Source organism: Methylobacterium sp. C25, assembly GCF_021352225.1.
In the GTDB taxonomy this organism is placed as follows: Bacteria; Pseudomonadota; Alphaproteobacteria; order Rhizobiales; family Beijerinckiaceae; genus Methylobacterium.
The window spans coordinates 1-166,165 of record NZ_JAAUVI010000010.1 but is presented as its reverse complement, the minus strand read 5'-3'; the positions used below and the strand labels follow the sequence as shown (position 1 = coordinate 166,165).

Annotated in this window: 153 protein-coding genes, 2 tRNA genes and 1 other RNA gene; 88 read left to right on the top strand and 68 right to left on the bottom strand. The window is 66.8% G+C overall.

What is annotated here, in order from left to right:
- Positions 1-291: 291 nt before the first annotated feature.
- From HCU64_RS20390 to HCU64_RS20370, 5 genes are all read right to left on the bottom strand, one after another.
- Complete coding sequence (locus HCU64_RS20390; RefSeq protein ID WP_233386065.1) at positions 292-1,101, bottom strand: GntR family transcriptional regulator; 810 nt, start codon at positions 1,099-1,101, stop codon at positions 292-294.
- A gap of 77 nt (positions 1,102-1,178) precedes the next feature.
- Positions 1,179-2,168, bottom strand: a complete 990-nt coding sequence (locus HCU64_RS20385; RefSeq protein ID WP_233386064.1) for an Ldh family oxidoreductase — start codon at positions 2,166-2,168, stop codon at positions 1,179-1,181.
- 2 nt (positions 2,169-2,170) lie between these two features.
- A complete protein-coding gene (locus tag HCU64_RS20380; RefSeq protein ID WP_233386063.1) occupies positions 2,171-3,112 on the bottom strand; it encodes an NAD(P)-dependent oxidoreductase in 942 nt (313 codons plus the stop codon).
- Positions 3,113-3,279: 167 nt separating this feature from the next.
- Entirely contained in the window at positions 3,280-4,557 is a 1,278-nt protein-coding gene (locus HCU64_RS20375; protein ID WP_325170003.1) for a UxaA family hydrolase, read from the bottom strand.
- 7 nt (positions 4,558-4,564) lie between these two features.
- The gene (locus tag HCU64_RS20370; RefSeq protein WP_233386062.1) at positions 4,565-4,852 is read right to left on the bottom strand and encodes a UxaA family hydrolase; all 288 of its coding nucleotides are present in this window, start codon (positions 4,850-4,852) and stop codon (positions 4,565-4,567) included.
- A 400-nt stretch (positions 4,853-5,252) separates the two neighbouring features.
- Between HCU64_RS20370 and HCU64_RS20365 the strand changes: the two genes are divergently transcribed.
- On the top strand, positions 5,253-6,641 hold the full coding sequence (locus tag HCU64_RS20365) for an MFS transporter (protein WP_233386061.1): 1,389 nt from the start codon (positions 5,253-5,255) through the stop codon (positions 6,639-6,641).
- 132 nt (positions 6,642-6,773) lie between these two features.
- Here the strand turns inward: HCU64_RS20365 and HCU64_RS25305 are convergent, their stop codons facing one another.
- From HCU64_RS25305 to HCU64_RS20310, 12 genes are all read right to left on the bottom strand, one after another.
- Positions 6,774-6,905 carry a hypothetical protein gene (locus tag HCU64_RS25305; RefSeq protein ID WP_267922528.1) on the bottom strand — a complete coding sequence of 44 codons (132 nt, stop codon included), beginning with the start codon at positions 6,903-6,905 and terminating at the stop codon, positions 6,774-6,776.
- 146 nt (positions 6,906-7,051) lie between these two features.
- On the bottom strand, positions 7,052-7,336 hold the full coding sequence (locus HCU64_RS20360) for a hypothetical protein (protein WP_233386060.1): 285 nt from the start codon (positions 7,334-7,336) through the stop codon (positions 7,052-7,054).
- A 54-nt stretch (positions 7,337-7,390) separates the two neighbouring features.
- Positions 7,391-7,816 carry a lysozyme inhibitor LprI family protein gene (locus HCU64_RS20355; protein ID WP_233386059.1) on the bottom strand — a complete coding sequence of 142 codons (426 nt, stop codon included), beginning with the start codon at positions 7,814-7,816 and terminating at the stop codon, positions 7,391-7,393.
- 10 nt (positions 7,817-7,826) lie between these two features.
- Positions 7,827-8,795, bottom strand: coding sequence for a hypothetical protein (locus HCU64_RS20350; protein WP_233386058.1), 969 nt, complete (start codon positions 8,793-8,795; stop codon positions 7,827-7,829).
- Between the two features lie 28 nt (positions 8,796-8,823).
- On the bottom strand, positions 8,824-9,678 hold the full coding sequence (locus HCU64_RS20345) for an OmpA family protein (RefSeq protein WP_233386056.1): 855 nt from the start codon (positions 9,676-9,678) through the stop codon (positions 8,824-8,826).
- Between the two features lie 100 nt (positions 9,679-9,778).
- Positions 9,779-10,759, bottom strand: coding sequence for a trypsin-like serine peptidase (locus HCU64_RS20340; protein WP_233386055.1), 981 nt, complete (start codon positions 10,757-10,759; stop codon positions 9,779-9,781).
- A gap of 79 nt (positions 10,760-10,838) precedes the next feature.
- Positions 10,839-12,005, bottom strand: coding sequence for a hypothetical protein (locus HCU64_RS20335; protein WP_233386054.1), 1,167 nt, complete (start codon positions 12,003-12,005; stop codon positions 10,839-10,841).
- 60 nt (positions 12,006-12,065) lie between these two features.
- Positions 12,066-12,578: a hypothetical protein gene (locus tag HCU64_RS20330; protein ID WP_233386053.1), complete on the bottom strand. Its 513-nt coding sequence runs from the start codon at positions 12,576-12,578 to the stop codon at positions 12,066-12,068.
- Positions 12,575-13,990 (bottom strand): hypothetical protein, encoded by a 1,416-nt coding sequence (locus HCU64_RS20325; RefSeq protein ID WP_233386052.1) that lies wholly within the window; start codon positions 13,988-13,990, stop codon positions 12,575-12,577. Before HCU64_RS20325 ends, HCU64_RS20330 begins: the two co-directional genes overlap by 4 nt.
- A 113-nt stretch (positions 13,991-14,103) precedes the next feature.
- Positions 14,104-15,438: a hypothetical protein gene (locus tag HCU64_RS20320; RefSeq protein ID WP_233386051.1), complete on the bottom strand. Its 1,335-nt coding sequence runs from the start codon at positions 15,436-15,438 to the stop codon at positions 14,104-14,106.
- Positions 15,435-17,534, bottom strand: a complete 2,100-nt coding sequence (locus tag HCU64_RS20315; protein ID WP_233386050.1) for a caspase family protein — start codon at positions 17,532-17,534, stop codon at positions 15,435-15,437. Before HCU64_RS20315 ends, HCU64_RS20320 begins: the two co-directional genes overlap by 4 nt.
- A 214-nt stretch (positions 17,535-17,748) precedes the next feature.
- Positions 17,749-18,015, bottom strand: coding sequence for a hypothetical protein (locus HCU64_RS20310; RefSeq protein WP_233386049.1), 267 nt, complete (start codon positions 18,013-18,015; stop codon positions 17,749-17,751).
- A gap of 357 nt (positions 18,016-18,372) precedes the next feature.
- Here HCU64_RS20310 and HCU64_RS20305 point away from each other — a divergent pair, with 357 nt between their 5' ends.
- A complete protein-coding gene (locus HCU64_RS20305) occupies positions 18,373-19,197 on the top strand; it encodes a class I SAM-dependent methyltransferase (RefSeq protein WP_233386048.1) in 825 nt (274 codons plus the stop codon).
- A gap of 545 nt (positions 19,198-19,742) precedes the next feature.
- Positions 19,743-19,955: a DUF6894 family protein gene (locus tag HCU64_RS20300; RefSeq protein ID WP_233386047.1), complete on the top strand. Its 213-nt coding sequence runs from the start codon at positions 19,743-19,745 to the stop codon at positions 19,953-19,955.
- 811 nt (positions 19,956-20,766) lie between these two features.
- On the opposite strand, the gene HCU64_RS20295 is transcribed toward HCU64_RS20300, so the two are convergent.
- A tRNA-Ser gene (locus HCU64_RS20295) sits at positions 20,767-20,856 on the bottom strand.
- A gap of 210 nt (positions 20,857-21,066) precedes the next feature.
- On the opposite strand from HCU64_RS20295, the gene HCU64_RS20290 reads away from it, so the two are divergent.
- Together HCU64_RS20290 and HCU64_RS20285 are read left to right on the top strand one after the other, a co-directional pair.
- Positions 21,067-21,720, top strand: a complete 654-nt coding sequence (locus HCU64_RS20290) for an ABC transporter ATP-binding protein (protein ID WP_233386046.1) — start codon at positions 21,067-21,069, stop codon at positions 21,718-21,720.
- Positions 21,721-21,847: 127 nt separating this feature from the next.
- Positions 21,848-23,089: a capsule biosynthesis protein gene (locus HCU64_RS20285; RefSeq protein WP_233386045.1), complete on the top strand. Its 1,242-nt coding sequence runs from the start codon at positions 21,848-21,850 to the stop codon at positions 23,087-23,089.
- Between the two features lie 10 nt (positions 23,090-23,099).
- Here the strand turns inward: HCU64_RS20285 and HCU64_RS20280 are convergent, their stop codons facing one another.
- Positions 23,100-23,801 carry a general stress protein gene (locus tag HCU64_RS20280; RefSeq protein WP_233386044.1) on the bottom strand — a complete coding sequence of 234 codons (702 nt, stop codon included), beginning with the start codon at positions 23,799-23,801 and terminating at the stop codon, positions 23,100-23,102.
- A gap of 202 nt (positions 23,802-24,003) precedes the next feature.
- Between HCU64_RS20280 and flhA the strand changes: the two genes are divergently transcribed.
- Positions 24,004-26,151, top strand: coding sequence for a flagellar biosynthesis protein FlhA (flhA, locus tag HCU64_RS20275; RefSeq protein WP_233386043.1), 2,148 nt, complete (start codon positions 24,004-24,006; stop codon positions 26,149-26,151).
- Between the two features lie 353 nt (positions 26,152-26,504).
- The gene (locus tag HCU64_RS20270; protein WP_233386042.1) at positions 26,505-28,586 is read left to right on the top strand and encodes a protein meaA; all 2,082 of its coding nucleotides are present in this window, start codon (positions 26,505-26,507) and stop codon (positions 28,584-28,586) included.
- Between the two features lie 78 nt (positions 28,587-28,664).
- Here HCU64_RS20270 and egtD read toward each other — a convergent pair whose 3' ends face one another.
- Both egtD and egtB read right to left on the bottom strand, forming a co-directional pair.
- Positions 28,665-29,639: an L-histidine N(alpha)-methyltransferase gene (gene egtD / locus HCU64_RS20265; protein WP_267922527.1), complete on the bottom strand. Its 975-nt coding sequence runs from the start codon at positions 29,637-29,639 to the stop codon at positions 28,665-28,667.
- Positions 29,640-29,730: 91 nt separating this feature from the next.
- Positions 29,731-30,999: an ergothioneine biosynthesis protein EgtB gene (egtB, locus tag HCU64_RS20260; protein WP_233386041.1), complete on the bottom strand. Its 1,269-nt coding sequence runs from the start codon at positions 30,997-30,999 to the stop codon at positions 29,731-29,733.
- A 243-nt stretch (positions 31,000-31,242) separates the two neighbouring features.
- On the opposite strand from egtB, the gene murI reads away from it, so the two are divergent.
- The 3 genes from murI to rpsD all read left to right on the top strand — a co-directional run bounded on the left by murI (position 31,243) and on the right by rpsD (position 33,355).
- Positions 31,243-32,118, top strand: a complete 876-nt coding sequence (gene murI, locus HCU64_RS20255) for a glutamate racemase (RefSeq protein WP_233386040.1) — start codon at positions 31,243-31,245, stop codon at positions 32,116-32,118.
- Positions 32,119-32,134: 16 nt separating this feature from the next.
- Positions 32,135-32,464, top strand: coding sequence for a GlpM family protein (locus tag HCU64_RS20250; RefSeq protein ID WP_233386039.1), 330 nt, complete (start codon positions 32,135-32,137; stop codon positions 32,462-32,464).
- A 273-nt stretch (positions 32,465-32,737) separates the two neighbouring features.
- The gene (gene rpsD, locus HCU64_RS20245; protein WP_183511822.1) at positions 32,738-33,355 is read left to right on the top strand and encodes a 30S ribosomal protein S4; all 618 of its coding nucleotides are present in this window, start codon (positions 32,738-32,740) and stop codon (positions 33,353-33,355) included.
- Between the two features lie 107 nt (positions 33,356-33,462).
- Here the strand turns inward: rpsD and HCU64_RS20240 are convergent, their stop codons facing one another.
- The 3 genes from HCU64_RS20240 to HCU64_RS25465 all read right to left on the bottom strand — a co-directional run bounded on the left by HCU64_RS20240 (position 33,463) and on the right by HCU64_RS25465 (position 35,768).
- Positions 33,463-34,461 (bottom strand): phosphoribosylaminoimidazolesuccinocarboxamide synthase, encoded by a 999-nt coding sequence (locus tag HCU64_RS20240; protein WP_233386038.1) that lies wholly within the window; start codon positions 34,459-34,461, stop codon positions 33,463-33,465.
- A gap of 158 nt (positions 34,462-34,619) precedes the next feature.
- Entirely contained in the window at positions 34,620-34,892 is a 273-nt protein-coding gene (locus tag HCU64_RS20235; RefSeq protein WP_233386037.1) for a hypothetical protein, read from the bottom strand.
- Between the two features lie 105 nt (positions 34,893-34,997).
- Complete coding sequence (locus HCU64_RS25465; RefSeq protein ID WP_325170002.1) at positions 34,998-35,768, bottom strand: cold-shock protein; 771 nt, start codon at positions 35,766-35,768, stop codon at positions 34,998-35,000.
- 346 nt (positions 35,769-36,114) lie between these two features.
- Here HCU64_RS25465 and HCU64_RS20220 point away from each other — a divergent pair, with 346 nt between their 5' ends.
- Together HCU64_RS20220 and HCU64_RS20215 are read left to right on the top strand one after the other, a co-directional pair.
- Positions 36,115-36,588: a response regulator gene (locus tag HCU64_RS20220; protein ID WP_233386036.1), complete on the top strand. Its 474-nt coding sequence runs from the start codon at positions 36,115-36,117 to the stop codon at positions 36,586-36,588.
- A gap of 137 nt (positions 36,589-36,725) precedes the next feature.
- Positions 36,726-37,880 carry a Ppx/GppA phosphatase family protein gene (locus HCU64_RS20215; RefSeq protein WP_442785990.1) on the top strand — a complete coding sequence of 385 codons (1,155 nt, stop codon included), beginning with the start codon at positions 36,726-36,728 and terminating at the stop codon, positions 37,878-37,880.
- A gap of 6 nt (positions 37,881-37,886) precedes the next feature.
- On the opposite strand, the gene HCU64_RS20210 is transcribed toward HCU64_RS20215, so the two are convergent.
- Complete coding sequence (locus HCU64_RS20210) at positions 37,887-38,510, bottom strand: TetR/AcrR family transcriptional regulator (protein WP_233386033.1); 624 nt, start codon at positions 38,508-38,510, stop codon at positions 37,887-37,889.
- A 292-nt stretch (positions 38,511-38,802) separates the two neighbouring features.
- Between HCU64_RS20210 and HCU64_RS20205 the strand changes: the two genes are divergently transcribed.
- Complete coding sequence (locus HCU64_RS20205) at positions 38,803-40,476, top strand: methyl-accepting chemotaxis protein (protein WP_233386032.1); 1,674 nt, start codon at positions 38,803-38,805, stop codon at positions 40,474-40,476.
- A 64-nt stretch (positions 40,477-40,540) separates the two neighbouring features.
- Here the strand turns inward: HCU64_RS20205 and HCU64_RS20200 are convergent, their stop codons facing one another.
- Positions 40,541-41,494 carry a GlxA family transcriptional regulator gene (locus tag HCU64_RS20200; RefSeq protein ID WP_233386031.1) on the bottom strand — a complete coding sequence of 318 codons (954 nt, stop codon included), beginning with the start codon at positions 41,492-41,494 and terminating at the stop codon, positions 40,541-40,543.
- A 119-nt stretch (positions 41,495-41,613) separates the two neighbouring features.
- Between HCU64_RS20200 and HCU64_RS20195 the strand changes: the two genes are divergently transcribed.
- The 3 genes from HCU64_RS20195 to HCU64_RS20185 all read left to right on the top strand — a co-directional run bounded on the left by HCU64_RS20195 (position 41,614) and on the right by HCU64_RS20185 (position 43,214).
- On the top strand, positions 41,614-41,853 hold the full coding sequence (locus tag HCU64_RS20195; protein ID WP_233386030.1) for a hypothetical protein: 240 nt from the start codon (positions 41,614-41,616) through the stop codon (positions 41,851-41,853).
- A 138-nt stretch (positions 41,854-41,991) separates the two neighbouring features.
- On the top strand, positions 41,992-42,804 hold the full coding sequence (locus HCU64_RS20190; protein WP_233386029.1) for an SDR family NAD(P)-dependent oxidoreductase: 813 nt from the start codon (positions 41,992-41,994) through the stop codon (positions 42,802-42,804).
- Positions 42,805-42,818: 14 nt separating this feature from the next.
- On the top strand, positions 42,819-43,214 hold the full coding sequence (locus HCU64_RS20185; RefSeq protein ID WP_233386028.1) for a tautomerase: 396 nt from the start codon (positions 42,819-42,821) through the stop codon (positions 43,212-43,214).
- Between the two features lie 269 nt (positions 43,215-43,483).
- On the opposite strand, the gene HCU64_RS20180 is transcribed toward HCU64_RS20185, so the two are convergent.
- From HCU64_RS20180 to HCU64_RS20165, 4 genes are all read right to left on the bottom strand, one after another.
- A complete protein-coding gene (locus tag HCU64_RS20180; RefSeq protein WP_233386027.1) occupies positions 43,484-43,885 on the bottom strand; it encodes a hypothetical protein in 402 nt (133 codons plus the stop codon).
- A 346-nt stretch (positions 43,886-44,231) separates the two neighbouring features.
- Positions 44,232-46,067 (bottom strand): NADPH-dependent assimilatory sulfite reductase hemoprotein subunit, encoded by a 1,836-nt coding sequence (locus HCU64_RS20175; RefSeq protein ID WP_233386025.1) that lies wholly within the window; start codon positions 46,065-46,067, stop codon positions 44,232-44,234.
- Positions 46,068-46,227: 160 nt separating this feature from the next.
- Positions 46,228-48,000: a diflavin oxidoreductase gene (locus HCU64_RS20170; RefSeq protein ID WP_233386023.1), complete on the bottom strand. Its 1,773-nt coding sequence runs from the start codon at positions 47,998-48,000 to the stop codon at positions 46,228-46,230.
- A gap of 112 nt (positions 48,001-48,112) precedes the next feature.
- Entirely contained in the window at positions 48,113-48,616 is a 504-nt protein-coding gene (locus HCU64_RS20165; protein WP_183511757.1) for an Lrp/AsnC family transcriptional regulator, read from the bottom strand.
- Between the two features lie 274 nt (positions 48,617-48,890).
- Between HCU64_RS20165 and HCU64_RS20160 the strand changes: the two genes are divergently transcribed.
- The 5 genes from HCU64_RS20160 (at position 48,891) to HCU64_RS20140 (ending at position 54,338) form a co-directional block, all read left to right on the top strand.
- Positions 48,891-49,700, top strand: coding sequence for a phosphoadenylyl-sulfate reductase (locus HCU64_RS20160; protein ID WP_233386022.1), 810 nt, complete (start codon positions 48,891-48,893; stop codon positions 49,698-49,700).
- A complete protein-coding gene (gene cysD / locus HCU64_RS20155) occupies positions 49,700-50,650 on the top strand; it encodes a sulfate adenylyltransferase subunit CysD (protein WP_233386021.1) in 951 nt (316 codons plus the stop codon). Before HCU64_RS20160 ends, cysD begins: the two co-directional genes overlap by 1 nt.
- Positions 50,650-52,050 carry a sulfate adenylyltransferase subunit CysN gene (cysN, locus tag HCU64_RS20150; RefSeq protein WP_233386020.1) on the top strand — a complete coding sequence of 467 codons (1,401 nt, stop codon included), beginning with the start codon at positions 50,650-50,652 and terminating at the stop codon, positions 52,048-52,050. The genes cysD and cysN overlap by 1 nt, the downstream gene beginning before the upstream one ends.
- 205 nt (positions 52,051-52,255) lie before the next feature.
- Entirely contained in the window at positions 52,256-53,458 is a 1,203-nt protein-coding gene (locus HCU64_RS20145) for a pyridoxal phosphate-dependent aminotransferase (protein WP_233386019.1), read from the top strand.
- A gap of 28 nt (positions 53,459-53,486) precedes the next feature.
- Complete coding sequence (locus HCU64_RS20140) at positions 53,487-54,338, top strand: NAD(P)-dependent oxidoreductase (RefSeq protein WP_233386018.1); 852 nt, start codon at positions 53,487-53,489, stop codon at positions 54,336-54,338.
- 16 nt (positions 54,339-54,354) lie between these two features.
- On the opposite strand, the gene HCU64_RS20135 is transcribed toward HCU64_RS20140, so the two are convergent.
- The 10 genes from HCU64_RS20135 to rpmE all read right to left on the bottom strand — a co-directional run bounded on the left by HCU64_RS20135 (position 54,355) and on the right by rpmE (position 62,700).
- Positions 54,355-54,918 carry a DUF4142 domain-containing protein gene (locus HCU64_RS20135; RefSeq protein ID WP_233386017.1) on the bottom strand — a complete coding sequence of 188 codons (564 nt, stop codon included), beginning with the start codon at positions 54,916-54,918 and terminating at the stop codon, positions 54,355-54,357.
- 104 nt (positions 54,919-55,022) lie between these two features.
- Positions 55,023-55,412 (bottom strand): hypothetical protein, encoded by a 390-nt coding sequence (locus HCU64_RS20130; protein ID WP_233386015.1) that lies wholly within the window; start codon positions 55,410-55,412, stop codon positions 55,023-55,025.
- On the bottom strand, positions 55,409-56,986 hold the full coding sequence (locus tag HCU64_RS20125) for a S10 family serine carboxypeptidase-like protein (RefSeq protein WP_267922534.1): 1,578 nt from the start codon (positions 56,984-56,986) through the stop codon (positions 55,409-55,411). Before HCU64_RS20125 ends, HCU64_RS20130 begins: the two co-directional genes overlap by 4 nt.
- A 95-nt stretch (positions 56,987-57,081) precedes the next feature.
- Entirely contained in the window at positions 57,082-57,534 is a 453-nt protein-coding gene (locus tag HCU64_RS20120) for a DNA polymerase III subunit chi (protein WP_233386013.1), read from the bottom strand.
- Between the two features lie 57 nt (positions 57,535-57,591).
- On the bottom strand, positions 57,592-58,761 hold the full coding sequence (locus HCU64_RS20115) for a glutathionylspermidine synthase family protein (RefSeq protein ID WP_233386012.1): 1,170 nt from the start codon (positions 58,759-58,761) through the stop codon (positions 57,592-57,594).
- Positions 58,761-59,360 (bottom strand): DUF1190 domain-containing protein, encoded by a 600-nt coding sequence (locus HCU64_RS20110; protein WP_233386011.1) that lies wholly within the window; start codon positions 59,358-59,360, stop codon positions 58,761-58,763. The genes HCU64_RS20115 and HCU64_RS20110 overlap by 1 nt, the downstream gene beginning before the upstream one ends.
- A 75-nt stretch (positions 59,361-59,435) precedes the next feature.
- A complete protein-coding gene (locus HCU64_RS20105) occupies positions 59,436-59,834 on the bottom strand; it encodes a DUF350 domain-containing protein (protein ID WP_233386010.1) in 399 nt (132 codons plus the stop codon).
- A 16-nt stretch (positions 59,835-59,850) separates the two neighbouring features.
- A complete protein-coding gene (locus HCU64_RS20100) occupies positions 59,851-61,506 on the bottom strand; it encodes a CTP synthase (protein ID WP_233386009.1) in 1,656 nt (551 codons plus the stop codon).
- Between the two features lie 216 nt (positions 61,507-61,722).
- On the bottom strand, positions 61,723-62,169 hold the full coding sequence (gene secG, locus HCU64_RS20095; RefSeq protein ID WP_233386008.1) for a preprotein translocase subunit SecG: 447 nt from the start codon (positions 62,167-62,169) through the stop codon (positions 61,723-61,725).
- A gap of 276 nt (positions 62,170-62,445) precedes the next feature.
- A complete protein-coding gene (rpmE, locus tag HCU64_RS20090; RefSeq protein ID WP_147047842.1) occupies positions 62,446-62,700 on the bottom strand; it encodes a 50S ribosomal protein L31 in 255 nt (84 codons plus the stop codon).
- Positions 62,701-62,881: 181 nt separating this feature from the next.
- On the opposite strand from rpmE, the gene HCU64_RS20085 reads away from it, so the two are divergent.
- On the top strand, positions 62,882-64,768 hold the full coding sequence (locus tag HCU64_RS20085; RefSeq protein WP_233386007.1) for an ABC transporter transmembrane domain-containing protein: 1,887 nt from the start codon (positions 62,882-62,884) through the stop codon (positions 64,766-64,768).
- 3 nt (positions 64,769-64,771) lie between these two features.
- A complete protein-coding gene (locus HCU64_RS20080) occupies positions 64,772-65,791 on the top strand; it encodes a D-cysteine desulfhydrase family protein (protein WP_233386004.1) in 1,020 nt (339 codons plus the stop codon).
- 145 nt (positions 65,792-65,936) lie between these two features.
- Here HCU64_RS20080 and HCU64_RS20075 read toward each other — a convergent pair whose 3' ends face one another.
- From HCU64_RS20075 to HCU64_RS20040, 8 genes are all read right to left on the bottom strand, one after another.
- Positions 65,937-66,950 carry a peptidoglycan -binding protein gene (locus HCU64_RS20075; protein ID WP_233386003.1) on the bottom strand — a complete coding sequence of 338 codons (1,014 nt, stop codon included), beginning with the start codon at positions 66,948-66,950 and terminating at the stop codon, positions 65,937-65,939.
- Positions 66,950-67,933 (bottom strand): MotA/TolQ/ExbB proton channel family protein, encoded by a 984-nt coding sequence (locus HCU64_RS20070; protein ID WP_233386002.1) that lies wholly within the window; start codon positions 67,931-67,933, stop codon positions 66,950-66,952. Before HCU64_RS20070 ends, HCU64_RS20075 begins: the two co-directional genes overlap by 1 nt.
- A gap of 123 nt (positions 67,934-68,056) precedes the next feature.
- A complete protein-coding gene (locus HCU64_RS20065; RefSeq protein ID WP_233386001.1) occupies positions 68,057-68,878 on the bottom strand; it encodes a TIGR00282 family metallophosphoesterase in 822 nt (273 codons plus the stop codon).
- Positions 68,879-68,882: 4 nt separating this feature from the next.
- Entirely contained in the window at positions 68,883-69,491 is a 609-nt protein-coding gene (locus HCU64_RS20060) for a 5-formyltetrahydrofolate cyclo-ligase (protein ID WP_442785989.1), read from the bottom strand.
- A non-coding RNA gene (gene ssrS / locus HCU64_RS20055) (6S RNA) lies at positions 69,481-69,637 on the bottom strand. Before ssrS ends, HCU64_RS20060 begins: the two co-directional genes overlap by 11 nt.
- A gap of 130 nt (positions 69,638-69,767) precedes the next feature.
- Positions 69,768-70,718, bottom strand: a complete 951-nt coding sequence (locus tag HCU64_RS20050; RefSeq protein ID WP_233385999.1) for a DMT family transporter — start codon at positions 70,716-70,718, stop codon at positions 69,768-69,770.
- A 187-nt stretch (positions 70,719-70,905) separates the two neighbouring features.
- Complete coding sequence (locus HCU64_RS20045) at positions 70,906-71,283, bottom strand: cell division protein ZapA (RefSeq protein WP_233385998.1); 378 nt, start codon at positions 71,281-71,283, stop codon at positions 70,906-70,908.
- Between the two features lie 11 nt (positions 71,284-71,294).
- Entirely contained in the window at positions 71,295-71,585 is a 291-nt protein-coding gene (locus HCU64_RS20040) for a DUF4164 family protein (protein ID WP_233385997.1), read from the bottom strand.
- 385 nt (positions 71,586-71,970) lie between these two features.
- Here HCU64_RS20040 and gap point away from each other — a divergent pair, with 385 nt between their 5' ends.
- The 6 genes from gap to HCU64_RS20010 all read left to right on the top strand — a co-directional run bounded on the left by gap (position 71,971) and on the right by HCU64_RS20010 (position 77,825).
- Positions 71,971-72,978, top strand: a complete 1,008-nt coding sequence (gene gap, locus HCU64_RS20035; RefSeq protein WP_233385996.1) for a type I glyceraldehyde-3-phosphate dehydrogenase — start codon at positions 71,971-71,973, stop codon at positions 72,976-72,978.
- A gap of 71 nt (positions 72,979-73,049) precedes the next feature.
- A complete protein-coding gene (locus HCU64_RS20030; RefSeq protein ID WP_233385995.1) occupies positions 73,050-73,547 on the top strand; it encodes a hypothetical protein in 498 nt (165 codons plus the stop codon).
- A gap of 9 nt (positions 73,548-73,556) precedes the next feature.
- Positions 73,557-74,759 (top strand): phosphoglycerate kinase, encoded by a 1,203-nt coding sequence (locus HCU64_RS20025; protein ID WP_233385994.1) that lies wholly within the window; start codon positions 73,557-73,559, stop codon positions 74,757-74,759.
- A gap of 193 nt (positions 74,760-74,952) precedes the next feature.
- Positions 74,953-76,020, top strand: coding sequence for a class II fructose-bisphosphate aldolase (gene fba, locus HCU64_RS20020; protein WP_233385993.1), 1,068 nt, complete (start codon positions 74,953-74,955; stop codon positions 76,018-76,020).
- Positions 76,021-76,116: 96 nt separating this feature from the next.
- Positions 76,117-76,779: a thiamine phosphate synthase gene (locus tag HCU64_RS20015; RefSeq protein ID WP_233385992.1), complete on the top strand. Its 663-nt coding sequence runs from the start codon at positions 76,117-76,119 to the stop codon at positions 76,777-76,779.
- Positions 76,776-77,825, top strand: coding sequence for a tetratricopeptide repeat protein (locus HCU64_RS20010; protein WP_233385991.1), 1,050 nt, complete (start codon positions 76,776-76,778; stop codon positions 77,823-77,825). Before HCU64_RS20015 ends, HCU64_RS20010 begins: the two co-directional genes overlap by 4 nt.
- Before the next feature lie 155 nt (positions 77,826-77,980).
- Here HCU64_RS20010 and HCU64_RS20005 read toward each other — a convergent pair whose 3' ends face one another.
- The 4 genes from HCU64_RS20005 to HCU64_RS19990 all read right to left on the bottom strand — a co-directional run bounded on the left by HCU64_RS20005 (position 77,981) and on the right by HCU64_RS19990 (position 81,849).
- Positions 77,981-78,427: a hypothetical protein gene (locus HCU64_RS20005; RefSeq protein ID WP_233385990.1), complete on the bottom strand. Its 447-nt coding sequence runs from the start codon at positions 78,425-78,427 to the stop codon at positions 77,981-77,983.
- 147 nt (positions 78,428-78,574) lie between these two features.
- The gene (locus HCU64_RS20000; RefSeq protein ID WP_233385989.1) at positions 78,575-78,970 is read right to left on the bottom strand and encodes a hypothetical protein; all 396 of its coding nucleotides are present in this window, start codon (positions 78,968-78,970) and stop codon (positions 78,575-78,577) included.
- A gap of 75 nt (positions 78,971-79,045) precedes the next feature.
- The gene (locus HCU64_RS19995) at positions 79,046-80,872 is read right to left on the bottom strand and encodes a methylmalonyl-CoA mutase family protein (protein ID WP_233385988.1); all 1,827 of its coding nucleotides are present in this window, start codon (positions 80,870-80,872) and stop codon (positions 79,046-79,048) included.
- Between the two features lie 119 nt (positions 80,873-80,991).
- Positions 80,992-81,849, bottom strand: coding sequence for an undecaprenyl-diphosphate phosphatase (locus tag HCU64_RS19990; protein ID WP_233385987.1), 858 nt, complete (start codon positions 81,847-81,849; stop codon positions 80,992-80,994).
- Between the two features lie 293 nt (positions 81,850-82,142).
- Here HCU64_RS19990 and HCU64_RS19985 point away from each other — a divergent pair, with 293 nt between their 5' ends.
- From HCU64_RS19985 to HCU64_RS19975, 3 genes are read left to right on the top strand one after another with little or no spacing between them, the layout of a single operon-like run.
- On the top strand, positions 82,143-82,835 hold the full coding sequence (locus HCU64_RS19985) for a glutathione S-transferase family protein (RefSeq protein ID WP_233385986.1): 693 nt from the start codon (positions 82,143-82,145) through the stop codon (positions 82,833-82,835).
- A gap of 44 nt (positions 82,836-82,879) precedes the next feature.
- Entirely contained in the window at positions 82,880-84,019 is a 1,140-nt protein-coding gene (gene queG, locus HCU64_RS19980; RefSeq protein ID WP_325170004.1) for a tRNA epoxyqueuosine(34) reductase QueG, read from the top strand.
- A 16-nt stretch (positions 84,020-84,035) separates the two neighbouring features.
- Positions 84,036-84,905 (top strand): SDR family oxidoreductase, encoded by an 870-nt coding sequence (locus HCU64_RS19975; RefSeq protein WP_233385985.1) that lies wholly within the window; start codon positions 84,036-84,038, stop codon positions 84,903-84,905.
- 2 nt (positions 84,906-84,907) lie between these two features.
- On the opposite strand, the gene HCU64_RS19970 is transcribed toward HCU64_RS19975, so the two are convergent.
- Positions 84,908-86,323, bottom strand: coding sequence for a TAXI family TRAP transporter solute-binding subunit (locus HCU64_RS19970; RefSeq protein WP_233385983.1), 1,416 nt, complete (start codon positions 86,321-86,323; stop codon positions 84,908-84,910).
- Positions 86,324-86,430: 107 nt separating this feature from the next.
- Here HCU64_RS19970 and HCU64_RS19965 point away from each other — a divergent pair, with 107 nt between their 5' ends.
- From HCU64_RS19965 to HCU64_RS19950, 4 genes are all read left to right on the top strand, one after another.
- A complete protein-coding gene (locus tag HCU64_RS19965) occupies positions 86,431-87,027 on the top strand; it encodes a RecX family transcriptional regulator (RefSeq protein WP_233385982.1) in 597 nt (198 codons plus the stop codon).
- A gap of 59 nt (positions 87,028-87,086) precedes the next feature.
- A complete protein-coding gene (locus tag HCU64_RS19960) occupies positions 87,087-87,512 on the top strand; it encodes an OsmC family protein (RefSeq protein ID WP_233385981.1) in 426 nt (141 codons plus the stop codon).
- 238 nt (positions 87,513-87,750) lie between these two features.
- A complete protein-coding gene (locus HCU64_RS19955) occupies positions 87,751-88,962 on the top strand; it encodes a putative DNA modification/repair radical SAM protein (protein WP_233385980.1) in 1,212 nt (403 codons plus the stop codon).
- Between the two features lies 1 nt (position 88,963).
- Positions 88,964-90,424 (top strand): UdgX family uracil-DNA binding protein, encoded by a 1,461-nt coding sequence (locus tag HCU64_RS19950; RefSeq protein WP_233385979.1) that lies wholly within the window; start codon positions 88,964-88,966, stop codon positions 90,422-90,424.
- Between the two features lie 3 nt (positions 90,425-90,427).
- Here the strand turns inward: HCU64_RS19950 and HCU64_RS19945 are convergent, their stop codons facing one another.
- Positions 90,428-91,123: a hypothetical protein gene (locus HCU64_RS19945; protein ID WP_233385978.1), complete on the bottom strand. Its 696-nt coding sequence runs from the start codon at positions 91,121-91,123 to the stop codon at positions 90,428-90,430.
- Between the two features lie 186 nt (positions 91,124-91,309).
- Complete coding sequence (locus HCU64_RS19940) at positions 91,310-91,666, bottom strand: hypothetical protein (protein WP_233385977.1); 357 nt, start codon at positions 91,664-91,666, stop codon at positions 91,310-91,312.
- Between the two features lie 365 nt (positions 91,667-92,031).
- Here HCU64_RS19940 and polA point away from each other — a divergent pair, with 365 nt between their 5' ends.
- On the top strand, positions 92,032-95,109 hold the full coding sequence (gene polA / locus HCU64_RS19935; protein WP_233385976.1) for a DNA polymerase I: 3,078 nt from the start codon (positions 92,032-92,034) through the stop codon (positions 95,107-95,109).
- Between the two features lie 66 nt (positions 95,110-95,175).
- Here polA and HCU64_RS19930 read toward each other — a convergent pair whose 3' ends face one another.
- Positions 95,176-95,424 (bottom strand): hypothetical protein, encoded by a 249-nt coding sequence (locus HCU64_RS19930; RefSeq protein WP_233385974.1) that lies wholly within the window; start codon positions 95,422-95,424, stop codon positions 95,176-95,178.
- Positions 95,425-95,642: 218 nt separating this feature from the next.
- Between HCU64_RS19930 and HCU64_RS19925 the strand changes: the two genes are divergently transcribed.
- The 6 genes from HCU64_RS19925 to HCU64_RS19900 all read left to right on the top strand — a co-directional run bounded on the left by HCU64_RS19925 (position 95,643) and on the right by HCU64_RS19900 (position 99,283).
- On the top strand, positions 95,643-95,963 hold the full coding sequence (locus HCU64_RS19925; protein ID WP_233385973.1) for a GIY-YIG nuclease family protein: 321 nt from the start codon (positions 95,643-95,645) through the stop codon (positions 95,961-95,963).
- Positions 95,964-96,169: 206 nt separating this feature from the next.
- The gene (trhO, locus tag HCU64_RS19920) at positions 96,170-96,922 is read left to right on the top strand and encodes an oxygen-dependent tRNA uridine(34) hydroxylase TrhO (RefSeq protein ID WP_233385972.1); all 753 of its coding nucleotides are present in this window, start codon (positions 96,170-96,172) and stop codon (positions 96,920-96,922) included.
- Between the two features lie 592 nt (positions 96,923-97,514).
- Positions 97,515-97,730, top strand: coding sequence for a SlyX family protein (locus tag HCU64_RS19915; protein ID WP_183511417.1), 216 nt, complete (start codon positions 97,515-97,517; stop codon positions 97,728-97,730).
- Positions 97,731-97,791: 61 nt separating this feature from the next.
- Positions 97,792-97,867 (top strand) — tRNA-Val (locus HCU64_RS19910).
- Between the two features lie 103 nt (positions 97,868-97,970).
- A complete protein-coding gene (locus HCU64_RS19905; RefSeq protein ID WP_233385971.1) occupies positions 97,971-98,252 on the top strand; it encodes a hypothetical protein in 282 nt (93 codons plus the stop codon).
- Positions 98,253-98,983: 731 nt separating this feature from the next.
- Entirely contained in the window at positions 98,984-99,283 is a 300-nt protein-coding gene (locus tag HCU64_RS19900; RefSeq protein ID WP_233385970.1) for a hypothetical protein, read from the top strand.
- A gap of 25 nt (positions 99,284-99,308) precedes the next feature.
- Here the strand turns inward: HCU64_RS19900 and HCU64_RS19895 are convergent, their stop codons facing one another.
- From HCU64_RS19895 to HCU64_RS19865, 7 genes are all read right to left on the bottom strand, one after another.
- Positions 99,309-100,907, bottom strand: a complete 1,599-nt coding sequence (locus HCU64_RS19895) for a c-type cytochrome (protein WP_233385969.1) — start codon at positions 100,905-100,907, stop codon at positions 99,309-99,311.
- Between the two features lie 26 nt (positions 100,908-100,933).
- Positions 100,934-101,305: a hypothetical protein gene (locus HCU64_RS19890; RefSeq protein WP_233385968.1), complete on the bottom strand. Its 372-nt coding sequence runs from the start codon at positions 101,303-101,305 to the stop codon at positions 100,934-100,936.
- Positions 101,306-101,309: 4 nt separating this feature from the next.
- Entirely contained in the window at positions 101,310-101,807 is a 498-nt protein-coding gene (locus HCU64_RS19885; RefSeq protein ID WP_233385967.1) for a TspO/MBR family protein, read from the bottom strand.
- Positions 101,804-103,009: a geranylgeranyl diphosphate reductase gene (locus HCU64_RS19880; protein ID WP_233385966.1), complete on the bottom strand. Its 1,206-nt coding sequence runs from the start codon at positions 103,007-103,009 to the stop codon at positions 101,804-101,806. The genes HCU64_RS19885 and HCU64_RS19880 overlap by 4 nt, the downstream gene beginning before the upstream one ends.
- Positions 103,010-103,013: 4 nt before the next feature.
- Positions 103,014-104,366, bottom strand: coding sequence for a BCD family MFS transporter (locus HCU64_RS19875; protein WP_233385964.1), 1,353 nt, complete (start codon positions 104,364-104,366; stop codon positions 103,014-103,016).
- Between the two features lie 195 nt (positions 104,367-104,561).
- Positions 104,562-106,013, bottom strand: a complete 1,452-nt coding sequence (gene ppsR / locus HCU64_RS19870) for a transcriptional regulator PpsR (RefSeq protein WP_233385962.1) — start codon at positions 106,011-106,013, stop codon at positions 104,562-104,564.
- 26 nt (positions 106,014-106,039) lie between these two features.
- On the bottom strand, positions 106,040-106,918 hold the full coding sequence (locus tag HCU64_RS19865; RefSeq protein ID WP_233385960.1) for a cobalamin B12-binding domain-containing protein: 879 nt from the start codon (positions 106,916-106,918) through the stop codon (positions 106,040-106,042).
- A gap of 252 nt (positions 106,919-107,170) precedes the next feature.
- Between HCU64_RS19865 and bchF the strand changes: the two genes are divergently transcribed.
- The 19 genes from bchF to HCU64_RS19770 all read left to right on the top strand — a co-directional run bounded on the left by bchF (position 107,171) and on the right by HCU64_RS19770 (position 129,493).
- Complete coding sequence (gene bchF / locus HCU64_RS19860; protein WP_233385959.1) at positions 107,171-107,686, top strand: 2-vinyl bacteriochlorophyllide hydratase; 516 nt, start codon at positions 107,171-107,173, stop codon at positions 107,684-107,686.
- Positions 107,683-108,960 (top strand): ferredoxin:protochlorophyllide reductase (ATP-dependent) subunit N, encoded by a 1,278-nt coding sequence (locus HCU64_RS19855; RefSeq protein ID WP_233385958.1) that lies wholly within the window; start codon positions 107,683-107,685, stop codon positions 108,958-108,960. Before bchF ends, HCU64_RS19855 begins: the two co-directional genes overlap by 4 nt.
- 4 nt (positions 108,961-108,964) lie before the next feature.
- Positions 108,965-110,527 carry a ferredoxin:protochlorophyllide reductase (ATP-dependent) subunit B gene (bchB, locus tag HCU64_RS19850; protein WP_233385957.1) on the top strand — a complete coding sequence of 521 codons (1,563 nt, stop codon included), beginning with the start codon at positions 108,965-108,967 and terminating at the stop codon, positions 110,525-110,527.
- Positions 110,502-114,221 (top strand): magnesium chelatase subunit H, encoded by a 3,720-nt coding sequence (locus tag HCU64_RS19845; protein WP_233385956.1) that lies wholly within the window; start codon positions 110,502-110,504, stop codon positions 114,219-114,221. Before bchB ends, HCU64_RS19845 begins: the two co-directional genes overlap by 26 nt.
- Complete coding sequence (gene bchL, locus HCU64_RS19840; protein ID WP_233385955.1) at positions 114,218-115,111, top strand: ferredoxin:protochlorophyllide reductase (ATP-dependent) iron-sulfur ATP-binding protein; 894 nt, start codon at positions 114,218-114,220, stop codon at positions 115,109-115,111. Before HCU64_RS19845 ends, bchL begins: the two co-directional genes overlap by 4 nt.
- The gene (gene bchM / locus HCU64_RS19835; protein WP_233385954.1) at positions 115,111-115,950 is read left to right on the top strand and encodes a magnesium protoporphyrin IX methyltransferase; all 840 of its coding nucleotides are present in this window, start codon (positions 115,111-115,113) and stop codon (positions 115,948-115,950) included. The genes bchL and bchM overlap by 1 nt, the downstream gene beginning before the upstream one ends.
- Positions 115,947-117,395 carry a BCD family MFS transporter gene (locus HCU64_RS19830; RefSeq protein ID WP_233385953.1) on the top strand — a complete coding sequence of 483 codons (1,449 nt, stop codon included), beginning with the start codon at positions 115,947-115,949 and terminating at the stop codon, positions 117,393-117,395. The genes bchM and HCU64_RS19830 overlap by 4 nt, the downstream gene beginning before the upstream one ends.
- A gap of 21 nt (positions 117,396-117,416) precedes the next feature.
- A complete protein-coding gene (puhA, locus tag HCU64_RS19825) occupies positions 117,417-118,190 on the top strand; it encodes a photosynthetic reaction center subunit H (RefSeq protein WP_233386069.1) in 774 nt (257 codons plus the stop codon).
- The gene (gene puhB / locus HCU64_RS19820) at positions 118,187-118,849 is read left to right on the top strand and encodes a photosynthetic complex putative assembly protein PuhB (protein ID WP_233385952.1); all 663 of its coding nucleotides are present in this window, start codon (positions 118,187-118,189) and stop codon (positions 118,847-118,849) included. The genes puhA and puhB overlap by 4 nt, the downstream gene beginning before the upstream one ends.
- 18 nt (positions 118,850-118,867) lie before the next feature.
- Positions 118,868-119,329, top strand: coding sequence for a photosynthetic complex assembly protein PuhC (gene puhC, locus HCU64_RS19815; RefSeq protein WP_233385951.1), 462 nt, complete (start codon positions 118,868-118,870; stop codon positions 119,327-119,329).
- Positions 119,326-119,622: a hypothetical protein gene (locus HCU64_RS19810; protein WP_233385950.1), complete on the top strand. Its 297-nt coding sequence runs from the start codon at positions 119,326-119,328 to the stop codon at positions 119,620-119,622. The genes puhC and HCU64_RS19810 overlap by 4 nt, the downstream gene beginning before the upstream one ends.
- On the top strand, positions 119,619-120,710 hold the full coding sequence (acsF, locus tag HCU64_RS19805) for a magnesium-protoporphyrin IX monomethyl ester (oxidative) cyclase (RefSeq protein WP_233385949.1): 1,092 nt from the start codon (positions 119,619-119,621) through the stop codon (positions 120,708-120,710). The genes HCU64_RS19810 and acsF overlap by 4 nt, the downstream gene beginning before the upstream one ends.
- Positions 120,711-120,717: 7 nt before the next feature.
- The gene (puhE, locus tag HCU64_RS19800; RefSeq protein WP_233385948.1) at positions 120,718-121,527 is read left to right on the top strand and encodes a putative photosynthetic complex assembly protein PuhE; all 810 of its coding nucleotides are present in this window, start codon (positions 120,718-120,720) and stop codon (positions 121,525-121,527) included.
- Positions 121,528-121,575: 48 nt separating this feature from the next.
- Positions 121,576-122,793, top strand: a complete 1,218-nt coding sequence (gene hemA, locus HCU64_RS19795) for a 5-aminolevulinate synthase (protein WP_233385946.1) — start codon at positions 121,576-121,578, stop codon at positions 122,791-122,793.
- A 291-nt stretch (positions 122,794-123,084) separates the two neighbouring features.
- Positions 123,085-124,101, top strand: a complete 1,017-nt coding sequence (bchI, locus tag HCU64_RS19790) for a magnesium chelatase ATPase subunit I (protein ID WP_233385945.1) — start codon at positions 123,085-123,087, stop codon at positions 124,099-124,101.
- A complete protein-coding gene (locus tag HCU64_RS19785) occupies positions 124,098-125,852 on the top strand; it encodes a magnesium chelatase subunit D (protein ID WP_233385944.1) in 1,755 nt (584 codons plus the stop codon). Before bchI ends, HCU64_RS19785 begins: the two co-directional genes overlap by 4 nt.
- Positions 125,853-125,856: 4 nt before the next feature.
- Positions 125,857-126,777: an alpha/beta fold hydrolase BchO gene (gene bchO / locus HCU64_RS19780; RefSeq protein WP_442785988.1), complete on the top strand. Its 921-nt coding sequence runs from the start codon at positions 125,857-125,859 to the stop codon at positions 126,775-126,777.
- Between the two features lie 102 nt (positions 126,778-126,879).
- Positions 126,880-128,406 carry a phytoene desaturase gene (locus HCU64_RS19775; protein ID WP_233385943.1) on the top strand — a complete coding sequence of 509 codons (1,527 nt, stop codon included), beginning with the start codon at positions 126,880-126,882 and terminating at the stop codon, positions 128,404-128,406.
- Positions 128,387-129,493, top strand: a complete 1,107-nt coding sequence (locus HCU64_RS19770; protein WP_233385942.1) for a phytoene/squalene synthase family protein — start codon at positions 128,387-128,389, stop codon at positions 129,491-129,493. Before HCU64_RS19775 ends, HCU64_RS19770 begins: the two co-directional genes overlap by 20 nt.
- An 81-nt stretch (positions 129,494-129,574) precedes the next feature.
- Here the strand turns inward: HCU64_RS19770 and HCU64_RS19765 are convergent, their stop codons facing one another.
- Both HCU64_RS19765 and crtD read right to left on the bottom strand, forming a co-directional pair.
- A complete protein-coding gene (locus tag HCU64_RS19765; protein ID WP_233386067.1) occupies positions 129,575-130,429 on the bottom strand; it encodes a carotenoid 1,2-hydratase in 855 nt (284 codons plus the stop codon).
- Positions 130,426-131,961 (bottom strand): 1-hydroxycarotenoid 3,4-desaturase CrtD, encoded by a 1,536-nt coding sequence (gene crtD / locus HCU64_RS19760; RefSeq protein ID WP_233385941.1) that lies wholly within the window; start codon positions 131,959-131,961, stop codon positions 130,426-130,428. The genes HCU64_RS19765 and crtD overlap by 4 nt, the downstream gene beginning before the upstream one ends.
- 103 nt (positions 131,962-132,064) lie before the next feature.
- Here crtD and HCU64_RS19755 point away from each other — a divergent pair, with 103 nt between their 5' ends.
- From HCU64_RS19755 to HCU64_RS19690, 14 genes are all read left to right on the top strand, one after another.
- Complete coding sequence (locus tag HCU64_RS19755) at positions 132,065-132,937, top strand: polyprenyl synthetase family protein (protein ID WP_233385940.1); 873 nt, start codon at positions 132,065-132,067, stop codon at positions 132,935-132,937.
- A 6-nt stretch (positions 132,938-132,943) separates the two neighbouring features.
- Positions 132,944-134,104 (top strand): acetylserotonin O-methyltransferase, encoded by a 1,161-nt coding sequence (locus HCU64_RS19750; protein ID WP_233385939.1) that lies wholly within the window; start codon positions 132,944-132,946, stop codon positions 134,102-134,104.
- A gap of 92 nt (positions 134,105-134,196) precedes the next feature.
- On the top strand, positions 134,197-135,135 hold the full coding sequence (bchC, locus tag HCU64_RS19745; RefSeq protein ID WP_233385937.1) for a chlorophyll synthesis pathway protein BchC: 939 nt from the start codon (positions 134,197-134,199) through the stop codon (positions 135,133-135,135).
- Positions 135,132-136,136 carry a chlorophyllide a reductase iron protein subunit X gene (locus tag HCU64_RS19740; RefSeq protein WP_233386066.1) on the top strand — a complete coding sequence of 335 codons (1,005 nt, stop codon included), beginning with the start codon at positions 135,132-135,134 and terminating at the stop codon, positions 136,134-136,136. The genes bchC and HCU64_RS19740 overlap by 4 nt, the downstream gene beginning before the upstream one ends.
- Before the next feature lie 4 nt (positions 136,137-136,140).
- Positions 136,141-137,718, top strand: coding sequence for a chlorophyllide a reductase subunit Y (bchY, locus tag HCU64_RS19735; RefSeq protein ID WP_233385936.1), 1,578 nt, complete (start codon positions 136,141-136,143; stop codon positions 137,716-137,718).
- Entirely contained in the window at positions 137,718-139,187 is a 1,470-nt protein-coding gene (gene bchZ / locus HCU64_RS19730; RefSeq protein WP_233385935.1) for a chlorophyllide a reductase subunit Z, read from the top strand. Before bchY ends, bchZ begins: the two co-directional genes overlap by 1 nt.
- A gap of 68 nt (positions 139,188-139,255) precedes the next feature.
- Positions 139,256-139,480 carry a hypothetical protein gene (locus tag HCU64_RS19725; protein WP_233385934.1) on the top strand — a complete coding sequence of 75 codons (225 nt, stop codon included), beginning with the start codon at positions 139,256-139,258 and terminating at the stop codon, positions 139,478-139,480.
- 134 nt (positions 139,481-139,614) lie between these two features.
- Entirely contained in the window at positions 139,615-139,845 is a 231-nt protein-coding gene (gene pufB, locus HCU64_RS19720; RefSeq protein WP_233385933.1) for a light-harvesting antenna LH1, beta subunit, read from the top strand.
- 13 nt (positions 139,846-139,858) lie between these two features.
- A complete protein-coding gene (gene pufA / locus HCU64_RS19715; RefSeq protein WP_233385932.1) occupies positions 139,859-140,044 on the top strand; it encodes a light-harvesting antenna LH1, alpha subunit in 186 nt (61 codons plus the stop codon).
- Positions 140,045-140,263: 219 nt separating this feature from the next.
- Positions 140,264-141,088 carry a photosynthetic reaction center subunit L gene (pufL, locus tag HCU64_RS19710; RefSeq protein WP_183510162.1) on the top strand — a complete coding sequence of 275 codons (825 nt, stop codon included), beginning with the start codon at positions 140,264-140,266 and terminating at the stop codon, positions 141,086-141,088.
- Positions 141,089-141,103: 15 nt separating this feature from the next.
- Entirely contained in the window at positions 141,104-142,081 is a 978-nt protein-coding gene (gene pufM, locus HCU64_RS19705) for a photosynthetic reaction center subunit M (RefSeq protein WP_233385931.1), read from the top strand.
- Positions 142,078-143,157, top strand: a complete 1,080-nt coding sequence (pufC, locus tag HCU64_RS19700; protein ID WP_233385930.1) for a photosynthetic reaction center cytochrome PufC — start codon at positions 142,078-142,080, stop codon at positions 143,155-143,157. Before pufM ends, pufC begins: the two co-directional genes overlap by 4 nt.
- 311 nt (positions 143,158-143,468) lie before the next feature.
- Positions 143,469-143,594, top strand: coding sequence for a type B 50S ribosomal protein L36 (gene ykgO / locus HCU64_RS19695; protein WP_003601867.1), 126 nt, complete (start codon positions 143,469-143,471; stop codon positions 143,592-143,594).
- A 78-nt stretch (positions 143,595-143,672) separates the two neighbouring features.
- On the top strand, positions 143,673-144,287 hold the full coding sequence (locus tag HCU64_RS19690) for a tetratricopeptide repeat protein (RefSeq protein ID WP_233385929.1): 615 nt from the start codon (positions 143,673-143,675) through the stop codon (positions 144,285-144,287).
- A gap of 152 nt (positions 144,288-144,439) precedes the next feature.
- Here HCU64_RS19690 and pyk read toward each other — a convergent pair whose 3' ends face one another.
- Positions 144,440-145,876, bottom strand: coding sequence for a pyruvate kinase (gene pyk / locus HCU64_RS19685; RefSeq protein WP_233385928.1), 1,437 nt, complete (start codon positions 145,874-145,876; stop codon positions 144,440-144,442).
- 355 nt (positions 145,877-146,231) lie between these two features.
- Between pyk and HCU64_RS19680 the strand changes: the two genes are divergently transcribed.
- The gene (locus HCU64_RS19680) at positions 146,232-147,086 is read left to right on the top strand and encodes an outer membrane protein (RefSeq protein WP_233385927.1); all 855 of its coding nucleotides are present in this window, start codon (positions 146,232-146,234) and stop codon (positions 147,084-147,086) included.
- Between the two features lie 64 nt (positions 147,087-147,150).
- Here the strand turns inward: HCU64_RS19680 and HCU64_RS19675 are convergent, their stop codons facing one another.
- Together HCU64_RS19675 and HCU64_RS19670 are read right to left on the bottom strand one after the other, a co-directional pair.
- Positions 147,151-147,618 (bottom strand): DUF1036 domain-containing protein, encoded by a 468-nt coding sequence (locus tag HCU64_RS19675; protein WP_442785987.1) that lies wholly within the window; start codon positions 147,616-147,618, stop codon positions 147,151-147,153.
- A gap of 4 nt (positions 147,619-147,622) precedes the next feature.
- On the bottom strand, positions 147,623-148,927 hold the full coding sequence (locus HCU64_RS19670; RefSeq protein WP_233385925.1) for a glycerate kinase type-2 family protein: 1,305 nt from the start codon (positions 148,925-148,927) through the stop codon (positions 147,623-147,625).
- Positions 148,928-149,085: 158 nt separating this feature from the next.
- Here HCU64_RS19670 and HCU64_RS19665 point away from each other — a divergent pair, with 158 nt between their 5' ends.
- The 11 genes from HCU64_RS19665 to HCU64_RS19615 all read left to right on the top strand — a co-directional run.
- Complete coding sequence (locus tag HCU64_RS19665) at positions 149,086-149,865, top strand: N-formylglutamate amidohydrolase (protein WP_233385924.1); 780 nt, start codon at positions 149,086-149,088, stop codon at positions 149,863-149,865.
- A 339-nt stretch (positions 149,866-150,204) separates the two neighbouring features.
- Positions 150,205-150,513 (top strand): DUF1244 domain-containing protein, encoded by a 309-nt coding sequence (locus tag HCU64_RS19660; RefSeq protein ID WP_233385922.1) that lies wholly within the window; start codon positions 150,205-150,207, stop codon positions 150,511-150,513.
- A gap of 86 nt (positions 150,514-150,599) precedes the next feature.
- Positions 150,600-151,679, top strand: a complete 1,080-nt coding sequence (locus HCU64_RS19655) for a glycosyltransferase 61 family protein (protein ID WP_233385921.1) — start codon at positions 150,600-150,602, stop codon at positions 151,677-151,679.
- A gap of 606 nt (positions 151,680-152,285) precedes the next feature.
- Positions 152,286-152,804, top strand: coding sequence for a 50S ribosomal protein L10 (gene rplJ, locus HCU64_RS19650; RefSeq protein WP_233385919.1), 519 nt, complete (start codon positions 152,286-152,288; stop codon positions 152,802-152,804).
- Between the two features lie 54 nt (positions 152,805-152,858).
- The gene (gene rplL / locus HCU64_RS19645; RefSeq protein ID WP_233385917.1) at positions 152,859-153,239 is read left to right on the top strand and encodes a 50S ribosomal protein L7/L12; all 381 of its coding nucleotides are present in this window, start codon (positions 152,859-152,861) and stop codon (positions 153,237-153,239) included.
- Between the two features lie 256 nt (positions 153,240-153,495).
- Complete coding sequence (gene rpoB, locus HCU64_RS19640; RefSeq protein ID WP_233385915.1) at positions 153,496-157,620, top strand: DNA-directed RNA polymerase subunit beta; 4,125 nt, start codon at positions 153,496-153,498, stop codon at positions 157,618-157,620.
- A gap of 168 nt (positions 157,621-157,788) precedes the next feature.
- Positions 157,789-162,009, top strand: a complete 4,221-nt coding sequence (gene rpoC, locus HCU64_RS19635) for a DNA-directed RNA polymerase subunit beta' (protein WP_233385914.1) — start codon at positions 157,789-157,791, stop codon at positions 162,007-162,009.
- Positions 162,010-162,441: 432 nt separating this feature from the next.
- Complete coding sequence (rpsL, locus tag HCU64_RS19630; protein ID WP_109895591.1) at positions 162,442-162,813, top strand: 30S ribosomal protein S12; 372 nt, start codon at positions 162,442-162,444, stop codon at positions 162,811-162,813.
- Between the two features lie 113 nt (positions 162,814-162,926).
- Positions 162,927-163,397, top strand: coding sequence for a 30S ribosomal protein S7 (gene rpsG / locus HCU64_RS19625; protein ID WP_233385912.1), 471 nt, complete (start codon positions 162,927-162,929; stop codon positions 163,395-163,397).
- 33 nt (positions 163,398-163,430) lie between these two features.
- Entirely contained in the window at positions 163,431-165,506 is a 2,076-nt protein-coding gene (gene fusA / locus HCU64_RS19620; RefSeq protein ID WP_233385911.1) for an elongation factor G, read from the top strand.
- A gap of 59 nt (positions 165,507-165,565) precedes the next feature.
- Positions 165,566-166,165 (top strand): GTP-binding protein (locus tag HCU64_RS19615; protein WP_233385910.1); only part of this gene is annotated, 600 nt, incomplete at its 3' end.

Genomic DNA, 166,165 nt, shown 5'->3' with positions numbered 1-166,165 from the left:
GCCGACAGCAGCAACCGCAGCAAACGTGCGAACCAAACGCGTCATGACATCCATCCTTGATCCGAGAGCCGCACCACGCAGCCCCTTCGCAAGGTGGGTCGCACCAGAAACGTGCCAGGTTCAAAACGATCGAAAAAATCCAAACATGAAGCGCCGGCGTGAAGAGCGTGCCGTCGCAATAGGCTGTTGGCGCCGGCGAGCGTCAGCGCTTCGGTACCGGGCACCTACGAGAGCCTGGCAATGATTTGCTCGGGCGTGTGGTGCTTGCTTCCCATCTGGTGGGAAGGACCATCAGCGCAGCAAAGAATTGTAATGAAGCACCTGTGTCAGGCAGATCGACAGCCGCCATTCGACGGGGCGATCTTCCAGGTCCACGGCAACGCGATCGATTTCGAGGGCGGCGGTACCTTCTGTGGTTTCGAGCAGTTGCGCTTGCCGGGCGTCCAGGGTGATGGCCTTCAGGCGCTCGTTGGCCGTTGCGATCGTGATGCCGAAACGGGTCGCGTAGAGGCTGTACAGGGTGTTCGGGACCTCCATCCGGGCAAAGCCCGGAAATAGCACGGCTGGGACGCTAATGGTCTCGGCAATGCAGAGCCGGCCGTCGAGGTAACGCAAGCGTTCGATGCGCACGACCTGCGCCGTTCGCAGGAGATCGAGGTTCTCTCGCTCGTCTGCGTTCGGGCTGGCCTCGGTCATCGTGATGACGCGGCTGGTCGGGATGCCGGCACCGTCGCCGTCGGGGCGCAGCTTGAAGAAGCGGAAGACGCTCTGCTGGTCGTCATGCTCGGCGACGAAGGTGCCGCGGCCCTGTCGGCGGATCAGCAGACTGTCGGCGGTGAGCGCATCTAGAGCCTTGCGGACCGTGCCCTGGCTGACGCCGAGCTCCAGCGCGAGCTGGCCCTCGCTCGGGAGCATCTGGCCCGGTTGCCAGACGGCATCGGCGAGGCGCTTGAGCAGCTTCTCGTAGACTTGGCGGTAGAGGGGCCGGTAACCGATCTCGCTTCGGCCTGCCGTGGTCGTTGGATCGTCGGCCGTGCGTTCCATGTCGTGCCGCTGTCGCGCCCGCTTCGAGGGAAGGTCGTCGAGGGACGAAACCAGCAACTCCTCCGCCCTTTGCTTAGCGATACGTATCAGCGCGGGCAATCACGGTCCCGGTGACTGACGGGGAGCAGGGGCCATCAGAGGGCCTGGATCTCGGCCATCAACGCATCGGGGATCGAGAGGCCGGATTCCGCGGCGCGGTGGCGGAGCTCGAGTCGCCGTGTTCCGGGAAGGCGCGCGCCCTCCTGGTCCTCGATCGATCCGGCGAGAACCGCGAAGCGTTCGAGTGCGTCCGGTGACAATGCGTCCGTGGCGATCGCGATCAGAAACTGTCCGGTGCCGGGCGGATCGCCTTCGGCGTCGAGGAACGGGGAGGCCTCGTCGGCATAGCGGGCTCCGACGAGGCCGGCTGCGAGAAGCTCGACCATCAGTGCCAGCGCCGTGCCCTTGGCGTCGCCGAGCGGCACCATCGTCCCCTTCAGCGCGGCAGCCGGATCCGTCGTCGATTGCCCCTCCGCGTCGAGTGCCCAGCCTTCGGGGATCGTCTCGCCCCTCTGCTTGGCCCCGACGATATTGCCTCTGGCGACCTTCGACAGGGCGAGGTCGACGACGATCGGGGCCCGGCCCGGCAGAGGGCAGGCGAAGGCCAGCGGGTTGGTGCCGAACACGGCGCGGCGGCCGCCCCAGGGCGCCATTGCCGCCGGGGTGTTCGCAAACAAGAGAGCCATCAGGCCCTTCTCGGCCAATGCCTCGACCGGGAGGCCTGCAGCGCCGCAATGATGCGAGCGGCGAATGCCGGCTGCGGCGATGCCCTGGCTACGGGCGACCTCGGGCAGGCGTTCCGTCGCCGCGTCGATCGCCGGATAGGCGAAGCCGTTCGCCGCGTCGATGGCGAGAAGGCCTGGCCGGGGATGCTGGACGGCCACCGCGGCGTCACCGACGACCTTTCCGACTTTCACCTGCGCCGCATAGCTCGGCACACGCGAAAGCCCGTGGCCCTTGAGGCCATCGGCCTCAGCGGCCACCAAGGCGCGCGCAACGCTCGCGGCTGCACCAGGCGAGGTGCCGCATCGGACGAGGGCCTCGGCTGCGAGACGTTCCGCGTCGTTCAGGGAGAGGTTCGGCATGGTCAGCCCTCCAGGAGATGGCGGCGAACCGCCTGCGCGGTCACGGACGAGACGCGCACGTTCGATTCGACGGTCACGCCGGCGATATGCGGCGTCAGAATGAGATTGGGAGCGTCGGCGAAGACCGCACCGGCCGCCGCGTCAAGCGGTTCGCGATCGAAGACGTCGAGCGCCGCGCCGCCGAGATGGCCGGCCTTCAGGGCGGCCGCGACAGCGGCCTCTTCGACGACGCCGCCGCGAGCCGCATTGATCAGCACCGCGCCCGCCGGCATTCGGGCGATGGCCTCGGCACCGATCAGGTTGCGGGTCGCGTCGGTCAGGGGAACGTGCAGCGAGAGGACATCGCTCTCCGCGATCAGCGCGTCGAGTGTCCTGGAGGCGACCGGTCCGTAATCCGGTTTCCAGGCGGGATCGTCCGCCGCGAGGAACGGATCATAGGCTGCGAGCTGCATGCCGAGCGCGGCTGCGCGGCGTGCCGTCTCTCTGGCGATGGCGCCGTAACCAATGAGGCCGAGGCGTTTGCCGGCGATCTCGCGGCCCATCAGGGCGTTGCGGGGCCATTCTCCGGCAGCGACGCGGGTCGTCGCGCCGTAGGCGCCGCGCAACAGCAGCATCGCCGTGCCGATCACGTATTCGGCGACCGCACCGTCATTGGCGCCCGTCGCAGGGAAGACCGCGATGCCGCGTGCCCGGCAGGCGTCCATGTCGATATTGTCGAGCCCGACCCCGAGCCGTCCGACGACGCGAAGTTTGGACCCGGCCTCCAGCAGCGATCCCCTGACCTGCGTCCGGTTGCGCACGATGAGGCCGCGCGCTTCGGACAGAGCCGCCTGCAGCATTTCCGGCTTATCGACGAGCGTCGGATCGTAGAGCACGTCGAAGCCGGCGAGCTCTTCGCGAATGGCGGCCTCGTCCATGAATTCCGCAACGACGATGTCGGGCATTGCCAGTCCTAAAGGCTCGATGAGGTCGGCCCGCGCGATCGAAGAAGGGCGGGGCTCGCATTCGCAATGACGGACGGGCCCAATGGATCGAGCCCCTGATCCGCGCACTTTTCGCAAGTCATAGCGAACGCGGCGGCTTGGGCCGCCGCGTTCGTTGGAGTTCCGCCTCAGGCGCTGCGGTAGAGCTTCGTCATCACGAACTCGCGGTGACCAAGCGACTCGGCTGCGGTCAGACGACCATTTGCCGTGCGCACGACCATGTCGATCAGGGAGTCTCCCGCCTGATCGAGCGTCATGTCGCGCCGCAGGATGCCCGACACGTCGACGTCGATATGCTCGCCCATGGTGCGGATCGTCTTCGGGTTACCCGTGATCTTGATCACCGGCACGATTGGATTGCCGATGACGTTGCCCTGTCCGGTCGGGAAGGTGTGGATCGCGTAACCCGCGGCGGCCATCAGGGTCACGCACTCGGCGGCTGCCGAGGATGTGTCCATGAAGTACAGCCCCGGCCCCTTGGCGGGTGCCTCGGCTGGCTGGAGTGCGTCGATATAGGTGCACTCGCGGCCGATTTTCTCGAGGTTCCCGAGCGCCTTCTCCTCGATGGTCGAGAGACCGCCGGCAATGTTGCCTTTGGTGGGCTGGGAATCCGAGAGGTCGTCGGTCTTGTGGGCCTCGATCACGTCGTCCTGGTAGGCCTTCCAGATCTTGAACCACTTCTCGGCGACCTCGGGGCTTGCCGCCCGCTCCTTGCAGAGATGCTCGGCGCCGGTGATCTCGGAAGTCTCGCCGAAGACACCGTAGATCCCCTGGGGGATCAGCTTGTCGTACATGTTGCCGACGGTGGGGCAGGAGGCGAGGCCGGTCGTGGTGTCGGATTCACCGCATTTGGTGGAGACCCACAGCTCGGAGAGCTTGCATTCCGTCTTCGGGAGTTCGGTCGCCCACTGGAGCATGCGCTTGGCGGCATAGCTCGCCTTGGCGATGATCGCGATGTCGCCGTGACCTTCGATGCCGAAGCCCACGACCGGCTTGCCGGTCTTGGCGATCCCGTCGACGACGCGGCCGGTCCAGCTATCCTCGATGCCGATCACTACCACCGCGGCGACGTTCGGGTTCGACCCGATGCCGATGAGCGTGCGGAAATGGACCTCGAGATCCTCACCGAACTGGAGACGTCCGTAGGCGTGGGGCAGCGCGAGCGTACCCTTGACGTTGTTCGCGACTGCCTCGCAGGCGGCGTTCGACAGGTCGTCCAGGGGCAAGAGGACGACGTGGTTGCGCACGCCGACCCGGCCATTCTCACGACGCCAGCCCATGAAGGTGGCGTTCTGGTAGTCGGCGGATGCCCGCTCGGCCGGGAGGGCCTTGGTGACGAACTGATCGGGAGCGCCACCCGGGAAGGGCGACGACATCTCGTGTTCGAGAGCTGCTTGTAGGCTCATGATTTCCTCACCACCGCTTCGTTTTCATGTTGTGGGTGTGGACGTGCTCGCCCGTCGCAATGTCGGCGACGGCCTTGCCGATGTCCTGGCCGTACTTCCAGATCGTGTCGCCCGACTTGATGTCCTTGAGCGCGACCTTGTGGCCGATCGGGATGTCATGCTTCGACTTCAGCCGGAAATCGGAATTGTCGTGCGTGACGACGCAGAGCATGTCGGCTCCGGCCTTGAGGCCTTCCACCACGACGACTCCGACCGTGTCCTTCCCATCATGTACGAGGAGTTGTGGAACTCCCATGGCGTGCCTCCCAATGATTGTTGCGCACACTCTTGTATAAGACAGATGACTTGGGTGTCAACCGACTGGTGACGCTCCGGCCTGATCCGTGAGCGGACTCAATCATAGAACTGCGACCCACAGAGACAAAATCACCCAAATTCCCATACATATAGGCATGTTAGTTGCGCGCAGATCCCCGCGGCGTGCTCGGTTGCATACGGCAGGCCGCAGGCCGCGCGTTGACATTGCTCATATCTTATACAAGACTAGGACGACGATGCGTGTTCAGTCGGCAGATGTGTGCCGTGGCGCGAAATCGCGCGGATAACGGGGCCTCCGGGCGTCTCGCTAATCCCAGAAAAACAAGACAACGCAACGATTGTCTACGAGATAATATAAAGTTCAGGGAGACACGCCGGTGAAAGAGCAGGCTCAAGATCACGTAGATACAAAAACTATATTCCTGCTCGCTTTTTCGGCGACATCAGGAGTTCTTGTTGAATTCTACGATTTCTTTATCTTTGGATATGCAGCTGCCAGTGCATTTCCCCATACGTTCTTTCCGAATCTCTCCCCCACAGCCGCCCTCGTCGTCTCGTATGTGACGTTCGGCGCCGGCTTTCCAGCCCGCCTCCTCGGAGCCTTCCTGTTCGGCCACTTCGGCGATCGGCTGGGCCGCAAGTCGTCGTTTCTGCTGAACATCCTGATCGTTGGCGCGACGACGATCCTCGTCGGCCTCCTGCCGGGATATGACACGATCGGGGTGGCGGCGCCCATCCTTCTCATTCTGTTGCGCGTGATCCAAGGCATCGGTCTCGGCGGTGAGTTCGGCGGCGCGTCGTCACTGCTTGCGGAGTTCGGCGCAAAGCGGAAGCACCGCGCCTTCTGGGTGTCTCTCGCGAATATCGGCATTCCGGGCGGCGCCATGGCCGCCAGCGCCGTGCTCTATTTTCTGTCGGACAGCTTCGCGACCGGCGGTTGGCGTATCGCCATGCTGCTCTCGGCGGTCGTGGTTATCCCGGGCCTGCTCGCACGCTCCCGGTTGGGCGACTCGCCGCTATTCGAAACCTTGAAGGAGAAGGAAGAGCTTTCGAAGATGCCGAGCATCGATGTGATGCGTCAGCACTGGCGTCCGATCGTCCTGTTGGCCCTGGTCTGCGGCTTCCAGCAGATGGACGGATATGTGAGCGGCACCTACGCGATCTCGTTCATGAAGTCCGCGGGCATTCCGCTGGCGACGACGGCCGTGATCATCTTCGTTGCACGGATTGGTGACGTTCTCGGCGTTCTCGTCAGTGGGCCGGCGGCCGACTTCATGAAGCGAAAGCAGGTCACGTTCCTTGCGATCGCGATCACCGCTGCCTTGTCCTACCCCTACACGCTGGCGATCCTTCACAAGCAGGTGGAACTGACCCTCGTCCTCCAGTTCCTGATCACCTTGACGGGTGTGGGCGTGCTGCATGGGCTCGCACCCATCCTGACGTCGGAGGCCTTCCCGACGAAGTATCGCTATTCCGGAGCGGGTATTTCCTACAGCCTGTCCGCGATCTTCGGTGGCATGTGTGCGCCACCGCTGCTCGCCGGCCTGATCGGCGAAAACGTGGCCGAGAAGTGGTTCTATGTTCCGGTCGTGTACGGACTGTACGCGCTCGTCGCGTTCGTCGCGCTGTACTTCATTCCGGAAAGCCGCGATCTCGCGCTCGACGATCTCGATGCGGCCCGTGCGTCGGAGCCGACATCGAGCGGCGCTACGGCCGCTGGCACCTGGGCGGAGCCGATCAATCCGGCCGAGGCGCGCTCGAGATAGCTCTCGGGTGAACGCTGCGTCGTTCGTGCCGACGGGCGATACAAAGTCCCGCGAAAAGCGAAGCAGCCGGCCGAAGGCCGGTTGCCGGCAAGTCAGCAACCGGCTTGTGAACGAGGCTCTGGTCCCCTCAGTTCAGGCGTTCAGCCACAGATGAGCGATGATGCCATCGTTCGTCGCACTGCCGCTCTTCGGGCTCAGCCGGTTGGCCAGGACTGCGACAAGCGCAACAGTGGCAATAACGGCGACGGCGAGCAGGGCGGTCATCTGGCGGATCCGAGAGGAGCAAGTGCGCTGCAACATATACCGCAGTGCACAATTCCCCTGAAACGCCGGCTGCAACTGGCAGCGTTGCAGCTTGGGCATAGTTCGGCGGCCAGAATTGAGGTTCCGGCGCTGCCGAACTCCTATCGTCAGCGACCCGCCGAGCAGCGCTGCCAAGTCCGACGATAACCCGGATCGCCAGGCCGCCCGTAGCACCAGCCCGCTCCCTTGAGGCGCGCGTCGATGGTCTCGCGTCTGGCACAGGCATCCTGGGTGGCTGGGTCGTCGCCGTGACCTCCCCGGCACGCGCTATTGGCGGTGGCCCAATCCCGAAGGAGCGCAGTCGGCTCTGCCGGTTGCGCGCTCGCCGATGACAGTGATGCGCAGAGCGAGGCCACCACGAGGGCCGAGACCTGGGGAAGCGTGATCGTCATGGATGCCTCCAAGGAGCATTGATCAGTGGGCTGTGGCCAGGGCGCCGCAAAGCCTCAGCTCATGTCTGCGAGATCGGAAAGCTCCGCGGCCCGCCGCTCGTTGTGCACACGGATGCAAGTCATGACGGCGTGGTTGCGACCTGTGCCTCCGGTGAAGGCGACTGGCACTTCCCCCTCGCAGCGGGCCTTCAAATAGGCCTGCCAGGCCGTCTGCGTCCGTTCCAGCGTGGCGAGCGCGGCCGGGCGGCCGTCGTCCGAGATCGTCGTGCTCGCCTTCAAGGCCTCCCGCGCCTTGTGGAGGGCCGAGCGGACATGGGCTTCGCTTCGATCGGCGAGCTTCGAGAGACAGAGCACGGGGTCGTCGGCGTTCCGGCACTGGCCCGGCGTCTCGCCTGGAATGTCGGTGAGGGCCGGCGCAGCCGAGGCCGTGCCGCCGAGAGCGAGAAGCAGCATGGCGGCAAGACGAGGACGGCGTCTCATCGGCGCGGCCTCAGCGGGTCGCGACTCGGCTGAGCACGAAGGTGTTGCCCGAGAACTGGACCTGACCCGGGGCGCTCATGTGCTCGAGCATCAGCCGCAGGTTGCGACCCAGGCGGGCGGAGTCGGAGCGCGTCTCGTACCAGTACTCGGCGCTGGCGCCGCCGGAGCGCACCGGGCGGTGGTGCTCGTAGCAGCGGAACGCCGCCATGTACTCCTCGGCCGCCTGGACCTCCTGAGCCGAGAAGCCGTTGAGCTTGACGACGTAGGCGGTCGGCAGACCGGCACAGCTCTCGCCGCCGGGAGCCGCTGCGACGGCACCGCCCGCCACGGGCGCATCCGGAGTCGCGGTCAGGGCCGACCCGGCATCGGCGCCCTTGCGCGGCGCCACGAAGCCGTCGAGCTTCGCGGTGAGCGCCGAGGCGACATCCGCAGCGATGGTCTTGGACTCGGCGCCCACCTTCTCGAGCAGGCATTCGCGGTCGCAGCCCTGGGGGAGCGGCGGAAGCTGCACGCCGGCCACCTCGAACGAGCCGATGGACTGGCCGGTGCGCACGTTCAGCAGGCGGCCGGGAATGCGCACCTCGGGCCGCACGATGTCGGAATAGGCTGACTTCGAGGCCGAGGCGTAGATCTGGAAGATCACCACCACGTCGAGCGGCGGGTTCTGCACCGACCGTGCGACGTCGATCAGCTCGGCATCGCGACGGCGCACACGGTTCGGCTGGGTGATGCCCATGGCCACCGCGGTCTCGTCGTAGACGTTGTAGCCGCGCAGGTTCATCGTCTCGGTGAGTTCGGTGATGACCCGCTGGAAGATCCGGTTGCCGCGCGGCACCGTATCCTCGTCGGCATCCTCACCCATCACGACGATGTTGGGCTTGGCCTGCGCCAGCGCGGGCGCCGGTCCCATCAGGACGGCGACGCCGAGCGAGAAGGCGGCGAGAGCGGCAGCACGTAGCGTAGGTGTGACGAACGACATCTGGGGCTCCTTAAGTGAATGGATTGGCTCAATCGGCGCAGGGCGGCGGCATCGGGGCTGCGTCGAAATCATCGAGATCGAGGGCGACCCGCAGGCGAGGGTCGTGGGCCTGCAGGGCGTCGCAGGAGCGGCCGGAGGCAGGCAGGACGAAGCGGAGCGACCCACTGCGGGCTGGCGGCGCGATCAGCGTGACCTCGACGCGGCGGTTCACCCGCGAGAGCGGCGCGCTCGCATCCTTCAGTCTGGTCAGGCCCCAGCCGTGGACGCGCAAGCGATCTGGCGCGATGCCGTAGCCCTCGACGAGATGGGCCTGCACCGCCCGTGCGCGGGCGAGCGAGAGGCGGCGGTTATAGGCGGGGCCGCCGGCGGCATCGGTATGGCCGGCGATGAGGAAGCCGTAGCCGGCGAGATCGGGCGCGCGCAGAGCCTCACCGAGGGGCTGGAGCTGGATGCGCGCCTCGGGCGTCAGGCGGGCGCTGTCATAGGCGAAGAACACGGTGAGATCGATCGTGTGGGTCGGGTCGATCCGCACGCTCGGGCCACCATCGTTCGGTGCGACCGCAACCGGCGCCGGCGGCGCACCTGGATTGCCGTCGACGAACGGGGCGAGCGAGCGGATGATCGCGGTGGCGCTCGGATTAGTCGCCTCGGCTTCGGCGCGCTCGGCGGCCTCGTTGCGGGGCGGAACGGTCCCCTCGGCGGGCGCGATGGGTGCGGCAGGCTCACGGCGCGCGCCGGGCACCTCGGTCAGCGGATTGGCCCGGGCCGGCCCGGCGACCGCCAGAGCGAGGCCGGCGGCGAGGATCAGGCTGATCCGCTTGCCGGGCTGAAGCGGCGCTCCTGCGCGCAGGGCGTGTCGCGACGGCTGGTCTTGGATCCGCATGGGTCGCCCCCTCTTCTGTCCCGGGCCGTCCGGCCCCTCACACCCGATCCATGGGTGGCCCAGAGCCGTTTTCGTTGGCCGGTGGATTCTTTTTTCGGGATCAGCGCCCGCGCAGGATGGCGTTCATGCCGGCGGGGTCGAGCGGCGCCGAGGCCGGCGGACCCGCGGGCGCGGCAGCGGCCGGTGCAGCAGGCGGCTTGCCGGGATCGGCGGTGGCGACCGGACGCCCCTGATGCGCGGCGATCTCCGCGAGGATGCGGCTCTTGCCGAGGATGGCGCTGAGGCGCGTCGCGCTGTTGAAGCTCGACGTGTCCTTCGGATCGAGTCCGCCCTCCTTATGGAGGGCGACGGCGCCGACGGGACCGTCGAACATCAGCGATCCGGACGAGCCGGCGAGCGTATCGCAGCGGTGATGCAGATCCGGCCCGTCGGGCTGATCCTTCATCGCGAAGCAGCGGAAGCGGCTCATCACCTTCGGGCGGCCGAGCGGGTGGTGGACCACCAGCATCGAGGGGTTGCCCGTGATCGCCGCGCCGGAAAGCCGGGCGGTGCCGTAGATCTCTCCCGGATGACCGGCGACGCGGGCGAGCGCGTAGTCGAGCCGAGGGTCGAATTCGACGGGCCTGGCATCCATCTCGAAGCGGCGGGAGCCTTTGCCGTCGAGGGTCAGGTAATCCATCAGGACGGATGCCTTGACGGGCGTGAGGTCGCCGGATTGCGGCAGGCAATGGTGGTTGGTGAGCACGTAATCGCCCGGCAACAGCGTGCCGGTGCAGGACGCACCCATCTGCTGGCCGGTGCGGGTGTTCTTCAGGAGGATGTCGACACGGCCGATGGGCCGGGCGAGCACGGCGAGCGGATCCTTCGGATCGAGCTCGGCGATGGGCTCGAAGGCACCCTTGTTCTGGTCGACATAGGCCGCTGCATCGCCCGTGGTCTGGCGAAGCGGGAGTTGCGCCCGGCCGTAATCGGCAGGGTCGAAACCGACTGTCTGAGCCCGAGCCGCAGGAGTTGCTGCCATCGAGAACAGCAGGCAGGCGGTCGTTAGGCCGACGCCATTCCTCCGGCGGTTCGCGTGCATCGTCTCGCTCCTCTCCGTCGCGGCCCTATGCCCGCGCTTGGCTGCTCGGTCAAAAATCATGATGAGGCGCGCCCTCTGCTCAGCGTGTCAGAGCGTGAACCAGACGGGGGCCGGGAGGACCCGCTCCGGGGATCACCTGGACGGCGTAGACGAAGTTCTGCCGGGCGGCCTCTTTCAGGAAATAGGCCTGGGCTCCGTCGGGGAGACGCACCGGCGGCAACGATGCGGCCCGTAATTCCTGGCCGATTTCAAGAGTTCCGCGAGGCGCTTCGGCGCAGATGGCGAGGCCGCAGAGGTCGGGCGTGAGCCGTGTCGCGGCGAGCCGGCCGTCGGATACGAGAGCGACCGCGCGGCGCTCGGGTTGGTCAGCGCCAAAGGCGACGCGGCGGCAGGATGAGCCGGCCGGTGCACGCAATTCCTCGACCTGGACCCGCGGGGGCGATGGCGTTTCCGGAGGCTTCGGCTGGGCTTCGTCGGCATCCATCTTGGCCGTCTTCGCAGGGCTACCGGCTGCATCCTTCACGGGGTGGTCTGGGGCTGCCGTCGATGGTAGCCGCGCGACCCCGAAGGCAAGCGCCGCGACAGCGGAGACGATCCCAGCGGCAACCAGCGGCAACGCGAATAGCCGCTGCCGAGCGGGCGGGCGGGCAGCGGCCGATCCCGCCGGTTGTGCCAACGCATGCAGCGCTGCGCCGACGGAGGTCGGTGGCAGGACCAGGGGAGGGATCTCGCGGCCGAGCGCTCGGATGACGGCTTCTGCCTCGGCGCGTTCCGGACCTTCGGGCAGCAACACGGCGAGGGCAGCTCGGGGAGCATCGGCGAGGAGGGTGCGGGAGCGCTCGATCTTGTCGAGGAGCGCGTAGTCGCCGGGGATGACTGCGAGGTCGAGATCGACGGCGCCGGTCGCCCAAAGGATGAGGTCGGCCTGCGCGAGCTCGGCGGCGAGGAGATGGCCTTGCGTGGCGAGGCCATGAGCGAGGCAGATCGGCGTTTCCCAGGAGCGTCCGGCATCGAAGCAGCCCGACAGGCGCAGCTCGTGCGGCGGGAGCGCGTCGCCGGCGAGACGGGCCAGCGGGCCGTCTGGGGCGCTGAGGCGGGCGTAGTCGCCCGACCAGGGCAGGGGCCGGTAGTCGCCATCGGCGAAAGCGGCTGAAACCGGCAGACCGGGACGCGGCTTGAGACTGCGCAGCAGGAGCGGACCATTGGTCGTCGGCACCACGACCAGGATTCGTTGTTGGAGGCTCACGCGCCACCGCCCATCATCGCCACGGGCAAGATCACGCGGCGTTCTCCGGAGCGGTGATCCTCACAGAAGAAACACCGCGCAGGCCGGATCGCGGAGCATTCGGCCAAGTTCCAGTGCATCGGGTACGGCGGGATCGAGGGCGAGCAGGATCGTGCCGTCAGCCGGCGCGCCGAGGTCGAGCCGGACCATCTCGTCGCCGAGCCAAGCCTCAATCATACGGGGCGTCTTCGCCTCCGTGCCGCGCAGGACCAGAAGCGGCGGTGCGTCACCATCGGCCGGCAGGATCTCCAACTCGAAGGCGCCGATCCGGCGACGGGCGATGGCACCGTCGGAGGCGGCCGCGGCGACCGGGGCGTAGGCCAGGGCCTGGGCGCCGAGCATCGTGCGGTAGCGCTGGGCCGTGTCGAGATCGGTGCGCAACGCCCGCACCACGGAAAAATCCACGGGCTCCCCCGGTTCGCGGGTCGCGTGAGCCCAGAGTGCTGAGTGGCCAACCGTCCGTGCGGGAGCGCTCACGCGCATAAGGCCGCGGGCGGCATGGATCTCGGCGAGCATCCGACCCTCGTCGCTCATGCGGCGGCCTCGCCGGCATAGGCGGTTGCGAAGGCTCGCGCGAAAATCTCGAGGTCGGCGGCGAAGGCGGGTTCGAGCGGTCGCTGGCGGGCGAGCGTGGCGAGCGCCTGCTCCAACCTGCCGGTCTCCTCGGCGAGTCTCACCAAAGTCGCGTCGACCGCGGCGAAACCTGCGGCGAGACGGGCGCGGTCCTCGAACCCGGCCCGGCGCACGCGCCGCAAATCGGCCTCGGCGGCTTCCAGAGCGGCGCGCGCCTCGACAGGAAGCTCGTCTCTATCCGCAATGCGCAGGGCGGCTGCGATCTTCAGCATGCGCGCGAGATGCGTCGCGAGCGAGCCGGCACGCTCCCTGAGCGCCGCATAGCTCTCGGCCTCGGCGCAAGAAGCACGCTGCGCGACGTCTGCCCCGCCTCCGCCCCGCCGCAGGCGGTTGGCGATGCCGGATTGCACCCGCCCGAAGCTCGCCGCCCGCAACGCCGTCAGCGGCCGCGTCCGATGAAAGGGTTCGAGGCGCAGGAAGTCGGCGAGATCATCGCGCTCGGCCCCGGTGAGAATCTTCGGGCCATCCGGCAGATCGGAGAGCAGGGCTGCCAGGGCCTCGGCCGGCTCCGAGGCGGCCAAATCGGCGAGCGAGGCATCGAGCCGCTCCTCCCAGCCCTCGGCCGCGTCGAGAGAGGAGGCCGCCGCGAGGCTCTCCAGGCCGCCGAGCAGGCCGGAAGCCGCCTCGAAGGTCACGAAATGCTCCGCCACGGTCCGGAAACCCGGCCGCTCGCCCGTGGCCATCTCATTGCGCCAGAAATCGAGGATGTCGTCGTCGACGAAGCTTCGGCGCCCGTCGAGGAAGCCGAGGATCGCGCGAAAGCGCCGTTCGAGCGGCGCCAGAGGCAGATGCGCGTTGCGATATGCCGCGAGGTGGCGCGCCAGGCGCTTGGCCAGGAATGCAGCGGCGTCCGGATCGGGCCCTGTGACCAACTCGTCGAACCAGCCCGAGATCGTGGCGAAATGGCCGAGATCCTCGGACGTCAGCACGAACTCGGCCAGTGCCAGCAGCCTGGCGAGACCGGACCAGGTGGTGCGCCAGCCCTCTCCGCCGTCCCGCAGGACGAGGCCGCGCCCGTCCGTTGCAGCGCCGGCCTCTGCGCTCACGGCAGAGAGCCGCGCTTCGATCGCATCGGCTCGCGCCAGACCGGGATCGAGCGCCAAAGTAATCAGGTCGCGCCCGTCACGGCATCCTCGGAGTCGGGCGAGTGCTGCAAGCGCGTGGGCGAGGTCCCAGAGCGGCTTGTCGCGGTTCGGGCGCACGGCACCAGTGACGACCCGGGCGAGCCAGGCACGATCCTCGCGGGAAAGGTCGCGGCCCTCGCCGACAATGGCGAGATCGGCCGCACAGCGCTCGTCGTATCCGCCACTCATGCGCTCTCTGGGTGCAAGCCCTTGTAAAGCCTTGAGGTCGCGCATCGATATCGTCTGGCCGGCCATCCGTCACCCCTTTTGGGCCGGGTTGTCCCATCGCGGTTACGTGTTCGTCATCGCACCACGATCCGTGCAGTGGCCTCGGTGACGCCGGGCGTCGCCCGGATCTTGTCCAGGAGATCGAGCACCTCGGGCGGCTGCAGCAGCCGCGCCTCGCCATCCGCCCCGGGGGCGGCGGCGAGCCAGCGTTCGGCGAGTTCAGGCGGCAGGCCGTCCTCGACGCCGAAACAGGCGAACAGGTTCTCGAAGGGCTCGCCCGCGACGATCTCGTCGAGCCCGTAGCCCCGCGGATAGCGGCGGCTTTCACCGGCCTTCAGCGGTGCGAGCGACATGGCATTGCCCCGCACTGGCAGGGCGACATAGGCCGTCTCGTCCGGCGCCACGACCCAGCAATAGAGGCTCTGGCGCGCCCGCGATTCGATGCGCATCTCTAGCCGCTGCCCGGAGGAGAAGGGTGTCGCCGTCGCCGCCAGCGTCAGGCGGCCGCCATCGGTGCGCGCAGTGGCAGCGAGATGGTCGAGAAACGGTCGCGGGGTCGGATCGCAGCCGAGTCCTTCGATACCGATCCGGCGACGGCCGGTCGGGGCGATCACGGCTCCGTCACGCTGGAATTCGAGTTCCATCCAGGACTGGCGCTGCTGATCGGTGGAGAACCGCCCGCGCGCGGTGGCGGGGCCGGAGCAGGCAGTGCCGGCTGGCCGGCGGCGCACGTCGAGTCGGTTGCCCTTGAGGACGCGGTTCGGCGAGCGCGCCTCCGCGTCGAGGGCGATCATCAGGCGGTCGGTGAGCGCGCCCGCGCAGGTCGAGTGGCCGCCCTCTGCCACGAACGGGCAAACCTCGATCGCGCTCGCGTTCGGTGCGGCCTGCCCGAAGGCGGTCACGGCACCCTGCATCACGGCATCGACGTCCGACACGCCGGCTCCGACGCGGATCGGAACGATCATGGGCTCGCTCGTCGCCTTGCAGGCTGCGTTGCGGGTGATGGCCTGGAGCCGGAAAGCGGCCGTCTCGCCGGCCCGGCGAGGCTCGACCAGGAAGACACTGGCATCGCCCGAAAACGCCTCGCGGATCTGGCTCTCGGCCTCGGCGCCCGACAGACCGGTGGTGCCCTCCCGAAGCGCCTTGATCCGTACCACATCGGCCGAGGCAGCGAGCTTCACGCGACCGGTGGCCTGCAATCGGCTTTCGACGGCGAGGCGACTCTCTTCGGCCTGCTCCCGCGAGAGCGCGGTCTGACCGGGCTCGACCCCGACGACGGCGAGGGTGACGTCCCGGTGGCCGGCGCAGGCAGCGACAGCGTCGAGAAAGGGAGAGAGGGAGGCGGTGGCGGGGTCGGCATGGGCCGTGCCCGGCAGGAGCAGCAGTGCGGCGAGGAGGAGGTGCCTCATTCCGTCTCGTTCGCCTTGGCGTATTGGTCGAGCGCACGGACGAAGACCGGGTTGAAGCGACCGTCGATGGCGCCGGGGTAGTAATCGGCCTCCTTGATGGCGCGCTGGACGGTGCGGATGGTGTCGGGCTTGAGTTTCTGCGCCGCCGTGTCGGTAGCGGAGACGGAGGCCGCGCCGAGCTCGCCCTTCTTCAGCGCGCGCATCACCATGTCGGAGGAGCGCACTCCCGGAAAGAACCCGGAAAAACCGTTGTCGATCAACGTTGCCATGGTGGCCATGGCGACAGGGTCACCCTTATCCGCGGCCCGTCGGAAGAGATCGAAGCCCTGCCGCAGGTCCTTCGGGAAGCCGTAGGAGCCGGTGGAGTAGTAGGGCACGAGCTTGCTGATCGAGGGCACGTCGCCGCCCTCGGCTGCGCGCTTGTAGAGGGCGGCGGCCTGCGCCTCGTTCTTCGGGATTCCGTTGCCGTACTCGAGCATGCGGGCGGCGTTGGCCAGCGCGACGACGTTCCCGCCATCGCCGGCCTGCCGGTAGAGCCGGAAAGCCTCCGCCTGCTGGCGCTTCACGCCCTGGCCGTTCTCGTAGAGCGTAGCGAGGTTGTTCATGGCCGAAATGCTGCCGGCCTTGGCCGCAACGTCGTAGGCCACGAAGGCCTCCTTGTAGCGATCGGTCCGGTCGTAGGCGCGGCCAAGCTGGTAGGAGAGGCGGCGGACATTCGGATAGGCGGTGGCGGCGTTTCGGCAGGCCTCGATGGCCGCGGAGGACTCAATTCGCCCCATCTTGACCCCGGTCACGCCCTTGGGCCGGTCGCGGTCGTCGGTCGCCGCTGCGAGCTCGTCGCAGCGTTTGACTCGCGGGTCGCTGCCCGGATCCGAGCCGCCGAGATAGCCTTCCGCGAGAGATTTGTAGGCGCAGATCTCGCGGCAGGAATCGAGATAGGCCTGATACTGGCGCTGCGCGCTGAACCGGCCCCAGTTCTCCTGATCGACCGCCGCCGCATCCCGTTTGCGTCCGGCGAAGAGCCTCTCCATAGCGCGGTCGCGATAGGCGCACGTCTCGCCGCAGGTGCCGACATAGGTCTCGAAAGCCTCGCGCGTGCCGAGGCTCTCTGCCCGGCGCCACGCCGCCTCGTCGCGCACTGCGGCGACACCCTTCGCGACGGCATCGACGGGGAGGGCGGCCTTGAGCACGATGGGAGCGTCGTCGACCTCCGGCACCTGCTCGCGACCGCTGGTGCGGCGCGCGGTATCCTCCACCTCTCTGCGCAGATAGCTTTTCAGCTCGGACCACTCGACCTGGCCGTTGCCATTGCCCTGCTGGTCCTTGGCATCGGCGAGACCCGACGCGCCCATCAGGAAGCGGCTTGTGAGAAGGCCGAGCTTGTTCGGCTCGTCCCAGTTGGCAGGGGTCGCGCCGGAGGTGGCGACGACGCGCACGATGCCGGCCTCCGTCTTGGGCTTGGCCGGGGCGAATCCGGGTGCTGAGACCGCGAGAAGGCTCTCGCCCTTGCGGCCGGTCTCGCCGGTGAAGCAGGCATCGACCATCACCACGAGCTGGCGGTCCGCGCCGATCTTTCGCTTCACGAGGTCGAGGTTTCGGTAGAGCGTTTCGAGCGAGTAGCCGCTCTCGCCCTGGTTCGGGTTGCCGTCTTCCGGCAGCAGGAAGGGCTGATGCGTGGCGAGGTCCGGCACACCGTGGCCGGAATAATAGACGAACACGTTCGAGCGGCCTTCGCGCACGCTGCGCCAGAGGCGGCCGGATTGCGGGTTCCGCTCGGTGCCGAAGGCCTGGTTGAACTCGTTGAGCGTCGCGTCCTTCAGGACGAAGACATTACTCTCGCGGTAGCCGAGCCGCTCGACGAGGTAGCTGCGGATCGCGTCGGCATCGTTATGAGCGAAGTCGACCGGGACCGTCTGCTTGTAGGTGCGGTTGCCGATCACCACCGCGACTGAATCGGCATTGTCGGAGAAGACGGCCGGATCGGCCGCGGCCCGTGCGGGCGGTGGAAGGGTGAGTCCGAGGCCTGCTGCGAGAAGAACTGCTCCGGCGACGCGGATGCTCTTGCGCATCACGGACATCACGGCCTCTCTCGGCATGCGCGTCGTCTCCGGTCGGCCTTGGCCTGGTCGTCGGTGCTTGGAATGGCGCGCACCCGTCTCCGGGCGCGGCAGAGGGTTAGCCGCTGGAGCCCGGAGACACAATTGCGAGCCGAGGTAGCGGCCCTCAGCATCCGGCGATCAGCGCCACGGCGAGGCTGAGGGCGATGAGGTGGAGGGGCGAGATCGTGGTCAGCACCATCGGATCGCCTCCCTACGGCAGGTACAGGCCGCGGCCGCAGCGGCGGACCCTGCGGGCTTCGACGTAACCGGTGTAGCGGTTGTAGACGTCGACGGTGCGGTAGAGCCAGTAACGGCCCGAATTGTAGCCGTTGTAGTAGACCCCGCCATTGTCGAGATCGACGTCGAGGAATTCCTGGTTTCCCGTATGTCCGCCGGCGGCGCCCCCCTGAGCGAGGGCCGGCTGCGTGAGGCCGATCAGGCCTAGCCCCACAAGGGCGAGGATCGTGGTCTTGGTCATGTCCGCATCTCCCATGTCGGGCGGCAATCACCGCCCTCGACAAGGGCATGGAACGAGCAGAACAGTTTTTGCGGAGCGATCCGCCAAAAAGCCTTCGGAACCTGTCGGTCACTTAGCTGGTTTTCGGCCGCAGATCAGGAGAAAACCATGCTTACCGGCGGTCTATTGTGGCTCATTGGCGTCCCCATTCCGCTGATCCTCCTGGTGTGGTTCTTCTTTCTCCGCGGTCGTTGACGCGACGATCATACATCGCGTCGCCAAATCTGTGCGAGGGCTCGCATTTCTGTTCGGGCGAGCGCTTGACTGTCGCTCTGGCTTGAGCGTGGGAATGATCGTCTCAGTCTCGCAGGACAACAGATGCATCCCACCGTAGAACGGATTTTGAACAAGCGCGGGATGGCACGCGCTGCATTCGAGAGCGCATGTGCCGAAGCTTGTCGGATGCTGGGTGATCAGCAAGACATTAGCGCCAGAATGCAAGTATCTGCGGCACTTGCCAGCGCACCCGGTGGTCGATTATGCGATGTTGGTGGCAGCATCTCTGCTTATCTTGTTGTTTGCCACGTGCTCGGCACGGAAGTCACGGTCGTCGATACACTTCCGTATGCGGAGCCGCGAGAGAAAGAGCGCATCCAGGAGATCGCCGAGGAGGTCCGGCGTCGTCTCGAGCTCTTCGACCGCATAGGGATTCGGATCGACCGGTCTGATGCCTACGAGATGTCGCTACCGGCCGACCATTTCGATGCTGCGGTGGCATTCGAGACGATGGAGCATTTTCCGCACTCACCGAAGCCAGTACTCGACAAGATGGCGAAATCGCTGAAGCCCGGCGGCCGTCTATGCCTGTCCGTTCCCAATCTTGCGCGCATCGAGATGAGATTTCGCGTGCTCGCCGGTCGCACGGCGCATGAAAACTTCGCAGAGTTCTTTCGCGAGGGCTATCCGCACCTCGGACATCACCGAGAATATACTCTATCGGAATTTGAGGCCATTCCGGCAATGTTGGGACTGGAGACCGTTCAAGTCTTCTCGGTCAACGCAACGTATGAAAGCCGCAAACGCAAGAACGCCAGCCAACGCTTCATGATCGATCTAGAAGAGCGTTACGGCTTGGGCGATCGAGTGCTCCCCCCAACTTGGCGCAAGCATGTCTGGTTGGAGGCGCGGAAGGCGTCGTCGTAGAATTTGGCATCGATCGAACAAAAATAATCGTCAGAGCGAGTTGATGTAGGTGATCGGCGTCTTACTCGCCGCCTGCGGCGCCCATGGCGGTCCTTATCCCGAGCACAGCCGTGGCCTCGTCGTGTTCGCGGATGGTTCCCATCGAACGAAAGGGGAGGCGTTTCGGTTTGATGAAGCCGGCGTGAATTAACCGAACATTAAGCCCACAAAACCAACGTTCGAACTAGTCCCGAGGTCGCCGCTCGGCGAGATGAGAGGCGAGCCTGAGCAATATGGAGCGCAGATGCGCACGCACCGCGTTATCCGGCTTTTCATCGGGCTTTTCGGTCGGCGGTGCATCGCCGGCGCGCAATTGAGTCACGGCATTAATCCTTTCGAATTGCGCCATAGATGTATTTTGATGATTGTCGCGGACGCAAGTGTATATTGATTATCTAGCTTGCATAACCATCTGAATGCCGTCTGTATTGAATCGCACGTAAGCGGAATCTCACCCGAAGATGAATTTATCCCGCCTACCAAGGCGGACAGACCCGGAGCCCAACGTGCCAGCGCGTTTTTACTTCGACATGGTCAGAGACGATGAGGTGGTTCGCGACGAAGATGGTGTCGAAGCGGACGATCTCGACGACGTCACCAAACAGGCGGCTCTCTGCGTCGAGGAGATGAAAGCAGCGGGCGAGCTCGCCAATGGCGGTGGCTGGTGCGTCGTTATTCGCGATGAGACAGGTGACGAGCGTCGACGCATTCCGATTTAGGATTGGGTGACACACATCCTTGGGGACGAGCGGATAACCAAATTCCGCTTGAACTAAACGGCTTTGCGGGCGCGGCTGATTGGCCCTACTGCATCGCGCCAACTCTGTTGCCCGTGGAGCCGCCGCACTTCTACGTCGGCCATGCCGTGGATGCGGGATCGGGTTGCCAAGGGAGAGAAGAGATGCTGCCGCTTTCACCATAACGCCAACAGCCGCCCCGGGAGCCAGACGAGGTAGCCGACCAGCATTCCGGTTGCCGACCCCGCCAGATAGACGGGCACGATCGTGACGATCTTATCCATGAAGGGTACCTCGGCGCTGATGGGCGGAGGCAAGTTATCCGCCCTCAAAACCGCAAGAATTGGCGGGTTATAGATCCAAAACCAGTCCAAAGAAAGACAGCTCGGTTTTGTCTCCATCCCTCAGCTCAAGACGCTCGCGAACCGCTCTGCGTCGGGGGCTTGAGCGAGTCGTGCTTTTGCGGTTCGCCAGTCATGTCCGTTCCCTCCCGCAATCGAGCGGCATAGGGGGAGACACGACCAGACCCTTCGCGGTCTTCTTCGTTGAGGGGAGAGGGCGAATGCCCGCCGCATCACGTCGTCCTGCGCTTTCTGGCAGTGTTCATAGAGCCGCTGACGGAACGCCCGCACGGTTTCAGGATATATCGCCATCGGCGGCGGTCGGCGGCTTCAGTAGAATGACGACGGCGTTAGTCGTCGCGCCCAAATCGGCAGCGCAAAACGCGCTGTTTGGGCAAATGACGGGGTAAATCTCGACGGAATCGGAATTACTGAATGATTTCAGTATGTCTTGGCGGAGGGAGCGGGATTCGAACCCGCGATACGGTTTCCCGTATACACACTTTCCAGGCGTGCGCCTTCAACCACTCGGCCACCCCTCCAGGCCCGCGCATCGGCACGGGCGGCGTCCTGTAACCCGCTGCGGCCACGGCTGGCAAGGCGCTCTCGATCCGGCTCGGGCCGATCATCCGCCCGCAGGCGGCCGGCTTGGCCTGAACAGCGGGCTTCATCCTCAGATTCGCCGCTTTCCCGGAACATCGAGCCGTCCGCGAACGTCGGCGCGAGCCGGCGGCATCGGGGATGGGCGACTGGTGATCCGGTTCGACAACGTCACGAAGATCTATCGGGCCAACGGGCAGAAGCGGACGATCCTCGACAAGGTCTCCTTCAGTCTGCGACCGGGCACGAGCTACGGAATCGTCGGGATCAACGGCGCCGGTAAGTCGACGACGATGCGGCTGATCGCCGGGACCGAGGAGCCGACGAGAGGAAAAGTGCACCGGGGCTTGCGCGTCTCTTGGCCGCTCGGCTTCGCCGGAGGCTTCCATCCACTGATGACCGGGCGCGACAACGTCATCTTCGTCGCGCGCATCTATGGCGAGGATCCGCGCCGGGTTCTCGAGTTCGTCGAGGATTTCTCCGAACTCGGTAGCTATCTCGACGTGCCGATCAAGACTTACTCCTCTGGCATGGGCGCGCGGCTCGCCTACGGCATGAGCATGGCGATCCCGTTCGATTGTTACCTGATCGACGAAACCCTCGCCGTCGGCGACGGCCGCTTCCAGAAGCGCTGCAAGGAGGTCTTCGACCAGCGGCGCGAGACCGCCGACGTGATCCTAATCTCGCACGACATGGAGACGATCCGCCAATATTGCTCCGAGGTGCTGATCCTCGTGGGCGGCCGCGCGATCATCTACGACGACGTGAATGAGGCGATCGCGGCATATCGGCGCCTGAACATCTAAAATCTGCGCTGAAGCAGCACGTTGGACACGGTTTTGCCGTGCGCGTGAGCCAGACGAGCGATCGGAGACAGGCGGAGACGGGTCACGACACCCGGGCCGCGGGTGAACCATACGGACCAGCAGGGTAATGACCGTCGAGATCCGCACTCCGCAGGGCCAGGCTCTCACGACGGCCGACCGCTCGAACGCTGTGGCGGAATCCTTGCGCCAGATGGCGCGCGCCTCGCGCTTCGCGGACCGCAACAAGGGCATCCGGTCTTACCACAGCCACGTCAAGAGCGACCCGATGTTGCCGCTCCTCTTCGTCGTGCTCTGCCTCGTGCCGACCCTGCTCGGAGCGCTGTATTTCGGTGTCATCGCCTCGGATCGCTTCGTGACTGAGGCACGCTTCGCCATCCGGCCTGCGATTGGAGGCTCGGAGAAAGCGTCCTCGGATGAAGTCGGCACGGGCAACGGCGTACCCAAGCAGCTCATCGCCCAGGACACCATCATAACCGCGAGCTACATTTCCAGCCGCCCGATGATCGAGGCGATCGAGAAGCTGATGCCGCTCCGCGAGATGTTTTCGCGCGACGGCATCGACTGGTTTTCCCGGTTCAATCCCGAAAAGCCGATCGAGAAGTTTGTCAAATACTGGGGCGAGCGAGTCTCCACCAAGATCGAGACCGGCTCCGGCATCGTCACGCTGCACGTGGAAGCATTCGATCCGCACGAGTCCCTCGCGCTTGCCCAGGGGGTGATGAAGGAGAGCGAGCGCAAGGTGAACGAGCTGTCGCAGAAGCTACGCGACGATGGGCTCGCGGAGAGCCAGCGCGAGCTTGCCCGGGCCGAAGAGCGGATGACGAAGGTGCGTTTCGCGATGCGCGACCTGCGCAACCGTGAGGGCGTACTGGACGCAGCAAAGACCAATGAGGCCAACCTCAAGGTCATCGGCGAGCTTCGCAAGGTGCGGATCGAGCAGCAGGTCCAGCTGACCATGTCGCTGCGCGACCTCGCGCCGGAGTCTCGCCGCATCCAAGACATGAAGGCGCAGATCAAGAACCTCGACGACAACATCGAGAAACTCGAGCGCCAGCAGACGAGCGCAGACCCCGCCCAGCGGCAGGTTCTCTCAGCGGCTTTGTCGCAGTTCGAGGCCTATGAGAACGAACAGAAGGATGCCGAAAAGTATTTCGCGAAGGTGCTCTCGGCGAATGAGCGTGCCCGGATCGTGGCGGCACGCCAGCTCGAATTCTTCAGCCCGATCGTCGAGCCAATCCTCGCGGAATCTTCGACCGAGCCGCGCCGAACCCTGATGATCAGCCTGATCGCCGCGGGATCCCTCGCCGCTTTCGCGCTCGCCGTGATCTTCCGCAAATACGCCAGCTGAGCTTCGGCCGTCAGCGAATGCCGCCGGGTGGAAGCCGAGTCGGCGGCGCGCGTTCGGGGTCGGCCGCTGGTGCGGGGACGTCGGCGGGAAGCGTGTCGTCGTCCGCGAGGGCGTGACCGGTCGCGGCCCGCGCGACCGTGTGGTCGACGCCGGCAGTACCGCCAGTCCAGCCCTGCGCTCGCCAGCCCGCTGCGCGCTGGTCGAGGTCGATCGAGCCGCTCTTCTGCAGCAGGCTTGTCACGCGGTCAGCCCGCTCGTCGTCGGCACGAACCGTGACGAGGGTTCCGCCGCGGCGCACGCCCTCTGCGTAGGTCTCAGCGTCAGACTGGCTGAGGCCCGCCCCCGTCAGCGCGCCGAGCAGGCCGCCGGCCGCTGCGCCAACGCCCGCGCCCGTCACCGCTGCGACGAGCCAGCCTGCTGCCACCACTGGCCCGACGCCTGGGATCGCGAGCATCCCAAGGCCGGCGAGAAGACCCGCCCCGCCGCCGAGCACGGTGCCCACGGTCGCACCGGCACCGGCGCCTTCGGCAGCGTCGCCGTCCCGGTGAGAGCTCGCTGTGGCCGGTGGAAGGCGGCCGCGATGCCGCTCGCTCTCATTGCTCGCGACGATGGAGATGTCGCCATGCGGAACACCCGCCGCCTCGATCCGGTCGACCGCCTTGGCGGCCTCCTCGTAATCGTCGAACAGGGCGGTGATGGCACGTGAGGCCATGGCTCGGCTCCTCGAAATCTTGTTCGTGATCGCGCACGGCAACGCGGTTGCGACCGGATGCCGGTTCAAGCCATGGCTGCGCGATCGGGTTCCAGGGCTGGCCGCCCGCGCCCGTTAACGGTGCGCTAACCATGGACCCGGCAAATCTTGCCGGGCGTGCCTGCGCGTCGACGCGTGCGGCCCGAGGGCAGTCGAGACCATCATGAGCGAGAGCGCGAGCGCCGTACCCGGCGCCGGTGGCGGGATCTCCGGCCTCGGCGGCTTCTCGCTGCCGACCCGCGCAGACCTGCAAGCGCTCGGCAAACGCACCGATCTGTTCTTCGCAACTGCGGTGCTCGGTATCCTCACGGTGCTGATCTTCCCGCTGCCGGCGATGCTGCTCGACCTGCTGCTGGCGGTGTCGATCATCATATCCGTGCTGATCATGATGACGGGCCTGTTCATCGACAACCCGCTCGAATTCACCGTCTTCCCGACGCTGCTCCTCGTCGCGACGCTGCTCCGGCTTGCCTTGAACCTCGCCTCGACGCGGCTGATCCTCGGCCACGGTCATGAGGGGACGGCAGCCGCCGGCCACGTCATCGAGGCCTTTGGGCATTTCGTGATGGGCGGCAATTTCGTCATCGGGATCATCGTCTTCGCGATCCTGATCATCGTGAACTTCGTCGTCATCACGAAGGGCTCGGGCCGCATCGCCGAGGTCGCCGCCCGCTTCACCCTCGACGCCATGCCCGGCAAGCAGATGGCGATCGACGCCGACCTCTCGGCCGGGCTCATCGACGAGAAAGCCGCCAAAGCCCGCCGCGCCGCGCTCGAGGAGGAATCCTCCTTTTTCGGCGCCATGGACGGTGCCTCGAAATTCGTGCGCGGCGACGCGGTGGCCGCGCTGCTCATCACCGGCATCAACGTCGTCGGCGGCATCATCATCGGTGTCGCCCAGCAGGGGCTGGGCTTCGGTGCCGCGGCCAAGACCTACACGCTGCTCACCATCGGCGACGGTCTCGCCTCGCAGGTGCCGGCGCTGATCGTCTCGACGGCGGCCGGCATCCTGGTCTCCAAGGCGGGTGTGCGCGGCTCGGCCGACAAGGCACTCGGAAAGCAGCTCGCCAACTACCCCAAGGCGCTCGGCATGTCGGCCGGCGTCATGGTGCTGATCGCGCTTCTGCCTGGAATGCCGATGCTGCCCTTCCTGCTGCTCGGCGGCGGCGCCGGTTATGCAGCCTGGAAGATCGCCAAGGACAACAAGAACAAGATCGTCAACGACACCGACGAGGCCGGCAAGACAGCCGACGGCAAGCCCGGTGCGGCACCCGCCGAAGAAACCGTCACCGATCTGCTCAAGCTCGACGACCTCAAGCTGGAGATGGGCTACGCGCTCCTCGCCCTGGTCAACGGCGAAGGGCAGGACCGCCTGACGGACCAGATCAAGGCCCTGCGCCGCCAGCTCGCGGCCGAACTCGGCTTCGTGATGCCCTCGGTGCGCATCCTCGACAACGTGGCGCTCGACGCCAACGCCTATGTCGTGCGCGTGAAGGAGATCGAGGCGGGCGCCGGTCAGGTGTTCCCTGGCCAGTTCATGGCGATGGATCCGATGGGCGGGCAGGTGCAGCTGCCGGGCCAGCACATGCAGGAACCGACCTTCGGCCTGCCGGCGACCTGGATCGACGCATCGCTCCGCGACCAGGCCCAGCTCAAGGGCTACACCGTGGTCGATGCGGCCACCGTGATCTCGACTCACCTGACCGAGACCATCAAGGCGCATGTCTCGGAACTCCTGAACCACGTCGAGGTCCAGAAGCTGCTCAAGGAGCTCTCGAAGGAGCACGGCGAACTCCTGAAGGAGGTCGTGCCCTCGCAGATCGCCACCACCGGCATCCAGCGCGTGCTGCAACTCTTGCTGGCCGAGCGCGTCTCGATCCGTGATCTCGGCTCGATCGTCGAGGGTATCGCGGAGGTCGCCGGCCACGTGAAGAACCCGCGCGACATCGTCGAGCATGTGCGCGCCCGCCTCGGCCGCCAGATCTGCGCGCAGTACCAGGGGCAGGACGGCACGCTGCCGATCATCACCCTGTCGCCGGCCTGGGAGCAGGCCTTCCTCGAATCGATCGTTGGCGAGCGCGAGGAGCGCTACCTCGCCATGCAGCCCTCGAAGCTTTCGGATTTCGTGAATGCGGTGCGCGACCGTTTCGAGCAGGCGGCGCGGATGGGCGAGATGCCGGTGCTCGTGACCTCGGTCCAGTCACGGCCCTTCGTGCGCTCGATCATCGAGCGCTTCCGCCGCGAAACTCCTGTGATGAGCCAGGCTGAAATACATTCGCGGGCGCGCCTGAGGACGGTGGGATCGGTGTAAGCACCCATCCGATCAAGCACGTTGATCGGGCAAGCCGTCGGCACAGGAAGTTGATCGCTACGGCGTCGAGCAGGCCTCTCGAAGAGGTCCTTGGAAACCCGGCAACGTGCGTGCTGCCTGGACCGTATTAGAGGGCAGCGCCGGACTCAAATGCAGTCATGCTGAGTTCTGTCCGGTCCACCCGGTCGTCGTGACATCGAGTTCTAATCAAAGAGCCCGCAAAGTTTTTTGGCGGATGCCCGACCAATGGCGGACGCTCCGCCTAATGACCTTCTCTCCCCGCTTCGTTACGGTGCGCCGCAAGGCTGCGCGCGAGCGCGCGTGTATACAAAATACTGATGGAGTTGAGTGGGATGACCAGTAACGCGAGCGTCGCCGAGGCTCAGCGCGAGCAGGTCAAGCGGGACAAGCCATGGCTCATCCGCACCTATGCGGGTCATTCGAGCGCCGTCGAGTCCAATAAGCTGTATCGGGGAAATCTCGCGAAGGGCCAGACCGGCCTCTCGGTCGCCTTCGATCTGCCGACCCAGACCGGATACGACCCTGATCACGAGCTCGCCCGCGGCGAGGTCGGCAAGGTCGGCGTCTCGGTCGCGCATCTCGGCGACATGCGGACGCTGTTCGACCAGATCCCGCTCGCGCAGATGAACACCTCGATGACGATCAACGCCACCGCGCCGTGGCTGTTGTCGCTCTACCTTGCGGTCGCCGAGGAGCAGGGTGCGCCGATCGCCGCGCTTCAGGGCACGACGCAGAACGACATCATCAAGGAGTATCTGTCGCGCGGGACCTACGTGTTCCCGCCGCAGCCGTCCCTGCGGCTGACGAAGGACATGATCCTGTTCACGACCAAGGAGGTTCCGAAGTGGAACCCCATGAACGTCTGCTCCTACCACCTGCAGGAGGCAGGGGCGACGCCGGTGCAGGAGCTCTCCTATGCGCTCGCGACGGCGATCGCGATCCTCGACACGGTGCGCAACGACCCGAATTTCGACGAGTCGACGTTTGCGGACGTGTTCAGCCGCATCTCGTTCTTCGTGAATGCCGGCATGCGGTTCGTCACCGAGATCTGCAAGATGCGGGCTTTCGCCGAACTCTGGGACGAGATCGCCCAGGAGCGCTACGGCATCGACAACCCGAAGAAGCGGATGTTCCGCTACGGCGTGCAAGTGAACTCGCTTGGCCTCACCGAGCAGCAGCCTGAGAACAACGTCCACCGTATCCTGATCGAGATGCTGGCGGTGACACTGTCGAAGCGCGCGCGTGCTCGCGCCGTGCAGCTTCCGGCCTGGAACGAGGCGCTCGGCCTGCCGCGCCCCTGGGACCAGCAATGGTCGATGCGCATGCAGCAGATCCTGGCCTACGAGACGGATCTCCTCGAATACGACGACATCTTCGACGGCTCGAAGGTCATCGAGGCGCGCGTCGATGCGCTGAAGGAGCAGACGCGCGCTGAACTGAAGCGCATCGACGGGCTCGGCGGCGCCGTCCTCGCGGTGGAGGCCGGGGAATTGAAGCGGGCGCTCGTCGAGTCGAACGCCAAGCGCATCTCGGCGATCGAGTCCGGCGACCAGATAGTGGTCGGCGTCAATAAGTGGGAGCAGGGCGAGCCCTCGCCGCTGACGGCAGGGGAGGGGGCCATCTTCACCGTCTCCGAAACCGTCGAGATGGAGGCCGAGGCCCGCATCCGCGAATGGCGCTCCAAGCGCGACGACAACGCGGTCGGACGGGCGCTTGAAGCGCTCGAACAGACGGCGCGCTCGGGCGACAACATCATGCCTGTCTCGATCGCTGCAGCGCAGGCGGGCGTCACGACCGGCGAGTGGGGCTCACGCCTGCGCGAAGTGTTCGGCGAGTATCGCGCCCCGACCGGCGTGACGCTGGAGACCGTGACGTCGGGCGCGGCAGAGGACGCGCGTCTGTTGATCGCCGATCTCGGCGAGCGCCTCGGGGAAACCCCCAAGATGGTCGTCGGCAAGCCCGGTCTCGACGGCCACTCGAACGGCGCCGAGCAGATCGCGCTCCGCGCACGCGACGTCGGTTTCGACGTGACCTACGAGGGCATTCGGCAGACGCCGGCGCAGATCGTCGCCAAGGCGAAGGAGACCGGTGCGCACGTCATCGGCCTGTCGATCCTGTCGGGGTCGCACGTGCCGCTGGTTCGCGACGTCAAGGCCAAGCTGCGCGAGGCGGGCCTCGATCACATCCCCCTCGTCGTCGGCGGGATCATTTCGCCGGAAGACGAACTGGTGCTCAAGAATCTGGGCGTGAATGCCGTCTACACGCCGAAGGACTATGTGCTCGACACGATCATGGTCGGCATCGCCAAGGTGGTCGGGCGCGCACTCGATAAGCGGGATGCCGAACGTGCCGATACCCAAGCCGGTGTGAGAGGCGCCGCACCGAGGTCCGAAGGCGCCGAGACGGTCTACTGATCGCCTCGCCAGACACAGCACGACACAAAGGCCTTCCTGCTCGGGCAGGAAGGCCTTTTTTCGTCGGCCGTGCTCACCTCACTTGCGGCGCAGGGCGTGCACCGAGAAGAGGCCGTCAGGATCCGTCCAGACGTCTTCCGCCGCCCATCCGGCACTGCCGGCGAGGCCTTGGAAGCTGGCGATCGAATACTTGTAGCTGTTCTCGGTATGGATGGTCTCTCCCGCCGAGAAGCCGAACCTCCGGCCGCCGACCTCGATCTCCTGTTTCGCCTGGCTGACGAGATGCATCTCGATCCGCGAGGCGGCGGCATTGAAGAAGGCGCGATGCCGGAAGCTGTCGCGTTCGAAACTGCCTGCGAGTTCGCGGTTGATCCGGGTCAGCAGGTTCAGGTTGAAGGCGGCGGTGACCCCGGACGCATCGTCGTAGGCGGCTTCGAGCACCTTGGTCTCCTTGACCAGGTCGACTCCCACGATGAGCCAGGCCTCCTTGCCGAGGATCGTCCCGAACGTATCGAGAAGCCTTGTCGCCTCGTCGGGGCGGAAGTTTCCGATCGTTGAGCCTGGGAAGAAGCCTGCGCGCGGCGCATTCCCGATCGACTCCGGCAGTGCGAAGGGCTGCGTGAAGTCGGCAACGACCGGCTCGACCACGAGGTCAGGCCTGTCGCGGCGCAGCGAGGCGGCCTGACCGTTGAGAAACTCGCCCGAGACGTCGACGGGTATATAGGCCGCGAGATCGTGGAGATGACGCAGCAGGCGCCGGACTTTCACGGTCGAGCCGGCGCCGAATTCGACGAGGGCGGCTCCCCGCGGCAGCGTAGCTGCGATGGCGGCGCCATGCTCGTCGAGAATCCGGAGTTCCGTACGGGTGGGATAGTATTCCGCCAGTCCGGTGATGCCCTCGAATAGCTGAGAGCCCGCCGCGTCGTAGAAATACTTCGCAGGCAGGGCCTTCGGGGTCGCGGACAAACCCTGCCAGACGTCTTCGAGGAAAACTCGGTCGTCGGGTAGCTTGCCGATCGGGCTGACGCCCTCGAAACGGGGATTGATGGTCAAGCGGCGTCCTCCGTTCGTGGCACAGGCGCTCCGCAAGAGCGGACCGATGTCGGGATGAGAAACGGGACTTCAGTCGATTTGTTCATGCCGGTTATCGCCCGGCATCGGAGAGCCTCAGCCCCGTGAACTGCCAGCGCTGGTGCGCGTAGAAGAAGTTCCGGTAGCCGACCCGCGCATGCCCCTCCGACGTCGCCACGGACGAGCCGCGCAGCACGTATTGGTTCGACATGAACTTGCCGTTGTACTCGCCGAGCGCGCCGGGCAGCGGGCGGTAGCCGGGATAGGGGCCGTAGGCGCTGCGGGTCCATTGCCAGACGTGGCCGAAGGCATCGCCAAGCAGGCCGTCGCGTGCGGCAATCTCCCATTCGGCCTCGGTCGGGAGGTCGCGTCCCGCCCAGCGGGCAAAGGCGTCGGCCTCATAGTAGCTGATATGGGTGACGGGCTGCGACGGATCGATCGGCCGGATGCCGGCCAGCGTCATGCTCGACCAGCCGTCCTCGGTCTGGCGCCAGTAGCCGGGCGCCTCCCATCCCTCCGAATGGACCTTGCCCCAGCCGTCCGAGAGCCAGAGCTCGGCGCGCCGGTAGCCGCCATCCTCGATGAAGGAGAGCCACTGGGCGTTGGTGACGAGGGCCCGGTCGATGGCCGCCGGCAGCACCAGCACGTCGTGGCGTGGCGACTCGTTGTCGAAGGCGAAGCCCTCGCCGCAATGGCCGATCTGGCTAACGCTGCGGGACAGTTCGACCTGCCCCTTCCGGTTCTCGGAGGCCGGCCAGCGCCAGGCCTCGTCATAGGCCGGTCCGAGCGGGTTCTGCGCAAAGGCGTGCAGGATGTCGGTGAGCATCAATTCCTGATGCTGCTGCTCGTGATAGAGGCCGATTTCGAGGATCGGCAGGACCGTCTCGAGGGTCGCAGGCTCCGCGTCCCGCAGCAGGCTCTCGATGGCGCCGTCGACATGGGCGCGATAGGCGGCGGTCTCCTCCGCCGTCGGCCGGGTGATCATGCCCCGCATGAAGCGCGGCTGACGCGGGCCAGCCTGCACGTAATACGAGTTGAACAGGTAGTGCAGGCGCTCGTCGTAGATCCGATATCCCGGGGAATGCTCGCAGAGCAGGAACTGCTCGAAGAACCAGGTCGTATGGGCGCGATGCCACTTGGTCGGGCTCGCATCCTCCATCGACTGGATCTGCTGGTCCTCCAGCGAGAGTGGCGCAGCGCGGCTTTCGGTCTCCGCCCGCACCGTCCGGTAGGCCGCGATCCAGGCGTCCCGGTCGACGGGCCGGGCCTGTAGACTCGGCGGCGGAAAGGCGGATGCCGGACCTGAATCGGCGGAGTGGGAAATCGCTGCGCTGGCGGCCATTCCTAGGTACTCTTTCTCTCGAGGCCACGGGGATGTAGCCACGAAATCTCCAGCGACAACGTCGGACGGCCCGCGCCGTTCGTCGCGCCCTTGGCTGAAAGGGTTGCCGAAGGCCCGCGATTCACAGGCTTCTTCGCGCATTCGCGGCCGGCGTTACGTTTTCGGGCCTTTTTGCTGCCGCAGTGAGCCTGCGTTAACCGTCTCGCTCAGACACTGGCCTATCGGGCGATGTCGGGTGACGTCATGCGGATCGATCTCATGGCCGGAGCGACCATCTCCGCGGCTTACCCCGCGCCGAGCCCCCAACCCCTGATCCTCGTCTTCGATTCCGGCCTCGGCGGGTTGACCGTGCTGGAGCAGGTCCGCCGTGCCCGGCCGGATGCGCGCTACGTCTACGTCGCCGACAACGCCGCCTTCCCCTATGGCGGCCTCAGCGAGCCCGCGCTGGTGACCCGCGTCCTCGCGGTGATGGAGCGGCTACTCGCGCTTCATGCGCCCGATCTCGTGGTGATCGCCTGCAACACGGCCTCGACCGTGGTCCTGCCGAGCCTGCGCCAGCGCTTCGTCACGCCCTTCGTCGGTGTCGTGCCGCCGATCAAGCCCGCCGCCGCCGCGACGCGATCCAAGGTCGTCACGCTTCTCGCCACGCCGGGCACCATCGCCCGTAGCTACACCCGCGACCTCGTCACAACCTATGCTGGCGATTGCGATGTCACGCTGGTCGGCGCTCCGAACCTCGCCGGCTTCGCCGAGGCCGAGATGGCCGGACAACCGGTCGACGATGCGACGCTCTCGGCCGAGATCGCGCCCTGCTTCGTGACGCGCGACGACGGCCGGCGCACGGATGTGATCTGCCTGTCCTGCACCCACTACCCACTGCTGCTTCCGCGTTTCGAGACGCTGGCGCCTTGGCCCGTCGCCTGGATCGATCCGGCCCCGGCCATCGCCCGCAGGGTCGTGCAACTCCTCGGCCCGTCAGCCGAAGAGACGGAGATCGGCCCGGACGTCCTCGGGACCTTCACTGCCGGCGCGGGCCTGAGCGCCGCACTGGAGCGCTCGCTGGCCGTACGGGGCCTGCGCTCGCTCACCGTCGAGCCGATACCGCTGGTACGCCAGTGACGGCGCGCCGCCCCTGATGGACGTCGTCTGGAAGGGCATCGTCGGCGGCCTGGTGACGGCGGCGATCGTGCTGGCCTCCCGCCGGGGCAACATCCTTCCGGGCATCCTGCCGCTGGCCCCGACCTTGGCGATCATCGCCTTGCTCGCCGTCGGGGCGAAAGGGGAGGCGGGCGGCTTTCGCGAGACCTGCCTCGCCGGGATGCGGACGATCCCGGCCTATCTGGTGTTTCTCGGCGTGGCCTGGTGGCTCGCCGGGTCGTTCGACTATCGGATCGCGATTTTGGGGGCACTCGGCGCCTGGCTTATCGTTGCGCTTGCGATCTTTCTCGGGCCGCGTTGGCTTTAGAGGTCGAGGTCTGAGGTTCTGACGCCGTCTGGGCCGGATCGGACCCGGACGAAACCAATCCTGCACCGATAGCGGCTCGATCCATCAGCCCTAATTGACCTTCGCCGGCTTTCCGTCTAGGGACGCGCGGTTCGCGGGGCTCCGATCAGGGGCCCCGTGACGTTTTCAAGCGCACCCGCGAACGGCCAAGGGCCGGTCTGTCGCCCCCGCGCATTGCATGGGGGAGAGGAGGGCGCGTTCCTCTAGCTCAAGCGTTCTTGAGAGGAACCGCGAATGTCAAAACGCATCGAGGCGAAGCACAAACTCGATCGCCGGATGGGCCAGAACATCTGGGGCCGTCCGAAGAGCCCGGTCAACCGTCGTGAGTACGGCCCCGGCCAGCACGGCCAGCGCCGCAAGGGCAAGATGAGCGACTTCGGCACGCAGCTGCGCGCCAAGCAGAAGCTCAAGGGTTATTACGGCAACATCACCGAGAAGCAGTTCCGCCGCTACTACGCCGAGGCGATCCGCCTGCGCGGTGACTCGGGCGAGAACCTGATCGGTCTGCTCGAGCGCCGCCTCGACGCCGTCGTGTACCGTTCGAAGTTCGTGGCGACCCCGTTCGCGGCGCGCCAGTTCGTCAATCACGGCCACGTCAAGGTCAATGGTCGCCGGGTGAACATCCCGAGCTTCCAGGTGAAGCCGGGCGATCTCATCGAGATCAAGGAGGCTTCGCGCCAGCTCGAGATCGTCATCGTCGCCTCGCAGCTCGCCGAGCGTGACGTGCCGGACTACATCGAGGTGGACCACGCCAAGATGACGGCCCGCGTGACCCGGATCCCGGCCCTCAACGAGGTGCCGTACCCGGTCCAGATGGAACCGAACCTCGTGATCGAGTTCTATTCGCGCTGATCCCTTCGATCAGAGCCGAATACGAAAAGGGCCGCCCCATTCGGGCGGCCCTTTTTCGTGTTCGGTGTTCAGCGCGGTTGCGTTGGAGACCGAGCGCGCACCGACGCTCAGGTTGGCTCGTTCGCCAAGTCGTTACGCAGATAGCCTGCGAGATTGCGCTGGATACGATCGAGCGGCATTTCGGCTGGATCGGGCAGGACGAAGGTCTCGCCGGTGATGGTCTCGTAGGCACGGATGTAGACCGCGGCGGCTTCCAAGACGATCTCGCGCGGAATCTCCGGGATCGGATCGCGGTAAGGATCGCAGCGCGCCACGACCCAGTTGCGGACGAAATCCTTGTCGAAGCTCTCCGGCGCCGCGCCGGACGCGAACCTCTCGGGATAACTCTGTGCGAACCAGTAGCGGCTGCTGTCGGGCGTGTGGACTTCGTCCGCGAGCACGATCCGTCCGTCCGCATCGGTCCCGAATTCGTACTTCGTATCGGCGAGGATGAGCCCGCGCTCGGCCGCGAGCGCCTGCCCACGGGCGAACAGCGCCAGCGCCGCCTCGGAAACGGTCCGCCACTGTGCAGCCGTGAGCAGCCCCTGCTCCAGGATCGCGGCCTCAGTGAGCGGCTCGTCGTGGCCGCCATCCGCGGCCTTCGTCGTCGGGGTGATGATCGCTTGCGCCAGCCGCTCGTTCGGGCGCAGGCCCTCCGGCAGGCGGTGACCGTACATCTCGCGTTCGCCGCGGCGGTAACGGGTCAGGATCGAGGTGGAGGTCGTGCCCGCGAGATAGCCCCGCACCACGATCTCGACCGGCAGGATGTCGAGGCGGCGCCCGACGACGACGTTCGGATCCGGATAGGCGAGCACGTGGTTCGGGCAGATGTCGGCGGTCCGCTCGAACCAGAAGCGTGCGGTCTGCGTCAGCACCTGCCCCTTGAAGGGGATGGCGGCGAGCGGGCGGTCGAACGCACTGATCCGATCGGTTGTGATCAGGATGCGGCGGCCATCGGGCAGATCGTAGTTGTCGCGGACTTTGCCGCGGTAGCGGTTCGGTAGCCCGGCGATCTCCGCCTCGTTAAGGACTTGATGCGCATGCTGCGCGAGAGACGCGGTGTCCATCGACTGCCTTACCCGCTCGGCCCGAAATGAAAGGGCGAGCAGGGCTCGTAGCAGGAAACCATCATGTCTGCTTCCGCGATTGTGCAGCGGAACTCTAGATCATCCCCCGCTGATGCTCCAGCGTCCGGGACGGGACACAGCGTCGATTGGGAGCCGTATCAGCGGCGCGGGGACGATGCGGCGCGGGAGCCGCGCATCGCCGGGGACTGCGATGCCGTCTCTGCGCTGGGGGGCAGCCCGGGCGTGGCGTCGGCGTTCGTCGACGGGCCGGGAATGGCCTGCATGCCGCTGCCCCTATGGCCGTCGCGATCGAAGGCGTAGCCCGCGTTCACCCCGGCGTAGAAGCCGCTGAAGTCCTCGGCATGCGCGGCGAGGGCCCCGAGCGGCGAAGCGAGCAGTGACAGGCCAAGACAGATTCGGAGGAGGCTCAAGCGGAGGGTCCTGCCGACCGCATTCACGCGGTCTGTCCGCAACCACAAACAAAAAGGGCGGCGGCATTGCGGCCACCGCCCTCGATCTCGTCGTCAGCAGGTCGATCAGTAATCGACGCTGACGCTCTGGGCCTCGCGACCCTTCTGGCCGTCGACCACGCCGAGCGTGACCGTCTGGCCCTCGGCGAGCGAGTCGAGACCGGCGCGCGACAGCGCGGAGCGGTGCACGAACACGTCCTTGCCGCCGTCATTGACGGAAACGAAGCCGAAGCCCTTGGCCGGGTCGTACCACTTCACGGTGCCGGTCATCTCGGTCGAGGGGCCGCTGGCGAAGCGTCCGCCGCCGCCACCGCCACCGCCACCGAAGCGGTCACCGCCGCCACCGTAGCCGCCGCCACCACCGCCGAAGCGGTCGCCGCCGCCGAAGCGACCGGCCGGACGAGCCTCGCGGCGCGGGGGAGCGGCTTCCGCCGTAGACGTGTCGACGCTGGTCACCGCCGTCACCTGCGGACCCTTCTGGCCCTGCGCGGTCTGAACCGTCAGGCGGGTGCCCGGCAGCAGATCGTCATGGCCGGCGGCCTCGACGGCGCGGATGTGAAGGAAGGCGTCGCCCGAGCCGTCACCCAGCTCGACGAAGCCGAAGCCCTTCTCCTTGTTGAACCACTTGACCGTCGCATCACGCTCCGGTCCCGTCGGAGCAGCGGCGGGAGCAGCACCACGCGACGGGCCGCGGTCGAAGCCGCCGCCACCGCCACCGAAACCACCGCCACCGTATCCGCCACTGCTGGGGGGCAGCTGGTCGGGCCAACGCGGCTCGGCCCCACCCTCATCGAAGCCGCGCTTGGGCGACCCCCGAAAATCACGACCACGTCCCATAGAAAGCTCGCAAAACCCGACCGCTGACCATCTTGCTGCAAATCGTGTGCATCCCGTCCCGGACAGGATGCGTCCACGCCACCATCACCATCGGTCGCGGTAACCGACAGCAACGCCTCAGTCCTGACGCAATCCAGGCTGCGCCGCAAGGACCTTCTGTTAACGGATCGCTCTATCGAAACGAATTTCGTGGGTGAAATGCGTAGACGTTGCAATCTAGCGTCATCGTGCGGTGCAACGATCCTCAAATCGACCGCCCAGCTCGGCATCTGATCACGGTTAGGGAAGCGCAAACCAACCCGGCGCTAAGGTCGGGATCGACGCCACATCGCCGAGGATCGCGTCCGTGATCGCGACCCCGTCTTTTCCCGACCTCTCCGCCCTCGTGGTCGACGAGAGCCTCTACATCCGCCGCACGGTGCGCGACATGCTCCTGCGCGTCGGCATCAAGCGCGTTCTGGAGGCGCCAGACGGCGCGGAAGCGCTCGGAGTGCTCGCCGAGAGCAAGCCGGACCTGACCATCCTCGACTGGGATCTGGGCATCCTGTCGGGCGAGGAGTTCATCCGCCTCGCGCGCACACCGATGACCTCGCCGTCGCCGACCGTGCCGATCATCTTGATGCTGGCCCAGCCGCGCCGCAACGTGGTGGACCGCGCCATCTCGCTCGGCGTCAACGAGATCATTGCCAAGCCTTTCTCACCGAAGACGCTGTGGTCGCGCCTCGACGAGGTGATCAACCGGCCGCGGCCCTTCTCGCAGGTGAAGAGCCTGCTGCGGCCCGTTCCGAGAGCCAACAGCGCTGCCAAGGCGATGGTCTGACATCTCTTCGCGGCCACGCTTCGTGATCGATGGCATGCGAAGGAGCCTTTGCGTTTCTTAGTAACGCCTGTAGCGTCGGGATTAAGTGATGGCCGGCTGCCTGCCGCAGCCGAGACCTTGAGGATCCGGCGTTGCCGATTAGGGATGAGAGTACCGCGGCCGATCAGGCCAGCGGATCGGCCGTCGTGACGGCCCCTCCCGTTGCGGGGTCGGACCATCCGCGCGCGAGCATGCCGTTCACCTCCGATGGAATCAGAAGCGTCGGCGCGCCGGGCTATGGACAACGCAGCGCCCCGTTTCGCCACGGGCGGCGCAACGCCTACGCGGCGCTCGACCTCGGCACCAACAATTGCCGTCTGCTGGTCGCCGAACCGGCCTCGCACGGTTTCCGCGTGATCGATGCCTTCTCGCGGATCGTGCGCCTCGGCGAGGGTCTCAGCGCGTCCGACCGGCTCAGCCCTGCCGCCATCGAGCGGACCATCGAGGCCCTTCGCATCTGCCGGTCGAAGATGGAGAACCGGGGCGTCGTCCGCTCGAAGGTCATTGCCACCGAGGCCTGCCGGCTCGCCGTGAACGGAGCCGAGTTCGTCGAGCAGGTGCGCCGGGAGGTCGGACTCGATCTGGAGATCGTGGACCGGCAGACCGAGGCCTATCTCGCCGTGACCGGATGCGCCGCCCTGGCCGATCCAGCCGCCGAATCCGTGGTGATCTTCGACATTGGCGGCGGCTCCACCGAGATCGCCTGGCTCGACGGCGCGGCGACCAACCCGTCCACGGACCCGACCCTGCGCATCCGCGCCTGGGATTCGCTGCCCGTCGGTGTGGTGACGCTCGCCGAGAAGCATGGCGGATGCGAGGTCACCCGCATGATGTTCGAGGGCATGGTCGAGGAGGTCGGCGACCTGCTCGCGCCCTTCGCGATCCGGGCCGCGGCAGCGGCCACGGCACCGTATTTTCACCTGCTCGGCACCTCGGGCACCGTGACGACCCTGGCGGCGATGCACCTGCGGCTCGTGCGTTACGAGCGGCGGCGCGTCGACGGGCTCTGGATGACCGATGCAGAGGTGAGCGAGGCGATCGAGGATCTGCTCGACACGCGCCTCGACCAGCGCGCCGACAATCCCTGCATCGGCCGCGACAGGGCTGATCTCGTCCTGGCTGGCTGCGCGATCCTGGAGGCGATCCGGCGGGTCTTCCCGTCCGATCGCCTGCGCATCGCCGATCGCGGCCTGCGCGAGGGCCTGCTCATGAACATGATGCGCGAAGACGGTGTCTGGCGGCGCGGGCGCTGACGCCGTTCAGCGCGCTGGGGCCAGCCCCTTGAGCAGGAAGGCGATCATCGCATCGAGCGGCGGCACCGGAGCATCCGGACAGGTGCTAACCAGCACCGGATGGCAGTAGCGCACCACGGCGGCGTGGACGCATCCGGCGGCGATGCGGGTATCCGGCACCGCGAATTCGCCACGTCGGACGCCCTCGGCGATCACGCGCTCGAACACGCCGACGATCATGTCGACGTGCTGGCGGCAAACGTCCCAGCTCTCCGTCATCGCCGCTTCGATCATCTCGTGCACGCGCGGGAAGGCCTCGCAGCGCTCAAGACAATCCCGGTGGAGCGCGAGGATCATCTCGGACACGCGATCGGCTGCGCTGAGCCCAGGAGCTTCCGCGATGGTCAGGATCAGATACTCGACCTCGCGGGTCAGCCGCTCGACTACGGCCTCGTTGATCGCCTTCTTGGAGTCGAAGAAGCGATAGACGTTCGCCGGGCTCATCTTGAGCGTCTTGGCGATGTCCGCGACGGTGGTCTTCTGGTAGCCGATCTCGCGAAACGACTGCTCTGCCGTCGCGATGATGCGGCAGCGCGTGGTCGGGGCGCTCTCCTCGGTGAGCGGATTGATCGGATCGGCGATGGCAGTCATCTGTCGAGCTTAAGGACCGGGAATGTTTGCGTCAAAACGCATCTTTGACCAACGTTGCGATCCCCGATCGGTGCCGTGAGACACGAGGTAGCGCTTTTCTCGACGGGCACGTCCCGCTCAAATTCCGCAGCGAGGCCGTTACGTCGATACGAAGCCGGAGCCGACGAAACCTGGACATCCGCGGTCTCGGCTCGCGCTTAACCCAATCGTAGGCGTGTGAGTGCTTTCTAGCGAAATGCGCTTCCTTCGCAAACAGTTGATCGCTCAGGTTACGGAAGCGGAGGCTCCCGCAATGGCGCCCGAGCCGCCGCCGGTCATCGCCGTGCAGGCTCCGCGCAGCGATGCCTTCGACGCCATCGAGGAGGATGTCTCCTCGGCAATCGCCGGGGTGAGCGGCTCGATCGCGACGGCCCGCGCCGAGGTGGCGTCGATGAAGACCGGCCTGTCCGGTATTCGTGGCCAGATAGACGCGCTCACCCAGGCTGCGCGGACGGCCGCCGCGGCGACGGCCGGGCTGGCCGAACGAACCGGCAGCCTCTCGGCACTCGCGGCGCAGGCGCGATCCGCCATCGATTTGGCCGGCAGCCATCTCGATCAAGCGGGACATCGCGGTATCGAGGCGCGCGCCCTGATCGTGGCCCTCGCCGAAGCCGGCGACGAGATCGCCGGCATCGTCGACACCATCTCGGCCGTGGCGCGACAGACCAACCTGCTCGCGCTCAATGCGACCATCGAGGCGGCAAGAGCCGGCGAGGCGGGGCGCGGCTTCGCGGTCGTCGCCAACGAGGTCAAGGCTCTGTCGGTCCAGACCGCGCGGGCGGCCGACGACGTTCGCGCCAGGGTGATGCGGCTGCGCGAAGGCGCTGCCGCTTCCGCCACCGCGATCGAGGCGGCGGCGGGTGCGATCGACTCCGTGCGCCCTGCCTTCGCAACGCTGCGGGACATTGCCGAGACTCAGGCGCGGACCGTCACGACGATCGTAAGCGATGCGGAGCAGGCCTCGGATCTGGTCGCGACGGTCGATGCGGATGCAGGATCTGCCGGCGAGACAGCACTCGACCTCGACCGTCAGGCCGAAGGCATGGAGGCGGCCGCTGGAGCCGCCGCGGAACAGGCCTCGAGCCTCGGACGTCGCTTCGTGACGGTGGTGCGCGCCAGCGAGGCAGGGGACCGTCGCCGCTTCGACCGCTACCCGATCGATCTGGCCGTGCGGCTTGCGGGTGGGCGCGCGACCCGCACCATCGATCTCAGCGAAGGCGGCGTGCTGCTGATCGCACCGGATGGTGCACCGATCACGGCCGGCTCCCACATTGCCCTCGATCTCGAAGGGGTCGGGTCCGCGCCCGCGCGCGTCGTCGCCGTCAGCGAGATGGGGATCCATTGCGCCTTCGCGGGCATCGAGCCTGTCGTGCAGAGCCGCCTCCAGGCGAAACTGGCCGCCGTGCGTGACGAGCATGCGCCGCTGGTCGGAAAGGCGCAGCGGCTTGCCCAGGAGGTGGCACGGCTGATGGAGGCCGAGATCGGTGCAGGTCGGCTCTCTGAAGCGGCGTTGTTCGACACGGATTATCAGCGCATCGACGGAACGAACCCGCCGCAATTCACGACCTCATCCGCGCAGCCCCTGGCTCGGCTCATGGCGCCGCTGCTGGAGCCGGAACTCGGCCACGACAGGCGGATGCTGTTCTGCATCGTCACCGACCGCAACGGCTACCTGCCGTTCCACAACGCGGCCTATTCGAAGCCGCCGCGACCCGACGATCCGGGCTGGAATCAGGCCAATGCCCGGAATCTCCGTATCTTCGACGATCGCACCGGCATCACCGCTGCGCGATCGACGCGCCCCGCGACGGTCCAGGTCTATCGCCGCCAGATGGGCGACCAGACCGTCATGGTGCTGGAGGTCGATGCCCCGATCCGCATCGGGACGCGCCATTGGGGTGCCTGCCGGACGGCGTATCGGCTCTAGCGATCCGAACCCGTGTCGGCTCTCCGGCACCGATGCAGGGAGGAACCGCAGCGGTTGATCTCCATCAGGCGCTCGCCGCATCCAGCGCCGAGCGCGCATTGCGCCGGATCACCTGCGGAGGTTGCCCGAAGGCGCGAAGGAAGGCGCGGCGCATCCGGTTGCGGTCCGCGAAGCCGGTTTGGTCGGCGACGACGTCGATGGGGTGCCGGCTGCGCTCCATCATTACCCGCGCCGCCTCGACGCGCAGGTTCTCGACCGCCTTGGCCGGCGACTGGCCGGTCTCCGCATGGAACACGCGGCTGAACTGGCGTGGGCTGAGGCGGGCGGCCTCCGCCAATTCCTCGACCGATAGCGGCCGGTGAAGGTTCCGCTTGGCATAGGTCAGAGCGGACTGGATGCGGTCCGATTTCGGCTCGAGGTCGAGCAGGGTCGAAAACTGCGACTGCCCCCCCGCCCGACGATGATAGAGCACGAGCTTCTTGGCGACCGCCTGGGCGACCTCCTGGCCGAGATCCGCCTCGATCAGGGCGAGGGCGAGGTCGATGCCGGCGCTCATGCCCGCCGAGGTCCAGATCGGACCGTCGTTGATGAAGATGCAGTCCACGTCGGTCGTGCATTTCGGAAACTGTTGCTGCAATTCCCGAGCGTGCATCCAGTGCGTGGTGACCCGCCGGCCATCGAGGAGGCCGGCCTCTCCGAGAACGAAGGCTCCGGTGCAGATCGCAGCGATGCGCCGGGACCGCGCGGCCACGCCTTGCACGAAGGCGATGAGGCCGGGGGTCGACGGACGCACGAAGGTGCCGCCTCCGACGACCAGCGTGTCGAATGCGGTGTCGCCGAACGACTCCGTTTCCACGCTCATGCCGGCCGAGGTCCGGATCAAGCCTCCGCCTTCGGAGACGAAGTGGATGTCGTAGGTCGGCTCGTCGCCGATGAGATTGGCGAGCTCGAAGGCCGGAACGGCCGCCAGCCCCATGATCGAAAAGCCGGGATAAATGACAAAGCCGACGCGCTGCATGTCCGACTCCATACGTCTTAAATCGACGCATCTATGACATTTGAGACGCAACCGGTCAACGATAGTGTCTCTCCATCGAACGCCGGCACCTGCCGGCGTGAAGCAAATGGAGAGCGACCATGTCCGGTCGGAACAGACATACCGTGATGCGTGCCGTGGCCCTCGCCGCCGGCCTGTCGGTGGGAATCGCTGCCGGTGATGCGGCCTCGGCTCAGGAGGCCATCATGCTCGAAACCATCGGGGCCGTGCGCCTGGCGCAGCCTGACGAGGTGCGGCGGATGGCGAGCGACCAGGAGGCCGTCCGTTCACAGGCACAGGGACAGTTGCGCCACGAGGAGCAGGAAGCCTCCGCGCGCTGACATTCCGCCCGCGCGCTATTCCGGATCTCCCGGCGCGGCGCGTGGCCGAAATCGACGCATCTTCGACATTCGACTGGTTTCAGATGAGCTTACGCCTCGGATGAGTCCGCCGCGAAGCCACACACGGAGCGACAATCCATGACCACTCAGTCCAGCAAGGGTGTTGCCGTCGTCACGGGCGCATCGTCCGGAATCGGCGCCATTTACGCCGACCGCCTCGCCAGGAGGGGCTATGATCTCCTGCTGGTCGCCCGCAACGAAGAGCGTCTGCGCGCGCTCGCCGACCGCTTGGCCAACGAGACGGGTCGCACGGTCGAGCCGTTCAAGGCCGATCTGGGCCGCAGGGATGACCTCGCGCGTCTCGAGGCCCGTCTGCGCGGCGACGCGGGCATCACCATGCTCGTCAACAATGCCGGCATCGGCTCCGTCGCGTCGATCCTGAAGGACGACGTGGAGGAGATGGACGCCATGATCCAGCTCAACATCACGGCCCTGACGCGCCTCGCCTACGCGGTCGCACAGCCCTTCGCCGCGCGTGGGTCGGGGACTATCATCAACATCTCGTCCGTGGTCGGCATCGCGGTCGAGGCGCTCAACGGCGTCTACAGCGCCTCGAAATCCTATGTCCTCAGCTTCGGGCACGCGCTGCAGAAGGATCTGGCGGACAAGGGCGTGCGCATCCAGACCGTGCTGCCCGGTGCGACCGCGACCGAGTTCTGGGACGTCGCCGGCTACGCGGCGCAGAAGACGTCGGCGATCACCATGTCGGCCGTGGATCTCGTCGATGCGGCACTGGCCGGGCTCGACCAGGGTGAACTGGTCACGATCCCTGGTCTGCAGGATGCGGGGGAGTGGACACGCTGGGAAGAGGGGCGCCGCGCGATCTCCGCCAAGTTCGGCAATGCCAAGCCCTCGCCACGCTATGGTCTCGAGACCCGCAGCGCGGCCTGAACGGAGGGACGTCCATGCCTTATCTGCAACTCGATGTGACCGGTCACCACTCCGTCGCTTCCAAGAAGCGCGTTGCCGACCTGATGGCTCGGACCTACGCGGAGATGATGGCGGTCGACATCCGGCGGATCAGCGTCGCCATTCGCGAACTCGGCGAAGGCGGTGTGTGGCGGATACCGGATGCCGACGGCGAACCGGTCCCAGTCTCCGTGATGATGCTCGACATCCGCAGGGGGCGCCCGCCCGAACTGCGGATGGAGGTCGCCAAGGCGCTCTGCGCGCACTGCATCGAGGTTCTCGGGCTACGCGAGGACCGCCTCAACGTGGAGTTCACCCAGCACTCCGGCGACGAGATGTATCATCCCACGCTTGGGGGCTACAGCCCGGACTGGAGCCCGGATGAACATTGAGGTCGTGTCAGCGCGCGGCCTCAGGGCCTGCGTAAAACAATCGCTGTGACGTGAGCGGGTCGAGAACTACCCCTCGGGAGAAGATCCCGAGGGGTCGTTTTTTGGCTTAGTGGACCAGTCCGAGCGATCGAGGGACCCCGCCGCAATTCCTGACCCGCTCCGCGCAGTCTTTGGCCCGGCTGATGGAATCGCTGCCGGAGCCGGAACTCGGCCACGACAGGCGGATGCTGTTCTGCATCGTCACTGATCACACCGGCAATAGACAACGCTCAGTAGCTTCGATTGATCGTCTCTAACTGAGCTTGCACTTGCTCGAAGGGCTGCTTCATGAGCACGCCGACACAGCGGTCCACGCCCATGCCGTAGAAGAACCGGCCGGTGTCCTTGAACGACTGGCAAACATAGCGCGTCCGCAGATAGGCCGCGCCGTATGAGATCGAGATCGCGACGACCAGCCAGACGAATTTCGAGCGGGCGAGGCTGAAGCCGACTTCGTCCTCGCGTCCCCTGCTGCGTCTACGCTCATCGCCGAGATTGATCTGTACGTTGATCGGACGCCGATGCTCGTCGAATGTCTCGCGAGACTGCGCGATCAACCGCTGCACGTCGTCGATGGTCAGTAACGTGGGGGCGACTTCTACTGGCTTCTTCAGATCGACTGTTTGGCTCATGTCGTGCTCGCCCGACGAGGATCGTTACCAAATCGTTACCATGGCGACGTCATCGGTCGGGAGCCGGAAATTGCAACCTGAGCCTGTAAGCTCTTGTTAAGGTTTACGGTCGGGCTCTTCGCAGTTCTCAGAAGGGAAAGCCGGACGTTTGGCGCTGTGCCTCCCGGCTTCTTTACTCAGGCCAGCATTCTGAGCTGCCCATATCGGCGGCTTTCGCAGGAAGGCTCCAGGGATCGCAGTGGCGTCCGGAGCCCTCCTTCGAGGCTGCTTCGCACCACCTCAGGATGAGGGGTGTGGTGGGATCAAGGATCAGATCCGTTAAGCCGCAAGAGCGTCGGGTGAGCGCTCAGCCGGCCGGCTTGAGCGCGCCGATGCGGTCGTGGAAATCCGGCCCGTTCGTGGTCTTCGCGACGTGGCCCGCGCGGATTACGAAGTCGCCGAAATGCTCACCCGGCTTCCGGCTCCTGGCATAGTCGGCGAAGAGCGGGTCGAGCGTCTGCCGGATGTCCTTGGCCTCGACGTCTTCCTTGTAGAGCTTGCTCAGGCGCGAGCCGTCGAAGGCGGCGCCGAGATAGAGGTGGTAGCGCTCGGGGCCGCGGCCGACGAGGCCGATCTCGGCGATGTAGGGGCGGGCGCAGCCGTTGGGGCAGCCGGTCGAGCGGATCGTGATGTCCTCGTCCTGCAGGCCGTGGCTGGCGAGGCTCTCCTCCAGCTCGGAGATGAGATCGGGCAGGTAGCGCTCGCTCTCCGCGAGCGCGAGGCCGCAGGTCGGCAGGGCGACGCAAGCCATAGAGTTGCGGCGCAGAGCGCCGGCGCCCTTGGTCAGCTTATACTCGTCGACCAGAGCCTCGATCTCCTTCCGCTTCTTGGCGGGGACGTTGGCGATGATGACGTTCTGGTTGCCCGTGAGGCGGAAGTCGCCCTCGTGAACCTCGGCGATGCGGCGCAGGCCCGAGAGGAATTGCGGGCCGTCCTCGACGTCCTTGATGCGGCCCGACGGGACGTAGAGCGTGAGGTGGTGGCGGCCGTCGTCGCCCTCGGTCCAGCCGTAGCGGTCGCCGTTGCCGTCGAAGGTGAAGGGCTTCGGGGCGCCGAGCTTCTTGCCGATGCGCTTCTCGACCTCGGCCCGGAACGCGTCGAGGCCGTAGCGCTCGATCGTGTACTTCAGGCGGGCGTTCTTGCGGCTTTTGCGATTGCCCCAGTCGCGCTGGACGGTCATCACCGCCTCGGCGACCTTGAGCGCATCCTCGGGCTTGCAGAAGCCCATCACGTCGGCGGTGCGCGGGAAGGTATCGGGCTCGCCATGGGTCATGCCCATGCCGCCGCCCACCGTGACGTTCCAGCCGGTGACCTGGTTCTTCTTGTCGAGGATGGCGATGAAGCCGAGGTCGTGCGCGAAGATGTCGACCTCGTTGGAGGGCGGCACCGCGACCACGATCTTGAACTTACGCGGCAGGTAGGTCTTGCCGTAGATCGGCTCGAACTCTTCCTCGCCGCCAACGACCTTCTCGCCGTCGAGCCAGATCTCGCGCCAGGCATTGGTCTTCGGCAGCAGGGTGTCGGAGATCGTCTTGCCGAGATCGTAGGCGGCCTTGTGTGCGCCGGACTGGGCCGGGTTCGTCGCGGCCATGACGTTGCGGTTCACGTCGCCGCAGGCGGCGATGGTGTCCAGCAGCACCGAGTCGATCGCGGCCATGGTCCGCTTGAGGTTCGACTTGATGACGCCGTGATACTGGAAGGTCTGGCGCGTCGTCGCGCGCAGCGTGCCGTTGGCGTAGGTCGTGGCGATGTCGTCGAGGACGAGCCATTGCTTCGGCGTCACGACGCCGCCGGCGATACGCAGGCGGATCATGAAGCTGAAGGCCTTCTCGAGCTTCTTCTTGGTGCGCTCGGCCCGGATATCCCGGTCGTCCTGCATGTACATGCCGTGGAACTTGACGAGCTGGCCGTCATCTTCCGTGATCGCGCCGGTGGCATGCCGCAGAAGCCCCTCGGCGAGGCCGCCGCGCAGGAAGCGGCTGGCGATCTTCAGATGCTCATTGTGGGCGAGGCCCGCCTCCTTGGCCGCCACCGGATCGTCGATCGGACGGCCGGTCGGCGGCGTCTCGTAGCGACGCGCGCCGACGCCGGGCGTCTCGAAGGCGGGGCCGTCTACGGTCTCGATCGGCTTGTGGTCTTCCATGGCGGATATCCGGTGTCATCTATCCCTCCCCCTCTGCAGGGGAGGGTGCCTGCATAGCAGGCGGGAGAGGGGTGCGCCGCATCCGGAAAAGGGCATTCCCTTCTCCCGGCCCCTTTCGCGGGCCACCTCTCCCGCAGAGGGGAGAGGGTTCGGTGCAATCTCAGTAGACGTCCTGCTGGTAGCGCTTCGCCTTTTCGAGCCACGCAACATGCGCCTCGGCCTCGGCCTCGCTCAAGCCCTTATGGGTCGAGAAGGCGCGCACCACGGCCGAACGGACGTCCTTGGCCATGTTCTTGGCATCGCCACAGACATAGAAATGCGCCCCGCCGTCGAGCCATTCGACGAGCTCCTTGCCGTGCTCGTCGATCCGGTTCTGGACGTAGATCTTCTCGGGTTGGTCGCGGGAGAAGGCAACGTCGATCTTGGAGAGTGCACCGTCCTCCAGGGCTTCCTGCCATTCGAGCTGGTAGAGGAAGTCGTGGGTGAAGTGGCGGTCACCGAAGAACAGCCAGGAACGACCGCTCGCCTCGGTGGCGCGGCGCTCCTGCACGAAGGCGCGGAAGGGCGCGACGCCGGTGCCGGGGCCGACCATGATGATGTCGGTGGCCGGATTGCTCGGCAGGCGGAAATGCTTGTTCGGCTTCAGCCGCACGCGCAGCTTGGCGCCGTTGCTGATGCGATCGGCGACATGAGTCGAGGCCACGCCCGTCCGCGACCGGCCATGCGTCGCGTAGCGCACGGCGGCGATCACCAGATGCACCTCGTCGCCGACTTCCTTGCGGGATGAGGCGATTGAATAGGCGCGCGGCGGAAGAGGGCGGGTGATGGTATCGAGATGCTCGGCCGTGAGCGCGGCCGGATAAGCCTCGATCAGGTCGATCAGGTGACGGCCCTCGATCCAAGCCTTCACCTCGCCGCTCTCGATGAACTTCTGGGCGTCGGCATGCCCGGTGGCCTTGGCGAAGCGCTCCACCGTGGCGGCCGAGAGCGTGGTGATGTCGCGCTCGGCGAGCAGCGACCTACGCAGCGCCTCGTTCTCCGTGAGGCCGGTGGCCTTGAGGATCTCTTCGACGAGCTGCGGATCGTTCTCGGGGTAGATTTCGAGTGAGTCGCCGGGCTCGTAGGCCGGCGCGCCGTCCTCGAATTCCAGCGCGAGGTGGATCGTCTCCTTGTCGGAGCGCGACGAGTTGAGGTTCACGTGCTCGATGACCTCGACGACCTTCGGCTCGCGGCTCGGCTCCTCGTCCTCGTCATGGGCGCCGGCACGGGCGAAATCGACGGCGACGACGTTGTCGGCGGCGGTCTCGGCGGGGGCGAGAGCCTTCAGCGCGCCCTTGATCCAGTCGGCGGCGGGCTTCTCGAAATCGAGGTCGAGATCGGCGCGGTCATAGGCGCGCTTGCCCCCGAGGGCCTCGAAGCGGGCATCGAGCGCCTTCCCGATGGCGCAGAACTCCGCATAGGAGGTGTCACCGAGCGCCAGCACGCCGAACTCGACGCCGTCGATGCGCGGGGCGCCCTCGGCCATGATGGCGTTGTAGGTCTCGACCGCGCGGGCGGGCGGCTCGCCTTCGCCCCAGGTCGCGGCGATGGCGACGAGCTTGCCGGCCTTCGGCAGGGTCGCGAGGTCGAGATCGGCGAAGTCGACGATCTTCGGCTTGAAGCCCTGCTTCTTGGCGAGCTTGGCGACGTTGCTGGCGAGCGTCTCGCTGTTCCCCGATTCCGACGCGAAGATGATCGTCAGCGGCTCGGAGGCCTTTGGCGGCGCTGACGGCTGGGCCGCGGGCTGGCCACCCGCTGCGGCGTCGAGCCCGGCGAGGAAGCCGGCGAGCCAGGCGCGCTGGATCGGCGTCGCCGTCCCGAGGACCGCGTCGAGATTGGCCCGCTCGGCATCGCCGAATGGGGCCGTCTGAGGAAGGAGAGCGTTGCGTGCCATTATGAATGCCATGTCGTCTGCGGACGGCCCGCTGTCAACGAGAAAATGTTCTTTTTATAGAACATGCACCGGAGAGAAGGGCTTGCCTGCCGTCGCGCCGCACAAGAGAAGATTATTCCCCGACTACAGCGAGCTGAGGCGCGATCCGGCCGCGGGTCGGGGGCGCCGGCAGGGGCAGGGCGGTGGTGGACTTCACCTTTTCCATCGCGAAGCGTGAGGTGACGTTCTTGAGGGGCAGGGTCGCGATCAGGTTCTTGTAGAAGAGATCGTAGGCCTGCATGTCGGCGACCACGACGCGCAGCATGTAGTCGACGTCACCGGCCATCCGGTAGAATTCGAGCACCTCCGGCATCGCCGCGATCTCCGAGGCGAATCGGTCGAGCCAGTCCTTGGAATGGTCCGCCGTCTCGATGGAGACGAAGACGGTGAGCCCGAGGCCGAGCTTCACCGGGTCGAGCACGGCGACGCGCCGGTCGATCACGCCGTCGGCTTCGAGGCGCTGGATGCGCTTCCAGCAGGGCGTCTGCGACAGGCCCACCTGCTCGCCGATGGCGGCGATGGAGAGCGTCGCGTCCTTCTGCAGAAGGGCGAGAATCTTCAGGTCTATGGCGTCCACGCTGACCTCTTCTTGACGGGCGCCCAAGCGGCGCGGTGGCGAAGGCCGGCTCACCCGGCATGCTGCGTGCGCTTCCGCACCTGGCTTGAGAAGGATTTTCTTCGAGAAGGCAACGGATAGCCCTCTTCTCGGTTTCCAACTCACGAATTGCTGCACCGCCGGATGGCGAGCGGGCACCCCGTATGCCTTGACAGCGTTCTATATAGCGAACATGTCAGGTCTCCGACAAGCTGGTCAAGCTCAAGCGGCAGACGCCACACACGGACCCGTTCACATGACCGTCACTCTCGCGCAGCAGGCCGAGAGGCTCGCCGAACGACTGGCGGGGCTCGACCTCATCGCTCGCATCCGCCTCGTCGAATCCGAGATTTCGGGCCGCCTCGTGTTCACGACGAGCCTCGGCATCGAGGACCAAGTCCTCACGCACGCCATTGCGATGGCGAAGGGCCGGACCGAGATCGTAACCCTCGATACGGGACGTCTCTTTCCCGAGACCTACGACGTCTGGGCAGAGACGGAGTCGGCTTATAGCATCCGCATCCGCGCCTATGCGCCGGAGCGAAGGGCGGAAGAGGCCTTCGTCGCGAAGGAAGGCATCAACGGCTTCCGCCATTCGATCGAGGCACGGCAGGCCTGCTGCGGCTTCCGCAAGGTCGAGCCGCTGGGTCGTGCACTGGATCAGGCCGCCGTATGGTTCACCGGCCTGCGCGCCGGGCAATCGGCCAACCGGGCCGATACGCCGCTGGCCGAGGCCGACGAGCAGCGCAACCTGATCAAGGTCAATCCGCTGGCCGACTGGACGCGGGCGCGGATCGACGCCTTCGTGAAGGACCAGTTCATTCCCTACAACGCCCTGCACGATCGCGGTTTTCCGTCGATCGGCTGCGCGCCCTGCACTCGTGCCGTCCGCATCGGCGAGGACGAGCGGGCCGGCCGCTGGTGGTGGGAACAGGAATCCAAAAAGGAATGCGGCCTCCACGTGCATCGGCCGGAAGGCGATGTCGTGCCGGGCGAGGAACCGGCGGCTTTCGAAGAGCCGGCCCGCGCCGCGACCGTGCGTGAGAACAGAAGGAAACTGGTTTGATGAGTGCTGCCACCGCCGAGAAGCTGTCGGACTTGGCCGCGCCGTTGCCTGCGCGCCTGACGCATCTCCAGCGCCTCGAAGCCGAGAGCATCCACATCTTCCGGGAGACGGTCGCCGAGACCGAGAACCCGGTGATGCTCTACTCCATCGGCAAGGACTCGTCGGTCCTGCTGCATCTCGCGCTGAAGGCCTTCGCGCCGGGACGCCTGCCGTTCCCGCTGATGCACATCGACACGACCTGGAAGTTCAAGGAGATGATCGCTTTCCGCGATCAGCGGGCGAAGGAGCTCGGCCTCGATCTCCTCGTGCACACCAACCCGGACGGGCTCGCCAAGGGTATCGGCCCTGTCAGCCACGGGTCGGAAGTCCATACCGATGTGATGAAGACGCAGGCTCTGCGTCAGGCGCTCTACAAGCACAAGTTCGATGCAGCTTTCGGCGGCGCGCGTCGGGACGAGGAGGCGAGCCGTGCCAAGGAGCGCATCGTCTCGCTTCGCAACGCGCAGCATCGCTGGGATCCGAAGCGCCAGCGGGCCGAGCCCTGGCATCTCTATAATTTCAAGAAGCGCCGCGGCGAGAGCTTCCGCGTGTTCCCGCTCTCCAATTGGACCGAGCTCGATATCTGGCTCTACATCGAGCAGGAGAAGATCCCGATCGTACCGCTGTACTTCGCGGCCGAGCGGCCGGTCGTGGAACGCGACGGCCAGCTCATCATGGTCGATGACGAGCGCCTGCCGCTCGAGCCCGGCGAAACCCCGCAGCTCCGGCAGGTCCGCTTCCGCACGCTCGGCTGCTACCCGCTGACCGGCGCCGTCGAGAGCCCGGCCGCGACCCTGCCGGAGATCATCGGCGAGACGCTCGCTGCCCGCACCTCGGAGCGCCAGGGCCGAGTCATCGACAAGGACGGCTCGGGCGCCATGGAGCGCAAGAAGCAGGAAGGCTATTTCTGATGACCATCCATCAGTCCCCGGAAGCCTTCGGCTACGAGAAATTCCTCCACGCTCACCAGAGCAAGGAAGTCCTGCGCTTCATCGCCTGCGGCTCCGTCGATGACGGCAAGTCGACGCTGATCGGCCGCCTGCTGCACGACACCAAGCAGATCTTCGACGATCAGGTCACTGCCCTGCAGCGCGATTCCCGCAAGCACGGTACGCAGGGCCAGGAGATCGATCTGGCGCTGCTCGTCGACGGCCTTCAGGCCGAGCGCGAGCAGGGCATTACCATCGACGTCGCCTACCGCTTCTTCTCGACGGAGACGCGCTCGTTCATCGTCGCCGACACGCCCGGTCACGAACAGTACACGCGCAACATGGCCACGGGCGCCTCCACGGCCGACGTGGCCGTGATCCTGGTCGATGCCCGCCAGGGCCTGACCCGGCAGACGCGGCGCCATGCGCTGCTGGTCTCGCTGCTCGGCATCAAGCGCGTGGCGCTGGCCGTGAACAAGATGGACCTTGCCGGCTGGTCGCAGGACACGTTCGACCGGATCGTCGCGGGCTTCGGCGAGTTCGCGGCCCCTCTCGGTTTCACCGAGATCCGCGCGATCCCACTCTCCGCGAAGAACGGCGACAACGTCGTCCTGCCCGGCACGGCCGCTGCTTGGTACAAGGACGGTCCGCTGCTGCGCTATCTCGAAGAGGTGCCAGTCAAGTCCGAGGAGCGCGCCGCCGCCTTCCGTCTGCCAGTGCAGTGGGTCAACCGGCCGAACTCCGAGTTCCGCGGGTTCTCGGGCCTGATCGCCTCGGGCTCGGCCGCGCCGGGCGACCGGGTCGTCGTCGCGCCTTCGGGCAAGACCTCGACGATCGCTCGCATCTTCACCGCCGACGGAGACCTGCCGCGCGCCAGCGAAGGACAATCGGTCACCATCGTGCTGTCCGACGAAGTCGACGCCTCGCGCGGTGCCGTCATCGCCACGGCCGATGCGCCGCTGACGATCACGGACACGCTCGACGTGCGCCTGTTCTGGGCGTTGGAGACCGAACTGACTCCGGGCGCGAGCCTCTGGGCGAAGGTCGGCACCGTCACGACCAACGCCGTGGTGAAGTCGATCCGCAGCCGGATCGATCCGGAGACGGGCAAGGCGGCACCTGCCGATAAGCTCAGCATCAACGACATCGGCGAAGTGACGCTGAATCTCGACCGCGAGATCGCCGTCGATCCCTATGCCGACAATCGCGACACCGGATCGCTCATCCTGATCGACCGCGAGACCACCGACACGGCGGCCCTCGGCCTCGTGAAGGCCTCGATCGCCGTCGAGCCGAAGGGCGAGGACGCCGTTCGCAAGGGTGACACGCGCCCAGGCGGCGGGTTCCTGTCGCGGCTGCGCTGGGTATTTGGCGGCATCTGAGACGAGCAGATGGCGGCCTTTTCGCCGCCGCCGCCATCGAAGCGTGAACGTCCCGGCAGCCTGCCTCCATCATGGATCAAGGCCGCCGACATGGTGAGCCGGCGGTGCGTGGCCTTGTTCCCCTGACACCGCAGGAATAGGGTCCGGCCGCCTCGCGCGAATTGCCATGCGCGAGGCATGTCACGACCCTTCGGAGACCCCCGTCATGGCCCTGTTGGCCGACAGCCTGTCGCGCGTGAAGCCGTCCGCGACGATCGTGATGACGCAGAAGGCGCGCGAGCTGAAGGCTCAGGGCGTCGACGTGATCAGCCTGTCGGTGGGCGAGCCCGATTTCGCCACGCCGGACCACATCAAGCAGGCCGGCATCGATGCGATCAACCGGAACGAGACCCGCTACCCGCCGGTCTCTGGCATTCCGGCGTTGCGCGAGGCGATCGTCCGCAAGTTCCAGCGCGAGAACGGGCTCGACTACAGGGTCTCGCAGACCATCGTCGCGACCGGCGGCAAGCACATCATCTACAACGCGCTGCTGACGACGCTGAATCCCGGCGACGAGGTCGTGATTTCGCGGCCCTACTGGGTGTCCTACCCCGAGATCGTCGCGCTCTGCGGCGGTAAGCCGGTCTTCGTCGAGACCGACATGGCGCATGGTTTCAAGCTCCAGGCCGAGGCCCTGGAGCGCGTGCTCACGCCGAAGACCAAGTGGATCATCCTGAACTCGCCGTCGAACCCGTCCGGCGCCGCCTATACGCGCGCCGAGATGAAGGCGATCACGGATGTGCTGGTGCGCCATCCCCGCGTGCACGTGCTCACCGACGACATCTATGAGCACCTGACCTACGGCGATTTCGACTTCGTCACGCCGGCTCAGGTCGAGCCCGAACTCATCAATCGCACCGTCACGATGAACGGTGTTTCGAAGGCCTATGCCATGACCGGCTGGCGCATCGGCTACGCAGCCGGCCCGGAGCCGATCATCAAGGCGATGGATTTCGTTCAGGGCCAGCAAACCTCGGGCGCCACCACGATCTCGCAATGGGCAGCCGTCGCCGCGCTCGATGGCCCACAGGACCATCTCGTCGCGTTCAAGAAAGCCTTCGAGAGCCGGCGCGACCTCGTCGTGTCGATGCTGAACCAGGCGCGCGGCCTGACCTGCGCGACCCCGGAAGGCGCATTTTACGTGTTCCCGTCCTGCGCGGAGCTGATCGGAAAGCGCACCGAGGGCGGAACGGTGATCGAGACCGACCAGGACTTCGTCACCGAACTGCTGAAGGCGGAGGGCGTGGCCGCGGTCCACGGCTCGGCCTTCGGTCTCGGGCCGAACCTGCGGATCTCCTACGCCACCTCGAATGCGCTGCTGGAACAGGCCTGCACACGCATCCAACGCTTCTGCGCCTCGCTCCGCTAGGAGCGTCGCCCGCCACGGGAGTGCGCACATGCCGACGGTCGCCATTCTCGCTCCCGGCGCCATGGGCAGCCCCATCGCTGCCAGGCTGACCGAGAATGGCGTACGCGTCCTGACGTCACTGGAGGGGCGCGGCGAGGCCACGCGCGAGCGGGCACGCGCTGCCGGCATGGCGCATGCCGAAGATGCGGAGTTCGCCCGCGCCGATCTCCTGTGCTCGATCGTTCCGCCGGCCGATGCGATGGACGTGGCCCGCCGCTTTGCGGGGCCACTCGAAGCGGCCGGTGAGGGCAGGGCGATCTTCGTCGATTTCAACGCGGTCAACGTCGAAACCAAGCGCGCTGTCGCCGGCGTGATCGCCGCTGGCGGAACGCCGTTTCTCGACGGAGCCATCATCGGGCTGCCGCCGAAGCCTGGTGAAAAGGGCCCGCGGATCTACGTGGCCGGCGATGATCTCGGCCCTGCGCTGCAGCTTCGGGCCTGTGGCCTGGATCTGCGCGCGTGTGAAGGTGGCATCGGGGCGGCCGCGGGGCTGAAGATGTCCTATGCCGGCCTGAACAAGGGCCTGACGGCACTGGCGGCGACGATGGTTCTCGCTGCCGCGCGTGCGGGATCGCTGGAGGCGCTCCGCGCTGAACTCGCCGAGACCGAGCCGGCGCTGCTCGCGCGCTTCGAGCGCGGACTGCCCGACATGGTCCCGAAGGCCTATCGCTGGGCGCCCGAGATGCGTGAGATCGCCGGCTTCATCGGCGACGACGAGGCCGGCCGGCGGATCTTCGAGGGCGCCGAAAGCCTCTATGCACGCTTGGCTGGAGATGGGGGTGCGGACGATGTCGCTGCGCTCCGCGCCTTTGCGGCTGGAGCGCAGCGACGGGACGTCTGAAGAAGCGCCGGCAGGGCTACTTCTGCAGGTCCTGCGCCATGGTCAGGTGCTCCTCGAGGTGGGGTTCGGTCTTCACGGCCCAGGTCTTGAGCTCGGCGTTGTCCCCGCCGGCGCCATAGCGTTTGAACAGGTCGACGGCCGTCTTGTGCGCGCTGACCTGGTCGGAGGCGTACTGCTTCGTGAAATCCGCGCCGCTCAGCCCTTTGAGCTTGTCGAGTTTGCTCTGGTGCGTGCTGTCGAGCGCAGTGGGCAGCTCGGCTTTGACCTTGCCGCCGGTCACGAGCGACTTCAGCTCCTCGGACGTCTTCTCGTGATCGGCGATCATCTTCTTGGCGAAGGCCTTGGTTTTGTCGTCGGCCGTCTCCTCGGCGAGCTTGCTCGACTGGATCTCGAACATGTCGCTGATCGCGACTTCCTTCACGAAGTCTTCCGTGATCGGGGCGACGCCGATCAGCGAGTTCACACCGGTCGACTCACCCACGGATTTGGCGCGCTCGCCGACGGTCTTGTCGTTGGACTCGGCGGCAAGGGCAGGGCCGGCCAGCAGCGCACAGAGAGCCGCAATGGCAACGCGTTTCATCAGAATACCTCCTCGGTCTGGTGCCGGGAAACCGGGGGTATTCGGCCATGTTCCTGAGAAATCCGCCGGGTACGCTACCAACCAGCGGCGCGCACCGAGGATGGTTACGACTTCACGACGCGATCGAGCTTGTTGTTGACGAAGAAGTACAATTCCTTCGCGCCGGGCTCGTTGTAGAGCACCTGGACTTCCCGGCCTGCACGACCTTCGCCGACGAGCACGTCGGTCGGTGGCTTGCCCTTCAGCCGCACCAGCTCGCACTCACCGATTCCCGGCGCGATGGCGGTGGCCGCGGTCGGAACCGGGCCGTTGCACGTCCCGCTATTGTCGAGGATCGGCCCGGAGAAGGTCGGCGCGGCCGGAGGCGACGGCGCCGGGCGGGGCGTCGCTGCTGCCTGCGGGGAGGGCGCCGGCCCCCGATCCTCGGTGCTGGTGCAGCCGGCCAGGAGACCGCCGGCGACGGCGAGGGCAATGATGGTGTGAGTTGCGCTCAAGGCGTTGGACGCTCCTGTGGCCGCTCACCGCGGCTTCCGGGTGTCGCCGCCGTACCGTCCGAGCGGTCCTTGAGCGCACGGGCGTAGAGATCGGCAGCGTCCGCGTGGAAGGCGGCGCGGGAATCGGCCCTCGAATAGAACATGTGCCCGCCAGGGTACACGGCGAGTTTCAGGCGATCGCCGGTGCCGTAGGAGGGCATCTGGTCGATCAGGATCTTCGAGGCGAAGTAGGGGGTCACAAGGTCGGTGAAGCCGTGGGCGATCAGCACGCGCAACGACCCGTCGAGCGACAGGATGCCCTTGAGCGCACCCATCGCCTCCGGCGCGCCGCGGCCCGAGCCCCAGGACCAGCCCCGGTTCACCGCGCCGTTGAGCAGTTCGTAGCGCATGTTCGTCACGCGCCAGTTCAGCGTGTTCGCGTAGAGATCCACCATCGCGCTGGTGAGCGGCGCCTGCAGCGCCGTCAGCACCGGGTCCTCGAAGTGAGACGTCGGTGCCGTCGGATCTGGGTCCCATCCGGTGACGGAGGTGTCGTAGGCCGAGGAGACCCGACCCTGGTCGCGGCCGATTTCGCGCTGATAGCTGTTCGATGTAGGCCGGCCTGCCTGACGGCGGACCGTCTCGGGATCGAGCCCGGTCAGCGCCGAAACCTTCTGGGACAGCCGTCCCACGGCCGCGGCATCGCTGGGGCCCTTGAGCAGGTCGGCGATGTAGTCGCCCGAGGCATAGCGCTCGGCATCGGCCATCAGACTGCGGGTCGGGCGCGTGCCCGAGCGTTCGAGCGCGGCGGCAGCGAGCGAGGGCAGCCGCGTGACGAAGCCCCAGGGTGTCGTGCGGGCCGATTGCAGCCAGGCGAAATCGAGCACCGGCGAGAGCAGGACGAGCCCGGAAAGGCCGACACCGACATCCTCCTGCAGCTTCGACGCGATCAGCGGACCGCGGAAGCCGCCATAGCTCTCGCCGACGTAGAATTTCGGCGAGGACATCCGGTCGTTCTGGCGCAGGTAGCGGGCGATGGCCGAGGCGAGCACGGAAGAATCGCTCTCCACGTTCCAGTAGCTCTTGCCATCGCCATCCGCCGCCCGGCTGTACCCGGTGCCCACTGGATCGATGAAGACGAGGTCGGTGAAGTCGAGCCAGGTTTCGGCGTTGGGCTTCAGCTGGATCTTTTGCGACGGGCTGATCGAGGCACCGTCGCTCGGCAGGCGCCAGGGGCCGATCGCACCGATGTTGAGATAGGCCGAGGCCGCGCCCGGGCCGCCATTGATCGCGAAGCTCACCGGCCGTGCGGCGATTTCCTCGGGAGAGCCCTTCTTCACGTAGGCGATGAAGGCGATCTCAGACTGGAGCTTCCCGGATTCGTCGACCAGACCGAGGCTGCCGGCGGTCGCGGTGAACGCGATCGTGCGTCCCCCGGGGAGCGTGAGCGTGTGCTCGGTGACGGAATCCGCCGGCAATTTGCGGCCGTCGCGGGATTCTGCAGGGCGTTCAGCCGCTTTGCGTGCTGCACCGGGCGGTGCGTTCTGGGCTTCGGCGAGTGAGCGGAGCGGCGTGAAGGCGACGGCAAACGCCAGGAACGCACAGCCAATCCCGCGCCAAAACCCTCTTCCCTCTCCCGCAGAGGGGAGAGGGTTGGAACGCGGTGGCTCACGATGGGTCACGACAATCCTCACGCCTTCTTGCTCCAGCGGCCGTCATCGTCCTGCTGCCAATAGGCGATCGCGTGCCCCTGCTCCTTGGCGGCCTTCCATTGTTCGCGGGCGAGAACCAGCGCGTCGGTGTCGTTGCCGTCGAACAGGATGCAGATGCGGGCGTAGTCGTTCGCGTCCTCGGGCAGGTCGGCGCCCTCGACGAGAAAGCGGATCGCCGCCTTGTTGGGGTTGGTCTCGCTCAAGGTCAGAACCACCGGCTGAGAGGCTGCATCCGGCTCGCGGTCAGTGCCGTGGGGCAGGAAGCTGTCGTCCGAATAGGTCCAGAGCCCGTCGTCGAGGGCCGACAGACGCTCCTCGCTCACTGCCTGAATCGCGGCCTGCCAGCCGCGCTCGAGCGATTTCTCGACGAGGCTCGGCAGCACCTTTTCCAGGGGCTGGCGCTGCAGATGATAGAACAGGATCTCTGTCACGATGGTCTCATGATAGCGCGGAACGCGCCGTGCCGCAGTGGCCGCGGCATCGCGGCCTCAGGCCGCGGGCTCGATGAAGTGCGGGACGAACAAGGCGTCATTGCCGGTGATCGCACCGCGGCCTTCGCGCACGCAGAGCCCGGCTGGCGCGTCCCCGACGATCCATGAGCCGATCAGCGGGCGGCGGCGGTCGTCGAAGCTCGGTAGCTCGGCGAGCGCCTGCCGGATGTAGCCCTCGCCGCCATAGGGGCCCGGCTCGTGCGCGAGCACCGTGCCATCGCGAAGGATCTCGATGTTCGAGCCCTCCCGCGAAAAGATCGGCTTGCGCACGTATGAGTCGCCGAGGCTCGCGGCCTGGGGATCGCCCTCGAAAAAGGCCGGCAGCAGGTTCGGGTGCCTGGGCTCCTGCGCCCAGAGATGCGGCAGCAAGCCCTTGTTGGACAGCACCGCCTTCCAGGGGGGTTCGAGGAAGCGGGTTGCGCTTCCCGCGACGCCCGAGGCGAAGGCGTCGGAGAACGCCCATTCCCACGGGTAGAGCTTGAACAGCAGGTCGATCGGCGTTTCGTCGGGGGCACAGAAGCGGCCATCCGCCCTCAGCCCGATCTCCGAAAGGTCGAGAAAGCGCGTGGCGTGCCCGGCCTGTTGTGCGCAATCCTGGAGATAGGTGACCGTGCCGCGATCCTCCGGCGCATCGGCCTCGGCGGCGAAGGCCGTGAGCATGCCGGCGCCGATCTCGCGGAAGCGCGCGATGAGCCGCTCATGGACGGCGTTGTACTGGTCGCTGCCGGCCGGCAGGCGGCCGTCGTGCAAAAGCTCTTCGAGCCAGAGCCACTGAAACACGCCGGTCTCGTAGAGCGCCGTCGGCGTATCCGCGTTGTATTCGAGGAGCTTGGCCGGCCCGGTGCTGCTGTAGGAGAGGTCGAGCCGGCCGTAGAGGCTGGCGTCCCCCCGGCGCCAGCTGCCACGGACCGCGTCCCAGGCGCTCTCGGGGATGCGCAGCGAGGCGAGGATTCGCTCGTCTTCGACGGCACGGGCGGCGAAGTCGAGGCAGAGCGCATGCAGCTCGCCGCTCGGCGCCTCGAAGTCCTCCTCGATTTCGTCGAGGGTGAAGGCGTAGGCGTGGCTCTCGTCCCAATAAGGCGCGCCGTCGAGGGTGTGGAACACGAAGCCGTTTTTTCGCGCGGTCTCGCGCCAGTCGGGCCGCTCGCCGGTGGGAACGCGCCGCATCAGCCGCCGAAGAAGCCGTGCGAGGACGACGAGTGGGACGAGAAAGACCGTCCCGAACTTCCGAAACCGCCGAAGGACGATCCGCGCAAGGCTGCCGATGACACGCGCGCCGCCGAGGATCGGCCGTAGCCCGTGGTCCAGATGCGCGCGCCCGAGCCAGTGCAGTATCCACCGTGGAAACCGGTCGAATGGCTTGCCTGCTGAGTCTCGCTCTTCGGGGCATGGTCGAAGACCGGCTGCGGCGGCAGCTTCTGCTCGGCCGTTGCGCCGATCACGTAGCCGGCCATGACCGGAATGAATTTGCCGCGCGCCGCCTCGGCGACACTCTCGCCGGTGACGCAGTGGCCGGGGCCGTGATGAGCCTCGCAATCGGTCGTCGAGGCGTAGCGTGGCGCGGCGGTCGGGTAGAGGGCGCGAGCGATGTCGTACTCGCTCCGGCAATCGGCGTCGCTGCGCACATGCGCGGCGATGCAGGCCGAGGGGTCTGCGTAAACGCGGACGTCCTCCTCGTCCTGCGAGTGATCGACCGAGGCGAGCCCGAAGGCTGCGGCGCCGGCACCTGCGAGCAGGACGAGCGAGACGGTCTGCGAGCGCTTCATCGGCGCTGGTCCGCAGTAAGCCGGGCGTCGGTCTGCTGGTTCGTCATCCGGCTGTTCTCGCCCCCGCGCGCACCCTCAATACGACATCGAGGCGGCGTTCACGATCCCGCCGGCGAGCGAGGCCGCACCGAGCAGGATCGCGGCCGACATCTCGTTCTCCGAGATCCGGCGGGACAGGTCGGGCAGGAGGATGCGCACGAGCCAGTAGATCAGGATCTGCACCACCAGGGCGACGAGGCCCCAGACGATGCAGTCGAGGATCGACTGGGCGTTGCGGATCGCCACCGAGAGCGGCAGGGCGTAGCCGATGAGGCTCGCGCCGAGGCTGAGTGCGGCAGCGGTATTGCCGGCGCGGATCAGCGCCATCTCGCGATGCGCCGTCGCGGTGATGTAGACCAGGATGTAGAGCGCCACGAGACCGAGCGCGGCGGCGAAATAGGCGAGGAAGGCCGGCAGCCCGGAGATCACGTTCATCGGGCTGCTCTCATGCTCAGACCAGTCGGCTCTGTTCCACCGCCGCGGCGACGAAGCTCTGGAACAGCGGATGCGGCTCGAAGGGCCGCGACTTCAGCTCGGGGTGGAACTGCACGCCGATGAACCACGGATGGCCGACATGCTCCACGGTTTCCGGGAGCAGGCCGTCCGGCGAGAGCCCGGAGAAGCGCAACCCCTTGGCCTCCAGCCGCTCGCGGTAGGCCATGTTGACCTCGTATCGGTGGCGGTGGCGCTCGGAGATGGTGGTTGAGCCGTAGATGCTCGCGATCTTGGTGTCGGAACCGAGCGTGGCGTTGTAAGCGCCGAGCCGCATGGTGCCGCCGAGATCGCCCTCGGCCGCGCGCCGCTCGAGGGCCTCGCCCTTCATCCACTCGGTGAGCAGGCCGACCACGGGCTCCTGCGTCGCGCCGAATTCGGTCGAGTTCGCACCCTCGACGCCGGCGAGCGACCGGGCGGCCTCGATCACCGCCATCTGCATGCCGAAGCAGATGCCGAAATACGGGATGCGGCGCTCGCGGGCGTATTGGGCCGCGCGGATCTTGCCCTCGGCACCGCGCTGGCCGAAGCCGCCGGGCACCAGGATGCCGTGCAGGCCTTCGAGGAACGGGGCGGGGTCCTCGCGCTCGAAAACCTCGGCCTCGATCCATTCGAGATGGACGCGCACCTTGTTGGCGATACCGCCATGGATCAGCGCCTCGGTCAGCGACTTATAGGCGTCCTTGAGGCCGGTGTACTTGCCGACGATGGCGATGGTGACCTCGCCCTCGGGGTTCTTCACGCGCTCGGAAATGGTCCGCCAACGGTCGAGCGGCGGCTCGCGCTCGGCGTCCAGGGCGAAGTGCTCCAGCACCTCGCGATCGAGCCCGGCGCCGCGATAGGAGAGCGGCACGTCGTAGATTGAGGGCACGTCGAGGGCGTCGATCACCGCCGTCTCGCGCACGTTGCAGAACAGCGCGAGCTTGCGGCGCTCGTCGTTCGGGATCGGGCGATCGCAGCGGCACAGCAGGATATCGGGCTGGATGCCGATGGACCGCAGCTCCTTCACCGAGTGCTGCGTCGGCTTGGTCTTGAGCTCGCCGGCGGACGGGATGAACGGCAGCAGCGTCAAGTGGATGAACAGGCAGGTGCCGCGCGCCTGCTCCTGGCCGAGCTGGCGGATCGCCTCGAAGAAGGGCAGGCCCTCGATGTCGCCCACCGTGCCGCCGATCTCGACGAGCACGAAGTCGTAGCCCTCGTTGCCGTCGAGCACGAAGGCCTTGATGGCGTTGGTGACGTGCGGGATCACCTGGATGGTCGCGCCGAGATAGTCGCCGCGGCGCTCCTTGGCGATGATGTCCTGGTAGATCCGGCCGGTGGTGATGTTGTCGGCGCGGCTCGCCGGCAGGCCGGTGAAGCGCTCGTAATGGCCGAGGTCGAGGTCGGTCTCGGCGCCGTCATCCGTGACGAAGACCTCGCCGTGCTGCGTCGGGCTCATCGTGCCCGGATCGACGTTCAGGTAGGGGTCGAGCTTGCGCAGGCGGACGCGGTAGCCGCGAGCCTGGAGGAGGGCGGCCAAAGCGGCCGACGCGAGTCCCTTACCGAGCGACGAGACGACGCCGCCGGTGATGAAGACGTACCGCGTCGAAATCCCATGCGTCGAATGCTGCGTCATGGGCCTCGGTCCTTAAACGGGGTTACGCGATTCGCCAAACCGCAAAGGTTCATCCAACGCGCGGCCCATCGGGCACGCGCCGCGGGACCATGCCGCTGACGAATCTCATGAATCTCGGTGGGCCAACGCCCGGATCGGCCGGCTCGCGCGCCGGCCGCACATGTCGCGATCGCCCGAAGGCGGTTTTCCGCGCGGATTCTCCTCCGCGCTGTTGCCCTAGCGCGACTGCGGAGCGGAGGGCGTCGTCGGAGCCGCGGGGGCAGCCGGCGCGGCGGGAGCAGCCGGAGCCTGTTGCGCAGGGGCGCTCTCGCCCGGCTTGCCGCCCTGCTGGCGCAGCGTGTCGAGCAGGTTGTCGGCACCGGGCTGCTGGGCTGGCTGGGCCGGCTGTGCATTGCCATCGCCGTCCAGAATCGAGCGCGGGCCGGCACTGTGATGCGCCATGATCGCCAGGGTGATGCTGGTCGCGAAGAACAGGGCCGCGAGGATCGCCGTCGCGCGGGTCAACGCGTTGGCCTGTCCGCGCCCGGTCATGAACCCGGACACGCCGCCACCGCCGCCGCCGCCGCCGCCGAGGCCGAGGCCGCCCTCGGAGCGCTGCAGCAGCACCGTGACGATGAGCGCCAGAACGATGAAGAGGTGGACGACGATCAGGACGGTCTGCATGGGGTTCCGGCGGTCCGCACTCGCGGACGCGTAGTATTCGGCAAAACGAAACGACCGCCCGGAGGCATCCTCCGTTCGGTCAGCGGGCTCGTACACCAGTTGGGCATCAGCGCCAACCAGCGCCAGGGGCCTCGGCCCACCGGTCTCCGGTTTCCAGTCGGGTCCGCGACCCTCGGGTGAGTCGTCGGAGGCCGCCGCATACGAAAAAGGCGACGCTGCTGAGCGCCGCCCTTTGGTGGTTCAGGGGCAGGCGCTCGCGCCCGGCTCCCCAGAAACTCACTTCTTGCCGAAGGCCAGACCACCGAAGCGCGAGTTGAAGCGCGAGACACGGCCACCGCGATCGAGCATCTTCTGCTCACCGCCGGTCCAGGCCGGATGCGTGGTCGGGTCGATGTCGAGGTTGAGGACGTCGCCCTCCTTGCCGTAGGTCGACCGGGTCATGTACTCGGTCCCATCGGTCATCACGACCTTGATGAAGTGGTAGTCGGGATGCTCGGTCCCCTTGGCCTTGGCGGCCGCATCTTTTGCCATGACGAAGTCCTGATTGGGTCACGCCGACCGGACGGCGCGGCTTTCCGCGGCCGAATATCACGCGCGTTTCGGTGAAGGCGGGCCTATACCTCAGCCGCCTTCCGTGAACAAGACCGCGCCAGAGCACAACCAAAAGACTTCTGGCCAAGACAGACCTGGGACGAGACGATGACGAGGACCAATGGCCGCCGCGCGTGACACCGCCACCGAGGCGAGGGGCAAGCGCAGAGGCAGGGCGACGGAGGATGGCCGAGAGGCCGCCCGGCGCGCGCCGTTGAGTGCGCTGAGACCGCTGATTCCCTTCGCTGCCGTCTATCGCGGACGCATCTTCGCTGCGCTCCTCTCGCTGATCTTCGCCAGCGGGGCGACCCTGGTGGTGCCCATCGCGATCCGGCGGGTGATCGATCACGGCTTCTCGCCCGAGGGCCATGCCTTCATCGACAGCTATTTCCTGGCGCTGCTCGGCGTGGTGGCCGTGCTCGGCCTGTCGAGCGCCGGCCGCTACTACACCGTGGTCAGCCTGGGCGAGCGTGTGGTCGCCGACCTGCGCACGGCGGTCTTCGCCCGGCTGACCATTCTCGATCCCGCCTTCTACGACCGGACGCAATCTGGCGAGATCGTCTCGCGCCTCACCGCCGACGCCACGCAGGTGAAGTCGGTCTTCGGCGTCTCGATCTCGATCCTGCTGCGCAACGCCTTCCTGTTCGTCGGCGCCGTCGTGATGATGGTCTGGACGAGCCCGCGGCTCTCGATCCTGGTGCTCGGCGCGATCCCGCTGATCGTGTTTCCTCTGATCCTCTCCGGACGCGGCGTCCGCAGGCGCTCGCGAGCAGCGCAGGACAGGCTCGCCGATGCCTCGGCCTATGCCTCGGAGGCGATCGGCGCGGTGCGCACGATGCAGGCCTTCGGCATGAGCCGCGAGACGGCATCGCGCTTCGGAAAGGCGGCCGAGAACGCCTATTCGGCCGCACTCGCCTCGATCAAGGCGCGTGCCATTCTCACCGGTGTCGCGATCTTCCTCATCTCGGGCTCCGTCGTTGGGGTGATGTGGTACGGCGCGCAGAGCGTGCTGTCGGGCGCCATGAGCGCCGGCACGCTCTCGCAATTCGTGCTCTACGCGGTGTTCGGCGCGAGCGCGCTCGGGCAGCTCTCGGAAGTCTACGGCGAGTTGGCCCAGGCAGCTGGCGCGGCCGAGCGCCTCGGCGAGATCCTGGCGAGTGAGCCGGCGATCCGGGCGCCGGAGAACCCGGCTGCGCTGCCGGCGCCGCCGCGCGGCGAGGTGGCGTTCGAGGATGTCCACTTCACCTATCCGACGCGGCCGGAGCATCAGGCGCTCGACAGCGTCCGCTTCGGCGTCGCTCCAGGCGAGCGCGTCGCCCTGGTCGGCCCCTCGGGTGCCGGCAAGACCACCGTGCTGCAACTGCTGCTGCGCTTCTACGATCCTCAGAGCGGCCAGATCCGCGTCGACGGCGTCGACATCGCCACGGTCGATCCTGAAGCCTTGCGCCAGCGGCTCTCGCTGGTGCCGCAGGACCCGACGGTGTTTTCCGGCAGCATCCTGGACAACATCCGCTACGGACGCCCGTCCGCAAGCATCGCCGAGGTGGAGCGCGCGGCCGGCCTCGCCAATGCCGACGGCTTCATCCGCGCCCTGCCGCAGGGTTACGAGACGCAGGTGGGCGAGCGTGGCACGACGCTGTCCGGCGGGCAGCGCCAGCGCGTCGCCATCGCCCGCGCCATCCTCAAGGATGCGCCGATCCTGCTGCTCGACGAGGCGACCTCGGCCCTCGACGCCGAGAGCGAGCGCGCCGTGCAGAACGCCCTCGACCACCTGATGGAAGGACGCACCACGCTGGTGATCGCCCACCGCCTCGCCACGATCCGCGCCGCCGACCGCATCCTGGTCTTCGACGATGGCCGCATCGTCGAGGAGGGCACGCATGAGAGCCTGCTGGCGCGCGGAAAACTCTACGCGCAGCTCGCCAGCCTCCAATTCACCGATCCGCTCGCCGACGCCGCCCGGCCGCGCGACCCTCACCTCAAGCTCGCGGCGCTTCCGGCGGAGTAGGCCTTGCTCGATCTCGCGCGCTTCCCACGGATTGACCTGATCGGCGCGCCGACGCCGATCCAGCCGCTTGACGGTCTGAGCCGCCATCTCGGCGACGGGCTGAACGGCGTGCGTCTCTTCGTGAAGCGCGACGACATCGGCCCTGTCGGCGGCGGCGGCAACAAGCTGCGCAAGCTCGAATTCCTGCTCGGGCAGGCGAGGGCGGACGGCGTCGACACCGTCATCACGGTCGGCGCCCTGCAATCGAACCACGCGCGGCTGACGGCAGCGGCAGCGGCGCGATGCGGCTTCCGTTGCGAGCTGTTCCTGACCCGCTCGGTGCCGCGCGACGATGGCGACTATACCGGCAACGGCAACCGCCTGCTGCACGAGCTGTTCGGTGCTCGTGTGCAGTTGCTGCCGGGTGAAGCGGATTCGCTCGCGGCCGCGAACGAGCGCGCAGCAGAACTCGAAAGCCAGGGGAGGCGGCCCGCTGTGTTTCCCTCAGGCGGATCGAATGCCCTCGGCAGCCTCGGCTATGCCGCCTGCATCGCCGAGATCCTCGACCAATCCGCCGCCATGGGGATCGCCTTCCGGCACGTCGTCACCGCCAACGGCAGCAGCGGCACGCATGCCGGGCTCGTGGCGGGACTCGCCGCGCTCGGACGTGATCCGAGGCAGGCGAAATCCTACACGGTGCTGGCGCCCCTTGACGAGGCGCGCCGGATCACGCTGGACAAGGCGCGAGACAGTGCCGGGCTGCTCAGCGCCAGCGTCGGCGATGACGCGGTTGACATCGACGGCGGCCACCGTGGCGAGGGCTACGGCATCCCGACGGACGGGATGCGCGAGGCGGTTACGCTGATGGCGCAGACGGAAGGGCTGCTGCTCGATCCCGTCTATAGTGGCAAGGCTTTCGCAGGCTTGCTGCACGACGTCCGCGCCGGGGCCTATCGGCCGGGGGACGCGGTGCTGTTCCTGATGACCGGCGGCGTGCCGGGGTTGTTCGCGTACCGAGGCGAGTTCGGGGATCGGGGAGCCTAAGAACCTCACGGCCGTCATTCCGGGTTCTCGCAGAATGCCAGAACCCGGAATCCAGAACCGCCGGCGGAGCCAGGATGAGCGCAACCTGCGACTCTGGGTTCCGGGATCCGCTGCGCGGCCCCGGAATGACGGCCGTGGGAGGCGGCTACCGCTCCGTCAGCTTCATCTCGATCCGGCGGTTCTTGGCGTAGGCCTCTTCGGTCGTTCCCGTGTCGAGCGGCTGGAACTCGCCGAACGCACCGGCGAGCAGGCGCTGCGGCGGGATGCCTTTTCCGCGCAAGTACTGAACCACCGCAATGGCGCGGGCTGCCGAGAGCGACCAGTTCGAGGGAAACTGCGCCGACTGGATCGGCCGCGAGTCGGTGTGGCCGTCGACACGCAGAACCCAGGGAATATCCGTGGGGATCTCCTTCGAGATGTCGAGGATCGCATTGGCGATGCGGTCGATCTCGGGGCCGGCCTCGGGTTTCAGGCTGGCCGAGCCTGCCGGAAACAGCACCTCGGATTGCAGCACGAAGCGGTCGCCGACGATGCGGATGTCGGAGCGATTGCCGACGATCTGGCGCAGGCGTCCGAAGAAGTCGGAGCGGTACCGCGCGAGCTCCTGCACCCGCTGGGCGAGTGCCACGTTCAGGCGGCTGCCGAGATCGGCGATGCGGGCTTGGCTCTCCTTGTCGCGCTTCTCCGAGGCCGAGAGCGCATCCTCCAGGGCCGCGAGCTGGCGGCGCATGGCGCGGATCTGCTCGTTGAGCACGTCGATCTGGTTCTGCGCCCGGGAGGTGGCGGCGCGCTCGGCCTCGAGCTGCTTGTCGGCCTCGCCCGACTGGCCCTTGGCCGCAGTCGCGGCGTCGTTCAGGGCCTGGAGGCGGTCGCGGTCGCTCTCGGCGCGCTCGAGGCTGCTCTTGAGGGAAGCAGAGGTCTCCTCTTGGGTGCGTCGGTTCGAGCGTTCGAGAGCGAGGAGATCGGTGAGGTCGGCGATCTGCCGGTTCAGGCGGTTCAGGACCTCGTCGCGCCCGGTCAGCTCCTGCGACAGGAAAAACTGCCCGACCACGAAGATCGTCAGCAGGAACACCACCGAGAGCAGGAGCGTGGCCAGCGCGTCGACATAGCCCGGCCAGACGTTGATGCTGCGATGCGTACGGCCGCGGCTCGACGCCATTATGACTCGACCCGATCACGGCTCAGGCGGTCGAGCACCTGTTTCAGCTCCTTTTCGCGGCTCGCCTGCGCCTCGACCCAGTCGCGGATCATCTGCTGCTCGGCGCGCATGTGCTGCACGAGGCCCTGGATACCCTCGGCGAGGTTGGTCATGGCCTGGGTGGCCGACCGGCCTCCGCCGCCCTCCGTGATGGCCTTGCCGAGGCGGTCGAGCGTCTCCTGCAACTCGCGCGACAGGGCCGCGTCCTGCTGCGGCGAGGCGGCGGCGGCCCGCACCGTGACGGCCTGCTCCTCTCCGGAGACCAGCCAATCCTCCAGCTCGTTGTGGAAGCGGGCATGGGCCTGACCGGCCTGAAGATCGAGGAAGCCGACGATCAGCGAGCTGGCGAGGCCGAACAGCGAGGCCGAGAAGGCGAGGCCGATACCGGAAAGCGGCACGGCGAGGCCGTTCTTCAACTCGTCGAACATCACGGCGGCGTCGCCCCCGCCACGCATGCCGCTGATCACGCCGCCGACCGCCGAGAGCGTGTCGATCAGGCCCCAGAAGGTGCCGAGCAGGCCGAGCAGGATCAGGATGCCGGAGACGTAGCGCAGAATCTCGCGGCCCTCGTCGAGCCGTGCGGCGGTGGTATCGAGATGGGCGCGGGTGCCCGAGAGCGTGGCGCCGTCCCTGCGCGCACCGATCGCCGGGACGAGCGGGCCGAGCAGGCTCGGACCGGCCTTGGGCGCGGTTTGCCCGGTGGCGACGGTGTTGACGTAGGAGACCTCGCGAAACAGCCTGATCACCTGCCCGAAGGCGAGCAGCACCGCGATCAGCAGCACGCCGAGGATGAGGCCGTTGAGGCCGGGATTGGCGAGGAAGGCCGGCGTGATCTGCCGGAAGAGGACGAAGGCCAGGAATCCGACGAGGATCAGGAACACCAGCATCCGCACGAGGTAGATGCCGGGCTTGCTGAGTGGAGGAGACGCGGGTCGAGCCACCATCGGATCCGGGTTCGGGTTGGGCCGAACCCATGCATCGAGAAGCGGGGCCGGTCGCGCGGCACTCTGGAGGCTGGTTTCGGACCGATCAAGCCGGGCCGGCGCTCCACAACGCTTACTTGATCCTCAATCCCAGGCTCGCGGCCAAGTTTCCTCCAAGTGCGGCCCGAGGCGCACAGCGGAGACGGACTTGGCAAGGCCCGTCGCATCGTCGGTTTCGACGGCGATGCCGCAGAGCGTGCCCTCGCCCTGGGCCGGTTCCAGGCGCGAGCCCGGCGTCTTCTGCAGGAAGCGGCGCAACGGCTCCTCCTTCTGCATGCCGAGCATCGAATCGTAGTCGCCGCACATGCCGGCATCGGTGAGATAGGCGGTGCCGCCGGGCAAGATGCGGTGGTCGGCAGTGGGCACGTGGGTATGCGTGCCGACGACGAGGCTCGCGCGCCCGTCGAGATGCCAGCCGAAGGCCTCCTTCTCGCTCGTCGCCTCGGCATGGACGTCGACGATGACAGCATCGGCTGCATCGCGCAGCGGGCAGGAGGCCAGTTCGCGGTCGACCGCCGTGAAGGGATCGTCCATCGGGTCGATGAAGAGCCGGCCCATCACGTTGACGACGAGCACGCGGGCGCCGGACCGGGTCTCGATCACCGTCGCGCCGCGGCCCGGCGTGCCGGGCGGGTAATTCGCGGGGCGGATCAGGCGGGGCTGGCGCTCGATGAAGACGAGCGCCTCGCGCTGGTCGAAGGAATGGTTGCCGAGGGTGATGACGTCGGCACCGGCACCCAGGACCTCGTCACAGATCGACTCGGTGATGCCGAAGCCGCCGGCGGCGTTCTCGCCATTGATCACCACGCAATCGAGACGCCAGCGCTCGCGCAGGGCCGGCAGCCGGTCGGTCACAACATGGCGGCCGGGGCGGCCGACGATGTCGCCGAGGAAGAGAAGGCGCAACGCTCTAAGCCTTGATCAAAGGGACGGGGCCGATCTCGGTGACGAGATGATCGAGGGGCCGGTCATGCGCCTCCGCCGGGACATGTGCCACCTCCTGGACGGAATAGGCGATGCCGATGGTGAGCAGTGCACCTCGGCCGGACAGGCGTTCGATCGCCCGGTCGTAATAACCCTTGCCGTAGCCGATGCGGTTGCCGGTGCGGTCGAAGGCCGCCAGCGGCACGATCAACGCGGTGGGAAACACTTCCGGCAGGTCGTCGCGCGGCTCGCTGAGACCGAAGCCGCCGCGCACCAGCGCTTCGCCGGCCCGCCATTCGCGGAAGACGAGGCCGTCCGGCGTCACCTTCGGCAGGGCCACGCGCTGGCCGCGCGCAAACAGCTTTTCGATGATCGGGCGTGGGTCGATCTCGCTGCGGATCGGCCAGAAGCCGCCGACCAGCTCGGCCTCGGCCAAGCCGGGGATCGAGACGACCGTCTCCGCCACCGTCCGGGAGCCAGCCTTGCGCGCGTCGAGATCGAGCGCGTCGCGCCGTGCCAGGACCTCGGCCCGCAGCCGGGCCTTTTCGGAAGGGGAAGGTGCGTCTGGCATCGTCTGGGAAGGGTGCGGAGCCACGTGGGCCGTCGGAGGATCGATCCCGGGAAACCTACAGAGTAGGTGGGCGCCGTGTTGACCAAGTCCAGGGACGAGGCCAGTGACAGCTCCCGAGGGAGTCGATAAGGCCCCGGGGATAGTGCTCCAGTCGAACCCTGCAGCCCCGCCTTTCCGATGTAATGCCGGCGAGGCCCGGACGCCAGTGAATTGAATGCACGGCCGGTAAGATTTTGCCGGCTCGCGACAATTGGCACTCTCATTCCGAAACGTGTCGCGCAGGGGTACCCCCAGCCTCGATCAATGCGACCTGCGCGCCAACGGTACGGATGCCGGTGCCGGTCGCCATCGCGAAACGGCCCCCGAGCCGATCAGGACACCGAGCGAGATCAGACCGATGGCGCCGATCTCGATCGAGGACGGCACCTCGCCGAGGATCGGTATCGCCATGAGGGTGGCGAGTGCCGGCACGAGCGACGCGAAAACCGCGGCGCGAGACGCTCCGAGGATCGAAACGGCTCGGTTGAAGGCGATGAGCGAAACGACGCTGGTCAAGAGCCCCTGAAAGATCACCTGGATCGCGATGGTCGAGATGCTCGCACTCGCGATGCCACGCGGCAGAGGCGCAAGCAGGTAGATCGGCAGGAAGAGGCAGGCCGACCAGAACGCCACGATGGCCGCGCCGTGCAGCGGCCGCAGGCCCGAACGGCGCACGGTCACCGTGTAGGTCGCCCAGCAAAGCGCGGCGGAGAGGAACAACACCTGGCCGATCCAGCGCTGGCCGACCGGTGCGAGCAGGCTCGGCCCGACGAGGAGCAGCACACCGATCGGGATCAGGACGAACCCTGCCAGGCGCTGGCGCGACACGGCTTCCTTCAGGACGACGACTGAGAGAGCGGTCGCGAAGAGCGGCATGACGCCCGGGATCAGCGCTCCGGCCTGGGCAGCAGGGGCGAATTGCAATCCGGATGCGGCGACGAGGGCATAGGGCGCGCCTGCGCCCGTCACCATCAAGGCCGTACCGCCGATGCCGACCGATCGGGCGATCGCCCCATGCCGAAACAGAACGGGAAGCAACAGGATCGCAGCGGTGCCGAAACGGATCGCGGTGATGTCGTAGATCGTCAGTGTCGATTGGCCGAGATCGAACCGCGTGAGGACCATCCAGCCGGCCCAGATCGAGATCGCGAAGAGGGCCCAGGCGGATCCCTGGGCAGCGCGCAAGGGCTCGGAGGCCGGGTCGTCGATCATTGCTGCTCACCTCGGCATGCAGTCGAGGTCGCGCGGTCGAAACGCCCCGGACAGCCGCATCGGATTGGAAACCGGGCTTAGACGACGCCGGGCCACCGATGCGGAAGCCGCATTCGGCGCAACACATCGATGCGCGTTCTGAAACAGTCCGAGACCGTCGGCATCCGTGCGGCGGCCGCGCCAGCTTTCAATCCTTTTTCGGATGGCTCTCCGTGCCACCAGGCGATGCCGGCGCCGTCAGCGCGTGGGTGAGCCGCTCGATGCGCTCCGCCGTCCGCTCGATGCCTTCGGCCAGCCGCGCCTCGCCGGAGGCCGCATGGTCCCGCAGGGTCGCGGTTTCCGCCTCCAGAGCGGAGAAGCGTCTTTTCAGCTCGGCCAACTCGTCCGAGACGGTCAGCGCTGCCATGACGTGGAGGCGCATGTCGCCGATCTCGCCAAAGGCCTTTCGCATTTCGGCGACGCGCTCGTCGAAGCCCTCGGCGAGCCGCGTGAGATGCTCTTCCTCGCCCTCGCCGCAGGCCATGCGGTATGTCTTGCCGGCGATGGTGACTGTGACGTGGGCCAAGTCGCTCTCCCTCAGGCCCCAGGACGCGACGGCGACGACCGACGATCGAGCACGGTGGAGACGGTATCGATGGCTCGGTCCAGCCGGCGTTCGACGTCGCCGGTGACGCTCGCCATGCGCGCGAGCTGCGCACTCGCCGCGTCGAGCTCGGCAGCCAATCGCGCGCGGTCCTCGTCCATCAGCGCCAGCTCGATGTCCCGGTCGGCGCGGGCCTCCTCGGCTTCGACCCGACGCGTCACCGCCGCCTCGAGGCGCACCATGGCCAAGTCCAGCCTTCGCAGCGCATCCTCGATGACCGACATCCGCAACATTCTCCCGTCCGCATGGTGTCGCGCGAAGAGCGTGAATTTTCCAGCCGTCAGCGCGGCATAATCGGCGTTGGCAACGCTCTGCCGTGCTTTGACAGCCCCCATCCCCATGTTAGAGAGCCGGCGCCCGCCACGTTTTTCTCGGGGTGTGCGCAGTCTTCCGGAATTTCCGCCCGTGACAGCTCCTGGCCCCTCGCGCAGATCGTCCGTTCTCCGGATGGTCCCGAGTGTCGCCCGAGCCGCGACACCGTGGAACGGTGTCGGTTCATCCGAGGTTCAAGCGGAGCGGTCATGGAGCGTGCGACGCATTGCTGGTGCAGTGCATCGATGAGCTGATCGAACGGCGTCGGAACGCCGTCTTTTGTGAAGGAGTCACACCGTGACCGTGAAGGTTGCCATCAACGGGTTCGGACGCATCGGTCGCAACGTCCTGCGCGCCATCCACGAGGCCGGCCGCAAGGACATCGAGGTCGTCGCCATCAACGATCTAGGCCCGGTGGAGACCAACGCCCACCTGCTTCGCTTCGATTCGATCCATGGCCGCTTCAACGCGGACGTGAAGGTGGACGGCGAGTTCATCGTCATCGACGGCAAGCGCATCAAGGTCACGGCCGTGCGCAACCCGGCCGAGCTGCCGCATCGCGATCTCGGCGTCGACATCGCGCTGGAATGCACCGGCATCTTCACGTCGAAGGACAAGGCCAAGGCGCATCTCGACGCCGGCGCCAAGCGCGTCCTCGTCTCGGCCCCGGCCGATGGCGCCGACCTCACGGTCGTCTACGGCGTCAACCACGACCAGCTGACCGCCGATCATGTCGTCGTCTCGAACGCCTCCTGCACCACCAACTGCCTGGTGCCGGTCGCCAAGGTCCTGCACGACACCGTCGGGATCGAGCGCGGCTTCATGACGACGATCCATTCCTACACGAACGACCAGCCCTCGCTCGACCAGATGCACAAGGACCTCTACCGGGCCCGTGCCGCTGCGCTCTCGATGATCCCGACCTCGACCGGCGCCGCCAAGGCCGTCGGCCTGGTGCTCCCGGAGCTGAAGGGCAAGCTCGACGGAACCTCGATCCGCGTGCCGACCCCGAACGTCTCGGCAGTCGACCTGGTCTTCACCGCCAAGCGCGAGACCACGGCCCAGGAGATCAACGAGGCGATCAAGAAGGCGGCCGACGGCGCGCTCAAGGGCGTGCTGGCCTATACCGACCAGCCGAACGTCTCGGTCGACTTCAACCATGACCCGCACTCGTCGACGTTCCACCTCGACCAGACCAAGGTCATGGACGGCACCTTCGTGCGCATCCTGTCCTGGTACGACAACGAGTGGGGCTTCTCGAACCGCATGGCCGATACGGCCGTGGCGATGGCCAAGCTGATCTGATCGTTACCCCGGGGGGCCTCGTGCCCCCCGTTTCATGACTGACTCGAACGACAGCCGGAGTGACACCGACGATGGCCGACGACGCGCAGACCAAGCCCTCCGGAGAGAGCTTCATCCCGTCCTCCCCAGCGCCGGCACCGGTGCCCCAGACCCCGACGCCGGCCGCGGCCCCGGTGGTTGCCTCCGCCGACAAGCCGGCCGTATCGCCGAGCGCCCCGGCTCCCGCGGGCTCCGCCGTCGGCGACCAGCTCGCGCGGATCGAGGACAAGACGGCGCGCATCGAGGACAAGTACGCCCGATCCGAGTCGCTGCTCTCCCGCATGGAAGACAAGATCGAAAGCGCCACGACCCGCATGAACGAGGTCGCCCGGCAATCCGATCTCGCCGCGCTCCGCAGCGAAGTCCGCGCCATCAACGAGCGCGTGAAGCGCAGCCCAGGCACCGGCGCCCTGGTGCTGACCGCGATCATCACCTCGGTCCTGACCGTCGTGCTCACCGTGGCGGTCCAGCGCCTGAACATCGACAGCATGCTGCCCCAGCGCGCCGCCCCCGCCGCGACGCAGCCCTGAGCGAGTAAAATGAGTTCCTTCCGTACCCTCGACGATGCCGGCGCGCTTGCCGGCAAGCGCGTTCTCGTTCGCGTCGACCTCAACGTTCCAATGGAAGCGGGCCGCGTCACCGACGCCACCCGGATCGAGCGCATCGTTCCGACCATCCGCGAGATCGCCGACAAGGGCGGCCGCGTCGTCCTGCTCGCGCATTTCGGACGGCCGAAGGGCAAGCGCGACCCCAAGGAGTCGCTGCAGCCGGTGGTCGGCCCGCTCTCGCAGGCGCTGGGCAGGCCGGTGGCCTTCGCCGACGACTGCATCGGCGAGCCGGCCAAGGCCGCCGTCTCGGCGCTGAAGGACGGCGACGTGCTCCTCCTCGAAAACACCCGCTATCATGCGGGCGAGGAGAAGAACGATCCGGATTTCGCCAAGGCGCTGGCCGAGAACGGCGACCTCTACGTCAATGACGCCTTCTCGGCCGCCCACCGGGCGCACGCCTCGACCGAGGGCATCGCGCGCCTGCTTCCGGCCTTCGCCGGCCGCGGCATGCAGGCCGAGCTCGACGCCCTGACCAAGGGCCTGGAGGCGCCAAAGCATCCGGTGATCGCGCTGGTCGGCGGCGCCAAGGTCTCCACCAAGATCGACCTGCTGCAGAACCTCGTCGCCAAGGTCGACATGCTGGTGATCGGCGGCGGCATGGCCAACACCTTCCTGCACGCGCAGGGCAAGGATGTCGGCAAGTCGCTCTGCGAGAAGGATCTTGCGGACACGGCCAAGCGCATCGTCGAGGCGGCCAAGGCCGCCAACTGCCGCATCATCCTGCCGACCGACGCGGTGACCGCGAAGGAATTCAAGGCCAACCCGCCGACCGAGACAGTCGCCGTCGGCGCCGTGCCGTCCGATGCGATGATCCTCGATGCCGGCCCGGACTCCGTGAAGCTGGTCAATGCGGCGATCGACGAAGCGGCCACGCTGGTCTGGAACGGCCCGCTCGGCGCTTTCGAGCTGACGCCCTTCGATGCCGCCACCGTCGCCGCTGCCCAGCACGCGGCGGAGCGTACAAAGGCGGGCAAGCTCGTCTCGGTGGCCGGCGGAGGTGACACGGTCGCCGCGCTGAACCATGCGGGCGTCGGCGAGACCTTCACCTACGTCTCGACGGCGGGCGGTGCGTTCCTCGAATGGCTCGAGGGCAAGGAGCTGCCGGGCGTCGAGGCACTCCGCGCGAACGGCTGAACCACGGAAGCCGATCCTACCCTCCCACCTCATCCTGAGGTGCTGCGAAGCAGCCTCGAAGGAGGGCTCCAGGGATCGCGAGACATTTGGGGGGCCTTCGAGGCCTCCACTTCGCTACGTCACCTCAGGATGAGGTGACGTGTCTGGATCGGCCATGCTGCGCCGATCGCATTGGATCGGGGGACAACGGACCATGGCACGCATTACCCTTCGGCAGCTTCTCGATCACGCCGCCGAGCACGGCTACGGCGTCCCGGCGTTCAACCTGAACAACATGGAGCAGGGCCTTGCCATCATGGCGGCAGCCGATGCCACCGATTCTCCGGTGATCCTGCAGGCGAGCCGTGGCGCGCGTGCCTATGCCAACGACGTGGTGCTGGCCAAGCTGATCGACGGCCTCGTCGAGATCTATCCGCACATCCCGGTCTGCATGCATCTCGACCACGGCAACAACGAAGCCACCTGCGCCACGGCGATCCAGTACGGCTTCACCTCGGTGATGATGGACGGCTCGCTGAAGGGCGACGGCAAGACGCCGGCCGACTACGCCTACAACGTCGAGATCACGCGCAACGTCACCAAGATGGCCCATTGGGCCGGCGTCTCGGTCGAGGGCGAACTCGGCGTGCTCGGCTCGCTGGAGAGCGGCCAGGGCGAGGCCGAGGATGGCCACGGCGCCGAGGGCGTGCTCAGCCACGACCAGCTCCTGACCGACCCCGACGAGGCGGTGAAGTTCGTCCGCGAGACCAAGGTCGACGCGCTCGCCGTCGCCATGGGCACCAGCCACGGCGCCTACAAGTTCACCAAGCAGCCCGACGGCGACGTTCTCGCGATGAACGTCATCGAGGAGATCCACCGCCGTCTGCCGACGACGCACCTGGTGATGCACGGCTCGTCTTCGGTGCCGCAGGACCTCCAGGACATCATCAACCAGTATGGCGGCCAGATGAAGCCGACCTGGGGCGTGCCGGTGGAAGAGATCCAGCGCGGCATCAAGCACGGCGTGCGCAAGATCAATATCGACACCGACAACCGCATGGCGATGACCGGCCAGATCCGGAAGATTTTGACCGAGAACCCGTCGGAATTCGACCCGCGGAAGTATCTGAAGCCGGCGATGGACGCAATGACGAAGCTCTGCAAGCAGCGCTTCGAGGAGTTCAACACCGCCGGTCAGGGCTCCAAGATCCGCCCGATTTCGGTGGCCCAGATGGCCAAGCGCTACGCCGACGGCTCGCTCGATCCGCGCATCGACGGCTGAACGGCCGCGGAGGTTGACCAACGGCCTCCGCAACGCTCATTGCCACGTCGGCTCCTCCCCGTGGTGGGGGAGGGGCGGCAGCCATCCGCGGAGCCGATGTCCGAAGACGCCCCACGCCTCGCCCTGTTGACGCCCTATGGGATCGATACCGGGCAAGCCGACACGTCGGCTGCCGCGCTCGCCGAGGCCTGTGCGGCCGGCGACGTCGCCGCGGTGATCCTGCGGCTGGCCCCGTCCGACGAGCGGACGCTCGTGAACCTCGTCAAGCGCCTGGCGCCGGCGGCGCAGGAGCGCGGCGCTGCGGTCCTCGTCTGCATTCCCGACTTCAAAGGTGACCTCGTCGGCATTGCCGCGCGTGGCGGAGCCGACGGCGTGCATGTCGACAAGGCGGACGAGACAGCTTTGCGCGATCTGCGCGGGCGGCTTCGCGACGGGCGCATCCTCGGCAGCGGCGGCTTCCTGGAGTCGAAGCACGCTGCCATGGCCGCGGGCGAGGCGCAGGTCGATTACCTGATGTTCGGCGGCCTCTATCCCGACGGCGCAGCGCCGGACCGGGATCTCGTCCGCGAACGCGCGACCTGGTGGGCCGAGATCTTCGAGACGCCCTGCATCGCCGTCGCGACAGAAGCGACCGAGATCGAGGCGCTCGCCGCGACAGGCGCGGAGTTCGTCGGGCTCGAGAGCGCCCTGTGGTTCGGCTCGCCCCAGGCCGTGACGTCGGCGGCAAAGACGCTCGCAGCGGCGGGTGGCGCGCGATGAGGCGGATCGGAGCCGGACTGGCCGGCCTGCTGCTCGTGGCCACTGCCCTCGATGCGGCGGCAGCGCCGAACCAGCCGCCGCTCGCCGCGCCGCCGAACGATCAGACCCTCAAGCCGGCGGATCCCAAAAAAACCTCGAAAGGGCTCTCGCGCGATCTGCCGACGCCCTACACGCCGGGTGCCGAGGGCATGCGGCCATCTCCGAACCCCAATGCCGACCTCGCCTACGGTGCCTATCAGCGCGGCCGCTACATGGCAGCTTTCCGCGAGGCCACGAAACGCGTCGAGGCGAACCCGAAGGATGCGGCGGCGCTGACGCTCCTCGGCGAGCTCTACAATCAGGGTCTCGGCGTGAAGCAGGATCCGAAACGCGCGCTGGAATGGTACGGCCTCGCGGCCAAACTCGGCGACGCGCATGCCATGGCCTCCCTCGGGCTGATGGCGATGGACGGGCGTGGCCGGACGAAGGATCAGAAGGCCGGGCGCCAGTGGCTGGAGCAGGCCTCCGCCAAGGGCGAGCCCTCCGCCTGCTACAATCTCGCGCTCATCCTGCTCGGGTCGGGGAAGCAAGACGACGTGGCCAGGGCCGCGACGCTCTACGAAACGGCTGCCAAGGCCGAACTCGCGCCGGCACAGCACGATCTCGGCGTGTTGTATCTCCAGGGCCGCGGCGTGCCGAAGGATTTGGGCAAGGCTGCCGACAATTTCCGGCGCGCCGCCGATAACGGCGACCTCGCCGGTGAGGTCGAGTTCGCGATCCTGCTGTTCAACGGCAACGGCATCGCCAAGGACGAGGCACGGGCGGCCCGCTACTTCCTGCACGCGGCGTCACGCGGCAACGCCATCGCCCAGAACCGCATCGCCCGGCTCTACGTCGTCGGCCGCGGCGTTCCCAAGAATCTGGTCGAGGCGGGCGCCTGGAACCTCGCGGCGAGCGCACAGGGTCGATCTGACGGATGGCTGGACCAGGCCTTGAGCGGCCTGAGCTCGGACGAACGGAAGCGAGCAGAGGCGCTCGGCACGGAGCGGGCAAAGATTCAGCAGTAAGGGTCAAGCTTTCTCGCCGTCATCCCGGGGCCGCGTAGCGGAACCCGGGATCCAGAACCGCAGGGGCATGCCCGTTTCGGCTCGGTCAGCGGCTCTGGATCCCGGGTTCGCCTGCGACGACCCGGGATGACGGAGTGGCTGAAAAAGGCGTCCCGCTATTGCGCGGGGTCCGCGGCCGGCTGATCGTCGCCCGTCGTCGTGACCTTCTCGGCCGCCGGCTCGGCGCTCGCGACCGTCTTGGTCTCCAGCATCGGCTCCAGGCGTGCCTCGAGCTGCTTGTCGAGATGCTTGGCGTAGGCGCCCTTGAAGTAGCGGTCGCCGGTGCCGCGCCCGTAGAGCCGGTCATGGGCCTGCACCATGCGGCTGACCTCCGGTCGGCAGAGGAAGCCGATCACGCCGGCCGCCTCGTACCAATGACCGGATTTCGCGAGGCGGATGGCCTTCGGGTTGGCCATGACGGTTTCGGCGAAGCAATCCGTGGCGGCCTGTTCAAGCGGGGCCATCACCGGATGCGGCTTGCCGGGGACACGCTGCTCGGGCCGGGCCTGGGCACCCGTCGCGACGAAGAGGACGGCGAGACCGGGGACGAGCAGCGCTTTCATCACGGATGCCTCGAAGCAGGACTGATTTGCCGAGTATCACCCCAGAATTGAGCCCGGAACAGGGCGATGTGCGGTGCGAAATGCAGCAGCTCGTGTGAGCGCCCGCCTCTGTCACCTGACGGTCACAGAGGCGGCTCTCGCGGCGAGTCAGCCGCGTCGGATCGCCGTCCAGCTTCCACGGCAGCCGATCGGTCCGTCTCCCGTGCTGCCCCACTGGCCGCCGCCGGAACCGCGCAGGGTCAAACGTCCGGATACCCGAGCGGAATCGGCACCGCGGGAAATGATGCCCTCGACCACTCCGGCCTGGGAGACGCGGCCTCGGATCGAGACGTCACCGCCCGGATAGATCGCTTGTCCCTTGTAGACCTGAATGGCGTAACGGTAGGCACGGTCGCACGGGCCGTCCTGCGTGACGACCTCGATGCTCCAATTGCCGTCGAATTTGTTCGGGACGGCGACCTTGCGCTTGGCGGCGTCTGCCGGCGCGCTCAGCACGCCGACCGACAACGCGGCCACGGTCGCGGCGATGATCGGTAGTCTCATTGTCAGCCCCTGCTGCGCAGTCTTTCGTTTTCACGAACGATCCTGCAACGCTCGAGGCGACATGAGGTTTCAGGCTCAAGCTTGCGCTATCGCACACCGCTGTGCGTCGGCGAGAAGCGCGAGGAGATCGCCGCCCGCGAAAAGGAAGGCGTCGACGCCCGCTGCCTTGAGCGCATCGGCATTGGCCGGCTTGCCGGCGAGATAGACGGTCTTGGCGCCTGCCTCCTTGAGAGCCCTCGCGGCCGGGGCCGCATCGGTCTCGTAGAGCGCATCGGACGAGCACAAGCATGCGATGGAGGCGCCGGATTCCTTGAAGGCGCGCGCGACGTCCTCCGCCTTCGCGAATCCGTCATTGCCGAGCGCCTCGATGCCGCCGGCCGCGAAAGCGTTGGCGGCGAAGGTCGAGCGGGCATTGTGGGTCGCGACGGGGCCGAGATTGGCCAGGAAAACCTGGGGCCGTGCGTCGTGGGCTTTCAGGTGCGCGTCGGCGGCATCGCGAAGCGCCTCGAAGGGCTCGGCAAGGCGCAGGGACGGCAGCGCGCCTTCGCCGGGCGCGGCAGGCGCCTTTGGCGCGACGTCGAGCAGCGCCACCGGCTTCTCGGCCAGGAAAGGGAACTCGCTGGCGCCCGTCAGCGGCTCGCGCCGCGTGGCGACGCGCTTGGCGCGGGCCTCGCGGACCTCCGCGATCCGGGCCTGGACCTTGCCGGCCTCGAGGCTGGCGAGGATGCCGCCTTCGCCTTCGATCTCCTGAAACGCCTTCCAGGCGCCCTCGGTGAGCGAAGCGGTCAGCGCCTCGAAGCCGCCGGCTCCGGCAGCCGGGTCGGAGACCTTGGCGAGGCTCGATTCCTCGATGAGGATGGTCTGGCTGTTGCGCACCACGCGGCGCGCGAAGGCGTCGGGCAGGCCGAGCGCCTGGGTGTAGGGCAGGGCGGTCACGGAATCCGCGCCGCCGAGGCCGGCCGAGGCGGCAGCCATGCCGGTGCGCAGGATGTTCACGAAGGGGTCGCGCCGGGTCATCATCCGCCAGGCCGTCTCGGCATGGACACGCAGCGGCTTGGGATCGAGACCACAGGCCTGCTCGACGCGTGCCCACAGACGCCGCAGGGCGCGGAACTTCGCGATCGTCAGGAACTCGTCGGCATCGGCGACGAGGAGGATGGAGATGGCGTCGCGGGCTCGTTCCAGCGAGATGCCCTCGGCCTCCAGCGCACGCAGATAGGCGACGGCGGTGGCGAGCGCGGCGGCAAGCTCCTGCACCTCGCTGGCGCCGGCCTCGTGATAGGGGCGCGGATCGGCAAGCGCGATGCGGCCGCGATAGCCCTCGAAGTCCTTTACGGCCTTTGCGAGTTTGGGCTGCCAGTCCGCCCGCAGACGGCCGGTGGCCGCGAAGAGGCCGATCGGGTCGAGGCCGAGATCGATGTCGAGCTCGGCGGGATCGTCGCCGCGCTTCTCGACGAGCGCCTTCAGATGCTCTGCGGTCTCGAAGCCCTTGGGGCCGGCATCGAGCCGCAACGCGATGATGGTCAGCAGTACGTTGTCGAGCGCCGCATCGAGATCCGCGACGCTGCCGATCGGAAGGCCGAAGCCGCGGGCGGCGGGCGCCTCGCTATGGACGAGCGTCAGGGAATCGGCGCCGCCTTCGAGGTCGAGCAGCGCCTGGGCGGCGGCCTTGTCGAAATCCGGATGGTCTACGCGCTGCGAGAGGCGCCACGGGCCGGGCGCCCGCACCGGTTGGGCGATCGGCTCGGCGGCCGGGTAGAGCGGCTCGATGCGCAGGCCGTCAGCGGTCTTCGAGACGAGGCGCTTCTCGAAATCACCGCCCTTCAGCGCCGCCTGTACGGCCTCGCGCCAGCGCTCCTGCGTGGCGGGCTCGAACAGCTCGGCAAGCGGACGATCTTCCATCTCTCTCACGGACCTCAGGCACTGGCGTGACGTGCGGACTTCACGTTGCCCGCAGCTCTGTCACAAGCCCATGCACCGACCAAAGGAGCGGTGCAATCGTCCGAAGGTCGATTCAACCATCAGCCGAGCAGGATCAGGCCGGCAAAACCGAGCGATCCGACGATGATGCGCCACCAGGCGAACAGCCAGAAACCGTGCCGGGTCACGTAATCCAGCACGCTGCGCACCACGATCAGGGCCGAGACGAAGGCCGCGATGAAGCCGATGACGATGAGCAGAGCGTCGTTGCTCGACAGGTTCTTGTAGTTGTCGAGCAGATCCTTGGCGAAGGCGCCGGCCATGGTCGGCATGGCGAGGTAGAACGAGAACTCGGTGGCCGCGCGCTTGCTCGCACCCATCAGCATCGCGCCGACGATGGTGGCGCCGGAGCGCGACACGCCGGGGATCATGGCGAGGCACTGGAAGAAGCCGATCTTCAGCGCCATCGGCAGGCTGAACTCGTAGACGTCGTCCATGCGCTGGCGGCGCTCGGTGCCGACCGCGCGGTCGTCCTCCCCTTGCGCGTCCGTGCGCTGGTAGGGATCGGCCTCGTCGACGACGAGCAGCACGAGGCCGCCGGCCACCAGCGTCGCGCAGACGATCCACGGGTTGAACAGGTAGGCCTTGATCATCTTCGAGAAGATGCCGCCGATGATCGCTGCCGGGATGAAGGCGAGCAGGATCGAGCCGACGAAACGGCGCGCGCGCGGGTCGTTCGGCAGCGAGGTCGCGATTTTCCAGAGCCGTGAGAAGTAGGCGTACAGAATCGCCAGCACCGCGCCGAGCTGGATCAGCACCTCGAAGGTGTTGTTCGGCGAGTGGAAGCCGATGAAATGGCCGATCAGGAGTTGGTGGCCGGTGGAAGAGACCGGGATGAATTCGGTGGCGCCTTCGACGACGGCGAGCACCAGCGCCTTCACCAGGTTTGCGAAATCCATCGGCCTGCCTGCCTCGTCCTGTCGTGAGAGATCCGCCCGGCACGGCCGGCGCGGAAAACAGCCTTCAAACTCTGCTTTGCCGTCATCGGACGACGAAATGGTGGCAGCCGTTACAGCGCGCTTCCCCACGGCAGCCGCACGTCCGGCAGGCGCCGATCATCCAGATGTCGCAAGTTGCGGTTGACAGGCGGTTACCGCTGAGGTTCGAGCGTGTTAATGAGGCGGCAACGATCGGGCAATAATCATCCCACAGCCGCCCGTTCCGCCGGCTCTCCCGCCAGATCACGGCCTGAATGGCGACGCTGCATCACGCCCCTTTCTGTCCGAACTCCCGCTTCATCCGCTTGGCGCTGGCCGAGATGGGCATGGAGCCCGAGCTCGTGGAGGAACGCCCCTGGGAGCGGCGCGACGGATTCCTGGCGCTGAACCCGGCCGGCACCACGCCGGTGCTCGTGGAGCAGACCGGACTGGTGGTGCCTGGGGCCGGCATCATCGCGGAATATCTCGACGAGACCCGCGGCCTGGGCCTCAGCGGCCGCCGCCTTCTGCCGGACACCACCGGCGCGCGCGTCGAGGTGCGGCGCCTGCTGCACTGGTTCCTGATCAAGTTCGATGTCGAGGTGACCGACTATCTGGTCACCGAGAAGATCTACAAGCGCTTCATGAAGAGCGAGCATGGCGGCGGCCCGCCGGACATGAACGCCATCCGCGCCGCGCGTACCAACGTGCGCTACCATCTCAAGTATATCGGCTACCTGATCGGCCAACGCCGCTGGATCGCGGGCGACCATATGACGTATGCCGACCTCGCGGCAGCGGCCCACCTGTCCTGCGTGGATTATCTCGGCGACGTGCCATGGGAAGAGGACGAGATGGCGAGGGACTGGTACGCGCGACTGAAGTCGCGCCCGTCCTTCCGCGCGATTCTCGCCGAGCGGGCCCCGGGCATGGCCCCGGCCGCGCATTACGCGAATCTGGACTTCTGAAAACCGCCAAGACGCCGCTCTCCGGCGATGCCCTGCGGCAGGTGATCGAGACCCGTGCGAAGTCGCTCGGCTTCGATGCCTTCGCCGTCGCGCGCCCGGATGCCGTACCGGAGCTGCGCGAGCGTCTGAGCCGCTGGCTCGCAGAGGGCCATCACGGCGAGATGGCGTGGATGACGGATCGCAGCGACCAGCGCGCGGCGCCGTCGGCGCTTTGGAACGGCGTGCGCTCGATCGTCATGCTCGGAATGAACGCCGCGCCCGAGGCAGATCCGCTGGAGAACCTAGCACGGCGGGATCGCGCCACCATCGCGAGCTACGCGCAGAGGCGCGACTATCACGAGGTGATCAAGGGCAAGCTCAAGGAGGTCGGCCAGCTGATCTCCGCACGCAGCGGCGCCTCGGCTAAGGTGTTCGTCGATACGGCGCCGGTGATGGAGAAGCCGCTTGCCGCCGCCGCCGGGCTCGGCTGGCAGGGCAAGCATACGGTCCTGGTCTCGCGCGAATTCGGCAACTGGATGCTGCTCGGCGCCATCTTCACCGCAGCCGAGCTGGAGCCCGATACGCCCGGCCGCGATTCCTGCGGCTCGTGCCGGCGCTGCCTCGACATCTGCCCGACTGATGCGTTTCCGGCGCCGTACCGGCTCGATGCGCGGCGGTGCATCTCCTACCTTACCATCGAGCACGAAGGGCCGATACCGCACGAGTTTCGCGAAGCGATCGGCAATCGTATCTTCGGCTGCGACGACTGCCTCGCAATCTGCCCCTGGAACAAGTTCGCCGAGCAGGCGGGCGAGGCGAAGATGGCCGCACGGGCGGATCTCGCTTCACCTTCATTGGCAGACCTGTCGCGGCTCGACGATGCGGGGTTTCGCGCGTTCTTCGCCGGAACGCCCATCAAGCGGACCGGGCGGGATCGGTTTCTGCGCAACGTGCTGATCGCCATCGGGAATTCAGAGAATTCCGCGCTCGCCGAGGAAGCCGTGCGCTGTCTCGACGATCCGGCGTCGGTGGTGCGTGGCGCTGCGGTCTGGGCTTGCGGCAAGCTTCTCGACAATGGGCGGGTGAGGGCGCTGGCCGACATGCACTGTCTTCGCGAAAGCGACGCCACCGTTCGCGAAGAATGGCGCGCGCTGAACCCTCCCGCAGCGGGGAGAGGGTTTGGCGCGGATAGGCCCCATCTCTGATCGGAACCCATTCCGCATGAATCTCTTCGTCTTCGGCCTCGGCTACACCGCCCGGCACTTCGCCGAGCGGGAGCGCGCGCGCTTCGGCGTCGTCCGCGGAACGGTGACGGAAACCGACCGGGCCGAGGCCATCGCTGCCGAGACCGGCTTCGCCATGCGCACCTTCGGTCCCGACTCGGACGACCCGCGCATCGCCGCCGATCTCGCCGATACCGACATCCTGCTGATCTCGGCGCCCCCGACACAAAGCGGCGACACGGTGCTCGCCCGCCATCGCGACGCCATCGCAGGCAGCCGCATCTCCTGGATCGGCTACCTCTCGACCATCGGCGTCTATGGCGACCAGGGCGGCGCCTGGATCGACGAGACCGAGCCGGCGCTCCCGAAGAGCGGGCGCTCGAAGGGCCGGCTCGAGGCGGAGGAGGCCTGGCTGTCGCTCGGCTACGAGGCCGGCAAACCCGTGCAGGTTTTTCGGCTCTCGGGGATCTACGGCCCAGGCCGCAATCCCATCACCAAGCTGCGCGAGGGCAAGTCGCAACGCATCGTGAAGGCCGGGCAGGTCTTCAACCGCATCCATGTCGACGACATCGCGACTACACTGGCCGCCTCGATCGAGCGGCCCCGCGGTGGAGCGGTCTACAACGTCACCGACGACGAGCCGACGGCCCCGCAGGTCGTCATCGAGCATGCCGCCGAGATCACAGGCCTGCCTTTGCCGCCCGAGGTCGATTTCGAAACGGCCGATCTCAGCCCGATGGCGCGCAGCTTCTATGGCGAGAACAAGCGCGTGCGGAACCGCCTGATCCGGGAGGAGCTCGGCGTCCGACTCGCCTATCCGACCTATCGCGAAGGGCTCGCCGGCCTGGTCGCGGATGCCGCTGGCTGAGACTATTCGGCGGCCGGCAGGTTCAGCGAGAGCAGGCGGGCCGTGCGGACGCGGGCCGCCCCGGCACTTTCGGCAACCGGGGGCGTGACACCCAGCGCGCGTCGGGCATCGTCGAGGGCGGCATGGACGGCGTCGATCGCGAGGATCAGCGCGCTCAGCACGCGGGTATCGATCGAGCGCTCGCGGGCATGACGCACCACGTCGGCGACGAGCCCGTCCATCTCGCAGCCGATGGCGTTGAGGGCTGCCGGGGTTTCCGCAGCGCGCACCTCCGTCAGGATGTCGAGCAGCCGGTCGAGCACGGCATCGACGCGTTCGCGCCGCTTGCGGGCGAGGCGCTGACCGATCCAGGCGAAGCAGGAGCCGAGCGTGCCGCCAAAGAAGGCGACGAGGTAGATCCAGTCCTCGTAGCGCTGCAGGAAGGTCTGCTGCTCGCGCTCGAAATAGTCGACCGCGCCGGGGTGGTTCGGCAGCCGCGCGCTGGTGGCGGTGACGGTGGTCTCGTATTCCGGCGCCTTGACCTGGTTGGCGAGCGGGGTCGCCGCTGCGAGGCGCGGGCGCCATTCGAACAGGTGCTGCACCACGGAGGCCACGGCGACGCGGTTCACCGAGCCGCGCGCCATCAGGCGGTAGGACACGCCCAGCGTATCGATGTCCTCTTCAGGGAGGGTCGGCCTGCCGCCGAAGGTGCCGGCGGCCACCGACATCGGCTGCAACTCGGGAAAGCGTTGGATGATCGCCTTGCTGTCCGGCACGCTGACCAGCGTCACCTTCTTCTCGGGTGAGACGGCGGCGACGGCGCGCACCACGGAGACGGCCGGTTTGGACGAGGGCGCCGCGATCACGGCGATGGCGTCGACGCGCTTCTCTTCGAGCGCGGTCTTCACCTCGGCGGCCTTCAGCGGCACGATGCCGACGCGGCCGGCCGCAAGCGCCGGATTGGTGGCGTCGGCGCCCGAGGCGGGCACGAAGTCGTAGAAGTCGAGCAGGTGGTTGATGACGGCGAGATCGGCATCGTGCCGCACCAGCACGCCGAGCCGGCGCTTCGACAGATCCGGGAAGGTGTCGATGTCGGAGGCATCGGGCGCGGCGATGATCAGGGCCTCGTCGTGCAGCACCGCGAGCGTCAGGCCGTTATCCGGCAGCTTGACGTCGGGACGGACCACGGCGAGATCGGCCCGGTTCTGCTGGAGCGCCCGCGCGCTATCGTCCACGTCGTCCAGGGGCAGGATGTTGAGGCGGATGTCCTCGTGATTCTTAGCGAGCGCCTTCGAATAGGCATCCATCAGGACGGCCTCGGCCCCGTCGCGCGGACCGACGGCGACTGTGAGCGTCGTGGGACGCGAAAGGTAGACCACCGCCCCGGCAACGGCAGCGAGGCCGAGGGCGAGCAACACGAGAATCCACTCCCGCCTCATGAGGCAGGCTGTGGCGAATGCGGCGACGGAACGCCAGCGCGATCGAAGCGGCGTGTTATCCATACCCAAGTCATGGAATGGAAACCTGTCCAGATCGTGAAGAACCGATGAAATCTCGGATCGTTGCCAACGAAACGAAGGCAAGACCTGCGCCAGCCATAACTGAGCAGTGGCTGGAGCGCGTCGCCCTGCATTACCTTGACCGTTACAGCGCGACTGAAGAGATGCTTCGCCGCCTGCTCGCACGCCGAGTGGAGAGGCGCTCACGCGACCGCGGCGAGGAGCCCGGGGCCCATTCCGAGCTGATCGAGAAGACGGTGGCGCGTGCCGTCCGTGCGGGCCTCGTGGACGACGCGCGCTTCACCCATGCGCGTCTCGCGACGCTACGCCGCAGAGGCGCCTCGACCCGAAAGGCCGGCGCGGCGTTGGCTGCCAAAGGCGTCGACCGAACAATCGTCGAGGCCGCTCTCGCCGCCGAGCGCGAGGAAACCGAGGACAGCGAGGCGATCGAGGAGAATGCGGCCCGGGCTTTTGCCCGCCGCCGTCGCATCGGACCGAATCGCCCGGCGGATGCGCGGGCCGCCCATCGCGAGCGTGACCTCGCAGCGATGGCCCGGGCAGGCTTCTCCTATTCCGTGGCGCGGGCCGCGATCGATGCCGACGCGGAGGACGTCCACCACTCGACGACGGGCCTCGACATCTGACCCTGCCGCACCACCTCGCCTTGGGTCGCGCAGCCGCGCGGGAAGCCAGGGAGCACAACATGACCGACCGCCACGCGAGCGCGCACTGGGAAGGCGACGGCAAGTCCGGCAAGGGCACGATTACCACCCAATCGGGCGTGCTCGACAACAACCCCTACGGCTTCAATACGCGTTTCGAGAACGAGCCCGGGACCAACCCCGAGGAACTGATCGCGGCGGCGCATGCGAGCTGCTTCACCATGGCGCTCGCCTTCCAACTGCAGGCGGCAGGACTGAAGGCCGAATCGCTCGACACTAAGTCCGTGGTCACGCTGGTGAAGGACGGCGACGGCTTCAAGGTGACCAAGTCGGCGCTCACGCTGAACGCCCGGATCCCTGGCATCGACAAGGCCAAGTTCGACGAGCTGACCTACAACGCCAAGACGGGCTGCCCGATCTCGAAGCTCCTGACTGCCGAGATCACGCTGCAGGCGACGTTGGCGTAGCCTCATCGTCATTCCGGGGCGCCGGAGGCGAACCCGGAATCCAGAAACGCAGGTCGATGTCGACCTGGCTCCATCGGTGGCTCTGGATTCCGGGTTCCGCTGCGCGGCCCCGGAATGACGGGGAGGATGAGCCGGCCGCCTTGTGAGCCGATCGGTCGCAGCTCGAAAGAACGACATCGCCAGCGACCGGTAGCTCGCAAACTTGTTCGAATCGTCCCGAATGTTCATGATACGTTCGATGGACGAAACGCTTGCCAAGAAGCTGCGCATCCTCGCCGATGCCGCGAAATACGATGCCTCCTGCGCGTCCTCGAATGCGCCGAAGCGCTCCGCCGGAAAGGATGGGCTCGGCTCGACCACGGGTGCCGGCATCTGCCATGCCTACACGCCGGACGGGCGCTGCGTTTCGCTGCTCAAGATCCTGCTCACGAATTACTGCCTGTTCGACTGCGCCTATTGCGTGAACCGGCGCTCCTCGAACGTGCAACGCGCACGGTTCTCGGTGGACGAGGTCGTCACGCTCACGGTCGAGTTCTACAAGCGCAACTACATCGAGGGCCTGTTCCTCTCCTCCGGCATCATCCGTTCGCCCGACTACACGATGGAGCAGATGACGCTCGTCGCGAAGAAGCTCAGGCGCGACTTCGGGTTCCGCGGCTACATCCATCTGAAGTCGATCCCCGAGGCGAGCCCGTGGCTCGTCGAGGAGGCGGGCCTCTTCGCCGACCGGCTCTCGATCAATCTCGAATTGCCCACCGAAGCGAGCCTGACGCGGCTGGCGCCCGAAAAGAGCGGCGCGACGATCGAGACGGCGATGGGCCGGATCGGCGAGCGGATCAGCGAGGCCCGGGCCGAAAAGCGCCGCTTCTCCCCCGCCGGGCAATCGACCCAGGTGATCGTCGGCGCGGATGCCACCGACGATTCCGCGATGATCGCCAAGAGCGCATTGCTCTACGGCTCCTACGGCCTGTCGCGGGTCTACTACTCGGCCTTCAGCCCGATCCCCGATGCTTCCTCAACCCTGCCGCCGCAGGCTCCGCCGTTGAAACGCGAGCACCGGCTGTACCAAGCCGATTGGATGCTGCGGTACTACAAGTTCTCCGCGCCGGAGGTGGCTGAAGCCACCGATGACGGCATGCTCGCCCTCGACGTCGATCCGAAGCTCGCCTGGGCGCTGAAGAACCGCCACCGCTTCCCGGTCGACGTGAATCGGGCCGACCGCGAGATGCTGCTACGCGTGCCGGGGCTCGGTACGCGCGCGGTCGATGCCATCCTGAGGGCGCGTCGACACACACGGCTGCGGCTCGACGACGTGGCGCGGCTCACGGCGGGGCTGAAGCGGGCGCGGGAATTCCTGATCGCCGAGGATTACCGGCCTGGCGCCGCGAGCCAACGTCTCGACCTGCGGGCACGCCTCGCGGAGCCGGCACAGCAGCTGAGTCTGTTCTGAGATGAAAGCCGTAGCGCCAGCTAACCCTGCCCCCTCCGCGGGAGAGGGGGGAGGGGTTTCCGTGGCATCGCTCGAGAAGGGTGCCGACCTCTCCGGCTTCCGCAACTCGGCTCGCCGACTGATCGCCGCGAATGTGCCGCCAGAGCGTGTCGTCTGGGAGATTGGCGAGAGCGCCAGCCTGTTCGGAGCGGGCGGGACCATGCCTGACGCCCCGCCACTGCACCTCCCGCGGGCCGTCGGCGAGCTGATCCCGAGCATCGTTCCGCACAGCGACCCGGAGCGCTACGCGCTTCTCTACACCCTGATCTGGCGGGTTGTCCGCGGGGAGCGCGCCTTGCGCGACGTTGCGAGTGACCCGCTGGTCCATCGCCTGCACCTGATGCGGAAGGCCGTGCGGCGCGACCTCCACAAGATGCACGCCTTCCTGCGCTTCCGTCGCGTCCAGGGCGGGTCACCGGAGCGCTTCGCGGCCTGGTTCGAGCCAGATCACCACATCCTGGAAGCGGCCGCGCCGTTCTTCGTGGAGCGTTTCCGCTCCTTCGCCTGGTCGATCCTGACGCCCGAGGGTTCGGCGCATTGGGATACCGAGGCTTTGCACTTCGGGCCACCGGGCCGGCGTGAGAACGTACCGGAAGGCGACGGCTTCGAGGCCGGCTGGCGCGATTACTACGAAAGCACCTTCAACCCGGCCCGACTGAACCTCGACGCCATGCGTGCCGAGATGCCGAAAAAGTACTGGCGGAACATGCCGGAGACGGCGGCGATCCCCCAACTCGTTCGTGCCGCCGCCGCGCGGACCACGGAGATGATCGAGAGGCCGCCGCAGATGCCGACCAAGCGCGATCCCGCCAAGGCCGTAGCCGCCATGGCCGACCAGAACCCGAACTCGCTCGCCGAGCTGAACGTGATCATCAAACGGTCGGAGCCGCTGGTGCCGGGCGCCACGCAGGCCGTGCTCGGCGAAGGTCCGACCGGCGCAGCGATCGCCTTCGTCGGCGAGCAGCCAGGCGATCAGGAGGATGTTCAGGGGCGTCCCTTCGTCGGCCCGGCCGGCCAGCTTTTTTCACGGGCGATGGAGCAGGCCGGGCTGAACCGCGGGGACGCCTACGTCACGAATGCGGTGAAACACTTCAAGTTCACGCTGCGCGGCAAGCGCCGCATCCACGAGAAGCCGACGGCGGGAGAGGTCAGCCACTACCGCTGGTGGCTCGACCGTGAGCTGGACTTCGTGAAGCCGAAGATCGTCGTGGCTCTCGGCGCGACCGCCGTTCTCGCGCTTGCCGGCAAGGCGGTGCCGATCACGCGCAACCGCGGCCCGTTCGATTTCGGCGGCAAGCCATTTCAGGGCTTCATCACCGTGCACCCGTCCTACCTGTTGAGGCTGCCGGACGAGGAGGCGAAGGCCATGGCCTACGAGGCGTTCGTGGATGACCTGCGGCGGGTTGGAGAGCTCGCGGCCTAGCCGTTACTCGACCGGCCGCTTCCACGGCATGATCTTGCGCATGGTCTGCATCTGCTGATCGGTCGGCTCGTTCTTCGCCTCGATCGCCTTGATCTCGTCGTCCTGCGCCAGCTTCAGCTTCACCTTCATGACCTTGCGGGCCTGGTCGGCCGGCATGGCGCCGATCGGCACCATCATGGCGATGAGCTGGAAACGGGTCTTCTTGTCGATAAAGCGCGAGTGTTTCACGTCCTCGAACTCGGCCATGCGATGGGTCTTCTGCGAGCCGCCGGTGAAGACCTTCGGGCCGTTCGGCATGATCACGATGTCGCCGGGGCGCAGCGTCTTGTCCTCGAGGATGGCCTTGGTCGGATTGTCGAGGATCGCTTGCTGATCCACCGGCTGCTTGCCGCTGATGTCGCTTTTGAGATCGTCGGCGCGAGGCAAGGCGGCGTAGCGGGTCTTCATCCGGAGCGCCCGGCGCTGCTCGGAGCGCTGACGGCGGTAATAGGAGCGGTCTGAATAGCCGTAGGCGCTCTGCCCTCGGTAGTAGGGAGCCGGCGCGGGGGCCGGCGCGGCCTGCCTTTGGACGCCGAAGAGCATTTCGAAGAAGTTCGCTTGCTGGGCGCTGACAGTCGCGGAACTCGCGATCAGCACGCTTGCCGATGCGATGCCCAGGACGAGACCATAGGGCGCGCGGCCGTTTCGGTGCGAGGTCATGGCATCTCCCTCGTGCTCCGCTAAGCTGGGCCGATACCGGCTTAACGGGAGCCCATGCATCGGGTTCCGCGCGCGTTCAAATGATCCCTTAAATTAACGTGAATGCTCCAGCCGGCTAATGAAGGTTAATTTGTGCGCCGGCAAGCAAACGGCGGAGCACGTGCCCCGCCGCTGCAATCGATCCGATCAGAAGGTCGGGCGACCGTCGCCGTAGCGACCGCCGACAGAGCCGGTCACCACATCGTCCGCGGCGCCGGTGACGCCGCCCACGACACCGCCCACCGCCGTGCCGACCCCGTTAATCGTTCCGCCGACGACGTTTCCGACGCCGCCAACGAGGCCGCTGCCTTGCGCCGCGCGCGGATCGATATGCGCACCGAGCACATTGAGCGTGCCGTCGTCGTTATAGCCGGGCGCGCGGCCGCCATAGCTCGCGGCGTTGCCCTCATAGCCATTGCCCAGGATCTGTGCGGAGGCTGGTGCGGCGGCAAGGCCGAGGGCCACTGCGCCGGCTGCGATCACGGTCTTCATGCGAATGTTCATCGCGAACTCCACTGAGGACGGGCTGCCGGGCAAACCGCGGATCGGTCGCCGGCACGGCCCGTCGTTGCGTGGGTTCGATCTGGTCGCGCCGGACGATGCGGCAAGGCACGCTTTGTCGCAGTGCAATATCGTTATTGTTCAAGATGTTGGCAGATCGATTGCAGCTTAGTGCCGATCTGATTTTGCAATGCGAAAGTCTGCGAAGGATCAGAGACGGTTCCCGTGGCTCAGCTTGATGGCGAGGCGCGTCGTGCACATTCGCACACCGTCGGATCGTCGTGGCCTGGGGTCGGCGGAGCCATCGCTGTGGCGTGTGCGCGTTCGGCCCTCTAGACAGAGCCTCGATCCGCGCACGAGTCCGAAGAATGACCGCCGAGCCAGACCAGCAGCCCCAAAAATCCGTCGGCGAAGGCGATCAGGTCATCCTGGTCGACGGCTCGTCCTTCATTTTCCGCGCGTATTTCCAGTCGATCAATCAGGACCAGAAGTACAACACCCGGCCTTCGGACGGCCTGCCCACCGGCGCGGTGCGGCTGTTCTGCACCAAGATCGCGCAGTTTCTCCAGGACGGCGCGGCCGGCTGCAAGCCGACCCATCTCGGCATCGTCTTCGACAAGTCCGAGCAGAGTTTTCGCAAGGAGCTCTACCCCGACTACAAGGCCCACCGCCCCGACGCGCCGGATGACCTGAAGCGCCAGATGCCGCTGATGCGCGACGCGGTGCGCGCCTTCGGCCTGCATGCCATCGAGATGGAGCGCTACGAGGCCGACGACCTGATCGCGACCTATGCCCGGCAGGCCGAGGCGCGCGGTGCCGGCGTCATCATCGTGTCCTCCGACAAGGACCTGATGCAGCTCGTCTCGCAAAAGATCCGGTTCTACGATTTCGAATCCGGCGCCAAGGGCAAGCCAGGATACCGGCCCGAGCGCAACCTCGACGAAGAGGCCATTGTCGCGAAATGGGAGGGTCTGGAGCCGAGCCAGATCGGCGACGCGCTGGCGCTGATCGGCGACACTTCCGACAACGTGCCGGGCGTCCCCGGCATCGGCCTGAAGACCGCCGCCGCGCTCATCAAGGAATATGGCGGCCTCGAGCCGCTGCTGGAGCGGGCCGGCGAGATCAAGCAGCCGAAGCGCCGCGAGACCCTTTTGGCCAATATCGAGCAGGCCCGGCTCTCGCGAAAACTCGTGGCGCTGGTCGAGGATGTCGCTGTGCCGGTGGCGCTGGACGAACTCGGCGTGCCGGAGCCGGACCCGGACAAGCTCGTCGGCTTCCTCAAGGCGATGGAGTTCAACACGCTCACCCGCCGCATCGCCGACATGCTGCATGTCGACCCGGAGAAGGTGAAGCCGGACCCGGCCCTCGCGCCCGGCGCGCGTGACGACGCCCCCTTCGACGATCCGGAGACGGCGGCAGCCGGGGCGGAGCGTGGGCCCGGCGAGGCGCCCCCCGGCACCGATCCCTTCGCCGGCCTCGACCTGCCGGATGCTCCGGCCAAGAAGCGTGGCTCGGCCGAGCCGACGCCCTCGACCCTCGTCGCCGAGCGCGCGGCGGAAGCCGTGAAGCCGTTCGACCGGGAGGCCTACGAGACCATCCTCAGCCGAGAACAGCTCGATGCCTGGATCGCCGAGGCCTTCGAGGCCGGCATCGTCGCCGTCGATACCGAGACCGACGCGCTCGACGCGCAGCGCGCCGGGCTCGTCGGCGTCTCGCTCTGCGTGGGCGTGGGGCGCGCGGCCTATATCCCGCTCGCCCATGTCGCGACTGTCGGCGGCGGCGACTTGTTCGGCGACAAGGCCGCCTCGGACGTCACCGAGCCGGTCGCGGGCCAGATCCCGCTTAAGGAGGCGATCGCGGCGCTCAAGCCCCTGCTGGAAGACCCCGGCACGCTGAAGATCGGCCAGAACATCAAGTACGACCTGTCGGTGCTCGCGCGCTACGGCATCACCGTCGCGCCGATCGACGACACCATGCTGATCTCCTACGTGCTCGATGCCGGCAAGGGCGGGCACGGCATGGACGAGCTCTCGAAGCGCCATCTCGGGCACACGCCGATCACCTTCGCCGAGGTCACCGGCACCGGCCGCAACAAGATCACCTTCGAGCGCGTGCCGCTCGACAAGGCCACCGCCTATGCCGCCGAGGATGCCGACGTCACCTTCCGGCTCTGGCGGATGATGAAGCCGCGGCTGGCCGCCGAGCGCCGCGTCACCGTCTACGAGACGCTGGAGCGGCCGCTGGTCTCGGTACTCGCCCGGATGGAGGCGGAGGGCATCCGCATCGACCGCAACCTGCTGAGCCGCCTCTCCGGTGATTTTTCGCAGACGCTCGTCCGGCTGGAGGAAGAGATCCAGGCGGATGCGGGCGAGAAGATCCAGGTCAGCTCGCCGAAGCAGATCGGCGACATCCTGTTCGGCAAGATGGGCCTGCCCGGCGCCAAGAAGACGCCGTCCGGTCAATGGGCGACGCCCGCGACCCTGCTCGAGGAACTGGCTCAAGCCGGCCATGAGCTCCCGAAGAAGATCCTGAACTGGCGGCAGCTCTCGAAGCTGAAATCGACCTATACCGACACGCTGCAGGAGCATGCGGACCGCGAGACCAACCGCATCCACACCTCCTTCGCCCTGGCCGCGACGACCACGGGCCGGCTCTCATCCTCCGACCCGAACCTGCAGAACATCCCGATCCGCACGGAGGAGGGGAGGCGCATCCGCAAGGCCTTCGTCGCGCCGGAGGGCACGCGGCTGATCTCGGCCGACTACTCGCAGATCGAGCTGCGCCTGCTCGCCCACATCGCCGACATCCCGCAGCTGCAGGAGGCTTTCGAACAGGGGCTCGACATTCACGCGGCGACCGCGAGCGCCATGTTCGGCGTGCCCCTCGACCAGATGACCAGCGACCTGCGCCGGCGCGCCAAGACGATCAATTTCGGCATCATCTACGGCATCTCGGCCTTCGGCCTCGCCGACCGGCTCGGCATCGGCCGCGAGGAGGCGAGCGCCTTCATCAAGCAGTATTTCGAGCGGTTTCCGGGCATCCGCGACTACATCGAGGCCACCAAAAAACTCTGCCGGGACAAAGGCTACGTGACGACCCTGTTCGGCCGCGTCTGCCACTACCCGCAGATCCGCTCCAACAACCCGAACGAGCGCGCCTCGGTGGAGCGCCAGGCCATCAACGCCCCGATCCAGGGCACGGCCGCCGACATCATCCGCCGGGCGATGATCCGCATGGAGGCCGCGCTCAAGGCCGAGCGCGTCACCGCGCGCATGCTGCTGCAGGTGCACGACGAGTTGGTCTTCGAGGTGCCAGAGGAGGAGATCGACAAGGCGATCCCGGTGATCCAGCGGGTGATGGTCGAGGCGCCGATGCCGGCCGTGTCACTGAAGGTGCCGTTGGTGGTGGAGGCGCGGGCGGCTGGGAATTGGGATGAGGCGCATTAGCAGGTGCGGCTCTTCCATCCATCCCCGCACCCTGAGGTGCGCGATGGGAGAAGCGGGGCCGCCTGTTCAGAAGGGGCGTAGGCGCCGGATTGCGACGAGCCGATCCTTCGCGTCGAGATCGACGGCCAGCGGGATGGAGTGACCAGCGGAGGGGATCAGCGCAGCGCGATAGGTCCAGGTCGTCACGGCGGGGCCATCCCCGGACAGGTCGATGCGACCGTTCGGTTCGCCCAGCAACGCCTCGATCTGCTCTGCGGGCGTGCCGGCTGGAAGAGCCGATTGAAGTGGCGCGAGATTTTGGGAGGAGGGTGCCACGTTGGCTCGCCTTGGCTCGAGTTTCGGGCATCCTACTCAAACACCTCATCCTGTGGTGCCCGCATCCGCGCGCCTTGAAAGAAGGCTCCAGATCGCGCGATTCCTGGAGCCCTCCTTTGAGGCTTCGCTGCGCTTCGCACCTCAGGATGAGGTGGGTTGGTGGGATGCACGGAAAGGTGGAACGAGTAGGATGGGTTGCGGCCTTGCCGGAGCCCACCATGTCCGCCTTCGTCTACATGCTCCGCTGTGCCGACGGCAGCTACTATGTCGGTTCGGCGCGTGGGGAGTCGCTCGACAAGCGGATCAGCGAGCATCAAGCGGGCACCCATACGGGCTACACGAGCGCGCGCCGTCCCGTCTTGCTGGTCTGGGCGGAGCAGTGCGAGCGGATCACCGATGCCATCGCCTACGAGCGGCGCATCAAAGGGTGGAGCCGGGCCAAGAAGGAAGCGCTGATCCGCGGCGATTGGGACGCGGTGCAGAATGCCGCCAAGCAACCGACCTCACGCGGGCGATCCAACCCAAATCCCTCATCCTGAGGTGCGAAGCGCAGCGGAGCCTCGAAGGAGCCCTTCAGCGCGCAAATCGGTTGATGGCGGTCTCCCCACCGCGCGGTGGGCCCTGGAGCCCTCCTTCGAGGCTCCGCTGCGCTTCGCACCTCAGGATGAGGGGAATTGGTGGGATGGGCCGGCCTGCGCCCGTGCGCGTTTCGCCGACACCGCACCGCTGTTAAACCCTCCGCGACATGCCCCACACCGTCGCCGCTCTCTACCAGTTCGTCTCCCTGCCCGACGCCGCCGCGTTGCAGGCGCCTCTGTTAGCGCTCTGCGAAAAGCTCGGCATCACCGGCACGCTGCTGCTGGCGGAGGAGGGGATCAACGGCACCGTGGCGGGCTCGGCCGAGGCGATCGACGCCTTTCTGGCGGAGCTGCGCGGCGGGGCCCTGCTCGGCGGCCGGCTCGACGATCTCGAATGCAAGCTCTCCACCGCCGAGGCGCCGCCCTTCCGCCGGCTCAAGGTGAAGCTGAAGCCCGAGATCGTCACCTTCGACGGCGGCCGCACCGATCCGACGCGCGGGGCCGGCGAGACGGTCGCGCCCGAGGACTGGAACGCGCTGATGGCGCGGCCGAACCTGCTCCTCGTCGACACCCGCAACGCCTTCGAGGTGGCGCTCGGTACGTTCGAGGGCGCGGTCGATCCCGGCACAAGGAGCTTTTCGGAATTTCGCGCTTATGCGGACGGGCTCGATCCGGCGGAGCAGACGGAGGTCGCGCTGTTCTGCACCGGCGGCATCCGCTGCGAGAAGGCCGGGGCCTATCTCAAGGAGCGCGGCTTCGCGCATGTCCACCTGCTCAAGGGCGGCATCCTGAAATACCTCGAGACCGTGCCCGAGGCCGAGAGCCGCTGGCGTGGCGACTGCTTCGTCTTCGACGAGCGCGTCGCCCTAGGCCACGGGCTGGAGGAGCGTCCGGGGCACGAGCCCGAGGAGACGCGGTAGCGCTCTCGTTCGGCGACCGCCGTCGCAAAATGACCGGCAGCGATCTTGACATAATTCCTATTTTGTGATTGTTTCCTCGAACTCGCCGCCCGGACTTTCGGGGTGCGCCGCCGGTGACCGACCGGAGGCGTGATGGGAGGCGAGGCGGTGCCTGCGGCGGAGGTTCGGTCCCTTCGCTCCGGGCGACGGGTTCGGCGAGACGCCGCTCTCGGATCGGGCACGGACACGCGGGAACGCGCACCGGGAGGAAATGACCGGTCCCGTGACCCAACTCTGGGACGGACGAGTGAACTGCGGCGCTGCTCACTACGGGGCAGTAGGCTGGGACAGACCCTTTTGTGGCAACCCGGGGCATCACGACCCGGAAACGTCTACTCGCAGGCCGGATTCCGTTGGAGACACCGCGACGAAAAACCGGCCGACGGCCTCGCATGGGGGCCGCCGACCGCGGGACGCCGGGGAACCGTCGTTTCTTGCTGCAAGCTTGCCGTGGTTCCGCGGCGTCCCGCGTCACCCCAAGGCCCCAGGAGCGCTCGGCTCGCGGGGACGCGTGAACGCGCCTCGGATACAAGGGCCGGCGACAGGAGCACCGATGACCGACCCACATGACAGCCGGATCGACCGCCTCGAGATCCGCCTCACCGAGCAGGAGGCCACGATCGAGGATCTCAACGCGACGATCACCGCCCAATGGAAGAAAATCGACGCCCTGGTGCGCGCGGTCCAGCGCCTCGAAGCCCAGATCGAGGAAGCCTCCGCCGCCCGCGGCAGCGCCGGCGCCCCGGAGCCGCCCCCGCCGCATTACTGAGCCGCGCCGCGGCCCCGCTTGCGAAAGCGAAGCGTTTTTCGTAACGCTCCGCGCATGGTCAGGGCGGTTAGCTCAGTTGGTAGAGCGTCTCGTTTACACCGAGAATGTCGGCGGTTCGAGCCCGTCACTGCCCACCAATCCTTTCCGATGGCTGGAGCGATCGCCTCCGCGAGGCGATCGGACTTTGGTGGTAGCCGAGGCGTTAAGTGCACGTCAGGGTGAGCCGGCGTAAGCTGCCTGATGCGCTTCGTCCTCCTCGCCCTCCCGATCCTGCTGACGGTACTGCCCGCGAAGGCGGACCCGATCTCGGATGCGCTGTTCGGACGGCCCTTCAGCGATGGCGTCGTCACGGGCGGAGCATTCGGCGCTGGCGGGAATGACTATTACGGCGACGAGAATGCGATGCGTTCGCATGCGTCCAGCGGCCCGGCGAGATCGGCCTCCGGCTCAAGGCGTCGACAGCACACCCATCTGGCGCCCTCGAGCCATCAGCCCGTCGTGGCGCGGCCTTATCGCCCCTGATTGCCCATCGCCGAATCGAAGCAAAGCTGCAGATCGATCGGTTTCGGCTGACGCTGTGCTCGTCAGCGAGCGTGCCTCATCCAACTATCGGAGTAGTCGATACAGAATTTTGGCTACTCGACAGAAGCTGCGCAACATCCAACTCTCGACCGTCATACGATGTCGAGAGGCGGTGGCCATGATGCGGTCGAGGATGTGGGTTGCGCTCGTTTTCTGCTGTATCGGCGGCAGCTCGGCCATGGCCGTTACCTATGACAGGGAACTCGGCCCCCCGAGTGGCTGGGGTTCCAGCCCCGGCAATGGCGGGGGATCCGGTCCTGGCTACGCCGGAGGGCCTGGCCCGAGCCCGGGCGGAGGCCCTAGCCCCGGCTACGGTGGAGGCCCTGGCCCTGGCTACGGTGGAGGACCCGGCCCTGGCTACGGTGGAGGACCCGGCCCGGGCTACGGCGGAGGTCCCGGCCCCGGCTACGGCGGCCCGAAAGGCGCACCCGGTCCTATAGCCGGTGCCGGCCTGCCCGTGCTTCTCGTGGTTGGCGCGTTGGTCTACGTCCGGCGCAGGATGGCAAAGAGCCCCAAAGGCGAGTTGCGCTGAGGGCTCGCCGGGCGCGGCTCTGAAGATCCTCACGCGAGATGGTCCTGTGGCCATCTCGCGGCAAAATAAACCTTGAGTCTGAACGAAATAGTGACGTTTGCGGGCTGACAGTCGCGTCGGATCGAAGGACGCCGCGCCCATGCAACCCCGCCCCCATCGGAGCCCGAGAGACAGCTTCCGGTCGGTCGAACAGGATTTCGACGCGCTCATCCTGCGCATCCGTCGCCTTGCGGCTCATCGTGGCTACAGCCGCGAAGCGCTCCTGAGCCCGATGCTGAAGCGGCTCATCCCTGCGGGCAGGCTGTCCGGCGATGCCCTGGCCGACACCGAGGAGCTCCGCAAGCGCCTCACGGGCGCCGCTCTCGACCAGAAGGCGGTGGCCTACCTCACAGAATCCGTCGAGATCGAGCTCGACTTCGCGCGGCTGCGGCTGGACTGAGCGGGCGCGAGACCCGCGCAGGCACTCAGTTGTGGCTGGGCTGGGCGCTGTCTGAGGCCGGCGGCGCACCGGGCTTCGCGCTGGCATGCTTCTCGGGATGCCGAACCTGACTGTAGGCGATGTTGGCGAAGCTTCCGAGCACCGTCGGCCAGCTCGCATTGCCGTATTGCGGATCGTTCCGCCCGACCTTGCAGAACGCCGTGGTCAGGCCGTTCACGATCGCCTCGTCGGAGGCGCCGTTCGCCGCCGATCTCAGCTGCGGGACGATCCTGGCCAGTGCCGTGGTGAAGTCGCCCTGCTTCAGGCCCTTGAGTTGGTCGGTGATGCCGGCCTTCTGGAACGGCTCCTGCAGCCCGTCGAGATAGGCCTCGGTGCATTCGGCGGTGCCGGATTGCATGGTCCTGGTCTTGGCCTTGGCGTCCGAGACGGCGGTGCCGCTGTTCATGACGGGCGCGTTATTGCCCCATGAGTTGCGCACGTAGTCCGTCACGTCCTTGACCTGCTGCTCGGTCATCTCCTGGCCGATGGCGACCATCGGCGCATAGCCGTTCTGGGCCGGCAGCCCGCCATAGACGACGCGCAGCACGGTCTCGGGTCCAGCCTGCTGCACCGCCGTATTGCCAGCCAGCGCCGGCACCGCGCCCGGAATGCCCTTGCCGTCGGGCTGGTGGCAGGACGAGCAGAAGGTCAGGTAGGTGGCCCCGCCCGGCGCATGCGCGGTGTTGAAGGCCTGCAGATCCTTTTCCTTGTAGGTCTGGCGTGCCGCGACCGTCCTGAGATAGGCGACGATGGCCTTCAGATCGTCGTCGGTCATCTTGCTCAGCGACTCGTTGATGGTCTGGCGCATCGGTCCTGCCGCGACGCCGGGCCGGTTGCCGGGCGCACTGCCCGTCTTGAGGTAGGTGAACACCTCGTCATCGCTCCAGGCGCCGATCCCTTGATGGCCCTCCGGCGTGATGTTGGGGGCGTACCAGCCGTCGATCACACCACCACCGAACTTGCCGGCGAGGCTCGAATTGCCGACGAGCTTGTGCTCGTTGTGGCACATGCCGCAATGCGCCAGTCCTTCGACGAGATAGCCGCCACGGTTGATCTGCTCGCTGGCCTTCGGATCGGGCTTGAAGCGGTCGGAAGAGAAGAACGCCGTGCGCCAGGTGATCAACGATGCGCGCACGTTGAACGGGAACGGGATCTCATTCGCCTTGCGCTCTTCCCGTGCTGCCGGCACCGATTGCAGGTAGGCCCAGATCGCCTTGACGTCGTCGTCGCTGACCTTGGCGAACCAGGCGAACGGGAAGGCGGGATAGAGATATTCGCCCTCGTCACCGACGCCGTGGCGGAAGGCCTGCTCGAATTTTTCGTAGCTCCACTTGCCGAGACCGGTCTCCTTGTCGGGGGTCAGGTTCGGCGTCATGATCGCGCCGATCGGCGTGTCGAGCTTGTAGTTTCCAGCGAGGAATTTGCCTCCGGCAGCCGTGTGGCAGGCCGTGCAATCGCCGGCCGTGACGAGGTATTCGCCGCGCTTCACCAAGTCCTGGTCGGCTCCTTGAGCACTGGCGAAGGCAGGGGCGAGAAGAGCAGCCGCGATCAGCGAGCCGAATGCCAGCGCAGTGCGTCGGGCCATGGCGCTACTCCCTGCGCAGGATAGATTTAAGATGAAATCATTCTAGCCTGCTGCCGGCGATTGAACGCTGCCGTATCAGTCGATGTTCCAGGCTCACCCAACTGTGACCTGCGACCAAGCGCCTTCGACTGCTCTTCATGCAACCTGAACCATAGATCGGCCACGTGCGCGACGAGCGATCCCAGAAGAGATCCGGCGATGATTGTCCAGTGAGCGCCGGACAGCGCAGCGCGCAGGGCGATCATCAGGCAAGCGCCCGCCGCAATATTTCCGATCAACGCAATCGGCGAGGGGCCACGTCCTCGACGCCAGCGCCAGACCAGCAGCGCGAGCGCCTCGCAGGCTACGAGCGCCAGAATGAGGTCGATGATCCTGCCGCTCGCGAACAGCTCGGCCATCGGTTCACGCCGCTCGCAGACGCGGATTGAGCTGGACGATCCGCAGGTTGAGGAACGTGGCGATGCTGACCCAGCCGAGATACGGCAGGTTCAGGAACGCAGCGACGGGAGTAGCTCGGCCGGTCACGAAGACGAGCGCGACGATGGACAGCCAGAGCAGCACAACCTCGGCAAGAGCGAGATCCGGCCTGCGCATTCGGAAGAAGATGACGCTCCAGGCCATGTTGAGCACGCCATTGACGCCGTAGGCCGCGATCAATGCGCCTCGGGCGGCGGGACTCGAATCGGCATTCCAGGCGAGCACGCCGGCCGTCGCCGTCAGCGCGAAGATCACCGACCATATCGGGCCGAATGCCCAGTCCGGCGGCTTCCACGACGGCTGGCGCAGGCGATGGTACCAGTCGTCGGTGACGGTCGCGACACCGCCCACGACGGCGACGACCACCGCCGCGAGTGCGGCGACCAGGGGAACGGCCCAGCCGTCTCCCAGCAGCGCGCTCACGGTGAGACCCAGCGGAAGAGGTGGGCGAGATCCTTGAAGAAGATCCGCGCGTGGGCCGCCGGCTTGGCGCGGACCAGCTCCTTGTTCATGTAGCTGTCCCAGGTCAGCTGCTGCACGTCCTTGTCGCGGCAGATCGAGACGAAGCGCTCGCGCAGGGAGTCATTGCGGTACCAGACCCACTGCATCATGCGCAGGATCCAGAACACGCGGCCGTGCAGCTTCATGAACCGGCGCCGCGCCTGCCTCAGGGCCCTCACGTCGCCCGTGCGCAGAAAAACGTCAGCGGCTTCCGCCGACAGGCGTCCGCCGAGCATCGCGTAGTAGATGCCTTCTCCGGAGGCAGGCGCGACTATGCCCGCCGCATCACCGGTGAGCAGCACGTCGCGGCCGTTGTCCCAGCGGTCGAGGGGCTTGAGCGGCAGCGGCGCACCTTCGCGGCGGATGGTCTCGCCGGCCGCGAGGCCGGAGGAGCGGCGCAGATCTCGGATCGCCCCGCGCAGCGAGAATCCCTTGCGAGCGCTCCCGGTGCCGACACTGATCGTTTCGCCGTGCGGGAAGACCCAGGCGTAGAAATCCGGAGAGAGCGCGCCCTGGTAATAGACGTCGCAGCGCGACGCCTCGTAATCGGCGTCCTGAGCCGGGCGGCGGACGATCTCGTGATAGGCGAAGACCTGGCGCATCGCCGCATGACCGGGAATCTCGGCGCGCCCGACCGGTGAGCATGCGCCGTCGGCACCAATGACGAGGCTGGTTCGCACGACGGCCTGCCGCCGCTCGGCACCCTTGCCGGCGCTGTAGTGGACCGATGCAAGGCCATTCCCGTCGCGGCTGATGCGCTCGAATACACCCTCGCGGTGCTCGGCGCCCGCCAGGGCGGCACGGTCGCGCAGCCAGGGATCGAACTGCTCGCGGTCGACCATGCCGACGAAACCGTCGCCGACCGGCATGTCGACGCGCTTGTCACTCGGCGCGATCATCCGGGCCGAACGGATCTTGGCGACCAGGAGTTCGTCGGGGATGGCGAAATCGCGGATGAGGCGGGGCGGGATCGCGCCGCCGCAGGGCTTGATCCGGCCTGCCTTGTCCAGCAGCAGCACGCGACGGCCGGCGCGCGCCAGATCGGTCGCTGCCGTCGCGCCGGACGGGCCGCCGCCGACAACGACGACATCGAACATCTCGGCTTCGACAGCGGGCTCGGACATAGCGCTACCTCGCTTCCAGGCCGGGATCGAGTTGGAACGTCGCGGCCTGCGTCAGCGGATTTGAGCGGCGCTCGCGCGCCGGCGCATGCTCGATCCGCAGGGCGATGACGGCGGCGGCGACGAAGAGGAAGGCCTCGCCCGCGAAGACTGAAGCGTAGGCAGCGGTCAGATCGGTGGTTACGAGCCGGGCGAGGTCGACAGCCATCGTGCCGAGAAAGCCGCCCGCGCCAAACGCGATGCCCTGCGCCGCGCCCCAGACGCCCATGCGCGTTCCCCGTTCGGCCTCGCCGCCTCGTCCTGCCAGCCCCATCATCGAGCCGATCGCGGCGACCGCGTACACGCCGTTGGAGAGCCCGAGGGCGAACACGCACTCGCGGAGCGGGAAAGCCGCCCCGACCGAACTGCCCACCGCAATCATCGCCAGCGATACGGCAGAGCCGAGGCACCCGACCGCAGTCCAGAGCTTGAGCGAACCCAACACCGGGCCACCGATCCCCATAGTGATGCCGGCCACGAACAGCATTCCGGCGAGGACGCCACCATGCTGGAGGCCCGAAAGCTTTGTCGTCGCTCCCGGCGTCATCTCGAAGATCAGGCCGGCATAGGGTTCGAGGATCAACTCTTGCGCGCTGTAGGCCAGCATCGACACGAAGATGAAGATCGTGAACCGGCGCGAGATCGGCTCCGCCCAGACCCGCGCCAACACCTCGAAGAATGTCTTGTGGTGCGCCGGTGTGCCAGATGGATGGGCACGTTGCGCGGGCTCGATGCCGGTCACGGCCAGCACAGCAACGACGAGCGCGATTGCTGAGACCGTGCCGGACACCGCCATCAGCCGCATCCCCGAAAACGGATCGAGGAAATGCCCGGCGAGCGGCGCAGTGACCGCGAACCCGACGATCATCATCACCCAGACCACGGTCGCGGCAGCCCCGCGCCGCCGATCGTCCACTCCGGTTGCCAGCAGGACGAGCAGCGAGGTCCCGGCCGCGCCCGCACCCATGCCGACTGCGAGAAAGGAGAGCACCGCGAGCGTCAGCCCAGCCGCAACGCTCGTCTCGCACAAGGCCGTCGCAGCCGAGGCCCCGAACCCGCCGAGCGCCAGTAGGGTCATGCCGCCGACGATCCAGGGCGTGCGGCGGCGGCCCCTGTCCGAGCCGTAACCCCAGCGTGGACGCAGAATCTGGACGGCGTAGTGAAGGGCAACGAGCCCCCCTGGCACCATGGCCGGCAGGGCCAACTCAACGACCATCACCCGGTTGATCGTCGAGGTCATGATCACGACGACCGCGCCCAGCGCCGTCTGGACGAGGCCGAGCCGGAAGATCTGCCACCAAGTGAACGAGAGCGGCGGCATTGGGGGCGCTCTCCAGGCGTGAGGCTCGGGCGCTTGGTTCTTGCGCGAGCTGGCTTCGACAGGCTCGGAGGCTAAATTTTCAGAGGATCGTGTGTCAAGTTTTGTTTACACTTGCCCGTTCACGCGGCCGCAACAACCTCTGGACGCAAGTCGCATTTCATGCGGATAAATCGCATTATAATGCATGCATTTGGATCAGTTGACTTCGAGGTCGCTCGGATCGAGGTCGCCGATCCCATAGCGCCGCATCTTGGCGTAAAGACCCTGCCGGCTGAGCCCGAGCATCTCGGCGGCAGAGGCGCGGTTGTCGCGCGTGATCCGCAACGCTGCCTCGATGCAGAGTTTCTCGATCAGGTCCGTTGTCTCGCGAACCAAGGTCTTCATCGAGACGCGGCCCACCAGTTCGGTCATCTGCTCCACGGAGCGCGGCAGCCCTGTGCCGGCCGATGCTGCGGCACTGGGGCGGCGAGGCATCGAGCGGATGGTGAGACCGAAGCAGGGCTGCTCGCCATTGGCGACCGATACCGCGGCCACCTCGACATCCTCCGTCGAGCCATACTCTCCGCGAAGCGCCGTGGAGAAATGCCGGACCGAGCCGTGATCCTGGAGCGTCGCGAACAACGCCTGAGCCTCGGTACCCTCGCGGCCGAGCCAGCGCTCCAAGGGTTCGCCACGCACCTGCTCCTCGGTGGCGAGCTGGACGAGATCGAGGAAGGCGGCGTTGGCCGTGAGAATGCGTCGCGAGGTGTCGGTGACGACGAAGCCCTCGGGGAGTTTGGCGATCACGCCGAGCGCATGCGCCGGATCGCTCTTCGCCTCTGTCGCGGGCGAGTCGGGCGAGAGGCGCAACAGCACACTGGTCGTGGCCTCGCCGCGGAACAGCGACGCTGAGATGCGGGTCTCGCCGCGGCCGCCGGCGAGCCGACCGGTCAAGTCGGCGGCCTGGCCGGTCGCCCGCAAGCCGGCGAACACCACTTGCAAGTCGCGCGAACTTGCCGGGTCGAAGAGATCCACCACGTCCTGCCCGAGCACCCGCTTGGCAGCACGACCGAGTCGCCGCGCTGCCGCGGGATTCACCTCGGTCACGCGCCGCGTGCCCGCATCGACAACGAGCACGGGCTCGCCGGAGATCTGGAAAAGAAGCTTGTAGCGAGTCTCAGCTGCGCGAAGCCGAACGTAATCGCGCTCGAGGGCCTGTTGAGTTTCGGCGAGTCGAAGCTGAAGTGCCGAGACTGAGCGGAGGTCGCGGCCCAGGACAATGACCGGCCCCCCTAGCTTCGGGCGCATCGTCGAGTAACGGACCGGGAGATCGATCCCACGCGGAGACGGATGATTGACCTGCCGCCAGCGCGTGATGGAGCCCGGCGCGGCGTCGCGCAGCAGGGCCTCGATCTTCGGGCGGCTCTCGACCGTCACGGTGTCGATCCACGGACGCCCAAGCCAGGCCTCGACGCCCTCTCCCCCGAAATCTTCGCCGTTGAAGGCCGCGTCGCGGATGATGCCCAGTTCGTCGACAACCAGCGACAGGTCCGTCGTGGCCGCAATCAGCAGTCCGGTGGCCTCACTGTCGAGGAGACCGGCAACGTGCTGCATCGCGGCCGAAGGGCGATGCGGGATGGGTCTCGCGAGCGAGGTCAAGTGCACCAACTCGTGACGGCGTCGAACGGGTCCTTTCAGCAGGCTTGCGCCTGCTTTTCAAGCAAGCTTTCCGCGATTCTCGGGGCGATGCGCGCGTCTACCGCCATAGCGTCGGCGCCCGAGGCTTTGAGCTGCTCGGGATGACGGGCGAAAAGCGGGCCACCAACCATGACGCGGACACTTCGATTGCAGGAAGCGGTGCGCATGACGCGAACGGCATCCGTCAGCCGTGGCAACAGCACGTCGCAGGACAGGGTCACGCCCACAACGTCGAACCATTCGGCCCGCAGGAGGTCGAGGCCCAGATCCGTATCGCTGGTCGTTACGTCCCAGCCGGCCTCACGAAAGAAACTCGCGACGATCGAAAGGCAAAAGGTGTGGGTCTCGCCGGGGGAGGGCACCAGCAAGATGCTGCGCCCATGCGCCCCCCAAGATCCGTCCTCGAGCTTACTGCAGAGTTCGCGTGCGACCGCGTGCAACCGGCCGACGGCGACGGTCACGTCGACGAAGTCGCACTCGTCCTCCTCCCACATCCTTCCGAGATCGCGAGCGGCCGGAGTAAGTAACTCGAGAAGCAAGCCGTCGAGGGACAAGCCTTCGTCGAGCAGGGCGACGACATGGCCGGTCACGTCCTCGGCAGCTGGATCGAGCAGCAGGGCACTGAAGGTTGCGATCTGCTCCGGAGTCGGGCGGCGCTCAACGAGGAGACGACTTGGTCTGACCGCCTCTTGGTGGACCAGCATCAGCCGCGGCAGGATCTCGCCCTCGATCAGGCGCGCGAGATCACCGCGAACGAAGAGACCATCCTCATCGGAGACGAGGTCAGGAGAAACGCCAGCCGCCGGAGACGGGCCGCACTCCAAGGGAGTCGCGTCCAGTTCGAAGCCTTGGCCGAAATGCCTCCAAGCTCCCATCGGCATCTCCCATCCCGTCAACGTGACTGAACGCTCTGGGTCGGTACGCGACTCCGGCTTGACCAATTTTAGTGCATGTTACGATACGCCTCGCGGCCGACTTGGCAATGGTCTAATTTCAAGAAATCCCATCCATTGTCATGGCCTTTTGACGTAAAGCTGGATTGACACTCGCCGAAACTCGGACTTACGCTTCCCCTCGTCAGGGCAGTCTCGTGGAGAGGGGCCCGGAGCGAGCAAGAGGGCGGAAGCATGGGTCCCCATCAGGACCAGCCGACACCACCGCTCTACACGAGCGCCGAGCGACAGCGCCGTGACGCCTCCTCCTGGACTGTCGTCCAGGGCGTTCTCGCCCCCGTGCAATTTCTGATTTTCCTGGTGAGCCTGACCCTGGTGCTGCGCACGCTCGCCACGGGCGACGGCCTGCTCGCCGCCAACACTTCGGTCGTCGTCAAGACGCTCGCGCTCTACGCGATCATGGTGACGGGCTCGATCTGGGAAAAGGAGGTCTTCGGACGCTACCTTTTTGCTCCGTCCTTCTTCTGGGAGGACGTGTTCAGCATGCTCGTGCTGGCGCTTCACACCGCCTATCTCGCAGCACTTGCGACCGGCTGGCTCGACGCTCGTGAACTCCTTCTGCTCGCGCTCGCCGCCTACGCGACCTACCTGGTCAATGCCGGCCAGTTTCTGTTGAAGCTTCGCGCGGCGCGCCTGCAGGGTTCGTCCGAGCCTGCCTCCATGACCTTGGTCGCGGAGGGCGCGCGATGAACGCCCACGCGCCACTCCCGGCCGCCGCGGGCTGCGGCATCGAGATCCGTCAGGAGCAAGGCCAGCGCGCAGTGTTCTGCGGGCTGACGGGAATCGTTTGGCTGCACCGAAAGATCCAGGACGCGTTCTTCCTCGTCGTTGGCTCACGGACCTGCGCGCATCTGATCCAGTCGGCCGCCGGAGTGATGATCTTCGCCGAACCGCGCTTCGCCACGGCGATCATCGACGAGCGCGACCTCGCCGGCCTCGCCGACATGAACGAGGAACTCGACCGGGTCGTCGGACGACTGATCGAGCGGCGGCCCGACATCAAGCTGCTGTTCCTCGTCGGCTCCTGCCCGTCGGAGGTGATCAAGCTCGATCTGAGTCGCGCCTCCCTGCGGCTTTCGAAGGCGCTGTCGCCCGACGTGCGCGTGCTCAGCTATTCGGGTTCCGGCATTGAAACGACCTTCACCCAGGGCGAGGATGCCTGCCTCGCCTCGCTCGTGCCCGACCTCCCGGTGGAGCCGGCGGACAGCGCCTCCTCGCTTCTCGTGGTCGGGGCGCTCGCCGACTTGGTCGAGGACCAGTTTGCGCGGCTCTTCGCCGAGCTCGGCATTCCGGCGCGCTTCCTGCCGGCGCGCCGCTCGGGCGAGATGCCAGCATTGGGTCGCAATACCCGCTACCTGCTGGCCCAGCCCTTTCTCACCGACACCGCGCGCGCGCTGGAAGAGCGCGGCGCCCGGCGCATCTCAGCACCGTTCCCGCTGGGCGCAGAGGGTACGACCCGCTGGCTGCACGCTGCCGCCGAATCCTTCGGCGTCGACCCACTGCTTTTCGCCGCGGTCGTCGCACCAGGCCAGAAGCGGGCGCGCCGGGCCCTTGCGCCATATCAGGAGCAGCTGTCGGGCAGGCGCGTCTTCTTCTTCCCCGACTCGCAGCTCGAAGTGCCGCTCGCCCGCTTCCTCTCGCGCGAGATGGAAGCCGAGCTGATCGAGGTCGGCACGCCCTATTTGCACCGCGCCCATCTCGCCGATGAGCTCGAGCTGCTGCCGCGCGGCACGGTCGTCAACGAGGGCCAGTGCCTCGACGACCAGATGGACCGCTGCCGCGAGGCGCGGCCCGACCTCACGGTCTGCGGCCTCGGCCTCGCCAACCCGCTAGAAGCGGAAGGGCTATCGACGAAGTGGTCGATCGAGCTGCTCTTCACGCCGATCCAGGGCTACGACCAGGCCGGTGACCTCGCCGAACTCTTCTGCCGTCCGCTCGTGCGGCGGACGCGGCTGGAGGTCTGACGCGATGCAGCTCACCGTCTGGACCTACGAGGGCCCGCCCCACATCGGCGCCATGCGCATCGCCACCGCGATGAAGGGCTTGCACTACGTCCTGCACGCGCCGCAGGGCGACACCTATGCCGACCTGCTTTTCACGATGATCGAGCGGCGTGATGCGCGGCCGCCCGTCACCTACACGACCTTCCAGGCGCAGGACCTCGGGCGCGACACCGCCGAGATCTTCAAGAACGCCGTCGCGCAGGCCTACGAGCGCTTCCAGCCGCAGGCGATGATCGTCGGCGCCTCCTGCACGGCCGAACTGATCCAGGACGATCCCGGCGGCCTCGCCAAGGCACTCGACCTGCCGATCCCGGTGATCCCGCTTGAGTTGCCGGCCTACCAGAAGAAGGAGAACTGGGGCGCCTCCGAGACCTTCTACCGTCTTGTCCGTGCGTTGGCCGGACAGCCCGCCGACCGCGCACCGCGCGAAGGGCGCCGTCCGCTGTGCAACATCCTGGGGCCGACAGCCCTCGGTTTTCGCCATCGTGACGACGTCATCGAGATCCGCAAGCTGCTCGCCGCCCTCGGCATCGACGTGAACGTAGTGGCGCCGATGGGCGCGACGCCATCCGACCTCGTGAGGCTCGGCGCGGCGGATTTCAACGTGGTGCTCTATCCGGAGATCGCACGAAGCGCGGCGCAGTACCTCCAGAAGACCTTCGCCCAGCCCTTCACTGAGATCGTGCCGATCGGGGTGAAGGCGACCGACCGCTTCATCGACGCCGTCGCCGAGCTGGCGGGCGTCGACCCGGCGTCGGTGCTTGCCGGCGCGCCCTCGCGGCTGCCCTGGTACTCGCGCTCGGTCGACTCGACTTACCTGACCGGCAAGCGCGTCTTCATTTTCGGCGATGCCACCCATGCGCTCGCCGCCGCTCGGATCGCCGCAACCGAGCTCGGTTTCAAGGTCGTCGGCCTCGGCACCTATACCCGCGAATTCGCCCGCGAGATCCGGGCCGAGGCCGCCGAGCACGGCATCGAGGCGCTGATCACCGACGACTACCTGGACGTCGAGGCGGCGATCCAGGCGGCCGCGCCGGAGCTGGTCCTCGGCACGCAGATGGAGCGCCACATCGCGAAGCGGCTCGCCGTGCCCTGCGCGGTGATCTCGGCGCCGATCCACGTCCAGGATTTCCCGGCCCGCCACTCGCCGCAGATGGGTTTCGAGGGCGCCAACGTCCTGTTCGACACCTGGGTGCATCCGCTGATGATGGGGCTCGAAGAGCACCTGCTCGGCATGTTCCGGGAAGACCCGGAATTCCACGACGGCGCCGCGCCGTCGCATCTGACGCGGCACGGCGCTGCAGCGTCCTCCCAACCAGAACCTCATCCTGAGGTTCCGGGTGGAAAAGCAGAGGAGGTGATCCTCGTCGCCCCTTGGGCACCCGAAGCCGAAAAGGAGCTGAAAAAAATCCCGTTCTTCGTGCGCGGCAAGGCGCGCGCGAACACCGAGCGCTTCGCCCGTGAGCGGCAGCTCCCGCTCATCACCCTCGAGACCCTGTACGATGCCAAAGCGCATTTCGGCCGCTGAGCGCCCGACGCTCCGCATCGTCCTGGTGACGATGGACAACCACATGGCGAGCGCGCTCGAACGCGGCCGTCTGCGGCTGCGCGACGAGATGCCGGGACTGGTGATCGATTTCCACGCCGCCGCCGAATGGGACACGAACCCCTCCGCGCTGGAGGCCTGCAAGGCCGACATCGCGCGGGCCGACATCATCTTCTCGGCCATGCTCTTCATCGACGAGCACGTGAAGGCGATCCTGCCGGCCCTACTGGCACGGCGCGGTCAGTGCGATGCCATGATCGGCGCGCTCTCGGCCTCCGAGATCGTCAAGACCACGCGCATGAACCGTCTCAACATGGACGGGACCACGCGCGGCGCCCTCGACTTCCTGAAGAGGCTGCGCGGCAAGCCCGGTGCGCAGGGCAACGGCGCCAAGCAGATGGCGCTGATCCGCAAGCTGCCGAAGATCCTGCGTTTCATCCCCGGCAAGGCGCAGGACCTACGCGCCTATTTTTTGACCCTGCAATACTGGCTGTCGGGCTCGGACGAGAACATCGCGAACCTCATCCGCTTCCTGGTCGGCCGCTATGCAGCCGGGCCGCGCGAGGTCTGGCGCGAAGCGGCCGGCGCCCAGCCGCCGCTGAGCTACCCGGAGACGGGCCTGTACCATCCGCGCCTGAAGGGGCGGATCGGTGAGGATGCGTCTCGGTTGCCGGCGCCTGTGACCGCCAAGGGTCGTGTCGGGCTGCTGGTGATGCGCTCCTACGTGCTCGCCGGAAACACCGCGCATTACGATGGGGTGATCTCGGCCCTCGAAGCCCGCGGCCTGTCGGTGGTGCCGGCCTTCGCCAGCGGCCTCGACAACCGCCCCGCGGTGGACGCCTTCTTCAAACGCGACGGGCGCCCGGTCGTGGACGCGGTGGTCTCTCTCACCGGGTTCTCGCTGGTCGGCGGCCCCGCCTACAACGATGCGGCGGCGGCCGAGGCGACGCTGCAAGGGCTCGACGTGCCCTACCTCGCCGCGCACGCCCTCGAATTCCAGACGATCGAGCAGTGGGAGGCCTCGGATCGTGGGCTCTCGCCGGTTGAGGCCACCATGATGGTGGCGATCCCGGAGCTCGACGGCGCCACCGCGCCGATGGTGTTCGGCGGACGCTCCAGCGCGTCGAGCGGCGAGACGGCGCGGGACATGCGCGCCCATCCCGAGCGGGCGGATCGGCTCGCGGCCCGGGTCGAGCGGCTGGTCGGCCTGCGCCGCAAGGCTTTGGCCGAGCGGAAGATCGCGATCGTGCTGTTCGGCTTCCCGCCGAATGCCGGCTCGATCGGCACGGCGGCCTTCCTCTCGGTGTACCAGTCGCTGCACAACACGCTGAAGGGGCTGAAGGCTGCGGGCTACGACGTCGAGGTTCCGGGGACCGTCGACGACCTGCGGAACGCAGTCCTCGCCGGAAATGCCGCCCGCTTCGGCACGCCTGCCAACGTCCACCACCGCATTCCGGCCGACGAGCATGTTCGCCGCGAGCAGCATCTCGCCGAGATCGAGGCGCAATGGGGTCCGGCGCCGGGCCGCCAGAACAGCAACGGCTCGTCGCTCTTCGTCCTCGGCGTGCAGCTCGGAAACGTCTTCGTCGGAGTGCAGCCGGGCTTCGGCTACGAGGGCGATCCGATGCGGCTTCTGTTCGAGCGCGGATTCGCACCCACGCACGCGTTTTGTGCATTCTACCGCTACCTGCGCGAAGATTTCGGTGCCGATGCCGTGCTGCATTTCGGCATGCACGGCGCGCTCGAATTCATGCCCGGCAAACAGACCGGCCTATCGGATACCTGCTGGCCCGAGCGGCTGATCGGGCCGCTGCCCAACATTTACCTCTACGCGGCCAACAACCCCTCCGAGGGGATGATCGCAAAGCGGCGCTCGGCGGCGACCATGGTGAGCTACCTGACGCCGAGCCTCGCCCAGGCGGGGCTCTATCGCGGGCTGATCGACCTCAAGGGTTCGATCGAGCGCTGGCGCGCCCTTGAGCCGGAAGCCGAGGGTGAGCGCCAGGATCTCGCCGAGTTGATCCAGGTCCAGGCCGCCGCGCTCGATCTCGTCCCCGCCGAGCCGGTCTGGGCGGGCGATCTCGCCGACAAGGTTTTTACGCTCGGGCGCGCTGTTTCTGAGCTGGAGCACACGCTGATCCCGCACGGCATGCACGTGGTGGGAGAGGGCACGCCCGCCGAGGAGCGAATCGACCTGCTGCTCGCGCTGGCCGAGGCCTCGCACGGGCTGGCGCCGGAACGCGCCGGCATCGCGGTCCTCGTCGGAGGAGAGCCCATCGATCGAGCGCTCTTGGCTGCTGGATTGACCGCCGACGAAACCCACCGCGCCGCCTTCGCGCAGTTGCGCGAGACCGATGCGCTGCTGGCGCGGGACCACGAGCTTCCGGCCCTGCTCAAGGCGCTGGATGGCCGCTTCATCGCCCCCGTGGCGGGCGGGGACCTGCTGAGGAACCCGGCCGTGCTGCCGACCGGGCGCAACATCCACGGCTTCGACCCTTACCGGCTGCCCTCGACCTTCGCGGTGTCCGACGGACGGCGGCAGGCCGAGCGCATCCTCGCCCGCTATCGCGACGAGGGCGCGATGCTCCCCGAGAGCATCGCCATCGTTCTCTGGGGGACGGACAACCTGAAGAGCGAGGGCGGCCCCATCGCCCAGGCGCTGGCGCTGATTGGCGCGGAGCCGCGCTTCGACGGCTATGGCCGGCTCTGCGGGGCGAGCCTGATCCCGCTCGACACGCTCGGTCGCCCGCGCATCGACGTGGTCGTCACCCTCTCCGGCATCTTTCGCGATCTGCTGCCGCTGCAGACCAAGCTGCTGGCCGAGGCCTCCTTCCTCGCCGCCACCGCCGATGAGCCGGTCGAGCAGAACTTCGTCCGCAAACACGCCCTGGCCCACCAGGCCGAGCACGGCTTGGACATCGAGACGGCGGCCTTGCGGGTCTTCTCGAATGCAGAAGGAGCCTACGGCGCCAACGTCAACCAGCTCGTCGAATCCGGCCGCTGGCAGGACGAGGACGAAATCTGCGAGACCTTCTCGCGCCGCAAGGGCTTTGCCTATGGCCGCGACGGCAAGGCCGCCGCCCAGCGTGCGCTGATGGCTAGCGTGCTGGCCAAGGTCGACTTTGCCTACCAGAACCTCGACTCGGTCGAAGTCGGCGTTACCTCCGTCGACCACTACTTCGACGGTCTCGGCGGCATGGGCCGGGCGGTGGCGCGCGCCAAGGGCGACGCCGTGCCGATCTACATCAGCGACCAGACCCGCGGCGAAGGCGTCGTGCGCTCGCTCTCGGAGCAAGTGTCGCTGGAAACCCGCACCCGCATGCTCAACCCGAAATGGACCGAGGGCATGCTCGGCCACGGCTACGAGGGCGTGCGCCAGATCGAGGCGCATCTCACCAACACGATGGGCTGGTCGGCGACCTCCGGGGCGGTGGCTCCCTGGGTCTACCAGCGCATCACCGAAACCTACGTGCTCGACGCCGAGATGCGCGAGCGCATGGCCGCACTCAACCCGACTGCCTCCGCCAAGGTCGCGCAACGCCTGATCGAGGCCCATCGCCGGGGCTTCTGGACCCCCGATTCCGAGACCCGCGACGCCCTCGACCGCGCCGAGGAGGAGCTCGAAGACCGCCTCGAGGGCATCACCACCGGCATCACCGCAGGAGTGGCCGCATGAACATCGCGATCCGAAACCCGGTCGTCGCGCGCAAGGAGGAGGGCAGCCTCCAGGTCCAGCTCGATCCGAACGATCGGATCGAGACGGCCAAGGTCTTCGCGATCTACGGCAAGGGCGGCATCGGCAAGTCGACGACCTCGTCGAACCTGTCCGTCGCCTTCTCGAAGCTCGGCAAGCGCGTGCTGCAGATCGGCTGCGACCCGAAGCACGACTCCACCTTCACGCTCACCAAGCGCCTCGCGCCCACGGTGATCGACGCCCTCGAATCCGTGTCCTTCCACTCGGAGGAACTGCGCGTCGAGGACTTCGTCGTCGAGGGTTATAACGGCGTGATGTGCGTCGAGGCGGGCGGCCCGCCGGCCGGCACCGGCTGCGGCGGCTACGTCGTCGGCCAGACGGTGAAGCTCCTCAAGGAGCATCACCTCCTCGAAGACACCGACGTGGTGATCTTCGACGTGCTCGGCGACGTGGTCTGCGGCGGCTTCGCCTCTCCGCTCCAGCATGCCGACCGGGCGCTGATCGTCACTGCCAACGATTTCGACTCGATCTTCGCGATGAACCGCATCGTCGCGGCGATCCATTCGAAGGCGAAGAACTACGACGTGCGGCTCGGCGGCGTCATCGCCAACCGTTCGGCCAAGACCGACGAGATCGACCGCTTCAACGAGGCCGTGGGCCTCAAGCGCGTCGCCCATTTCCCGGACCTCGACATCGTGCGGCGCTCGCGCCTGAAGAAGTCGACCTTGTTCGAGATGGAGGACTCGCCGGAGCTGCGGGCGGTGACCGCCGAATACATGCAGCTCGCCGAGACGCTCTGGGCCGGAGGCGAGCCGTGCCTGGCGACACCGATGAAGGACCGCGACCTCTTCGAATTCCTCGGATTCGACTGATGAGCAGCTACGCCGCCCGCCGCGAGGCCCTGACCACCTATTTCGACCGCACTGCGGTCGAGGCCTGGTCGCGCCTGACCTCCGACGCCCCGGTCTCGAAGATCCGGGCGACGGTGCGGGCTGGCCGTGACGCGATGCGCGCGACCCTGCTCGACTGGCTTCCGGCGGACATGACCGGCAAGCGCCTGCTCGACGCCGGCTGCGGCACCGGTGCGCTCGCCGTCGAGGCGGCCCGGCGCGGTGCCGAGGTGGTGGCGATCGACGTCTCGCCGACGCTGATCGGCCTCGCGCAGGAGCGCCTGCCGGCGATCGACGGCCCCGGCTCGATCGATTTCCGCGTCGGCGACATGCTCGACCCGTGGCTCGGCCGGTTCGACCACGTCGTCGCGATGGATTCGTTGATCCACTACCAGACGCCGGACATCGTCCGCGCGCTGGCCGAGCTGGCGCTGCGTACGGACGGGGCGATCCTGTTCACGGTCGCGCCGCGCACCGTGCTGCTGACGCTGATGCATGCGGCCGGGCAGCTCTTCCCGAAGAACGACCGCTCGCCGGCCATCGTGCCGGTGACCGAGGGCGCGTTGCGTCGCCGGATCGGTCGCGAGCCGGTGCTGCAGGGGTTCGGAGTCGGCCGGACGCAGCGGATCAACAGCGGGTTCTATCTCTCGCATGCTTTCGAGCTGATGCGCGTCAACTCTCGCCCCTCTGCGGGAGAGGGTGGCCCGCGAAGCGGGTCGGGAGAGGGGAACGACCTCTCCGGACAGGGCGCACCCCTCTCCCGACCCCTGCTGACGCAGGGGCCACCCTCCCCCGCAGAGGGGGGAGGGGGTCGCCCGTGAAGACCGGTCTCGCCATCACGCAGGCCCTCCTGCGCATCGGCCCGTCGATCCTGCCCTTCGCGGATGCGGCGACCGTCGAGCTGCCGCTCGGCCGGTTGCTGCGGCTGGCGCTGTTCCAGGCCACCGTCGGCATGGCGGCGGTGCTGCTGATCGGCACGCTGAACCGGGTGATGATCGTCGAGCTGGAGGTGCCGGCCTGGATCGTCGCGGTGATGCTCTCACTGCCTCTGATCTTCGCGCCGCTGCGCGCCATCGTCGGCTTCCGCTCGGATACGCATCGCTCGGTGCTGGGCTGGCGGCGGGTTCCCTACATCTGGTTCGGCACGCTGCTGCAATTCGGCGGCCTCGCGATCATGCCCTTCGCCCTGCTGATCCTGTCGGGCGACACCACTGGGCCGCACTGGGTCGGGCATGTCGCGGCGGCTTTGGCGTTCCTGCTCGTCGGGGCCGGACTCCACACGACGCAGACGGTGGGGCTGGCGCTGGCCACCGATCTCGCCCCGGCGCATGCCCGGCCCAAGGTCGTGGCCCTGCTCTGCGCGGCGCTGCTGGCCGGCATGGTGGTGAGCGCCCTGCTGTTCGGGGCGCTGCTCGCGAACTTCTCTCCCGTCCGGCTGATCCAGGTGATCCAGGGCGCGGCCCTCGTCACCATCGTGCTCAACGGCATCGCCCTCTGGAAGCAGGAGCCGCGCGACCCGCATCTCACCGACAAGCGGCAGCCGCGCGCGAGCTTCTCGCAGTCCTGGCGCGCCTATGCCGGAGAGCGCACCGCGCGACGGCGGCTCCTCGCGATCGGTCTCGGCACGGCTGGGTTCTCGATGCAGGACATCCTGCTCGAACCCTACGGCGGCCAGATCCTGAAACTCACCGTCGGCCAGACCACGGCGCTCACCGCCATGCTGGCGGCCGGCGGCGGCCTCGGGCTGATGGCGGCGGCACGCTGGCTGAACCGAGGCGGCGATGCATTTCGGGTGGCCGCATCCGGTGCGGTCATCGGCATCGCAGCCTTCTCGGCCGTGATCTTCGCGGCACCGCTCGACTCGGCCCGGCTCTTCGCCGCGGGCGTGACGCTGATCGGACTCGGCGGAGGCCTTTTCGCCCATGGCACGCTCACCGCCTCCATGGCCAAGGCCGGCCCGGAGGATACGGGCCTCGCGCTCGGCGCCTGGGGCGCGGTGCAGGCCAGTGCCGCGGGCCTCGCCATCGCCGCCAGCGGCATCCTGCGCGACATCGGCGGGGCAGTGGCCCAGTCCGGCATCCTCGGCGAGGGCATGAACGAGCCGGCCATCGGCTACCTCATCGTCTACCACATCGAGATCGCCTTCCTGTTCGCGACGCTCGTCGCGATCGGGCCGCTGGTTCGAGAGGGAACCCGGGTGACGCGCCCTGACGAGGGACGCGCCCGCCCGCTCACGCCCAAAAGCCTCGTCAACCAGCCAACCTGAACCTTCGGGAGAACGACCATGCTGCCCAGAGGCGAAATCACCGGCTACATCGACGTGGCCCAGGTCACGCTCTACGCGTTCTGGATCTTCTTCGCGGGCCTCGTGTTCTGGCTGCGCCGCGAAGATCGCCGGGAGGGCTACCCGCTGGAGGCCGAGGCCTTCGGGCGGCTCAAGACCGTCGATCCCGTCCTGATCCCGCGTGCCAAGGCCTTCCACCTCTCGAACGGCATCACGAAGTTCGCTCCGGCGCCCGACCCGGCCTACGACACCGACGTGGCGAGCCAGAAGCGCGAGCCCTGGCCCGGCGCACCCTACGACCCGACCGGTAACCCGCTGACCGATCGCGTCGGGCCCGGCTCCTGGGCCAACCGGGACAACGAGCACGACAAGACCTTTGACGGCCAGAACCGCATCGTGCCGCTGCGCGTGGCCGATCACTTCGTGGTCCACGAGGATGGCCCCAACCCGATCGGCATGACCGTGTTCGGAGCGGACCGACAGGTCGCCGGCACCGTCAGCGACGTCTGGATCGACCGGGGCGAATGCCTGGTGCGCTACTACGAGGTCGAGCTCGGCGCGGGCGGCAAGCACGTCCTCATGCCGGCGACCTTCTGCAAGGTCGGGCGGCTGTCGAAGACCGTGAAGTCCGAGGCGCTCCTCGCCGAGCAATTCGCCGGCATCCCGGGCATGGCCGATCCGGACTCGGTCACTCTCCAGGAGGAAGAGCGGATCGTCGCCTATTTCGGCGCAGGCACGCTCTACGCCACGCCCTACCGCGCGGAGCCGATGCTGTGACCAAACCAGAGCCCTTCTGCCCCCGCGGCCTGCCGGAGCCGCTCCCGACCGGCGAACGCATCCTCTGGCAGGGTGCGCCCACCATCGCCGGCGCGGCGATGCGGATCTTCCATGCCCGCCTCGTGGCGGCGTGGTTCGCCCTCGCTGCGCTGGTCTTCGGCGGCCTCGCCGCCTCGGACGGCTCCTACCTGTCGGCCCTCGGCGTGGCCCTGCCGACGCTGGCGATCGGAGCGGGCGGCTTGGCGCTGCTCGCCCTGTTCTCCTGGCTGGTCCACCGCACCACGGTCTACACCATCACCGACCGGCGGATCGTGATGCGGGTCGGCATCGCGCTGCCGATCACCCTGAACCTGCCCTTCGCCATGACCGAGGGGGCCGGGCTCCGCGTCTTCGCGGACGGCTCCGGCGACATCCCGGTCCAGCTGCAGGCGGGCGAGCGGGTGGCCTATCTCCACCTCTGGCCGCATGCCCGGCCTTGGCGCGTCACGCAGCCTGAGCCGATGCTGCGCTCGGTTCCGGAGGCCGAGACGGTCGCGGCCCTCCTGGCGCGGGCGCTCGCTGCCTATGCCGGCCAGGCCGATGCGGCGATCCCGGTCATCAAGGCGCGGCAACGCGCTGCGGATCGCCAGGGCGCGCTCGTCGCGGCCGGCGCGCGGTGACGGGCAGGGGAGGCGGCGATGACCGATTCCGCGTCGAGACCGTCCCTGCCGCTGGCGGCGATGATCGGGGCCGGCGCCCTCATGGGGTTCTGCCTGCTCGTTGTCTGGGTCGGCCGCAGCGAGAGCCTCGGGCTGACCCAGCTTCCGCCCGCCGGCACCGTTTCCAGCGTCGCCTTCCGCGTGGCGGACCAGCCCGACGGCTCGATCGCCATGCGTGACGCCGGAAGCGACCGGCTGCTGCTCACGATCCATCCCGGCGAGGACAACTTCATGCGCGCCACGATGCGCGGCCTCGCCCAGGCGCGCCAGCGCGCCGGGCTCGGACGCGAGACCCCGTTCAAGCTGACCCATTACGACAACGGCACGCTCTCCCTCGACGACGATGCCACCGGCCGCAAGATTCCGTTGGAGGCCTTCGGCCGGCCCAATGCGCTGGCCTTCGCCCGCCTCCTGCCCGGCGAGAACGGGGTGACCCCATGAGCTGGATCGAGAAATCTACCGTCGAGGTGCCCTGCACCGTCGAGATCGAGCACACGGCCGAGAGCCTGCACGCGCATGTCACCCTCGATGCCGGCTTCGACATCGAGCCCGGCGACGAGGTCCGCGTGCACGACGCGCCGAGCCTGCCGCCCTTCGGCGAGACCATCACCGTCCGGCGCCAGGCCACTGTGACCCGCGCCGGCAAGCTCGAGCGCGCCTGGACCAAGCTGATCGCGCATCTCGAACTGACCGAACTCTACGAAGTGAGCTTTTCCGAGAGGAGGACGCTGTGAACGCACCTGTCCAGCCCCCGATCGCCGTGGGTCCCGCGCCGAAGCACCCGGTCAACGACTCGACGCGCTCGGCGCAGGAGACGACCTTCCTGTCGCCCCGCTTCTACACCACCGATTTCGACGAGCTCGACCGCACCAATGTCGAGCCGGTGCGCGCCGAATGGGACAAGCTCATCGCCGAGCTGCGCTCCGACCCGAACAAGCGCCACTTCATCCGCGACGGCGCCTTCGACTGCGATCTCGACGCGATGGACCCGGAACTCCGCAAGGAATTCCTCGACTTCCTGGTCTCGTCGATCACCGCCGAGTTCTCGGGCTGCGTGCTCTACGCCGAGATGCGCAAGCGCGCGAAGAACAAGGACATCAAGGAGCTGTTCGGCTTCATGAGCCGGGACGAGGCGCGCCATGCCGGCTTCATCAACGACTCACTGAAAGATTTCGGGATCGGCGTCGACTTGGGCTTCCTGACGAAGACCAAGAAATACACCTTCTTCCGGCCGAAGTTCATCTTCTACGCGACGTATCTCTCGGAAAAGATCGGCTACGCCCGCTACATCACCATCTTCCGTGAGCTGGAGCGGCACCCCGAGCGGCGCATCCACCCGATCTTCAAGTGGTTCGAGCTGTGGTGCAACGACGAGTTCCGCCACGGCGAGGCCTTCGCCCTGCTGATGCGGGCGAACCCGAAGCTGACCGAGGGCGTGAACGTCTACTGGATCCGCTTCTTCCTGCTCGCGGTCTACGCGACGATGTACGTGCGCGACCATTGCCGCCCGGCCTTCCACAAGGCGCTCGGCGTCACGCCGACGGATTACGACTTCACGGTCTTCCGCATCACCTCGGAGATCTCGAAGCAGACCTTCCCGATCACCCTCGACATCGACAATCCGCGGTTCAAGGAAGGCCTCGACAAGCTGCTCGACTGCTCGCGCAGGATCGCCGAGGCGAAGGCCGAGGGCGGGATCGGGGGCAAGCTCAGACAGGTCGGCCACAGCCTCGTCGCGGCGGTCACATTCGCGCGGCTTTATCTCCTGCCGGTAAAAGGGCACCAGATGCCGGCCGACATCCGCCTGCAGCCGGTCTGGTAGGGCGCGGATGGCCGTCTACGCCGCCCCGGCTTTTTACGCGGTTCTGCTCTGGTGGTTCTCCACGGGGGTGATCCTCTTGCTGGATCATCTGCCGCGGAAGACCCACCGCTGGAGCATGGCCGGGGGGACCATCGTGCTCGCCGTCGCCCTCTGGGCGATCGGCACGAGCGCGCGGGATGCGTCCGAGAGCGGCGTCTACACCGCCTTCACTGCGGCCGTGCTGGTCTGGGGCTGGCAGGAGATGAGCTACTACATGGGCTTCATCTCCGGCCCGAGGCCGGAGGCCTGCCCGCCGCATCTCTCGAAATCCGAAAAGTTCTTCGCGGCGCTCGGCACCAGCCTCTGGCACGAATTCGCGATCGTGCTGGGCGGGCTCGCCATCCTCGTTCTGGTCTGGGGCCAGCCGAACCATTTCGCGCTCTGCACCTACGCGACCCTGGTGCTGATGAACGCCTCGGCCCGGCTCAACCTCTTCCTCGGCGTGCGTAACCTCAACGCGGAGCTGCTGCCACCGCATCTGGGTTATCTCGCCGGCTACCTCGCCAAGCGGCCGATGAACCTGCTGTTTCCGTTCTCGGTGAGCCTCGGCACCATCGCCGCTGCGCTGATGGCCCGGGCGACGCTCTCGGACGAGACCTTGGCGCACGAGCTCGTCGGATACACGCTGCTCGCGAGCCTCACGGCCTTGGCGGTGCTGGAACACTGGTTCCTGATGCTGCCGCTGCCCTCGGCCGCGCTCTGGCAATGGAGCCTGCCGGGCAAGGTCACCCCCATCGCGATCGAGACCAAGGATAGCGCGGTGAACCCGCACGACTGATTTCGACAGGACCAGGCGGGGACAACACCCGCCATTCGGGAGGACGGCATGGATTACGAAGCGTTCTTCGGCGCCGAGCTCGACGGCCTCCATCGCGAGGGACGCTACCGCGTCTTTACCGATCTGGAGCGGCACCGCGGCGGCTTCCCGCGCGCGACGCATCACACGTCGGCCGGCGAGCGCGAGGTCACGGTCTGGTGCTCGAACGACTATCTCGGCATGGGCCAGCACCCCAAGGTGCTGAACGCCATGCACGAGGCGCTCGACCGCTGCGGCGCCGGCGCCGGCGGCACCCGCAACATCTCCGGCACCAACCACTACCACGTGCTGCTGGAGCGCGAGCTCGCCGACCTCCACGACAAGGAGGCCGCGCTGATCTTCACCTCCGGCTACGTCTCGAACTGGGCCGCCCTCGGAACGCTCGGCTCGAAGCTGCCCGGCTGCGTGATCTTTTCGGATTCCGAGAACCACGCCTCGATGATCGAGGGCATCCGCTCCTCCCGCGCCGAGCGACAGATTTTTCGCCATAACGACCCGGAGGATCTCGACCGCAAGCTCTCGCTGATCGAGCCGGGCCGCGCGAAGCTCGTCGCCTTCGAGTCGGTGTATTCGATGGATGGCGACATCGCGCCGATCGACGAGATCTGCGACGTCGCCGAGAAGCACGGCGCGCTGACCTATCTCGATGAGGTCCACGCGGTCGGCCTCTACGGCGCGCGCGGCGGCGGCATCTCCGAGCGCATGGGCCTCGCCCACCGGCTCGACGTGATCGAGGGCACGCTCGGCAAGGCCTTTGCCGTCCATGGCGGCTACATCACGGCTTCGGAAAAGCTCTGCGACTTCGTGCGCAGCTTCGCCTCGGGCTTCATCTTCACCACCTCGCTGCCGCCGGCGGTGGCGGCCGGCGCGGCGGCGAGCATCCGCCATCTCAAGGGGTCGAGCGCCGAGCGTGCCCGCCACCAGGACCGCGTCGCGCATGTGCGCCGTGCCCTCGACGCGGCCGGCATCCCCTACATGCCCAACACCTCGCATATCGTGCCGGTGATGGTCTGCGATCCCGTGCTCTGCAAGGCGATCTCCGACACCCTGCTCGACGAGTTCGGCATCTATGTCCAGCCGATCAACTACCCGACCGTGCCGCGTGGGACCGAGCGCCTGCGGATCACGCCCGGCCCGCTGCATACGGATGCGGATATCGCGCATCTGGTGGATGCACTGAGCACGATCTGGGCGCGGATGGGCGTCAGGCAGGAGGCGGCGGAATAGCGAGCTAGCCCACCCCGTCATTCCGGGGCCGAGCAGCGGAACCCGGAATCCAGAGCCGCTGACGGAGCCAGGACTAGATCGACCGAGGTTCTGGATTCCGGGTTCTCGCCTCTGGCGAGCCCCGGAATGACGAAGTGGGATTTCACCGGAGGGACTCGAAGCGCGATGTTCGAAGACCCACACGTCATTGAGAGCGAAGCGAAGCCATCCAGAGACGGCTCCGGATCGCCCGAGCGCTCCTGGATTGCTTCGGCGGCGCCTCGCAATGAGGGCGTCAGGCACGCGTCCAGCGTGCCCACCTTCCCCTTCTCCGCCATCGTCGGCCAGGACGAGATGCGTCAGGCGCTGCTGATCGCGGCGGTGGACCCGAGCGTCGGCGGCGTGCTCGTGTTCGGCGATCGCGGCACCGGCAAGTCGACCGCGATCCGCGCGCTCGCCGCCCTGCTGCCGAAGATGCGCACTGTCGCCGGCTGCCCCTATGCCTGCGATCCCGACAGCCCGGCGCAGGCCTGTCCGCATTGCGCCACGCATCCGCGCCCGAAAAAGGCGGTCGAGATCCCGGTGCCGGTGGTCGACCTGCCGCTCGGGGCGACGGAGGACCGCGTCGTCGGCGCGCTCGATCTGGAGCGGGCGCTGAGCCTCGGCGAAAAGGCGTTCGAGCCGGGGCTGCTGGCCCGCGCCAATCGCGGCTTCCTCTACATCGACGAGGTCAACCTGCTGGAGGACCACCTCGTCGACCTGCTGCTCGACGTGGCGGCCTCGGGCGTCAACACCGTCGAGCGCGAGGGCCTGAGCTTGCGCCATCCGGCGAAGTTCGTGCTCGTCGGCTCCGGCAACCCGGAGGAGGGCGAGCTGCGCCCGCAACTCCTCGACCGTTTCGGCCTCGCCTGCGAGGTGACGACGCCGACCGAGATCAAGACCCGCATCGAGGTCGTGCGCCGTCGCGACGCCTTCGAGCGCGATCCGGAAGGGTTCTGTGAGGCCCACGCCAAGGCCGAGAAGGCGACGCAGAAGCGGATCACCAGGGCGCGCGAGCGGCTCGGCGCGGTGGCGGTGCCGGATGCGGCCCTGGAGAGCGCGACGCGGCTTTGCCTGGCGCTTGGCACCGATGGCCTGCGTGGCGAACTCACCCTTATGCGCACCGCTCGCGCGCTCGCCGCCCTCGACGGGGACAGGGCGGTCACGGACGACCACATCAAGCGCATCGCCCCGAGCGCGCTCCGCCACCGCCTGCGCCGCAACCCCCTCGATGAATCCGGCTCCACTGCGCGTGTGGCGCGAGCAGTGGCGGAGGTGTTTTCGACGTGAGCGGCTGGCTCGACGCCCTGCGCGTCGCCGCGCTGCTAGCCGCCGACCCGCATGGATGCGGCGGGGTCGTCCTTCGCGCACGGGCCGGCCCGGTCCGGGAGCGCTGGCTCGACCTTCTCCGAAGCGCGCTTCCCGCGGGCACGCCCCTCCGCCGCATGCCGGCGAGCATCGCCGATGACCGCCTGCTTGGTGGGCTCGACCTCGCCGCGACGTTGCGTGCCGGCCGTCCGGTCTCACAGAGCGGCTTGCTGGCCGAGGCCGATGGCGGAATCGTTGTGGTGCCGATGGCCGAGCGGCTCTCGCCTGGCACCGTCGCCCGGCTCTGCGCCGCGCTCGATACCGGTTCGATCAGCCTGGAGCGCGACGGGCTGCAGGGGCGGCAGCCGGCGCGGTTCGGGCTGGTGCTGCTCGACGAGGGCGCGGACGACGAGGCCGTGGCCGAGGCGCTCGCGGATCGGTTGGCCTTCCAGGTCGACCTATCGGCGATGGGGCTGCGGGACGTTGAAAAGGAACTCGGGGAACCGAACTACGAGGGTCGCGGCTCTCCTGGCCCTTGCGGGGAGGAACTCACCGACCCCATCGCCACTTTTTGCGCTGCCGCTGCCGATCTCGGCATCTCGTCCTTGCGCGGCCCCTTGCTCGCGGTGCGGGTCGCACGGCTCGCGGCGAGGTTAGACGAGAGAGAGATCTTAGCGGAAGCCGACGTGATCGAGGCGGCCCGGCTGGTGCTCGCGCCACGCGCGACGCGCCTGTCCGAACAGGACATGCCGACCGAAACGCACGAGCAGCGACCCGAGCCCGAGAAGGCGGCCTCGGAACCCACAGAGGCGCCACCGCCCGAAGGCGAGGGCGACGACGCTGCTCCGCCGACGAACCTCGACGAGCTTGTTCTGCAAGCCGCGCGGGCGGCGATTCCGCTGAACCTGCTGGCCCAACTCCTCGCCGGCGGCCCGCGCCTGCGCGACGGCAAGGCTGGACGCATGGGAGCCTCGTCCGGCGCTCCGCGCACCGGGCGGCCGATCGGCAGCCGGCCCGGCGATCCGCGGCGCGGGCGGCTTGACCTGATTGCGACTTTGCGCGCGGCGGCTCCGTGGCAGCAGATGCGTCGGCGGGATCAAGATGGAACGAACGAGCATCAGCCTCGCAGGATCATCGTGCTTCCCAGTGATATCCGCATCAAGACGCTACGCCAGCGCACCGAAACGACGACGATCTTCTGTGTCGACGCCTCCGGCTCGGCCGCCCTGGAGCGGCTCGCCGAGACCAAGGGCGCGGTCGAACTGCTGCTCGCCGAGTCCTACGTGCGGCGCGACCGGGTCGCGCTCGTCGTGTTTCGTGGTGCCGGAGCGGAGGTGATGCTGCCGCCGACGCGTTCCCTGCCGCGCGCCAAGCGCCTCCTCGCCGGACTTCCGGGTGGGGGCGGCACACCGCTCGCCGCTGGGGTCGATGCCGCTGCAACGCTGGCCCTCTCGATCCGTCGGGCCGGGGGCAGCCCAGTCATCGTGCTTCTCACCGACGGACGGGCGAACGTCGCGCGCTCGGGGGAGGGCGGGCGAGCCCGCGCCGGGGAGGAAGCCCTGGCGGCGGGGCGAGCGCTGAAAGTGCTGGGACTGCGCACGCTCCTCATCGACACCGGCGCCCGGCCGAATGGCGCGCGGCGTCTCGCGGATGTCGCCGAGGCGCGCTACGTTCCATTGCCCTACGCTGATGCGGGCGCAATGAGCGCTGCGGTGCGGGCTGCGATCGCCTGAGCCGATGATGCCGTTTTTCCAAGAAGACCGCCCCGATTGGGAGCGTGATGGCGCGGACTGGCCAAATCGCGAGGCCAGCCGCTTCGTCGAGGCCGGCGGGTTGCGCTGGCACGTCCAGGAATTCGGCAAGCCCGAGGCGCCGGTTCTGCTCCTGCTCCACGGGACGGGAGCGGCAACGCATTCCTGGCGAGCTTTCGCGCCGCTGATGGCGGAAGAGTTTCGCGTGATAGCACCGGACCTGCCCGGCCATGGCTTCAGCGATCCGCTGTCGCCTCGCGAGCTCTCTCTCCCCGGTATGGCGAGGGCAGTGACCGAATTGCTGCGGATCCTCGGCGTGACGCCGGTCGTCGCAGCGGGTCATTCGGCCGGCGCGGCGGTGCTCTGCCGGATGTGCCTCGACCGGGCGATCGACCCGCGTCTGCTCATCGCCATCAATGGCGCTCTGAAGCCGTTTCCAGGGGCGGCGAGCTTCCTGTTTCCGACAATGGCTCGGATGCTCTTCCTCAACCCGGTGACTCCGAAATTCTTCGCTTGGACAGCAGATCGCTCCGCCGTGAAGCGGCTCATCGACGGCACTGGTTCGCGCCTCGATATGGCGGGGCTCGACCTCTACAAGCGGCTTTTCGCGAAGTCCGGCCACGTCGCCGGTGCGCTCGGCATGATGGCCAACTGGGATCTCGAGTCGCTCGACCGTGAATTGCCAAAGCTCCAGCAGGAGACAGTGCTCGTGGTCGGCGGCGACGATCGGGCGATCCTGCCCGAGACGAGCTTCGCCGTGCATGACCGGCTGAGTCATGCGCGCGTCGAGCTAATGCGCGGGCTGGGTCATCTGGCGCATGAGGAGGCCCCCGAACGGGTCGCAGAAATCGTGCTTCGGGAAGCTCGGACTGCCGGGATTCTCGCGGAAGCCCCTGCCAGCATCTGAGGGCCGCCGATCGGGAATGTTCCGCGGTCATCCAGAACGCGATCGGAGCCCTTGGCGATTTCCCACTTGCCTGCCGCGGAAACCGCGCCATAGTGTCATCTTATGTTGACACTCGACGCCAGACCGAGCGCCGTGCCGTCGACCGATCATCGGCCCCATGCGGTTGTGATCGGCTCCGGTTTCGGCGGGCTGGCAGCGGCGATCCGGCTCGGCGCGCGCGGCTACCGCGTCACGGTGCTGGAGCGGCTGGAACAGCCGGGCGGCCGGGCCCGTGTGCACCGGCAGGATGGCTTCACCTTCGATGCCGGCCCCACCATCGTCACCGCCCCCTTCCTGTTCGAGGAACTCTGGCAGCTCGCCGGCCGCCGGATGGCCGACGACGTCGCGCTGGTGCCGATGAAGCCGTTCTATCGCATTCGCTTCGAGGACGGTGCGAGCTTCGAGTACAGCGGCGACGTCACCGCGATGCGCGAGGAGGTGCGGCGGTTTTCGCCTGCGGATGTCGCGGGTTACGAACGCTTCATGGAGCGCAGCGCAGCAATCTGCAGGGTCGGCTTCGAAGAGCTCGGCCACGTTCCCTTCGATTCCATCGGCGACATGTTGCGCATCGCGCCGGACCTCCTGCGGCTGAGCGGCCACCGCTCGGTCTACAGCGTCGTGGCGCGGTACATCCGCGATGAGCGTTTACGGACCATCTTCAGCTTCCACCCTCTGCTGATTGGCGGAAACCCGTTTCGCGCCAGCGCGATCTACTGCCTGATCGCCCATCTCGAGCGACGCTGGGGCGTGCATTTCGCTATGGGCGGCACGGGACGGCTGGTAGATGGATTGTGCGACCTCATCCGCGAGCAGGGCAACGTCATCCGCTGCGGTGCCGACGTCGCCCGGATCCCCGTGAAAGACGGCACTGCCATCGGCGTAGAGATGACCGATGGCAGTTGGCTCGACGCCAACATCGTGGTGTCAAACGCGGATTCCGCCTTCACCTACAACCGATTGCTCAAGGGCCACAGCCGGCGCTGGAGCGACAGGCGCCTCGCATCCTCGCGCTCATCCATGGGCCTTTTCGTCTGGTACTTCGGCACGAAGCGGAAATATCCCGACGTCGCCCACCATACGATCCTGATGGGGCCGCGCTATCGCGAGTTGCTGACAGACATCTTCGACCGAAAGACGCTCGCCGAAGATTTCAGCCTCTACCTTCATCGCCCGACCGCGACCGATCCTCTTCTCGCTCCGCCAGACCACGAAGCCTTCTATGTGCTTGCGCCAGTTCCTAATCTCGCAGGCGGCCAGGACTGGGCGCGAATTGGCGAGCCTTATCGACGAAGCATCGAGCACGCCCTCGAAGGTTCTGTGCTGCCCGGACTGAGCGAAGCAGTCGTCACCTCAAAGATCACGACGCCGCAGGACTTTGCCGACGACTTCCTGAGCTTTCGCGGGTCCGGCTTCGGGCTCGAGCCAGTCCTGACGCAATCGGCCTGGTTCCGGCCGCATAACCGGTCCGAGGACGTCAAGAACCTCTATCTCGTCGGCGCGGGAACGCATCCCGGCGCCGGACTCCCCGGCGTGCTGTCCTCGGCACGCGTGCTCGACAGCGTGGTGCCGGATGCGCGTGTCTTCGCTTGACGTCCCCTTCGCCACCGCGGCCGATCAGGCCGCCTGCCGCGCGGCGATCCGCGCGGGATCGAAGAGTTTCTTCACTGCATCAACGCTGCTGCCACCATCGGTGAGAACACCGTCCTTTGGTCTCTACGCGTTTTGCCGAGTCTCGGACGACGCGGTGGACGAGGCCGGAAGTCGGCTCTGTCGAAGGGCTGCGGTGGAAGGCCTGTCGCAACGCCTGACGCTAGCCTACGCTGGCCGCCCCGCCGCTTCTCCTGCGGACCGCGCGCTGGCCGATATTGTCGCGCGATACGCGATCCCAGAGGTGCTCCCACGTGCGCTGCTCGAAGGGCTCGCCTGGGATTCGCAGGGCCGCCGCTACGCGACCCTCTCGGACCTCACGGATTACGCGGCACGCGTCGCGGGCGCCGTCGGCGCAATGATGACGCTGATCATGGGCGTGCGCGATCCCACGGTGCTGGCGCGGGCCTGTGATCTCGGCGTGGCGATGCAGTTCACCAATATCGCCCGCGACGTCGGCGAGGATGCCCGGGCCGGCCGACTCTATCTTCCGCTCGATTGGCTCGCGGAAGTCGGGGTTGATCCGGATGCCTTCCTGGCGCGGCCCGAGGCAAACCCAGAGATCCGCACCGTAGTGGCGCGCCTGCTGGGCGCGGCGGAAGCCCTTTACCAGCGCTCGGAATCGGGAATCTCTGGCTTGCCACTGGCCTGCCGTCCGGCGATCCGCGCGGCGCGGTTGATCTATGCCGAAATCGGACGCGCGATCGAGGCGAACGGGCTCGATTCGATCAGCCGCCGTGCCCGGGTTTCCAGGTCGCGCAAAGCGGTTCTGCTCGCCCGCGCTGCGTTGCCTAACCCGGCGCTCAAGCTCAAGGAGCTGCCCCCATTGCCCGCAACCGCGTATCTCGTCGAAGGCGTCCGGCAGCACCCGCTGCAGGCTGCTGCGATACCACGTCGGTTGCCGGCCTGGTGGGACATCTCGGGCCGAATCGTGCATGTGCTCGACCTGATCGAGCAACTCGAGAAGCGCGATCTGTTCGAGCGATCACCTTCCATCAGCATCCTGCCCCGTCAGTCCGGGACCGCATAGGTAACCCAGGAGCCGTCCGCATTGCTGGGCACCGCGAGGCGCGCAGGTCGGTCAGGAGGGCGGAGTCCGCTGAGCGGATCGTCAGGGCCGTGGCATTCGGAACGGCAGCATCAGCCTGACGAGCGGATTCGTGAAACGATCGAGCACCAGGCTCTCGTGCACCGGCCGCACCTCTTCGCCGGCCAGCGTCGATGAGAGCAGTGAGCGGGCGTAGAATGGCGTGTCCTCGAAGGTTCGCACGACGGCCGCACGTCCGTCGTCGCTGCGGGTCGGCCTCGGGATATGCCAGAGCCGCGTTGGCGGTAGGGAAGCGGCGAGCGGTGGGCGGATCTCGCGCCTGCTGCCGTCGCGGCCGAAGCGGAGCGACAAGTTCTGGCCACTGCCGTCGCGCCGCTCGACGTCGTAGAGAACTGCAGCACCGTCGCTGAGATCGGCGCGACACCAGTTCCACTGCGAGAAAGATTCGGCCAGCGGGCGGTCGCCGTCATTGGTGTCGAAATAGCCAGTGCCAGACCAAGCGATCGACGGCTCGTCGAGGGAGACCGCGACTCGAGAAGATGGCGCCATCGGCCACCAGCGGTGTTCGCCGGGGGCATCGAGGGTGAAGGGTTCCCGGGTGATTCCGTTCGGCTGCACCCGCACGGTGCCGCGGATCGCGCGAGGGATCGGCGCGCAACGCTCGTCGAGCCGGATCGTCAGCTCAGTGCCGTCCCAAGCCAGCGAACTCGGCCCGATCGCGATGCTGTGCGCATCGCGGGAAAGCGCGGACTTGCGCCTTTCCGTCATGGCGAAGCGGCTTTCGCGCTCTCCATAGAGCACGACGTTCACTGCGCAATGATCGTAGGGATCCTGCTTCCTGTCCCAGGCATAGTAGGGCGAGAACACGCTGCCTATGAAGGCAATGACGGTGAGGCCCTGTCGCCCATCCTCACTCAGCGCATCGACATACCACCAGACATAGCCGCCCTCGACGACCGGACCGTCGAAGCGAGGTCCGAGAGCACTGCCTCCGCTGCCAGTCTTCCGGACAGGGCCGCCATCGGTACGCCCGGCCCCGGATGCACGCTGCCTCCCGCCAGATAGAGACCCGGCAGCCGCGTGCGTGAGCCCGGCCGTTTGAACGAGGCCATCCAGCCGTGGGCCGCCCTCCCGTAGAGTGCGCCCCCAGTCGCTGGAAACAGCGACTCGAAACCCTGCGGCGACGTGATCACGGGCGGCTCCGTCATCGTCAGGGAAAAGCCGCAAGCCGCGAGCCGCTGCTGCAGATTCGTCTCGCATCTCTGGATCTCCGAAGGCGAAAAGGCTCGCTCGCGCCCGTCGGCCGGGGCGTTGACGAGGAGGAGAAGGCGCTCGGTTCCTCCGGCGGCAGCCCCGTCAACGCCGCGGTCCTGGGCGCAGACGTAGACGGTGGGATCCGATGGCAACCGGCGCCTCGAGAGGATCTCCGAGAACTCCGCGCGGTAGTCGCGGGAGAAGAACACGGTGTGGTGGGCCAGCGGAAAACCTACGGCCCGGGCGTTTGCGCAGAACGTCACAGCCGAGAGCGACCGCTGCGAGGAGGCAACGCGATCGCCAGCCACTGCGGCCTCCGGTCCGAACAGGCCGTGTCCAAGTGCGGCGACATCGGCATTGGCGACGATGGCATCGGCAGGGATGCGCTCGCCATCGGCGAGCACGACCCCTGTGACTCCGGAACGGTCGGTCTCAATCCGGGCGACTTCGGCGCCATAGCGGATCGATGCACCGCGCTCCTCGGCAAGGTTGGCGAGAGCCATGGCGAGGCGGCTCAGACCGCCTTCCACGAACCAGACACCGGCTTGCTCGACATGAGCAACGAGCATGAGCGTAGCCGGCGCCGCGAAAGGCGACGCCCCGCAATAGGTCGCGTAGCGTCCGAAGAGCTGTCGCAGTCGCGGATCACGGAAATATTCGCCGAGCGCCCGCCAAAGAGTGGTGAATGGCTGGATGCGCCAAAGCTCACCTAGGCCGGCCAGACCGACCCGGCGCCCGAGATCAAGAGGGCTCGGCCTGTCACCACGGATGAAGGGGCCCTCGAGCGTCCGGTAGACGGCCGCCGCCCGCGCGCAGAAGCGGCGATAGCCATCGGCCTCGCTCTGACCGGCAAAGGCCGCGATCGCCTCGGTCGAGGAATCGATATCGGCAAACAGATCGAGGCGCTCATCATCACTCCAGGCATGGCGCGCGAGAAGTGGCGCCGGCGTGAGCGCGACGTGGTCGGTGAGCGCGGATCCACACTCCTGAAGAATCTCCTCGAAGACCCAGCGCATCGTGAAAACGGTGGGACCCGCCTCGATCGCTCGACCGCCGACGGAGAGCGAGCGCATCTTTCCGCCTGGTGCCGCCGCGCGCTCGAGCACCATCACGTCGAAGCCGGCATGGGCGAGCTTCAGCGCAGCGACGAGCCCGCCTACCCCGGCTCCGATCACGACAATGCGTTTTCTCGGCACGAAGGCGTGAATCGCACTCTCCTAGCGTTGACCCGTCTCTCATTGTGTCAATAAATAGTGACACATGTAAACGACCATCACCAATGACATTGGGAGTCGCGCGATGGATGCCGGTAGACGGATCGAAACGGCTCTTGATGCAGCGGTCGCTCATTGCGAGGCGCCCGGCGCGCCACCACGCTTGGCCGAAGCAATCCGCTACGCTGTCTTCCCCGGCGGCCACCGAATTCGGCCGCGACTGTGCCTTTCCGTGGCGCGCGCTTGCGGGGATGACGACCCGGACGCTTCCAATGCCGCCGCCGCCGCAATTGAGCTCCTGCACTGCGCCTCGCTCGTACACGACGATCTGCCGTGCTTCGACGATGCGACAACGCGCCGGCAGAAGCCCTCGGTGCATGTCGCGTTCGGCGAGCCGCTGGCGGTGCTCACCGGGGACGCGCTGATCGTTGCCGCCTTCGAGACGCTGGCGCGGGGTGCGGGTCGCCACCCATCGCGGCTCGCTTCGCTCGTCGGGTTGGTCGCTCGCGCGGTCGGCTCACCGGTCGGCATCGTGGCCGGGCAGGCTTGGGAATCGGAGCCCTACGTGGCGCTGTCCGACTATCAGCAGGCCAAAACCGGCGCCCTGTTCGCAGCCTGTACCGTCGCGGGCGCAGCAGCCGCGGGGGCACAGCCGCTAGGTTGGCGGCTCCTCGGAGAATGCCTCGGCGAAGCGTACCAGGTCGCAGACGACCTGCGTGATGTCGCCTGCCGACAGGAGGAAATCGGCAAACCAGCCGGCCGCGACGCAACACTCGGTCGACCCAATGCGGCCGCCTTGCTCGGGACTGATGGCGCCCTTGAGCGGCTGAAGAGGCTTGCGCGCGAGGCCGTTGACGTCGTGCCGGATTGCCCCGGCGCCAATGCCTTGCGCGGAGAGATCGAAGCGCAGACGCGACTGTTCCTGCCAAAGAGTCTGGCGCATCTCGTCGCGGCCTGACCGCTCATGTCCACCGTCGCTTCAATGCCGCCGATTCCGGCACCGCGATCATGGCGAGAACGCTGGCTCAGCTTCCGCAACGGTTGCGTCGCCAGCCCGGCTTTCCAGCGCTGGGCCGCCGGCTTCCCGCTCACCCGTGGCATCGCGCAGCGCAACACACGGGCATTGTTCGATCTGTGCGCAGGCTTCGTCTACTCGCAGGTGCTTTTTGCCTGCGTGCGGCTCGATCTATTTCGCATTCTGCAATCTGGCCCAAAGAGCATCGAGGATCTCAGCAGGCGCCTCGGACTGAGCCCAGAGCGTACCGAGCGGCTGCTGAAGGCGGCGGCCTCGCTGAACCTCGTGACCCTGCTCCAGGATGGTCGCTACGCCCTCGCCGATCTCGGCGCCGCTTTGACTGGCAACCCGTCGGTCGCGGCGATGATCGAGCACCACGCCATGCTCTATGCCGACCTCGCCGATCCGGTCGCCCTTCTTCGCGGCGAGGCCGGGCCGACCCGGCTCGGCCAGTACTGGCTCTACGCCGATCACGCTAGCCTGGGCAGAGCCAGCGAAGAAGCGGTCGCCGGATATAGCGGCCTGATGTCGGCCTCGCAGGCGCTGATCGCGGAGGACATTCTCGACGCCTATCCCCTCGGCGGCCATGGTCGCCTGATGGATGTCGGGGGAGGCGAGGGCGCCTTCATCGCCGCCGTGGCGCGACGCCACGCGGCGCTTCGGCTGACGCTTTTCGACTTGCCCCCCGTCGCACAGCGCGCCGCTGAGAGACTCGCGGGGCTGGGGTTCGGGGCCCGTGTAGAATGCCTCAGCGGCAGCTTTCATACCGACATCCTGCCGGGCGGCGCAGATGTGATCTCGCTCGTGCGCATCTTGCACGACCATGACGACGCGCAGGCCGCAGTGCTCGTACAAGCGGCCCGGGACGCATTGCCTCCCGGCGGCACGATCCTCATCGCCGAGCCGCTGGCGGACACGCGAGGCGCAGAGCCGATCGGCGACGCGTATTTCGGCTTCTACCTGCTCGCCATGGGCAGCGGTCGCGCCAGAACGGCCGCGGAAATCCGGACTATGCTCGCGGTCGGCGGCTTCACGGAAATCCAGGAAATTTCGACGCGGAGGCCGCTTCTAACGCGATTAATCACGGCAAAGCGATCTCGGAATGTGTAAACTCTACTTGACGCTTTGATATGCCTATCTAGGATGACATTCAGCGATACCGCATCGGACGGAGTCGCACGGGAGGTTGGAAGAAGCGCGCAATGGACGCCCTCGCCGTCATCCTCGAACGACCGGAGCAGCTGGCGCTCAATCGCCTGCCGCTGACGCCGGCCGGTGAGGGGGATGCGATGGTCGCCGTCTCATGGAGTGGGATCAGCACGGGCACCGAGCGACTACTCTGGTCGGGTCGAATGCCGTCCTTTCCCGGCATGGGCTACCCTCTGGTCCCTGGTTACGAGTCTGTCGGCACGGTCATCGAGGCGCCAAAGGGTGCCACCGTAAGGGCTGGCGACACCGTCTTCGTTCCCGGCGCTCGCTGCTTCGGCGCAGTGCGCGGCCTGTTCGGCGGCGCCGCTTCCCATCTCATTGCTCCAACCTCGCGCCTCGTGCCCGTCGATGTCGCCCTTGGCGACAAGGCAGTGCTCATTGCGCTGGCCGCCACCGCTTATCGCGCGCTCGGTGGAATTCGCCCAGGGTCGACGCCACTGATCGTCGGGCACGGCGTGCTCGGCCGACTGCTCGCCCGTCTCACTATGGCGGCCGGTGCCGAGCCGACCGTGTGGGAAACCGACCCGATCCGGGCGGAAGGCGACTTCGGCTATTGCGTGCTCGCGCCGGACGAAGATCCGCGGCGCGACTATGCCACAATTACCGACGTCAGCGGCGACGCCTCCGGGCTCGACGGCTTGATCGGACGCATCGCACCCGGCGGTGAGATCGTGCTCGCCGGCTTCTACGAGGCGCCGATCTCCTTCGCCTTCCCGCCGGCCTTCATGCGCGAGGCGCGGCTGCGCATCTCCGCGGAATTCAAGCCCGACGACCTCGCCGCCGTGACGGCTTTGATCGATGGCGGGCGCCTCTCGCTCGACGGCCTCATTACGCATCGCGTGCCCGCGCCCCAGGCGGGTGAGGCCTACCGCACGGCATTCGGCGATCCCGCATGCCTGAAGATGGTCCTCGACTGGAGAGCCTGTTCATGAACGTGCAGCTCAACAAGGCGGCACTCAGCCAAGCCCAAGCCCTTCGCGAGGAAGCGGCGATCGAGCCCGATCCGGTCTCGACCGCGCCCGCGAAGAAAGAGACGCAGATCATTGCGATCTACGGCAAGGGCGGCATCGGCAAGTCGTTCACGCTGGCCAACCTCAGCTACATGATGGCCCAGCAGGGCAAGAAGGTGCTGCTGATCGGCTGCGATCCGAAGAGCGACACCACCTCGCTGCTGTTCGGCGGCAAGGCTTGCCCAACCATCATCGAGACCTCGACCAAGAAGAAGCTCGCCGGCGAGCAGGTCGCGATCGGCGACGTCTGCTTCAAGCGCGACGGCGTCTACGCCATGGAGCTCGGCGGCCCTGAGGTCGGGCGCGGTTGCGGCGGCCGCGGCATCATCCACGGCTTCGAGCTGCTGGAAAAGCTCGGCTTCCACGAATGGGGCTTCGACTACGTCCTACTCGACTTCCTCGGCGACGTGGTCTGCGGCGGCTTCGGCCTGCCGATCGCCCGCGACATGTGCCAGAAGGTCATCGTCGTCGGCTCGAACGACCTGCAATCGCTCTACGTCGCCAACAACGTCTGCTCGGCGGTCGAATACTTCCGTAAGCTCGGCGGCAATGTCGGCGTCGGCGGCCTCGTCATCAACAAGGACGACGGCACCGGCGAGGCTCAGGCCTTCGCCGAGGCCGTCGGCATCCCGGTGCTGGCCTCGATCCCGGCCGACGACGACATCCGCAAGAAGAGCGCGAATTACGAGATCATCGGCCGTCCCGACGGGCGCTGGGGCTCGCTGTTCGAGACGCTCGCCTCGAGCGTCGCCGAGGCGCTTCCGAACCACCCGAAGCCGCTCTCGCAGGATGGCCTTCTCGGCCTGTTCTCCAGCGAGACCACCGGCCGCGACGTGGTGCTGGTCCCCGCCACCTTCGAGGACATGTGCGGCTCGACCCCGCTCGTGAAGCCGTCCCTCGAAGTCGTCTACGACGAGGTCTGAGCGGATGGCCGTCACCCTCGACATCGCAGACCTTCGCGCCCGCCGGGACAAGCCGGCCTCGGCCGTCGCGGCCGCGCAAGGCGCCGAGGTGATCAACCTCGCGGCGACTAAAGGCGACGGGCTCGGCTGTCACGCCGGCAAGGACGCGATGAAGGCCGCCGCCAACGCGGCTGGTATGTCGGAGACGCTGGAGCAATACGCCAAGGACTATCCGGCCGGCCCGCACGACCAGCCGCAGAGCATGTGCCCAGCCTTTGGCTCCCTGCGCGTCGGCCTGCGCATGCGCCGCACCGCGACGATCCTCTCCGGCTCGGCGTGCTGCGTCTACGGGCTGACCTTCACCTCGCATTTCTACGGCGCGCGCCGGACGGTCGGCTATGTGCCGTTCAATTCCGAGACGCTCGTCACCGGCAAGCTGTTCGAGGACATCCGCGAGGCGGTGTTCAACACGGCGAAACCCGAGGACTACGACGCCGTCGTCATCATCAATCTCTGCGTGCCGACCGCCTCGGGCGTGCCGCTGCGGCTTCTGCCGAAGGAGATCGGCGGCGTCCGCATCATCGGCATCGACGTGCCCGGCTTCGGCGTCCCGACGCACGCGGAAGCCAAGGACGTGCTCGCCGGAGCGATGCTGAAATTCGCCCGCACCGAGGCCGAACAGGGTCCAGTCCAGGCGCCGCGAAACGGCCGGTCGGGCAAGCCGACAGTGACGCTGCTCGGCGAGATGTTCCCGGCCGATCCGGTGGTGATCGGCGCAATGCTCGAACCGCTCGGCCTCGCCGCCGGACCGGTGGTGCCGACGCGCGAATGGCGCGAACTCTATGCCGCGCTCGACGGCGCGGCGGTGGCGGCGATCCATCCGTTCTACACCGCGAGCATTCGGGAGTTCGAGGCGGCGGGACGTCCGATCGTCGGCTCGGCGCCGGTCGGGCACGACGGCACCGCCGATTGGCTCGACCGGATCGGCGAGGCCTGTGGCGTTGCCCGCGACGTGGTCGAGGCCGCGAAGAACCGGCTGCTGCCGGGCATCCGCGGTGCGCTCTCGGCCATGCCGATCAAGGGCCGGATCACGCTCTCGGGCTACGAGGGCTCCGAGCTGCTGGTCGGTCGCCTGCTCTTCGAGAGCGGCGCGGATCTGCGCTACGTCGGCACCGCCTGTCCGCGCACGCCCTGGTCGGATGCCGACCGCGAATGGCTCGAAGCCAAGGGCGTCAAGGTCCAATTCCGCGCTTCGCTCGAGGACGATCTCGGCGCGATGCACGAGTACCGGCCGAACCTCGCCATCGGCACGACGCCGGTCGTGCAGAAGGCCAAGGAGCTCGGTGTCCCGGCCCTCTACTTCACCAATCTCATCTCGGCGCGTCCGCTGATGGGTGCGGCCGGCGCGGGCTCGCTCGCCAAGGTCATCAACGCGGCGCTCGCCAACAAGCCACGCTTCGACGCCATGCGCGACTTCTTCGAGGGCGTCGGGACCGGCTTCGCGGCGGGCGTCTGGCAGGAGGTTCCGCAAGACAAGAAGGCGCCGAAGGTCGCCGGCGCACCCAAGAAGCCCGCCTACGATCCGATCGGGGAGATGGCCTGATGCTCGTCCTCGATCACGACAGGGCCGGCGGCTACTGGGGCGCGGTCTACGTCTTCACGGCGATCAAGGGATTGCAGGTCGTCATCGACGGCCCGGTGGGCTGCGAGAACCTGCCGGTCACCTCGGTGCTGCACTACACCGACGCGCTGCCGCCGCACGAGCTGCCCATCGTCGTCACCGGCCTCGCCGAGGAGGAGCTCGGCCGCCACGGCACCGAGGGCGCGATGAAGCGGGCGCATGCCACGCTCGATCCGGGCCAGCCCTCGGTCGTCGTCACCGGCTCGATCGCCGAGATGATCGGCGGCGGCGTCACGCCCGAGGGCACTGGCCTGCAGCGCTTCCTGCCGCGCACCATCGACGAGGATCAGTGGCAGGCCGCCGACCGGGCGATCTCCTGGCTCTGGCAGGAATACGGCGCCAAGCGCTTCGCCAAGAAGGGCATCCCGGCGCGGCCCGAGCGCAAGGACGGCGAGAAGCCGCGGGTCAACATCATCGGTCCCGCCTACGGCACCTTCAACATGCCCTCCGACCTCACCGAGATCCGGCGGCTCGTCGAAGGTATCGGCGCCGAGGTCAACCTGACTTTCCCGCTGGCCTCGCACCTCGCGGACGTGCCGAAGCTCATCAACGCCGATGCCAATATCTGTCTCTACCGCGAGTTCGGGCGCCTGCTCTGCGAGAGCCTGGAGCGGCCGTATCTCCAGGCGCCCATCGGGGTTCTCTCGACCACCAAGTTTCTGCGCTCGCTCGGCGAGATTCTGGGGCTCGACCCCGAGCCCTTCATCGAGCGCGAGAAGCACACCACCATCAAGCCGGTCTGGGACCTGTGGCGCTCGGTGACGCAAGACTTTTTCGGCACGGCGAGCTTCGGCATCGTCGCGACCGAGACCTACGCCCGCGGCGTGCGGCACTTCCTCGAAGACGAGATGGGACTGCCCTGTACCTTCTCGTTCGCGCGCTCGGCCGGCAAGAAGCCCGACAACGCCGCTGTGCGCGACGCCATCAAGGCGAACCCGCCGCTCGTCCTGTTCGGCTCCTACAACGAGCGCATGTATCTCGCGGAAGCGGGCGGCCGCGCGGTCTACGTGCCGGCTTCCTTCCCCGGCGCGATCATCCGCCGGCATACCGGTACGCCCTTCATGGGCTACGCGGGGGCGACCTACCTGATTCAGGAGGTCTGCAACGCGCTGTTCGACATGCTCTTCCACATCCTGCCGCTGGCGCGGGACATGGATGCGGCAGTCGAGGCGACGCCGGCCCGGCTCCACCGCGAGCTCGCCTGGGCCGAGGACGCGCGAAAACTCCTCGACGAGATCGTCGAAGCCCATCCCGTCCTGGTTCGGATCTCGGCGGCCAAGCGCCTGCGCGATGCGGCGGAGCGCGCCGCCCGCCGCGACAGCCGCGAGAGTGTCGAGCCGGCCGACGTCACGCGGGCCCAGGCCGATCTCAGCATGGGGGCCGCCGCATGAGCGCGTCGCCCGCCATCACCCCTCTCTCGAACCGTCACCTTCGGGTGCGCAGCACGGAGTTTCCGGCCATGCAACGTTCGATGTCCTCGCCGTCCCGTCAGCACGCGGAAGCCTTGCAGTTCCGCCTGATCCTGGCGGCAACCTACCCCTTCTTCCTGGCGGCGGCGCTGATCCAGCGCCTGCTCCCCAGCCGATCCTCCAGGCGTCCTGGGATGCCGGTCGTGCGGCGCTCCGTCTTCGGTGAGGCGAAGGCCATGGCCGTCTCGGCCATTCCGTTCGCCTTCATGGGTTGAGCGCGGCCGTCATGGCCGCCTCTGGCAGACGCTTCCGTCCGGTGAACGGGGGAAGTCGCCGTGATCGCATCGAGTCACGGCAAGACCCGTCGCGCTTCTGAAAGGCGCGGCCAAGACAAACGGAGGTTCGATCGATGGTCAACGGAGTACCCGAAAGACCGAGCAGCCTGTCCGGGCTGACGGAACCCGAAGCCAAGGAGTTCCACGCGATCTTCTTGACGAGCTTCATCATCTTCACGGCGATCGCCGTGGTCGCCCACATCCTCGTCTGGATGTGGCGCCCGTGGCTGCCTGGACCGAAGGGATACGCCGCACTCGAAGGCGTGACTCATACGGCTCAGTCGCTCCTGTCGATGATCGTCTGAAGAGGAGCCGACCATGCACAAGATCTGGCTTCTCTTCGATCCGCGACGGACCCTCGTCGCGCTCTTCACCTTCCTGTTCATCCTGGCCCTGCTGATCCACTTCATCCTGCTCAGCACCGACAGGTTCAACTGGCTGGAAGGCGCGAAGAAGACGGCAGTCAACGAGCACTCGCTCGTCCTGCAGACCATGCCCTCCTGAGGGCGCAGCCTGCGGCGGCGCCCCACGCCGTCGCGAACCCGCGGACGGGCCACCGGCCCGCCGATACCCGCCCGCGGTCGAGAGCCTCCCTGCGACGACTCCATAAGCCGGATCGTTTCGGAGACTGCTTTCTCACGAGACGTTGACGCGACGCGAGCGCCCGACGCGGCGGCTCCCAGGCGCCAACGACCCCGACGGTCCAACCCGAAGGTGTCCGCCATGGCGATGCTGAGTTTCGAGAGAAAATACCGGGTTCGCGGCGGTACACTCGTCGGCGGAGACCTGTTCGACTTTTGGGTGGGGCCATTCTTCGTCGGCTTCTTCGGCGTTACGACGTTATTCTTCGCGATCCTCGGGACCGCGCTGATCGTCTACGGCGCGGCGATCGGGCCGACCTGGAACATCTGGCAGATCAACATCGCGCCGCCCGATCTCAAATACGGGCTCGCCCTGGCGCCACTCAAGGAAGGCGGCCTCTGGCAGATCATCACCTTCTGCGCGATCGGGTCTTTCGTCTCCTGGGCGCTGCGCGAGGTCGAGATCTGCCGAAAGCTCGGCATCGGCTACCACGTGCCCTTCGCCTTCGGGGTGGCGATCTTCGCCTATGTCTCGCTGGTGGTGATCCGACCGTTCTTGATGGGCGCCTGGGGCTACGGCTTCCCATACGGCATCCTGAGTCACCTCGATTGGGTGTCGAACACCGGATACCAGTATCTGCACTTCCACTATAATCCGGCGCACATGCTGGCGGTGTCGTTCTTCTTCACGACGACCTTCGCGCTGGCCCTGCACGGCTCCCTGATCCTGGCCTCCACCAACCCGCCCAAGGGCGAGGTGGTGAAGACCCCGGAGCACGAAGACACCTACTTCCGCGACACCATCGGCTACTCGATCGGCACGCTGGGCATCCACCGGCTCGGCCTGTTCCTGGCCCTCTCGGCCGGCTTCTGGAGCGCGGTCTGCATCATCATCAGCGGCCCGTTCTGGACGCGCGGCTGGCCCGAATGGTGGGGCTGGTGGCTCAATCTTCCGGTCTGGCGCTGAGGGGGCTCGAAGACGATGGCCTACTACCAGAACATCTTCACGCAGGTCCAAGTCCGGCCGATCCATCCGGAACAGGGGGTGCCGGTCGCGGTCGACCACCGCATCGGCAAGCCCTTCACGAGCTACGTTGCCGGCCTGTTCGGCAACAGCCAGATCGGCCCGATCTACGGCGGCTATCTCGGCATTCTCTCGGCGGTCTGCTTCCTGATCGCCTTCGAGATCATCGGGCTCAACATGCTGGCCTCGGTGAACTGGGATCCGATCCAGTTCGTACGCCAGCTTCCCTGGCTCGCCCTGGAGCCGCCGCGTCCCGAATACGGGCTCAAGATCCTGCCGCCGCTGGCCAAGGGCGGATGGTGGCTGATCACCGGCTTCTTCCTGACATCGTCGATCCTGCTCTGGTGGCTGCGCATGTACCGCAGGGCACGGGCGCTCGGCATCGGCACCCACGTGCCGTGGGCCTTCGCCTCGGCGATCTGGCTCTACCTCGTGCTCGGCTTCATCCGGCCACTGCTGATGGGCTCGTGGAGCGAGGCGGTCCCCTTCGGAATCTTCCCGCATCTCGATTGGACCGCGGCGTTCTCGCTCCGCTACGGCAACCTCTTCTACAATCCGTTCCACATGCTCTCGATCGCGTTCCTGTACGGATCGACGCTTCTCTTCGCCATGCACGGCGCGACGATCCTGGCGACGAGCCGCTATGGCTCGGAGCGTGAGATCGACCAGATCGTCAGCCGTGGCACGGCCTCGGAGCGGGCTGCCCTGTTCTGGCGCTGGACCATGGGCTGGAACGCCACGATGGAGTCCATCCATCGCTGGGCCTGGTGGTTCGCGGTGCTCACCACGCTGACCGGCGGCATCGGCATCCTGCTCACCGGCACCGTCGTCGACAATTGGTACCTCTGGGCCGTGAAGCACGGCGTCGCGCCGGCCTATCCGCAGGTCTTCGGACCGGTCGTCGATCCGCTCAACGCCGGGGGGAACGTGCCATGAAGAGCCTGATCGTCGTCGCGGGCGTCACCGTCGCGTCCTTCCTCACCATCGCCATGCTCGGCACGGCAGGCTGGAGCCTTCCTCCGATCGCGGCCCAGCAGCACGGCTTCCGCGGCACCGGGATGGATCAGATCCAGACCAAGCGCGAGGCCGCCGCCGACCAGGCGGCCAATCAGGCCCCCGCACCCGCCGATCCGGCGAGCGCGGACGGCGACAAGGCCGGGACGACCTATCAGAACGTCCAGGTCTTGAAGGATCTTTCGACGGAGCAGTTCAACAGGGTGATGACCTCGATCACCGAGTGGGTCGCGCCCGAGCAGGGCTGCACGTTCTGCCACAACACAGAGAACATGGCCTCGGACGACCTCTACCAGAAGAAGGTCGCCCGGCGGATGCTGCAGATGACCCAGACCATCAACAGCGAGTGGAAGGAGAAGCACGTCCACGAATCCGGCGTGACCTGCTTCACCTGCCACCGCGGCCAGCCGGTGCCGAAGAACGTCTGGTTCGAGAATCCGGGCCTGACGGCGAAGGGTCTGACCGAGCCACGCAACAACGGGCAGAACATGGCCTCGGCGGAGGTCGGCCTCGCCTCGCTGCCCTACGACACGCTGACGGAGTTCCTCGGCAAGAAGGGGCTCGACGACAACGCGATCCGCGTGAACGCCACGACGGCTTTGCCGGAGGGCAAGGGCAAGTCGATCCAGGAGGCCGAGAAGACCTACGGCCTCATGATGCACATGTCGCAATCGCTCGGGGTGAACTGCACCTACTGCCACAACACCCGGGCCATGTCGCAATGGCCTCAGAGCACGCCGCAGCGGGTGAACGCCTGGCACGGCATCCGGATGGTCCGCGCGCTCAACGGCGATTTCCTCGAGCCGCTCAAAGGCACTTTCCCCGAGAATCGACTCGGGCCGAACGGCGACGTTCCGAAGGTCGGTTGCGGCACCTGCCACCACGGGCAGCCGAAGCCGCTCAACGGAGCACATGTGATCGAGGCCTATCCGGAACTCGCCAAGGCGCAGGCTTCGTCGGCGGACGCCAAGCCGAGCCCGGCCGAAGCTCCGAAATAGGAGCACGCTGGCCTGTGCGAGCTTCGATCGAAGCGATGACAGTCAATTGTGCAGTTGCCGGGCTTTGCCTCGGCGGCCGCTTACGTGGAGAAGCAGCGATCTAGACTGGTGGCCGAGGCTCGATTGTCACGATCTGCGCCGCTTTGGCATTTCACCGGCCGGTTCGCCTTGCCTGCGGGGCTCCCTCTCTGATAAGGGCACCGTCTTTCCGCGATGCGTGATCTGCCATCGCCGGGGCGCCTTCGCGGCATCCCGTTCCTCACGATACCCAAACGACAGGCGGCCGGGCAGCCCGCGCCGAGTGGACACCGATGAAGATCCGTAACTCGCTCAAGTCGCTGCGTGGCCGTCACCGCGACAACCAGCTCGTGCGCCGCAAGGGCCGCGTCTACGTCATCAACAAGACTCAGAAGCGCTTCAAGGCCCGCCAGGGCTGAGCGGTGTCGCTGCCATTGCGCCCGCGTGTCACGCGGGCGCGTTGACGGCAGCACCCGCGGCATGACAGCCTCGGGACGATGACACTCGCGCGAACCGGCTTCTCGGCCCTCTCTCGCATCCTGCTCGCCGTCGGATTGTCGGTCACGCCAACCGTGGGGTTGCTGGCCGCCGCCCCGCAGAAGGCACCTGAGCAGGAGCGCAAGGCACATCCGCCGGTCTCTCTCGATGACCTCTATGCCCGTCTCAAGGAGGCGGATGACCCCGCTGAGGCCAAAGGCTTCGCGGGATTGATCGAGCGGCGCCTCGCACGCTCCGGCAGCGCCACCGCCGACCTCCTGACTGAACGCGCCCGCGAGGCGATGGCAGGCAACGACGTGCCGTTGGCGATCGAGCTGATGGATCGGGCCATGGCGCTGGAGCCGACTTGGTCCGAGGGCTGGAACCGGCGCGCCACCCTGTTTTGGCGGCTATCCGACTCGTCGAGTGCCATCGCCGATCTCGAACGTGCCCTGGTGCTGGAGCCGCGACACTTCGAGGCCTGGGCTGCGCTCGGTAAGCTCTATCTCGCGGACGACGACAAGCGCCGCGCTCTCGACGCCTTCCGTCGCGCGGAAGCCATTTACCCGCAATGGGACATTCTGAAGAAGTCCATCGAGCGCCTTGCGCCCGACGTCGACGGTCGGGACCTCTGACTCAGTGACATCTGAGCCTAGCTCTCTCGCACATGACGATCCGTTGTCTTTGCGAAGCTAAGCCGAACCAGGGCCGACATTCCGACAGTGCGGATGCGGTCCTGAATTGATTCCCCGATTCGGCGACGACGACGGACTGGGGCCGAAGCCGTTCAGACCTGTGCGGCATGCTCGCGGGTAACGTGGGCGATCCTCACCATGTTCGTGGCTCCCGGTGTCCCGAACGGCACGCCGGCCACAATGATCACCTGATCGCCGACCGCCGCGAACTCTTCGCGGATCGCGAATTTGGCAGCGCGAAAAGCCATGTCGTCTACGTCGCTCGCATCCTTGGTCACAATCGGATGCGTGCCCCAGACAATGGCGAGGCGGCGGGCGGTCTCGCGCTTTGGGGTCAGGGCGATGATGCTGGCATTCGGACGAGAGCGGGCGAGCCGCTGAACCGTCGAGCCCGAGCTTGTCCAGGCCATGACTGCGCGGAGGTTCAAGGCTTCGACGATCTGATGGGTCGCCGCGGCGATGGCATCGGGATCGGTCGCCTCCGGACCCGAACGCTGCGCGGTCAGGATCGACCAGTACAGGGCATCGCGCTCCACCTGTTCGGCAATGCGGCTCATCATGTGGATCGCCTCGACCGGATAAGCACCAGCCGCGCTCTCGGCCGAGAGCATCACTGCGTCGGCGCCCTCATAGACCGCGGTCGCCACGTCGGAGACCTCGGCGCGGGTCGGTACCGGAGCAGTAATCATCGATTCGAGCATCTGTGTCGCGACGACGACCGGCTTACCGAGACGGCGCGCGCCGCGGGTGATGCGCTTCTGGACGCCGGGCACCTGCTCCAGGGGCATCTCGACGCCGAGATCGCCGCGCGCGACCATGATGCCGTCAGAGACTTCGATGATCTCGTCGAGGCGGCTCAGCGCCTGCGGCTTCTCGATCTTCGCCATTACCAGGGCGCGCCCAGCCGCGATCGCCTTGACCTCGGCGATGTCCTCGGGGCGCTGCACGAAGGAGACGGCGATCCAATCGGCCCCGGCATTGAGCCCGGCTTCGAGGTCGGCGCGATCCTTGTCTGTCATCGCAGGAACCGGAAGCACCGTGTGAGGCAGTGAGACGCCCTTGCGATTCGAGATGCGGCCGCCGACATCGACTCGCGTCACGACGCGGCCCTCGCTGACCTCGACGACGTGCAGCCTGAGCTTGCCATCATCGATGATCACAGCGTGGCCCGGCTCGACCGCGGCGAGGATCTCGGGATGGGGGAGGTAGACGCGATTCACGTCACCCGGCGTCGGATCGCTGTCGAGCACGAAGCTCGCGCCCCGCGCCAGCTGGGCCGAGCCGTCGGCAAAAGCGCCGACGCGCAATTTCGGCCCCTGCAGGTCGACCAGAATCGCGATCGGCCGCTTAGCCTCGCGCTCGATCGTGCGGATGACCTCGACCTTCTCAGGCAGCTTCTCTTTGGGCAGGTGGCTCATGTTGAGCCGGAAGACGTCAGCTCCCGCGTGGAAAAGCTTGGTGATCATCTCCGGCGTATCGGAAGCTGGGCCGAGGGTGGCCACGATCTTGGTACGGCGCGCGCGCTTCACTCTAGTTTTCCTCCATGCCCCTTTAGGACCCGGCGGAGTTCGTTGTGACCGCGGGAACGGTCCGGCGGTGAAGCGGTGCGACGGCACCTGCAGCCGGACAAGACGTGTGCGCCACAAGACCCTTCACGGGGTCGGCGTCAAGGTGCGCTGAAGCAGCCGACGACGTCCTCGGAATACGAACGGAGGCTTGGCCATCCCCTCCCGGCGTCGCCATCGTTGCGAGAAGACCTCGAAAAATTCGTCAGCGAGCCGCGTAGGTCGCTTTAGCAGCACACTGTGGCTTGGCAGCCATATCTGCGAAGCAAGCGTCGCCATACGATCTGGACAGTATTCGATCCCGGAAAGGGTGATTTTCATGAAGATGCTTGTTCTGGCGAGCACCGCTCTCGCCCTCATCGCGAGTGCCGCCTCCGCCGCCGATCTCCCGCGCCGTGCTGAGCCGCCGCCCGTCTTTACCCCCGTCCCGGTCTTCACGTGGACCGGCTTCTATGCCGGCCTCGAGACGACCTACGTGTGGACCGACCGATCGCGGGCCACCACGTCCTCCCCGAGCGCGGTGCTGGATGCCGGCGTTGCGGACGGCACTTCGCGGACGCGGAACGTAAGCCTGCGGAGTAATGACGGCCTCGCCAACATCGGCGGCGGCGGCGGCTACAACTACCAGTTTACGCCCGGCTCCGGCATCGTCGTGGGCGCCGCTGTGAACATCGACTGGGTCGATCAACACCGCAACACGTTCTCGACCAGCACCCTCGGCAACGTCAGCCAATACGGTCAGGGCCTCGAATACCTGGGCACCGTAACCGGCCGAGTGGGCTACGCTTGGGACCGCTTCCTGGTTTACGGTGTCGGCGGTCTCGCCTTCGGCAGCGTCGACAACTCTGCGGACTTCTATGGTCCTGCACCGGGCTTCGCCCTGCGCTACACTGGCGGCGACCGGTCGTTCCGTACGGGCTTCGCCTATGGCGGCGGCGTCGAATACGCGATCCCCGAGGACAGCTTCCTGAACTACCTCAGCGTCGGAAAGTATCTCGGCATCAAGTCCAACGCCGTGACGATCAAGGCCGAGTACCTGCATTACGATCTCGGCAGCCACAGCGTCTTCGCTGGCGTCCAGCCGGGTGGCTTCACCCCTCCGGGCTACAACGTCCGCTTCCGCAACGAAGGCAATCTCGTCCGCGTCGGCTTCAACTATAAGTTTGGCGGCTAATCGCCGACAACACCACCCAGACGAAGGCGGCTCTCCTGCGAGAGCCGCCTTTTTGCATTTGAATCTACGGTTGGCCGCCGCGACGCTGGGCCGGATCGGTGAGCTGGATCGTCCAGCTTTTCTGCTCGCCGGTGTCAACCTCAATGAAGCCGTTGCGGTCGTAGCCCCGAGCTAGACAGTCCTCGACGCCGCGGATGGTAAAAGCGGTGTCGCGCGTGCACATCATGGCGCGCCCGCTCCACTCGCCCCCGCGCGTGAAGTCAACGGCATACACATAGTAGAACCGCGCCGTGAGCGTACCCTTCAGCAGGGTCCCACAATCCTTCGGCTTCAAGTCCCACCAGCCTTCGGTGACCCAGCCCTGCGGATCGCGGTAGCCGAGCGTTACGCCGATCTTGCTGCCGGTGAGGTTGCACATGCGCAGGTCGGCCCGAACCGGGCCGGCCGTGGCGAACGATGACGCGACGAGGATGCCGGCCACGGCCAGCCGTCGGCTCGACCGGGAAACGCGGATCCTCGCCGTCTCGGGCAAAGGCTCAGCCGACGAGGATGATGCGGCAGTCGTTGACATTGGTACGCGTCGGACCCGGCTGAACGAGGTCTCCGATCGTAGCGAAGAATCGCGTCGAATCGTTGTCCACCAGCATCGCGGCCGGATCGAGCCCCTTTTCGCGAGCCCGCGCCAGCGTGGTTGAATCGATCAGGCCGCCAGCCGGATCCGTCGCCTTGCCACGGCCGCCGTCGGTGCCGTCGGTATCGGCGGCGATACCGGCGATCCCCTCTTCGCCATCGAGAGCAAGCGCGAGAGCCAACGCGTATTCCTGGTTCGGTCCCCCGTCGCCTTCTCCTCGGATCGTCACGGTGAGCTCGCCACCGGAGATCAATGCGACCTTGCGGGCCGCCGCCTTGGCTTCTCTGGCAAGCCGTGCGTGCTCAGCCGCCACCTCGCGGGCTTCGCCTTCAAGGTCGGAGCCCAGCATGACCGGCTCGTAGCCGGCGGCCTGAGCGGCGGCAGCAGCAGCCTCCAGAGCATCGATGGGACGGGCAACGATGCGGTACTCGGCTCGCGCGAAGGTCGGATCGCCAGCCTTCGGCGTCTCATTGCCCGGGTCGGTCAGGAGCGCCCGTGCCGAATCTGGTAGCGGAATGCCGCGGCGCTCACAGATCGCCAGCGCCTCGGCCAGCGTCGAGGGATCGGGCACGGTCGGGCCAGAAGCGATCACCGACGGGTCGTCGTGCGGCACGTCAGAGATCGCGAGCGTCAAGATGCGGCGCGCATTCTTTGCCGCAACCGCAAGGCGGCCACCTTTGATCCGCGAGAGGTGCTTGCGGACGCAGTTGATCTCGTTGATCGGCGCGCCGGAGCGCAGCAGCGCTTTGGTAATGCCCTGCTTCTCTTCGAGCGTGAGATTGCCAGCGGGCGCGATCCAATTCGCCGACCCGCCGCCCGAGAGGAGCACCAGCACCTCGTCGTCCGGCCCAGCCAGCGACGCGATCCGCAGGGCCTCCTTGGTCGCCTCGATGCCTGCGGCATCGGGCACCGGGTGACCTGCCTCGACCATGCGGATGCCGGGCGCATCCTCGCCATAGCCGTGGCGCGCCACCGCGAGACCGAGGATGCGCTCTTCCGGAACCCCGTGCTCCTGGCGGTAGAACCGGCTCGCCATCGCGGCCATGCTACCTCCGGCCTTGCCTGCGCCAAGTATGATCAGTCGTCCCGGCACGGGCGGTGGCAGGTGGCCAACCAGGCACTTGCTGGGGTGCGCGGCCGCGATGCCCGCGTCGAGCAGGCTCCCGAGCAGCTCACGGATGGCGGGCGCGTCGGGGGATGGAGCGGTCATGCAGGCGTCCTCGCAACGGTTTCTTCGAAAACCTTTTCTGCTCGTGCCATGCCCGAGCCGGCACGCGACGGCAAGATTTCGGCGCGACATTCGACCGGCATGGATCGCGCATGGCTTAGGGGACTACTGAAGATGCGCGACCGGCCCAGATAAGCCCCATGCCGACTTCCGCCGCCCTCCGCACAATCGCCGAACCGCTCGAGCACACCGAGCATCCCGTCGAGGTCATCCCTGGCGACGCGAGGCGTGGCCTGCTGATCCTGTGCGACCACGCCTCCAACGCGGTGCCAGACGACCTCGACCGACTCGGTGTCGCCGAGCACGAGTTCGGGCGCCATATCGCCTACGACATCGGCGCAGCGGCAGTGACCCGCCGGCTGGCAAGCCTCCTCGGCGTACCGGCCGTGCTCACGATGTTTTCTCGGCTCGTGATCGACCCGAACCGGGGCCGCGCCGATCCAACCCTGGTGATGCGGCTCTCGGACGGTGCGATCGTTCCCGGAAATGCCCGCATCGACGCTGCCGGCGTCGCCGAGCGCATTCGCCGCTTTTACGCGCCTTACGATCGAGCGATCGATTCGGCGGTGGCCGATGCGCAGTCGGCCGGCAAGCCTCCAATGATCCTGACCATGCATAGCTTCACCCGCTATTGGCGCGGCATCGAGCGGCCCTGGCAGGTTGGCATTCTGTACGATCGCGACGAACGCCTGAGCCGGCCGCTGATCGAGGCGCTACGAGCCGATCCGGCCGGCCTCACGGTCGGCGACAACGCACCCTACGGCGGCGGTCTCCCCGGCGACACCGTCGACCGACACGCCATTGCGCGCAATCTTCCGAATGCTCTCGTCGAAATCCGCCAGGATCTGCTTCTCGACGAGGTCGGCATTGAGGAATGGGCCCAACGGTTCGCTGGCCTGATGCGTCCGATGCTCAGCTGAGTCTCAGCCACCGCCGCAAGCGTGTCCGTCAAGCGATGGTGCGGAGGGGGAAGCATCGGATCACTGGCACACGCCGGAATGTTCGGCAGGAGTATCGATTTTGGCCTCGTCGAAGGCGCCGTTATCGCCTCCGACATGCGTGGGCCAAATCGGCACCCATCGAAATAACTGTCATGAGATCCGTGTGAGCGGAGTCTCGGCAGACGCATACGACACGCCAACAACGTCGCGACTCGTCACGGCATCGGCTGCGTCCGAAACATAACCAACGGTGCTCGGACCGCCTTGGCACCGCGCTCAAGACGCGCCACATGCTCTTGATCGAAGAGGCGCTCCTCCATGAACGACATCTCACCGCAGACCCAGACAGAACTTGAGGCCGCGGTATTCCGGCGCTTGGTAGCGCATTTGCGTGAGCGGCCGGACGCGCAGAACATCGACCTGATGAATCTCGCAGGGTTCTGCCGAAACTGTCTGTCGAACTGGCTGAAGGAGGCCGCCGACGAGCGCGGCCTTGCGATAAGCAAAGATGCCAGCCGCGAACATGTCTACGGAATGCCGTACGAAGACTGGAAGCGGCAGCATCAGAAAGATGCGACTGCGGAACAGCAGGCGAAATTCGCCGACGGGCATGCGAAAGGGCACTAATCGCAATTTCGGCTTGATCCCGGCTTTCGAGGATCAAAAATTCAGGCAATCAGGCTTTGTGATGGAGAAGGAAGATCGACGCTCGCGTGCCTTCGACGCTCCTGCGCAGGTCCGATGAGTGGACTGCCTACCTAGCCTCGAGCTACGGCTATGTCGGCACGCGAGACGTCCGCCTTCACCTTGTTCGTAATGCGCTCATCACTCGTGCCACCTACCCCTCGCCCGAGCAGTTCACTGGGGCCGTCTACGATACTGAGCGCCGGCTCATCCGCTCATCCCTCAGGCTCGATCCCGACGCTGATCAGCCGATCGACCCTGAGACCGTGCCGGAATCCCGTTACACGTCTGCTCGACGGGTGCCTCGGGCCATCTACGGCGGAATGCTGTTCCTGATTCTGGGACACTTCCTGTTCGAGTCGGCGGCGCGGTTATGGCTGCAGATCGATTTCTCTCAGAACTTCAATAAGGGCGAGCCGGTCCCAGTCATCTTTCATCCGTCGCGAGATTTCGAGCTTGGCGTATTCGGTAGCTATCCGCTCTTTCGAGATTCGCTTGCAGCCCTCAGCGTCCGCCTACGAAATCTTCTTCTTGCGGATGAGGATTTTCGAGTCGACGTGCTCTATTATCCAGAGCCGTTGTCGATCTACCACGAATACGTTCATCCCCTGATGGGCCGGGTGATCGATCACCTGATCGCCGAGCTCAAGCGGCCGCGCACGCTGGCAGCCCGCTGGTCCTCTCGGCTTAAGACGCCCGCTCAACCACGAATCTATCTCTCGCGCAGCCGCTGGCACGAGAACCATCGCATCGCGAACGAGTACGAATTGGAGAACGTTTTCCGGGAACGGGGTTTCGCGATCGTGCATCCTCAGGAACTTGCTCCCCACGACGTGATCCGAGTCATGCAGGGAGCCGATCTCATCGCATCGAGTGATGGCTCGCACGCTCACCTGCTCGCTTTCGCAAGACGGGGCACACGCAGCCTACTTTTGGACACCCGTCCAGTCCCCACTCAAACAGCAATCGAGAAGCTCCGAGAGCTTGACGCTCTTCACGTGCCGATCTGGCAAGATTCCGAGGGAATCTGGGATCAGGAGAGCAAAAAGGTGAGGCTCGATGAATTTTCAGCTTTTCTGAATGCGTATTTGTCGAGCATCCCAGCCTGACGATCCGGCAGCAGCGATGCGGAGCACCATGATCCGAGAGTGCTCCGCAACCATCGGCCCCCCAAGGTGAGCAAGGTGATGTCGCGTCGGCCAATCATGCCGTGCGCGGTGCACATGTCCGGGTTGCGACCGTTTTGCCACTTTCGGGGACTTGGCAGGCGCCTTGCTAGGCTCTATAGACCCCCCTCCACGAATTCACCTTTTTGAAGGAGTTCGGCCTATCGGCCGATTTCCATTCGAGATGTCGCCTGGGAAACCTGGCGGCGATGGCCGGAAGGACTTCGGGGCCCGTGCCTCGAAAGCCTCGTCCGGCCATGTCCTGTCCGAGACTGCAGGGGCCGGTTCTCCGGCTTAATCCTCAAAGCGCCTGCACAGACGGGGAAGACCGAGTTTTCGACACGCTTCACCCATCGCGATTTCCGCGGGGGAGGGGCATCGGTTTGAACCATCTCGCCCATGACGAAGCGCTTCTGGCGCAGCGTCAGGGGACAGGGCCGTGAAGCGTCGTTCGGACGGTTCCGGCTTTAGAGCCGAGACCGTTTCCGGGCGGCATGTTGCAACCGGCGGATCCTCCCTGAGGTTCCGCCAGAACCGGAGAGAGCCAAAGTGGACAGGACAGCAAAAGCTGATCTCGTCACGACGCTCAACGGCGTGTTCACAACGAACGCCGTCGTGGTCGTGGCCCACTACAAGGGCCTCACGGTCGCCGACATGCAGAAGCTGCGCTCGCAGATGAAGCAGGCCGGCGCCACCGTGAAGGTCGCCAAGAACCGCATCGCCAGCATCGCTCTCGATGGCACGGACGTCGCCTCCATCAAGCCCCTCCTGAAGGGTCCGACCCTGCTCGCCTATTCGAGCGATCCGGTCGCGGCTGCGAAGGTTGCGGTGGATTTCGCCAAGGCTAACGACAAGCTCGTGATCCTCGGCGGCGCCATGGGGAAGACTGCTCTGAACCCCGACGGTGTGAAGGCGCTCGCCTCGCTGCCGTCTCTCGACGAACTGCGCGGCAAGATCGTGGGCCTCATCCAGGCTCCCGCGACCAAGATCGCCCAGGTCGTCAATGCGCCGGCAGCCAAGCTCGCCCGCGTGTTCGGGGCCTATGCCGCCAAGGACGAGGCTGCCTGAGGCAGTCGCCCTTTAAATTCAAACCGTTCAAACCGATCTATAAGGAAATCTCACATGGCTGATCTCGCCAAGCTCGTCGACGACCTGTCGTCGCTGACCGTCCTCGAGGCCGCTGACCTCGCCAAGATGCTCGAAGAGAAGTGGGGCGTCTCCGCCGCCGCCGCCGTCGCCGTCGCTGCCGGCCCGGCTGCTGGTGGTGGTGCTGCTGCCGCTGCTGAAGAGCAGACCGAGTTCACCGTCGTTCTTGCCGCTGCCGGCGACAAGAAGATCGAGGTGATCAAGGAAGTCCGCGCCATCACCGGCCTGGGCCTCAAGGAAGCCAAGGACCTCGTCGAGGGCGCTCCGAAGCCGGTCAAGGAAGGCGTTGCCAAGGACGAGGCCGAGAAGCTCAAGGCCGCCCTCGAGAAGGCCGGCGCCAAGGTCGAGCTCAAGTAAGACAACGGTGGGCCGCTTCAGGCCCATCGCATCCGGCCTCCCTCGTGGAGGGCTGGAACCCGATGCCCGCGAGCCCCACCGGCTCGCGGGCTGACGCCGCTTCCGGCGGCTTGCGGATCGGGGGCGATCGCGCAGGCGACAGAAGACCGAGATTGCAGTTCGGGTGGGACGGTCCGGCGGGGCACGTTTCACGGCCCGGAGCGGGAAGGGCACTTTCCCCGGGCACCTTTACGCGGGTTAGGTGGAGCGAGATCACATGGCCAACACGCTGGTCGGTCGGAAGCGCATTCGCAAGTTCTTCGGCAAGATCAAGGAAGTGGCAGAGATGCCGAACCTCATCGAGGTTCAGAAGGCATCCTACGACCAATTCCTGATGGTGGATGAACCCGAAGGCGGCCGTGGCGACGAGGGCCTTCAGAGCGTCTTCAAGTCGGTCTTCCCGATTTCCGACTTTTCGGCGACCGCGCTCCTCGAATTCGTACGCTACACCTTCGAGCAGCCGAAATACGACGTCGATGAGTGCCGTCAGCGCGGCATCACTTTCGCGGCTCCCCTCAAGGTGACGCTGCGACTGATCGTGTTCGATGTTGACCCGGATACCGGCGCCAAGTCGGTCAAGGACATCAAGGAGCAGGACGTCTACATGGGCGACATGCCGCTCATGACCGACAACGGCACCTTCATCGTGAACGGTACCGAGCGCGTCATCGTCTCGCAGATGCACCGTTCGCCGGGCGTGTTCTTCGACCACGACAAAGGCAAGACCCACTCGTCGGGCAAACTGCTCTTCGCCGCGCGCATCATCCCGTATCGTGGCTCCTGGCTCGACGCCGAGTTCGACGCCAAGGACATCGTCTACGTCCGAATCGACCGGAAGCGTAAGATCCCGGCGACCTCGCTGCTCTTCGCCCTCGGCCTCGACGGCGAGGAGATTCTGTCGACCTTCTACGACCGTGTAACCTACGTCCGTGACAAGGCCGATTGGCGCGTGCCATTCGACCCCGAGCGCCTGAAGGGCTTCAAGGCAACTGTGGACCTGATCGACGCCGATTCCGGCGAGGTCGTGCTCGAGGCCGGCAAGAAGATGAACGTGCGCAACGCGCGCCTCATCTCCGAGAAGGGCACCAAGTTCCTCAAGCAGACCAACGAGGATCTCGTCGGCCAGTACATTGCCGAGGATCTCGTCAACCTGAAGACCGGCGAGATCTATGCCGAGGCGGGTGACGAGATCTCCGAGAAGCTGCTCGACGGTCTCGACGAGGTCGGCGTGCAGGAGTTGCCGGTTCTCGACATCGACCACGTCAATGTCGGCCCCTACATCCGCAACACGCTCGCGGTCGACAAGAACTCGACCCGCGAAGGTGCGCTGTTCGACATCTACCGCGTCATGCGTCCCGGCGAGCCGCCGACGCTGGAGACGGCGGAAGCGATGTTCCACTCGCTGTTCTTCGATCCCGAGCGCTACGACCTCTCCGCCGTCGGCCGCGTGAAGATGAACATGCGTCTCGACCTCGATGCCGAGGACACCGTGCGCACGCTCCGCAAGGAGGACATGCTTGCGGTCGTGAAGGCGCTCGTGGACCTGCGCGACGGCAAGGGCGAGATCGACGACATCGACCACCTCGGCAACCGCCGCGTGCGCTCGGTCGGCGAGCTCATGGAGAACCAGTACCGCCTGGGCCTCCTGCGCATGGAGCGCGCCATCAAGGAGCGCATGTCGTCCGTCGACATCGACACCGTGATGCCGCAGGACCTGATCAACGCGAAGCCCGCGGCCGCCGCTGTGCGCGAGTTCTTCGGCTCGTCGCAGCTCTCGCAGTTCATGGACCAAACCAACCCGCTTTCGGAGGTCACCCACAAGCGCCGCCTCTCGGCGCTAGGCCCAGGCGGTCTGACCCGCGAGCGCGCCGGCTTCGAGGTGCGTGACGTGCACCCGACGCACTACGGCCGCATCTGCCCGATCGAAACGCCGGAAGGCCCGAATATCGGCCTGATCAACTCGCTCGCGACCTTCGCGCGGGTGAACAAGTACGGCTTCATCGAGACGCCCTTCCGCAAGGTGAAGGACGGCGTGGTGACGAACGAGGTCTCGTATCTATCCGCGATGGAGGAGGCGAAGTACCACGTCGCCCAGGCCAACGCTCAGATGGACGCGAACCGCAAGCTGACCGAGGACCTCGTGGTCTGCCGCCGCGCCGGTGAGGTCATGGTGGTCACGCCCGACCGCGTCGACCTCATGGACGTGTCGCCGAAGCAGCTCGTCTCGGTTGCGGCCGCGTTGATCCCGTTCCTCGAGAACGACGACGCCAACCGCGCTCTGATGGGCTCGAACATGCAGCGCCAGGCAGTGCCGCTGGTCCGGTCCGATGCGCCGTTCGTCGGCACAGGCATGGAGGCCGTGGTCGCCCGCGATTCCGGCGCTGCCATCGCCGCGCGTCGCTCCGGCATCGTCGACCAGGTGGATGCCACCCGTATCGTCATCCGCGCCACGGAAGAGGCCGACGCCACCAAGCCCGGCGTCGACATCTACCGCCTGCAGAAGTTCCAGCGCTCCAACCAGTCGACCTGCATCACGCAGAAGCCGCTGGTGCGCGTCGGCGAGCCGGTGAAGAAGGGTGAGATCATCGCCGACGGTCCCTCGACCGAGTTCGGCGAGCTCGCGCTCGGCCGCAACGTGCTCGTCGCGTTCATGCCGTGGAACGGCTACAACTTCGAGGACTCGATCCTGCTCTCCGAGCGGATCGTGAAGGATGACGTGTTCACCTCGATCCACATCGAGGAATTCGAGGTGATGGCCCGCGACACCAAGCTGGGTCCGGAGGAAATCACCCGCGACATCCCGAACGTCTCGGAAGAGGCGCTCAAGAATCTCGACGAGGCCGGCATCGTCTATATCGGCGCCGAGGTGCACGCAGGCGACATTCTCTGCGGCAAGATCACGCCGAAGGGCGAAAGCCCGATGACGCCGGAGGAGAAGCTGCTCCGCGCCATCTTCGGCGAGAAGGCGTCCGACGTGCGCGACACCTCGCTCCGGGTGCCCCCGGGCGTGACCGGCACGATCGTCGAGGTCCGGGTGTTCAACCGCCACGGCGTCGACAAGGACGAGCGCGCCCAGGCGATCGAGCGCGAAGAGATCGAGCGTCTCGCCAAGGACCGCGACGACGAGCAGACCATTCTCGACCGCAACACCTACGCGCGTCTTGCGGATGTGCTGATTGGGCAGTCGCCAGTCGCCGGCCCGAAGGGCTTCAAGAAGGACACCACGCTGACCCGCGAGGAGATCAGCGAGTATCCCCGTTCGCAGTGGTGGCAGTTCGCCGTCGTCGACGACCGTCTGATGACGGAGATCGAGGCGATGCAGAAGCAGTACGACGAGTCGAAGAAGCGCCTTGAGCAGCGCTTCCTCGACAAGGTCGAGAAGCTGCAGCGCGGCGACGAGTTGCCTCCGGGCGTCATGAAGATGGTCAAGGTCTTCGTGGCGGTGAAGCGCAAGATCCAGCCGGGCGACAAGATGGCCGGCCGTCACGGCAACAAGGGTGTGGTGTCGCGGATCGTGCCGATCGAGGACATGCCGTTCCTTGAGGACGGCACGCATGCCGACATCGTGCTGAACCCGCTCGGCGTGCCCTCGCGCATGAACGTCGGTCAGATCCTGGAGACCCACCTCGGCTGGGCCGCTGCGGGCCTCGGCCGCAAGGTTTCCAAGGCGGTCGATGCCTATCTCAAGACGCAGGACATCAAGCCCCTGCGGACCGAGATGGAAGCGATCTACTCGCCGTCCGAACTCGAAGGGCTCTCCGACGAGGATCTCGCCGAGGCCGGCAACAACGTGCGCCGCGGCGTACCGATGGCGACCCCGGTCTTCAACGGCGCGAAGGAAGCCGACATCGAGCAGATGCTGGAGATGGCCGGTCTCGACCGATCGGCACAGTCGACGCTCTATGACGGGCGCACCGGTGAGGCCTTCGATCGCAAGGTGACGATGGGCTACATCTACATGCTCAAGCTTCACCATCTCGTGGACGACAAGATCCACGCACGCTCGATCGGTCCGTACTCGCTCGTCACCCAGCAGCCGCTGGGCGGCAAGGCGCAGTTCGGCGGCCAGCGCTTCGGCGAGATGGAGGTCTGGGCCCTGGAAGCCTACGGCGCGGCCTACACCTTGCAGGAGATGCTGACGGTGAAGTCGGACGACGTGGCCGGCCGTACCAAGGTGTACGAGGCCATCGTGCGCGGCGACGACACCTTCGAAGCGGGCATCCCCGAGTCCTTCAACGTGCTCGTCAAGGAAATGCGGTCGCTCGGTCTCAACGTGGAACTCACCTCCACGAAGAAGAACGCGAACGACCAGCTCGAGCCGCCGGCCGAGGCGGCCGAGTAAGCTCGAGGCTATAGCTCCCGTGCCGGATCGCAGGATCCGGCACGGTTCGAGCGGGGAGGGGAAGTGCCTCCCGGACTTTCAGGCCAGCGGCGTCCCGGCGGACGCGGCGCCTTCGGATTTCAGTCGTGACACCCAGGCGCGGGGTCTCACGCGAACAAGGAGCGGATCATGAACCAAGAGGTCATGAACCTTTTCAACCAGCAGTCTCAGCCGCAGAGTTTCGACCAGATCAAGATCTCGATCTCGTCGCCGGAGAAGATTCTCTCCTGGTCGTTCGGTGAGATCAAGAAGCCCGAGACGATCAACTACCGCACGTTCAAGCCCGAGCGCGACGGTCTGTTCTGCGCGCGCATCTTCGGACCCATCAAGGACTACGAGTGCTTGTGCGGCAAGTACAAGCGCATGAAGTACAAGGGCGTCATCTGTGAGAAGTGCGGCGTCGAGGTCACCCTCGCGCGCGTCCGTCGCGACCGCATGGGCCATATCGAGCTGGCCGCGCCCGTCGCCCATATCTGGTTCCTCAAGTCGCTCCCAAGCCGCATCGGTTTGCTGCTCGACATGGCGCTCAAGGACCTGGAGCGCATCCTGTACTTCGAATCCTACTGCGTCATCGAGCCGGGCCTCACGCCTCTCAAGGAGCGTCAGCTCCTGACGGAGGAAGAGTACCTGCGCGCCCAGGAGGAGTACGGTGAGGACAGCTTCACGGCGATGATCGGCGCCGAGGCGATCCGGCGCATCCTGCAGGAGCTCGACCTCGAAGGCATCGCGACCTCGCTCAAGGAGGAGATCGCGACGACGACCTCCGAGCTGAAGCCGAAGAAGCTGATGAAGCGCCTCAAGATCATCGAGGCCTTCCAGCTCTCCGGCAACAAGCCCGAATGGATGATCCTGACGGTCGTTCCGGTGATCCCGCCGGACCTGCGCCCGCTCGTCCCCCTGGACGGCGGCCGCTTCGCCACGTCGGATCTCAACGACCTCTATCGCCGCGTGATCAACCGCAACAACCGCCTCAAGCGGCTGATCGAGCTCCGCGCGCCGGACATCATCATCCGCAACGAGAAGCGCATGCTTCAGGAGGCCGTCGACGCGCTGTTCGACAACGGCCGCCGCGGCCGCGTCATCACCGGCGCCAACAAGCGTCCGCTGAAATCGCTCGCCGACATGCTGAAGGGCAAGCAGGGCCGGTTCCGCCAGAACCTGCTCGGCAAGCGCGTCGACTACTCCGGCCGTTCGGTCATCGTGGTCGGCCCCGAGCTGAAGCTGCACCAGTGCGGCTTGCCGAAGAAGATGGCGCTCGAGCTGTTCAAGCCGTTCATCTACGCCCGTCTCGACGCCAAGGGTTTCTCGGCCACCGTCAAGCAGGCCAAGAAGCTCGTCGAGAAGGAGAAGCCCGAGGTCTGGGATATCCTGGACGAGGTCATCCGCGAGCATCCCGTGATGCTCAACCGCGCGCCGACGCTGCATCGCCTCGGCATCCAGGCCTTCGAACCGAAGCTGATCGAGGGCAAGGCGATCCAGCTGCACCCGCTGGTCTGCGCCGCGTTTAACGCCGACTTCGACGGCGACCAGATGGCCGTGCACGTCCCGCTGTCGCTCGAGGCGCAGCTGGAAGCGCGCGTCCTGATGATGTCGACGAACAACATCCTGCACCCGGCCAATGGTCAGCCGATCATCGTTCCGTCGCAGGACATTGTTCTCGGCCTCTACTATCTCTCGATCGTCGGTGAGGGCCTGGTCGGCGCCTTCCAGCCGGACAACAAGCAGAACCCGATGCAGGGTGTGTTCGGCGACGTCGGCGAGCTGGAACATGCGCTCGCGGCCAAGACCGTGAAGCTGCACTCGAAGATCAAGTGGCGCTGGACCGGCATCGGTCCGGATGGCGAGCCGCTGACCAAGATCTACGACACCACCCCCGGCCGTGTGATCCTGTCGGGCGCGCTGCCGAAGCACGCCAAGGTTCCCTTCGACGTCGTCAACAAGCTGATGACCAAGAAGGAGATCTCGGGAATGATCGACACCGTCTACCGCCACTGCGGTCAGAAGGAGTCGGTGATCTTCTGCGACCGCATTATGGCGCTCGGCTTCACCCACGCGTTCAAGGCCGGCATCTCGTTCGGCAAGGACGACATGGTCATCCCCGAGAACAAGTGGTCGATCGTCGACACGACCCGCGCGCTCGTGAAGGACTACGAGCAGCAGTACAACGACGGCCTGATCACCCAGGGCGAGAAGTACAACAAGGTCGTCGACGCCTGGGCCAAGTGCTCGGATAAGCTCGCCCAGGAGATGATGGGCCGCATCTCGTCCGTTCAGAAGGACGAGCACGGCGCCGACAAGCAGGTCAACTCGATCTACATGATGAGCCACTCGGGCGCCCGTGGCTCGCCGGCGCAGATGAAGCAGCTCGCGGCGATGCGCGGCCTCATGGCCAAGCCCTCGGGCGAGATCATCGAGACCCCGATCATCTCGAACTTCAAGGAAGGCCTGGACGTTCTCGAATACTTCAACTCGACCCACGGCGCCCGTAAGGGCCTCGCGGACACCGCGTTGAAGACCGCCAACTCCGGCTACCTGACCCGTCGTCTCGTCGACGTGGCGCAGGACGCGGTCATCCGTGAAGTCGATTGCGGCACGACCAACGGCATCAAGATGCGCGCCATCATCGATGCTGGCCAGGTCGTGGCTCCGCTCGCGAGCCGCATCCTCGGCCGCGCCGCCGCCGAGGAGCTGACCGCTCAGGACGGCAGCGTCATCGTGGCCGCCGGCGAGACGATCGAAGAGAAACACCTGCCGGCGATCACAGCCGCCGGCATCCAGGAGGTGAAGATCCGCTCGGTTCTGGTCTGCCAGACCAAGAGCGGCGTCTGCGCCACCTGCTACGGGCGCGACCTCGCCCGCGGCACGCCCGTCAACATGGGCGAGGCCGTCGGCGTCATCGCGGCGCAGTCGATCGGCGAGCCGGGTACGCAGCTCACGATGCGCACCTTCCACATCGGTGGCGCGGCTCAGATCGCGGATTCGTCCTTCATCGAGTCCAGCTTCGAAGGCACGATCGCGATCCGCAACCGCTCGATCGCGAAGAACTCCGATGGCGACCTCATCGCCACGGGCCGCAACGTGGCCGTGGTGATCGTGGGTGCCGACGGGACCGACCGCGCCGTCCACCGTCTGCAATACGGTGCCAAGCTGCGCGTCGACGAGGGCGACAAGATCAAGCGTGGCCAGCGGATCGCCGAATGGGATCCCTATACCCGTCCGATCGTTTCCGAGATCGACGGCATCGTCGCTTACGAGGACCTCTACGACGGCCAGTCGATCACCGAGACCACCGACGAGTCGACCGGCATCTCGAAGCGCGTCGTCATCGACTGGCGCGGTTCGGCACGCACCTCGGACCTCAAGCCGGCGATGGTCATCGTCGACTCGGAGGGCAAGCCCCTGAAGCTGCCGCGCGGCTCCGAGGCTCGGTACCTGCTGCCGGTCGAGGCCATCATCGGCGTCGATCCCGACACCAAGATCAAGGCTGGCGACATCCTGGCCCGCGTCTCGTCGGAATCGGCCAAGACCCGCGACATCACCGGCGGTCTGCCGAGGGTGGCGGAGCTGTTCGAGGCACGTCGTCCGAAGGATGCGGCGATCATCGCCGAGAAGTCGGGCACGATCGCTTTCGGCCGCGACTACAAGAACAAGCGCCGCCTGTCGCTGACGCCGCACGATGGCTCGGAGACGGTCGAGTACCTGATCCCGAAGGGCAAGCACATCCACCTTCAGGACGGGGACGTGGTCGAGCTCGGCGACTACATCGTCGATGGCAACCCGGCGCCGCACGACATCCTGGCGATCAAGGGCGTGGAGGAGCTCGCTGCCTACCTCGTCAACGAGATCCAGGAGGTCTACCGGCTCCAGGGCGTGCTCATCAACGACAAGCACATCGAGGTGATCGTCCGTCAGATGCTGCAGAAGGTGGAGATCACCGACGGCGGCGACTCGGACATCATCCCGGGTGACCAGATCGACCGGACTGAGTTCGCCGAGTTCAACGAGAAGCTTCTCGCCGAAGGCAAGAAGCCGATCCAGGGCGTGCCGGTTCTGCTCGGCATCACCAAGGCGAGCCTGCAGACCAAGTCGTTCATCTCGGCGGCCTCGTTCCAGGAGACCACCCGCGTCCTCACCGAGGCGGCGGTCAACGGTAAGGTCGACACGCTGGAAGGCCTCAAGGAGAACGTCATCGTCGGCTCGCTCATCCCGGCGGGCACGGGTTCGCTGGTGGCCGACATCAAGTCGATCGCCCGCCGCCGCGACAGTCTGATCCTGAAGCAGCGCGCCGACGAGCACGCAGCCCGCAACCCGGCTCCCGTCGGCGAACTGCCGCCGGCTGCCGCCGAGTAAGCAGAGCTCGCACGGAAGACATTGAGGGCGGCCTCCGGGCCGCCCTTTTTTCTGCTCGAAGCCCGGCGATATGATCGAGCAGCATGGATCGTCGTAAGTCTCGGCCCTCTCGCGAAGAATGTGTTGCCGAGCCGTTGACGTCCTGCGAATCCCCGAGTAGATACGCGGCACTTCGGTTGGCCAAGAGTCTCCGACGGTGCGAAGCATTGCTTCCAGTCATCGTCGCCGGGCCGAAGCCGAGGCTCACATAACCTGACTTCTGTCAGATCCGTGGGTATGAACGCGCCCTTATACGGCGTGATCCTCTGCCTCAAATGCGCCAAAGGCCGGCATCGGCCTCTGGCGTTGTTCGTTTTGCCGTTGGCTCCTTCCGGAGCCGAGAGTTCGAAGATCAGGGGCGCCACCGAGCGACCCGAGGGATGAGGGCAGAGAATGCCGACGATCAACCAGCTGATCGCCCAGCCGCGTAAGGCCCAGAAGGCCCGCAACAAGGTGCCGGCGCTCGATGCTTGCCCGCAAAAGCGTGGCGTCTGCACCCGCGTCTATACGACGACCCCGAAGAAGCCGAACTCGGCCCTTCGTAAGGTCGCCAAGGTCCGTCTGACCAATGGCTTCGAGGTGATCGGCTATATCCCCGGCGAGGGCCATAACCTTCAGGAGCACTCCGTGGTGATGATCCGCGGCGGCCGCGTGAAGGACCTTCCGGGCGTGCGCTACCACATCCTGCGCGGCGTGCTCGATACGCAGGGCGTCAAGAACCGCAAACAGCGTCGTTCGAAGTACGGCGCCAAGCGTCCGAAGTAAGCTTCGGCGCGACCGCTTTTTTCCACGACCTCGTAAGGATGTCGCCGGCTCTCGAGCTAAGGCGGCCTGCGCGGGGTGCTTAAGACGATTTTACGAATACAAGGCTCGACCCCATGTCTCGTCGTCACTCTGCCGAGAAGCGCGAAATCATCCCGGACGCCAAGTACGGCGACATCGTGCTCACCAAGTTCATGAATTCGATCATGTACGAGGGCAAGAAGTCGGTTGCCGAGAGCATCGTCTACGGTGCCTTCGAGATCGTCGAGAACCGCGCCCGCGCCAACCCCATTGAGGTTTTCCGGGCCGCTCTCGAAAACGTCGCTCCGGCGATCGAGGTTCGTTCCCGCCGCGTCGGCGGCGCGACCTACCAGGTCCCCGTCGAGGTTCGTGCCGAGCGCCGCCAGGCGCTCGCTATCCGTTGGCTGATCCAGGCTGCACGCGGCCGCAACGACCGCACCATGGTCGAGCGTCTCTCCGCCGAGTTGCTCGACGCCGCCAATAACCGCGGCAACGCCGTCAAGAAGCGGGAAGACACGCACCGGATGGCGGAAGCCAACCGCGCCTTCTCGCACTACCGCTGGTAACCGGCCTAGCCCCCTTTTTTCGGAGAGACCCCGATGGCCCGCAGCCATAAGATCGAGGACTACCGTAACTTCGGCATCATGGCCCACATCGATGCCGGCAAGACGACGACGACCGAGCGCGTCCTCTACTACACTGGAAAGTCCCACAAGATCGGCGAAGTCCACGAGGGCGCCGCCACGATGGACTGGATGGCGCAGGAGCAGGAGCGCGGCATCACGATCACGTCCGCCGCGACGACGTGCTTCTGGCGCGAGAAGCGCCTGAACATCATCGACACCCCCGGCCACGTCGACTTCACCATCGAAGTCGAGCGTTCGCTGCGCGTGCTCGACGGTGCCGTGTGCGTGCTCGACGGCAACCAGGGCGTCGAGCCCCAGACCGAGACCGTATGGCGCCAGGCCGACAAGTACGACGTGCCGCGCGTTGTGTTCGTCAACAAGATGGACAAGATCGGCGCCGACTTCTTCAAATGCGTCGACGACATCATCAAGCGCGTCGCCGGCAAGCCGGTCTGCCTGCAGCTGCCGATCGGTGCCGAGAACAACTTCAAGGGCGTCATCGACCTCATCAAGATGAAGGCGATCGTCTGGTCGGGCGAGGCGCTCGGCGCGAATTTCGACGAGGAAGAGATCCCCGCCGATCTCGCCGATCAGTCGGCAGAGTACCGCACCAAGCTGATCGAGGCTTGCGTCGAGCTCGATGACGACGCGATGGCCGCCTATCTCGATGGCGTGGAGCCGGATGCCGATACGCTGCGCAAGCTCGTGCGCCGCGCCGTGCAGCTGCGTGCCTTCCATCCCGTGCTCTGCGGCTCCGCCTTCAAGAACAAGGGCGTTCAGCCGCTTCTCGACGCGGTTGTCGATTATCTGCCTTCGCCGGTGGATCGCGGCGCCGTCAGCGGCATCGATTTCAAGACCGAGGAAGAGACCACCCGTCAACCGACGGACGAGGATCCCTTCTCCATGCTCGCCTTCAAGATCATGGACGATCCCCACGTCGGCACGATCACCTTCTGCCGCGTCTATTCGGGCAAGGTCGAGACCGGTTCGAACGTGTTGAACTCCTCACGCGACAAGCGTGAGCGGGTTGGCCGCATGCTGCTCATGCACGCCAACAACCGCGAGGACATCAAGGAGGCTTTCGCTGGCGACATCGTCGCACTGGCCGGTCTCAAGGATACGCGCACCGGCGACACGCTCTGCGATCCGAACAAGGCCGTGATCCTTGAGAAGATGGAGTTCCCCGAGCCCGTCATCGAGATCGCCGTCGAGCCGAAGTCGAAGGCCGACCAGGAGAAGCTCGGCATCGCGCTCTCCAAGCTCGCCGCTGAGGATCCGTCCTTCCGCGTGTCGACCGATCAGGAGTCGGGCCAGACCATCCTTCGCGGGATGGGCGAGCTCCATCTCGACATCAAGGTCGACATCCTGAAGCGCACCTACAAGGTCGAGGCCAATATCGGCCAGCCGCAGGTGGCGTATCGCGAGAAGCTGACTCGCCGTCAGGAAATCGACTACACGCACAAGAAGCAGACCGGCGGTACCGGTCAGTTCGCCCGCGTGAAGTTCGTCGTCGAGCCGAACGAGCCGGGCGCAGGCTTCTCGTTCGAGTCGAAGATCGTCGGTGGCGCGGTTCCGAAGGAGTACATCCCCGGCGTCGAGAAGGGCCTCAACTCGGTCCTCGGCGCAGGCGTACTCGCCGGCTTCCCTGTCGTCGACATCAAGGTCGAGTTGGTGGACGGTGCCTACCACGACGTCGACTCATCGGCGCTCGCCTTCGAAATCGCCTCCCGCGCTGCTCTGCGCGAGGCGCTCCAGAAGGGTGGCTCGGTGCTGCTCGAGCCGGTCATGAAGGTCGAGGTGGTGTCTCCTGAGGAGTATACCGGCTCGGTCATCGGCGATCTGAACTCGCGTCGTGGCCAGATCCAGGGCCAGGACATGCGTGGCAACGCCAACGTCATCAACGCGATGGTGCCGCTCGCCAACATGTTCGGCTACGTGAACCAGTTGCGCTCCTTCTCGCAGGGCCGCGCCAGCTTCACGATGCAGTTCGATCACTACGAGGAAGTGCCGCGCGGCGAGGCCGACAAGGTCATCGCCAAGTACGCCTAAGGCTCAGGCCTGAAGCACTTCTTCTATCGCAATAGACATTCGACTTTCAGGAGGCTCCGATGGGCAAGGAAAAATTCAACCGCAGCAAGCCGCACTGCAACATCGGCACGATCGGCCACGTTGACCACGGCAAGACGTCGCTGACGGCGGCGATCACGAAGGTTCTGGCGGAGTCGGGCGGCGCGTCGTTCACGGCGTATGACCAGATCGACAAGGCTCCGGAGGAGAAGGCGCGCGGCATCACGATTTCGACGGCGCACGTCGAGTACGAGACGCCGAACCGCCACTACGCGCATGTCGACTGCCCCGGCCACGCCGACTACGTGAAGAACATGATCACGGGCGCGGCGCAGATGGACGGCGCGATCCTGGTGGTGTCGGCCGCCGACGGCCCGATGCCGCAGACCCGCGAGCACATCCTGCTCGCCCGCCAGGTCGGCGTGCCGGCTCTGGTGGTGTTCCTGAACAAGGTCGACCTGGTCGACGACGAGGAGCTGCTCGAGCTCGTCGAGATGGAGGTGCGCGAGCTCCTCTCCAAGTACGAGTTCCCGGGCGACGACATCCCGATCACCAAGGGCTCGGCCAAGGTCGCTCTCGACGACGGCGACAAGAAGATCGGCCACGATGCCGTCATCGCCCTGATGAAGACGGTGGACGAC

What these genes read in the sequence shown, in the direction of transcription:
- HCU64_RS20285 (WP_233386045.1), top strand. Translation starts at nt 21,848, where the DNA reads ATGACCGTCGAGATCCGCACTCCGCAGGGCCAGGCTCTCACGACGGCC.
- HCU64_RS19890 (WP_233385968.1), bottom strand. Translation starts at nt 101,305, where the DNA reads ATGGCCGAGCTGTTCGCGAGCGGCAGGATCATCGACCTCATTCTGGCG.
- puhE (WP_233385948.1), top strand. Translation starts at nt 120,718, where the DNA reads ATGGCCGTCTACGCCGCCCCGGCTTTTTACGCGGTTCTGCTCTGGTGG.
- HCU64_RS19770 (WP_233385942.1), top strand. Translation starts at nt 128,387, where the DNA reads ATGCGCGTGTCTTCGCTTGACGTCCCCTTCGCCACCGCGGCCGATCAG.
- HCU64_RS19985 (WP_233385986.1), top strand. Translation starts at nt 82,143, where the DNA reads ATGGCGACGCTGCATCACGCCCCTTTCTGTCCGAACTCCCGCTTCATC.
- HCU64_RS19750 (WP_233385939.1), top strand. Translation starts at nt 132,944, where the DNA reads ATGTCCACCGTCGCTTCAATGCCGCCGATTCCGGCACCGCGATCATGG.
- puhC (WP_233385951.1), top strand. Translation starts at nt 118,868, where the DNA reads ATGACCGATTCCGCGTCGAGACCGTCCCTGCCGCTGGCGGCGATGATC.
- HCU64_RS19915 (WP_183511417.1), top strand. Translation starts at nt 97,515, where the DNA reads ATGACCGACCCACATGACAGCCGGATCGACCGCCTCGAGATCCGCCTC.
- HCU64_RS20340 (WP_233386055.1), bottom strand. Translation starts at nt 10,759, where the DNA reads ATGCACGCGAACCGCCGGAGGAATGGCGTCGGCCTAACGACCGCCTGC.
- HCU64_RS20315 (WP_233386050.1), bottom strand. Translation starts at nt 17,534, where the DNA reads ATGCCGAGAGAGGCCGTGATGTCCGTGATGCGCAAGAGCATCCGCGTC.
- rplL (WP_233385917.1), top strand. Translation starts at nt 152,859, where the DNA reads ATGGCTGATCTCGCCAAGCTCGTCGACGACCTGTCGTCGCTGACCGTC.
- HCU64_RS20180 (WP_233386027.1), bottom strand. Translation starts at nt 43,885, where the DNA reads ATGAGCCAAACAGTCGATCTGAAGAAGCCAGTAGAAGTCGCCCCCACG.
- HCU64_RS19880 (WP_233385966.1), bottom strand. Translation starts at nt 103,009, where the DNA reads ATGTCCGAGCCCGCTGTCGAAGCCGAGATGTTCGATGTCGTCGTTGTC.
- rpoC (WP_233385914.1), top strand. Translation starts at nt 157,789, where the DNA reads ATGAACCAAGAGGTCATGAACCTTTTCAACCAGCAGTCTCAGCCGCAG.
- HCU64_RS19810 (WP_233385950.1), top strand. Translation starts at nt 119,326, where the DNA reads ATGAGCTGGATCGAGAAATCTACCGTCGAGGTGCCCTGCACCGTCGAG.
- HCU64_RS19660 (WP_233385922.1), top strand. Translation starts at nt 150,205, where the DNA reads ATGAACGACATCTCACCGCAGACCCAGACAGAACTTGAGGCCGCGGTA.
- rpsD (WP_183511822.1), top strand. Translation starts at nt 32,738, where the DNA reads ATGTCAAAACGCATCGAGGCGAAGCACAAACTCGATCGCCGGATGGGC.
- HCU64_RS20175 (WP_233386025.1), bottom strand. Translation starts at nt 46,067, where the DNA reads ATGGAAGACCACAAGCCGATCGAGACCGTAGACGGCCCCGCCTTCGAG.
- HCU64_RS20200 (WP_233386031.1), bottom strand. Translation starts at nt 41,494, where the DNA reads ATGCAGCGCGTCGGCTTTGTCATTTATCCCGGCTTTTCGATCATGGGG.
- cysN (WP_233386020.1), top strand. Translation starts at nt 50,650, where the DNA reads ATGACCATCCATCAGTCCCCGGAAGCCTTCGGCTACGAGAAATTCCTC.
- HCU64_RS19895 (WP_233385969.1), bottom strand. Translation starts at nt 100,907, where the DNA reads ATGGCCCGACGCACTGCGCTGGCATTCGGCTCGCTGATCGCGGCTGCT.
- HCU64_RS20370 (WP_233386062.1), bottom strand. Translation starts at nt 4,852, where the DNA reads ATGGGAGTTCCACAACTCCTCGTACATGATGGGAAGGACACGGTCGGA.
- HCU64_RS19995 (WP_233385988.1), bottom strand. Translation starts at nt 80,872, where the DNA reads ATGGAAGATCGTCCGCTTGCCGAGCTGTTCGAGCCCGCCACGCAGGAG.
- bchZ (WP_233385935.1), top strand. Translation starts at nt 137,718, where the DNA reads ATGCTCGTCCTCGATCACGACAGGGCCGGCGGCTACTGGGGCGCGGTC.
- HCU64_RS19740 (WP_233386066.1), top strand. Translation starts at nt 135,132, where the DNA reads ATGAACGTGCAGCTCAACAAGGCGGCACTCAGCCAAGCCCAAGCCCTT.
- HCU64_RS20350 (WP_233386058.1), bottom strand. Translation starts at nt 8,795, where the DNA reads ATGTCGTTCGTCACACCTACGCTACGTGCTGCCGCTCTCGCCGCCTTC.
- HCU64_RS20320 (WP_233386051.1), bottom strand. Translation starts at nt 15,438, where the DNA reads ATGAGGCACCTCCTCCTCGCCGCACTGCTGCTCCTGCCGGGCACGGCC.
- pufB (WP_233385933.1), top strand. Translation starts at nt 139,615, where the DNA reads ATGGTCAACGGAGTACCCGAAAGACCGAGCAGCCTGTCCGGGCTGACG.
- HCU64_RS20160 (WP_233386022.1), top strand. Translation starts at nt 48,891, where the DNA reads ATGACCGTCACTCTCGCGCAGCAGGCCGAGAGGCTCGCCGAACGACTG.
- HCU64_RS20105 (WP_233386010.1), bottom strand. Translation starts at nt 59,834, where the DNA reads ATGAACGTGATCTCCGGGCTGCCGGCCTTCCTCGCCTATTTCGCCGCC.
- HCU64_RS20270 (WP_233386042.1), top strand. Translation starts at nt 26,505, where the DNA reads ATGACCAGTAACGCGAGCGTCGCCGAGGCTCAGCGCGAGCAGGTCAAG.
- HCU64_RS20000 (WP_233385989.1), bottom strand. Translation starts at nt 78,970, where the DNA reads ATGAGACTACCGATCATCGCCGCGACCGTGGCCGCGTTGTCGGTCGGC.
- fusA (WP_233385911.1), top strand. Translation starts at nt 163,431, where the DNA reads ATGGCCCGCAGCCATAAGATCGAGGACTACCGTAACTTCGGCATCATG.
- HCU64_RS19905 (WP_233385971.1), top strand. Translation starts at nt 97,971, where the DNA reads ATGCGCTTCGTCCTCCTCGCCCTCCCGATCCTGCTGACGGTACTGCCC.
- rpsG (WP_233385912.1), top strand. Translation starts at nt 162,927, where the DNA reads ATGTCTCGTCGTCACTCTGCCGAGAAGCGCGAAATCATCCCGGACGCC.
- HCU64_RS19965 (WP_233385982.1), top strand. Translation starts at nt 86,431, where the DNA reads ATGAAATCTCGGATCGTTGCCAACGAAACGAAGGCAAGACCTGCGCCA.
- bchY (WP_233385936.1), top strand. Translation starts at nt 136,141, where the DNA reads ATGGCCGTCACCCTCGACATCGCAGACCTTCGCGCCCGCCGGGACAAG.
- HCU64_RS19945 (WP_233385978.1), bottom strand. Translation starts at nt 91,123, where the DNA reads ATGACCTCGCACCGAAACGGCCGCGCGCCCTATGGTCTCGTCCTGGGC.
- HCU64_RS19975 (WP_233385985.1), top strand. Translation starts at nt 84,036, where the DNA reads ATGAATCTCTTCGTCTTCGGCCTCGGCTACACCGCCCGGCACTTCGCC.
- HCU64_RS19925 (WP_233385973.1), top strand. Translation starts at nt 95,643, where the DNA reads ATGTCCGCCTTCGTCTACATGCTCCGCTGTGCCGACGGCAGCTACTAT.
- HCU64_RS20240 (WP_233386038.1), bottom strand. Translation starts at nt 34,461, where the DNA reads ATGGACACCGCGTCTCTCGCGCAGCATGCGCATCAAGTCCTTAACGAG.
- HCU64_RS20185 (WP_233386028.1), top strand. Translation starts at nt 42,819, where the DNA reads ATGCCTTATCTGCAACTCGATGTGACCGGTCACCACTCCGTCGCTTCC.
- trhO (WP_233385972.1), top strand. Translation starts at nt 96,170, where the DNA reads ATGCCCCACACCGTCGCCGCTCTCTACCAGTTCGTCTCCCTGCCCGAC.
- HCU64_RS20210 (WP_233386033.1), bottom strand. Translation starts at nt 38,510, where the DNA reads ATGACTGCCATCGCCGATCCGATCAATCCGCTCACCGAGGAGAGCGCC.
- HCU64_RS19670 (WP_233385925.1), bottom strand. Translation starts at nt 148,927, where the DNA reads ATGACCGCTCCATCCCCCGACGCGCCCGCCATCCGTGAGCTGCTCGGG.
- HCU64_RS20330 (WP_233386053.1), bottom strand. Translation starts at nt 12,578, where the DNA reads ATGAGCGACGAGGGTCGGATGCTCGCCGAGATCCATGCCGCCCGCGGC.
- HCU64_RS19950 (WP_233385979.1), top strand. Translation starts at nt 88,964, where the DNA reads ATGAAAGCCGTAGCGCCAGCTAACCCTGCCCCCTCCGCGGGAGAGGGG.
- HCU64_RS25305 (WP_267922528.1), bottom strand. Translation starts at nt 6,905, where the DNA reads ATGACCGCCCTGCTCGCCGTCGCCGTTATTGCCACTGTTGCGCTTGTC.
- HCU64_RS20115 (WP_233386012.1), bottom strand. Translation starts at nt 58,761, where the DNA reads ATGCGGCGCGTTCCCACCGGCGAGCGGCCCGACTGGCGCGAGACCGCG.
- bchL (WP_233385955.1), top strand. Translation starts at nt 114,218, where the DNA reads ATGAACATCGCGATCCGAAACCCGGTCGTCGCGCGCAAGGAGGAGGGC.
- HCU64_RS20040 (WP_233385997.1), bottom strand. Translation starts at nt 71,585, where the DNA reads ATGTCGGTCATCGAGGATGCGCTGCGAAGGCTGGACTTGGCCATGGTG.
- pufC (WP_233385930.1), top strand. Translation starts at nt 142,078, where the DNA reads ATGAAGAGCCTGATCGTCGTCGCGGGCGTCACCGTCGCGTCCTTCCTC.
- HCU64_RS20050 (WP_233385999.1), bottom strand. Translation starts at nt 70,718, where the DNA reads ATGATCGACGACCCGGCCTCCGAGCCCTTGCGCGCTGCCCAGGGATCC.
- secG (WP_233386008.1), bottom strand. Translation starts at nt 62,169, where the DNA reads ATGCAGACCGTCCTGATCGTCGTCCACCTCTTCATCGTTCTGGCGCTC.
- HCU64_RS19940 (WP_233385977.1), bottom strand. Translation starts at nt 91,666, where the DNA reads ATGAACATTCGCATGAAGACCGTGATCGCAGCCGGCGCAGTGGCCCTC.
- HCU64_RS19855 (WP_233385958.1), top strand. Translation starts at nt 107,683, where the DNA reads ATGAACGCCCACGCGCCACTCCCGGCCGCCGCGGGCTGCGGCATCGAG.
- HCU64_RS19725 (WP_233385934.1), top strand. Translation starts at nt 139,256, where the DNA reads ATGCAACGTTCGATGTCCTCGCCGTCCCGTCAGCACGCGGAAGCCTTG.
- bchM (WP_233385954.1), top strand. Translation starts at nt 115,111, where the DNA reads ATGAGCAGCTACGCCGCCCGCCGCGAGGCCCTGACCACCTATTTCGAC.
- HCU64_RS20305 (WP_233386048.1), top strand. Translation starts at nt 18,373, where the DNA reads ATGCATCCCACCGTAGAACGGATTTTGAACAAGCGCGGGATGGCACGC.
- HCU64_RS19665 (WP_233385924.1), top strand. Translation starts at nt 149,086, where the DNA reads ATGCCGACTTCCGCCGCCCTCCGCACAATCGCCGAACCGCTCGAGCAC.
- bchF (WP_233385959.1), top strand. Translation starts at nt 107,171, where the DNA reads ATGGGTCCCCATCAGGACCAGCCGACACCACCGCTCTACACGAGCGCC.
- HCU64_RS20325 (WP_233386052.1), bottom strand. Translation starts at nt 13,990, where the DNA reads ATGAGTGGCGGATACGACGAGCGCTGTGCGGCCGATCTCGCCATTGTC.
- HCU64_RS20385 (WP_233386064.1), bottom strand. Translation starts at nt 2,168, where the DNA reads ATGCCGAACCTCTCCCTGAACGACGCGGAACGTCTCGCAGCCGAGGCC.
- HCU64_RS20355 (WP_233386059.1), bottom strand. Translation starts at nt 7,816, where the DNA reads ATGAGACGCCGTCCTCGTCTTGCCGCCATGCTGCTTCTCGCTCTCGGC.
- HCU64_RS20145 (WP_233386019.1), top strand. Translation starts at nt 52,256, where the DNA reads ATGGCCCTGTTGGCCGACAGCCTGTCGCGCGTGAAGCCGTCCGCGACG.
- HCU64_RS20170 (WP_233386023.1), bottom strand. Translation starts at nt 48,000, where the DNA reads ATGGCACGCAACGCTCTCCTTCCTCAGACGGCCCCATTCGGCGATGCC.
- HCU64_RS25465 (WP_325170002.1), bottom strand. Translation starts at nt 35,768, where the DNA reads ATGGGACGTGGTCGTGATTTTCGGGGGTCGCCCAAGCGCGGCTTCGAT.
- HCU64_RS20070 (WP_233386002.1), bottom strand. Translation starts at nt 67,933, where the DNA reads ATGGTGGCTCGACCCGCGTCTCCTCCACTCAGCAAGCCCGGCATCTAC.
- rpmE (WP_147047842.1), bottom strand. Translation starts at nt 62,700, where the DNA reads ATGGCAAAAGATGCGGCCGCCAAGGCCAAGGGGACCGAGCATCCCGAC.
- HCU64_RS20110 (WP_233386011.1), bottom strand. Translation starts at nt 59,360, where the DNA reads ATGAAGCGCTCGCAGACCGTCTCGCTCGTCCTGCTCGCAGGTGCCGGC.
- hemA (WP_233385946.1), top strand. Translation starts at nt 121,576, where the DNA reads ATGGATTACGAAGCGTTCTTCGGCGCCGAGCTCGACGGCCTCCATCGC.
- polA (WP_233385976.1), top strand. Translation starts at nt 92,032, where the DNA reads ATGACCGCCGAGCCAGACCAGCAGCCCCAAAAATCCGTCGGCGAAGGC.
- HCU64_RS19875 (WP_233385964.1), bottom strand. Translation starts at nt 104,366, where the DNA reads ATGCCGCCGCTCTCGTTCACTTGGTGGCAGATCTTCCGGCTCGGCCTC.
- HCU64_RS20380 (WP_233386063.1), bottom strand. Translation starts at nt 3,112, where the DNA reads ATGCCCGACATCGTCGTTGCGGAATTCATGGACGAGGCCGCCATTCGC.
- egtB (WP_233386041.1), bottom strand. Translation starts at nt 30,999, where the DNA reads ATGGCCGCCAGCGCAGCGATTTCCCACTCCGCCGATTCAGGTCCGGCA.
- HCU64_RS20360 (WP_233386060.1), bottom strand. Translation starts at nt 7,336, where the DNA reads ATGACGATCACGCTTCCCCAGGTCTCGGCCCTCGTGGTGGCCTCGCTC.
- HCU64_RS20345 (WP_233386056.1), bottom strand. Translation starts at nt 9,678, where the DNA reads ATGCGGATCCAAGACCAGCCGTCGCGACACGCCCTGCGCGCAGGAGCG.
- rpsL (WP_109895591.1), top strand. Translation starts at nt 162,442, where the DNA reads ATGCCGACGATCAACCAGCTGATCGCCCAGCCGCGTAAGGCCCAGAAG.
- HCU64_RS19755 (WP_233385940.1), top strand. Translation starts at nt 132,065, where the DNA reads ATGGATGCCGGTAGACGGATCGAAACGGCTCTTGATGCAGCGGTCGCT.
- HCU64_RS19845 (WP_233385956.1), top strand. Translation starts at nt 110,502, where the DNA reads ATGCCAAAGCGCATTTCGGCCGCTGAGCGCCCGACGCTCCGCATCGTC.
- bchC (WP_233385937.1), top strand. Translation starts at nt 134,197, where the DNA reads ATGGACGCCCTCGCCGTCATCCTCGAACGACCGGAGCAGCTGGCGCTC.
- HCU64_RS20140 (WP_233386018.1), top strand. Translation starts at nt 53,487, where the DNA reads ATGCCGACGGTCGCCATTCTCGCTCCCGGCGCCATGGGCAGCCCCATC.
- HCU64_RS20005 (WP_233385990.1), bottom strand. Translation starts at nt 78,427, where the DNA reads ATGAAAGCGCTGCTCGTCCCCGGTCTCGCCGTCCTCTTCGTCGCGACG.
- HCU64_RS20375 (WP_325170003.1), bottom strand. Translation starts at nt 4,557, where the DNA reads ATGAGCCTACAAGCAGCTCTCGAACACGAGATGTCGTCGCCCTTCCCG.
- cysD (WP_233386021.1), top strand. Translation starts at nt 49,700, where the DNA reads ATGAGTGCTGCCACCGCCGAGAAGCTGTCGGACTTGGCCGCGCCGTTG.
- fba (WP_233385993.1), top strand. Translation starts at nt 74,953, where the DNA reads ATGGCACGCATTACCCTTCGGCAGCTTCTCGATCACGCCGCCGAGCAC.
- HCU64_RS20010 (WP_233385991.1), top strand. Translation starts at nt 76,776, where the DNA reads ATGAGGCGGATCGGAGCCGGACTGGCCGGCCTGCTGCTCGTGGCCACT.
- HCU64_RS20250 (WP_233386039.1), top strand. Translation starts at nt 32,135, where the DNA reads ATGGACGTCGTCTGGAAGGGCATCGTCGGCGGCCTGGTGACGGCGGCG.
- HCU64_RS20085 (WP_233386007.1), top strand. Translation starts at nt 62,882, where the DNA reads ATGGCCGCCGCGCGTGACACCGCCACCGAGGCGAGGGGCAAGCGCAGA.
- HCU64_RS20100 (WP_233386009.1), bottom strand. Translation starts at nt 61,506, where the DNA reads ATGACGCAGCATTCGACGCATGGGATTTCGACGCGGTACGTCTTCATC.
- HCU64_RS20205 (WP_233386032.1), top strand. Translation starts at nt 38,803, where the DNA reads ATGGCGCCCGAGCCGCCGCCGGTCATCGCCGTGCAGGCTCCGCGCAGC.
- HCU64_RS20135 (WP_233386017.1), bottom strand. Translation starts at nt 54,918, where the DNA reads ATGAAACGCGTTGCCATTGCGGCTCTCTGTGCGCTGCTGGCCGGCCCT.
- HCU64_RS20195 (WP_233386030.1), top strand. Translation starts at nt 41,614, where the DNA reads ATGTCCGGTCGGAACAGACATACCGTGATGCGTGCCGTGGCCCTCGCC.
- HCU64_RS19775 (WP_233385943.1), top strand. Translation starts at nt 126,880, where the DNA reads ATGTTGACACTCGACGCCAGACCGAGCGCCGTGCCGTCGACCGATCAT.
- flhA (WP_233386043.1), top strand. Translation starts at nt 24,004, where the DNA reads ATGAGCGAGAGCGCGAGCGCCGTACCCGGCGCCGGTGGCGGGATCTCC.
- HCU64_RS19990 (WP_233385987.1), bottom strand. Translation starts at nt 81,849, where the DNA reads ATGGATTTCGCAAACCTGGTGAAGGCGCTGGTGCTCGCCGTCGTCGAA.
- HCU64_RS20190 (WP_233386029.1), top strand. Translation starts at nt 41,992, where the DNA reads ATGACCACTCAGTCCAGCAAGGGTGTTGCCGTCGTCACGGGCGCATCG.
- HCU64_RS19900 (WP_233385970.1), top strand. Translation starts at nt 98,984, where the DNA reads ATGCAACCCCGCCCCCATCGGAGCCCGAGAGACAGCTTCCGGTCGGTC.
- bchB (WP_233385957.1), top strand. Translation starts at nt 108,965, where the DNA reads ATGCAGCTCACCGTCTGGACCTACGAGGGCCCGCCCCACATCGGCGCC.
- HCU64_RS19955 (WP_233385980.1), top strand. Translation starts at nt 87,751, where the DNA reads ATGGACGAAACGCTTGCCAAGAAGCTGCGCATCCTCGCCGATGCCGCG.
- HCU64_RS19970 (WP_233385983.1), bottom strand. Translation starts at nt 86,323, where the DNA reads ATGAGGCGGGAGTGGATTCTCGTGTTGCTCGCCCTCGGCCTCGCTGCC.
- HCU64_RS19680 (WP_233385927.1), top strand. Translation starts at nt 146,232, where the DNA reads ATGAAGATGCTTGTTCTGGCGAGCACCGCTCTCGCCCTCATCGCGAGT.
- ykgO (WP_003601867.1), top strand. Translation starts at nt 143,469, where the DNA reads ATGAAGATCCGTAACTCGCTCAAGTCGCTGCGTGGCCGTCACCGCGAC.
- HCU64_RS19960 (WP_233385981.1), top strand. Translation starts at nt 87,087, where the DNA reads ATGACCGACCGCCACGCGAGCGCGCACTGGGAAGGCGACGGCAAGTCC.
- HCU64_RS20075 (WP_233386003.1), bottom strand. Translation starts at nt 66,950, where the DNA reads ATGGCGTCGAGCCGCGGCCGTACGCATCGCAGCATCAACGTCTGGCCG.
- HCU64_RS19690 (WP_233385929.1), top strand. Translation starts at nt 143,673, where the DNA reads ATGACACTCGCGCGAACCGGCTTCTCGGCCCTCTCTCGCATCCTGCTC.
- pufM (WP_233385931.1), top strand. Translation starts at nt 141,104, where the DNA reads ATGGCCTACTACCAGAACATCTTCACGCAGGTCCAAGTCCGGCCGATC.
- HCU64_RS20030 (WP_233385995.1), top strand. Translation starts at nt 73,050, where the DNA reads ATGGCCGACGACGCGCAGACCAAGCCCTCCGGAGAGAGCTTCATCCCG.
- murI (WP_233386040.1), top strand. Translation starts at nt 31,243, where the DNA reads ATGCGGATCGATCTCATGGCCGGAGCGACCATCTCCGCGGCTTACCCC.
- HCU64_RS20310 (WP_233386049.1), bottom strand. Translation starts at nt 18,015, where the DNA reads ATGACCAAGACCACGATCCTCGCCCTTGTGGGGCTAGGCCTGATCGGC.
- bchO (WP_442785988.1), top strand. Translation starts at nt 125,857, where the DNA reads ATGATGCCGTTTTTCCAAGAAGACCGCCCCGATTGGGAGCGTGATGGC.
- rpoB (WP_233385915.1), top strand. Translation starts at nt 153,496, where the DNA reads ATGGCCAACACGCTGGTCGGTCGGAAGCGCATTCGCAAGTTCTTCGGC.
- pufL (WP_183510162.1), top strand. Translation starts at nt 140,264, where the DNA reads ATGGCGATGCTGAGTTTCGAGAGAAAATACCGGGTTCGCGGCGGTACA.
- HCU64_RS19865 (WP_233385960.1), bottom strand. Translation starts at nt 106,918, where the DNA reads ATGGGAGCTTGGAGGCATTTCGGCCAAGGCTTCGAACTGGACGCGACT.
- HCU64_RS20280 (WP_233386044.1), bottom strand. Translation starts at nt 23,801, where the DNA reads ATGGCCTCACGTGCCATCACCGCCCTGTTCGACGATTACGAGGAGGCC.
- pufA (WP_233385932.1), top strand. Translation starts at nt 139,859, where the DNA reads ATGCACAAGATCTGGCTTCTCTTCGATCCGCGACGGACCCTCGTCGCG.
- HCU64_RS20015 (WP_233385992.1), top strand. Translation starts at nt 76,117, where the DNA reads ATGTCCGAAGACGCCCCACGCCTCGCCCTGTTGACGCCCTATGGGATC.
- HCU64_RS20025 (WP_233385994.1), top strand. Translation starts at nt 73,557, where the DNA reads ATGAGTTCCTTCCGTACCCTCGACGATGCCGGCGCGCTTGCCGGCAAG.